At 56.2% G+C, this 172,329-nt stretch carries 174 protein-coding genes, 2 tRNA genes, 2 rRNA genes and 1 riboswitch (2 of these 179 running past the window's edge); of the genes, 80 read left to right on the top strand and 98 right to left on the bottom strand.

Translation table 11 applies throughout. From position 1 onward, the window contains the following. The 4 genes from BUA39_RS13490 to BUA39_RS13475 all read left to right on the top strand — a co-directional run. A 23S ribosomal RNA gene (locus tag BUA39_RS13490) occupies window positions 1-1,684 on the top strand (it extends 1,223 nt beyond the left edge of the window). A gap of 180 nt (window positions 1,685-1,864) precedes the next feature. Beyond that, window positions 1,865-1,979 (top strand): 5S ribosomal RNA (gene rrf / locus BUA39_RS13485). 207 nt (window positions 1,980-2,186) lie between these two features. Then, window positions 2,187-3,179, top strand: a complete 993-nt coding sequence (gene acuI / locus BUA39_RS13480; protein ID WP_072793726.1) for an acrylyl-CoA reductase (NADPH) — start codon at window positions 2,187-2,189, stop codon at window positions 3,177-3,179. Window positions 3,180-3,361: 182 nt separating this feature from the next. Then, complete coding sequence (locus tag BUA39_RS13475) at window positions 3,362-5,314, top strand: acyl CoA:acetate/3-ketoacid CoA transferase (RefSeq protein WP_072793752.1); 1,953 nt, start codon at window positions 3,362-3,364, stop codon at window positions 5,312-5,314. Here the strand turns inward: BUA39_RS13475 and cobF are convergent. The 6 genes from cobF to cbiE are packed head-to-tail and all read right to left on the bottom strand — an operon-like array spanning window position 5,311 to window position 10,447. Continuing rightward, a complete protein-coding gene (gene cobF, locus BUA39_RS13470) occupies window positions 5,311-6,072 on the bottom strand; it encodes a precorrin-6A synthase (deacetylating) (protein ID WP_072793725.1) in 762 nt (253 codons plus the stop codon). The genes BUA39_RS13475 and cobF overlap by 4 nt on opposite strands. Window positions 6,073-6,075: 3 nt before the next feature. Beyond that, on the bottom strand, window positions 6,076-6,795 hold the full coding sequence (cobA, locus tag BUA39_RS13465; protein WP_072793724.1) for a uroporphyrinogen-III C-methyltransferase: 720 nt from the start codon (window positions 6,793-6,795) through the stop codon (window positions 6,076-6,078). Further along, a complete protein-coding gene (locus tag BUA39_RS13460; RefSeq protein ID WP_072793723.1) occupies window positions 6,792-8,108 on the bottom strand; it encodes a cobyrinic acid a,c-diamide synthase CobB in 1,317 nt (438 codons plus the stop codon). The genes cobA and BUA39_RS13460 overlap by 4 nt, the downstream gene beginning before the upstream one ends. After that, window positions 8,095-8,889 carry a precorrin-4 C(11)-methyltransferase gene (cobM, locus tag BUA39_RS13455; RefSeq protein ID WP_072793722.1) on the bottom strand — a complete coding sequence of 265 codons (795 nt, stop codon included), beginning with the start codon at window positions 8,887-8,889 and terminating at the stop codon, window positions 8,095-8,097. The genes BUA39_RS13460 and cobM overlap by 14 nt, the downstream gene beginning before the upstream one ends. Beyond that, window positions 8,886-9,248, bottom strand: coding sequence for a cobalamin biosynthesis protein (locus tag BUA39_RS13450; RefSeq protein ID WP_072793721.1), 363 nt, complete (start codon window positions 9,246-9,248; stop codon window positions 8,886-8,888). Before BUA39_RS13450 ends, cobM begins: the two co-directional genes overlap by 4 nt. Then, a complete protein-coding gene (cbiE, locus tag BUA39_RS13445; protein WP_072793720.1) occupies window positions 9,245-10,447 on the bottom strand; it encodes a precorrin-6y C5,15-methyltransferase (decarboxylating) subunit CbiE in 1,203 nt (400 codons plus the stop codon). The genes BUA39_RS13450 and cbiE overlap by 4 nt, the downstream gene beginning before the upstream one ends. Between cbiE and BUA39_RS13440 the strand changes: the two genes are divergently transcribed. Further along, window positions 10,446-11,204, top strand: coding sequence for a cobalt-precorrin-6A reductase (locus tag BUA39_RS13440; RefSeq protein ID WP_072793719.1), 759 nt, complete (start codon window positions 10,446-10,448; stop codon window positions 11,202-11,204). The genes cbiE and BUA39_RS13440 overlap by 2 nt on opposite strands. On the opposite strand, the gene cobJ is transcribed toward BUA39_RS13440, so the two are convergent. The 7 genes from cobJ to BUA39_RS13405 are packed head-to-tail and all read right to left on the bottom strand — an operon-like array spanning window position 11,177 to window position 19,134. Then, on the bottom strand, window positions 11,177-11,929 hold the full coding sequence (gene cobJ, locus BUA39_RS13435) for a precorrin-3B C(17)-methyltransferase (RefSeq protein WP_072793718.1): 753 nt from the start codon (window positions 11,927-11,929) through the stop codon (window positions 11,177-11,179). The two genes, BUA39_RS13440 and cobJ, sit on opposite strands and share 28 nt — an antisense overlap. Further along, window positions 11,926-12,651, bottom strand: coding sequence for a precorrin-2 C(20)-methyltransferase (cobI, locus tag BUA39_RS13430; protein ID WP_072793717.1), 726 nt, complete (start codon window positions 12,649-12,651; stop codon window positions 11,926-11,928). Before cobI ends, cobJ begins: the two co-directional genes overlap by 4 nt. A 3-nt stretch (window positions 12,652-12,654) precedes the next feature. After that, on the bottom strand, window positions 12,655-13,284 hold the full coding sequence (locus BUA39_RS13425; RefSeq protein WP_072793716.1) for a precorrin-8X methylmutase: 630 nt from the start codon (window positions 13,282-13,284) through the stop codon (window positions 12,655-12,657). Next, window positions 13,284-14,414 (bottom strand): cobalamin biosynthesis protein CobG, encoded by a 1,131-nt coding sequence (locus BUA39_RS13420; RefSeq protein ID WP_072793715.1) that lies wholly within the window; start codon window positions 14,412-14,414, stop codon window positions 13,284-13,286. The genes BUA39_RS13425 and BUA39_RS13420 overlap by 1 nt, the downstream gene beginning before the upstream one ends. Then, on the bottom strand, window positions 14,411-17,686 hold the full coding sequence (gene cobN / locus BUA39_RS13415; RefSeq protein WP_072793714.1) for a cobaltochelatase subunit CobN: 3,276 nt from the start codon (window positions 17,684-17,686) through the stop codon (window positions 14,411-14,413). Before cobN ends, BUA39_RS13420 begins: the two co-directional genes overlap by 4 nt. Before the next feature lie 6 nt (window positions 17,687-17,692). After that, window positions 17,693-18,730 carry a cobalamin biosynthesis protein CobW gene (gene cobW, locus BUA39_RS13410; RefSeq protein WP_072793713.1) on the bottom strand — a complete coding sequence of 346 codons (1,038 nt, stop codon included), beginning with the start codon at window positions 18,728-18,730 and terminating at the stop codon, window positions 17,693-17,695. Window positions 18,731-18,738: 8 nt separating this feature from the next. Then, entirely contained in the window at window positions 18,739-19,134 is a 396-nt protein-coding gene (locus BUA39_RS13405; RefSeq protein ID WP_242648602.1) for a DUF1636 family protein, read from the bottom strand. A gap of 96 nt (window positions 19,135-19,230) precedes the next feature. After that, a riboswitch (cobalamin riboswitch) is annotated at window positions 19,231-19,444 on the bottom strand. Between the two features lie 37 nt (window positions 19,445-19,481). Between BUA39_RS13405 and cobO the strand changes: the two genes are divergently transcribed. The 7 genes from cobO to BUA39_RS13370 all read left to right on the top strand — a co-directional run bounded on the left by cobO (window position 19,482) and on the right by BUA39_RS13370 (window position 25,874). Continuing rightward, on the top strand, window positions 19,482-20,099 hold the full coding sequence (gene cobO / locus BUA39_RS13400; protein ID WP_278246319.1) for a cob(I)yrinic acid a,c-diamide adenosyltransferase: 618 nt from the start codon (window positions 19,482-19,484) through the stop codon (window positions 20,097-20,099). A 13-nt stretch (window positions 20,100-20,112) separates the two neighbouring features. Then, complete coding sequence (locus BUA39_RS13395; protein WP_131814602.1) at window positions 20,113-20,718, top strand: HAD family hydrolase; 606 nt, start codon at window positions 20,113-20,115, stop codon at window positions 20,716-20,718. A 167-nt stretch (window positions 20,719-20,885) separates the two neighbouring features. After that, complete coding sequence (locus BUA39_RS13390) at window positions 20,886-22,334, top strand: cobyric acid synthase (protein WP_072793711.1); 1,449 nt, start codon at window positions 20,886-20,888, stop codon at window positions 22,332-22,334. A gap of 62 nt (window positions 22,335-22,396) precedes the next feature. Next, window positions 22,397-23,119 (top strand): molybdate ABC transporter substrate-binding protein, encoded by a 723-nt coding sequence (gene modA / locus BUA39_RS13385; RefSeq protein WP_072793710.1) that lies wholly within the window; start codon window positions 22,397-22,399, stop codon window positions 23,117-23,119. Then, a complete protein-coding gene (gene modB / locus BUA39_RS13380) occupies window positions 23,119-23,820 on the top strand; it encodes a molybdate ABC transporter permease subunit (RefSeq protein ID WP_072793709.1) in 702 nt (233 codons plus the stop codon). Before modA ends, modB begins: the two co-directional genes overlap by 1 nt. Further along, window positions 23,817-24,911, top strand: a complete 1,095-nt coding sequence (modC, locus tag BUA39_RS13375) for a molybdenum ABC transporter ATP-binding protein (RefSeq protein WP_072793708.1) — start codon at window positions 23,817-23,819, stop codon at window positions 24,909-24,911. Before modB ends, modC begins: the two co-directional genes overlap by 4 nt. Before the next feature lie 60 nt (window positions 24,912-24,971). Beyond that, window positions 24,972-25,874: a DMT family transporter gene (locus tag BUA39_RS13370; protein WP_072793707.1), complete on the top strand. Its 903-nt coding sequence runs from the start codon at window positions 24,972-24,974 to the stop codon at window positions 25,872-25,874. A gap of 5 nt (window positions 25,875-25,879) precedes the next feature. Here the strand turns inward: BUA39_RS13370 and BUA39_RS13365 are convergent, their stop codons facing one another. After that, on the bottom strand, window positions 25,880-26,602 hold the full coding sequence (locus BUA39_RS13365; protein WP_072793706.1) for an NUDIX hydrolase: 723 nt from the start codon (window positions 26,600-26,602) through the stop codon (window positions 25,880-25,882). Window positions 26,603-26,829: 227 nt separating this feature from the next. Between BUA39_RS13365 and BUA39_RS13360 the strand changes: the two genes are divergently transcribed. From BUA39_RS13360 to BUA39_RS13345, 4 genes are all read left to right on the top strand, one after another. After that, window positions 26,830-27,306, top strand: coding sequence for an EF-hand domain-containing protein (locus tag BUA39_RS13360; protein WP_072793705.1), 477 nt, complete (start codon window positions 26,830-26,832; stop codon window positions 27,304-27,306). Between the two features lie 104 nt (window positions 27,307-27,410). Continuing rightward, entirely contained in the window at window positions 27,411-27,995 is a 585-nt protein-coding gene (locus tag BUA39_RS13355; protein ID WP_072793704.1) for an RNA polymerase sigma factor, read from the top strand. Next, window positions 27,988-28,365 carry a hypothetical protein gene (locus BUA39_RS13350; protein ID WP_072793703.1) on the top strand — a complete coding sequence of 126 codons (378 nt, stop codon included), beginning with the start codon at window positions 27,988-27,990 and terminating at the stop codon, window positions 28,363-28,365. The genes BUA39_RS13355 and BUA39_RS13350 overlap by 8 nt, the downstream gene beginning before the upstream one ends. Window positions 28,366-28,369: 4 nt before the next feature. Next, window positions 28,370-28,864, top strand: a complete 495-nt coding sequence (locus BUA39_RS13345) for a periplasmic heavy metal sensor (protein ID WP_165610526.1) — start codon at window positions 28,370-28,372, stop codon at window positions 28,862-28,864. Between the two features lie 10 nt (window positions 28,865-28,874). On the opposite strand, the gene BUA39_RS13340 is transcribed toward BUA39_RS13345, so the two are convergent. Then, entirely contained in the window at window positions 28,875-30,257 is a 1,383-nt protein-coding gene (locus tag BUA39_RS13340; protein WP_072793702.1) for a diguanylate cyclase, read from the bottom strand. Between the two features lie 76 nt (window positions 30,258-30,333). Here BUA39_RS13340 and BUA39_RS13335 point away from each other — a divergent pair, with 76 nt between their 5' ends. The 5 genes from BUA39_RS13335 (at window position 30,334) to BUA39_RS17060 (ending at window position 34,845) form a co-directional block, all read left to right on the top strand. Then, window positions 30,334-30,618: a DUF3572 domain-containing protein gene (locus BUA39_RS13335; RefSeq protein WP_072793701.1), complete on the top strand. Its 285-nt coding sequence runs from the start codon at window positions 30,334-30,336 to the stop codon at window positions 30,616-30,618. 40 nt (window positions 30,619-30,658) lie between these two features. Beyond that, the gene (locus tag BUA39_RS13330; RefSeq protein ID WP_072793700.1) at window positions 30,659-31,354 is read left to right on the top strand and encodes an HAD family hydrolase; all 696 of its coding nucleotides are present in this window, start codon (window positions 30,659-30,661) and stop codon (window positions 31,352-31,354) included. 59 nt (window positions 31,355-31,413) lie between these two features. Next, entirely contained in the window at window positions 31,414-33,159 is a 1,746-nt protein-coding gene (locus tag BUA39_RS13325) for a DUF4153 domain-containing protein (RefSeq protein WP_072793699.1), read from the top strand. Between the two features lie 64 nt (window positions 33,160-33,223). Further along, on the top strand, window positions 33,224-33,811 hold the full coding sequence (locus BUA39_RS13320; protein WP_072793698.1) for a heme NO-binding domain-containing protein: 588 nt from the start codon (window positions 33,224-33,226) through the stop codon (window positions 33,809-33,811). Beyond that, window positions 33,808-34,845, top strand: a complete 1,038-nt coding sequence (locus tag BUA39_RS17060; RefSeq protein WP_341349551.1) for a GGDEF domain-containing protein — start codon at window positions 33,808-33,810, stop codon at window positions 34,843-34,845. Before BUA39_RS13320 ends, BUA39_RS17060 begins: the two co-directional genes overlap by 4 nt. On the opposite strand, the gene BUA39_RS13310 is transcribed toward BUA39_RS17060, so the two are convergent. The 5 genes from BUA39_RS13310 to BUA39_RS13290 form a co-directional block, all read right to left on the bottom strand. Beyond that, window positions 34,805-34,879: transfer RNA gene (locus BUA39_RS13310), tRNA-Glu, on the bottom strand. The genes BUA39_RS17060 and BUA39_RS13310 overlap by 41 nt on opposite strands. Window positions 34,880-34,935: 56 nt before the next feature. Continuing rightward, window positions 34,936-35,010, bottom strand: a tRNA-Glu gene (locus BUA39_RS13305). Between the two features lie 122 nt (window positions 35,011-35,132). Further along, window positions 35,133-36,875 (bottom strand): single-stranded-DNA-specific exonuclease RecJ, encoded by a 1,743-nt coding sequence (recJ, locus tag BUA39_RS13300; protein ID WP_072793697.1) that lies wholly within the window; start codon window positions 36,873-36,875, stop codon window positions 35,133-35,135. Continuing rightward, window positions 36,872-37,855, bottom strand: a complete 984-nt coding sequence (glpX, locus tag BUA39_RS13295; protein ID WP_072793696.1) for a class II fructose-bisphosphatase — start codon at window positions 37,853-37,855, stop codon at window positions 36,872-36,874. The genes recJ and glpX overlap by 4 nt, the downstream gene beginning before the upstream one ends. A gap of 88 nt (window positions 37,856-37,943) precedes the next feature. Further along, window positions 37,944-39,230, bottom strand: coding sequence for a homoserine dehydrogenase (locus BUA39_RS13290; protein WP_072793695.1), 1,287 nt, complete (start codon window positions 39,228-39,230; stop codon window positions 37,944-37,946). Window positions 39,231-39,409: 179 nt separating this feature from the next. Between BUA39_RS13290 and BUA39_RS13285 the strand changes: the two genes are divergently transcribed. Next, the gene (locus BUA39_RS13285; RefSeq protein ID WP_072793694.1) at window positions 39,410-40,000 is read left to right on the top strand and encodes a TetR/AcrR family transcriptional regulator; all 591 of its coding nucleotides are present in this window, start codon (window positions 39,410-39,412) and stop codon (window positions 39,998-40,000) included. 8 nt (window positions 40,001-40,008) lie between these two features. Here the strand turns inward: BUA39_RS13285 and BUA39_RS13280 are convergent, their stop codons facing one another. Continuing rightward, on the bottom strand, window positions 40,009-40,920 hold the full coding sequence (locus BUA39_RS13280; RefSeq protein ID WP_072793693.1) for a pirin family protein: 912 nt from the start codon (window positions 40,918-40,920) through the stop codon (window positions 40,009-40,011). 113 nt (window positions 40,921-41,033) lie between these two features. On the opposite strand from BUA39_RS13280, the gene BUA39_RS13275 reads away from it, so the two are divergent. Then, window positions 41,034-41,462: a PaaI family thioesterase gene (locus BUA39_RS13275; RefSeq protein WP_242648601.1), complete on the top strand. Its 429-nt coding sequence runs from the start codon at window positions 41,034-41,036 to the stop codon at window positions 41,460-41,462. Window positions 41,463-41,918: 456 nt separating this feature from the next. On the opposite strand, the gene BUA39_RS13270 is transcribed toward BUA39_RS13275, so the two are convergent. Beyond that, window positions 41,919-43,313, bottom strand: a complete 1,395-nt coding sequence (locus tag BUA39_RS13270; protein ID WP_072793692.1) for an aminotransferase class V-fold PLP-dependent enzyme — start codon at window positions 43,311-43,313, stop codon at window positions 41,919-41,921. Between the two features lie 102 nt (window positions 43,314-43,415). Between BUA39_RS13270 and BUA39_RS13265 the strand changes: the two genes are divergently transcribed. From BUA39_RS13265 to arsJ, 5 genes are all read left to right on the top strand, one after another. Further along, entirely contained in the window at window positions 43,416-43,880 is a 465-nt protein-coding gene (locus tag BUA39_RS13265; RefSeq protein WP_110721858.1) for an Lrp/AsnC family transcriptional regulator, read from the top strand. Between the two features lie 92 nt (window positions 43,881-43,972). Then, the gene (locus tag BUA39_RS13260; RefSeq protein ID WP_072793691.1) at window positions 43,973-44,326 is read left to right on the top strand and encodes an ArsR/SmtB family transcription factor; all 354 of its coding nucleotides are present in this window, start codon (window positions 43,973-43,975) and stop codon (window positions 44,324-44,326) included. Further along, window positions 44,323-45,387, top strand: coding sequence for an ACR3 family arsenite efflux transporter (gene arsB / locus BUA39_RS13255; protein WP_072793690.1), 1,065 nt, complete (start codon window positions 44,323-44,325; stop codon window positions 45,385-45,387). Before BUA39_RS13260 ends, arsB begins: the two co-directional genes overlap by 4 nt. 23 nt (window positions 45,388-45,410) lie before the next feature. After that, window positions 45,411-46,409: an ArsJ-associated glyceraldehyde-3-phosphate dehydrogenase gene (locus BUA39_RS13250; RefSeq protein WP_072793689.1), complete on the top strand. Its 999-nt coding sequence runs from the start codon at window positions 45,411-45,413 to the stop codon at window positions 46,407-46,409. A gap of 48 nt (window positions 46,410-46,457) precedes the next feature. After that, the gene (gene arsJ, locus BUA39_RS13245) at window positions 46,458-47,705 is read left to right on the top strand and encodes an organoarsenical effux MFS transporter ArsJ (protein ID WP_072793688.1); all 1,248 of its coding nucleotides are present in this window, start codon (window positions 46,458-46,460) and stop codon (window positions 47,703-47,705) included. On the opposite strand, the gene BUA39_RS13240 is transcribed toward arsJ, so the two are convergent. After that, window positions 47,702-48,133, bottom strand: coding sequence for a BLUF domain-containing protein (locus tag BUA39_RS13240; RefSeq protein WP_072793687.1), 432 nt, complete (start codon window positions 48,131-48,133; stop codon window positions 47,702-47,704). The genes arsJ and BUA39_RS13240 overlap by 4 nt on opposite strands. 244 nt (window positions 48,134-48,377) lie before the next feature. Between BUA39_RS13240 and lepA the strand changes: the two genes are divergently transcribed. From lepA to BUA39_RS13225, 3 genes are all read left to right on the top strand, one after another. Continuing rightward, window positions 48,378-50,192 carry a translation elongation factor 4 gene (gene lepA / locus BUA39_RS13235; protein WP_072793745.1) on the top strand — a complete coding sequence of 605 codons (1,815 nt, stop codon included), beginning with the start codon at window positions 48,378-48,380 and terminating at the stop codon, window positions 50,190-50,192. A 46-nt stretch (window positions 50,193-50,238) separates the two neighbouring features. Further along, complete coding sequence (locus BUA39_RS13230; protein WP_072793686.1) at window positions 50,239-50,982, top strand: DUF3800 domain-containing protein; 744 nt, start codon at window positions 50,239-50,241, stop codon at window positions 50,980-50,982. Between the two features lie 542 nt (window positions 50,983-51,524). After that, on the top strand, window positions 51,525-52,376 hold the full coding sequence (locus BUA39_RS13225; RefSeq protein ID WP_072793685.1) for an ABC transporter six-transmembrane domain-containing protein: 852 nt from the start codon (window positions 51,525-51,527) through the stop codon (window positions 52,374-52,376). A 1,029-nt stretch (window positions 52,377-53,405) separates the two neighbouring features. Here the strand turns inward: BUA39_RS13225 and BUA39_RS13220 are convergent. From BUA39_RS13220 to glyA, 3 genes are all read right to left on the bottom strand, one after another. After that, window positions 53,406-54,170: an alpha/beta fold hydrolase gene (locus BUA39_RS13220; RefSeq protein WP_072793684.1), complete on the bottom strand. Its 765-nt coding sequence runs from the start codon at window positions 54,168-54,170 to the stop codon at window positions 53,406-53,408. A gap of 62 nt (window positions 54,171-54,232) precedes the next feature. Next, window positions 54,233-55,102: a DUF817 domain-containing protein gene (locus BUA39_RS13215; protein ID WP_072793683.1), complete on the bottom strand. Its 870-nt coding sequence runs from the start codon at window positions 55,100-55,102 to the stop codon at window positions 54,233-54,235. A gap of 126 nt (window positions 55,103-55,228) precedes the next feature. Beyond that, window positions 55,229-56,524: a serine hydroxymethyltransferase gene (glyA, locus tag BUA39_RS13210; RefSeq protein ID WP_072793682.1), complete on the bottom strand. Its 1,296-nt coding sequence runs from the start codon at window positions 56,522-56,524 to the stop codon at window positions 55,229-55,231. A gap of 177 nt (window positions 56,525-56,701) precedes the next feature. Here glyA and BUA39_RS13205 point away from each other — a divergent pair, with 177 nt between their 5' ends. Beyond that, entirely contained in the window at window positions 56,702-57,463 is a 762-nt protein-coding gene (locus BUA39_RS13205) for an NAD kinase (protein WP_072793681.1), read from the top strand. A gap of 59 nt (window positions 57,464-57,522) precedes the next feature. Here BUA39_RS13205 and BUA39_RS13200 read toward each other — a convergent pair whose 3' ends face one another. The 3 genes from BUA39_RS13200 to BUA39_RS13190 all read right to left on the bottom strand — a co-directional run bounded on the left by BUA39_RS13200 (window position 57,523) and on the right by BUA39_RS13190 (window position 62,290). Further along, window positions 57,523-57,729 (bottom strand): cold-shock protein, encoded by a 207-nt coding sequence (locus BUA39_RS13200; RefSeq protein ID WP_072793680.1) that lies wholly within the window; start codon window positions 57,727-57,729, stop codon window positions 57,523-57,525. A gap of 159 nt (window positions 57,730-57,888) precedes the next feature. Next, the gene (locus BUA39_RS13195; RefSeq protein WP_072793679.1) at window positions 57,889-59,781 is read right to left on the bottom strand and encodes a propionyl-CoA synthetase; all 1,893 of its coding nucleotides are present in this window, start codon (window positions 59,779-59,781) and stop codon (window positions 57,889-57,891) included. A 229-nt stretch (window positions 59,782-60,010) separates the two neighbouring features. Next, the gene (locus BUA39_RS13190) at window positions 60,011-62,290 is read right to left on the bottom strand and encodes an NADP-dependent malic enzyme (RefSeq protein WP_072793678.1); all 2,280 of its coding nucleotides are present in this window, start codon (window positions 62,288-62,290) and stop codon (window positions 60,011-60,013) included. A gap of 212 nt (window positions 62,291-62,502) precedes the next feature. Here BUA39_RS13190 and BUA39_RS13185 point away from each other — a divergent pair, with 212 nt between their 5' ends. From BUA39_RS13185 to BUA39_RS13160, 6 genes are all read left to right on the top strand, one after another. Continuing rightward, window positions 62,503-62,895 carry a cytidine deaminase gene (locus BUA39_RS13185; protein WP_072793677.1) on the top strand — a complete coding sequence of 131 codons (393 nt, stop codon included), beginning with the start codon at window positions 62,503-62,505 and terminating at the stop codon, window positions 62,893-62,895. Continuing rightward, the gene (locus BUA39_RS13180; RefSeq protein ID WP_072793676.1) at window positions 62,895-64,202 is read left to right on the top strand and encodes a thymidine phosphorylase; all 1,308 of its coding nucleotides are present in this window, start codon (window positions 62,895-62,897) and stop codon (window positions 64,200-64,202) included. Before BUA39_RS13185 ends, BUA39_RS13180 begins: the two co-directional genes overlap by 1 nt. Next, window positions 64,199-65,410 (top strand): phosphopentomutase, encoded by a 1,212-nt coding sequence (locus BUA39_RS13175; RefSeq protein ID WP_072793744.1) that lies wholly within the window; start codon window positions 64,199-64,201, stop codon window positions 65,408-65,410. Before BUA39_RS13180 ends, BUA39_RS13175 begins: the two co-directional genes overlap by 4 nt. Beyond that, window positions 65,407-66,393, top strand: coding sequence for an adenosine deaminase (locus tag BUA39_RS13170; RefSeq protein WP_072793675.1), 987 nt, complete (start codon window positions 65,407-65,409; stop codon window positions 66,391-66,393). Before BUA39_RS13175 ends, BUA39_RS13170 begins: the two co-directional genes overlap by 4 nt. Then, complete coding sequence (gene upp, locus BUA39_RS13165; protein WP_072793674.1) at window positions 66,390-67,022, top strand: uracil phosphoribosyltransferase; 633 nt, start codon at window positions 66,390-66,392, stop codon at window positions 67,020-67,022. The genes BUA39_RS13170 and upp overlap by 4 nt, the downstream gene beginning before the upstream one ends. Before the next feature lie 68 nt (window positions 67,023-67,090). Continuing rightward, window positions 67,091-67,852, top strand: a complete 762-nt coding sequence (locus BUA39_RS13160) for a hypothetical protein (RefSeq protein ID WP_072793673.1) — start codon at window positions 67,091-67,093, stop codon at window positions 67,850-67,852. Window positions 67,853-67,871: 19 nt separating this feature from the next. Here the strand turns inward: BUA39_RS13160 and BUA39_RS13155 are convergent, their stop codons facing one another. The 10 genes from BUA39_RS13155 to BUA39_RS13110 form a co-directional block, all read right to left on the bottom strand. Beyond that, window positions 67,872-68,882 carry a hypothetical protein gene (locus BUA39_RS13155; RefSeq protein ID WP_072793672.1) on the bottom strand — a complete coding sequence of 337 codons (1,011 nt, stop codon included), beginning with the start codon at window positions 68,880-68,882 and terminating at the stop codon, window positions 67,872-67,874. Window positions 68,883-68,963: 81 nt separating this feature from the next. Further along, complete coding sequence (locus BUA39_RS13150; RefSeq protein WP_072793671.1) at window positions 68,964-70,592, bottom strand: AMP-binding protein; 1,629 nt, start codon at window positions 70,590-70,592, stop codon at window positions 68,964-68,966. 166 nt (window positions 70,593-70,758) lie between these two features. Then, on the bottom strand, window positions 70,759-72,948 hold the full coding sequence (locus BUA39_RS13145) for a 3-hydroxyacyl-CoA dehydrogenase NAD-binding domain-containing protein (RefSeq protein ID WP_072793670.1): 2,190 nt from the start codon (window positions 72,946-72,948) through the stop codon (window positions 70,759-70,761). Next, entirely contained in the window at window positions 72,945-73,418 is a 474-nt protein-coding gene (locus BUA39_RS13140; protein ID WP_072793669.1) for a cupin domain-containing protein, read from the bottom strand. The genes BUA39_RS13145 and BUA39_RS13140 overlap by 4 nt, the downstream gene beginning before the upstream one ends. Continuing rightward, entirely contained in the window at window positions 73,418-74,629 is a 1,212-nt protein-coding gene (locus BUA39_RS13135) for an acetyl-CoA C-acetyltransferase (RefSeq protein ID WP_072793668.1), read from the bottom strand. The genes BUA39_RS13140 and BUA39_RS13135 overlap by 1 nt, the downstream gene beginning before the upstream one ends. A gap of 10 nt (window positions 74,630-74,639) precedes the next feature. Beyond that, complete coding sequence (locus BUA39_RS13130) at window positions 74,640-75,281, bottom strand: glutathione S-transferase family protein (RefSeq protein WP_072793667.1); 642 nt, start codon at window positions 75,279-75,281, stop codon at window positions 74,640-74,642. Between the two features lie 264 nt (window positions 75,282-75,545). Continuing rightward, on the bottom strand, window positions 75,546-75,758 hold the full coding sequence (locus BUA39_RS13125; RefSeq protein WP_072793666.1) for a hypothetical protein: 213 nt from the start codon (window positions 75,756-75,758) through the stop codon (window positions 75,546-75,548). Window positions 75,759-75,767: 9 nt separating this feature from the next. Then, complete coding sequence (locus tag BUA39_RS13120) at window positions 75,768-77,543, bottom strand: acyl-CoA dehydrogenase C-terminal domain-containing protein (protein ID WP_072793665.1); 1,776 nt, start codon at window positions 77,541-77,543, stop codon at window positions 75,768-75,770. A gap of 18 nt (window positions 77,544-77,561) precedes the next feature. Next, window positions 77,562-77,963, bottom strand: a complete 402-nt coding sequence (locus BUA39_RS13115) for a MerR family transcriptional regulator (protein WP_072793664.1) — start codon at window positions 77,961-77,963, stop codon at window positions 77,562-77,564. 283 nt (window positions 77,964-78,246) lie between these two features. Beyond that, entirely contained in the window at window positions 78,247-78,615 is a 369-nt protein-coding gene (locus BUA39_RS13110) for a MerR family transcriptional regulator (RefSeq protein ID WP_072793663.1), read from the bottom strand. Between the two features lie 119 nt (window positions 78,616-78,734). Between BUA39_RS13110 and BUA39_RS13105 the strand changes: the two genes are divergently transcribed. From BUA39_RS13105 to BUA39_RS13095, 3 genes are read left to right on the top strand one after another with little or no spacing between them, the layout of a single operon-like run. Continuing rightward, window positions 78,735-79,160 (top strand): PaaI family thioesterase, encoded by a 426-nt coding sequence (locus BUA39_RS13105; protein WP_072793662.1) that lies wholly within the window; start codon window positions 78,735-78,737, stop codon window positions 79,158-79,160. Next, entirely contained in the window at window positions 79,157-79,669 is a 513-nt protein-coding gene (locus BUA39_RS13100; RefSeq protein WP_072793661.1) for a PaaI family thioesterase, read from the top strand. The genes BUA39_RS13105 and BUA39_RS13100 overlap by 4 nt, the downstream gene beginning before the upstream one ends. 4 nt (window positions 79,670-79,673) lie before the next feature. After that, complete coding sequence (locus tag BUA39_RS13095) at window positions 79,674-80,996, top strand: MATE family efflux transporter (protein ID WP_072793660.1); 1,323 nt, start codon at window positions 79,674-79,676, stop codon at window positions 80,994-80,996. Here BUA39_RS13095 and arsC read toward each other — a convergent pair. Genes arsC through BUA39_RS13080 form a run of 3 tightly spaced genes read right to left on the bottom strand, consistent with a single transcriptional unit; the run spans window position 80,993 to window position 82,724 of the window. Further along, on the bottom strand, window positions 80,993-81,331 hold the full coding sequence (gene arsC, locus BUA39_RS13090) for an arsenate reductase (glutaredoxin) (protein WP_072793659.1): 339 nt from the start codon (window positions 81,329-81,331) through the stop codon (window positions 80,993-80,995). The genes BUA39_RS13095 and arsC overlap by 4 nt on opposite strands. Then, the gene (locus tag BUA39_RS13085) at window positions 81,328-82,386 is read right to left on the bottom strand and encodes a quinone-dependent dihydroorotate dehydrogenase (RefSeq protein ID WP_072793658.1); all 1,059 of its coding nucleotides are present in this window, start codon (window positions 82,384-82,386) and stop codon (window positions 81,328-81,330) included. The genes arsC and BUA39_RS13085 overlap by 4 nt, the downstream gene beginning before the upstream one ends. Further along, the gene (locus BUA39_RS13080) at window positions 82,383-82,724 is read right to left on the bottom strand and encodes a DUF952 domain-containing protein (protein ID WP_072793657.1); all 342 of its coding nucleotides are present in this window, start codon (window positions 82,722-82,724) and stop codon (window positions 82,383-82,385) included. Before BUA39_RS13080 ends, BUA39_RS13085 begins: the two co-directional genes overlap by 4 nt. Window positions 82,725-82,877: 153 nt before the next feature. Here BUA39_RS13080 and BUA39_RS13075 point away from each other — a divergent pair, with 153 nt between their 5' ends. Further along, complete coding sequence (locus BUA39_RS13075; protein ID WP_072793656.1) at window positions 82,878-84,455, top strand: bifunctional metallophosphatase/5'-nucleotidase; 1,578 nt, start codon at window positions 82,878-82,880, stop codon at window positions 84,453-84,455. Between the two features lie 58 nt (window positions 84,456-84,513). Here BUA39_RS13075 and BUA39_RS13070 read toward each other — a convergent pair whose 3' ends face one another. After that, window positions 84,514-85,485 carry a pirin family protein gene (locus tag BUA39_RS13070; protein WP_072793655.1) on the bottom strand — a complete coding sequence of 324 codons (972 nt, stop codon included), beginning with the start codon at window positions 85,483-85,485 and terminating at the stop codon, window positions 84,514-84,516. A gap of 9 nt (window positions 85,486-85,494) precedes the next feature. Further along, a complete protein-coding gene (locus BUA39_RS13065) occupies window positions 85,495-85,791 on the bottom strand; it encodes a GNAT family N-acetyltransferase (protein ID WP_072793654.1) in 297 nt (98 codons plus the stop codon). 170 nt (window positions 85,792-85,961) lie between these two features. Between BUA39_RS13065 and BUA39_RS13060 the strand changes: the two genes are divergently transcribed. Next, window positions 85,962-86,267 (top strand): DnaJ family domain-containing protein, encoded by a 306-nt coding sequence (locus BUA39_RS13060; RefSeq protein WP_072793653.1) that lies wholly within the window; start codon window positions 85,962-85,964, stop codon window positions 86,265-86,267. A gap of 27 nt (window positions 86,268-86,294) precedes the next feature. Here BUA39_RS13060 and BUA39_RS13055 read toward each other — a convergent pair whose 3' ends face one another. Beyond that, window positions 86,295-87,311, bottom strand: a complete 1,017-nt coding sequence (locus tag BUA39_RS13055) for a Hint domain-containing protein (RefSeq protein WP_072793652.1) — start codon at window positions 87,309-87,311, stop codon at window positions 86,295-86,297. 185 nt (window positions 87,312-87,496) lie between these two features. Between BUA39_RS13055 and BUA39_RS13050 the strand changes: the two genes are divergently transcribed. From BUA39_RS13050 to BUA39_RS13035, 4 genes are all read left to right on the top strand, one after another. Then, a complete protein-coding gene (locus BUA39_RS13050; protein WP_072793651.1) occupies window positions 87,497-88,162 on the top strand; it encodes an SOS response-associated peptidase in 666 nt (221 codons plus the stop codon). A gap of 106 nt (window positions 88,163-88,268) precedes the next feature. Beyond that, window positions 88,269-89,087, top strand: a complete 819-nt coding sequence (locus tag BUA39_RS13045) for a bifunctional allantoicase/(S)-ureidoglycine aminohydrolase (protein ID WP_072793743.1) — start codon at window positions 88,269-88,271, stop codon at window positions 89,085-89,087. 91 nt (window positions 89,088-89,178) lie between these two features. Next, window positions 89,179-90,183 (top strand): type I glyceraldehyde-3-phosphate dehydrogenase, encoded by a 1,005-nt coding sequence (locus tag BUA39_RS13040; protein WP_072793650.1) that lies wholly within the window; start codon window positions 89,179-89,181, stop codon window positions 90,181-90,183. Between the two features lie 2 nt (window positions 90,184-90,185). Beyond that, a complete protein-coding gene (locus tag BUA39_RS13035) occupies window positions 90,186-90,737 on the top strand; it encodes a cysteine hydrolase family protein (protein ID WP_072793649.1) in 552 nt (183 codons plus the stop codon). A gap of 43 nt (window positions 90,738-90,780) precedes the next feature. On the opposite strand, the gene lpdA is transcribed toward BUA39_RS13035, so the two are convergent. The 6 genes from lpdA to puuE form a co-directional block, all read right to left on the bottom strand. Further along, entirely contained in the window at window positions 90,781-92,514 is a 1,734-nt protein-coding gene (gene lpdA / locus BUA39_RS13030) for a dihydrolipoyl dehydrogenase (protein ID WP_072793648.1), read from the bottom strand. A 12-nt stretch (window positions 92,515-92,526) separates the two neighbouring features. Continuing rightward, on the bottom strand, window positions 92,527-93,789 hold the full coding sequence (gene aceF / locus BUA39_RS13025; protein ID WP_072793647.1) for a dihydrolipoyllysine-residue acetyltransferase: 1,263 nt from the start codon (window positions 93,787-93,789) through the stop codon (window positions 92,527-92,529). 22 nt (window positions 93,790-93,811) lie between these two features. Next, window positions 93,812-96,463 (bottom strand): pyruvate dehydrogenase (acetyl-transferring), homodimeric type, encoded by a 2,652-nt coding sequence (gene aceE / locus BUA39_RS13020; protein WP_072793646.1) that lies wholly within the window; start codon window positions 96,461-96,463, stop codon window positions 93,812-93,814. A gap of 304 nt (window positions 96,464-96,767) precedes the next feature. Then, on the bottom strand, window positions 96,768-98,105 hold the full coding sequence (locus BUA39_RS13015) for a uracil-xanthine permease family protein (protein ID WP_072793645.1): 1,338 nt from the start codon (window positions 98,103-98,105) through the stop codon (window positions 96,768-96,770). A 49-nt stretch (window positions 98,106-98,154) separates the two neighbouring features. After that, a complete protein-coding gene (locus BUA39_RS13010; RefSeq protein WP_072793644.1) occupies window positions 98,155-98,646 on the bottom strand; it encodes an ureidoglycolate lyase in 492 nt (163 codons plus the stop codon). Next, a complete protein-coding gene (gene puuE, locus BUA39_RS13005) occupies window positions 98,643-100,058 on the bottom strand; it encodes an allantoinase PuuE (protein ID WP_072793643.1) in 1,416 nt (471 codons plus the stop codon). The genes BUA39_RS13010 and puuE overlap by 4 nt, the downstream gene beginning before the upstream one ends. Before the next feature lie 390 nt (window positions 100,059-100,448). Between puuE and uraH the strand changes: the two genes are divergently transcribed. After that, window positions 100,449-100,802 (top strand): hydroxyisourate hydrolase, encoded by a 354-nt coding sequence (gene uraH, locus BUA39_RS12995; RefSeq protein ID WP_072793641.1) that lies wholly within the window; start codon window positions 100,449-100,451, stop codon window positions 100,800-100,802. Here the strand turns inward: uraH and BUA39_RS12990 are convergent. Then, a complete protein-coding gene (locus BUA39_RS12990; protein ID WP_072793640.1) occupies window positions 100,799-101,704 on the bottom strand; it encodes a LysR family transcriptional regulator in 906 nt (301 codons plus the stop codon). The two genes, uraH and BUA39_RS12990, sit on opposite strands and share 4 nt — an antisense overlap. 88 nt (window positions 101,705-101,792) lie before the next feature. Here BUA39_RS12990 and BUA39_RS12985 point away from each other — a divergent pair, with 88 nt between their 5' ends. Continuing rightward, on the top strand, window positions 101,793-103,016 hold the full coding sequence (locus tag BUA39_RS12985) for a urate hydroxylase PuuD (protein WP_072793742.1): 1,224 nt from the start codon (window positions 101,793-101,795) through the stop codon (window positions 103,014-103,016). A gap of 20 nt (window positions 103,017-103,036) precedes the next feature. Here BUA39_RS12985 and BUA39_RS12980 read toward each other — a convergent pair whose 3' ends face one another. From BUA39_RS12980 to parE, 3 genes are all read right to left on the bottom strand, one after another. After that, complete coding sequence (locus tag BUA39_RS12980; protein WP_072793639.1) at window positions 103,037-103,153, bottom strand: entericidin A/B family lipoprotein; 117 nt, start codon at window positions 103,151-103,153, stop codon at window positions 103,037-103,039. A gap of 285 nt (window positions 103,154-103,438) precedes the next feature. Then, entirely contained in the window at window positions 103,439-104,215 is a 777-nt protein-coding gene (locus BUA39_RS12975; RefSeq protein WP_072793638.1) for a hypothetical protein, read from the bottom strand. Further along, the gene (parE, locus tag BUA39_RS12970) at window positions 104,212-106,170 is read right to left on the bottom strand and encodes a DNA topoisomerase IV subunit B (RefSeq protein WP_072793637.1); all 1,959 of its coding nucleotides are present in this window, start codon (window positions 106,168-106,170) and stop codon (window positions 104,212-104,214) included. Before parE ends, BUA39_RS12975 begins: the two co-directional genes overlap by 4 nt. Window positions 106,171-106,418: 248 nt before the next feature. Here parE and BUA39_RS12965 point away from each other — a divergent pair, with 248 nt between their 5' ends. The 3 genes from BUA39_RS12965 (at window position 106,419) to ppk2 (ending at window position 109,703) form a co-directional block, all read left to right on the top strand. Beyond that, window positions 106,419-107,183, top strand: a complete 765-nt coding sequence (locus BUA39_RS12965; RefSeq protein ID WP_072793636.1) for a hypothetical protein — start codon at window positions 106,419-106,421, stop codon at window positions 107,181-107,183. Between the two features lie 117 nt (window positions 107,184-107,300). Further along, entirely contained in the window at window positions 107,301-108,719 is a 1,419-nt protein-coding gene (locus tag BUA39_RS12960) for a pyridoxal phosphate-dependent decarboxylase family protein (protein ID WP_072793635.1), read from the top strand. Between the two features lie 69 nt (window positions 108,720-108,788). After that, window positions 108,789-109,703 (top strand): polyphosphate kinase 2, encoded by a 915-nt coding sequence (gene ppk2 / locus BUA39_RS12955; protein WP_084604972.1) that lies wholly within the window; start codon window positions 108,789-108,791, stop codon window positions 109,701-109,703. Here ppk2 and BUA39_RS12950 read toward each other — a convergent pair. Then, on the bottom strand, window positions 109,700-110,353 hold the full coding sequence (locus tag BUA39_RS12950) for a DUF2461 domain-containing protein (protein WP_072793634.1): 654 nt from the start codon (window positions 110,351-110,353) through the stop codon (window positions 109,700-109,702). The genes ppk2 and BUA39_RS12950 overlap by 4 nt on opposite strands. Before the next feature lie 147 nt (window positions 110,354-110,500). On the opposite strand from BUA39_RS12950, the gene BUA39_RS12945 reads away from it, so the two are divergent. Then, window positions 110,501-111,874, top strand: a complete 1,374-nt coding sequence (locus BUA39_RS12945) for an MATE family efflux transporter (RefSeq protein ID WP_072793633.1) — start codon at window positions 110,501-110,503, stop codon at window positions 111,872-111,874. On the opposite strand, the gene BUA39_RS12940 is transcribed toward BUA39_RS12945, so the two are convergent. Together BUA39_RS12940 and BUA39_RS12935 are read right to left on the bottom strand one after the other, a co-directional pair. Further along, the gene (locus BUA39_RS12940) at window positions 111,875-112,264 is read right to left on the bottom strand and encodes a hypothetical protein (RefSeq protein WP_072793632.1); all 390 of its coding nucleotides are present in this window, start codon (window positions 112,262-112,264) and stop codon (window positions 111,875-111,877) included. 16 nt (window positions 112,265-112,280) lie between these two features. Beyond that, the gene (locus BUA39_RS12935) at window positions 112,281-113,483 is read right to left on the bottom strand and encodes a pyridoxal phosphate-dependent aminotransferase (RefSeq protein ID WP_072793740.1); all 1,203 of its coding nucleotides are present in this window, start codon (window positions 113,481-113,483) and stop codon (window positions 112,281-112,283) included. 135 nt (window positions 113,484-113,618) lie between these two features. Between BUA39_RS12935 and BUA39_RS12930 the strand changes: the two genes are divergently transcribed. Then, a complete protein-coding gene (locus BUA39_RS12930; protein WP_072793631.1) occupies window positions 113,619-113,879 on the top strand; it encodes a succinate dehydrogenase assembly factor 2 in 261 nt (86 codons plus the stop codon). A gap of 85 nt (window positions 113,880-113,964) precedes the next feature. Further along, the gene (locus tag BUA39_RS12925; RefSeq protein WP_072793630.1) at window positions 113,965-114,462 is read left to right on the top strand and encodes a MarR family winged helix-turn-helix transcriptional regulator; all 498 of its coding nucleotides are present in this window, start codon (window positions 113,965-113,967) and stop codon (window positions 114,460-114,462) included. 33 nt (window positions 114,463-114,495) lie between these two features. Here the strand turns inward: BUA39_RS12925 and BUA39_RS12920 are convergent, their stop codons facing one another. Next, window positions 114,496-114,924 (bottom strand): VOC family protein, encoded by a 429-nt coding sequence (locus BUA39_RS12920; protein ID WP_072793629.1) that lies wholly within the window; start codon window positions 114,922-114,924, stop codon window positions 114,496-114,498. A gap of 191 nt (window positions 114,925-115,115) precedes the next feature. Between BUA39_RS12920 and BUA39_RS12915 the strand changes: the two genes are divergently transcribed. The 3 genes from BUA39_RS12915 (at window position 115,116) to BUA39_RS12905 (ending at window position 116,931) form a co-directional block, all read left to right on the top strand. Then, the gene (locus tag BUA39_RS12915) at window positions 115,116-115,949 is read left to right on the top strand and encodes a thymidylate synthase (RefSeq protein WP_072793739.1); all 834 of its coding nucleotides are present in this window, start codon (window positions 115,116-115,118) and stop codon (window positions 115,947-115,949) included. 1 nt (window position 115,950) lies between these two features. After that, complete coding sequence (locus BUA39_RS12910) at window positions 115,951-116,430, top strand: dihydrofolate reductase (protein WP_072793628.1); 480 nt, start codon at window positions 115,951-115,953, stop codon at window positions 116,428-116,430. Window positions 116,431-116,592: 162 nt separating this feature from the next. Then, on the top strand, window positions 116,593-116,931 hold the full coding sequence (locus BUA39_RS12905) for a hypothetical protein (protein ID WP_072793627.1): 339 nt from the start codon (window positions 116,593-116,595) through the stop codon (window positions 116,929-116,931). A 74-nt stretch (window positions 116,932-117,005) separates the two neighbouring features. On the opposite strand, the gene BUA39_RS12900 is transcribed toward BUA39_RS12905, so the two are convergent. Beyond that, window positions 117,006-117,212, bottom strand: coding sequence for a cold-shock protein (locus tag BUA39_RS12900; RefSeq protein WP_072793626.1), 207 nt, complete (start codon window positions 117,210-117,212; stop codon window positions 117,006-117,008). A 207-nt stretch (window positions 117,213-117,419) separates the two neighbouring features. Between BUA39_RS12900 and BUA39_RS12895 the strand changes: the two genes are divergently transcribed. Together BUA39_RS12895 and BUA39_RS12890 are read left to right on the top strand one after the other, a co-directional pair. Then, on the top strand, window positions 117,420-117,734 hold the full coding sequence (locus BUA39_RS12895) for an ArsC/Spx/MgsR family protein (protein ID WP_072793625.1): 315 nt from the start codon (window positions 117,420-117,422) through the stop codon (window positions 117,732-117,734). A 41-nt stretch (window positions 117,735-117,775) separates the two neighbouring features. Continuing rightward, complete coding sequence (locus tag BUA39_RS12890; protein ID WP_072793624.1) at window positions 117,776-118,144, top strand: hypothetical protein; 369 nt, start codon at window positions 117,776-117,778, stop codon at window positions 118,142-118,144. Window positions 118,145-118,159: 15 nt separating this feature from the next. Here the strand turns inward: BUA39_RS12890 and BUA39_RS12885 are convergent, their stop codons facing one another. From BUA39_RS12885 to BUA39_RS12855, 7 genes are all read right to left on the bottom strand, one after another. Next, complete coding sequence (locus BUA39_RS12885) at window positions 118,160-118,720, bottom strand: DoxX family protein (protein ID WP_072793623.1); 561 nt, start codon at window positions 118,718-118,720, stop codon at window positions 118,160-118,162. Continuing rightward, entirely contained in the window at window positions 118,717-119,490 is a 774-nt protein-coding gene (locus BUA39_RS12880) for an HvfC/BufC N-terminal domain-containing protein (RefSeq protein WP_072793622.1), read from the bottom strand. Before BUA39_RS12880 ends, BUA39_RS12885 begins: the two co-directional genes overlap by 4 nt. After that, the gene (gene bufB, locus BUA39_RS12875; RefSeq protein ID WP_072793621.1) at window positions 119,487-120,350 is read right to left on the bottom strand and encodes an MNIO family bufferin maturase; all 864 of its coding nucleotides are present in this window, start codon (window positions 120,348-120,350) and stop codon (window positions 119,487-119,489) included. The genes BUA39_RS12880 and bufB overlap by 4 nt, the downstream gene beginning before the upstream one ends. Before the next feature lie 73 nt (window positions 120,351-120,423). Further along, on the bottom strand, window positions 120,424-120,729 hold the full coding sequence (locus BUA39_RS12870; protein ID WP_072793620.1) for a BufA1 family periplasmic bufferin-type metallophore: 306 nt from the start codon (window positions 120,727-120,729) through the stop codon (window positions 120,424-120,426). A gap of 219 nt (window positions 120,730-120,948) precedes the next feature. Next, on the bottom strand, window positions 120,949-122,898 hold the full coding sequence (gene thrS / locus BUA39_RS12865; protein ID WP_072793738.1) for a threonine--tRNA ligase: 1,950 nt from the start codon (window positions 122,896-122,898) through the stop codon (window positions 120,949-120,951). 133 nt (window positions 122,899-123,031) lie between these two features. Further along, window positions 123,032-123,640: a response regulator gene (locus BUA39_RS12860; RefSeq protein WP_072793619.1), complete on the bottom strand. Its 609-nt coding sequence runs from the start codon at window positions 123,638-123,640 to the stop codon at window positions 123,032-123,034. Window positions 123,641-123,643: 3 nt separating this feature from the next. Continuing rightward, complete coding sequence (locus BUA39_RS12855; protein WP_165610525.1) at window positions 123,644-125,290, bottom strand: sensor histidine kinase; 1,647 nt, start codon at window positions 125,288-125,290, stop codon at window positions 123,644-123,646. 230 nt (window positions 125,291-125,520) lie between these two features. On the opposite strand from BUA39_RS12855, the gene BUA39_RS12850 reads away from it, so the two are divergent. From BUA39_RS12850 to BUA39_RS12835, 4 genes are all read left to right on the top strand, one after another. After that, window positions 125,521-126,525, top strand: coding sequence for a DctP family TRAP transporter solute-binding subunit (locus BUA39_RS12850; protein ID WP_072793617.1), 1,005 nt, complete (start codon window positions 125,521-125,523; stop codon window positions 126,523-126,525). Between the two features lie 65 nt (window positions 126,526-126,590). Then, window positions 126,591-127,259, top strand: a complete 669-nt coding sequence (locus BUA39_RS12845; RefSeq protein ID WP_072793616.1) for a TRAP transporter small permease — start codon at window positions 126,591-126,593, stop codon at window positions 127,257-127,259. A 5-nt stretch (window positions 127,260-127,264) separates the two neighbouring features. After that, window positions 127,265-128,656 (top strand): TRAP transporter large permease, encoded by a 1,392-nt coding sequence (locus BUA39_RS12840; RefSeq protein ID WP_072793615.1) that lies wholly within the window; start codon window positions 127,265-127,267, stop codon window positions 128,654-128,656. Between the two features lie 128 nt (window positions 128,657-128,784). Continuing rightward, window positions 128,785-129,531, top strand: coding sequence for an alpha/beta hydrolase (locus BUA39_RS12835; protein ID WP_072793614.1), 747 nt, complete (start codon window positions 128,785-128,787; stop codon window positions 129,529-129,531). A gap of 39 nt (window positions 129,532-129,570) precedes the next feature. On the opposite strand, the gene phaZ is transcribed toward BUA39_RS12835, so the two are convergent. Beyond that, window positions 129,571-130,842: a polyhydroxyalkanoate depolymerase gene (phaZ, locus tag BUA39_RS12830; protein ID WP_072793613.1), complete on the bottom strand. Its 1,272-nt coding sequence runs from the start codon at window positions 130,840-130,842 to the stop codon at window positions 129,571-129,573. Window positions 130,843-130,948: 106 nt separating this feature from the next. On the opposite strand from phaZ, the gene phaC reads away from it, so the two are divergent. The 3 genes from phaC to phaR all read left to right on the top strand — a co-directional run bounded on the left by phaC (window position 130,949) and on the right by phaR (window position 133,974). After that, the gene (phaC, locus tag BUA39_RS12825) at window positions 130,949-132,742 is read left to right on the top strand and encodes a class I poly(R)-hydroxyalkanoic acid synthase (protein WP_072793612.1); all 1,794 of its coding nucleotides are present in this window, start codon (window positions 130,949-130,951) and stop codon (window positions 132,740-132,742) included. Between the two features lie 127 nt (window positions 132,743-132,869). Further along, entirely contained in the window at window positions 132,870-133,310 is a 441-nt protein-coding gene (locus BUA39_RS12820; RefSeq protein ID WP_072793611.1) for a phasin family protein, read from the top strand. 118 nt (window positions 133,311-133,428) lie between these two features. After that, a complete protein-coding gene (gene phaR, locus BUA39_RS12815; protein WP_072793610.1) occupies window positions 133,429-133,974 on the top strand; it encodes a polyhydroxyalkanoate synthesis repressor PhaR in 546 nt (181 codons plus the stop codon). A gap of 52 nt (window positions 133,975-134,026) precedes the next feature. Here the strand turns inward: phaR and BUA39_RS12810 are convergent, their stop codons facing one another. From BUA39_RS12810 to secG, 11 genes are all read right to left on the bottom strand, one after another. Next, window positions 134,027-135,232 (bottom strand): DegT/DnrJ/EryC1/StrS family aminotransferase, encoded by a 1,206-nt coding sequence (locus tag BUA39_RS12810; protein WP_072793609.1) that lies wholly within the window; start codon window positions 135,230-135,232, stop codon window positions 134,027-134,029. A 109-nt stretch (window positions 135,233-135,341) separates the two neighbouring features. Then, complete coding sequence (locus BUA39_RS12805; protein ID WP_072793608.1) at window positions 135,342-136,025, bottom strand: type 1 glutamine amidotransferase; 684 nt, start codon at window positions 136,023-136,025, stop codon at window positions 135,342-135,344. 67 nt (window positions 136,026-136,092) lie between these two features. Then, the gene (locus BUA39_RS12800; protein WP_072793607.1) at window positions 136,093-136,899 is read right to left on the bottom strand and encodes an ABC transporter permease; all 807 of its coding nucleotides are present in this window, start codon (window positions 136,897-136,899) and stop codon (window positions 136,093-136,095) included. After that, a complete protein-coding gene (locus BUA39_RS12795) occupies window positions 136,896-137,780 on the bottom strand; it encodes an ABC transporter permease (RefSeq protein ID WP_072793606.1) in 885 nt (294 codons plus the stop codon). Before BUA39_RS12795 ends, BUA39_RS12800 begins: the two co-directional genes overlap by 4 nt. 48 nt (window positions 137,781-137,828) lie before the next feature. Further along, complete coding sequence (locus tag BUA39_RS12790) at window positions 137,829-138,554, bottom strand: transporter substrate-binding domain-containing protein (RefSeq protein WP_072793605.1); 726 nt, start codon at window positions 138,552-138,554, stop codon at window positions 137,829-137,831. Window positions 138,555-138,577: 23 nt separating this feature from the next. Continuing rightward, the gene (locus tag BUA39_RS12785; protein ID WP_072793737.1) at window positions 138,578-139,354 is read right to left on the bottom strand and encodes an ABC transporter ATP-binding protein; all 777 of its coding nucleotides are present in this window, start codon (window positions 139,352-139,354) and stop codon (window positions 138,578-138,580) included. Window positions 139,355-139,519: 165 nt separating this feature from the next. Beyond that, entirely contained in the window at window positions 139,520-139,957 is a 438-nt protein-coding gene (locus BUA39_RS12780) for a tellurite resistance TerB family protein (RefSeq protein ID WP_072793604.1), read from the bottom strand. Window positions 139,958-140,002: 45 nt separating this feature from the next. Continuing rightward, entirely contained in the window at window positions 140,003-140,425 is a 423-nt protein-coding gene (locus tag BUA39_RS12775; RefSeq protein ID WP_072793603.1) for a tellurite resistance TerB family protein, read from the bottom strand. A 116-nt stretch (window positions 140,426-140,541) separates the two neighbouring features. After that, window positions 140,542-140,994, bottom strand: a complete 453-nt coding sequence (locus BUA39_RS12770) for a GNAT family N-acetyltransferase (RefSeq protein WP_072793602.1) — start codon at window positions 140,992-140,994, stop codon at window positions 140,542-140,544. Window positions 140,995-141,111: 117 nt separating this feature from the next. Then, a complete protein-coding gene (locus BUA39_RS12765) occupies window positions 141,112-142,755 on the bottom strand; it encodes a CTP synthase (RefSeq protein WP_072793736.1) in 1,644 nt (547 codons plus the stop codon). Between the two features lie 232 nt (window positions 142,756-142,987). Then, window positions 142,988-143,350: a preprotein translocase subunit SecG gene (gene secG, locus BUA39_RS12760; protein ID WP_072793601.1), complete on the bottom strand. Its 363-nt coding sequence runs from the start codon at window positions 143,348-143,350 to the stop codon at window positions 142,988-142,990. Window positions 143,351-143,500: 150 nt separating this feature from the next. Here secG and nthA point away from each other — a divergent pair, with 150 nt between their 5' ends. From nthA to BUA39_RS12745, 3 genes are read left to right on the top strand one after another with little or no spacing between them, the layout of a single operon-like run. Then, on the top strand, window positions 143,501-144,121 hold the full coding sequence (gene nthA, locus BUA39_RS12755) for a nitrile hydratase subunit alpha (RefSeq protein ID WP_072793600.1): 621 nt from the start codon (window positions 143,501-143,503) through the stop codon (window positions 144,119-144,121). Next, window positions 144,118-144,789 carry a nitrile hydratase subunit beta gene (gene nthB / locus BUA39_RS12750; protein WP_072793599.1) on the top strand — a complete coding sequence of 224 codons (672 nt, stop codon included), beginning with the start codon at window positions 144,118-144,120 and terminating at the stop codon, window positions 144,787-144,789. The genes nthA and nthB overlap by 4 nt, the downstream gene beginning before the upstream one ends. Beyond that, window positions 144,786-145,115 (top strand): nitrile hydratase accessory protein, encoded by a 330-nt coding sequence (locus tag BUA39_RS12745; protein ID WP_072793598.1) that lies wholly within the window; start codon window positions 144,786-144,788, stop codon window positions 145,113-145,115. The genes nthB and BUA39_RS12745 overlap by 4 nt, the downstream gene beginning before the upstream one ends. A gap of 5 nt (window positions 145,116-145,120) precedes the next feature. Here BUA39_RS12745 and BUA39_RS12740 read toward each other — a convergent pair whose 3' ends face one another. Together BUA39_RS12740 and BUA39_RS12735 are read right to left on the bottom strand one after the other, a co-directional pair. Then, window positions 145,121-145,516 (bottom strand): DUF6524 family protein, encoded by a 396-nt coding sequence (locus BUA39_RS12740; RefSeq protein ID WP_072793597.1) that lies wholly within the window; start codon window positions 145,514-145,516, stop codon window positions 145,121-145,123. A 92-nt stretch (window positions 145,517-145,608) separates the two neighbouring features. Further along, window positions 145,609-145,908: a YciI family protein gene (locus BUA39_RS12735; protein ID WP_072793596.1), complete on the bottom strand. Its 300-nt coding sequence runs from the start codon at window positions 145,906-145,908 to the stop codon at window positions 145,609-145,611. A 191-nt stretch (window positions 145,909-146,099) separates the two neighbouring features. Between BUA39_RS12735 and BUA39_RS12730 the strand changes: the two genes are divergently transcribed. After that, complete coding sequence (locus BUA39_RS12730; RefSeq protein ID WP_072793595.1) at window positions 146,100-147,395, top strand: adenylosuccinate synthase; 1,296 nt, start codon at window positions 146,100-146,102, stop codon at window positions 147,393-147,395. Window positions 147,396-147,399: 4 nt separating this feature from the next. After that, complete coding sequence (locus tag BUA39_RS12725) at window positions 147,400-147,639, top strand: DUF2842 domain-containing protein (protein ID WP_072793594.1); 240 nt, start codon at window positions 147,400-147,402, stop codon at window positions 147,637-147,639. 73 nt (window positions 147,640-147,712) lie between these two features. Here the strand turns inward: BUA39_RS12725 and BUA39_RS12720 are convergent, their stop codons facing one another. Next, window positions 147,713-149,725, bottom strand: coding sequence for a hypothetical protein (locus tag BUA39_RS12720; protein WP_072793593.1), 2,013 nt, complete (start codon window positions 149,723-149,725; stop codon window positions 147,713-147,715). Between the two features lie 159 nt (window positions 149,726-149,884). On the opposite strand from BUA39_RS12720, the gene BUA39_RS12715 reads away from it, so the two are divergent. Further along, a complete protein-coding gene (locus BUA39_RS12715) occupies window positions 149,885-150,559 on the top strand; it encodes a thiamine diphosphokinase (protein ID WP_072793592.1) in 675 nt (224 codons plus the stop codon). Here BUA39_RS12715 and BUA39_RS12710 read toward each other — a convergent pair. From BUA39_RS12710 to BUA39_RS12680, 7 genes are all read right to left on the bottom strand, one after another. Continuing rightward, window positions 150,492-151,424, bottom strand: coding sequence for a DMT family transporter (locus BUA39_RS12710; RefSeq protein ID WP_072793591.1), 933 nt, complete (start codon window positions 151,422-151,424; stop codon window positions 150,492-150,494). The two genes, BUA39_RS12715 and BUA39_RS12710, sit on opposite strands and share 68 nt — an antisense overlap. Before the next feature lie 121 nt (window positions 151,425-151,545). Beyond that, entirely contained in the window at window positions 151,546-153,492 is a 1,947-nt protein-coding gene (gene acs, locus BUA39_RS12705) for an acetate--CoA ligase (protein WP_072793590.1), read from the bottom strand. 67 nt (window positions 153,493-153,559) lie between these two features. Continuing rightward, window positions 153,560-154,315, bottom strand: coding sequence for an ABC transporter ATP-binding protein (locus tag BUA39_RS12700; RefSeq protein WP_072793589.1), 756 nt, complete (start codon window positions 154,313-154,315; stop codon window positions 153,560-153,562). A 14-nt stretch (window positions 154,316-154,329) separates the two neighbouring features. After that, window positions 154,330-155,085, bottom strand: coding sequence for an ABC transporter ATP-binding protein (locus tag BUA39_RS12695; protein ID WP_072793588.1), 756 nt, complete (start codon window positions 155,083-155,085; stop codon window positions 154,330-154,332). Between the two features lie 12 nt (window positions 155,086-155,097). Beyond that, on the bottom strand, window positions 155,098-156,303 hold the full coding sequence (locus BUA39_RS12690) for a branched-chain amino acid ABC transporter permease (RefSeq protein ID WP_072793587.1): 1,206 nt from the start codon (window positions 156,301-156,303) through the stop codon (window positions 155,098-155,100). A 3-nt stretch (window positions 156,304-156,306) separates the two neighbouring features. Then, the gene (locus tag BUA39_RS12685) at window positions 156,307-157,338 is read right to left on the bottom strand and encodes a branched-chain amino acid ABC transporter permease (protein ID WP_072793586.1); all 1,032 of its coding nucleotides are present in this window, start codon (window positions 157,336-157,338) and stop codon (window positions 156,307-156,309) included. A 137-nt stretch (window positions 157,339-157,475) separates the two neighbouring features. Then, window positions 157,476-158,831: a substrate-binding protein gene (locus BUA39_RS12680; RefSeq protein ID WP_072793585.1), complete on the bottom strand. Its 1,356-nt coding sequence runs from the start codon at window positions 158,829-158,831 to the stop codon at window positions 157,476-157,478. Window positions 158,832-159,047: 216 nt separating this feature from the next. Here BUA39_RS12680 and BUA39_RS12675 point away from each other — a divergent pair, with 216 nt between their 5' ends. The 4 genes from BUA39_RS12675 to BUA39_RS12660 all read left to right on the top strand — a co-directional run bounded on the left by BUA39_RS12675 (window position 159,048) and on the right by BUA39_RS12660 (window position 163,729). Then, on the top strand, window positions 159,048-160,346 hold the full coding sequence (locus BUA39_RS12675) for a helix-turn-helix domain-containing protein (protein WP_072793584.1): 1,299 nt from the start codon (window positions 159,048-159,050) through the stop codon (window positions 160,344-160,346). A 65-nt stretch (window positions 160,347-160,411) separates the two neighbouring features. Beyond that, window positions 160,412-160,777, top strand: coding sequence for a response regulator transcription factor (locus tag BUA39_RS12670; protein WP_072793583.1), 366 nt, complete (start codon window positions 160,412-160,414; stop codon window positions 160,775-160,777). Beyond that, a complete protein-coding gene (locus BUA39_RS12665; RefSeq protein ID WP_072793582.1) occupies window positions 160,777-161,064 on the top strand; it encodes a hypothetical protein in 288 nt (95 codons plus the stop codon). The genes BUA39_RS12670 and BUA39_RS12665 overlap by 1 nt, the downstream gene beginning before the upstream one ends. Next, on the top strand, window positions 161,051-163,729 hold the full coding sequence (locus BUA39_RS12660; RefSeq protein WP_072793581.1) for an ATP-binding protein: 2,679 nt from the start codon (window positions 161,051-161,053) through the stop codon (window positions 163,727-163,729). The genes BUA39_RS12665 and BUA39_RS12660 overlap by 14 nt, the downstream gene beginning before the upstream one ends. 15 nt (window positions 163,730-163,744) lie before the next feature. Here BUA39_RS12660 and BUA39_RS12655 read toward each other — a convergent pair whose 3' ends face one another. Genes BUA39_RS12655 through BUA39_RS12640 form a run of 4 tightly spaced genes read right to left on the bottom strand, consistent with a single transcriptional unit; the run spans window position 163,745 to window position 165,919 of the window. Further along, window positions 163,745-164,170 (bottom strand): protein tyrosine phosphatase family protein, encoded by a 426-nt coding sequence (locus BUA39_RS12655; RefSeq protein ID WP_072793580.1) that lies wholly within the window; start codon window positions 164,168-164,170, stop codon window positions 163,745-163,747. A gap of 9 nt (window positions 164,171-164,179) precedes the next feature. After that, window positions 164,180-164,614 carry a DUF6691 family protein gene (locus tag BUA39_RS12650; protein ID WP_072793579.1) on the bottom strand — a complete coding sequence of 145 codons (435 nt, stop codon included), beginning with the start codon at window positions 164,612-164,614 and terminating at the stop codon, window positions 164,180-164,182. A 1-nt stretch (window position 164,615) separates the two neighbouring features. Beyond that, window positions 164,616-165,041: a YeeE/YedE family protein gene (locus BUA39_RS12645; RefSeq protein WP_072793578.1), complete on the bottom strand. Its 426-nt coding sequence runs from the start codon at window positions 165,039-165,041 to the stop codon at window positions 164,616-164,618. Between the two features lie 14 nt (window positions 165,042-165,055). After that, a complete protein-coding gene (locus BUA39_RS12640) occupies window positions 165,056-165,919 on the bottom strand; it encodes an MBL fold metallo-hydrolase (protein ID WP_072793577.1) in 864 nt (287 codons plus the stop codon). A gap of 325 nt (window positions 165,920-166,244) precedes the next feature. Here BUA39_RS12640 and BUA39_RS12635 point away from each other — a divergent pair, with 325 nt between their 5' ends. Then, the gene (locus tag BUA39_RS12635; protein ID WP_072793576.1) at window positions 166,245-166,460 is read left to right on the top strand and encodes a hypothetical protein; all 216 of its coding nucleotides are present in this window, start codon (window positions 166,245-166,247) and stop codon (window positions 166,458-166,460) included. A 103-nt stretch (window positions 166,461-166,563) separates the two neighbouring features. Here the strand turns inward: BUA39_RS12635 and BUA39_RS12630 are convergent, their stop codons facing one another. Next, complete coding sequence (locus BUA39_RS12630) at window positions 166,564-166,779, bottom strand: hypothetical protein (RefSeq protein WP_072793735.1); 216 nt, start codon at window positions 166,777-166,779, stop codon at window positions 166,564-166,566. Window positions 166,780-166,913: 134 nt separating this feature from the next. Between BUA39_RS12630 and BUA39_RS12625 the strand changes: the two genes are divergently transcribed. After that, entirely contained in the window at window positions 166,914-167,174 is a 261-nt protein-coding gene (locus BUA39_RS12625) for a DUF2312 domain-containing protein (protein ID WP_207546230.1), read from the top strand. Between the two features lie 148 nt (window positions 167,175-167,322). Here BUA39_RS12625 and BUA39_RS12620 read toward each other — a convergent pair whose 3' ends face one another. The 3 genes from BUA39_RS12620 to BUA39_RS12610 all read right to left on the bottom strand — a co-directional run bounded on the left by BUA39_RS12620 (window position 167,323) and on the right by BUA39_RS12610 (window position 170,182). Next, window positions 167,323-167,664, bottom strand: a complete 342-nt coding sequence (locus BUA39_RS12620) for a VOC family protein (RefSeq protein ID WP_072793574.1) — start codon at window positions 167,662-167,664, stop codon at window positions 167,323-167,325. Between the two features lie 168 nt (window positions 167,665-167,832). Next, entirely contained in the window at window positions 167,833-169,011 is a 1,179-nt protein-coding gene (locus BUA39_RS12615; protein ID WP_072793573.1) for an HWE histidine kinase domain-containing protein, read from the bottom strand. Between the two features lie 295 nt (window positions 169,012-169,306). Continuing rightward, window positions 169,307-170,182 (bottom strand): hypothetical protein, encoded by an 876-nt coding sequence (locus tag BUA39_RS12610; RefSeq protein WP_072793572.1) that lies wholly within the window; start codon window positions 170,180-170,182, stop codon window positions 169,307-169,309. An 83-nt stretch (window positions 170,183-170,265) separates the two neighbouring features. Here BUA39_RS12610 and BUA39_RS12605 point away from each other — a divergent pair, with 83 nt between their 5' ends. Then, a complete protein-coding gene (locus BUA39_RS12605; RefSeq protein WP_423219944.1) occupies window positions 170,266-171,924 on the top strand; it encodes an ABC transporter permease in 1,659 nt (552 codons plus the stop codon). A gap of 2 nt (window positions 171,925-171,926) precedes the next feature. On the opposite strand, the gene BUA39_RS12600 is transcribed toward BUA39_RS12605, so the two are convergent. Continuing rightward, on the bottom strand, window positions 171,927-172,329 hold the 3' end of the coding sequence (locus BUA39_RS12600) for a branched-chain amino acid aminotransferase (RefSeq protein WP_072793571.1). It continues 455 nt past the right edge of the window; 403 of the gene's 858 nt are visible here — the last part of the coding sequence; its start codon lies beyond the right edge, outside the window — the gene reads right to left on this strand; it ends in the stop codon at window positions 171,927-171,929.

Below are 172,329 nucleotides of genomic sequence, written 5' to 3'. Positions count from 1 at the left end.
CAGAGCGTAGTGTGACATAGCTTCATGTCTCTTTAACTCATTGATATCGTATCAATTTGTTGCTGGAGGATTTAGTCCTCAAGTAGCGAAGCGGTAGGACATCATATAATGAGTGTCGGAGACACGAAGCTTTCGATGAAGCTGGGGCGTGAGCCATCCGGTGGAGAGATCACTAGTGAGAATGATGACATGAGTAGCGACAAAGAGTGTGAGAGACACTCTCGCCGAAAGTCCAAGGGTTCCTGCTTAAAGCTAATCTGAGCAGGGTAAGCCGACCCCTAAGGCGAGGCCGAAAGGCGTAGTCGATGGGAACCAGGTTAATATTCCTGGGCCAGATGGAAGTGACGGATTGCGACGGTTGTTCCTCCTTATTGGATTGGAGGGGCCGCTTAGCAGTTCCTGGAAATAGCTCCATCGCTAGATCGTACCCTAAACCGACACAGGTGGACTGGTAGAGAATACCAAGGCGCTTGAGAGAACGATGTTGAAGGAACTCGGCAAAATACCTCCGTAAGTTCGCGAGAAGGAGGCCCAGTTTCTACGCAAGTATTGGCTGGGGGCACAAACCAGGGGGTGGCGACTGTTTACTAAAAACACAGGGCTCTGCGAAGTCGCAAGACGACGTATAGGGTCTGACGCCTGCCCGGTGCCTGAAGGTTAAAAGGAGGGGTGAGAGCTCCGAATTGAAGCCCAGGTAAACGGCGGCCGTAACTATAACGGTCCTAAGGTAGCGAAATTCCTTGTCGGGTAAGTTCCGACCTGCACGAATGGCGTAACGACTTCCCCACTGTCTCCAACATCGACTCAGCGAAATTGAATTGCCTGTCAAGATGCAGGCTTCCCGCGGTTAGACGGAAAGACCCCGTGCACCTTTACTACAGCTTCACACTGGCATCAGGCCATGCATGTGCAGGATAGGTGGTGGGCATTGAAACCGTGACGCCAGTCGCGGTGGAGCCTCCCTTGAGATACCACCCTTGCATTGCTTGATGTCTAACCGCGGTCCGTTATCCGGATCCGGGACCCTGTGTGGCGGGTAGTTTGACTGGGGCGGTCGCCTCCTAAAGCGTAACGGAGGCGCGCGAAGGTTGGCTCAGAGCGGTCGGAAATCGCTCGTTGAGTGCAATGGCAGAAGCCAGCCTGACTGCAAGACTGACAAGTCGAGCAGAGTCGAAAGACGGCCATAGTGATCCGGTGGTCCCGAGTGGAAGGGCCATCGCTCAACGGATAAAAGGTACGCCGGGGATAACAGGCTGATACTGCCCAAGAGTCCATATCGACGGCAGTGTTTGGCACCTCGATGTCGGCTCATCTCATCCTGGGGCTGGAGCAGGTCCCAAGGGTACGGCTGTTCGCCGTTTAAAGAGGTACGTGAGCTGGGTTTAGAACGTCGTGAGACAGTTCGGTCCCTATCTGCCGTGGGTGTAGGATACTTGAGAGGAGTTGCCCCTAGTACGAGAGGACCGGGGTGAACGATCCACTGGTGGACCTGTTGTTGCGCCAGCAGCAGTGCAGGGTAGCTATGATCGGACAGGATAACCGCTGAAGGCATCTAAGCGGGAAGCCCCCCTCAAAACAAGGTATCCCTGAGGACCGTGGTAGACCACCACGTCGATAGGCCGGAGATGTAAGTGCAGCAATGCATTCAGTTGACCGGTACTAATGGTCCGATAGGCTTGATTTGATCCAGTAATAGACAGACATCTATTCTGCGATCCAGAAGCATACACAACACACAGTACAAATTGATGAAATTCCAAAGCGCTCAAGTAGCGTAAGCGGTAGCGCATCAATAAATGACTTGGACAACACCCTCGATTTTGCAAAAAATGCAAATGTCGAACCCTCTAGGCCGTTTATTCGGTTTGGTGATCATAGCACGAGTGAAACACCCGGTCCCTTTCCGAACCCGGCAGTTAAGCACCGTTGCGCCGATGGTACTGCATCTTAAGGTGTGGGAGAGTAGGGCATCGCCAAACCTAATAAACAGCCTACAGAGTGTCTCTCAAAAACGATGATCTAATTGAAGCCGCCCCACGGGGCGGTTTTTCTGTTTCTACGCCCTTCCATTTGGTCCCATTTGGCGCCCGACCTTGCGTCACGTCTTGGGTTTGCCGCCTTCGTACGCTTTTTGTGATCCAGAATTTACCTATAGTGGTGGCAGAGAGGGAAGGGGAGAAATTACCATGTTTCAAGCGATTGTTATCGACAAACAGGACGAGCAGCAGATTGCGCAGCTGACACAGTTGACCGAGGAACACCTGCCAGAGGGCGACGTGACGGTTGAAGTGGCCTATTCGACTTTGAATTACAAAGACGCCTTGGCGCTAACAGGGCGCGCGCCGATTATCCGTAAGTTTCCAATGAGTCCGGGTATTGATTTCTCAGGCGTTGTCCGAGAGAGCCAGCACCCTGACTTCGCACCGGGAGATCGCGTCGTGCTGAATGGCTGGGGGGTCGGGGAACGTCACTCGGGCGGCTTGGCAGAACTGGCGCGCGTAAAAGGCGATTGGTTGGTGCGCTTGCCAGATCACATGTCTTTGCGCCAAGCGATGGCCATCGGCACGGCGGGCTATACATCGATGCTTTGCGTGATGGCGCTTGAGGATCATGGGATCACACCGGATGCTGGAGAGATTGTGGTCACTGGGGCTGCGGGCGGCGTGGGCAGTGTGGCGGTGGCGGTCTTGTCCGCACTTGGCTACAAAGTTGCGGCGGTCACAGGGCGCACGGAAGAAAGCGAATATTTACAATCTCTTGGCGCGACAAGCATCGTAGACCGGAGCGAGCTTGAAGGGAAGCTGCGTCCGCTGGCCGGGGAACGTTGGGCCGCTGGAATCGACGTTGTCGGCAGCGCGATGTTGGCGAACTTGCTTTCTGCGATCAAATACCGCGGGATTGTGGCGGCTTGTGGATTGGCAGGAGGAATGGACCTGCCGGCATCTGTCGCCCCCTTTATTCTAAGGGGTGTCACGCTTGCCGGAATTGACAGCGTCATGTGCCCAAAACCAGAGCGACAGCGGGCTTGGGACCGGTTGGCAACGGATCTGGATATGGAAAAGCTGCGCGCGATGGAAACCGAAGTCCCATTGGAAAATGCCATTGAGACAGCGGCGAAATTGCTGGCGGGTGAGGTGCGCGGCCGGGTGGTGGTCCCGATCAATCCGTCCTTTACTTAGGAGCAATGCACACGATTGTATTCAGTTGTGTGCAAAAAATGCAATGATTTCTGTGGGTTATGTGCCGCTGATCGGCCATGGATTGGCGTAAACGGGATATAGCGTTTCAAATTTCTCGCCAAGATAAAGCATCGTCAGGCCTGTTGATGGAACCATGGCCGCGATTGCGCTTGGGGGAAGACATGCAGGACAAGACGACGACAGCCGATCAAGCCATGGCGTTGATCCGGGATGGGGACGTTGTAACGACCACCGGATTTGTCCAAAGTTGCATTCCCGAGATGCTGCATGCAGCACTCGAGAAACGGTTTTTGGACAAGGGTCACCCACGCGATCTGACATTGGTGATGTGCGCTGGGGCCGGGGACAGCAAGGGGCTTGGAACCGGTCGGTTGCATCACGAAGGGCTTCTGAAACGCGTGATTGCTGGCAACTTTGGGCGCATGCCAAAGGTGGCGCAGGCGGCGATGGATGAAAAGATCTGTGGCTATAACCTGCCGCAGGGGGTCATCTCGCAGCTTTACAGGGCTTGCGCGGCGGGGCAGCCGGGGCTCTTTTCCAAGGTGGGGCTGCACACGTTTGTGGACCCGCGCTATGGCGGCGGCAAGGTGAACAAGAAGACTCAGGAGGACATCGTCAAAAGCCATGTCATCGATGGGGAAGAGTGGCTTTTCTACAAGGCCACCAAGATCGATGTGGCCTTTATTCGTGGCACAAGTGCTGACCCTTCGGGCAATATTTCCATGGAGAAAGAAGCGCTTACCTTGGATTGTCTGGCCCAAGCGATGGCGGCGCATAACAACGGCGGGATCGTGATTGCGCAGGTCGAACGCATTGTCGAAGAGGGTTCGATCTCTCCGAAAGACGTGAAGGTGCCGGGTATCCTTGTTGACTGTGTTGTGGTTGCTGACCCGCCTGAGATGCACCGCATGAACTATGGCGTGATGTATGATCCTGGTCTTTCGGGTGAAATCCGCGTGCCGACCAAAGGCATGCTCAAGATGCCGCTGGATCAGCGCAAGATCATTGCGCGGCGCGCGGCTTTTGAGTTGCCGCCCAATGGCGCAGTCAACCTGGGCGTCGGTGCACCGGACGGCGTTGCGGCCATTGCGAATGAGGAAAAGGTTACCCCCTATATCACGCTGACAACCGAGGCTGGTGCAGTCGGCGGCGTCTTGGCGGGCGGGTCGAGCTTTGGCTCCTCCCGCAATGCCCACGCCATTATGGATCAGAACCAAATGTTTGATTTCTATGATGGCGGCGGTTTGGACCTGACCTGCCTTGGCATGGCGGAATGCGATGCTTGGGGGAATGTGAACTCTTCGCGGTTTGGCGGCAAACTCAACGGGTCGGGCGGCTTCATCAACATCTCGCAGAACTCGCGTGCCGTGGTTTTTGCGGGGACCTTCACGGCAGGCGGTTTGCAGATAGCCCTAGAAGACGGGCAATTGCGCATCGTGCAGGAGGGGCGCAATAGGAAGTTTGTGCAGGACATAGAACAGATCACGTTCTCTGGCACCTATGCCAGCAGCCGCAACCAGCCGGTGCTCTATGTGACGGAACGCTGCGTGTTCCAATTGACCGATCGCGGAATTGAACTGATCGAGGTTGCGCCGGGCATCGATATTGACCGCGATATTCTTGCGCACATGAGCTTTCGGCCGTTGATGGAAAACGTGATCGAAATGGATGCGCGGATTTTCCAAGACAAGCCCATGGGATTGCTGGATGATCTGCTGAACGCAAATCTAGCGGACCGCGTCACCTATGAGGCGGAACGGAATATGATGTTTGTGAACCTCGAAGGGTGGAGCATCAAAAAGAAACAGGATGTCGAAGACCTAACGCGCGTTTTGGAAGAGGCCTGCAAGAAAACGGGGCGCAAGGTAAAGTCGATCGTGAACCAGAACGGGTTCCGCGTGGCCGAGGACCTTTACGAAGATTATATGAAATCAGTGGTTTACCTGCTAAAGCGCTACAGTGTCACAACTGCGCATTTCTCCACCAGTGCCTTTATGCGCCTGAAAATGCGAGAGGCGCTTTCAAGCCGCAGCCTACGCCCGCACATCTTTGAAACCTCAGAAGAGGCGCGAGTGGCGTTGGAGGGATCGGGCGCATCGGGGATGCGTGGTTAGTCGGCCCGTTTGCGCATCAGGTAGATGTCCATGATCCAACCGTTTTCAGCACGCGCTTCGGCGCGTGTTTGAATGATGTCATCGGATATTTCAGCCAGCAATCCAGCGCGCAGAACCTGTTGCGGCATGCCGACATAGCCGCCCCACCAGATGTCGATCTGCTGTGCGTCCGATAGGTGTTGGAACGAACATTCCCCGTCCAGCATTACCGCGACTGTATCTGCACCCAGTGGCCAACCATGATCGCGCAATTGCCGACCCGTCGTGATAATAACGGGTGCGCCAAGGTCATTTAGGGGAATGGCGTGCGCGGCTGTCAGCATCTGCAATGAGGTGATGCCGGGAACGACCTGAACGTCGATCTGCAGCCCTTGCGCCTTTAGGCGGTCGGCTATCCGCAGCGTGCTGTCATAGAGCGACGGGTCGCCCCAAACCATCAACGCGACATGGGCGTCGGAGCCAGAATGGTCATGGATCAAACCGCTCCAGATTTTGGCCAGCGCGTCATGCCAAGTGTTTACGCCGTCTAGGTATTTCGGCGTCTTGGCGTCGCGCACCGGGTAGTCAAATTCAACAACCTTAGGGGCCGTCTGCAGCACCTCTGCGACAATGCCCCGGCGCAGGTCGGCGAGGTCGGATTTTTCATCTCCCTTGCGTGGCAATAGGATCAGGTCGGCCGCTTCAAGCGTTTTGATGGCCTGCAGCGTCAAGTGATCTGGGTTGCCTGACCCAATACCAACCAGCGAAAGCGCGATCATTGCCTAGGCCTCCGCCAGTTCGCCAAAGAGGATCAGGCCCGGGGCAGAGGTGATCTCTGTCGCCAGCTTTTGGGCAAGTGCTTCCATTGTAGTGCGCTCTAGCGTCTGATCCGGGTGGCTTACATTTTCGGCCAAAAGGGCCGGGCAGTCGCGGCGCAGTCCGGTGGCGAACAGTTTGTCTGCCAGTTCCGGGAAGGTCCTTTTCGGCATGAAAAGCACGGTGGTTGCACCGGGGTCGGCAAGAGATTGCAGATTCAGGTCGCCCGGCAAGGCCCCTGCTACGTCATGGCCCGTCACAAATTGCACACGCCGCGCCACAAGGCGACGCGTTAGGGGTATGCCCGCCGCTGCCGCCGCCGCGCAGGCAGAGGTTACGCCGGGGATTATTTCATAGGCGATGCTCGCAGCCCTAAGCGCGGTGATCTCTTCTTCCAAGCGGCCAAAGATGCCCGAGTCGCCGGATTTCAAACGCACAACGTTCGCGCCTGTTTGGGCATAGTCCACCAATAGCTGGCTGACGTGATCCTGTTTTGGCGAAGGACGCCCTGCGCGTTTTCCAACACCGACTAGGTCGGTTTCTGGGCCCGCATGTTCCAAAATCGGCCCCGCGCTGAGGTCATCAAACAGGATGGCATCCGCTTTTTGCAACCGGTTGACGGCTTTCACCGTCAAAAGCTCGGGGTCGCCGGGGCCTGAACTGACGAAACTGACAAAGCCGCTCATGTTTTGGCCTCTGCAATCAGGTGGAAAAACGTGCCGGTGACGTTGCCTTTGACGGAACCGGTCTCGGGTACTGGATTTCCGTCTGCGTCACCGACCTGCGCCAAGGGCGTGTCGGGTTCTTCCAAAATAGTTGAATAATGGAATTCATGCCCACGCAGCCGCGCGCCTGTGTCAAAGCCAAGCATGGGGGCATTCAGGGTGGCTTGGCGGTAACCAAGGTGGAACTTGCGCTTTTCATAAGAGGTCACCAGACCAAGCAGCCCCAGCATCTGGTGACGATGGCCGTCTTTGTCGATCAGCGCCTCGCCCAAAGCCATGTAGCCACCGCATTCGCCGTGCACGGGCTTCGTTTCCGCATGTCTGCGGATCGCCGCGCGGAACTGCGATGCTGCGGCCAGTTTCCCGGCATGCAATTCGGGATAGCCGCCGGGCAGCCAGACAAGGTCGGCGTCTGGGGAGGGAGACTCGTCGGCAAGCGGTGAGAACGGTGCGATTTCCGCACCCGCTGCGCGCCAGCCTTCGACAAGATGCGGGTATGTAAAACTAAAAGCCGCGTCCTGCGCCATCGCAATTTTCTGTGCGGGTGGCTTGGGCAGGTCGCCTTGGCGCAAGGCACCTGCTGCTGCGGCGCTTTTGATCGCCACTAGGTCCACATTCTCGCGCAGGAAGGCGGCGTAGCCCGCAATCGCGGCCTCAAGATCTGGGTGTTCGACCGCTTGGATCAGGCCCAAATGCCGCTCAGGCAAGGCAAGGTCGCCGCGGCGGGGCAGAACGCCAAGGACTTTGACGCCCGCCTTTTCCATGCCAAGGCGTGTCAGCCTTTCATGGCGTAGGCTGGCGCAGCGGTTCAGGATGACGCCTGCGAAAGGCAGATCGGGATTGTAAGCCTTAAATCCAAGCGCCGTCGCAGCGGCAGACTGCGCTTGGCCGCCGACATCAATTACCAATATGACCGGCCAGCCCATGGTCAGCGCTGTTTCAGCCGAGGAACCGAACCCGCACTCGCCTTTGGTCGCAACGCCGTCAAAAAGCCCCATGGAGCCTTCGGCAACAATGATATCCGCGCCTGCAGATTGTTGTGACACGCCGCCAATCAGTCCGTCATGCATGGCCCATGTGTCAATATTGAACGATGGGCGACCTGCCGCGGCGCGGTGAAATGCCGGGTCGATATAGTCCGGACCGGATTTAAAGGGCTGCACCTTCAGCCCGTCCTCGGCCAGTGCCCGCAGAAGACCCAGCATCACAGTGGTTTTTCCGGTCCCGGAAGAGGGGGCCGAAATCAATATACCAGGGGCGTTAATCATCGCCATGACTCCAGCTGGACCAAGGGCTGTCTGCCGTTTGAGGCCGGTAGCGCCGGTCGTAATCCGTTGCATAAAGGCAGCTTTCCTCGAACCCTTCGCCTGCAAGCGCAGGGCCAACAAGGATTAAGGCCGTCCGCGTGACATGTTCTGGTACATCAGCTTTCATGGCGGCCAAAGATGTGCGTATGATCTCTTGATCGGGCCAGCTTGCGCGATAGACCACCGCCACTGGGCAATCTGCGCCGTAATGCGGCGTCAGCTCGGTCACAACAGAGTCCAGATTGCCAATCGACAGGTGGATCGCCAGCGTTGCGCCGGTGGCGGCGAAATTCGTGAGCGTCTCGCCTTCGGGCATCGTCGACGCGCGGCCCGGCGTGCGGGTCAGAACCACCGATTGCGCCAAGCCGGGTAAAGTGAGTTCCGTGCCCAAAGCCGCCGCCGCCGCCGCAAAACTTGGCACGCCGGGCGTGACCGAGACAGGGATGCCCTCGGCCTTCAATCGACGCAGTTGTTCCCCCATGGCGGACCAAACCGACAGGTCGCCTGAGTGCAGCCGCGCCACGTCTTTCCCCGCGTCTGTTGCGGATTTGCAGGCGGCAACGATGGCGTCCAGATCCATGGGCGCGGTGTTGATGATCTCGGCACCTTCTGGGCAATGGGATAGGATTTCATCGGGCACCAAACTGCCCGCATAAAGGCAAACAGGGCAGCGCGCGATCAGGTCGCGGCCCCGTAGGGTGATCAGGTCAGCTGCGCCCGGTCCGGCACCGATAAAATGAACGGTCACAGGTCTTGTCCTTCTGCCAAGGCACATGTTGCCATGCGGTCTTCCGAGATATGCCGGGCTGCGATCAAACGCGGGTTTGCCCCTGCTGCCACCAAAGCGCAAGCCTCTGCCACCGACCCGGTGCCGCGTTTTTCGATGACGCGTGGTGCCTGTGTTTGCGTTTCTACGGCCTGCATGTCCGCAGCAGAAATCTTGTACACTGGCAGGTCCAAATCGGCAGCCAGTTGTTTGAAACATAACGCTCCGGCTTTGTCGTCAGGAACGGCAATGGCATCCGCTCCACCGCCAAGTTTCTCATAAGCGTTTTTCAGGCTCTTGGCACTTGCGCCCGTGCGGAAACCAAATCCGGCGACGATCATAGGGTGACACTCCATTGCACAATTGGAAAACTGGCCTTCCAGCCGCGTTTTCGGCCCAAGGGTTTGCTTTCGCTTAGTTCAAACCGCAATAAATCACCGCCTTTGCGGCTGTGCCATGCGGCCAATAGCATCTCTGCTTCCAGAGTCACCCCATTGGCCACCAGTCGTGTGCCGCTTGTGACGTTCGCGCAAATCCAGTGCAGCATCTCATCGCTGATACCGCCGCCAATAAAAATCGCATCTGGTTTCAGTTGATCCGCTAGGGCAGCAGGCGCAGCGCCGGTGACAACGGTCAGATCCAAACCAAACTCAGCGGCATTGACTTTGATCCGCTCGGCGCGCGTGGGGTCAACTTCAAAGACGGTTGCCGACAGCGAAGGCCCGCAGAGCAGCCATTCAATGCTAATCGATCCGGAACCGCCACCGATGTCCCACAGGTGCTCCCCATATTGCGGCGCAAGGGCCGAGAGGGTCAGCGCGCGGGTTGGGCGTTTGGTGATCTGGCCGTCGTTGGCAAAGAAGCTGTTGGGGCGCCCAGACGCGAGTGGCAGCACCGGTCCGTCGCCTTTGATGTCCAGACCAACAAGAACCGGATGCTGGATATCTACTGGCACTTCCGTTGCCAGTACGGCTCGCACGCGTTCACGCGGCCCACCAAGCGCCTCAAGTATGTGGACTTCGGTCGCGCCGAACCCAGCGCCATCCAACCATTGACCTAAATCACTGACCGCAGCGCCATCGCGCAAGGTGCAAAGAACCTTCTGGCCCGAAGCCAACAAGGGCCGCAGCCTTCCAAAGGGGGCAGCGTGCAGTCCAAGGCAAGGTGTTTTCTCCAAAGCCCAGCCCAGATTGGCAGCGGCAAGCGACACGCTGCTGACGGCTGGCAGGGTCCTATATTCTTCTTTGTTCAAAATACTCAAAAGACTACCGCCCGCCCCGTGCCAGAACGGATCGCCCGAGGCGAGGACAACTGTCGCCTGGCCTCGAAAAGTCTGCAGCAAGGGTAATCCATCGGAAAAAGGCACCGGCCATTCAACCAAATTTGCGGTGAGGTCTGGCAACAACCCAAGATGCCGCTTGGCCCCCATGACAATTTCCGCGGCCTGCAGCGCCTTCAGGCTTGCAGGTGGCAGCCCTTCTGCGCCATCTTCGCCCAATCCGACGATGGTCAGCCAAGGTTGAGGAGCGAGATCAGACATGACGCAAAACCTCCTTATTCTGGGCGGCACTACCGAGGCGAGTGCCTTGGCCAAACTGGTCGCGGCTACGGGTCTGAAGGCGACGTTCAGCTATGCCGGGCGTGTTGCCAACCCAAAGGTTCAGCCGCTCCCGACGCGAGAGGGGGGCTTTGGCGGCGTCGAAGGTCTGGTGCAGTACATCCGTGACCACAACATCAGCCATGTGATTGATGCCACGCACCCTTTTGCCGCGCAGATGAGTTGGAATGCTTTTGAAGCTAGCAAGCAAACCGGCGTGGCTTTGGCCGCCCTGACGCGCCCGGCTTGGCAGCCGGTGGCCGGAGACAACTGGCAGGTTGTACCCGACATGGCAGGGGCGATTGCTGCGTTGGAGGGCCCATCGCAGCGTGTGATGCTGGCGCTGGGGCGTTTGCATATGAATGACTTCGCCGCGCAACCGCAACATCACTACGTTCTGAGGCTGGTGGATGCGCCCGAGGACGCTCCGGCACTGCCCAAACACACTGTTGTGGTGGCGCGCGGGCCGTTTGATGTCGAGGGAGACATCGCGCTTTTCAAAGAGCACGACGTTGATGTCGTCGTGTGTAAAAATGCCGGCGGCACTGGAGCAGCGGCCAAAATCCACGCAGCTCGGGCGCTTGGATTGCCTGTTATTATGATTGATCGCCCCAAACTGCCTGCGCGCGTAGACTGCGCGACGCCCGAAGCGGTATTGAAGTGGGTGAACGCTCATCCTGCTACAGACCGTGGTGTATAGACCAGCGGCGCGCCATCGCGCTCGATGATCCGGGTCTGCGACGACCCAAGCAATACCACAGTGCGCATGTCTGCCATGTCCTCGGTCACCTCGGTCAGTGGCACGATTTTGATCGCTTGATCCGGGCGACTGACATTTCGCGCGAAGATCATTGGCCGATCATCTCCGCAGGCGTCGCGCAGAGTTTTCAGTGCTTTGCCAAACCCCTCGGGACGAGATTTGGAGCGCGGATTGTAAAACGCCATGGCAAAATCAGCCTCTGCCGCCAAACGCAGCCGCTTTTCGATCAAAGACCATGGTTTCATATTGTCGCTTAAGTTGATGGCGCAGAAATCATGGCCCAAAGGCGCGCCACAAGCGGCTGAGGCAGCAAGCATCGCCGTTATTCCGGGCAAGACCTGAATATCAAGATCGCGCCAATGCGCCTCGCCATGTTCAACGGCTTCGAGAACCGCGGCGGCCATCGCGAACACCCCTGGATCACCAGAAGACACCACGACAACACGTTTGCCCTCAGTGGCCATTTCCAAAGCATGACGGGAACGGTCGATTTCGACGCGATTGTCCGACGCGTGTTTGGTCAACCCATCCCGCGCGGGTATGCGCTCGACGTAAGGAATGTAGCCGACAACATCAGTCGCCTGCGCAATGGCGGTTTGCACCTCGGGTGTGATCAGGGCATCCTTGCCCGGCCCAATGCCAACGATGGTGACAGAGCCGCTCATGGACGACGTCCCTGACCGTGCACCACGATGATCGAGAAATACGGAGTCACATTTTCGGTCACCTCAGACAGCTTGCTGACGGTCTGTTTGCCCATGGTTGCGAATTGCACCAAATAGGCATCGTCATACTTGCCGCCCGCTTTTAAGGCGCGGATCACCTTTTCAAAATTGGTGCCGATTTTCATGATCACCAAAGCATCCGTATCCGCGATGTGCTGGATCAATTTGCCTTCGCCCAGCGTGCCCATCAGTACGGTCAGCACGTCATCACCCCAGGTGATCGGCGCGCCCGTTGCCGTCCATGCGCCCGACATGCCGGTGATTGCGGGGACAACTTCGGTTGGAACGTGATCTTTGACGCGTGTGTAGATGTGCATGAAGGAGCCATAAAAGAACGGATCCCCTTCACACAGCACCACCACGTCTTCGCCAGATTTCGCGAGTGCGATCAAGTGGTCTGTGATCTCCGCGTAGAAACTTGAAAGCATTTCGTTGTAGCGCGGATCGGTCAGTGGAATTTCGGTCGTCACGGGGTATTCCATCGGGAACTCAATCGCGCCCTCTGGGATCATGCCGTCGACAATCGCGCGCGCCTGACCTTTGCGACCCGCTTTGCGGAAAAATGCTACGTGTTTTGCATTGGTCAGCAAACGATGGGTTTTGACGCTCATCAAGTCCGGGTCGCCGGGGCCTAGGCCGATGCCATAGATGGTGCCGCTCATGGCTTATTCCTTTCGGCTAGCGATGGCGTTGATGGCGGCAACGGTCATGGCAGAGCCGCCAAGACGCCCTTCGACGATCATGCAAGGCACCGGCTGATCTTGCCACAGCGCGTCTTTGCTTTCCATTGCGCCGACAAAGCCAACCGGACAGCCAATAATCGCCGCTGGGCGCGGGCAATCTGGATCTTCGAGCATGTTGAGCAGGTGGAAAAGCGCAGTGGGCGCATTCCCAATCGCAACGATTGCGCCGCCAAGGCGGTCTCGCCAATGTTCCAGCGCTGCGGCGGACCGTGTATTGCCCATCTTCTTGGCTAGTTCGTAAATGCCATCTGCGTGGAGGGTGCAGATCACTTCATTGTCCGCCGGTAGGCGCGGGCGCGTGACACCTTCAGAGACCATGCGCGCATCACAAAAGATCGGTGCGCCGTTTTCCATGGCAGATCGCGCTGCGGCGACCATGCCGGGGGTAAACTTCACAAACTTCTCAAGCCCGACCATGCCCGCTGCGTGGATCATACGCACGACAACCTGCTCTTCGTCTTGGTCAAAGCCTGCCAAATCCGCCTCGCGCCGGATCGTGGCAAAGCTTTCGTCATAAATGGCTTGGCCGTTTTTTTCGTAATCGTAAGGCATCAAAACTCTCCGATGCGGTTGAGCAGGTCATTTTCGGTCAGGCCGGTTTGGGTGGGCTCATCCCATGGCAGCCCGTTTTTCACAAGGTCAAAGCGGCCTTCTCGCCCCACGAGGGTGAGGCCTGCTTTGCGCGGATGGGCGCACCCTTTGGCGCAGCCGCTGACATGCAAGGACGCATCGGTGCGGCCCGCGATTTTGCGCGCCAATGCGCGGGTTTCCACGGACGCTGCCGTACAGAGAGGCGCTCCGGGGCAGGCGCTTACCATCAGGATGGGATCATCCGCGCGGGTCACAAAGGTATCTGTGTCCACAGGCGCTGCGTCCTCGGTCAGGAACAGTCGCCAAGGGGTCACCCGCAGCGCGCGGCAGCCAGAACGCGAGACAAGATCGGCCAGTTGAGATGCCTCGATCTGTCCAAACGGCGCGCCGTAGACTGCGCCCTGCTGTCTAGGGCCGGGCACAACAGCCGACCCAATATTCAGTGGGGGCGTCGTGCGCCAGGCCTGTGGCAAAGGCGTTACGTCGGCATGCGCATGCATGCGGCGGGATTGGATGCCATCTGTTTCGATGAACCAATGAGCCATCTCAATAACGGCAGGGATCGCGGTTTCTTCGGTGACCTCGCGACCCAAAGCACAGCCATCCGCCCGCACGATAAGGCCTGCCGCACTGCGTTCTATGCGAATATCGGTGGAGTTATTCTGAAAAACGGGCGCAGGGCCGGTGTCGATGGCGAAGCCAAATTTGGCGGGCAAGTCGGGTAGATCAGAAAGCCGAGCGTAAAGGTTGCGCGCCAAGCGTTCTGTTAGATCACTCACCTGCCAGAAAGGGGCAATCAAAATATTGCGCCGCGCCTCTAGCTGCGGGTTATCCGGCAAGAGATCAAGCGCGTTCAATGCTTCCAGCAGTGCTTCGTGATCTGTTTCGGTTACGCCTCGGATTTGCAGATTGGCTCGGCTTGTCAGGTCAATCATGCCTGAACCATAGCGCTGCGACAGTTCACAAAGTCCGAGGGCCTGCTTTGCTGTCAGGCGGGCCATTACGGGGCGCACGCGGACCACAAGACCGTCACCTGACATCATCGGCTTATAGGCACCGGGGCACCAACCTTTCGCGGCGGGGCGGCTCATGGCGCGGTCTCCAGGTCGGCGAGGATTGAATTGCGGCGGGTCTGCCAAAGGCCAGCATCATAAAGCGCGGCAAAGCGGTCGCGCATTGCGGCGAGGGCTTGCGGGTTGTTTTCACTTAGGAAAGCGACAATGGCGTCATTGCCCAATGTTGCCTCGTGATAGGCGTCAAACAGCGCAGGATGTACGGCATCTGCCAGATGGGCAAAGGCCGCCATATGCTCCAACGTCGCCGCTATTTCTGCGCCGCCGCGGAACCCGTGCCGCATCATTCCAGCCAGCCAGTCCGGGTTGGTGGCGCGGGCGTGCACGACGCGCGCAACCTCTTCGTCCAAGGTGCGGGCGCGTGGCTTCGCCGGATTTGTCGCATCCAGATGGTAGAGCGCTGCATTGCCGCCGGTGACGGTTTGCGCGGCTTTGAACCCCGCTTCGTGGCTTGCATAGTCGACGGCCAAAAGGATGTCGGTTTCCGGCATGTCCTGCAGGTGCACAAAGCTGTCAGCAGCAGCAACGCGATGTCGAATGCCGGTCTGGTCTTGATGCGGCTTGTCTTGGTCGAGCGCCCAGCTGGACGCGGAAAGCCAAGCCTCGCCCGCTTTCTGTTTTGCGTCATCGCCGTAATCGGTCAAATGCCCCATCCCAAGCCCATAACAGCCCGGCGCAGGCCCATAGACGCGCGGCGCGGGCGTTTCGCCCACAAAGGGATTCCAATCGGGGCTTTCTTCACGATCTGCGAGGGCGCGAACAGCTTGGGAAAAGAGGGCTGAAAGCGTCGGGAAGACATCCCGGAATAGGCCCGAGACACGCAGGGTCACGTCCAAGCGGGGGCGTTCAAGCATAGCAATGGGAAGGATTTCGACACCCGAGACGCGTTCTGATCCTTCGTCCCACACCGGTTTTGCACCCAGCAAGTGCAGCGCCATGGCGAATTCTTCCCCCGCCGTGCGCATGGTAGCCGAGCCCCAAAGGTCCACGATCAGGTTTTTCGGATAATCGCCCTCGTCTTGCAGATGTTTGCGCACGAGTTCTTCGGCCAATTTCACACCCTGCGCATAGGCCGCGCGCGTCGGCACGCTACGGGGGTCGGTTGTGAAAAGATTGCGTCCGGTTGGCAGCACATCGGTACGCCCTCGGTAAGGCGACCCGGATGGGCCAGCCTCGATGCGCTTGCCATGAATGGCGCGGATCAGCGCTTCGCGTTCGGCTTTGGCCGACGGGGCGGCGTCGAACGCGGTTTGAGTGTCAGGGGCGCGGCCAAAGATGTGCAGCCCGTCGCCGAACTGGCTTTCCTTGATGTCACAGACAAAGGTGTCGATGCGCGTGATCGCCTCTGCAAGAGAGGTCGCGGCACCAAGACCAAGCTGGTCAGCAAGACCCAGAGCTTCGGCTTCGCTGCGGATGCTGTCCTGCAGCCGGTCGCGCCGCTTTGGGTCCAAACCGTCGGCGTTTGAGAATTCATCCAGCAGGCTTTCCAGGATGGCGAACCGTTGTGGAGTGGCGCTTTCTTTTAGCGGTGGGGGGACATGGCCGAGGGTCACAGCCCCAATGCGGCGTTTGGCCTGCGCGGCCTCGCCGGGGTCATTCACGATGAACGGGTAGATGACCGGGCGGTGACCAGTAAGGACTTCGGGCCAGCAATTGCCAGACAGGGCGACCGACTTACCTGGCAGCCATTCCAGCGTGCCATGCGCGCCAACATGCACGATGGCATGGGTATCGAATTGGTGTTGGAGCCAAAGGTAGAAGGCGACATAACTGTGGCGCGGCGTGCGGGCGAGGTCGTGATATTCATCTTCACGCACAGCGTCTGACCCGCGTTCAGGCTGTAGCGCGATCAGCAGATTGCCGCGTTGGGTGGCTGCGAATTGAAATGCGCCGCTTTCACAGGATGGGTCATTCGACGGATCGCCCCAGACTTCTGCCAAGTCATCCTGCAAAGACTGAGGGAGTTGTTTCAAAGCAGCTTGGTAGACAGCAATAGACCATTTGATCTTTTCTGAGGACAGCGCCTTTTCCAAAGGCGCTCCGGCTGAAACCTGCAGGCCCTCATTGCTGAAATCATCGGCAATTGCTTCGGCACTTGCGAAGGCGTCCAATCCTACGGCATGGGCCATGTTCCAATTCTGACCGGGGTAGGTCGAAAGCACCATAGCCACACGCTTTTCGGCCATTGGCGTCTGCTCCAAGCGCACCCAACCGCAGACCTTATCCGCGATTGCTGCGATCCGATCAGGCGCGGCGCGGTGCCCGAACCGGGAGTATTCCAGCGCAGGGTCTTTCTTGCCGGGTTCTTTGAAGCTGGCGACCCCCGCAAAAAGACGACCATCGACTTCGGGTAAAACCACATGCATGGCCAAATCCGCCGGGGCCAGACCACGTTCCGCGTCTGCCCATGCCTTTTGGCGGCTGGTCGCCAGTGCCATCTGGAAAACCGGCGCGTCTGTCGCATCAAGCGGAGAAGCTCCGTCATCGCCTTTGCCGGAAAAGGCCGTGGCGTTCACAACGGCAGCAGGCTGCAAGTTTTGCAGCGTTTCGGCGATCCACGCAGCGGCTGCCGGTTGTTTCAGGGTGGGCGCAAAGAGGCCGATTACCTCGTAACCGCGGGTTTCAAACTCTGCCGCGATGGCCTCGATTGGGTCCAGATCTGCCGCTGTCAGGTACGAACGGTAAAAGGAGAGAACAATCAGCGGCTTGTCAGTTTGGCGCGCAGCCTCGCAGACGCCTATATTAGGCCGCCAAGCGCCAAAATCCGGCACGGTTTTGCTGCCCATCACTGGCTTTGCATAAAGCCCCGCTGCCAAAGCAAGCTGAGCCAACGCCGCCTGCGCGGCCACCGCGCCGCCGGTATCGCAAAGATGCGTCAGCCGGTCCAAAGTGGACTTAGGAAGGGTCGAAACCTCATCCAATCGGGTGTCCGGGCGACCGTCGGCGGGCAGCACAGCAAGGGCCAAGCCTTTGCGGCGGGCCAAATCTTGCAGTTGCTGGATGCCGTAGGACCAATAGGGGATGCCGCCAATCAGGCGCACCAAAACGGCCTTTGCACCCTCCAAGGTCTGTTCAACATAGGTGTCGACAGACAGAGGGTGTTTTAGTGCCGCCAGATTAGCCAGCCGCAAGGACGGCAAATCGCCATTCGCACGATGCCATCCTGCCGCGAAAGCACCAAGGTCGCTGTCAGAGAACGACAAAACCACCAGATCGGCCGGGCTTTGGGCCAGGTCAATCGGGGTTTCGGTTTCCTCTAACCCATGGCTTTCGCGAAAGACGACATGCATGTCTGTTTAATCGACCAGCGCAGCGCGGATCGCTTCCTTGTTTACGTCATGATGTTCTGCAATCACGACCACTTTGCCCTGACGGCCTTCTTCGGGCTTCCAGGGACGGTCAAATTGGTGACGGACCCGAGACCCAACCGCTTGCACCAAGAGGCGCATGGGTTTGCCTTCCACAGCAGCGTAGCCTTTCACACGGAGAATGTTCTGATCCTTGACCAGCCGTTCCACGCGTTCCGCAAAGCTGACGGCATCCACCTGTTCCGGCAGATCAATCACGACGCTTTCAAAATCGTCGTGTTCATGGTCGTGGTGGCCGTCGTGATGGGAAGGACGTGCCGCCAAATCATCTTCGGCGGCGGCGTTGAGACCTAGGATAACACGCGGATCGACCGCACCTTCGGCGACTTCCACGACCGGGATCGGACGTGGGGCTTCTTTGGCGATCACTTCTTTGGCCTTCGCAACACCTTCTGGACCAGCCAGATCAGGTTTGGTCAGCAGAATAATGTCGGCGCAGGAAATCTGATCTTCAAACACTTCGGACAAAGGTGTTTCGTGATCGAGGCTGTCGTCCGCTTCGCGCTGGGCATCCACGGCAGCCACATCGGGTGCGAACCGGCCAGCAGCGACGGCTTCGGCGTCGGCCAGTGCAATCACGCCATCCACGGTGATTTTGCTGCGAATATCTGGCCAGTCAAACGCCTTGAGCAGTGGTTTCGGCAGCGCCAGACCAGAGGTTTCGATAATGATATGTTCGGGGCGTGGTTCCAACGCCATCAGGGCTTCGATGGTCGGGATAAAGTCATCGGCCACGGTGCAGCAGATGCAGCCGTTCGCCAGTTCCATGATGTTTTCAGCAGGGCAATCCGGGATCGCGCAGGATTTCAGGATTTCACCGTCTACGCCCACGTCGCCAAATTCATTGACCACAACAGCCAGACGTTTGCCCTGAGGGTTCTGCATCAGGTGACGCACAAGGGTCGTTTTGCCAGCGCCCAAAAAGCCTGTGATGACGGTGACGGGAAGTTTTTCGAGGTTGCTCATTGGGGGCCTTACTCTGGCAGGGTCAGCGGCGGGACGCGCGCGATACAGTTTTTGCGGAAATGAACGGGGCGCTCGCGCCAAGGGACAATCCCGTCGGCGGTTGCGGCGTATTTTGTGATACCTTCATGCACCAAGGCGGCGTCGTCGGCGCCGGTGAAGTTGCCATAGACATAGGTCCAGCGTTCGGACCCGCCGCGCACGGCGATCGAACAGCCGCTATCACAATTGCTGAGGCATTCGACCTCGCGGACGGTCACATGCGCTGGCCAGTCCAACTCGGCCAAGGCTGCGCCAAGCTGCGCGCCGGGGCGGGGGCCTTCGATTTCGGTCGGTTGGCCCGCCCTGCAGGTTGCGCAAACAAGCAACTCAACAGGGGCCAAGTCTGGCGCGAGATCTATGGGCAAATTGTCTCTCCTTTGATCCGGTCTTTGGTCGGAGGGACAAGGGCGAGGGGCGGGGACGGCATGCGTTTTCCCGACACCGGAACACCCCGTCCGGTTTCATGTCTTTCTTTGCTGGCAGGTCTCCCGGCTTACGGATGTCAAAGCGGGTCGCTTTGGCGGACTTTGGCCTTCCCGGCGCATGCGCCAGTGGCTTCAAAGACCTCTCCGGTCACGGTCGCGGGGGCGGCTGCGTTTCAAATTGCGTCGCAATCCTTATCGCATTCCCTTTTCACCTGCTCTAAGAACAGGAACCAACAGAACGGACATGCGCGATGGCGCAGGATGAGTCAAGCATGGAGGCCACCCCCGTGAGCGATAACACAGATCAGAACACCCGCCACGCAGAGAAGATGAAGAAAATCAAAGCCGCACGGGATCGGATGATGGCCACAAAGACCGAAGAAAAAGGTCTGATTATGGTGCATACTGGGCCCGGCAAGGGGAAGTCCTCGTCTGGATTCGGAATGATCATGCGCTGTATTTCGCACGGCATGCCCTGCGCTGTGGTTCAGTTTATCAAAGGGGCGATGGCGACCGGGGAACGGGCGTTTCTGGAAGGTCATTTCTCTGACCAGTGCAAATTCTATGTGTCTGGCGAAGGATTCACCTGGGAAACGCAGGACCGCGAACGTGATATTGCCAAGGCGGAAGCGGGCTGGGAATTGGCCAAAGAGCTTATTCGCGACGAGACGAATAGATTTGTACTGCTGGATGAGATCAATATCGCGCTGCGCAATGACTATTTGGATATCGACGAGGTAGTGGAGTTCTTGCTGACCGAAAAGCCCGACATGACGCACGTGTGTCTGACAGGGCGGAACGCGAAGCCCGAGTTGATTGAGGCAGCGGATTTGGTGACCGAGATGACTTTGGTGAAACACCCGTTCCGCGATGGGATCAAGGCGCAGAAGGGTGTGGAGTTTTAAAGAGGAGTTGATTTTGGATTTTGAACTGGTCGTCTGGGATTTTGACGGCGTTTTGAATGCAAATATTATTGGTGGGAAATTTGTTTGGGCGGACAATCTGGAGGCTGATCTGGGACTAAATCCGCAAAGCTTTTCTGATTTTGTATTTCGGTCCCACCAAATTGCGGAAGTTATTCGCGGAAAGCGTGACTTATTGGATGTAACTCAGGACTGGCTGGATGATCAGCCGACGCAATTGGGCGCTTCGGAGTTTCTTGAGTATTGGTTTGATCAAGATGCTCTGCCTGATCTTGAGGTGACAGGTTGGCTTAAAGGCTCAAATGGCCGCAAGGTCATTGGCACCAACAATGAAACACGCCGCTCGTCCTATATTGAAAACCAAATGGGCTACGGTGCCTTGGTCGATTGCTTCTTTAGCTCTGGCCGTTTGGGCGCGGCAAAGCCAAATGTGGAATTTTGGCAGGCCATTGAAGCATGGTCCAGTTTGAAAGGTCCGCAGATATTACTGATTGATGACAGCCAAAGGAACATTGAGTCAGCCGCGAAGCGGGGGTGGAGCACTTTCCACTTTGATCAGAATTCTCGTTCAGGGCTCCCAGCTATACTTGGTCTAGCCTGATTGAGGTGTTCGCCCGGCATCGCCGGGTAGCGCCCGACCCTCCCCACGGGAGGGCGCTTCGCACCCACCCGGGGTCAGGCGCTCCCCTTTGTAGAAGCATCACATTCTGATTTGCGCAAATATGCTATCCGTGCCAATCAAGGCCTCGTTGAACTGCGAGGCGCACCATGACCAAAGCCATTATGATCCAAGGCACCGGCTCTAACGTCGGGAAGTCCATGCTCGTGGCGGGTCTGTGCCGGGCGGCCGCAAGACGCGGCCTATCGGTCGCGCCATTCAAACCTCAAAACATGTCTAACAATGCCGCTGTGACCTCGGACGGCGGAGAGATTGGTCGCGCCCAAGCGCTGCAAGCCTTGGCATGCAATGTTCCGCTGACGGTGCACATGAACCCGGTGTTGTTGAAGCCAGAAACTGATGTCGGATCGCAAGTCGTGGTACAGGGCAAACGGCTGACCACCGTCAAAGCGCGGGACTATGCGAAGCTGAAGCCGCAACTGATGGAACGCGTGATGGAGAGTTTCAACCTGCTGAAATCACAACATGATCTGGTGATTGTCGAAGGCGCGGGTAGCCCGGCAGAAGTTAACCTGCGTGCAGGCGACATCGCAAACATGGGCTTTGCTCAGGCGAGTGGCACGCCGGTGATCCTCGCAGGCGACATCGACCGGGGCGGGGTGATTGCGCAGATTGTGGGCACGCAGGCGGTAATCGACGCGAAAGATGCTGCGCTGATCAAAGGCTTTTTGGTGAATAAATTCCGGGGCGATCCAAGCCTGTTTGACGATGGTTACGCGCTGATCGAACAAAAGACCGGCTGGCGTGGCTTTGGTGTACTGCCGTATTTCCAAGACGCTTGGAAACTGCCCGCCGAAGACGCGCTTGATATCCGTAGCAACGCGTCCCATGGGCAGTTCCACATCGTCTGTCTTGGTCTGTCACGGATCGCGAACTTTGACGATCTTGACCCATTGGCGCAGGAGACAAACGTGCGTCTCACCATGCTGCGCGCTGGGCAGGCCATACCGGGCGACGCGGATTTGGTGATTATCCCCGGCAGCAAATCGACCCGTGGCGATTTGGCCTTCCTCAGAGATCAAGGATGGCACATCGACCTTCAAGCCCACCTGCGACGCGGCGGCAAAGTGCTTGGTATTTGTGGTGGCTACCAAATGCTTGGGCAAATGATTGCGGACCCAGACGGCATCGAAGGCGCGGCGGGTGAAACCGCTGGGCTTGGGCTGCTGGACGTCGCCACCGTGATGACGCCAGACAAACGTCTGACTGAAACCAAAGCCGTGCATGCCGCCTCTGGGCAGGTGTTTTCAGGCTATGAAATTCACATCGGTCGCACGCAAGGCACCGACTGTGCGCGGCCTTTCGCAACCGTCGCCGGGCGCGACGAAGGGGCGGTTTCGGCGGATGGTGCCGTGATGGGCAGTTACCTGCATGGCATGTTCGCCGATGATGGGTTCCGCCGCGCCTTTCTGACCTCGCTTGGTGCCGAGGCAGGACACACAAATTATGCGCAAAGTGTCGAGGCGACCTTAGACGCCTTGGCCGACCATATCGAAGCGCATTTGGACGTTAACGGCGTCTTGTCCTGCGCGCGCTGAGCGGCAGCTTGTAATACAGCGCGCCATCGACAATAGTGCCTCAGACTTTCGGAGCCTGAGCCATGCGCGTCATCGCGTTGTTTTGCCTGATCTTTTCTGCGCTGCCGCTGCGGGCAGAGGTGACTGTATTCGCGGCGGCTAGCCTGCGTGGTGCGTTGGATGAGGTCAATGCGCGGTTTGACGGCAAGGTGATCGTCTCCTACGCCAGCAGCGCGGCCCTCGCGCGGCAGATTGCCCAAGGCGCACCGGCAGATGTGTTTCTATCGGCCAGCCCGGAATGGGTAGCGTTCCTTAAGGACGACCCATTCGTTGAGCTTATGAACGTGACTGACATTCTAAGCAATCAATTGGTTCTTATCGCCTCGGAAACGGCGCAAGCGACGAATATACAAGACCTTCCAAGCGCCTTATCTGGGCGCAACTTGGCGCTCGCGCTGACGACCGCTGTGCCCGCTGGTATTTATGCTCGCGAAGCCCTTGAAACGATGGGTCTTTGGCCGCAGATTGCCCCGCATAGCGTCGAGACTGACAATGTCCGCGCTGCGCTGGCTTTGGTGGCTTTGGGCGAGGTCGATTATGGCATTGTCTACCAGACCGACGCCCTGACGCAGAAAAACCTGCGGGTGCTTGATGTGATAGCAGCGGATACCCATCAGCCCATCCGCTATGTTGCTGCCCAGATTGGCACAGGTGCCGATGCAGCGCGGTATTTTCAGTTTCTCTCTGACCCGACGGCACAAGCGATATTTATGGCGCATGGCTTTGCGCTGCCGGAGGCAGAGTAATGGAAAGCGTATTCCTTAGCCCTGAAAGCTGGACGGCGGTCTTTCTGTCGCTGCGCGTTTCGCTGGTGGCGACGCTGCTCAGTTTGCCGCTTGCGATTTGGGTGGCGCATTTGCTGGCGCGCGGTAGGTTTCGAGGCAAACAAGTGCTGAATGCGCTTGTGCATTTGCCCTTGGTGTTGCCACCAGTGGTGACCGGATACTTGCTCTTGCTGACTTATGGCCGGCGTGCACCAATCGGGCAATTTCTGGAACACTCCTTTGGGTTTGTGCTGGCCTTCCGCTGGACCGGCGCGGCGCTGGCAGCGGCTGTCATGGCCTTTCCACTGATGGTGCGCGCTATTCGGATTGCGATTGAAACCGTCGATCCAAAACTCGAAGAAGCCGCAGCGACTTTGGGGGCCAGCCGCTGGTTCACGTTTCGGCACGTGACTTTGCCATTGATCTTTCCCGGCGTCATTGCGGGAAGCGTTCTGGGATGGGCTAAAGCGATGGGCGAATTTGGCGCAACCATCACTTTCGTGAGCAACATTCCCGGCCAAACACAGACTGTGCCGTCAGCGATCTATGCCGCGCTGCAGGTGCCGGGGCGCGAAAGTGAAGTGCTGAAACTGGTTTTGATTTCGGTCGTCTTAGCCGTCGGGGCGCTTTTGGTATCAGAATGGCTGGTCCGTCGCCGCCGCAAAAAGGTGGACGCCGCATGACGCTGAATGTTGCGATCACCACCGTCCTAAAGGGCTTTGACCTTGATGTGAATTTTGCGGCTGAGCGGGGTGTAACGGCCATTTTTGGGGCCTCTGGGGCAGGCAAAACGACGGTCATCAATGCGGTGGCCGGGTTGCATAGGCCCGACCAAGGCACGATAACCTTGGACAATGATACCTTTTTCGCTGCTGACCGGGGCATCAACGTGCCCGTCGCAGACCGGCGTCTGGGTTATGTTTTTCAGGATCACCGCCTGTTTCCAAATATGACAGTTGCGCAGAATCTGTCGTTTGCCAAAAAAGCGCGTGGACTGCGGCAAGATGGGCAACATCACAGCGCCGTTTTGGAGATACTCGGGATCGCACCGCTGTTGGGCCGCTACCCTACTGATCTAAGCGGTGGGGAAAAACAGCGCGTTGCAATCGGGCGCGCGTTGCTGTCGCAACCAAAGGTGCTTTTGCTGGACGAACCTTTGGCCTCTTTGGATCACGCGCGGCGTTTGGAAATTTTGCCTTACCTTGAACGGCTGCGGGACCATTCGGATTTGCCCATCCTTTACGTTAGCCACTCTGTCAGCGAGGTTGCGCGACTGGCCAATCAGGTTGTGCTATTGGATCGCGGTCGCCAAATCCAAGTTGGGCCGGTAACCGAGGTGTTTTCAGATTTGGACGCCGCCCAGTTTCTGGGGCGGGATGATCATGGGGCGGTGCTTTTTGCCAAGGTTGTCGCGACCCATGCGGATGGGGTGACAGAAGTGCAGTCCAGCGGCGGGCGCTTGTTTGTCAACCAAACAGTAAGCAGCGCGAACAAACGGATACGGCTGCGCATTCGGGCGCAGGACGTGATGCTGAGCCTGAGCCGCCCTGAGGGGCTATCGGCGTTGAATGTCCTTCCGTGCGTCATCGCAGATATCCGATCCGAGGCCAAAAATAGCGTTCTCGTACAATTGGCGTGTGGTCCCGACCGCCTCCTGTCCCGGATCACCGAACGGTCGCGCCAGCATCTGAATTTGCAGATCGGAATGCCTATTTTTGCGGTTTTGAAAACAGTTTCGATGGCGCAGGAAGCGATTGGGTTTCAGGCCGGTTAGCGATATGCACGGCTTTGAGGCACAGCACCTCAATCGCGGTCTGACAGAAAGGACGTCACATTGGAACTCTGGGTGATCCTTTCGATCTTAGCCGCCTTTTTCCAAGCGGTGCGGTTCATGCTGCAAAAGCACCTGAGCCAGATCAAACTGAGCGCGTCAGGCGCGACTTTCGCGCGATTTGTCTATTCTTCGCCGCTCGCCTTGTTGGCCGCCGCGCTTTATGCCGCGCCCGGTCTAGCGGCACTGCCATCGCTGGGGATCGGCTTTTGGGGATATGGGGCGCTCGGTGGATTTGCCCAGATCGCGGCGACGGTGTGTACGGTGATGCTGTTTGGGCGGCGCAATTTTGCCGTCGGGCTCACGTTCAAAAAGACCGAAGTCATGATGGCTGCAATCATCGGTATGGTGATCTTAGGGGACATCATATCGCCGCTGGGTTTCATTGCGCTTTGTGTTGGATTGGCTGGGGTGCTTGTGCTGTCAGGCCCAATCCCGGTTGAGGGACGTTGGTGGACCAAGTTGCTCTCGCCCTCAGCGCTTCTTGGATTGTCCGCAGGGGCGCTTTTTGGGGTGTCCGGTGTGTCGTATCGCGCCGCGAGCCTGATGGTGCCGGGCGCTGACCCGTTTGAACGTGCAATCCTGACGCTTGCCGCAGTCACCACGATGCAGATGGTTGGTATGGCAGCTTGGCTTTACCTGCGCGACCGCGCAGAGATCGGCCGCGTCCTTGGTACGTGGCGCACCGCTATTTTTGTCGGACTCACAAGCCTTGCTGGTTCGTTCTGCTGGTTCGCAGCCTTCACCTTGCAAAATGCAGCCTACGTGAAAGCGGTCGGCCAGATCGAATTGATCTTTGGATTCGCGGCTTCATCGTTGTTTTTCAAAGAGAAAATCACAAGACGAGAGGTCTTTGGCATTGTCTTGATTGCCACCAGCGTCTTAGTTCTTGTTGTTTATTCTTGAGGCACTTAGCCGCCAAGGTCCGCCTTGGTCGGTGGGCGACCGTAAAGCCTTGTGAATAGCCCGGCTTCGTCGGTGTTGCGAAAAAAGGGCACCGTCGCGGGGTGGCCTTTTTCATGCAGACGCCCCTCGACTTCGGCCAGAACGACCTCGGTGATGAACGGCAAATCATAGCTGCGCGCCTCTGACAGCGGTACCCATTGCAAGTGGGAAAGTTCGTCGCTGGCGCGCGAAAAATCGTCTATGTCACCTGACAGGTCCGCGGCATCCACCAAGAAAAACCGCGCGTCAAAACGCCGAGGCCGACCGGGCGGAGTGATCGCGCGAAAGACAAATTTCAACCCGCCTGCATGGGGCAAATGCCCGGTATTCGCATAAGCTTCCCAATCCGTGCCAGGTGCCTCAGGCCAAGGGGCTTTGGTGCCCAGTATAAGCCCGGTTTCTTCCCACAACTCGCGGATGGCCGCTGCAAAAAGGGCTGTGCCAATGGTCGGGCTTGTTTCTGGCCGTAGGTCCTCTGCCAAACGCAGCGCATTGATGTCACTTGGCGGCGTGGCAAGCGGGACGTGGTGGTCATCCTTGTCAACAGCCCCGCCCGGAAAGACAAACTTGTTCGGCATGAAGGCTGCTTTTGAACCGCGTTGCCCCATCAGCACCTGTGGCGTGGTTTCACGGTCTCGCAAAACAATCACGGTGGCGGCATCTCTGATTGCGGTTTTGTCGATGCTCATCGTTTTCTTTCCCCGATCGGCAATAACGCTTATTGAGACCAGCCTATGCGGCTGACTTTGGCACGCCAACCGCAAAAGCGTCAGCACGGTCCCAAAAGGCGAGGCGACCGGGCGTCACACCAAATTCTAAAAAATGCAACTTGGTGCGACGGAAATCAAAAGCAGCGCCGTATTACCCTTTGAAAGCGGACAAGAGGCTCGCTTCTCATAGGAAAAAGGAAGCTAAAATGATACGCGCAGTAATTCTTTCAGGGGCCATGGTTGCAGCGGCAGCGCTGACAGCAGGTGAGGCAGAGGCAAAAGGCGGCTTTGGTGGCAAGCATCATCGCGCTAATGTGACCTTTGAGCAACTGGACGCCAATGGCGATGGGCAGGTCACAAAAGAGGAAATGGCCGCGCATGCGACGGCGCATTTCGGTGAAGTGGATACCGATGGTGATGGCAAGCTGTCTGCCGAGGAATTGACGGCGGCGACAGAAGCGAACCGCGCAAAGCGGATCGCCAAGATGATCGAGCGGCATGACGAAAATGGCGACGGGATGCTGGATCAAGCCGAGATGATGCCGAAGGGCGACCGGGCCGAGCGCATGTTTGCACGGCTTGATGCCAACGAAGACGGTATGATCAGCGCAGAAGAATTCGCAAAGATGGAGCGACATGGCCACCGCAAAGGCATGGGCAAGGGCAAAGGCGACAACAACTAGGGTCGCCATGCAAGCTCGCTGTGTGGGTGGCGCAGGTGATGTGCCACCCGCTGATGCCGCAAACTGGATTGCGACCGACTGCATGACAGGCTACTCCGACGGAAATGAACATGCCGCGAGACAGTTTTGAGGACGTCACTGACGACGCGCTGTTGGTTGCTTATGCCAATGGCGATCCCGTGGCTGCTCAGGCGCTGACCCAGCGGTTGACACCAAAGGTCTTTGGCCATGCCTACCGGCTGCTTGGGAACCGAGCGGATGCCGAAGATATCACCCAAGAGGCGTTGATCCGGCTTTGGAAGTTTGCGCCGGAGTGGCGACAGGGCGAGGCAAAAGTATCGACCTGGCTTTATAAAGTGGTCGCGAACCTATGTACGGACCGCTTACGCAGAGGGCACTCTGTTGATTTGGATAGTGTGCCAGACCCAGAAGACACCGCACTGAGTGCCGCAGAACAGATGCAACAGCGCGCGCGGCTCGATGGGTTACAACAGGGGCTGAATGCTTTGCCAGAACGCCAGCGCCAAGCGGTTGTCTTGCGGCATATCGAAGGGTTGAGTAACCCAGAGATCGCGGAAATCATGGGGGCAGGCGTCGAGGCGATTGAAAGCCTGACGGCAAGAGGAAAACGCACATTGGCCAAGATACTGGCCGAGCGCAAAGATGAACTGGGATATACCGATGGCTGATAAGAAAGCGACACCTCCGGTCACTGACGATGCGTTGGATGCTCTTTTTGCAGAAGCAGCAGACTTTGCACCGACGCCTTCTGACGCTTTGATGGCCCGCGTTTTGGCGGATGCTGAGGCATTCCAGCCTGCCGCTGCAGAACCAATGGCGCGAAGGTCGCAGCGCTCTTGGCGGGTTTTCTTAGATGTGATTGGCGGGTGGCAGGGCGCTGGCGGTCTGGTGGCTGCGACACTGGCAGGCGTCTGGATTGGTTTTGTCGGCTCTGACAGCGTATTATTACAGGATGGGCAGATCTTGCTTGAGGGTGAGACGGATTATTACCTGTCAGACCTTGCCGGGGACTTCAGCTTTGACATCGGGGAAGGATGACACAATGAGCGCAAATTCAACACCGCCGCGTGCTCCGATGCGTCGTAGCCTTCGTATTCTTCTTTTTGTGTCGCTGGCGCTGAACCTGATCGTCGTCGGTCTTGCTGCCGGAGCGATCTTTGGCGGGTCGCATAAATCGCACCGATTGCCGCGCGAGACCGATTTCATGGGGGCCTTTACACAGGCATTGCCAGATCGGGATCGTCGTGAAATCGGACGGGATATCCGGCGGCATCATCGGCGTGAAGGCATTGACAGGGCCGCAGCGCGGGCTGAATTTGAGGCCATGTTGACGCTGATCCGGTCAACACCGTTTGAGGCGGACGATCTGCGCGCGCTTTTGACCAAACAGGCACGGCAGGAGGCTGATCGTCGGGTAGCGGCGCAGGACATCTGGCTGAGCCGTGTGGCCTCGATGACGGACGCAGAGCGTCAGGACTACGCAGATCAGATCGAAGCAGTCCTTGCCGCGATGGCGAAACGTGGGCCACGCCGTTGAGCGTTGATTTCTAGGCGGGTACTTTCGCCAAACGCACCTGATCGCGACCGCTGGATTTGGCATCATAAAGCGCGGCATCAGCCTGGCTGATCAGCGTATCAATGGGTTTTGACACATTGGGATGGCCGCAGATGGCAACCCCAAGGCTCATCGTGACGGTCAATCCGCCCTCCAATTCGGGAATACAGATCGGCGTGGCTTTGATCTTGTCACATAGGCGATCTGCTGTTTCGCGGGCATTTGTTTCGTCAGCGTCAGGCAGGACGATCAAGAACTCTTCACCGCCAATGCGCGCCACCAGATCAACGCTGCGCACGCCATCGCGCAAGCGCTGCGCCACTTCGGAAAGAACGGCATCGCCAGCCGCGTGCCCAAACCGGTCATTCACCTGTTTGAAATGATCCAAATCGGCCAAGATCACAGCAAAACTGCGTTTCTTTGCAAGGGCATGCGCCTGCATGCGTCGAAGTTGCGGCATGGCATAGCGGCGGTTGAAGAGCCCGGTCAAAGGGTCGGTGACTGCCGCTTGCAAGCTGATATTCACATTGTCGCGTTGTCGGTCCGACAGTCGTTTCTGCGACACAAGCCGCGAGACGCGTAGCGCGAGTTCGTCCGGGTCAAAGCCATTCACCATGACGTCGTGTGCGCCCAGATCAAGCGCGTCGACCAAAGTTCGTCGCCTTTCGTCGGACATGATCATCAGAATTCCTGCATGACGCGTGGTCGCGCGCGCACGGATTTCAGCGACAAGGCGCAATGCGCCTTCTGGTTTTTGGTGATCCATCGCAATGACAAAAACATCGGGCGTCTTGGCCTCTGCGATATCTTTCAAAGTTTCGGCATAGACCTTGGGTGTCAGTTCATATGGCATCATCGGCTTAAGAACGGCGGCCCACCGCACCGCCGTCGCAGCGTCTGGTGTTGCGATTTGCACGCGCGCGCGCTGCACGAAATCGGGGGCAGATTCTGCGAAACCAAGGGCATGATTGGTTTCATTGCGAATCTTGCTTTCCTCTGCGGTTTCATGGGACCTGAGAAGGCTACGGAGCCGCGCCTGCAGTACGCTATCATCCAATGGCCGCACGAGAATATCGCTGACGCCAGCCTTCAGTGCGTGAAGGCGCTGTTCGCGATCCTCAAAGTTGCAGATCATCACCATGGGGATATGTGCTGTGGCCTTGGCGTTGCGCAGCTCAGCGCAAAAGTCGGTTGCTGGGCGATCCTCAAGGTTGCTGTTTACCAAGATCAGGTCCGGTAAGTCCTGTTTGATCATCGCGCGCGCCTCTTTCGAGGAGGCCGCAAGCGCAACGTCGTAAAATGCGCTGGTCAAACGGACTTTTAGGACAATACGGTTGGTTGCAACGCTATCGATGATCAGAATTTTACCGGGCATGCGTCCTGTCCTTGCCAAGTGATAGGAGTCATTTGTAGGTAGATTGGTTAAGAAACCATTTCGAAAGTTAACTAAATTGTCCTTTTCCCCCGAAGCTGCAGAAACGCTGGCCTTGAACGCACTGTCTTGGCTGGCCGGAAATGACGAATTAATGCCGGTCTTTATGGGGTCAACGGGCGTCTCTGCCGCCGATCTACGAGAGCGAGCGGGGGACCCTGCGTTCCTTGGTTCAGTGCTGGATTTCCTGACGATGGACGACAAATGGGTGATCGCGTTTTGTGATCATTTTGGTCTGGACTACAGCGCACCTTTGCAGGCGCGGCAGGCGCTGCCGGGTGGCGGAGAGATGCATTGGACATAGGTGCCGGCAGGTTTGATTGGCAACTATGGCAGGGCAAAGAATGACCAGAATACAGGCGCTTATTTTTGACAAAGACGGCACGCTCTTTGATTTTGACGCGACGTGGAACAATTGGACCCTTGGTGTCATTCATCATTTCAGCGGAGGCGACGCCGCGCGCACGAGCCAGATCGCTGATGGAATCGGCTTTGACCTCAGCCAGCGCCGATTTCGCCCCGATAGTCCGATCATTGCCGGAACCAATCGAGAGGCCGCAGAGCTTTTGGCCGCTGCAGCAGGGCACCCGGACGCGTCCGAGGTAGAGCGTTACCTGTCTGAAAGCACGGCAAATGCACCTTTGGCCGAGGCGGTCCCATTGCGGCCCTTAATGACACGCCTGCGAAGCGCCGGTTTGAAACTCTGCGTGGCCACCAATGATTCAGAGAGCGGCGCTCGGGCACATTTGGCGGCAGCCGACTGTTTGCAGCAATTCGACTTCGTGGCGGGATATGACAGCGGGCTAGGCTGCAAACCTGCGCCTGATCCGCTGATTGCTTTGGCAGCGATGATGTCTGTGCCGATTGAAGCCTGCGCGATGATCGGGGATAGTTTGCACGATTTACAGGCCGGACAGCGTGCTGGCATGACAACCATCGGTGTTCTGACTGGGCCTGCAAGCCATGATGCCCTAAGCCCCCATACCGATCACATCCTGCCTGACATCGGGCATCTCCCGGATTGGCTTGCTTTGACCTGATGGCTTGCTCATCTGTTCAAAACTTCGCAAAATTCTAAAAACATGCCGGGGAGAGCAGGATGAGCAGCCAAGATACAGACCGCGAAGCACAACGGCATCTTGCCATGGCGCTCTTGGGGGCGGCGGCGGGGTTTGCAATGTGGGTTCTGGTCGATGTGTTGCCCGACACCCTTGATAACGCACGGCTTCTGCTATGGATTGCGAGTGCAACGATTGGCTTTTTCGTCGTGCTCTTTGCGCTTTTGGGTGGCCTACGCTGGCAACTCGCGCTTGCCGGCGCCGCTGTACTAAGCCTGACCGACGCGGCCTTGCTCTATTGGTCGAGCGGGCGCTTTGTGGAACTGGGCACCGCCCTTGAAGACAGCGCGTTGCCCTATGCCTGGGCAATGGTCCTCTTTATTGGCGCGCCTTTTGCGACGGCATTGCTGAAGGGCAGACCGACCGAATACGCGCTGCTGTTTGAGACAGCATGGACCATCGTTGTGCGTTACGTCGCTGCTTGGATATTCGTCGGAATTTTCTGGGGGCTGCTGTTCCTTTCTGACGAACTGCTTGAAATTGTTGGCCTGACGATCATCGGGGACCTGATCGACGAAGAGCCGGTGCCATACCTGCTGACCGGGACGGCATTGGGGCTGGCGCTTTCGGTGGCACAGGACCTCAAGGCCTATGTCTCTCCCTATTTGCCGCTGCGGCTCTTGCGTCTTTTGCTGCCGATGGTGCTGGTCGTTGTGAGCGTCTTTATCCTCGCTTTGCCCGCACGTGGCTTGTCGGGGCTTTTCGGTTCATTCTCGGCCGCGGCCATAATGATGAGCGTCGCAATCGCCGCCATTACCCTGATCACGTCTGCACTGGACCGCAGTGATGGCGATGGCGTGCAGTCCCGTTGGATGCACCATGCTGTTCGGCTGCTGGGGCTGCTTTTGACCATTCTGGCGGGCCTCGCCATCTGGGCCATTTCGCTGCGCGTATTGCAATATGGTTGGACACCACATCGGTGTGCCGCTGCACTGGTTGCAGGTTTGGTGCTAATTTACGCGCTGCTTTATGGGGCGGCGATCTTACGAGGGTCAGGCTGGCGGCAGTGGATCAGGCAAGCCAATGTGGGCATGGCGTTGTTGACCCTGGGGCTGGCTGCTCTCTGGATGACGCCGCTTCTAAATGTGCAAAAGCTGTCTGTTGACGACCAGATGGCGCGCTATCTGTCGGGGCAGGTGACGGCAGAGGATTTCCCGGCTTGGGAGTTCACCCACGACTATGGAATCGCGGGACATCAGGCGGTTGCCGCGTTGAAGGCGCTGGATGCCGAAGAACACGCGGTATTACACGCCAGACTGGACCGCGCGACGACAGAAAATCGTTGGGAATTTAGGCAAAATCAGCGCAATGAGTCGGTCCGAGAGATCGCCGAAGCGCTACCACCAGCGATGAAGGTCTGGCCGGAAGGTCGAGACTTGCCTGTGGACTATTTCACGAATGCAGGACGTCATTGGTTGGAGGAGTGGAGTGAAACTTGCGTCGCTGATAGTGTCCGGCCATGCGTTCTTGTCTTCGGACCTTTCGGGCGGCAAGGTGCTGAGATTGCTTATCTATTTGTGCCAGAGGCAGAAAGTGGAGCAACAACTTATCGCGCAGTTGGAGATCAGTCACCGCCGCAGTATTTCCAGAAAGAAAACCGTTTCTCACAGGATGCGCTTCTGAGCGAAGAAGCCTACGCCATGGTGGTCACAGGCGGTTATCGGATCGGTCCGGCAAGCCGAAAGTCCTTATGGCTCGGAGAGATCGAAGTAACTTCTGACAATTGAAACTATTGGATAAATCTTAAAACCCGCACGGGATACTCGCTTTGTCATAACCAAAGGGGGGTTGATGCACGGGCTGGTGAACAGGGCGATTCAATGTTTTGTACGCGACACATATAGTGACGCGTGTTGGCGGCATGTTGCGCGCAGGGCAGGGCTTGAGCAGCCAGATTTTGAGGCGATGCTTGACTATGATGATGTGGTGACGGACCGCGTCATTGCCGCAATCTCCACAGAGTTTTCGGTGCCTGTCGAAACGATCTTAGAAGACATTGGCACCTACCTCGTCAGCCACCCAAATGTTGAGGCGCTGCGGCGGCTCTTGCGGTTCACGGGCACAGATTTCAGGGAGTTCCTCTATTCCCTTGATGACCTGAAAGCGCGTGCGCGACTGGCGCTTGCTGATCTGGATATTCCCAATCTGGAACTGCGGGATTACGGGCCAAACCACTTCAATCTGATCTGCCATCATCATTTTGCCGGGATCAGCTACGTAGTTATGGGCATTCTGCGCACGATGGCGGATGACTATGGCGCGCTTGTATTGCTCGAAAATGAATCCATCAGCGCTGATCTGGGCCTGATCCGCATTCAACTGGTCGACGATGCCTTTGCCGAAGGCCGGCAGTTTCACCTTGGGGCGCACCACGGATGACAATGTTTTCGCCACATCTTGCGGTGGGGCAGGTCTTGGATGTCTTGTGTCCAATGCATGTGCAAATCGGTCCGAACGGGCGCATTTTTCACATCGGTCCCACGCTGGCAAAACTCTGTAGTGGAGACTGCATGCTAGGCGCGGACTTCCTTGATGTATTTGACTTTCAGCGCCCGCGCGACGTCACGTCAGTGGACGATCTTTTGGTGGCTGAGCCGCGCAAGCTGCAACTGGTATTGCGAACCTCGCCTCAGGTCGCTCTGCAGGCCGTAGCCGTATTCGACCCGCGCGAGGGGGGCATGGTATTGAACTTAAGTTTCGGAATTGGCGTTATCGATGCGGTTCGGGACCATGGGCTGACCAGTTCTGACTTTGCTCCCACCGATCTGACAGTTGAAATGCTTTTTCTGGTGGAGGCGAAAGCCGCTGTTTTGGATGAATCACGTAATCTGAATCAGCGCTTGCAGGTCGCGAGAAACTTAGCGGAGGAGCAGGCCTTTTCAGATCCTCTGACAGGGCTGAAAAATCGCCGCGCCCTCGCCAAAACGTTGCTGCAGCAGATCGCTGACAGATCCGCCTATGCCTATCTACAGCTTGATCTTGATCTTTTTAAAGCGGTCAATGACCAATTGGGACACGCCGCCGGGGATGAGGTGTTGCGCCGGACGGCTGAAACCCTATCCCAGCTAACCCGCAGAGATGACCTCGTGGCGCGGATTGGCGGGGATGAATTCGCGGTGATTTTTGACGGCGCGCTCCCACGAGAAAGATTGGCCTTTATCGCGGCGCAGGTGATCAAAGCGCTGGAAAAGCCTATCACGTTTGAAGGGCATACTTGCAACATCTCGGCAAGCATCGGGATCACACTGATCGCCGAGGGGCAAGAAATCACCTCTGACGAAGTGATGCGACAAGCGGACCATGCGCTCTATCATTGTAAACAAAGCGGGCGCGGGCGCTATGCGTTCTATGAAGATATTCAGCAAGAAGAAGTGGCAGCCCGTAGGGGAATCGAACCCCTCTTTCCAGGTTGAAAACCTGGCGTCCTAACCGATAGACGAACGGGCCACATCGCAAATGCGTTTTGGAATTTCCCTTTTGTATCAGGGGTTTTCCTGCTTCGGTGGCAGCCCGTAGGGGAATCGAACCCCTCTTTCCAGGTTGAAAACCTGGCGTCCTAACCGATAGACGAACGGGCCGTGCCGAAGCGTGAGGCGGTATTTATGCAAAGCGCATGGACGGCGCAAGCGGAAATTGGACGCTTTGCAGATTTTTTATAACGCGGTTTTCGGTACCTGTTTGGCAGCCCACGGGCCCTGTGTCAGGCCGGGGCAGCGTCCTCGAGCCGAAGCTGAACAGACTGGCGCCCGCCCCAAGTGTTGATGTCCAACCGTCCCGCCAGATGAAAGCGTTTCCCGCCGTGGTTTTCCAATGCCGGTCCAATGGCCGTGTCAAAGGCCCCAAAACAAATCGCCTCAAGCCGCGCTGCCAATCCATCGCCAAAGGTGACCTTCAGGTGGTTGTCCCCGATCCGCTTGGCAAATCGTATTTCGACATCCGGGAAGGCAAATCGCGGGGCTGGGGCGCCTGCGCCAAAGGGGCCTGCTGCTTCGAGTTGATTGACCAAATCCAAAGAGGCCGCGCCGGGCATAAGCATGCCATCAAGCTTCAAATCCGCAGGACCGATGTCCCCAGCGCCCTGTTTTTCAAGCAACTCCGAGAGCCGCTCCATCGCAGGTTCCAATTGATCCCGCATCACAGTCAGGCCCGCCGCCATCTTGTGGCCACCGCCTTTGACCAGCAGCCCTTCAGTGGCGAGCCGTTGGATCGCGGCACCAAGATCAATGCCCGCAACGGAGCGACCAGAGCCTTTGCCTTCATCTCCATCAAATCCAATGACAATTGCCGGTCGATTTGTTGCTTCTTTCAGGCGGCTTGCAACGATGCCAACGACACCGGGATGCCATCCGTCGGCGGCGGCCCAAACCAATGGCGCGTCCAGCCCTCGTTCTTCGGCCTGATCCATTGCGGCTGCGCGGACGGCAGATTCGATATCGCGGCGTTCCGTGTTGAGTTGGTCCAGCCGATCCGCAATCGCCTGAGCTTCTTGTGGATCCGATGTGGCGAGTAATCGGGCCCCGAGGTCGGCCTGCCCAATGCGCCCGCCAGCATTGACGCGCGGGCCGAGTAGAAAACCCAGATGGTAGCTTGATGGGGCCGTGTCCATGCGCGACACATCGGCAAGGGCGACCAAACCGGCCCGTTCACGGCGCGCCATGACCTTTAAACCTTGCCGCACCAGCGCGCGGTTGACACCGATCAGCGGCGCGACATCCGCGACAGTGGCCAGCGCCACCAGATCCAGCATCGCCATCAGGTCCGGGCCTTGCGCACCATCTGCACGCATTTGGCGATTGGCCTCGACCAACATCAGGAACACCACGGCCGCCGCACAGAGGTGCGCGAGATCGCCGTTCTCATCCTGTCGGTTCGGATTCACGACCGCGTGGCAATCGGGCAGCGTTTCACCGCCGAGGTGGTGATCCAGCACAATCACATCTGCGCCTTTTGCGGCTGCGATGGGGCCATGCGACAGCGTTCCGCAGTCCACACAAATGATCAAGTCATGCTCTGCAGCAAGCGCCGCCATCGCCTCGTCATTCGGGCCATAGCCCTCGTCAATGCGGTCCGGCACATAAAGTGTCGCTGACAGTCCCATTGCGCGCAGCCACACCAGCAGCAGCGCGGCAGAACTGCCGCCATCGACGTCATAATCCGCAAAAACCGCAATTTTCTGGCGCGCTTTGACGGCCACAAGAAAGCGCGCTGCAGCGGCTTCCATGTCTTTCAGGCTGCGCGGGTCAGGCAGCAGGTCACGTAATGCCGGTGCCAGAAAATTCTCTGCCTCATGGGCTGGAATGCCCCGCCGCGCAAGCACTTGGCAAAGCGCACGGGGTAGGGTGGTGGATTGTTCCAATGCTTCCGCAGCCCGGTCAATTTCAATTGACGGGCCAACCCATCGACGTCCTGTCAATGAGTTGGAAACATTGAGAAAATCACTCATTCTGCGGCTTTGACAGAATCCGCAGGCATGCGATAGGTCATCCGGCGCACAGAGCCAGATTTTGAGCGCATCAGAAGCGTTGTGGTTTCAAGCCAGCCGGGTTCGCGTTTGATCCGGGGCAGCAAAGAGCCACCTGTCACGCCGGTTGCGGCAAAGATCACATCTGCCGTGACCATGTCGTCACGAGTATAGACGCGGTCAAAGTCTTCGATCCCGGCCTTGCGCGCGCGCGCCTTTTCGTCGTCATTGCGGAACAAAAGGCGGCCGTGGATTTGTCCGCCCATACATTTCAACGCAGCCGCGGCCAAAACGCCCTCAGGCGCGCCGCCAGATCCCATATACATGTCGATGCCGGTTGTTGCGCTGTCAGCGCAATGCATGACCCCGGCGACATCGCCATCGGTGATCAGGCGGATCGACGCGCCAGTGCTGCGGACCTCTTCGATCATGTCCTCATGGCGTGGACGTTCTAGGATACAAACCGTGATGTCCTTGGGGAGGCAGCCCTTGGCTGTCGCCAAAGCCGAGACACGGGTGGCCGGTGGCATGTCCAATGTCACGATGCCTTCCGGAAAACCGGGGCCAATCGCGAGTTTGTCCATGTAGACGTCAGGCGCATGCAGCATGGAACCGCGCGGCCCCATTGCAATCACCGTCAGGGCGTTGGGCATGTCTTTCGCGGTCAAAGTCGTGCCTTCCAACGGGTCCAGCGCGATGTCAACGCCCGGTCCTTTACCGGTGCCGACCTCTTCGCCGATGTAAAGCATCGGAGCTTCGTCACGTTCGCCCTCGCCAATCACGACAACGCCCGCAATATCGAGCAGGTTCAACTGTTCACGCATCGCGTTTACAGCCGCTTGGTCAGCAGCCTTTTCATCGCCGCGCCCGACAAGGTTGGCAGAGGCCAGCGCCGCTTGTTCGGCGACACGGGCAAGCCCCAGTGACAAAAGTCGGTCGTGAAATTCTGGCTGGGTGCTCATCTGTCCGGTCCTATTTGTTCTTATGATCTGTGGTCACGTTAGCCGCCTGCCGTACAAGGGACAAGCGGCAGCGTGTTTCGCGGATTGGTCAGACGGACTCGATCCGCAGAACGACCGGCTCACCGGCCAACACGCCCGTTGCTTCCAGCGCAGTCAGCGCGGCATCCAAATCTCGGCGTTGTGTTTTATGCGTGACAATCAAAACAGGCGCTTCAGAGCCATCGTGATGCCCTTGCCGCATGCGGTCCACGCTGACGCCCGCATCACCCAAGGCAAGCGCAAGTTTAGCAAGCGCGCCGGGTCGGTCTAGCAGGCCAACACGCACATAATAAGGCGCGGTAGAGTTAGAAGTCGCCGCCTGCGCGGAAACAAGAACTTTAGCCGGGATGCCGAAAGTCGGCAGTCTCAGTCCACGCGCGATGTCACAGATATCGCCCATGACGGCGCTTGCAGTCGGGCCTTCTCCTGCGCCCGGACCACGCAAGACGATCTGTTCAACATCATCGCCTTCGATCACAACCATATTGGTGCCGCCCTTAAGCTGACCCAAGGGGCTATCAGCCGGGACGAGGCAAGGTGACATGCGCTGCTCAAGGCCGCGACCGGTCAGTTGGGCGACACCCAACAGTTTGATGCGAAAACCCAGATCCTCTGCCAGTTTGATATCTTCGATGGAAATGCGCTCAATGCCTTCCAATTCAACACCGTCAAAATCAACCTTGGTACCAAAGGCGATGGCTGAGAGCAACGCAAGCTTATGACCCGCATCGATCCCGCCGACGTCCAGATTTGGATCGGCCTCCAGGTAGCCAAGCGCATCTGCTTCGGCAAAGACCTTGTCATACGGCAGCCCTGCGTCCTGCATGCGGGTCAGGATGTAGTTGCAGGTGCCGTTCATCACACCCATCACGCGCTTGATCTGGTTTCCGGCCAGGCCTTCGGTCAGGGATTTGATAACGGGTATGCCGCCTGCCACAGCGGCTTCGTAGCGAATGACACAGTTGTTGGCTTCGGCCTGTTCCGCCAGCGCTTGACCGTGAATGGCAAGTAGCGCTTTGTTCGCCGTCACCACGTCTTTACCAGCCGCCAATGCGGCCTCTGTCGCGGCTTTGGCGGTGCCTTCGTGCCCACCCATCAGTTCGACAAAGACATCGACATCGTCACGGGTCGCTAAAGCGACCGGATCATTTTCCCACGCATAGTCAGATAGAGACACTCCACGGTCTTTGTCGCGAGACCGGGCAGAAACAGCGGTGATCACAACCGGACGTCCTGTGCGGGCCTGAAGAAGATCGGCTTTCTTGCGCACGATTTTGACAACGCCGATGCCAACGGTGCCAAGTCCGGCAATGCCAAGACGCAGAGGGGTCGTCATCACAATCTCCTTCGATTTCGACTGCTGGATTGCCGTGTAGCGTTTTCAACGGCGGGCTGCAATCGCGGGATTGCGCCAAAAATGCAGGTTTCTATCCCCGAAATTCAGGCTTGTGTCGAAAGAGGCAAAATGGAACAGTTGTTCAATAAATACAGGCTTTGCCGAGATTGGAATTTGTAATGGCGCGCACCTCTGGGTCGCATTCTGAAATTACGGGTCCGCGTATCCTCGATGCGGCGCTACGTCTCTTTGCGCAACAGGGCTATGCCGCTGTTTCTATGCGGAAAATCGCGTCAGAGGTCGGGCTGCAGGTGGGTGCGCTCTATAACTATACGCCTGACAAACAAAGCCTGCTCTTTGGATTGATGCGCGAGCATATGGAAAACCTCGTTGCCGCATGGCGCGAGGAGGCGCAGGGTGGCACCCCAAACGCGCGGCTAGAGAAATTCGCGCGCTTTCACATTCGCTACCATAATGTGCGTCGCGATGCGGTCTTCATCGCCTATATGGAATTGCGCAATCTGACGCCTGAAAACTTCGAGATCATCGAGGAGCTGCGCCGCCAATATGAGGGTGAACTGATAGCCATTCTTGCAGAGGGCGTGAGGCAAGGCGATTTTCAGGTTGCTGACCCAAAAATCACAGCGATGGCAATTATCGCGATGCTGACAGGGGTCAACACTTGGTTTCGCGAAACCGGCCGACTGTCGCTGAAAGACGTTGAAGACATCTATTGGGATATGACGCGCCGCGCAGCGGGCGCGTCATAGATTTAGGGTCAGTGCGCTGGGCGAATAAACGTCCCATTGCGCAGTTCCGAGAAGGCTTGTTGCAGTTCTGCCTGCGTGTTCATCACGATCGGGCCATGCCAAGCGACCGGTTCTTGGATCGGCGCGCCTGAGATCAGCAAGAAGCGTATACCTTCGGGGCCAGCCTGCACCGTGACCTCGTCACCTGTGCCAAACCGGACGAGGGTCCGGTTGCCGCTCATGTCGCGGATGTTCACCTCTTGCCCGGCCACTTCTTTTTCCAGCAGAACGCCGGTCGGCGTGCTGGCATCCGCAAAGGCACCCGCGCCATCAAAGACATAGGCAAATGCGCGGCGGTAGGTATCAACCGGGAAGGTCTTTTTGACGCCGGGCGGAACGTAGATATCAAGGTATTGCGGATCAGCGGCAATGCCGTCGACCGGGCCGGTTTTGCCCCAGAAGGTCCCGATCACAACTTTCACCCGCGTTCCATCATCATCAATGATCTCAGGGATTTCAGTGCCTTTCACGTCCTGATAGCGCGGAGCGGTCATCTTCAATGATGACGGCAGGTTTGCCCAAAGCTGGAAGCCATGCATTTGACCTTGGGTGTTCCCCTTCGGCATTTCTTGGTGCAGAATCCCAGACCCAGCCGTCATCCATTGGATATCGCCAGCCCCAAGGCTGCCACTGTTGCCAAGGCTGTCGCTGTGGTCGACAGTGCCGCTGAGCACATAGGTGATGGTTTCAATGCCGCGGTGCGGGTGCCAAGGAAAGCCTTTTGCATAATGCTCTGGCCGATCATTGCGGAAATCGTCAAAAAGCAGGAAGGGGTCCAACTCGCTTGGGTCTTGAAACCCAAAGGCGCGGTGCAGGTGAACGCCGGCCCCTTCCATTGTTGGAAGCGCGCGACGTGTTTCAAGTGTAGGTCGTAGGGACATAACTGTTTCCTTTCGATTTGAATCTAGGGCGCGGTGCGGTGCACGCCAAGTCCGATGACTGTGCAAGGGCGAACCGAGTCTGTGCGGTTTGGCAAAGTAGAAAGGGATGTCCGATGACAGAAAAGATGACACCAATCAATCCAGAGTTGATCGAAGGGCAATCTGCCTTTCAGACCCACCTTGGGTATCAATTGACCCATTGGGGAGAGGGGCACGCGCGCCTCGAACAGCCACTTTCGCCCTTCTTGATGAACCGCATCGGGATTCCGCATGGCGGCAACTACGCGACCTTGCTGGACACAGTCATGGGGTTTTCGGGCGTCTATACGGGGCAGAAAAACAGGCGGCTGTTCGCCATCACGATGTCTTTGACCGTCAATTTTGTCGCGCAACCTGATGGTGACACGCTATTTGCAGAGGGTCGTGTCGTTGGCGGCGGCAATCGTAGTTTTTTCGCCGAAGGGCGCATTTTTGATGAAAATGGCGTGGTGGTCGCCCATGGTTCTGGCGCGTTTCAGCGACGAGAGGGCGCGATGCGGTGAGAAAGCAGCCATGAAATAGTTTCACAAATAGGACTATTTTTGGGATAACTTCGCGAAAAGTTTATAGAAAATGCAATTAAATTGATATTTTAAGGTTTGCCCCAGGTCGGCTACTGAAAAAGAGTATTCGGCTCTCGTTATTCTCGAAACTACAGTCTCTGAATGCGCACCGAATTTTTCATTATTCTTATCAATATGTTCTATCGTTTAATTAATGTATTTTTGTCGGAATATTCGTTGAATGGATTGTCCGGAAGAGTGGAAATTCGTCGATTGTCGATGAATGTCGTGCTTTTCATGCGAAAGAAAATTCAACGCCGGCGTTTTCTCTATTATTCAACTTATCCACATCTCCCTGAGCGTAATAGTCGTTAAAAAATATATACATAATGGCCATACATTACATACTCGCCTGATTGTATTAGAAACTTACGCACAGGCTTATACACAGCTTTTTTACAGGTCTTTCTTCAAAAGTTCGGATATAGCCGCAAAAATCGCTGCGATTTTTGCCTCGTCCATCAAATAGCTCAGGTTAAACCGCACGAACCCCGGCTTGTTGCCTTCATTGCCATCGCGGAATTCTTGGCGCAGCAATTCAGATTGCTGATCGCTAATATCCAGAAGCCGATGCACATAAGGACCGGCACAGCTACAGCCCCCCCGAGCCTGAATGCCATACTGGGACGAGAGCGCGTAGGTGAACTTTTTGTAGTCGATCAGGCTGCGATCTGGTTTGCGCGGGGCAAAGGAAAAGATGGGCAGTCCTCGTGGTGTTTGACGCCCGAGTAGCTCGGCGCCGGGAATACGTCTGAATTCATCTAGGCCACGTTTAATCAATCTTTGGTTGATCTCACCGATGGTGTCGGTGCCAATTGTTTCCTTGGCAAGGATCGCCATCGCGGCACGGATATCCCCGATGATGTTTGGCGTGCCGCCTTCCTCGCGTTGTTCAAGGCTGGCGACATAGTCGTGCGCATTTGCATTCACAAAGCGCACAGTGCCACCGCCAGGGCGATTGGGCAGGGTGTTCCGAACAGCGTCCCGGCGCATGATCAATACGCCTGACGCGCCTGGGCCACCGATAAATTTATGCGGACTGAGAACCAGCGCGTCGATCTGCGCGCCATCCGGTGCCATCGACATCGGCAGATAGGGCGCGCCAGCGGCGTAGTCCCAAATGATGCAACCGCCAAAGGATTTGACGATCTTGGTGACAGGGGCCGGGTCGGTACAGACCCCGGTAACATTTGACGCGGCTGAGAATGCGGCGACCAGCAATCCCGTACCTGAGAGTTCTTCACACACTGTCTCAAGATGTTGCAAATCGATGCCGCCTTCGGGGCCCTCGTCAATCTCAACGATCTCTGCACCGCTTTCCCGCCATGGCAGCAGATTGGAGTGGTGTTCGTAGGGACCTACCAGCACATGAACGCATTCGCCCCGCGCCAGCGCGTCTTTGATGCCAAACAAATGCACGGCTTGGTTCAACCCGGTTGTCGCGCCCGATCCGCCAAAGATGACTGCATGCTCGGCCTTGTCGCCGTTCACATGGCGCAAAACCACAGACCGTGCGTCCTCACGCAGTCGGGTCATGCGCGCACCGCAAAGGCTCTGTTCGGTATGAGAATTGGCGTAGTAAGGCAGCACATCCTGCAGGATTGCGTCCTCGACTTGGTGCAGCGCACGGCCCGAGGCCACATAATCCGCGTAGATCATCTTTTTGGGGCCAGTTGGCGTGTCGAGAATTAGATCGTCCCCGATCAGCCCCGCACGCAGAGCGGCAATCGGGTCAGCCTCTGCTTTCAAACGTGCTTCGAAATCTAAAAGTGCGGATGATGATTGCAGCATGATGTGCCTCCTTCTTTGCCGACAGAATGACAAAAAAAGCATGTGAAGTGTTAATCATATTCTTCGTTGAACTGTTCAAGTATGGGTCATATGATCGCAAAAATGGATAGTATTGATAACATTGATCGAAGAATCCTGCATGCCCTGCAGCAGAACGCAGCGCTGTCGCAACGGGACATCGCCGATAAGGTTGGGCTGTCGCAAAACGCGCTGTGGCGGCGGCTGAAGCGCCTGGAAGAAAGCGGCATCCTGCAAGGCGCGCGCATGCGGTTGGATGCCAGCAAGCTGGGCCTCGACCTGACAGTATTCGTGATGATCCGAACGCGGAAACATTCGGTCGAATGGGCAGAGGCATTTCGCAACCACGTGGCCCGCGTCCCTGAAGTGGTAGAGATGCACCGCATCGGTGGCGAGTGGGATTATATGCTGAAGGTCGTGACCAAAGGTATGTCCGGATATGACGGCGTCTATCGCAGGCTGACCAAAGATTATGAATTGGACGTCGTGACAGGGCTGTTCAGTATGGAAACCATGTTGGACGACAGGCCGCTTGATGTCTTTGGCTAGGTCCTGTCGCAAAGCCGCTGTCATAAAAAATTCATCATTAAGCGACACAATTCGCGTTGACCTGCAGGCTTCATATCAATAATTCCAGATATATGGATAAATCAGCCGCCCTTGTCGCTTTCGCCGCCCTCAGCCAAGCCTCTCGTTTGGACGCATTCCGTCTGCTGGTGCAGGCCGGAGACAACGGGAAGCTGGCCGGAGAAATCTCAGAAGCCTTAGGTGCCCGCCAAAACACCATGTCAACGAACCTGTCGGTTCTGTTGAACGCGGGCCTCTTGCGAAATGAGCGAGAGGGGCGGGCGATCCGTTACTTCGCGAACATGGACGGCCTGCAGGGCTTGCTTGGGTATCTGCTGCAGGACTGTTGCGGTGGCCAGCCTGAGCTTTGCGCGCCTTTGATTGCTGAAATCACCTGCCAGACGAGCACTTGCGGAGAAGCAAAATGACGATGAACGCGCAGGCGGAACTGACGGCGGAGCAAAGCGGCCTTGGCACATTCGAACGGCTGTTGTCGCTTTGGGTCGCTTTGGCGATTGCCGCAGGGCTCCTGCTTGGCAGCTTGCTTCCGGCGCTCTTTAGCGGGCTGGCGGCGCTTGAGGTTGCCTCTGTCAACCTGCCCGTCGCCGTTCTGATTTGGGCGATGGTCTATCCGATGATGGTCGGTGTAGATTTTTCCGCGCTCAAGCAGATCGGCGACCGGCCTAAGGGGCTTGTCATTACACTTGTCGTCAATTGGCTGATCAAACCTTTTACCATGGCCGCGCTTGGTGTTCTGTTTTTCGAAGTGATATTTGCGGGGTTGATCCCGCCAGACGATGCGCAGGCCTATCTTGCGGGTGTCATTCTTTTGGGCGCGGCCCCTTGCACGGCGATGGTGTTTGTCTGGTCAAACCTGACGCGCGGCGACGCGACCTATACGCTGGTTCAAGTGTCGGTGAATGACGTTGTGATGGTCTTTGCCTTTGCCCCGATTGTTGCGCTGCTGTTGGGTGTCAGCGATATTGCTGTGCCTTGGGATACGCTTCTGATTTCAGTTCTGCTTTACGTGGCACTGCCGTTGCTTGCAGGGGTGGCGACACGGTCTGTTTTGATGCGACGGGGTGGCGCGGCCGCAGTTGAGCAATTCCAAAGCAAGGTCAAGCCAGCCTCAATCCTTGGCCTTCTGTTGACGGTTGTGCTGCTCTTTGGGTTTCAAGGGCAGGTGATTTTGGATCGCCCGCTAGTCATTCTGCTGATCGCCATCCCATTGCTGATCCAAAGCTATGGCATCTTCTTCCTTGCCTATGGCGCTGCGCGGCTTTGGAAAGTGCCCTTTAATGTGGCGGCACCCTGCGCGCTGATTGGCACATCGAATTTCTTTGAACTGGCGGTGGCCGTCGCAATCAGCCTCTTTGGCCTAGGCTCTGGTGCAGCGCTTGCCACTGTTGTCGGCGTCTTGGTTGAGGTGCCGGTCATGCTGTCTCTTGTTGCTTTTGCCAACCGCACGCGTGGCTGGTTTCCTTCTTGATACCTGTTCAAAGGACTGAAAAGATGACGAAAATCGCAATCAATGGTCTTGGCCGCATGGGCAAACTGGTGCTGCGCCGCCTGTTTGATTTGGGGCTTGGCGGCCAGATCGCCCTGATCAATGATCCTGTCGGTGATATCGAAACCCACGCGCTCTTGCTTGAGTTTGACACGGTGCATGGCCGCTGGAACGGCGATGTCTCCCACGACCAGAACAGCATTTCCATGAACGGTCAGGCGATCCCGTTCACGCAGGAAACAAAGCCTGCCGATCTGGCGCTCAAGGGCGTTGATCTGGTGATTGAATGCTCCGGTAAATTCAAAACGGCAGAGAGCCTGCAGCCCTATTTTGATGCGGGTGTGAAGAAGGTCGTCGTCTCGGCTCCGGTCAAGATCGAGGGCGCAGCGAATATTGTGTATGGCGTCAATCACGACACCTATGACGGCCAAGATATCGTCACTGCGGCCAGCTGCACAACAAATTGCATCGCGCCGGTCGTTAAGGTGATGCTGGAAACCTTTGGGATCGAACAAGCGTCTTTCACGACAATCCATGACGTGACCAATACGCAGACCATCGTGGACAAAGCGCACAAGGACCCTCGTCGTGCACGGTCTGCGCTAAATTCGCTGATCCCAACCACAACAGGTTCTGCCAAAGCGGTTATACAGATCTTCCCAGAACTAGAGGGCCGCATCAATGGCCACGCCGTGCGCGTGCCGCTGCTGAACGCGTCCTTGACGGACATCGTCTTTGACGTGGCCCAAGATGTTACCGCTGAAGAGGTCAATGCCGCCATGAGCGAGGCCGCCAATGGTGCGCTTGCGGGCATCCTTGGTTACGAAGAGCGCCCCTTGGTCAGTTGCGATTTCACCAACGATGACCGATCCACCATTGTAGATGCGCCTTCCACCATGGTTGTGAACAAACGGCAGGTGAAGATCTACGCTTGGTATGACAACGAATGGGGTTATTGCTGCCGTTTGGCGGATATTACCAAAATGGTGGCAGAAAGCCTGTAACTGCGCGCCCGGCTTAAAGGCCGGGTTCTTTTCAGCTGGATCGATCAGATGGCAGAGACCACTCAGGACAAACCAAATGGCCTAGCGGCCTATATCACCGTCACAGCGGCCTATTGGGCTTTTATGCTGACCGATGGGGCGCTGCGGATGCTGGTGCTGTTGCACTTTCACACGTTGGGGTTCTCTCCCGTCCAGCTTGCCTATCTGTTCCTGCTTTATGAGGTCATGGGCGTCGTCACCAACCTTTCCGCAGGCTGGATTGCCGCGCGGTTTGGCCTGACCTCGACGCTTTATGCAGGGCTTGGCCTGCAGGTTGTCGCATTGGTCGCGCTAGCGCAGCTTGACCCGGCGTGGGGCCTGACCGCGTCAGTTGTTTTCGTGATGTGCGTACAGGGGCTTTCGGGCGTGGCCAAAGACCTGTCAAAAATGTCGGCAAAATCCGCGGTGAAGCTGCTGGCGCCCAAAGGGCAGGGCGGCTTGTTCCGCTGGGTCGCCATCCTGACCGGGTCAAAGAATGCGGTCAAAGGGTTTGGTTTTCTGCTGGGTGCAGCTTTGCTGGCGGTGTTTGGTTTCCTCACCGCGATCTGGTCCATGGCGGGCGTCCTGACGATCATCCTGATTGGCACTGTGATCTTCATGCCAGCGGGGCTGCCACAGGGCAAAAAAACCGCCAAGTTCTCTCAGGTTTGGTCCAAAGACCGCAACATCAACCGCCTCAGCCTCGCCCGGATGTTCCTGTTCGGGGCACGAGACGTTTGGTTCGTCGTTGGCATCCCGATCTATTTCTATGCCGTGCTGAGCGACGGCACCGAAGCCGGAAACCGCGCGGCTTTCTTCACCATCGGTACGTTTATGGCTGTCTGGATCATCCTCTATGGCTTCGTCCAAGGCCTTGCCCCAAAGCTGCTGAAAGCCGCCGAGCGTGACACTGCGCAGATTGTCCACTCCGCCATCTTCTGGGTTGGGCTATTGACCTTGGTGCCCTCCGTGTTGGCATTGGCTGTGTATCTGGAAATACCGTTTCTAACTCCTGTGGTGGTGGTTGGGCTTTTGATCTTTGGTTTCATCTTCGCGGTGAACAGTTCGGTCCACAGCTACCTAATCCTTGCCTTTACCAGCGATGAGCGGGTGACCATGGATGTGGGGTTTTATTATATGTCCAATGCTGCAGGTCGGTTGTTAGGGACATTGCTGTCAGGTGTTAGCTACCAGGTCGGCGGCCTGCCGCTCTGTCTGTTGACTGCAGGAGTTATGGCTGCGGCATCGACGCTCGCGGCGCGTAAGCTGGGCCCCTAAAGTCCACGCATTGTATCGTAAAACGCCCGCAGGAAACCTTCCGCCGCGACATCTGTTTCAAGGCGCTTACCAATGTCGCCGTCAAACAGGTTTCGCAAATTTGTAAATGCCGTGTTCACTGGGCGGTTCCGATCGGCAGACGGCACAAAGGCCATTGCGTAGCGATCAAAGAGACGGGCGCCAGTATGGGCCTCGTACACAAGGATGATATTGCGATGCAGTTTGCTGTCGCGAATACGATCAAAGCAGGCCCGCACATTATCTTCGGGGCCCTCAAGAACTTGGATAAACGTGAAGTCATGGTAGGCCACAAGGCCCGTTATGCCATCACGCTCATTGTTTCGGCGCGCCCGCTGCATCAACGCCTCAAGCTCTGCCTGCTCGGGGTTTCCGTTTGCAGTGCTCATGTAGATGATTCTGTAGAACATGCACGAAATCCTGATACTAAGATGTGGATTTAGGTCCTTTAGCCACTTTTGTCGGAAAGCGGGTTGATTGAGATCAATTCACCTCCCTTAAGGGTTGAAATGAATTGGTAGGCAATCGAGGATGTCGCGGTCGCAAAGCGAAAACTGCGTATTCCTGATCGTACAGGTGCAGCCACGGCGAAATCGCATGACAGCCATTGCGGAACGGCTTGACCAGCAAGCATTTCCGCGACATATCCGCCTGATGACAGAGCTTTCGAAAATCCGCAATTTCTCCATCGTCGCCCACATTGACCACGGGAAATCCACCCTTGCCGACCGCCTCATTCAAGAGACGGGCACAGTGGAAGATCGTGACATGAAGGCACAATTGCTGGACAGCATGGATATCGAACGTGAACGCGGTATCACCATCAAGGCCAACACCGTGCGGATCGACTACGTCGCCAATGACGGGGAGACCTATGTGTTGAACCTGATCGACACGCCGGGCCACGTCGACTTTGCTTACGAAGTCTCGCGCTCTATGCGCGCGGTTGAAGGCTCGCTGTTGGTTGTGGACTCTACCCAAGGGGTCGAGGCGCAGACGCTTGCGAACGTCTATCATGCAATCGACGCTGACCATGAAATTGTGCCGGTTCTGAACAAAATTGACTTGCCCGCATCCGATTGTGACCGCGTGGCGGAGCAGATCGAAGACGTGATCGGCATTGACGCCACCGGCGCTCTGCGGGTTTCGGCCAAGACAGGGGAAGGCATCCGCGAGACCCTGCAGGCCATCGTCGATCACCTTCCAGCCCCGAAAGGGGAGCGTGATGCACCCCTGAAAGCGATGCTGGTAGACAGTTGGTACGATTCCTACCTGGGCGTTATCGTTCTGGTCCGGATCATGGATGGCACGCTGAAAAAGGGCATGCGCGTCAAGTTCATGTCCAACGGCACGCTGCACCATGTGGACCGGATCGGCGTTTTCCGCCCGCAGATGCAGATGATCGATGAACTTGGCCCGGGCGAGATCGGGTTCTTGACCGCGTCGATCAAACAGGTCCGCGATACCCGCGTCGGTGACACGATCACCAATGACCGGAACGGGACTGACAAAGCGCTGCCCGGCTTCAAACCCGCGCAGCCCGTTGTATTCTGTGGCCTGTTCCCGGTCGACAGTTCCGAATTCGAAGACCTACGCGATGCCATTGAAAAACTGGCGCTGAACGATGCGTCTTTCTCTTTCGAAATGGAAACCTCTGCCGCGCTGGGCTTTGGCTTCCGCTGCGGCTTTCTGGGCCTCTTGCACCTCGAAGTGATCCGCGACCGGATCGAACGCGAATACAACATCGAACTGATCACCACCGCGCCTTCGGTGATCTATCGCATCTTTATGAAGGCCAAAGAGGGCGAAGAGCCCGAGATGATCGAGCTGCACAACCCCGCTGACATGCCCGATCTGTCAAAGGTTGACCACCTCGAAGAGCCGCGCATCAAGGCGACTATTCTGGTGCCAGATGAGTATCTCGGCGATGTATTGAAACTCTGCCAAGACCGCCGCGGCATTCAAGAAAACCTGACCTACGCCGGCTCTCGCGCGATGGTGGTCTATGACCTGCCACTCAATGAGGTGGTGTTTGATTTCTATGACCGCCTGAAATCCGTGACCAAGGGCTATGCGTCTTTTGACTATCAGATGACGGGCTACCGCGAGGATAACCTCGTGAAAATGTCGATCCTTGTGAATGACGAACCGGTGGATGCGCTTTCCACGATGGTGCACCGCGACCGCGCCGAGATGCGTGGCCGGGCGATGTGTGAAAAGCTCAAGGATCTGATCCCGCGTCACATGTTCAAAATCCCGATCCAAGCGGCGATTGGCGGCAAGGTGATCGCGCGCGAGACACTGTCAGCGCTGCGCAAAGACGTGACCGCGAAATGCTACGGCGGCGACGCAACCCGGAAGAAGAAACTGCTGGAGAAGCAGAAAGCGGGTAAAAAGAAGATGCGCCAGTTTGGTAAGGTAGATATCCCGCAGGAAGCGTTTATTTCTGCGTTGAAAATGGACGACTAACAAGCAAGACTTGCTCTAAATATTTTGGAGTAAGTAATTGTATCTAATGTATGTCGATGAAAGTGGTGATCCCGGCAACAATACTGCTCAATCGGACTATTTTTGTTTGTCCGGCTTGGTGGTCCACGAAAGCGAATGGAGAGCGTTTATTGACCGGCTAGTTGCATTTCGTCAAACTATGCGTTCGGTTTATGGGCTCCCACTTCGCACAGAAATTCATGCAGTTGAGATCGTTCGAAAGAACCAATTTGACATAGCAAAACATCACCGTCTGGCTATTCTTAGAAATTACTTAGATGAGCTCTCTAAGCTCAATTCGATTTCGATTACAAATGTCGTTGTAAACAAAGCGAATAAGCCAGCTGATTTTGATATTTTCTCGGCGGCTTGGAGCACCTTATTTCAAAGGTTTGAGAATACGATCGCGCACGGAAACTTTCCGGGAGGCTATAAGCGCTCCTATGGTTTAGTGTTTACCGATGCAACATCTGGGAAAAAACTGACTTCGATCATGCGGCGAATGTCTGTTTATAATCCAATTCCAAATCGCTGGGGTGGCGGTTTCAACAATTCGCCAATTGTAAGAATTATCGAGGACCCTTCGGAGCGAAACTCCAAGGCGTCTTTGCCGATCCAAAGTTGTGACGTGGTTGCATACTTTTTACATCAAAGACTTCGACCCAATTCCTACATTAGAAAGAAAGGTGCGTCTAAGTATTTTGACAGACTCGATCCTGTGCTAAATAAACTAGCTTCCGCGAAGGATCCGCAAGGCATTGTGTTTATTTGAAAAATAAGGGCGGACAGTTTCCTGTCCGCCGGGACGATCCTACTTCTAGGTTGTGCCTAGTTTCAGATCGTACACAATATATATCCACTCGAGTGGATAAATTCCACTACTAATGCTGATTTATCCTCAGCTTATCCGCGTCATGATGTTTCAAGCTTGAAGCTTTAGCTAGGTTATCAAATGCATCGGCATGGGCAGCGCCCGAACCGCCCCCATGGGCGGGCGCTTTGCACCCACCCCGGGCCGGGCGCTGGGGTTAGTTGAGACGTTTTGATTTTGGCAAGCTGTGCTTTGCTTTCGCTCGAGATCAGACGCTGGGCCGAATGTCAGCCGTAGGGTGGGGTTTTACCCCACCGATTTTCCATGTCCAAACGTGATTATGGTGGGGTGAAACCCCACCCCACGACCAGCCACAGTGTCGGATTTGCCCGGTTTCGAAAAATTCACAACCACCCAGCGAAACCCACCTTGCCCGCGCCGAATAAACCATGTTTAGCTGCCACTGCAGCCCCTCAAAAGGCCGCGCTATAATAAGCGAGCACATGGACGATCAAGAACCATCTGGCCTCGATCACCTTCGGGCAAACCGTCTGCGGATCGGCTTTTCCTTTTTCCTGAGCTTTCTCGAAACCGGCATCAGCCTATGCTACCCATGGGCCACGGGCTATGCCGTTAACGGGTTGAAACAAGACAATTATCTGTCGCTGGGCCTGTTGATCGTCACATGGCTGGCGCATATCGCGATTTCGTCGGGTAAGCAGGCGTTTGATACGCGGATGTATTCCAAATTGAACGCCACGATTTCTTATGAGGTGGTCGATTACGAAAAGGATTCTGGCACCGGCGTCAGTATGATTTCAGCTCGGGTCGAGATGATCGAGGAACTGGTGGATTTCTTCGAACAATACTTCCCAATGCACATCGCCACTATTGTCGGTATTCTCGGCAGCCTAGTTTTTCTGTTCTTCTATGATGTCGTTTCGGGGATGCTTGTGCTGCTGCTATTGCTGCCGATCGCGGGGTGGAACGTCTATATGGGGCTTCGCGCCTTTCGCACCAACAAACGCCTGAACACCGAATGGGAGAAGCAGGTGCGCGTTGTGGCAGGGCGGCGCAAGAATAAGTGGAAGGTGCATTTTCTGCGTATGGCAAAGTGGCGCATTCGCTTGTCTGACATGAACCTTGCGGGGTGGCTGCCAGCGCAGTTTCTGTTGTTGGGGGCCGCAGTGTTTGTGCTGATCCGGTTCAGCACCAATGATGCGTTTTTGGCGGGCGATATCCTTGCGGTCGTTGCTTACATCTATGTGATCGAACGCGCGGTGGATGAATTGCCGGATATTGCACAGCAGATCGGGCGGTTAATCGACATCGCGCGGCGGTTGGGGCAGGTCTAGGCGCGACCGATTCCCCCTGAAATTCGGATGATTCTGGGCAGCACCCCAGATTTTCGGGAGCGCCGCAATGCAGCATCCTTTCAATTCTCAAACTTTCTTTTTCAACAAGCCAACCCAGCCAAAAATCGACCAAAATTCCACTTATCCACAGGAAATCCACAAGTCTTTCCAAGGGGTTGCCCTCAGAAAAGTGACATAACGAACAATATTTTTCTTGTCAGGTCGGCGGATCAAATGCCAACCTGATTTCAACGCAAGAGAGCAAACGAAGCGATCAGCAGATCACCTCAGACACTCTCAAGCGGGACGCAAAGGCCTCTTGGGGCTGGCGCGGGAACGGGGAGGCGACAATCCATTCTCGCACGGGGCGCGGCGGTGCAAATCGCGGTGGTCCATCCGAACCAGGACGCTGGCCGAAACAACGGGCCCTCTTTCAGAGATCACCCTGCGGGAAGGCAGTGTAGAAAACCTTTGTGTGGGTCGGTTCTGATGCCGGTCTCTTGGATGATGTCTTCGGACTAAACTCCAGGCGCTTGTATCAGACGGCTGTCGGCGGGTTCGCCCGTTGGTGGTTGAACGCCGGCTAGGGTGGAACGTCCCTTTGGTTTGCCCTTCGGGGTCTGCCCCATTGGAACGTATCCCGCGTGCGAAGGCTCGTCGGAGCGTTTGCATTTGAATGAAGTGGTTTGGCTGGTTGTCCCGTGTGGAATACCGCTGGCCCTACATTCTAGGAAGGCGTCAGGGATTGGGGTTTCGGCCCCGCTGCGAGGACCGCGTCTAAGCACCTGACGTCTTCTCTTATTTTGGGAATTCGGTACATGAAACATGTCGGGCATTGCTCGGTTTCTTTGTGCTGAACAAGCGTTAGAAACTGAGCCTAAAAACAGAGACGGGGCCCGTTGCAAAAGCAATGAGCCCCGTGCGTCAGTTCTGCATACCGCGTCTTATGCACCTGTAGGGCATGGATATCGGTGTCTCACGCCAAAATCAACTACATATTGCGTCTGATGGCCGATTTTGTGGCAGCTGTTACGCCCGCGCCAACCAAGCGCGGACAGTTGCGATGAATTCGGTTGACTTTTCTGCATGGAGCCAATGCCCTGCGCCCGAGATTTTCACGAATTTCGCATGCGGAAAAAAAGCGCGGATGCGCGGTCGGTGTTCCGGCAAGACATAGTCAGAATCAGCACCCGACAGGAACAATGTCGCGCCCTTGTATGTGCCGGTGACATCCTCTGGGAAGCCCATGATTTTGGACATCTCAGCCTCAAGCACATCAAGGTTCAGCCGCCATTTGCGCGCCTTCAGGTCAAGCGACTGCGTAAAGAACGACCGCAGCGTTGGGTCCTCAACACCCGCGTCCGCAAGCTGTTCCAGCGCGTCAGAGCGTTTGTCGACAATGTTCAGGTCGACCTTTTTCATTGCATGGATGAACGGTAATTGCGTGTGCCCATAGGCGACTGGTGCGATATCTGCGACGATCAAGCGGTTCACAAGCTCTGCATGGTGCAGTGCCGTCACCATCGCGGCCTTGCCCCCCATCGAGTGGCCTAGGACATCCGCCGGTCCGATCTCATGCAAAACAGTCGCCAAGTCACCTGCCAGATCAGCGTATGTGTGGCTGTCGTGCCAGTCTGACATGCCGTGGTTGCGCATGTCGACAGCGATGACCTGCCGCTCATCCGACAGCTTCTTGGACACCACACCCCAGTTCCGTGCGGAGCCATAAAGCCCATGCACGATCAATAGTGGCGGGCGGTCGGTTGGTTCACCATGTGTGATCATATTCAGCATGCGACTGATGTATCACAGCCCGCACGAGGGACAAGAGAGCAGCGACAAGCCCTGCGAAGTGGCTATGAAAGTGCGGCAGCGGTCGCGGTCGCGGACCGGGGGCGTCGTGTGTCGCTCCGTAGAGCCTCTCGCATCACTAGCGTCACAGAAACAAAGCTAACATAGAGGAGCAGATACCAGGACCCCAGTTTGGCAAAGCTGACCCACTGGTCAGGCGATTGCCCGTGGTAGAGCCATGTCGCAGACAAGGTCCCGACGTTTTCGGCAAGCCACATAAAGATGCTGGACAGAAAAGCAGCGAATGGCAGGGGGCAATAATAGCGTGTTTGGGCGATGCGAAAGGTGACGCGCGTTTTGAAGAACAACAGGATCGTCGCGGCAAAAAGCGCCCAACGGATATCGTACCAGAAATGATGCGCGAAAAAATTGATGTAGATCGCTGCCGCCAAAAGGAATGTCAGGACAAGCGGCGGGTAATTTGTGAAGCGGATGTCAAACAATCGGATCACGCGGGCCAGATAGCTTCCTACAGAGGCATACATAAACCCGGAGAACAGAGGCACATTCCAAAGTTTTAGCAGACCCTCTTCGGGATAGTGCCAGCTTCCGGCGTTGACCTTGAAAACTTCCATCACCGTGGCGATCAAGTGAAACAGCAGGATCACCTTGGCCTCTTGCAGGGTTTCCAGCCGGAAGACCAACATCACGATCTGCCAGCCAACGGCCCATAGGACCAGCGCGTCATAGCGTGCCAGCGGCCAATCCGCTTGCCAGAACAGCGAACTGAAATAGATGCCGATCAGAAGGAGAATTGCATAGATACTTGCCCAAGCTTGTTTCAGCCAGAACACGCAGAATTCCATCACGGGGCGGGGCAGATGGGCACGAAACCAATGCCCGATTTCGTTCTCTAGATCGGTGGTTGTCTTCATGGAATTACATGGACCGGAAATCGCCTCGCTGTCCAGCAGCGGCGCGGAAATGCGCAGAAATATGCCAAAATAAATGAAAACCGCGCGTCTTTAAGGGACGCGCGGCGAATTATTTTAGGGTTTGACTTAGAGGTTGTCGTACATCGGGAAACGGGCGCAAAGCTCTGCGACTTCGGCTTTCACTTTTGCTTCGACCTCGGCATTGCCTTCTTCGCCATTGGCTGCAAGGCCGTCGACCACTTCGACAATCCAATCGGCGATCTGGCGGAACTCGGCCTCGCCGAAACCGCGGGTTGTACCCGCTGGAGTGCCGAGGCGCAGACCAGATGTGACCATTGGTTTTTCTGGGTCAAACGGGATGCCGTTTTTGTTGGCCGTGATATGCGCACGTCCCAAGGCTTTCTCGGTCGCGTTGCCTTTCACGCCTTTGGGGCGCAGGTCGACCAGCATAACGTGCGTGTCGGTGCCGCCGGTGACGATGTCCAGACCGCCCTTCATCAATTGATCTGCCAGTGCAACCGCGTTTGCGCGGACTTGCTTTTGGTAGGTCTTGAATTCTGGACGCAGCGCTTCTCCAAAAGCCACGGCTTTGGCTGCAATGACGTGCATCAGCGGGCCGCCTTGGATGCCGGGGAAGATCGCAGAGTTCACTTTCTTCGCGATATCGGCGTTGTTGGTCAGGATCATGCCGCCACGAGGGCCGCGCAGGGTTTTGTGCGTGGTTGTGGTCGCCACGTCTGCATACGGGAATGGGGAAGGGTGCTCGCCCGCCGCAACCAGACCCGCGAAGTGCGCCATGTCAACCATCAGGTACGCGCCAACGGAATCAGCAATTTCGCGGAATTTCGCAAAGTCGATCTGGCGTGGGATCGCGGAACCACCTGCGATGATCAGCTTTGGCTGATGCTCGGTCGCCAGTGCTTGCACTTCGTCATAGTCAATCAACTGGTCTTGCTTACGCACACCGTATTGGACGGCGTTGAACCACTTGCCGGATTGGTTTGGTGCTGCGCCGTGGGTCAGGTGACCACCGGAGGCAAGGTTCATGCCCAGAATGGTGTCGCCCGGTTTTATCAGCGCATTAAACGCACCTTGGTTAGCCTGAGAGCCAGAGTTTGGCTGCACGTTCACGAATTCACAGCCAAACAGCTGTTTCGCGCGATCGATGGCCAGGTTTTCCGCCACATCCACATATTGGCAACCGCCATAGTAACGACGACCTGGATAGCCTTCTGCATATTTGTTGGTCAGTACAGATCCCTGTGCCTCCATCACGGCTGCAGACACAATGTTTTCCGAGGCAATCAGCTCGATCTCGTCGCGCTGGCGGCCCAGTTCATCGGTGATAGAGCCAAACAGCTCTGGATCACGGCTGGCAAGGGATTCAGTGAAAAATCCAGCGTCACGGGTGGTGGCGGTCATGTTAGGCGACTCCAATTAAGGTCAATTGCGCGATTTCCTATAGGAAACTTCATGGGTGGGGAAGGACAGAATGCGGCATGATTGCCATTCAGAGCGGCAAGACTGGCTTAATGGGTAAACTTGTGTTTCTTTCGGAACCACATGACGGTCTTTGGAAACAGGAATCGCAGCAGAACAATGGCTCAGAGAATCGCCTTTCTCGCGTCCGACGCGCCCCTCGCGCAGTCCGGTCGCGACGCCTTGATTGCCCGCTATGGCACCTGTGATCCCGAAGAGGCCGAGGTCATCGTCGCGCTTGGCGGGGATGGATTTATGCTGCAGACCCTGCACAGCACGCAGGACCTAGATGCGCCGGTCTATGGCATGAACCGCGGAACAGTTGGCTTCTTGATGAACGAATATCACGAGGACGACCTGCTGGATCGTCTGGCGCTGGCGGAAGAAGAAGAGATCAACCCGCTGTCGATGCGCGCAACAACTGCCAGCGGCGACATTCACGAGGCGCTTGCGATCAATGAAGTCTCGATGCTGCGGCAGGGGCCACAGGCTGCAAAGCTGCGCATCTGGATTGATGAGCGGTTGCGCTTGGATGAACTGGTGTGTGACGGGGCCTTGCTGTCCACACCGGCAGGATCAACGGCGTATAACTACTCTGCCCATGGGCCAATCCTGCCAATAGGCTCGGATGTGCTTGCGTTGACGGCGATTGCGCCCTTCCGGCCGCGACGTTGGCGCGGTGCCTTGGTGCGCAAAAGCTCTGTTGTGCGGTTTGAAGTGATGAATCCGCAAAAACGACCTGTGATGGCCGATGCCGATAGCCGTTCCGTGCGCGATGTTGTCTCTGTCGAGGTCCGGTCAGAACCCGCCGTCGCCCATCGTATCCTATTTGATCCGGGGCATGGGTTGGAAGAACGGCTGATCCGCGAACAATTCGTCTGAGCAAAGAAAAACGGGCGCAAAAGCGCCCGTCCTAATCAAATGTCAGATCTCAATCTGGCTTATGCCAGTTCGAGGCTGCCTGCGCTTTCGCGGCCGTCACGGCCGGATTGCAGTTCGTAGGTGACTTTTTGATTGTCAGCCAGACCTTGAAGGCCAGAGTCTTGGACCGCGCGGATGTGTACGAATACATCTTTGCCGCCATCTTCTGGTGCAATAAAGCCGTAGCCTTTGTCAGTGTTAAACCATTTCACGGTACCTGTAGGCATTACCGTTCTCCTTAAATATTGCCCGCTCGCGACGTGCGACGGGTCCTTGGCGTCTGTGCAGAAATCGAATGCGTGGGTCGCCATAGGCTAAGACAGGTAAACGATAGAAGGCACTTCGTGCGCGGCTGTGATGGCATGCTTGGGCGGCGATGTCAAAGGCTAAGCGTTGGCGTATCCAATCGTTTTAAGCGCTGTTGCAATCTCATCTAAAACCGCGGGATCGTCGATCGTGGCTGGCATTTTCCAGTTTTTCCCATCTGCAATCGACACCATGGTGCCACGCAATATCTTTCCCGACCGTGTTTTGGGTAACCGGTTGACCACCACGGCTTTCTTGAAAGCCGCGACCGGACCGATTTGGGTGCGGACCTGCGTGACCACTTCTTTCACGATGTCCTCTGCTGGGCGGTCGCAGCCTGCGTTTAGACAAAGGAAACCGACCGGTGTTTGCCCCTTCAAAGCGTCAGAGGCGCCGATGACAGCGCATTCGGCAACATCCGGGTGGCTGGCCAAGACCTCTTCCATCGCGCCCGTAGACAGGCGGTGACCGGCGACGTTTATCACGTCATCGGTGCGCGCCATGATGTAAAGGTAACCGTCTTTGTCTTTCATCCCCGCATCGCCAGTCTCGTAGTAGCCGGGAAAGGCGGTGAGATAGGCTGATTTGAACCGCTCTTCAGCGTTCCACAGCGTGGGTAACGTGCCCGGAGGCAGGGGCAGCTTTATGGCGATGGCACCGAGGTCCCCGTCTGGCACGGGATGGCCGTCTTCGCCAAGAATGACAACGTCGTAGCCGGGCATCGGTTTGGCAGGGGAGCCAAGTTTGACGGGCAATTCCTCGAGGCCCAGCGGGTTGGCCGCAATCGCCCAGCCGGTTTCGGTTTGCCACCAATGGTCAATCACGGGGACGTTCAGATGGGTTTGCGCCCAGGTGATCGTGTCAGGGTCAGCCCGTTCGCCCGCAAGGTAGATCTGTTTCAGGCTGCTGAGGTCATAATTCTTGATCAATTCCCCTGCCGGGTCTTCACGTTTGACCGCACGAAGGGCAGTAGGGGCCGTAAAGAACGACGTCACCTTGTGCTCGGAGATCACGCGCCAGAAGGTGCCTGCGTCGGGCGTGCCGACCGGCTTGCCTTCGAACACAATCGTCGTGTTGCCGTGAATCAGCGGGCCATAGCAAATGTAGGAATGCCCCACGACCCAACCCACGTCAGACGCCGCCCAGAACACATCACCCGGTTTGACGTTATAGATTGCCTCCATTGTCCAGTTCAGGGCCACAAGCTGACCTGCTGTGTGGCGGACAACACCTTTGGGCTGGCCTGTCGTGCCCGAAGTGTAGAGAATGTAGGAGGGGTGATTGCCCTCGACAGGGAGGCAGTCGGCGGGCGTCACGCCCTCCTGAAACCCGTGATAATCAAAGTCGTGTCCTTCGATCATCGGGGCTGTTTGTTGGTCGCGTTGTAGGATCACGCAGAATTCGGGGTTGTGGGTTGCGGTCTCTATCGCGGCATCCAGAAGCGGCTTGTATTCTACAATGCGCCCCGGTTCGAGGCCGCAAGAGGCTGCGATCACTGCCTTGGGGGTCGCGTCATCGATGCGCACTGCAAGTTCATTGGCGGCAAATCCACCAAAGACCACCGAATGGATCGCACCAATCCGACCGCAAGCGAGCATTGCTTCCAAAGCTTCAGGGATCATTGGCATATAAATCAGAACGCGGTCGCCTTTTTCCACGCCCTGCGCCCGCAGCGCGCCGGCAAGGTTTGCGACGCGTGTTTTAAGATCAGAGAAAGTGATCTCGCACTTTGCGCCAGAGATTGGGCTGTCATAGATGATTGCAACAGCGTCGCCGCGTCCGGCCTCAACATGTCGGTCAACCGCGTTCCAACACGTGTTGACGGTGCCGTCGGCGAACCATTCAAACAGCCCGTCGCCTTTGTCAGTCAGCGCTTTGGTCGGCGGCGTGTCCCAGTCAATGGCAGCGGCGGCCTGCATCCAAAATGCTTCTGGATCCGCTTTCCAGGCATCGTAAACGTCTTGATATGGCATGTTGTCTTCTCCCTAGCGCAAGCCTAGTGGGCACGGCTCTATGCTGTAAAGAATTTGGCATAGGAAGGGCGTCAGCTTTGTCAGGAAATTTTCTGTTAGCGCTGAAATGGATTGTAAATTTTAGAGTAATTATGTGAATATTTGGATATAGGATTATGAAATATATGGAAAAAATGTTTACACACCCCTTGAGCGGGATGTGTAAATTTACCTCGGTTTTGTCACAAAATCAGCCGTAGTGATCCACGGGTGTACCTGCGATTGCGGCCATGTTCAAAAGCCCGCGCGCGGTGATGGATGGCGTCACAATATGCGCTCGGTTGCCCATGCCCATTAGGATCGGTCCAACCGCAATGGCGCCCGCTTTTGATTTTAGGATATTGCGGGTCGCAGACGCAGCATCTGCATGACCGAAGATCAAGACATTCGCTGGCCCGCTGAGCCGGCTGTCAGGCAAAAGGCGCGCACAAATTTCTGGGTCGAGCGCTGCATCAACGTTCATCTCGCCTTCGTATTCAAAGTTCGTTTCCAGGCGATCAAGCAGTGCAATTGCCTCGCGTAGTCGTTTGCCAGACCCTTCGCGCTGGTTGCCGAACTGAGATTGCGAACAGAAAGCGATCCGAGGCTCAACGCCGAAACGGCGTGCGTGACGTGCGGCCCCCTGGGCCACCATGGCCAGATTCTCGGGCGTCGGCAGGGACCAGACGTGGGTGTCCGCGATGAACAATGGCCCGTCTTCCATGATCATCAGCGACAGAGCACCATGGGGGGAATGGGTTTCATCGCCTAGCACCTGATTGACGTAATCCAGATGCCAGCGGAATTCGCCGAACGCGCCGCAGATCAGGCTATCGGCCTCACCGCGATGCACCATGACTGCACCAATCGCCGTTGTGTTGGTGCGCATGATGGCGCGGGCAATATCCGGGGTTACCCCTTTGCGCGCTGTGATGCTGTGGTAGGTCTCCCAATAATCCCGATAACGCGGGTCGTTTTCTGGGTTCACAATGTCAAAGTCGCTGCCCGGGCGGATGGTAAGCCCCAAACGTTCACATCTGCGCTCAACCACCTCGGGACGGCCAATCAGGATGGGCTTCTCTGTCGTTTCTTCCAAAATGGCCTGCGCCGCGCGCAGGACGCGTTCATCTTCACCTTCCGAGAAGACGATTTTCCGGGAGGCCGTGCGCGCCGCTTCAAACACTGGGCGCATGAGCAGGGCGGACTTAAAGACCGACTGGTTCAGCCGTTCAACATAATCTTCAAGATCATCAATAGGCCGGGTCGCGACACCGCTTTCCATCGCGGCTTTTGCGACAGCGGCAGAAACGACACCCACAAGGCGCGGATCAAAAGGTTTCGGGATCAGGTAGTCCGCGCCAAAGGTCAGCTCTTCGCCTTGATAGGCGGCTGCAGCCTCGGCAGAGGTCGTCGCGCGCGCAAGTTCGGCAATGCCTTCAACGCAGGCGATTTTCATCGAGTCGTTGATTTCGGTCGCGCCGACATCCAATGCCCCGCGGAAAATGAAGGGGAAGCACAGTACGTTGTTGACCTGATTGGGAAAATCGCTGCGGCCCGTCGCGATGATCGCGTCAGGAGCGACCTCGCGCGCAAGGTCCGGCATGATTTCCGGTGTTGGGTTCGCAAGGGCAAAGATGATGGGGCGTGCCGCCATTTTAGCCACCATCTCTGGCTTCAGAACGCGCGGCCCGGACAGGCCAAGGAAGAGGTCCGCACCGTCGATCACGTCGTCCAAAGCGCGCAGATCGGATTTCTGCGCAAAAGCCGCCTTTTGCGGGTTCATGTCTTCGGTCCGGCCTTCGTAGACCAACCCATGAATGTCGCAAAGCCAAACGTTTTCGCGTTTCACACCCAGTTTCAGCAGCATATTCAAGCAGGCGATGCCAGCAGCGCCGCCGCCGGTTGAGACGATCTTGATATCCTCAAAAGATTTGCCCGCAACCCGCAAGGCATTGGTCGCTGCCGCGCCAACAACAATCGCGGTGCCGTGCTGGTCATCGTGGAAAACCGGGATATTCATGCGTTTGCGGCAGATGTCTTCGACAATAAAACAATCCGGCGCCTTGATGTCTTCAAGGTTGATCGCCCCAAAGGTCGGTCCTAACGCGCAGACGATATCTGCCAGTTTCTCAGGGTCGCTTTCGTCGACTTCGATGTCAAAGCAATCGATATTGGCAAAGTTCTTGAATAGAACGGCCTTGCCCTCCATCACTGGCTTGGAGGCCAGCGCGCCAATATTGCCCAGACCAAGGACGGCGCTGCCGTTAGACACAACGGCAACCAAATTTCCCCGCGCGGTATAGCGGCTGGCATTGGCTTCATCAGCTTTGATTTCTAGGCAGGCCTCAGCGACACCGGGGGAATAGGCGCGTGAAAGATCCCGCCCGTTCGCGAGGGGTTTGGTCGCGCGAATTTCCAGTTTTCCGGGCTTCGGAAACTCATGGTAGGCAAGCGCTGCCTGACGTTGCGGGTCATTTGATGTGTCGCTCACGCGGCCCTCCCTAAATTTTGTTTAGCCTTAAACTAATTTCTCAAACCTGTGAAAGCGGCGTCTTGCCTCAGGCTTTCGCTTGCATCTCGAACCGTTCGACACCAGTGTTTTGCCATATGCGACGAACTGTCAACGGTTGCTGTTTTTGACCGACAGGTTAAAGTTCTGGGTTCGCGACCAATTATAGGCAAGGCAGGAAGAGGGAAGGTGTGATGAGTTTGAAGGACAAGGCGTTTGCCGTGCGTGACAAAGCCTATGCCCCGTATTCCAACTTCAAAGTGGGGGCCGCGATCAAGTCCCAAAGCGGAGATGTCTTTGTCGGCTGTAATGTCGAAAACGTGGCCTATCCAGAAGGGACCTGCGCTGAGGCAGGTGCCATTGCAGCAATGGTCGCTGGTGGAGAGACCAAGCTGACAGAGGTCTACGTTGTCGCCGATGCGCCTTTGCCCGTGTCGCCCTGTGGCGGGTGCCGTCAAAAGCTGATCGAATTCGGCGCAGGAGATGTGGTTGTCACGATGGCGACCACGTCGGGCATCGAACAATCAATGACGCTTGCGGACCTGATGCCCGGTGCCTTTACAGAAGAGCATTTGGGGAACAGCTAATGGATGCACGCTCGGTCATTGCTGACCTCAGGGCAGGGCATTCCCCGTCTCAAGAGGCGCTGACGTGGTTCGCAAAAGGGCTGGCTGACCATTCCGTCAGTGATGCACAGGCTGGCGCTTTTGCCATGGCGATTTGTTTGAACGGTCTGAGCGAAACCGCTCGGGCTGATCTGACGCTGGCGATGCGCGACAGCGGTGATTGCCTTACATGGGAGTGTGACGGCCCGGTCGTTGACAAGCATTCGACTGGTGGTGTCGGCGATTGTGTGTCCTTGGTCTTGGCACCTGCGCTGGCGGCCTGCGGGGCCTATGTGCCCATGATTTCGGGCCGCGGTCTGGGGCATACGGGCGGGACGTTGGATAAACTGGAAAGCATCCCAGGCTTGCGTGTTGATCTGGAAGAAGCGCGGTTCCGGGCTGTGTTACACGACGCAGGCGCAGCGATTGTCAGCGCCTCGGCCAACATTGCCCCCGCAGACAAACGCCTTTACGCGATACGCGATGTGACATCGACCGTCGAAAGCCTCGACCTGATTACCGCATCGATTCTGTCCAAAAAACTGGCGGCAGGGCTGGAGCAATTGGTGTTAGACGTAAAGGTCGGCAGCGGAGCCTTTATGAAATCGCTGGATGACGCCCGCGCCTTGGCGCAATCCCTTGTGGGCACCGCCAATTTGGCCGGGTGTCCGACCTCCGCGGTGATCTCTGATATGAGCGCGCCTTTGGCCCCGGCCTTGGGAAATGCCCTGGAGATCAGTGAGGTTATGGGCGTTCTATGCGAGGGGCGCGAAGGACCCTTGCGCGACCTAACCTACGCGCTGGGTGGTGCACTGTTGGCGGACGCGCGGATTGCCAAAGACCCAGACGAAGGGTGCGCGATGATTGCTGATGCCATATCCTCTGGCCGCGCGGCAGAGGCCTTTGGCAAAATGGTTTACGCGCAGGGCGGACCAGTCGCTTTTGCTGAAAACTGGCAACGCTTCCTACCAGAGGCGCCGGTCATTCAAGAAGTCGCCGCGCCAGAAGCGGGCTATGTTGCAGAAATCGACGGTCAGGCGCTTGGTCTTGTGGTTGTCGATCTGGGCGGCGGTCGCAAAATCGAAAGTGATGTGATTGACCCCGCCGTTGGTCTGTCTGATGTCGTGACACTGGGACAATCCATCACAAAAGGGCAGCCTTTGTTGCGCATCCATGCGGCACGCGAAGATCAGGCAGAGCAAGCAAAACGCACCATTCTGAAGGCCATCAAGATTGGCAGCAAAGCGCCCAAGTCATTGCCGTTGATCCACGAATGGGTGCGCGCATGAGCCGGGCGTTTCTGGTTGTCATGGATTCCGTCGGCATCGGCGGCGCACCCGACGCGGATCAGTATTTCAATGGTGAAACACCTGACACAGGTGCCAATACGCTTGCCCATATTGCGCAGGCTTGTGCTGCGGGCAAAGCTGAAGATGGGCGCAGCGGGCCCTTGGGAGTGCCACATCTTGATGCCCTCGGCCTTGGGGCAGCGACACGATTGGCCTCCGGCGCCGACGTGCCGGGCCTTAACGCCACGCCAACGGGCTTCTGGGCAGCGGCACAAGAATCCTCTCGTGGGAAAGACACCCCCTCTGGCCATTGGGAACTGGCGGGCGTGCCTGTGCCATGGGATTGGGGCTATTTCCCAGACACGCGCCCGGCTTTCCCAGCGCATCTGACTGGAGCGATTATTGCGTCCTTTGGCGTTGACGGAATATTGGGCAACTGCCACGCATCGGGCACGCAGATCATCAATGAGTTAGGCGCGCTGCATATGCAAACCGGCTTCCCGATTTGCTACACCTCTGCCGACAGCGTGTTTCAGGTGGCGGCGCACGAACATAGCTTTGGCCTTGCGCGGTTGCTTTCATTTTGCGAGGCGATTGCGCCAATATTGCATGCTAGGAAAATTGGCCGAGTGATTGCCCGCCCATTTGTGGGCGACGAAGCCAGCGGTTTTCAAAGAACCGGCAACCGCAAAGATTTTGCGATCTCTCCGCCGGCGCAAGTGCTGACAAATTGGGTGCAGGACGCCGGACGGCGCGTCTATGCAGTTGGTAAAATTGGCGACATCTTTTCTATGCAGGGCATTGATGAGGTCCGTAAAGGGGCCGATGACGTATTGATGACCCATCTAAATGATCTCGTGGACAGCGCCGATGAGGGCAGTCTGACCTTTGCCAATTTCGTTGAGTTTGACAGCCTCTATGGCCACCGTCGCGATGTCAGCGGTTACGCGCGCGCTTTGGAGTGGTTTGATGCTGAAATCGGGACATTGATCCCGAAATTGCGCGCCGATGATCTTCTGCTGATCACCGCAGATCACGGCAATGACCCGACTTGGGTCGGTACGGACCACACACGCGAACGGGTGCCGGTGCTGTGCCATGGGCTTGGCACCGGGGAGGCAGGCCATATTGGATTTGTCGATGTGGCAGCGACCGTTGCAATGCATTTGGGCGTGGCGGCGCAGGGGCCGGGAAGGAGTTTCATATGAGTTTTGTTGACCTACCTAAAGTCGAATTGCATCTGCACCACGAAGGGGCCGCGCCGCCCGCTTTCATCCGCCAGTTGGCGTTCGAAAAGAAGGTCGATATCTCAAAGGTCTTTGACACAGACGGTGGCTATGCCTTCCGCGACTTTGCTCATTTTCTGTCAGTCTATGAGGCTGCGACCTCGGTTCTGAAGACGCCTGATGACTATGCGCGACTGACCCGCGCGGTGCTTGAGGAAAGCGCCGCAAACGGCGTGATCTATTGCGAAAGTTTTATTTCACCCGACTTTTGCGGGGGTGGGGATGTTGGCGCGTGGAAAGAATACCTGACCGCCATCCAAGAGGCGGCTGCGAAGGCAGAGAGGGATCTTGGCATCACGCTGCGGGGGATCGTCACCTGCATCCGGCATTTTGGGCCGGATTTGGCCAAACGAGCCGCGCTATGTGCGGCGGAAACGGCGGGTGATTGGATTGTCGGCTTTGGCATGGGCGGGGACGAAACGCGTGGCCATCAAGGCGATTTTGCTTATGCCTTTGACATGGCGCGCGAAGCCCGGTTGCAATTGACCACTCACGCCGGTGAGTTCGGCGGCCCGCAAAGCGTGCGTGAGGCGCTGAACGATTTGAATGTCGCTCGTATTGGGCACGGGGTGCGGGCCATCGAAGACCCGGCTTTGGTGCAGGAATTGGTCGCGCGGCAGGTCACGCTTGAGGTTTGCCCGGTGTCAAACGTGGTGCTTGGCCTTTATCGGGACGTGGCTGCGCACCCGATCAAAAAGCTGCGCGACGCTGGCGTCCGCGTGACTGTGTCCACTGACGATCCACCCTTTTTCAAAACAACCATGACCCGCGAATACGAGGCCCTGAATTGGGCTTACGGCTGGGACGAGGTTGATTTCTTGGCGCTGAATAAGACCGCTGCCGAGGCGGCGTTTTGTGATGAAGCGACCCGTGCGCGGGTCCTTAAGAAACTGGAGTCCACATGAGCGATCATCTGACAGTCGTTGACCATCCGCTTGTGCAGCACAAGCTGACAATTATGCGTAAGAAAGAAACCTCGACGTCGGAGTTTCGCCAGCTATTGCGCGAGATCAGCCAGCTGTTGGCCTATGAGGTCACGCGCGAATTGCCGATGACGACACGTTCCATTGAAACACCGATGCAAGAGATGGATGCCCCCGCATTGGCCGGTCCGAAACTTGCGCTGGTGTCGATCCTCCGGGCGGGGAACGGGTTGCTGGATGGCATGCTGGAACTTATCCCATCGGCGCGGGTTGGGTTTGTTGGGCTTTACCGGGATGAAGAAACGCTGAAACCCGTGCAGTATTACTTTAAGGTGCCAACACAAATTGACAAACGGCTGGTGATCGCAGTCGACCCCATGTTGGCGACAGGGAATTCGTCCGTTGCAGCCATAGACATGCTGAAAGAGGCCGGGGCGAAAGACATTCGCTTTCTTTGCTTGCTTGCTGCGCCCGAAGGGGTTGCGCGCATGAAAGAGGCGCACCCCGACGTGCCAATTGTCACGGCGGCCCTTGATGAGCGCCTGAACGAAAAGGGCTATATCGTACCGGGGCTGGGCGATGCCGGGGATCGCATGTTTGGGACAAAATAAATCATATGGGCGCTTTACTCATTTAGCGGAATAAGGCTAATCTGCCCCCTATATATTGTGGGGATGTTATGCGTTTGACCAAAGCCGTTGTGATCGCGATTGTCGCTTCGATTGCCAGTTACGATGTGGCAATGGCCAAGACATTGCGCAATGATGGCGCACCAGCAGAACTTCCTCCGGCCTCGTTTCAAGGCAACCAGTATGTTGACAGCCGTGGGTGCGTTTTTGTGCGCGCGGGGGTGAACGGCGGGACCAACTGGGTGCCTCGTGTGACCCGAGACCGGAAACTGGTCTGCGGTTTTCAACCCACGCTGAACGCCTCTGAACGCGCCGCAGCGGAACAACCCTATGAGGTGGTGCAGATCACGCCAGATGAGGCCCCGCTGCCAACGGCCAGCGCGCCGACACCTGCCAAGCGCGCGGTTGTTATGCCGAAGCCTGTGTCTCAGCCCAAAGCCATGGCGCAGCCTCGGACGGTCGCTGTGAAGCCCTCAGAGCCAAAGATGGACGCCGCCCCAGCTGTTGTGACAGTGGCAGAGGGCAAAGCCCTGCCGGAACGGGTTTTGAACCGGAAACCGCGCCGTGGTGATGTCGTTATTGAGGGCGAAGTTGCAGGCGACGTGCGTGTTGTGCCGCGTCACGTCTATGAGCAGCGGGCGAACGCTTTGGTCAAGCCACCCAAGGGCTACACACCGGTTTGGACAGATGATCGGCTGAACCCAAAGCGGGCAGAGCAAACCTTTGCTGGCAAAGCCAAGATGGATGCGATTTGGACACAAACCGTCCCGCGTCGGTTGATACTTGTGCCTGCGAAAGATCGCTCAAAATAAGCTGCATTTTTGCAACGGCCTAACGGTTGCAGATCTCTTGCAATGAGACCCATTCTCCATCTGACATGATCGGTTTGGATTGCGTCATCAAGGCATCGGCCTCGATCAATTCGATGGTGGTTTCGCCGGATATATCAACTGCATAGCCATATGGACTTGCTGGAATGCCATGCGATGTCAGGCGGTCTGCCAACGCGTTGTAATCAACTTCGGCCGGTGATTGTGTCACCAGATGTTCCGCGTAGGATTTCAAAGTTTCCGATTGCAGTTGTCCTGTGGTCAAAAGCCTGAAGCTTGCGGCGATCCCTCCGGTTTCCAACAGCGTTACCAGCGGATCAATGCGTTCGGCGCGTAGGATTTCAGCGGCCACATACCCTGCGGCAACGGCTGGGTCTTCGTGGTCTTCCAATACCTCGCGTGAGAGTAATACGACACCACCCGGCAGGCTGGCAGTGGTGCGTATGCCGCCGGGCACAACAACAATTTCATTGATGCCAAGCTCCAAGGCCAACTTACCCAAGGCACCATCAGCGATGTCCTCGTGACAGGCATTGCCTGTCGCCCGCGCCATGGTGCGCAACACGTCTTGGCCGATCACAACGCGGTTGATCTCTGGCATGACGTTGGCCACGTGATGGCGCAGTGCACCCGGAAGCCAGAAAAACCCGCCAAGTGCAATAACAGCGATGGTTGCGGCCACGACGGCGCCACGCAGGCGGCCGGGATGGGCCTCTTTGCGGTGGATGGCGCGCTGCAGTTTGCTGATCGCCGCGACCATCTCTGCTTCGTTTTCGGCGAGTTCCAAGGTTTCCGAAGGATCGCCCGCAGGGTGGTAGGTTGCTGGCAATTTCCCCGGATTGCTGCGCTTGATTGCGGGGATTGACCAATGGGTCAGGGGGCGGTCCTGCAAGTCAGAGATCACAAGCGTTGCATCCCCAATTGAGGCAATCACCTCTCGGCGCTGATCATCCGCGCTCGCACGCCAAAGGCCCGATGCTTCGAGCCGCTGATATTTGTTCAGCGCGGTCATTGCTTAAGACTGCCCTTGTGCCATTGTTGCCGCTTCTTTTGCGGCGCAGTCTACGCGCAATGACAGCCCGCTGCAATTGACCTAGAGGTCTGCCGCCCGCTTGCGCAGTTCAAATTTCTGCACTTTGCCGGTTGCCGTTTTGGGCAGCGTGTCAAAGACAACCTGTTTTGGCGTTTTGAAGCCAGCCAGCCGTTCGCGCGAGAAGGCGATTAGGGCGGCTACATCCTCGGTTGCGCCCTCTTTGAGTTCAACAAAGGCGCAGGGCACTTCGCCCCATTTTTCATGTGGCATCGCCACAACCGACGCCAGCAGGACATCGGGATGCGCCATCAGCGTGTTTTCAACCTCGACTGAACTGATGTTTTCGCCGCCGGAAATGATGATGTCCTTGGCCCGATCCGCGATCTGGATATAGCTGTCGGGATGCTGCACTGCGATATCGCCAGAATTGAAATACCCACCCTTGAAGGCCTCTGCAGTGGCTTCCGGGTTCTTCAGATACCCCTTCATCACCGTATTGCCGCGCAGGGCGATCTCGCCCGGTGTCGCACCGTCGTGCGGCACGGTTGACTGATCGCTTGAGCGCACGAGAACGGGTTCCACCATCGGCATTGCCACGCCCTGTCGTGCTTTCAGCCCAGCGGTTTGATCTTCGTCGACACCGTCCCATCGATCTGCCTGCCACAGGCATTCGGTAACGTGACCATAGGTCTCGGTCAGGCCATAGACATGGGTGACGTTAAAGCCCAGTTTTGCGACCTTGGAGAGGGTCGCTGGTGCCGGGGGCGCGCCTGCGGTGAATACCTGAATCTCGTGATCAAAATCGCGACGCTCTTCTGCGGGGGCGTTCACTAAAGTGTTGAGAACGATGGGTGCCCCGCCAAAATGTGTGACGCCCTCGTCGGCGATGGCATTAAAAACATTCGCTGCAGTGACTTCGCGGCAGCACACAACAGTGCCACCCACAATTGGGATCATCCAACAGTGGTTCCAGCCGTTGCAATGAAAAAGTGGCACAATCGTCAGGTAAACAGGCGTCTGGCCCATGTGCCAACTGACCAGCGTGCCCATCGTCATCAGGTAGGCCCCGCGATGGTGGTAAACCACCCCTTTGGGCCGCCCCGTGGTGCCAGATGTGTAGTTCAGCGCAAGACTTTCCCATTCGTCCTCTGGCCAAACCCAGCCAAAGTCCGGCTCGGCTGCACGAAGGACCGTTTCGTATTCTGGGTAGTTTCCGGTGGCAGCGATGCCTGCATTTGGGTCGGCGACCTCGATGATCGTGGGGGCGGGACCGTCCATGGCGGCAATGGATTGTTCAGCCAGAGGGATGAACGCGCTGTCCACCAAAAGCACCTTGGCCTCGCCGTGATCCAGAATGTAGGCGACAGTCGATACATCAAGCCGCGTGTTGATGGTGTTCAAGACTGCACCGCAAGCCGGGACGCCGAAATGCGCCTCGACCTGAGCGGGGATGTTTGGCAGCAGGGTGGCCACCACATCGCCGGGTTCAATGCCCATGCCTGCAAGCGCACTGGCAAGGCGGGTCACGTGTTGATGATACTCTTGGTAGGTGGCCCGATGCTTGCCGTAGATCACAGCAAGACGCTCGGGATAGATTTGCGCCGCCCGATGCAAGTGCGACAGCGGCGTTAGTGGCACATAATTGGCCGGGGTTTTCCCCAAACCGGTTTCGTCTTTCATCCATCCCATCGGAAAACCCTCCCCAGTCAATCCGAACTATAGAGAAAAGCCTACTGCGGAAGGTGCATTCGCGAAACCCGTATGAACACGTCCGTAGTTTTACGTGACGTTCAATGGGTTGGCTTTCCGCAGCCGGGCGAAACCAGCTGCGGAAGGTGAGGGTATCTGAAGTGCTTTATGCAGCCTGCGCGCCGTTGAAACGGCCATAGAAACTGTCGAGATTTGACGCCATGTCACGCAGAAGGGTCGGGCAAGCAAAGCGCGCCCCGTATTTTTCTTCGAGCGTGTCGCATTGTGCTGCGGCCCAGGGTGAACCGACAATATCAAGCCAAGAGAATGGTCCGCCCGACCAAGGTGCAAATCCCCAGCCGAGGATCGCGCCAACGTCACCCTCACGGATATCTTCCAAAACACCCTCTTCAAGCGCGCGCACCGCCTCAAGCACCTGTGCGAACATCAGACGGTTTTGAACTTCGGTGACATCGGGCTGTTCTTCCAACCGCGCGTATTGATCCTTTAGTCCGGTCCAATAGCCTTGGCGTTTGCCTTTGTCGTCGTAGTCATAAAAGCCCGCTTTGGCTTTGCGCCCCAGGCGACCTTGGCTTTCCATAAAGAAAATCACCTCATCCACCGCCTCATCTGGGTAGGCGTCGCCCATCGCGGCCTTGGTCGCACGGGCGATTTTTGCACCCAGATCGATTGAGGTCTCATCGACCAATTGCAGCGGCCCGACCGGGAAGCCGAGCAGCTGCGCGGCATTGTCGATGAGGGCAGGGGCCACGCCTTCGCCAACCATCCGCAGCCCTTCGTTGATGTAGGGGATGATGCAACGATTGGCATAAAAGAACCTAGCGTCGTTCACCACGATGGGGGTCTTCTTGATCTGGCGGACATAATCCAGCGCCTTGGCCACCGCGCGGTCGCCTGTCTCTTTGCCTTTGATGATCTCAACCAACAGCATCTTTTCGACCGGAGAGAAGAAATGGATACCAATAAACTGATCCGCTCGACGTGATGCCTTGGCCAGTTCGCTGATTGGCAGGGTCGAGGTGTTCGAGGCAAAGATCGCGTCTTTGGGAATGATTGCTTCGACCCTTTGGGTCATCTCCGCCTTGACCTTTGGGTCTTCGAACACGGCTTCAATGATCAGGTCGACGTCTTTCAGCGTATCCAGATCGGTGGTTGCGGTGATCCGTGAAAGCATCGCCTCTTTCTGTTCTGGCGTGGCCTTTTTACGCGCAATCCCTTTATCCGCATAGCTTTCCGTATAGGCCTTACCGCGATCCGCGGCCTCTTGGGTCTGGTCAATCAGCACAACGTCGATCCCCGCTTTGGCAGAGATCAAGGCGATACCAGCGCCCATCATACCCGCGCCAAGCACGCCAACCTTTTTGACCTTCTGATCGTCAACCGCAGGGCGGTTCGCACCCTTTTCCAGCGCCTCTTTGTTGATGAATAGACTCCGGATCATCGCCCCAGAGCTCGGGTTCATCAGCACATTTGTAAACCAGCGCGCTTCGATCTTTAGCGCCGTGTCAAAGGGCACCAATGCGCCCTCATAAACTGCGCTGAGCAGCGCCTTGGCCGCCGGGAAAGCGCCCCAAGTTTTGCCGTGCACCATGGCAGATGCACCAACGTATGTCATGAAACCTGCGGGGTGATAGGGTGCACCCCCGGGCATCTTGTAGCCTTTTTCATCCCAGGGTTTGACGATCTTAGGTTCGGACAAAATCCATGCGCGTGCTGCCGCCATGGGGTCATCGCTGACCTCATCTATCAGACCTGCTGCTTTGGCTTTTTGCGGATCGCTCAACTTGCCCTCCAACAAGAAAGGCGCTGCCGCCATGGCTCCCATCTTTCGGACAAGTCGTGTTGTTCCGCCCGCACCGGGGAAGATGCCGACCATGATTTCTGGCAGGCCGATTTTGGCCTTGGGATTGTCAGCAGCAAAAATCCGATGTGTCGCTAAGGGGATTTCTAACCCAATGCCCAGACCTGTGCCGGGCATCACGCAGGCTATCGGTTTTCCGCCCTTGTTGGTCTTCGGGTCCATTCCTGCACGTTCGATTTTGCGCAGGATGCGGTGCATATTCATAATGCCATCAAACAGACCTTTGGCGGGATTATCGCCGGCCATCTCTTTCATTTTGGCGATGATATTGAGGTCCATTCCCCCCGCAAAAGAGCCCTTCTTACCAGAGGTGATGATGATGCCTTTGACGTTGTCATCCGCCAGCGCCTCATCGGTGTATTTGTCCAGCAATTCCAGTGCCTCAAGGTTCAGCACATTCATGCTTTTGCCTTGGGTGTCCCAAACCAGAGTCGCGATGCCCTCGGCATCGATATTCATTGTAAAATCAGTCATGTATCATCTCCCGGATAGGGGCTGCCGTCTTTGCGGGTGAAGGCGTAACCACCTTCATCGATGGTCACTTTCATATCAAGGTCGCTGTACCACGCGATTTCGGTAGGGGTGCGCGCACCGACGGCCAGAAAGCGGACTTCTGCGTCCGACTTGTTCACAATTGTATGGCCGTTGGGATCACCTGCCGGAAAGGCCGCGCATTCTCCCGCAGTCAATTCAGTCTCGCCAGTGTTATCGACAAGAGTTGCCGTGCCATACATCACCATAACGAACTCGTCTTGGGTTTCATGCCAGTGCCGCAAGCTCGATTTCGCGCCCGGCTCCAATATGGTGATATTGGCCCCAAACTGGGTCAGCCCCGCTGCATCGCTGAAGCGCAAGCTTGACCGCCCCGCCATCTCTGCGTGGTGGATTTCGGGGTAGATGGTGCCCGTCCGAGGCGCGATTTTATCAAGATCAATCTTTGGCATCAGACACGCTCGATGATCGTTGCAGCACCCATGCCAGAGCCGATGCACAGTGTCGCCAGACCGGTTTCTTTGCCCGAACGCTCGAGTTCATCCAAGAGCGTACCGAGGATCATAGCCCCGGTTGCGCCCAGCGGGTGACCCATCGCGATAGAGCCGCCATTGACGTTGACCTTGGTCGGATCGGCGTCAAAAGCTTGCATGAACCTCAGAACAACCGATGCAAAGGCTTCGTTGACTTCAAATAGGTCAATGTCCCCAATCTCCATCCCGCTTTCTCGCAGGATTTTCTGAGTCACGGGGACGGGGCCAGTCAGCATGATTGTCGGATCGGTGCCGATCTTGGCCGTCGATCTGATGCGCGCGCGGGGTTTCAACCCCATGCGCTCGCCAAATTCTTTGTTGCCAATCAGAACAGCGGCAGAGCCGTCCACAATACCCGAAGAGTTCCCGGCGTGGTGGATATGCTCGATCTTCTCTAGATGCGGGTATTTCATCAGCGCGATCTTGTCGAAACCGGGCATGAATTCACCCATGTCTTTAAACGAAGGCTTCAATACGCCAAGTGACTGCATATCGGTTTCGGGGCGCATGTATTCATCGTGCGAAAGGATCGGCAGGCCATTGATGTCTTCAACCGGAATGATGGACTTTTCAAAATGACCGGCATCCCAAGCCGCTTTGGCACGACGTTGGCTTTCGACCGCAAGCGCATCCGCCTGATCGCGCGTAAACCCATATTCGGTCGCGATGATGTCTGCGGAGATACCCTGCGGCACAAAGTAGTTGTCAATTGCGATGGAGGGATCAACGGCAATAGCGCCGCCGTCCATGCCCATCGGCACGCGGCTCATACATTCGACGCCACCTGCAATGTAAGCGTCACCGCCGCCGCCGCGCACTTGGTTTGCGGCCATATTGACAGCTTCAAGACCCGAAGCACAAAAGCGGTTGATCGACACGCCGGGGATGCTCTCATCAAGGTCCGAGGCAAGAACCGCCGTGCGCGCCAAACACGCCCCTTGTTCGCCGACCTGAGTGACATTGCCCCAGATCACGTCCTCAACTGCATGGCCTTCCAGATTGTTGCGCACCTTTAGCGCATTCAAAACCGCGGCACTCAGATAGGGCGCACTCACTTCATGCAGCGCACCATCCTTGCGGCCCTTGCCGCGCACAGAGCGCACGGCGTCATAGATAAAGGCGTCAGACATGCTCTTCTCCTTACAAGCCACGATCACTTGGGTGACCGGGCATCAAATCATAGGGGTGTTTCCAACCTGGCGTGGCCTCGATATTGGCGAGCCAGCGGTCGATATTTGGCCAGGCCTTGCGGTCAAATCCGTAAGGCTCCGGGTAAAAGAGGTAGCCGCAGCAAGAAATGTCGGCATTGGTGATCGCATCGCCAACGATCCAGTCTCGCCCCTCCAAATGACCCTCTAGAACTTTGTAGGCGGCTTGCAGACGGCCTTGCAAGAAAGCGATGGCCTCGGTCGGGCGCTTGTCTTCGGGAATGAAATTCAAAAGAAATCGTGTGATCCCGTTTTGTGACGAAAGCTTGTGGTTGTCCCACAGCACCCAACGCAGAATTTCGTAACGCTCTTGGTCGTTTCGCCCTCCGAACTTACCAGATTTGTCGGCGACATATTGTTGGATCACGCCCGATTGCGTTAGCTTCAAGTCGCCGTCGACCATAACGGGCACTTCGCCCATCTCGTTCACGGTGTTGAGGTAAGCCTCGCTCCGAGCCTCCCCATTAAAGAAATCCACATAGACCGGCTCCCACGCGAGCCCCGAAAGTTCCAGCGCCAGCGCGGCCTTGTAAGCGTTTCCGCTTTCGCCAAAGCAATAAAGTTTGATGGTCATATGCGCCTCATGGGTTGACGGGTCACGCTGGGGGTTTCACACCCCCAGATCCCCGTGGAGTATTTGTAGAAAGATGAATGTCGTTCGGATTTTCTTAAACTTGCAGTGGTTCTGTCGTATCGCGGTACAGGCTGGAGAGCCGATGGCCGTGAAAGGTGAAACCCTACCCATAGGCCGCGCGCGCGATGGCCTGCGGGTAGGGTGGACCATGGTTTCATCTTTCCAAAAATACTCAATTCTCCAACCTTTACCGCGTTGCATTTCTCAGCGTTTGCGCGCATCGAGTTCCAAATTGAATTGGCGCAGGCGGTGCGCCAGATTTTCGTCATCCGTAACCGCGTCGAAGTTTTCAAACAGGAACGACAGTGCCTCACCTTCGTCCAGTCCGGCGTCCTGTGAGAACCGTTTCAGCCTCCGATACGCATCCTCGGTCACGGCAATTGGCAGGCGGCGGGTGAGGCGAAAGCGCTTGGGCATGATCTTTCCTCAGAAGGCCTCTGCTGGCAGCGCCATCACCGGATCCGCACCGCTTTCGATGCGCGCCAGATGCATGGATGTCGCCGGTAGGCGGCGGGCCATATAGTAGCGCGCAGTGGCAAGTTTGGTCTCATGGAACGCGGGATCGGTCGTGCCATTCGCACGTGCATCAAGGGACGCCCGCGCCATCCGCGCCCACATCAGGCCCAGGCAGACATGGCCGAAAAGATGCATGAAGTCATAGGACCCCGCCAGCGCATGGTTTGGGTTTTTCATGCCGTTCTGCATGAAGTACATGCCAGCGGCTTGCAGGTGTTTGCTTGCTGTTTTCAGGGGCGCGGTGAACTCTGCCATGGCGTCGTCGTCTGCGTGTTCTTTGCAGAATTCTTTGACCAGATCAAAGAAGGCCATCACGTGTTTGCCGCCATCTTGCGCCAGCTTGCGGCCCACAAGATCCAGCGCCTGCACCCCATTTGCGCCTTCGTAGATCATGGTGATCCGGGCGTCGCGGGTGAACTGGCTCATGCCGTGTTCTTCGATATAGCCGTGCCCCCCATAAACCTGCTGGGCCTGTACGGTCATGTCATAGCCCTGATCGGTCAGGAACCCCTTGATGACAGGGGTCAAGAGGGACACCAGCCCATCTGCGTCTTCGTCACCCGCCCGATGGGCCTGATCAATCAGCTGTGCGCCCCACAATAGAAAAGCGCGGCCGCCTTCGACGAAACTTTTCTGATCCATTAGCGCACGGCGAATATCAGGATGTACGATCAGCGGGTCGGCTGGCCCTTCCGGGTTTTTCACGCCGGTCACATCACGGCCCTGCAGGCGGTCTTTGGCATAGGAGACAGCGTTCTGATAGGCGGCTTCTGCCTGGGCCAGGCCTTGCATGCCCACTCCCAGCCGTGCCTCATTCATCATGGTGAACATGGCGCGCATGCCCTTGTGTTCTTCGCCTAGAAGGAAACCGGTTGCCTCGTCATAATTCATGACACAGGTCGCATTGCCGTGAATGCCCATTTTCTTTTCGATGTTGCCGACCGTCACGCCATTGCGGCTGCCAAGCGCGCTATCTTCATTGACAAGGAACTTCGGCACGATAAACAGCGAGACCCCTTTGATACCCTCTGGCCCACCCGGGATTTTTGCAAGAACAAGGTGGATTATGTTCTCGGCCATGTCATGTTCGCCGGCAGAGATGAAAATTTTCTGGCCAGTGATCTTGTAGCTGCCATCCTCTTGCGGGACGGCCTTGGTGCGCATCAACCCCAAATCGGTGCCGCAATGGGGCTCCGTCAGGTTCATTGTGCCGGTCCATTGGCAGCTGACCATATTCGGCAGGTAAGTCGATTTTTGCCCCTCTGTCCCGTGGGCCAGAATGGCCGATGCCGCGCCATGCGTCAGGCCTTGGTACATTGTGAAGGATTGGTTGGCGGCAGAGAACATCTCGCCCACTGCTGTGCCAAGCACGACAGGCATGCCCTGGCCGCTATATTCTTCGGGCATGTCCAGCCCAGTCCAGCCGCCAGCTTTGACCTGCTCGAAGGCCTGTTTGAACCCAGTCGGCGTATAGACTACACCGTTCTCAAGCCGGCAGCCTTCGGTATCGCCAACCAAATTTAGCGGTGCGACCACTTCGCTGTTAATGCGGCCTGCTTCTTCAAGGATTGCAGCGGTGAAATCGCGATCCAGATCAGAGTAGCCGGGCGTGTCGCTATCGCTGACTTTCAGCACATCGTGCAGTACGAACTGCATGTCTTTGACGGGGGCTGTGTAACTTGGCATGGCAGACCTCCTGAGAATCTATTCCGCTGCTTTTGGCGCGTGTTTGAGGGAGGAGATCATCTTTTCCCCCCATTTCATCTGCTCTTTGAGGTCTTCGATGGCTTCGTCCAACTCTTCGCGCTGGCGCTCCATATCTGCGAGGCGGTCCTGCGCGATTTCATAGGTGCGGCTGAGCTGCGTAAGCTGCTGGTCACCCATGTCATAAAGGTTCAGAAGCTGGCGAATTTCTTCGAGCGAGAAGCCAAAGCGTTTGCCGCGCAAGATCAGTTTCAACCGCGCACGGTCCCGGCGCGTGAACAAACGTTTCTGTCCGTCGCGAACTGGAAAAAGCAGTTCCTTAGCTTCGTAAAACCGCAATGTGCGTGGGGTGACGCCAAAGGCATCACACATTTCACGGATCGTCATAAAGTCGTCTGTCATCAGTCTCCCCTTACGTCGTCAATCGTATCCGGCGCGCTGCTCCTGCATGACTGGAATTTGCAAGTGCACACCGATCCTCCGCCTTTACGTTTACGTAAGTGGGGTTCAACGTCAATTCTAGGGTTACGTAACCTGACTTCACGTAAACTTAATGTGAGTGTTGGGGGAAAGGAGGCGTAGGATGCTGGTGGGGAGTTAAGTAATTGATTTTAATTATTAAATAATTTCTCGCCGAATTCGCCATGCCGATTTTGTGACGTTACGGCGTTTTCCGCTCATTGCGCTATTTCAGCGAGTTCGCAGTCTCATCCCGCAGTTCTTCAAGTTCCTGAATCGCTTCGTTTAGCTGTTCGCGCTGTTCGTACAGGTTCTTTAATTGCTCATCTGCCATCTCGACAAAGGCGGCCATTTGCACGTCGCTGCCTTCTTTTTCGTAGATCAGCAACCATTGACGCAACTGTTCCAGTTTCAGGCCAAACCGACGTCCCCGCATGATCAATGTCATGCGTGCCACTTCGCGTGGTCCATAATACCGAGAGCGCCCCTCGCGCTCGGGTGCCAGCAGTTCGATATATTCGTAGTACCGCAAAGTTCTTGGCGTTACGTCGAATTTCGCGCACATTTCCTTGAAGGTCAGACGCTGCGTAGTCATAACAAGTTCTCCCTTGAGAGAAACTTAGGCGGAGTGTTCAAAGAGAGCAACAGGGCAGGTGAGATGCGTCGCGACGTTTTCTGCGGGTCTAATGTCAGAGAGTTGAAAGAGGGATAGGCGTGAGCAAAGAGCAATTGAAACAGGCGCAGCAATTTATCGAAGCGATCCCGCATGCCAAGGCGCTGGGCATGGAAATCACCGAAATCTCAGATGGCATCGCCCAACTTGAAATGGATTATGACGCGCGGTTTGTTGGCGACTCAGAGACCGGTGTTATCTCTGGAGGAGCGGTTTCTGCCTTGATGGACACCTGCTGTGGTGCCGCAGTGATGAGCCACCCGGACGTGGCAGGTGCGACGGCGACAATTGACTTGCGGATCGACTACATGCGCGGCGCCACACCTGGAGAACGGGTGATCGCGCGGGCCGAAGTTTACCACCTGACCCGGACTGTCGCATTTGTACGTGCGAAATCCTATGACAACGACCGCGCCAATCCTGTTGCCACGGCAACCGGTGCCTTTACAGCGGAGAAAAAAGCATGAGCCGCCCTCGTCCAGAACCGGTGCAGGTCGTCAAACAACGTCGCGATGCGGCTTTGACAGCGTTGGCGCACAGCATCCCGTATTGTGAATTCCTTGGCATTCAGTTCGAACGTCGCGGCGATGAACTGACGGGGATCATGACCTTTCAAGAAAGCAATATAGGCAACCCAATGCTGCCCGCCCTGCATGGCGGGGCGACGGCTGCGTTTCTTGAAATCGCGTCATTGATCGGGCTGAGTTGGTCCACGCTTTGGGAAGATATGGAGAGCGGCGTGTTGTCTTTGGATGAACTTGAGCAAGGCCATCTGCCGCGCCTACCCAAAACCATCGATTTCACGGTCGACTATTTGCGTTCTGGTCTGCCAAGGGATGCCTATGCACGCGCGCGCGTCAACCGCTCTGGGCGGCGCTATGCATCGGTGCATGTGGAAGCCTGGCAAGATCGGCGCGACAAGCTTTTTGCACAGGCGACCGGGCATTTCCTGATGCCTGCCCCGATGGGAAGCTGAAGCCATGAGCGCGCGGGCTGCTGCGCCTGAGATCACACATCGACGAATCCTTAAGATCGCGGTCCCGGTGGTCCTTTCCAATGCCACGGTACCTATCCTTGGGGCGGTAGACGTTGGCGTCGTTGGCCAGCTTGGCGAGGCCGCGCCGATTGGGGCGGTCGCGATGGGCGCGATTATTCTATCGACCGTATACTGGATATTCGGCTTCCTGCGCATGGGCACTGCGGGGCTCGTTGGGCAGGCGGCTGGGGCGGATGATGATGCCGAAGTGTCGGCCATCCTGACCCGCGCCTTGATGATCGCCGGGGCCGGGGGGCTGCTCTTGATCTTGCTGCAACTGCCCATCTTTGCGGCGGCTTTTTGGCTGTCACCCGCGTCGGACGAGGTCGAAGGTCTGGCGCGCAGTTATCTGACCATCAGGATATGGACCGCACCGGCGGCGATTGCTGTCTATGCTGTCACCGGCTGGCTTGTGGCGATGGAACGCACCAGCGGTGTTTTTTGGGTTCAGCTTGTGATGAACGGGCTGAACATCCTGTTGGACCTTTGGTTTGTGCTTGGACTGGGTTGGGGCGTTGAAGGTGTTGCGATTGCGACGGTGCTGGCGGAACTCACAGGTGCAGGGCTAGGGCTTTGGTTCTGCCGCGATGCCTTCCAGCATGTAGAATGGCGCAATTGGGCGCGTGTGTTTGACCGCGTCAAGCTGATCCGCATGGGGCTTTTGAACGCGGATATCCTGATCCGGTCGGCGCTGCTGATGGCGATATTCTCAAGCTTTGTATTCCTTGGCGCGGGCTTTGGCGACGTGACGCTGGCGGCCAACGAAGTGTTGATCCAATTCACCTATATTGTGGCCTATGCGATGGACGGCTTTGCCTTCGCCGCCGAGGCGCTGATTGCGCGGGCAGTGGGGCAGCACAATGTGGCGCGGCTGCGCAAGGCCGCGTTGATGTGTTCCTTCTGGGGCGCGGTCACCTGTGTGAGCATGGCACTCTTCTTTGTCATCGGAGGGCCATGGTTGATTGATGTCATGGCCAAAGCGCCCGGCGTTCAGACAGAGGCGCGGGTCTATTTGCCGTGGATGATTGCCGCGCCTTTGGTCGGGTGCGCGTCATGGATGTTGGATGGCATCTTTATCGGCGCGACGCGAGGCGCCGATATGCGCAATATGATGGTGGTCAGCACGGCAATTTATGTTGTTGCGGTTTTGGCTTTGACCCCAATCTTTGCCAATCACGGACTTTGGGCTGCGCTGCTGATCTCTTTTGCTGCGCGGGGCATTACGCTTGGCCTGCGCTATCCGGCGCTTGAACGCGCTGTGGCTTAAAGGATATCCAATACGATTTCAGGTGGCCGCCCTATGCGCGCTTTGCCATTGGCGATGACCACCGGGCGTTCGATCAATTTCGGCACAGCCACCATGGCAGCGATCAATGTGTCCTCGTTGCTGTCTTTGCTCAGGCCGCGGTCTTTGAACTCGGCTTCGCTGGTGCGCATCAAGGCGATGGCGGGAATAGTCAATAGGCTCAAAACCTCGCGAATTTCAGCTTCGCTTGGCGCGTCTTCGAGGTATTTGCGGATCGTCACAGCGCCCTTGCCCTCAATCAAAGCCAACGTCTGACGCGATTTCGAACAGCGCGGGTTGTGCCAGATGGTGATCATAGCCAGTCCTCTCGTTTGCAACCGATCGCCTCATGGACGTTGGCAAAGCCATCGCGTGCCAGCAATTCGTCAAGGCCACGCACGATGTCCTTGACCAGTGACAGACCGCCGTAAACAAGCGCGGTGTAAAGCTGCACCACCGAAGCCCCGGCGCAGATTTTGGCATAGGCTTGGTCAGCGTTGCTGATGCCGCCGACACCGATCAACGGCAGTTTGCCCTCCGTCAGCTTGGAAAGCTGCGCCAGAACACGCGTCGATTTTTCAAACAGCGGCGCGCCGGATAGACCGCCTTTTTCATCACGATGTGCTGAGAGTAACCCGTCGCGGTCCAGAGTCGTGTTGGTCGCGATCACCGCATCCAACCCGCTTTCAGTGGCGACCTCGGCGATTTCGGCCAATTCTGCCTCACTTAGGTCAGGGGCAATTTTCAAAAACACTGGGATTTTGCGTTCCAACCCGGCCCGCGCCTCCATGACGCCCGCCAACAGCGCGGAGAGTGCCGCCTTGCCCTGCAGGTCGCGCAGTTTTTCGGTATTCGGGGAACTGACGTTCACGGTTGCGAAATCCAGATGTGCACCGCAATGGGCCAGCACTTTGGCGAAATCTGTGGCACGGTCCTCAGAATCCTTGTTGGCGCCAAGGTTCAGCCCGATCACCGCGTCGCGCGGACGTTGCGCCAGACGAGTGGCAATCGCTTCCATCCCGTCGTTGTTAAACCCAAAGCGATTGATGGCGGCGCGATCTTCGGTCAAACGGAAGAGACGCGGCTTGGGATTGCCGGGTTGGGGTCGCGGGGTGGCGGCGCCAACTTCAAAAAAACCAAATCCAGCGCGCGACAGGCCCAATAGAGCGGTGGCGTTTTTGTCAAAACCAGCGGCCAGACCAACCGGATTTGGCAGGTCCAACCCTGCAAAATGCGTGCGCAAACGCGACGACGTAATCAACCCCGGCGCAGCGGCCGCACCGACGCGCAGCGCTTTGATCGCCAGCCCGTGAGAGGTTTCCGGGTCAATCTTATGCAGCAACGGCATACCGATTTTTTCTAGCAAGTTCATACGACTACCTCCGGTGGGAATTGATGCATGCCATCGACGAGCGGCAGGGGCTTTGCCCAAAGCACTTCACTCAGTTGCATTTCTCGGTAGAGATGCGGGAACTTCGCGCCGCCCCGCGACACCTCCCATAGCAGTTTGTCGCCAAGTGCTTCGGCCTCTAGCGCAAGCAGCCAAAGGTCATCCAATGCTGCAAAATGCTTGGCCGCAGTCTCTGCAACCTGTTCGGCGGTAGAGAAATGCACAAAGCCATCCCGCAGATCCACAGGCGCGCCGGCGGTTTTGCCCTCGGCTTGAAATGCAGCCCATTCGTCTGCGCGAAATATCTTGAAAATCAGCATGCCGACCAAATGCCTTCCGCGTGCTCAATGGTCAAGCCATTGCACATGTCATGCCCTTGTTACCGCCTGAACCGTAGTTTCCGTAACAAGAGTTTTGACTCATGGGTCAAATCTGTGGCCAAATCTGACCTATAACAAGCGAAGGGGAGAATTATGCTTAAACGATGCCTGACAAGTGCGGCCGCACTTGCGATGACCACGGGGATGGCGGCTGCTGACTATGCGCTGACAATCCTGCACACCAACGATTTTCACGCCCGTTTTGAACCAATCAGCCGCTTTGATTCCGGCTGCTCGGAGGAAAGCAATGCCGAGGGCAAATGCTATGGCGGTTCGGCGCGCCTGAAATCCGCGGTGGACGCGGCGCGTGCGCAATATGAAAACACGATCCTTGTTGATGGTGGCGATCAATTCCAAGGCACGCTGTTTTACACTTACTACAAAGGCAAGCTTGCCGCCGAGATGATGAACACACTTGGTTATGATGGCATGACCGTTGGCAACCACGAATTCGACGACGGGCCAGAAGTTCTGCGCGGGTTCATGGACGCCGTGAGCTTCCCGGTTCTGATGTCCAACGCGGATGTATCGGCAGAGCCAGCGCTGGCGGGTGTTCTGAAAAAATCCACTGTGATTGAAAAAGGTGGCGAAAAGATCGGGATGATCGGTTTGACGCCTGAAAACACCGATGAGCTGTCCTCCCCCGGTGACAATATTACATTCACCCGCGCAGTGGATGCCGTGCAAGCCGAAGTTGATCGTCTGACCGCAGAAGGGATCAACAAGATCATCGTGCTGTCGCATTCAGGTTATGCGACGGACAAGATGGTTGCGGAAAACACAACCGGCGTTGACGTGATTGTTGGCGGGCACACCAACACCTATCTGTCCAATGTCTCTGACCGTGCAGAAGGGCCTTATCCGACTGTTGTTGGAGATACCCAGATTGTGCATGCCTATGCCTATGGCAAGTTCCTTGGCCAGTTGAACGTTGTCTTTGACGATGACGGCAAAGTGGTTTCGGCGATGGGCGAACCACTAATCATGGACCGCTTTATTGCAGAGAACGCAGGGGTGAAGGCGCGTATCGCTGAGGCTGCCGTACCGCTGGATGAAATCCGCAACAAAGTTGTCGCCAGCGCGGCAGAGATGATCGATGGTGAGCGCGCGAATTGCCGGACAAAGGAATGCGCAATGGGCAACTTGGTGGCAGATGCGATGCTGGATCGCGTCAAAGACCAGGGTATCCAGATCGCATTGGCCAATGGCGGTGGTATCCGGGCGTCTATTGATGCTGGCGATGTCACCATGGGAGAGGTCTATACCGTGCTGCCATTCCAGAACACCTTGTCGACGTTCTTCATCACCGGCGAAACCCTGAAAGCGGCCTTGGAAAACGCCGTTGCGCAGTATGACGATCCCGACAAGGATGGTCGCTTCGCGCAGGTGTCTGGGATGAAATTCACCATTGATCCTGCACAGGAATACGGTGCACGGATCGGCGACATGATGGTGATGATGGATGGCGCTTGGACCGAAATCGACATGACCAAAACTTATGGCATTGTGTCGAACAACTTTGTGCGCAATGGCGGGGACGGATATGCAATGTTCCGCGACGCCATGGATGCCTATGATTTTGGCCCTGACTTGGCAGAAGTCGCCGCCGACTACATCGCGGCCAATGCGCCGTATCAGCCTTACACGGATGGCCGTATCACCATCAAATAGGTCTTTGGCGTTGACTGAGGTAAAGAGAGAGCGCGGTTTTCTCCGCGCTCTTTTCTTTTTACCTATCCCATTTCTTAGGACGCATCCTCTCCATCTCGGGCGGGATGGGGATGAACTCTTCGCTATCTCCCGCCGGCAATGAAAACAGCCCCTGCGACCAATCCTGTGCCTTCCAGCCTTGCTTGGCGAGGTCAATTTTCTCCAACGATGAAGACACAAAGTTCCACCAAATGTATCGCGGTCCGTTTAGGGTTGCGCCGCCAAGCGCCAGCAGCCGCGCCCCGGTTGGGCCTGCTTTGACCGCCATTTTGTCGCCGGGCCGGAAAACCATCATCTGGCCTGCCTCAAATGACTGCCCCGCGACGTCGATGCTGCCGGTGGTGACATAGATACCGCGATCTTCGTGCTCGTCTGGCAATGGAAACCAAGCGCCCGGTTTTAAGACGGCATCGATATAGAAAATCTCGGATTGCATGGTGACCGGCGCAGTCGCACCATAGCCCGTGCCAAGGATCAGGCGGACAGAGGTGCCGCCGTCCTGGAAATACGGCAAGGCATCCTTTTTGTGGTGCTCAAAATCTGGCGCCATGTCTTCTTTGTCTTCGGGCAGCGCGACCCATGTCTGAATCCCAAACATATTGTGCGGCTTGCTGCGGGTCGTTTCAGAAGTGCGTTCAGAATGGGTCACGCCTTTGCCCGCAAGCATCCAGTTCACTTCGCCCGGATGGATCATTTGATGGGTGCCTAGGCTGTCGCGGTGTTCAAACTCGCCTTCGTAAAGGTATGTCACCGTCCCGAGGCCGATGTGTGGGTGCGGGCGCACGTCGATTCCGTTGTGATCTATGAACTCTGCAGGCCCCATTTGGTCAAAGAAGATAAAGGGGCCGACCATCTGTCGCTGCGGCGCGGGCAGGGCGCGTCTGACTTCAAAGCCACCGATATCGCGGGCGCGCGGGATGATCTGCGTTTCGATATCATCCATCGTCGCAGCTGTGAACAATTCGGGATGCTGATTGGGGTTCCAACTCATGGCGATCTCCTAATCAATGACGCCGACAACTTCGGCAGGGTGACGTTGGGCAAAGGATTTCACAAATGGACAGAGAGGGATGACTTTCTGATCCGCCGCGCGGGCATCTTGGACCAAGCGCCTTGCCAATGCTGTGCCCACGCCCATGCCACGCATCGCCTGCGGAGTCTCAGTGTGGTCTGCAATGATCAGGTGATCATTCGCCTTGGAGATCGTTAGTTCACCAATCCCCACGACGCCGTCGACTGTAGCAATATAGCGGGCCTTATTGCCGTCTTCCTGCCGTTCAATAGAAATGTCGGGCATAGCAGTTCCCTCCGTAGCGTACCTGGATAAGGGTAGGGTGGTTTGCTCTTCATTCCAACTTGCGCCGATGCACGATAGCTGTGCGGCCCTCGATCGAGGTGACGATATTGGCAGTCGCTGCACCGATTTTCAGCCGTGAAATCCGTTCTGACAATTGCTAAAGTCATCCCATGGACCACCCGCTGATCGACCTTATCAACCAGAGAATCGCCGAGGCAGAGGCCGACGGCGCCTTTGATAATCTTGAGGGGCAGGGGAAGCCATTGCCAAAGGTGGACGACCCGGAAAATGCGCTTTTGAACCGGCTGGTGAAAGAAAACGGCGGGGTGCCGGAGTTTGTCGCTTTGGGCAAAGAATTGCAGCGGTTGCGCGCTGAACTGCGTGAAACCGGGGATCGGACCCGCCGTCAAGATATTATGAAAGAGATGTCGATGATGGAAGCGCGGATCGATCTGGCGCGCAAAGCCTATCGTTGAACGCTTTGACGCCAGAGCAGGCACGCATCAAGCTGCGTGGAAAACGTTGTCCGGATCGAACAGGTCTCTCGTCTCTTGAACGCTCAGGACTGGCCGCGCAAATGCACCATAGTCCCGCAGGTCAAAGCAGCCGGATTTTGACAGTGCACGCAGCAGGTCAATGCGCTGGGTTTTGGTCAGTGCTTTCAACGCTTCTTCGCCGGGATAGAAGCTTTCGCAAGGCAAGCCGTTGGCAAAAACGACAGAATGTGCAGGCAACAGCAAGTGGTAGTAGGTGATCCGTTTCTTGCCCTGCATCAGCCGCACGCCAGATTTCTCTAACATGCCTTTTGCTGGCGCGAGCGCACCGTTTGGACCTGCTTTGCTATTTTGGATCAGCACACGATGCTGCGGCGAGACGACGAGGTCTTTCATCGGCAGATCGCCATCCATCGCACCAGACCGGATTTCAATCGGGAGATAACTCTCTTCGCTGCCGGGCCATTCATGGGTTGTTTGCGAAATCCAAACGATAGGCTGAAACCCCTGATCCAGCGTGCGCACCATTGCGCCCGTCGCAAGGGTTTCAATACGAACATAACCTTTGTCCGTGTCGATCAACGTACCTTCGGCAAAACATACTGCAGCGCTTTCTGTGGTGTTTGCGTTCTGCAGCTTGATCGCACCGTTTTGGAATGAATCCATATCGTCCAACGACGCTTCTTCGTCAGGCATAAAGACGAGACGCGTGGTTTCTCCGGCGCTCGGATAATCGTGAACGGTCACAACGTAGACTTCTGAATCCTCATATTCATCCGGGACCTTACCTGCGCCATCATTGGTGCTGGCTGGCAGTGTCGCGCTCATCTCATAGGTGAAATTGTAGCTTTGGCCACCAATCTCAATCAGCGTGTCCGGGTCAGCCTCTCCGCCATTGGGTTCAAGAACCACGTCGCCGCCTGAATCCGATACGAAATTGATCGTCTGAGCGGCGTCATTCGTCAGATTCAGTTTTGTATCGCCGCCTGTGTTGCTGTCAAAGCGCGCTGCGTAGGAGTTTGCCATCTGCCCAACCGTTTATGTTTTTCCAACCAATAACAGATAACGACAGCAGAATTAAGACCGCGCTAACGTCGTGCGGTTGCGCCGATTGTGTTTGTTGCAGCTATGCCATTCGCAAGCAGAGCAAAAACGTCAGCTTGGATAAATCAAGGCTGTGCGTCTGCGATTGGTGCGCTAGGGTGTTTTGCATGTGCGGCCGAATAGCAATTACCCTCCCGAATGACGCCATGGTACGGCTGTTTGCGGCCGTTCCAGCCAATGATTTGCCACCTGTGCCCAACTACAACGTCTGTCCGACAACGAGCATTCATGTAGTGATGAACGATGGCCATGATCGCCGATTGGTCAGCATGCGCTGGGGCTTTATTCCGCATTGGTACAAAGAGGCAAACGGAGGGCCGCTGCTGATGAATGCGCGCGCGGAAACCATTGCCGAGAAACCTGCCTTCCGCGCGGCCTGCCGAGAGCGTCGGTGTTTGATCCCAATCTCTGGCTTCTACGAATGGACGCGGCTTGAGGATGGCACGAAACTGCCATGGTACATTCATGCAGACGCGCCGCTTGCGTTGGCCGGCATCTGGCAGGAATGGTCCGCTAAAGATGGAGCTGAGGACGTAACGCAGCGCACCTGCGCGGTGGTCACAACTGCTGCCAACACGCCGATGGCTGAAATCCACCATCGTATGCCGGTCATCGTGCCCGAAGACAAATGGGCGCTTTGGTTGGGCGAAGAGGGGCACGGAGCCGCGCGTTTGATGCAGCCAGCGCCTGATGATTTGTTGTCATTTCACCGGGTTGATCCAAAGGTTAATTCTAACCGCGCCAGCGGGCCTGAACTGATTGAACCCATTTGATTTTCGGCTGACTTTCAGCAAATGCCAGCAAGTGCTTTCTGTCGATCTGGCACTTGGCAAGCCGACCAAAGCAGCGTTCTATAGCGGCAACAAAAAAGGCTGGTCTATGACATATTCCTATGCAAATCCCCCCGGTGGCTTGCCGCCTCAGACGCAGATCACCCGCAGCCGCGCTGTCTTTAACGAGGCTTATGTGGTGATCCCACGCGGGGTGATGACCGATATCGTTACGTCGAATCTGCCACATTGGGACAAGACCCGCGTCTGGGTACTCGCGCGTCCTCTGAGTGGCTTGGCCGAAACCTTTGCGCAATACATTGTCGAAGTCGCGCCGGGTGGCGGGAGCACGCAACCTGAACCTGATCCAGAGGGCGAGGGCGTGTTGTTCGTGACCGCTGGTCGGCTGGAAATCACTGTGGCGGGTATCGTTCACGACATGGACGAAGGTGGCTATGCCTATCTGCCGCCCTCCTGTGACTGGAGCGTCAGCAACCCCTCAGAGAGCAATGTCACCTTTCATTGGATACGCAAACGTTATGAAAGCGTGCCGGGCATCTCTGCGCCAGAGGCGTTTGTCACCAATGAAAACGAAATCGCATCAACGCCGATGCCGGATTGTGACGGGCGCTGGGCGACGAAACGCTTTGTGGACACCGCCGACATCCGCCACGACATGCACGTGAATATCGTTAGTTTTGAACCGGGTGGTGTTATTCCTTTCCCCGAAACCCACGTGATGGAACACGGTCTATATGTGTTGGAAGGCAAAGCGATCTACTTGCTCAACCAAGACTGGGTCGAAGTCGAGGCAGGCGATTTCATGTGGCTGCGTGCCTTCTGTCCGCAGGCCTGTCATGCCTCGGGGCCGGGGCGCTTTCGCTATCTGCTATACAAAGATGTCAATCGCCACCCGCGCTTGGGCTAACTGGCTTTGTAACGGGTACAATCTGGGACTGGTCATTTTGGCAGATTGCCGATGAACTGCGGATACGCATATCCAAAGCAGGGGCGATGACATGTCCGATGGTAAAATTATTCGTATATTCATCAATGGGTTCGGTCGTATTGGCCGCACTGTGTTGCGAATCTTAACACAGACTGAAACCCACCCGGGTTTTGAAATCGTCGGCATCAATGACATCGAAACGCTTGAGGCCTGCGCCTATCTTTTTGAGTATGATTCCGTGTTCGGAACCTATCGCGGCACCGTAGAAACGGACGAAAACGCACTGATTGTCGACGGGCAGCGCCTGCCATTCTACAGCGTCCAAGACATCGCGACATTGGATTTGTCAGACGTTGACATCGTGCTGGAATGCACTGGGATGACCGGCAACAGGGCAACGGTTGAGCGTGGATTAAATGCCGGCGCGTCTAAGGTGCTGATCTCTGGTCCCAGCGACGAGGCCGACCTGACAATTGTCATGGGCGCAAATGAAGGCACGCTTGGCGATCAGAGGATTGTGTCAAATGCATCCTGTACAACAAACGCTTTGGCTCCGTTGATGAAAACGCTGGACGAAGCTTATGGGTTGATCAGCGGCCATATGACAACGGTGCATTGCTACACTGGGTCCCAGCCGACCGTGGACAAACCGCGCGCAAACATGGAACGCAGCCGCGCGGCCGCGCTATCGATGGTGCCCACCACCACCAGCGCCCAAAAGATGATCGACCGCGTGCTGCCTCATCTGAAAGGCCGTGTCGAAGCACGTGCGATCCGCGTGCCAACCGCGTCAGTCAGCGCGATTGATTTGACCATTCAAACTGAAAGGCCTGTGACCAAGGACGCCGTAAACGCGCTGTTGTTCAAAGCAACGGAAGCGGGCGTTCTTGGATGGACGAAAAAGCCGCTTGTGTCCACGGACCTACGCATGCGGCCTGAATCCCTCGTGATCTGTGAGCGTGAAACTTCGGTTTCCGTCGGCGGGTTGCTGCGGGTGTTTGGCTGGTATGACAACGAATGGGGCTTTTCCTGCCGCCTGCTGGATGTCGCAAGACGAATGGCTGGAAAGGGCTAGGAATGTCAGAGCACGCGTTGATACTGATCGATATTCAGGCCGGTTTTAACGACCCAATCTGGGGAGTGCGGAACAATCCCAATGCCGAAGAACGCGCTGGCGATTTGCTGTCGCATTGGCGTGCGAAGGCGAGGCCGGTTGTTCATGTTCGGCACGTTAGCGTGGAAGCGGGGTCTCCGCTTTCAGCGGCTGGAACCGCATTCAAACCAGAAGTCATGCCGCTACCGGCAGAAGTGATTTTCGAGAAATCCGTGAACTCGGCTTTCATAGGCACAGGGTTGCAAGCACATCTGGAAAGCATCGGAGCGAGCGAACTGATAATCTGCGGACTGACCACGCCGCATTGTGTTTCGACCACCACGCGCATGGCCGCCAATCTTGGGTTCAAAGTCAACTTGGTTGAAGATGCCTGCGCAGCTTTCACATCAAATGCGGACACAAGTTTTGATAACGGTCCTGCGTTGACGGCAGAAGAAATCCATCGGACAGCATTGGCTCATCTAAACGGTGAATTCGCCCAAGTCGTGCAAAGCCAATCGCTGCTTCAAACATAAAAAGCCCCGCACTTGGCGGGGCTTTCCTGTTATTTCATACCGCTTACTTGCGTTTCTTCGGCGGCATCAGATCGGTGATTGTGCCTTCGAACATCTCTGCTGCGAAATTCACGGTTTCCGACAGGGTCGGGTGCGGGTGGATGGTGTGACCCAGATCCACGGCGTCTGCACCCATCTCAATCGCCAATGCAACTTCGGCGATCAAGTCGCCGGCGTTGGGTCCGACAATGCCCGCGCCAATGACGCGCTCATGCTCGTCGAAGATCAGTTTCGTGATGCCCTCGGAGCGGCCCAAAGACAGAGACCGACCAGAAGCGGCCCAAGGGAATACCCCTTTGCCAACTTTCATACCTTCAGCCTTGGCCTGCGTTTCGGTCATGCCAACCCAAGCCACCTCTGGATCGGTGTAGGCCACAGATGGAATCACGCGTGCATCAAAGAAACGCTTGTGACCGGCAGCCACTTCCGCTGCGACCTTGCCTTCGTGCACGGCCTTGTGCGCAAGCATGGGCTGGCCGACAACGTCGCCAATGGCAAAGATATGCGCCTGACCAGTGCGTTGCTGGTTGTCCACAGCAATAAAGCCGCGCTCATCCACCGCAACACCTGCCGCTTCGGCGTTGATCTTGGCGCCGTTTGGCCGACGACCGACGGCAACCAACACTTTGTCAAACGTGTCGACGACCTCGCCATCTGGGCCTTCCATGGTGACTTTCAAACCAGCGTCGGTCGCTTCAACAGCGGTGACTTTGGTCTTGGTCAGGATGGCCTCGTAGCGGCCTTCGATACGTTTTTGCAAAGGCTTCACGATGTCTTTGTCCGCGCCCGGAATGATCTGGTCCATGAATTCAACGACGGTCACTTTCGATCCCAACGCGTCGTAGACAGTGCCCATTTCCAAGCCGATGATACCACCGCCCAAAACCAGCAGACGCTCTGGAATGTTTTCCAGTTCCAGCGCACCGGTTGAGTCGATCACGCGTGGATCATCGTGCGGGATGAACGGTAGGGTGACAGGCTCTGACCCAGCCGCGATGATACATTGATCAAAGCTGATGGTGGACTTTGCGCCATCATTGTCGACCTCGATCATGTTCGGGCCGGTGAAAGTGCCATAGCCGTTCACAACCTGCACTTTACGTGCCTTTGCAAGGCCTTGCAGGCCGCCGGTTAACTGGTTGACCACGCTTTCTTTCCAGCCACGCAACTCGTCGATGTTGACCTCTGGCTTGGCGAATTTCACGCCGAAATGGCCCATTTCCTCGGCCTCGGTGATGACTTTCGCACCATGCAGAAGCGCCTTGGATGGGATACAACCCACGTTCAGGCAGACACCGCCAAGAGAGCTGTCTTTCTCGATCAGCACAACCTTTTTACCAAGGTCCGCCGCGCGGAAGGCTGCGGTGTAGCCGCCAGGGCCGGACCCCAGAACCACAACTTCGGCATGCACATCGCCTGCACCCGTCGCGGTGCCAGTGGCCGCAACAGATTTGGGCGCTTCGGCGGCAGCCGGGGCCTCTGGCGCTTGTTCAGCATCTGCGGCACCGTCTTCGGCTTCGAGGATCAGGATCAGAGAGCCTTCGCCAACGTTGTCACCTTCAGAGACCTTGATCTCTTTGACAACACCCGCTGCCGGAGAGGGCACTTCCATCGTGGCTTTGTCGGATTCCAGTTCGATCAGCGGGTCTTCGACAGCGACGGTATCGCCGACGGAAACCAGAACCGAAACAACGGGAACTTCGGAGAAATCACCAATATCAGGGACTTTAACTTCCATGGGTCTCTCTCCTTACCACATCAACTTGCGCATATCGCCGAGCAGGGTCTTCAGCGTCACGGTGAACCGTGCGGCCAAGGCCCCGTCGATGGCGCGGTGGTCGTAAGACAGCGACAGCGGCTGCATTAGGCGAGGCACAAACTCTTCGCCATTCCAGACAGGTGCCATTTTTGACCGTGTCAGACCAAGGATCGCAACTTCCGGTGCGTTCACGATTGGCGTGAAGGATGTGCCGCCGATGCCGCCAAGAGACGAGATGGTGAAGGTCGCACCAGACATGTCGTCGCCCTTCAACTTGCCTTCGCGTGCTTTGCCGGACAGCTCCATCAGGTCTTTGGAAATCTCAACGATGCCCTTGCGGTCTGCGTCTTTGATCACCGGCACCATCAGGCCGTTTGGCGTATCCGCCGCAAAACCGATATTGTAGTAATCTTTTTTGATCAGCTTATCACCATCCGGGTGGATGGAGCTGTTCACTTCCCAGTGCTCTTTCAGGGCAGACACAGACGCTTTGATGACAAAGCTCAGCAGGGTGACGCGGTAGCCGTTTTCCTTGGCCATCGTGTCCATTTCCTTGCGGTATTTATCAAGGTCGGTGATGTCCGCTTCGTCGTTGTGCGTCACATGCGGAATGTTCAGCCAGGAGCGGTGCAGGGCAGGACCAGAAATCTTTTTGATGCGCGGCATCTCGACATCTTCGACTTTGCCGAACTTGCTGAAATCAACGGCTGGGATCGGTGGGATACCCATGCCGCCGCTGGCCGCAGGGGCCGCTGCTGCCGGCGCAGATGTTGATTTCAGGAAGGCGGTGACGTCTTCGCGCAGGATGCGGCCTTTGCGGCCTGTACCGTTGATCTTACCGATATCGATGTCCAACTGACGGGCAAATGCACGTACCGATGGCGAAGCATGCGCTTTGCCAAATCCGCTATCAGTGACGGCTGCAGGCGCTGCCGGAGCCGGGGCTGCCGCAGCTGGGGCGGCAGGCGCCGCAGGCGCTGGGGCCTCAGCCGCAGGTGCTTCGGGTGCCGCACTTGCGCCGTCTGCTTCAAGCACAAGGATCAACGAGCCTTCGCTGACGTTGTCGCCTTCGGCCACTTTGATCTCCAGAACCTTGCCCGCTGCTGGGGAAGGGACCTCCATTGTCGCCTTGTCGGACTCCAATTCAACGATCGGGTCTTCTTCGGCAATCACATCGCCGACGGCAACCAGAACGGTCACCACAGGAACTTCAGAAAAATCCCCAATATCAGGTACTTTGACTTCAATTGTCATGATCTTGTCTCCTCTGTCCCGATCACACCAGACGGGGGTTCGGCTTTTCGCCGTCAATGTCGTATTTCTTCAATGCCTTCTCGAGCACGGCTTTGGTGATCGCCCCTTCCCGGAACAAGTCCACCATGGCCGCCGCCGCGATGTGGTTGGCATCCACTTCGAAGAACCGGCGCAGGTTCACGCGGCTGTCAGAGCGACCAAAGCCGTCTGTGCCCAGCACAGTGTAGCGACCCGGCACACAGGCGCGGATCTGTTCTGCGTAGTTTTTCATATAGTCAGTGGCCGCAATGATCGGGCCTTTGGCCTTTGCCAATTGCTCTGCCACGAACGGAACTTTCGGTTCAGCCAGTGGGTTCAGGCGGTTGTGACGTTCAGCATCCTGGCAGCCGCGCGCCAGTTCGTTGAAACTTGGCGCAGACCAGATTTCGGATGTAACGCCAAAATCTTCTTCCAGCATTTCTGCCGCTTTCATGGCCTGGATCAGGATGGTGCCAGACCCCATCAACGTCACATGCTTCTTGCCGGGCTTTTTGACCTCTTTCAGGCGATAGAGGCCCTTGATGATGTCATCTTCGACACCCATCGGCATATCAGGATGCGCGTAGTTTTCATTCATCAAGGTCAGGTAGTAGAAGACATCTTTCTGTTCTTCATACATTTCCTTCATGCCGTGCTGAATGATCACCGCCACCTCATATTGGAAGGTCGGGTCATAGCTGATGCAGTTCGGGATGGTGCTTGCAAGAATGTGGCTGTGGCCATCTTCGTGCTGCAGACCTTCGCCGTTCAACGTGGTGCGGCCTGCGGTGCCGCCCAGCATAAAGCCGCGTGCACGGCTGTCGCCAGCAGCCCAAGCCAGGTCGCCGATCCGTTGGAAGCCAAACATCGAGTAGTAGATGAAGAATGGGATCATCGGCACGCCGTGGTTCGAATAGGACGTCGCCGCCGCGATCCAATCGGCCATGGCACCCGCTTCGTTGATACCTTCCTGCAGAACCTGACCGTCTATGCTTTCTTTGTAGAACTGCATCTGGTCGGCGTCTTGCGGCGTATAGTTCTGGCCCAGCGGGTTGTAGATACCAACTGAACGGAACAGACCTTCCATCCCAAAGGTGCGGCTTTCATCCGGCACAATCGGTACGACGTTTTTGCCCATTTTCTTGTCACGCAAAAGCGTGGTCAGAATGCGTACAAAGGCCATCGTGGTTGAAATTTCTCGGTCGCCCGTGGATTTCAACTGCGCCGCAAACTTATCCAGCGCCGGAATTTCCAGTTTCGGAGAGGTGGCTTCGCGTTTGGGGAACGCGCCACCAAGTGCTTTGCGGCGATCTGCCAGATAGGCTTTCTGCGCATTGTTCAGCTTGACGAATGGTGCTTTGCCCACGTCCTCGTCGCTGACCGGAATTTCAAACCGGTCGCGGAAGGCACGCAGTTGATCTTCGGTCATTTTCTTTTGCTGGTGGGTCGTGTTCTGACCTTCACCTGCCGTGCCCATACCGTGGCCTTTGACGGTCTTTACAAGCAAACAGGTTGGCTGGCCCTTGGTGTCTGTCGCGCGTTTGAAAGCGGTATAGACTTTCTGTGGGTCGTGGCCGCCACGACGCAGGGACCAGATTTGTTCGTCGGTCCAGTCTTCGACCAGCTTTGCTGTCTCTGGATATTTGCCAAAGAAATGCTTGCGGATGTAGGCACCATCTTTGGACTTGAAGGTCTGGTAGTCGCCATCAACGGTTTCATCCATCAACTGACGCAGCTTGCCAGAGGTGTCTTTCTCGAGCAGTTCGTCCCAGCCTTTGCCCCAAAGCAACTTGATGACGTTCCAGCCGGCCCCACGGAAGTCGCCTTCGAGTTCCTGAACAATCTTATGGTTGCCGCGCACTGGGCCATCCAGACGCTGCAGGTTGCAGTTCACAACGAAGATCAGGTTGTCCAGACCCTCGCGGGCGGCAAGGTCAATCGCGCCACGCGATTCTGGTTCGTCCATCTCGCCGTCGCCGAGGAAAACCCAGACCTTACGGTCAGCCATGTCGATCAGGCCGCGGTTGTGCATGTATTTCATGAACCGCGCTTGATAGATCGCCATCAAGGGGCCAAGACCCATGGAAACGGTTGGGAACTGCCAGTAATCGGGCATCAACCATGGGTGCGGGTAGGAGGACAACCCGTTGCCATTCACCTCAGAGCGGAAGTTTTCCAGCTGTTCTTCGGTCAGGCGGCCTTCCATGAAAGAGCGTGCGTAAATGCCCGGAATGACGTGACCTTGGAAGAACACAAGATCGCCACCGTGGATCGCAGATTTGGAGCGCCAGAAGTGGTTGAGACCAATGTCATACATCACAGCGGATGAGGCGAAGGAGGCAATGTGCCCGCCATACTCGCTGGAAACCTTGTTGCGGCGCACAACGGTGGCCATCGCGTTCCAACGGTTGATGGTGCGAATGCGCCATTCCATATCCATGTCGCCGGGGAAGGGTTCCTGATCATCCGTCGGGATTGTGTTCTGATAAGGCGTTGTCGCGGAAAACGGCAGATTTGCGCCTGATGCGCGTGCCTGCTGTACGGCGCGATCCAACAGGAAATGGGCGCGGTCGGCCCCGTCCTTTGCGATCACGTCCTCAATCGCTTCCTGCCACTCGCGGGATTCAACTGGGTCGATGTCTTCGAAATTTGCCATTTAGGGCGTCCTCCTCCGAATTTGGGCTTCCCTCTTATAGTTTAATGTTAAACCATTTAGGTAGCCTCCCAGAAACATAGCAGGCATGCGCTCAGCGGGAAACTCGGGTTTCTGGGTATTTTCGTCGCATTATAAGTGAGAAGTGATGTATCTGGATGTTGTTTAGAGTTAAATTAAGCCGATGTTCCGGTGTTTCCAGCCCAAGCGACGGCGGCAGGCAGAAGCGACCCAAGAAAAAGGCCGGCCCATCGAAAAGGCCAGCCTTAAAACTTAATCGCGCCCAAAGTCGGGCGTGGTGACGATCTTAGGCTGCTTCCTCTTCCGGTAATACCAGATTGAGAACAATCGCACAAAGCGCGGTTGGGGCAACAGCAGAGGTCATCAGGGTTTTCACAACGCCGGGTAGATATTGCACGGCCGTTGGGACAAGGTTCAGACCAAGACCGACCGCCAGAGAAATGGCGATGATCACCATATTGCGCCGGTTCAGATTGACTTCGGACAAAACATTCAGGCCAGCTGCGGCGACCATGCCGAACATTACAATGACGCCACCACCCAGCACTGGCAGAGGCATGGATGCGATAACCGCCCCGATCTTGGGGACCAGTCCACAAGCAATCAGCACAAGCCCACCAATGGTGACGACATGGCGGCTCATCACACCGGTCATCCCGACAATGCCGACGTTCTGGCTGAACGATGTGTTGGGCAAGCCGCCAAAGAACGCGGCGATCGCGGTGCCAAGCCCATCAGCATAAGTCGCGCCTGCGATCTCTTCGTCGGTGGCATCGCGCCCCGCGCCTGCCTTCGCTGTCGCAGAGGCGTCGCCAACGGTTTCGATGGCTGAAACAACCGAGACCAAAGTTACCGCAATGACCGCGCCGAGGCTGAACTCAAACCCATAAGGCAGCAACTGGATGCCGGTCACCCAAGAGGCATTGCCAACCGCATTGAAGTTCACCATGCCGACAATGAAAGCCAGTAGATAGCCTGTCAGAAGCCCGATCAGGATCGCCGCATTTGACGTGATGCCTTTGGTGAAGAACTTCAAAACCAACGAAACAATGACAACCGTCAGCGCCACACTCCAATGTTTCAGAGAGCCAAAGCTTTCCGCCGCCATTTGGAAATCCGCAGCCCCACCGGCGGCGTATTTGATTGCGACCGGGATCAGGTAGAGACCAATGGCGAGGATCACAAGGCCGGTCACCAGCGGTGGAAATAGCCAGCGGATTTTGCCAATCACAGACCCGAGCGAAAAGTGGATCGCTCCGCCAATGATACAGGCCGTTAGCGCCACGCCCAGCCCTTGGGTCGCGGCCACGCCCGCCAGAACGCCGACAAAGGCAAAACTTGTGCCCTGCATGATGGGCAGGCGCGCGCCAATCGGTCCGATGCCAACCGTCTGAAACAAGGTGGCGATGCCAGCAAACAGCATCGCCATTTGAATCAAATAGACCTGCTCTGGTCCGCCAAAGGCCAGTCCGGCGGCGCCGGCGACAATAATGGATGGGGTGACATTGGAGGCAAACATCGCCAGCACATGCTGAAATCCAAGCGGTATGGCCTGGGCAAGCGGCGGCGTCACATTCGGATCGCTATAGGCGTTTGTTGGTGCTTGATAGTCTGTAGCAGTCATCTTCTGTCCCTCTTCAGTTGAAATGGTGCTCAGTGCATTGATGTTGAATTCAGTCTTGGTTTGGGTCCTCTACTGTGAATGGGGTTGTGTAGGTGTATTCTTGCAAGTTGGTTGCATCGCCGATCCGGTCGACAACGGCGAATAGGCCGGGCGCTGCAAGCGGCGTCAGGACGCCATGCCAGGTGTTTCGATGCAGATTGATGCCTTGGCCAGGGCGGGTCAGAAAGGCAAGCGGCGTGCCCGGCTTGCCGTCTTCATCGGGCGCGACAATGACAAGAAAAGAGGTCATCGACATCGGGATGAACGCTTGGCTGCCCTTGGGGTGCCGCTCTACCAGATCGAATTGATAGGGCAGGGCGCGTGGCTGCGCTTTGAAAAAGCTGATCCCTGCGCGACCGTCTAAGATGTCGATATCTGCAAGGTCATGGTGCCTGTCGCACATGCCCGCATTGATTTTCAGTGGATTGTCAGCAACCTCCAGCACATCCCCAAACGGCGCGAAAGCCTCAGCAGTGAGCGGCGCAGGACGGAGTGTATTCATGGCAAAAGCGCCTGTAGCCTGAGTTCCGCGATGCGTTCGACTTGTCGGCAGGCCTCGGTGAATTCTTTCGCTGTGTCGTTTGCAATCCGCCGCTCAAACGCGCGCAGGATGCCCGCCTTGTCGTGATCTTTGACCGCAATGATGAAGGGAAAGCCGTGTTTCGCCACATAGTCGGCATTTAGTCTTTGAAAGCTCTCTCGCTCTACGTCGGTCAGCATATCCAACCCGGCGCTGGCCTGTTCTGACGTTGAGTCAGCCGTCAGCCGACCCGCGGCTGCGAGTTTCCCAGCCAGATCAGGGTGCGCTTGCAAGACACCAAGCCGTTCCTCATGCGACGCAGACCGGAACACCCGTGCCAAAGCATTGTGCAGGCCGGAGGCTGTGTCGTGGGCAGGCCCAAGCTCCAACAGATGTGCGCGTTTCGCGACCCAGTCGGAATGCTCGAAGATGCCGCCATAGGCTGCCACAAAAGTGTCTTCGTCCATCTGGCTCGGCCGTGCTCGACGTTTGTGGGCGTGTTCCTGCTGCCAGTGTTGTGCTATCTCGATCCGCCGCGGGGTCCAAACCCCTTCGAAGCCAGCAATATAGTCTAAGAACTGCATCAGTCCTTTGATCTTGCCAGGGCGTCCGATCAGGCGGCAGTGCAAACCGATGCTCATCATCTTCGGCGCGCCGTCGCGGCCTTCTTGATAAAGCACGTCAAAGGCATCTTTAAGGTAGGTGAAAAAATCCTGCCCCGTGACCCAGCCCGGCGCGGTGGCAAACCGCATGTCATTGGCTTCAAGCGTGTAAGGGATGATCAGTTGATCCCGCTCCCCAACCTCGATCCAATGGGGCAGGTCGTCATCATAGGTGTCAGAGATATAGTCAAACCCGCCTTCTTCTGCGACAAGCCGCACGGTGTTGACCGAACAGCGCCCGGTATACCAGCCGCGCGGACGCTCCCCGACAACTTCGGTGTGCAGCCGGATCGCCTCTACGATGGCAGCGCGTTCCTCGTCCTCGGGCATATCCTTATGTTCGACCCACTTCAGGCCGTGGCTTGCGATTTCCCAGCCTGCGTCTTTCATCGCCGCAACCTGTTCAGGCGCGCGGGCAAGCGCCGTGGCGACGCCATAGATTGTCAGAGGAATACGTCGTTTTGTGAACAGCCGATGCAACCGCCAAAAGCCTGCGCGCGCGCCATAGTCATAGATCGACTCCATGTTCCAATGGCGCTGTCCGACCCAAGGCTGCGCGCCGGGGATGTCGGACAGGAATGCCTCAGACGCGGCATCGCCGTGCAACAGGCTGTTTTCACCACCTTCCTCAAAATTCAGAACGAACTGAACAGCCACGCGCGCACCGCCAGGCCAATTGGCATCTGGCGGGTTTGCCCCATATCCGCGCAGGTCCCGAGGGTATCTGTTCATTTAGCGTTCCTTTGTTGGATTTAGATTGCTGACACAATCATTTGCCGACGTTCTCTCGAAAGAACTTAGTGACCGTATATACAAGCCAAACAGGCGCCCCAACAAAAAGGACTAGAGTCAGGGTGGCTCCCCACCTTCCCCATACAGCCTCATCGTAGAATGGGTAACGCAAAAGAAACCAGAATGGGATCATTAGCACCACAAATAGCGTTTCGCGTCCCTTATGTTTCCAAAACTTTCTAAACAAACTGGGTGCGCCTCCTTTTCCGCAGCATAGAGCGGAAAACCCACCCTGACATTATCAAGTATTTTGAAAGACCTCACGGCATCTGTACAGTGGGCAGCATAATCGGAGCGGCCTATGAAGGGTGTGCCTAAAGGGAGTGCACAATGAGCGGATATTTAACCACCCACGTATTGGATACGGCGCGCGGGTGCCCGGCAGAGGGGATCGAGATTGTGCTGTTCCGGGTGTCGGGGGGTGAAAAAGAAGAAATCGCGCGGGCTGTCACCAATGATGATGGGCGCACGGACACACCTATCTTGCCCACAGGTCAATTTGAAACTGGGACATATGAACTGGTCTTTACCTGCGGCGATTACCTGCGCCAGACCGGGCAAACCACCGATGTGCCGATGTTCCTGGATGCTGTCCCAATTCGCTTTGGAATGAGCGAGGCAGCCCACTACCACGTGCCGCTTTTGCTATCCCCATACGGCTATTCAACCTATCGCGGCAGCTAGGGCGCTACGGCTTGTGCCATTGGGCGCGCCAAAAAATCAATGAACAGCCGCGTTTTCGGGTCCTGATGGCGGCGGTGGCTGTAGAGGCACCCCAGTTGCACGGAAACGGGCGGGGTGCCTTCCAAAACTGGCACAAGCGCGCCGGACTTCAGATGATCTTGCACCTCAAAAACGGGTTTCAGGATGATGCCATGGCCTTCTAAAGCCCAGCTTGTCAGAACGTCGCCATCGTCACTCTCAAAAGGGCCTGAAACGGCGAATTTCTCTGTACCGTTGGCCGTTTTGAGCGGCCATTGAAACTCTGGCGCGCCGGGGTAGCGCAGGTTTAGGCAATCATGTGTACCGGTCGTCAATTCGCTCGGCGATTTGGGCCATCCCTTGCGGGCCACATATTCTGGCGCAGCAAAAAGGACGCGCGGGCAATCCGCGATCTTGCGAATTTTAAGGGTGCTGTCCTTGGGCAGCCCCAGAAAGAATGCAATATCCAACCCTTCGCCGGCGATGTCCAAAGCGCGGTCTGACAGGCGTAGACGGATGTCGATCAACGGATAGGCGTCTTTGAACTTGGGGATCAAAGGGGCAATCAACCGCCGCCCAATCCCAAGCGGTGCCGCGACCAGCAAAGAGCCGCGTGGGGTGCGTGTAACGCTTTCCACATCTGCTTCGGCCTGTTCAACGGCATCGATGATCTTACAGGCCCCGGCATAGAAAATCTCGCCCTGTTCGGTGGCATGCAACTGGCGGGTTGTCCTCTGAAAAAGTCGGACGTTCAAATGCTCTTCTAACTGAGCGATCCGCGAACTGGCCACCGCTGCCGATATGCGCTGATCCCGTGCAGCCGCGGACATATTGCCCAATTCGTAGACACGGACAAAGGTTCGGATATTGTCGAGATAGGACATTGTCAGGATTTTCTTGAAACTGTTCGGTTTTGTTAGAGGATAGAAGAAAATCCAACGGCCCGCTAGTCAGGGCATAGGAGGGACCATGATGCACGATTGGCCAATCATTTGGGAGTGGCTGGGCTTTGCCGCCCGCTGGCTGCATGTGATCACTGCCATCGCGTGGATCGGGTCTTCGTTCTATTTCATCGCCCTGGATCTCGGCCTGCGCCGTGGCGGGGACCTTGGCGGGGCTGACGGTGAAGAATGGCAAGTGCATGGCGGTGGGTTTTATCACGTGCGCAAATACCTCGTGGCCCCGGCCGAAATGCCTGACCATTTGACGTGGTTCAAATGGGAAAGCTATTCGACGTGGCTTTCAGGCTTTGTCTTGCTGATGATTATCTATTGGACCGGAGCGGAACTGTATTTGGTCGATACCAACAAAAGCGACATGGCCATCTGGCAGGGCATCTTGCTGTCGGCTGCCACATTGGGCGTCGGCTGGGTGATCTATGACCGGCTGTGCAAATCGCCTTTGGCGGACTACCCGACCGTCCTGATGGTGCTTCTGTTCCTGTTGCTGGTTGCGATGGGCTATGGCCTCAATCAGGTCTTCACGGGCCGTGCCATGATGCTGCATCTGGGGGCTTTCACGGCCACAATTATGACGGCAAATGTATTTTTCATCATCATGCCCAATCAGCGGATTGTGGTGGCCGATTTGCAAGTGGGCCGGGTGCCTGACAGCAAGTATGGCAAAATTGCCAAGCTGCGCAGCACGCATAACAACTACCTCACGCTGCCCGTGATTTTCCTGATGTTGTCAAATCACTACCCGCTGGCCTTTGCGACGCAGTACAACTGGTTGATCGCCGCGCTTGTCTTTCTGATGGGCGTCACGATCCGGCATTTCTTCAACTCCATGCACGCCCGCAAAGGCATGCTTTGGTGGACCTGGCTGGTGACTGTGCTTTTGTTCATCGCGATCATGTGGTTGTCGCAAGCGGGGCCGGTGATGAAACCAATAGAGGAAGCCGAGGCCGAGATGCCCGCCCATGCGGTGCAATTCGCCGAAGCAGAGGGCTTTGAAGACGCCCGCGATATCGTGTTGGGCCGCTGCTCTATGTGTCACGCGCGAGAGCCGGTTTACGAAGGCATTCACCGTGCGCCCAAAGGGGTGCTTTTGGAAACCGACGGAGAAATCGCGGCTTTGGCGCAGGCGATCTATGTGCAGGCGGGCAAAAGCGATGCCATGCCGCCTGCCAATGTGTCTTGGATGGAAGACGCCGAGCGCGCCAAAATCATCGCATGGTTTGAAGGGGCATCGTAGGGTGGGGTTTACCCCACCATTTACTGCGCCGCGTTAGAAATCGCGTTGCCCGCCGCCGAAATATCACGCCCCGCACCTTCGATGGTTTCGCAAGCGGTCAGAGCAAAAAGCGCGGTGATCAGAAAAATGCGAGTCATGGTGGCTCCGTAATTTGGTTTTGGATTGAATTTAACCGTGTGGCCACGCAAGGCAAGTGTAGGGTGGGGTTCCACCCCACCATTTCAACGTTTGCACAATGGATCATCCGCAAATTGGTGGGTTAAAAACCCACCCTACATTTCGGATTTATCGAAACCGGTTCTGCCATGCCCCGCCCGTGACGCTTGCGGCACGGGCAGCGCCCGACCGCCCCCATGGGCGGGCGCTTCGCTTCCGCCCGCGGTCAAGCGATGCCTTTTGATATTTATTTTCTCGCCTAAGTGCTATTCGCCGCAAGCTTTCGTACCTGACGCACCTCGAAAATTGTTTTGAGTGCGTTTTAGCCGTGCAAGAAAATTCCAACGTATGAAGCCAATATCCTTCACGATGGGGAATTTGGTGAAGTATAAAACGGTATATGGCAATGGCACAAGCAGTAGTCCCAAAGCGGCCACTGCCAAAACTTTTGCCATAAAGACGTCACTCGGTTCGACCAATGCAGTCCAACTCTCGCTCAACAGATAAAAGTAGGCTCCTATCCCAGGCAACATCACAGCAACAAAAATCAGCAGCAGCGGAGATCCAATAATAAGCTTTGTTACAGGCGAATGTTTGACAAAATGCCCATTTCTTTGAGGACTATGAAAGTCGTCCATCGAATGTCCAAGATGTTGCAATCGCACAGATAAAAACCGCGCATCAAATATTTGTTCAGCTAGGGCAATATGTACAATCAACTGAAGAGTTGAAAACGATTTGAATAAGATGGCTGCCCAAATAGTTACGCAGGCAAAAACCGCGTAAATTTTAGGAACATTGATGTCCAGTATCGAAGTCTGAATTTCGAGCACTCCACCTTCATCGAGCGCATTGATAGCTATTGCTCCCGCTATCAACAGAGTGGAGTATTTGGACAGTGAACGAGCGTCTTTGTCTTTAAGTTCGGCAAGCTTCAGAGCGATTTCAGTCAAAGGAGTACCGCTTGCGCGTTCTTTTCTAAGAACAGCACGCGTCTCATGGACTAAAAAATCATAAACAGAGACTTTGATTTTAGAGCTCAAACATCCAACTCCTCCACAAACCGTGCGTTTTCCTGGATGTATTCAAACCGTTTCTCCGGTTTCTTACCCATCAGGCGTTCAACAAGGTCGGAGGTTTCTCCGGGTTCATCCTCGTCAATCGTGACGCGGATCAATTTCCGCGACGCGGGGTCCATGGTTGTTTCTTTCAAATCTTTGGCGTCCATCTCCCCCAGACCTTTAAAGCGGCTGACGTCGATTTTGCCTTTGCCGCCAAGGCCCTTCTCCAACCATAGGTCGCGCTCTGCCTCGTCTAGGCAATAGATGCGCTTGGCGCCTTGGGTCAGGCGGAAGAGGGGCGGGCAGGCCAGATAGAGGTGGCCCTGATCGATCATCGGGCGCATTTGGGTGAAGAAAAAGGTCATCAGCAAGCTGGCGATATGGGCGCCGTCCACATCCGCGTCGGTCATAATGATGATCTTGTCATAGCGCAGATCATCGACGTTGAATTTCGTGCCAAGCCCCACGCCAAGCGCCTGCGTCAGGTCGCTGATTTCGGCATTGGTGCCCAGTTTGGACGACGCCGCGCCCAATACGTTCAGGATTTTGCCGCGCAGGGGCAGCAATGCTTGGTTTTTACGGTTCCGCGCCATTTTGGCCGATCCACCGGCCGAGTCGCCCTCGACAATAAACAGCTCCGTGCCCTCGCGGTTGGTGGCGGAACAATCGACCAGCTTGCCGGGGAGGCGCAGCTTTTTCGTCGCCGACTTGCGCTGGGTTTCTTTTTCCTGACGGCGGCGCAGGCGTTCTTCGGCGCGCAGGACAAGAAAATCAAGGATCGCGCCTGCGGATTTGTTATTGGAGGCCAGCCAGTTGTCAAAGTGGTCGCGGACAGAGTTTTCGACCAGCCGCTGGGCGTCTACCGTGGCGAGGCGGTCCTTGGTTTGGCCGACGAATTCTGGCTCACTGATGAAACAGCTGACCAAAGCGCAGCCACCTGCCATCAGGTCATCGCGCGTGATCTGCGCGGCCTTCTTGTTGTTGACCAACTCGCCATAGGCCTTGATGCCTTTCAACACTGCGGCCCAAAAGCCGCCCACATGGGTGCCGCCTTCGGGGGTTGGGACGGTGTTACAGTAAGATTGGATGAACCCATCACGCGAGGGCGTCCAGTTGATGGCCCATTCGACCTTGCCGGGTGTGTTGAACTTTTCCTGAAAATCCACAGTGCCGGCAAAGGGCTGTTCGGAATAGGTCGTTGACCCGTTCATCGATTCTTTCAGGTAATCCGCCAGACCGCCGGGGAAGTGGAACGTTGCTTCTGTCGGGGTCTCGCCATCGTCAATCGCAGATTTCCAGCGGATTTCCACGCCAGAGAACAGATAGGCTTTGGAGCGGATCGACTTGAACAGTCGCGCCGGTTTGAAGCGATGCTTGCCGAAAATTTCCGGGTCAGCATGGAAAGTCACCTGCGTGCCGCGCCGGTTGGGTGCCGCGCCGACTTTCTCAACCGGGCCAAGCGGCGTGCCGCGTGAAAACCGCTGTTCATAAACTTCTTTGTTGCGCGCGACCTGAACGACCATGCTGTCTGACAGTGCGTTCACAACGGAGGCGCCCACCCCGTGCAGACCGCCAGAGGTCTGATAGGCCTTGCCAGAAAACTTCCCGCCCGCGTGCAGTGTGCACAGGATGACCTCAAGCGCGGACTTATCCGGAAACTTCGGATGCGGATCAATCGGAATGCCGCGCCCATTGTCACGGACGGTCAGCGCGTAGTCCTCGTGCAGTTCAACTTCGATGCGATTGGCGAACCCTGCCACGGCTTCGTCCATCGAGTTGTCCAGGATTTCCGCCACCATATGGTGCAGCGCACGTTCATCTGTGCCGCCGATGTACATACCGGGACGTTTGCGAACCGGCTCCAACCCCTCCAACACCTCAATCGAGGATGCGTCATAGCTATTGTCAGATTCCGTTGCCGCGAGAAGATCGGTCATGCGCTGCTCTTTTCATTATGGTTGCAGGCATTATTTCACCGGCTGTGCCCTTCGGCAAGAGCGCTGCGCGATTTGCAAAACTGTCACAGGGCAACAGTAAGATTGGTTACAGCAAGGTTAATAAATACCATAATTTTTCAGCAAAAATTGTAGTTCCTTGATTCCAGTGCACTTTTTTATTGCAAACTGAGACTTTTGCCCCGAGGGTTGAGTGGTGAGGCAATCAACACCCCAAAGGAGAACAAGCCATGGCATATGGTGACACAATGGGGTCCTTGGGTCGTGTCATTCGACCCGCTGTTCGGGAATACGAGCAGAAAGAAAAGGACAGGCAGAGGCGCGCAATCGAAAAGGCGAATGCGCAGGACTTGAGTGAGCTGGAGGGATATATCAACCAGATCACCGGGTTACATCATCAGACCATTGATCAAATCGACTGGAAAGCACAGACCAAGCCGGACATCGTTGAACTCTATAATCAGATGCGATCTGGCGATGACAACGCTTTGATGAAGGTGATCAAATCGCAGCACAGTCTTTCTCGCATTCACAAACTTGGACGCGGGCTTGGATTTACGGTTGAAAACGGCTTGGTTCACGCCATCCTGGCGCTGCACAATCAGTCGATCGTGCCAGACTTTCATTTCAAATACATGCCAAGCGGCAAATTGGCCGAGGTAAAGATGCCGCGTGAAAAGCGACTCAACCTCTATCGGGCCTATGCGTCGAGTGCTGTCTTGAAGGTCGCGTCAGATCTCGTGCGCCTGGTGCCCATTGGGAATGTCGTCGTGACGGCAATTGCAGCCTGTGATGTTGCCGACAGCGAATATGAAGAAGACTGGCCCGTGCTGTCGTCGAACCTCATGCGCAAAACCGTGCTACAAATGGATATGCCCAATATCGATCCCGTCGCTGCAGTTGGTGGCTTCCAGACGGCAGAGCGTTTCCACCCCATTCGCGGTCTGCGCCGGATTGTACCGTTGCTAAGCATTCCTGCACGGATGTCGATCTAGTCGCGACATTCAAACAAAGCACGTGACGTGCCTTCCGCAGAATTTCGCGGATTTGGGGTGCGCGTGCCTTGGCAGTCCTGTATGGACAGGCGAAGACATCTTTGCCGAGGGCCACTTATGTCCGATCACTCTCTGGACCCGAAGGATTGGGACCGATACCGCGCCGAGGCGCATGATCTGCTGGATCACTGCATTGATTTGATGCGCCGCGCGGATGAGCGCCCGTGGCAGCACGTGCCGGATGACATTCAAGACCGTTATGCAATTGGCCCCGATGGCAGTCGGCAGGCCGATCTGATGGCGCGCATCAAGAACGATGTGCTGCCCTATCATGCTGGGAACACACACCCGAAATATTGGGGCTGGGTGCAGGGAACAGGTCTGGCGACGGACGTCACAGCGGGCATGGTCGCGGCGGTGATGAATTCGAACTGCGGCGGCAGGAACCATGGCGCAAACTATATGGAGCGTGCGGTCATCGACTGGACGTGCCGCAAGATGGGCCTGCCAGAAACCGCCTTTGGCGTTTTTGTGACCGGCACCTCTCAGGCGACCCTACAGGCCTTTGCCGCGGCACGGGTTAAAGTGATGGGGCCGGGAGTGCGCGCCGTTGGTCAGGGCGAGGCGCGTCTGACCGCCTATGCCGCCGCCGGGGTGCACAATGCGACGAAGAAAGCGCTCGAAGTGTTGGGCGTTGGGTCGGCGAACCTGCGTTTGGTGCCGTTGATTGATGGTCAGATGGACCTTCAGAAGCTGCGAAATATGATTGAAGTTGATCGCGCGGATGGGGCAACGCCGTTTCTGATCGTCGGCACAGCAGGCTCTGTTGATCTGGGGCTATTTGACGATTTCCACGGGCTTGCGGATATCGCGAGGGAAACGGGTCTCTGGCTGCACATTGATGGTGCGTTCGGTGCGTGGACCCGGATTGCCGAAGGGGCCTATCGCGACCTAAGCGATGGGATTGAGCGTGCGGATTCAATCGCGCTGGATTTCCACAAGTGGATGTATGTCGGCTACGACTGCGGACTTTGCCTTGTCCGCGACGGGGCCGAACTGCGCGCGGCCTTCACCGCACGACCTGTCTATCTGGATGGCAAAGAACGGGGCGTCGCCAGCGGCGAGCCATGGTTCTGTGACTACGGCGTTGATCTGTCACGCGGCAACCGCGCGATCAAGGTTTGGATGGCGCTTGAAACGCTGGGGGAAGTGGCGTTTTCCAAAGCGATCACGCGGAACTGTGATCTGGCAAAAATGATGGCGGCTGAAGTCGAAGCGCGTCCAGAAATGGGTTTGGCACGGGTCCCTGTGTCCAATGTTTGTGTCTTTACCGCAAACGCGTCTTTGCCAGCCGAGGAACAATCTGCGCTGAACGTGCGTATCGCCGTAGACCTGCAAGAAAGCGGCGAGGCGGTGTTTTCGACAACCGTTGTGGATGGCACAGAGATGCTGCGCGCGGCGATTGTAAACCATCGCACGACCGAGGCCCATATTCGCGAAGCAATTGCCGCTGTGGCGCGGCTCGCCTCTGATTAGTTGACGTGTATCAAAGCGGGCGCACCGCAGATTTGCTAGCCGAAGGAGGTTCAAATCAAGGAGGTGCGCATGCCAGTTGCGGCGAAGATTGTCACGGAAACACCTGATGTGGGTGCAGCAGAACCTAAGAAGAAATCCCAACTTATAGCGTTTGAGCAGGGGGCCTATCCCTATGCCAACCGTTTGACGCGGAAGGCGTACGAAGCCAAGAAGGCGGAGCTGCAGGCAGAACTGTTGAAAGTTCAGCACTGGGCGCAGGAAACCGGGCAGAAGTTTGTGATGCTTTTTGAAGGACGTGACGCTGCGGGCAAGGGCGGCACGATCAAACGTTTTACTGAGCATTTGAACCCTCGGACCGCGCGGGTGGTTGCCTTGAACAAGCCGACGGAAACCGAGTCAGGCCAGTGGTACTTTCAGCGCTACATCGATCACCTGCCGACCTCTGGTGAAATCGTTCTGTATGACCGCAGCTGGTACAACCGCGCCGGCGTGGAACGTGTGATGGGCTTTTGCCAACCCAATGAATACCTCGAATTCATGCGCCAAACGCCAGAGTTGGAACGGATGCTGGTGCGTTCTGGTATCCAACTCTACAAATACTGGTTTTCGGTCACGCAGGATGAACAGAAGGCACGGTTTGCCAGCCGGGAAACAGACCCTTTGAAACAATGGAAGCTTAGCCCGATTGACAAGGCGAGCCTTGGGAAATGGGACGAGTACACCGAAGCCAAAGAGGCCATGTTCTTTTACACCGACACCGCGGATGCGCCTTGGACGGTGATCAAGTCAGATGACAAGAAACGCGCGCGGTTGAACTGTATGCTGCATTTCCTGAATTCCTTGGACTACCCGGGTAAGAACCACGATGTGGTTGTCGCACCAGACCCCTTGATCGTGGCGTCGGCCAGCCATGTCATCCATTCCTCGGATCATATTTTGGGGAAGGCGTTGCATCCAGACACGCGGCGTCGCGCAGAGGTTTAGCGCATCCCGGCGAGGGCCTGAACCAAAGGCGACAGATCGTCGAAAGTCTTTGTCAAAGCATTGGTGGGGGCGGTGATGTCGCCCTCATCATAGTCGCGCCAAGCTGACAGGCTTTTGCGCCGCAGCAGGTCGGCGCGCGGGTGCTCGCGGTCATAGGGCGCGGGCACGCGTTTGAGTTCAGGCTCGGCCACGCGAAAACTCTTGGTTTGCAACGCCTGGATCAAGTGAGCCAGATCCCCGCCGAGTGGACCATCCACCATTGCGCGCCAGCTGATCAATGTGTCCTTGTCAAAGGCCATCAGGCCCGCGCCGATAGAAATATAGGTTTGGCTGATCCCAAAAAAGAAACCCAAAGGTTGGACGCCGCCAAGGTCAGCAGTCCAGAGCATATGGAGATGCTCGTGATAGGGCGTTTTGTCCTTGGAAAACCGCACATCCCGGTGCGGGCGAAAGAGCTTTGATTGCACCTCGCACTCATACATCTTTGCCAAATCGGCCGAGACCTGCGTCATTAACAACTCTGCCGGACGTTTCAGCGTGCTGTCATAGCGGCCCTTATTTTCAAGAAACCACTCTCTGTTGTTGTTCACCGCGAGTTCGTTCAGAAACTGCCGCGTGTCCGGGATAAGAGATTGAAATGCGTCCGGCATGATTTTCTCCTGAAACTTCAGATAGTTTTGCCGCGCTTTGCGGTTCCGTCCAGTGTTTTCTGATTGGAAAGCAGACTTTAGATTTCCGCACCTCTGTGACGCAGGAATAGTCTTGCCTAATTATTGGGCGAGCCATATGCCGAACTCATGGGTTTAGATGACTTGACATATCGCGATCATACACGCGCACTTTTTCGGCTTGGATTGCCATTGATCGGCGGGCATGTGGCGCAGTTTTCCGTGGCTTTGACGGATACGGTCATGCTTGGGTGGTATTCGGTGGATGCATTGGCCGCCGTTGTCTTGGGCACTCAAATCTTTTTTCTGGCTTTCATCCTTGGTTCAGGATTTGCGTTTGCCGTGATGCCGATGGTGGCAGAGGCCTTTGCTCAGAACGACGAAACCTCGATCCGGCGCACAACCCGGATGGGCATGTGGTTATCCGTGATTTACGCGGTTGTGATGTTGCCTCTTTTTTGGTGGTCGCAGCCGGTTCTGGTGGCTCTGGGCCAAGACCCCGACCTAAGCGCGTCGGCCCAAGATTACCTGCGCGTGATGGGCATCGGCTTGATCCCGGCACTTTTGGTCATGGTTTTGAAAAGCTACATGGCGGCGCTGGAACATACGCGGGTGGTGTTCTGGATCACCGTGGCGGCTGCTGTGATCAATGCGTTTGTGAATTATGCGTTGATCTTTGGAAATTGGGGCGCGCCGGAATTGGGGATCATTGGGGCTGCGATTGCCTCCTTGTCAGTGCAGGGCGTGATGATCGCTGGGGCGATTGCCTATACACTGATCAAACTCCCGGAACATGACCTGTTTTCCCGCCTCTGGCGGCCTGATTTTGACGCTATGACGCGAGTGTTTCGCATTGGTGTCCCGATTGGTTTGACGACCTTGGCCGAGGTTGGTCTTTTCGCCGCTGGTGCGCTGATGATGGGCTGGCTTGGCACCATCGAACTGGCCGCACATGGCATCGCCATCAACCTTGCTGGGTTGATGTTCATGGTCCATTTGGGGCTGGGCAATGCAGCCACAGTCCGAGCAGGGAATGCGCTCGGGCGGCGTGACATTGATCAACTGGCTGCCGGGGCCAGAACCGGTATCTGGATGAGCCTCATCTTTGCGGTTTTTTCGATCATAGTTTTTGTCACGCAGAAGGAATGGCTGATCTCGCTGTTTCTCGATCCCAATGACCCGAATTTTGACGCGATTGTCACAACAGGTGCGGCTTTCCTGATTGCAGCGGCTATTTTCCAGTTCGTCGATGGTGCTCAAGCGCTGGCGTTAAGTGTGCTGCGCGGGATCATGGATACACGCGTCCCGATGATTATGGCGACCATCAGCTATTGGGTGGTCGGCGTGCCCGTCAGCTATATTGCCGGGTTCTGGCTAGGCTGGGGCGGCGTCGGCATTTGGGTCGGACTTGCGCTTGGCCTTGCGGTCGCTGCACTGCTGTTGATGTGGCGGTTCTGGAAGGTCATGGTGCCGCGGTTGCGCGACAGCGCCGTGCCGGTCTGATTACTGCGCCGTCTTCTTAGCGGCCAGCACGCGCCGTAGATCATGCATGGCCATCAAAAGCGTGTCGCTGACCATATCAATTTGGGCCTCACTCGCCTTGGTTTGTGCCCAATCAGCCGTTGCATTTAGCTGATCAACAAGGCGCAGGATGTCGTCGATTTCGCGCCAGTCGAGCGTTTCCTTCCGGTCTTTGATCCAAGCCTCAATCGCAACACTGTCAGCCTCTGACAACTCCGCCTTGGCATGGGGTTTGAAAGTGCCGGAAGGCAGTGAAACTGTCGCGATCTGGACCAAATTCAGCCGCCCATGGCGATTGTTGCCATCGACCCGAAACACCTTGGCCCCGCCTTCAAAGGTGCGAAAAAAGTATTCTGGCAAATCAAAACTCATGGCATGCCTCCCTACTTTAGCGAAGGCTCTCGCAAAATGCGGTGATCCGGGTCAGCGCAGTTTTGAGTGCCTCGTCAGAGGTCGCATAGCTGACACGGAAATTTGGAGAGAGGCCAAAGGCCGCGCCAAACACCACCGCAACGTCCTGTTCTTCCAAAAGCGCCGTTGCAAAGGCTTCATCATCAGTGATGTGCGTGCCAGCGGGCGTGGTTTTCCCAATCAAACCAGCAATCGAAGGATAGACGTAAAACGCGCCTTCGGGTTTGGGGCAGGTGATGCCGTCGATGGCGTTCAGCATCTCGACCGCCATATCGCGGCGTCGCACGAATTTTTCGTTGTTGGGCGCGATAAAGTCCTGCGTCCCATTCAGGGCCTCGACCGCGGCCCATTGGCTGACGGAACAAGGGTTAGAGGTTGACTGGCTTTGAACCTTTCGCATGGCGGCGATCAGCGGTTCTGGCCCGGCAGCGTATCCAATGCGCCAGCCGGTCATGGCATAGGCTTTGGAGACGCCGTTGCAGGTGAGCGTCCGGTCATAAAGCTGCGGCTCGACCTGTGCGGGCGTGCAAAACTTGAAATCGTCGTAAGCCAGCAGTTCATACATGTCGTCAGTCATCACCCAGACATGGGGATGACGCAGCAAGACATCTGTCAGCGCCTTCAATTCGTCCCAGCTATAACCCGCGCCGGTTGGGTTGGAGGGGCTGTTAAAGATGAACCACTTTGTGCTGGGCGTGATCGCGGCCTCTAGCTGTTCTGCGGTCAGCTTGAAATTTTTTTCCAGCGTGGTTTCAGCAACCACCGGGGTGCCGCCTGCCAACAGAACCATATCGGGGTAGGAGACCCAATAGGGCGCGGGAATGACAACTTCGTCGCCAGCATTCAGCGTCGCCATCAGGGCGTTATAAAGTGTCTGCTTGCCGCCGGTACCGACAGAAACCTGTTTGGTGGTATAGGCCAGCCCGTTGTCGCGCAGAAGCTTGTCACAGATGGCCTGCTTTAGTTCAACGATGCCATCCGGAGCCGTGTAACGCGTTTTGCCTGCGTCAATGGCCGCTTTGGCTGCGTCGCGAACGTTTTCTGGCGTGTCAAAATCCGGCTCGCCTGCGGAAAGTCCGATAATATCACGCCCCTGCGCTTTCAGTTCTGCCGCCTTCGCGGTCATCGCGATGGTCGGAGAGGGTTTGACGCGCGACAGGGTTTTGGACAGGAAAGACATGGCGACCTCGGTGGTGATGGGTTTGCCCAAGTCTTAGGCCCCGCGTTTTCAGGGTTCAAGCGCCGATTGCCTGTCGCCTGTTGCCCTTCGCATTTGGGGACGGTATTGCCATGGCACACTTTGCCGGAGGCTGACATGTCCGAAACCCGCGCCCATCGTTTGAAACGTATGAAAATGCGCTCTATGCGACGTGGCATCAAGGAAATGGATATCATTCTCAGTCACTATGCCGACACACGGCTTGACGGGATGAGTGACGCCGAACTTGACCACTATGATGCACTGCTGAATGAGGCCGATCAGGACCTCTATCAATGGGTGAGCGGGCAGGCGGCTGCACCCGCGCAGTTTCAAGATCTGATTGCGGACGTCGCAAAGGAAATGCAGCGGAAATAATTCGCTTTTTATCTATCGGCCCAGATTTAACTGATTTTTCGCGAATTTGCCTCAGTTTCTGTTCTAACTTGAAACGGAGACCGGCATGAGCATGCATTCGAGGCTGGGGGAAACCCAGGATTTTAGTTTCTTTACAGGCTATCTGGACACTTTGGCGCTGGTCGAGCGGCTGCATCGCCTACTGCTTGACGTCATCAAAGATGAGTTTGAGCGGGTGGGTGTTTTGGAAATCAACGCGGTGCAGGGGCTCTTGTTGTTTAACATCGGTGATAACGAAGTCACTGCGGGCGAACTCAAATCGAGGGGTTATTATCAGGGCAGCAACGTCAGCTACAATCTTAAAAAACTGGTGGATGCGGGGTATATGCATCATCAGAAATGTGAGATGGACCGCCGCTCAGTCCGCGTGCGATTGACGGAAAAGGGAAGGCATATCAGTGGCATCGTGGCAAAATTATTTGAGCGCCATGCCGAAGGACTCAAAGCGCGCGGCGTTCTTGAACCCGGCGGACTCGAAGAGATCACAAGTTCACTGCGCCGCATGGAGCGGTATTGGGGGGACCAGATCAGGTATATTTACTGATCCCCTGCCACTGATCCCCCAGAATAGGGTGGCTTACCAATGGCCCGTGTTTTCCATGCTGAGCCACGGTTCCGCCGGAGCAAGCGCCGCGCCCTTTTGCAGTAATTCGATCGAGATATTGTCCGGTGAACGCACGAAGGCCATGTGCCCGTCACGTGGCGGTCGATTGATCACGACGCCGTTGTCTTGCAGGTGCTGGCACATCTCATAGATATTATCGACCTCATAGGCGAGGTGCCCAAAATGGCGGCTGTCGCTTGGCAATCCATCATCGCCATCCCAATTGTAGGTCAACTCAATCGGGCATTCTTCTTGACCCTCTGGCGCTAGGAACACCAAGGAAAACCGCCCACCTTCATGGTCGGTGCGCCGCGTCTCTTTCAAACCCAGCAGCTGGTAGAATTTCATCGAAGCTTCAAGGTCTTTCACCCGGACCATTGTGTGCAGATAGCGTAGTGTCATTTCATTCCTCCATGTCTCCACTTAGTTAAGCAGGATCAGGCGTGGTGTCGAGCCGTCGGAGAGGGCGCGCTGCGAAAAGATTTACGCTCATTTGGTAGGGTGTATTTTCCTGAACACGAGATATAGCGTTCGCGCCGCAAAACGGGTATCACATGAGTCTCTGATGTGCGATGACCCCAAAGGAGGCTCGGGTGCAGCAATATCACGACGCATTGCAGACCATTCTGGACCATGGTGAGACAACAACCGACCGCACCGGCACGGGCACGACGTCCTATTTCGGAATGCAATGCCGCTATCCTTTGGCCGATGGATTTCCGCTGGTGACAACCAAGAAACTGCATCTGCGGTCGATCATCCATGAGCTCCTTTGGTTCCTTAGTGGTGATACCAACATTCGCTATCTGCAGGAAAACGGTGTCACCATCTGGGATGAATGGGCGGATGAAAACGGCGACCTTGGGCCGGTATACGGTCACCAATGGCGGCGTTTCCCGGCACTTGAGCCTGTGGATGCGAAACCGGGCGAAGAGCAGCTTTATCGCAAGCGCACCGTTGATCAGATTGCTGATCTTGTTGAGATGATCAAGACTTCGCCCAACAGTCGGCGTTTGATCGTCTCGGCATGGAACCCGGGCGATGTGCCGGATATGGCTTTGCCGCCATGCCACACGCTGTGGCAGGTCAAGATCCTTGGCGGAAAATTGCATCTGCAGCTTTATCAGCGGTCAGCAGACATGTTCCTTGGCGTGCCTTTTAATATCGCCAGCTACGCGCTGTTGCAGGTGATGCTGGCGCATGTCACCGGCTATGCGCCGGGAGATTTTGTGCACACGATTGGCGACGCGCATATCTATTCCAACCATATGGAGCAGGTGAAAACGCAACTTGCGCGCACCCCAAAAGCACTGCCGGAACTGCGGTTGAAGCGCGATGTGTCATCAATATTCGACTTCAAATACGAAGATTTTGAAATTCTGAACTACGATCCTGATCCCGCGATCAAGGCACCGGTGGCGGTTTGATATGATCACTTTGATTGTTGGGCGCGACCGAAACGGCGCCATTGGCAAAGACAACGACATCCCATGGTACGCGCCCGAAGACCTCGCGTTCTTCAAAACCGAAACCCTCGGTGGGGCGGTCGTCATGGGACGGAACACTTGGGAAAGCCTGCCGTTTAAGCCTTTGAAAAACAGGTTCAATGTTGTTGTTTCCTCCCAGGACGGCATGGGAGATGTCACTGTCCGCTCGGTCGAAGAGGCCATCGCAGCATCATATGCCGCCGGCTATCAACGGATCTACAGCATGGGCGGTGCAGGGATTTATGCGGCGATGTTGCCATTGGCGGACCGGCTGTTGATCACAGAAGTCGATCTGGAGGTTGAGGACGCAGATACCTATTTCCCAACGTTCTCTGATCAAGATTGGATCCTAACACAAGAAAGGCCTTTGCGCGCGGCTGATCCGAAATGCACTGTCACGGAATATTTCCGCAAACGCTGAGGCCTGCAAAGGGATTCAAAAATATCACGCTTTTGACAAAAGCCCGGGCCGGGCCAGCAAATGCGAATTGGAAAAATTGACTGAATCTCAAAATCTTGTAGTCTACAGCTTAGAAAACACACCTTAAAAATCAGAGCAGACCAAACAGGAATAGGTGACCCGATGTTTAAGAAATCGCTGATGCTGGCGGCGCTTGTCGCCGTGGCTTCACCCGCCCATGCGACCTGCGTGATCTTCCCCTGCAAGATCAAAGAAGACCCGATTGTGGAATTCGTCCCGAAAGTGCCACCACTGACGCCTTCTGGCTGCATTTATCGTGCGGCATCTTCCAGTGACAATGTCTGTCCGGCGGGTCTGCAGCCTGTGCAGGCAGGCGGCATGATCAGCTGTGGTGTGCCCGTGGCCGGAGAAATGTGCCACACGCCGAAAGCCGTGAAAAAGGTACAAAAATCCCGGATCGTTTGTCCAGTTGGCGAAAAGGGCTGTTATACCACCAACTAAGGCCGGTGGTTCTCGCGCAGAACAAGACGCTTATGATCGGGAAGGTGAGGGGCGTTCACACGCCCCGCGCGTTCTTATGAAACTTTTAGGTCGGTTGCCATCTGACGCCCATCGCGCCCTTCTGACAGTTCAAACTCAACTTTTTGGTTGTCGGCAAGACCAGTCAATCCAGACCGTTCCACCGCGGAAATATGAACAAAAACGTCCTTGCCGCCTTCGTCCGGTGCAATAAAGCCGTAGCCTTTGGTTGTGTTAAACCATTTTACGGTGCCACTTGGCATACCGTTCTCCTTCTTCTTCCATCAGTCGCCCCGGTAACGCCGGGGTACAGCAAGTGATCCGATGGCTCGTCGCCTGAACTCCGCCAGTATGAGCGCGCGAAACAAAATGCCACGCTGGAATGATTGCACGCGCAATGTAAAAATCAAGCAAAACCCATATGAAAATGATTGCTTTACCCTAGGTAAACCTCGCGAGGAGCAAAAAAGATGCAACTTTTTGGTCTAAGAACCTGTGATACCTGCCGCAAGGCGCTGAAATCGCTACCAGAGGCCGCATTTGTGGACGTGCGCGCGGACGGTGTGCCCGCAGAGGTTTTGGCGCAGGCCCATGCCCAATTTGGCGATGCATTGGTCAACACACGCTCCACCACATGGCGCAATCTTGGCGATGCCGAGCGCGCCAAACCGGCGCTGTCCTTGCTTGCAGAGCACCCCACTTTGATGAAACGGCCCCTGATCAACAAAGACGGTACGCTTTATCTGGGGTGGGGCAAAGATGTGCAGGTGGCCTTGGCGTCCTAGGGCGCATTGCCTATCTTAAAGCAGAGCAGCGGGAGAGATTTATGAGAAACGCAGCACTGGTTCTAGGCATCATTGCCGGTATTGTCGGCATGATCGTCGGGTTTTTTGGGTGGGGTTACACGGCTGCCATCGAGTCATGGGGCGAATTAGAGGGCGTTGCAGAGCAGGTAGAAAATATCGAACTTGTCCGCTCGACATCCCTTATGGCCCCGCTTTTGGCGATTGCCGGTGGCGCAATGGCGCGCTCTCGCGCGCTCTGGGCCGGGATCCTTTTGCTGATTTCAGCAGGGTGGATGTATGTCGGGTTCGGCTTTAACGTCTTCACGATGTTCCCAATTGCCTTTGCCGGGCTTGCAGGGATCATGGCCGTCTCAGCTGGAAAACCCGACGAAGAAAAGGCGCATTTCTAAGCGCCTTTCGATCAATTATGCGGGCACAGGGGCCGTTTGGCGGCGGGCCAGAAGGCGGTCGATGGACAGTGGCCCCGCGCCTTTGATCACCAGCACCAGCAATAAGAAGACCCAAAAGGCGCGTTGATCCATGATGTGCGCGTCAGAAACACGGTCAAACCAAGCGCCAATCGTGTCGGCATCGGCGCCATGGCCGTAAATGTCGGTCAGCGACTGCATAACGACAAAACCGATCATGCCAAGTGATGCGAGACGGGTCAGCAATCCGACGACGATCAACACTGGCAGCACAAATTCGGCGACGGTGCCAGCAAAGACCACGAGCCAGTGAAATAGGCTTAGTTCGCTGGTGTTATAGCTGACCGCTTCAAGCACACGGGGCCAGATTTGCGCATAGGCCCCGGTTGAGGGTGAGAAAATACCAAAAAGCCCGTCGCCCAGTTTTGTCAGCCCAGAGTTCCAGTAATAAACGAACAGGATCGCAGCAAAGAGCAGCCGCGCCAAAGACGTCAGAATCCAGTCTTGGCTTTGCAGGCGTGAGAACACAGTATTATGCATGTTTATCAGCGTGTTCATTGATCTTCCTCATTTTGTTCGGCGGCGGTGATATTGGTGATTGCACCCTTGCTGAGCAATAAGCCAAGCACAGCGCCAAGGTCTAAGTCCTCGGCCAAATTGGATGTGATGTCAGCGGCTTCGCCCAGCGTGCGTCCGCGATGAATCTCTTTGATGAACGACGCGCCACCGGTGGGAAGAGGATGCGGTTCCGGGTCAAACTCTGGGCGCAGAACCACGACATTCTGTGCTCGGGCTTCAGGTTTGGGGCGGCCTTGGTAGGTGTTGAAGGCCCAGATGTCATAGATCGGCCAATGGGACCGAACGACTTCTAAAGACGGTGCCAATGAAAGCCGCGCGCCAGCCAAGGCCTCTGGCGCAATTTGCGCCAAAGCGTCGCCGGGCACGCCCTGACTGTCCGCCGCGTGATAGCTGCGCCGCAGGGCAAGCTCGATTTCGGCGACATCGCCCAAATAGCCAAGGTGCTGCAACGGCTGAAATTCTCGCAGGAATTGCGGGAACGCTGCACCATAATGCATCATAACAGGGGCTTCTGGCGGGGACTGTCGCAGGAACACCCCTGCAATGGCTTTGAAATTTGCCTCACCAAGTAATTTGGCGATCACCGGAAACCCGGTTTCAAGCGCCTCGGTCAGAGAGACAGCGACATTGTTGCGATAGACATCAAAGCGACTGCCAGCTGGGCGGTCGTGCGTATCGACCAGCCCGGCGGGGACGGCAATATCCACGTTTAACATGGCTGCACGAAACTCTGTCTGGGTGACAGTCATGCGCCCACCTTTAGGTTTGCAAGCGCAGCCGCCGCGCGGTCGGCCTCGGCGGACAGCACCGGCCATTCCGGCACATCTGTATCCCATTCAATCAGGATCGGGCGCGGGCCAGATTGTTCCAAGGTATGATCCAAGAGCGCCCAGACCGGATCGACGATCTCTGCGCCGTGGCTGTCAATCAACAGAGGTTTACCGTGGTCATCTTCGTCTTCATCATGCCCGCCAAGGTGAATCTCGCCCACCTGTTCCAGCGGATAATCATCGATATAGGCGCGCGGATCGTATTCAAGGTTGGTCGCTGAAACAAAAACGTTGTTCACATCCAGCAGCAACCCGCAGCCTGTGCGCTGCGCCAGTTCACGCAGGAAATCAGGTTCGGACCATGTGCTTTCAGCGAACTTCAGGTAGCTGGACGGATTCTCCAGCAGCATCTGGCGACCGATGGTGTTTTGCAATTGATCAATATGGTTAGCGACCCGCGTCAACGTTTCGGATGTATAGGGGAGCGGCAGCAAATCGTTAAAATAGCTGCCTTCATGCGTGGACCATGCAAGATGTTCAGAGAAAACCGTGGGATTAAGCCAGTCCACAAGATGTTTCAGTCGCGCAAGGTGCTCTGGATCAAGCGGGGATTCTCCGCCAATCGACAGGCCAACGCCATGCACGGAAATCGGGAATTGTTCTGCGAGGTGACGCAATTGCGCCAGCGGGCGACCACCCATGCCCATGTAGTTCTCTGCGTGGATCTCAAGCCAGCCGACATGCCCCGGATTTTCCAGCAAGTCCGAAAAATGCTGCGGCTTGTAGCCAACCCCGGGTTTCAGGGGCAGGGCGCGGGGCTGATCATGGGTGTCAAACATCGGGCGGGCCTTGGTCTATGAACGATGAATGGCCCTGCGAGGGAAGCAGGGCCAAACAGGTGTCGCAGGTGCCTTATGCTGGCAGGTCGCGATCCAGTGCTTCCAGGGACCCCATACGCGCGGTGCCGTCTGCCATTGCAGGCAGTTCGATTTCGGCGCAGGTACCTGCGTCGACCAGAGTCCAAGCGTTGCCTTGGTAGTCAACTTTGGATGTACCGGCGCATGTGGTGCCTGGGCCAGCGGCGCAGTCGTTCTTACCTGCCAGAGAAACGCCAAAGCATTTTTCTTTGTCCATTGCGTGCGCAGTGGTGGAGGTCATTGCTGTCATTGCGGCTGCAACAGAAGCGGCGGCTGCCAGAGTTTTTACAGTTTTGGACATGTGTAAGGTTCCTAAATACGGTTACGAATTCCAGCCACGTTTCGCGGCATGAGGTCACCCTAACCGGGGTCAGCACTCATTCTCCAATAACGCATTCGTGGGTCACAGCGCTGTTATCTGGCGTGAACGGATCGCGGGCGATATGGCCCAAAATAACGGAAATGCCGGGGCGTGGGCCCCGGCATTTCAAGTTTTGGACGTGAGAATTGTTACAATGGCTCAGCGGCGATCTGGTGGTGTTGCTTCGACACCAAGGCTTGTAACAATTTCGTCGAGCGTCTGGACTTGGGTTTGCTTTTCCCCAAGGCGGCGCACGGTGACCGAACGGTCCTCGACTTCCTTCTTTCCGCAGGCGAGGATGACCGGCACCTTGCCCACAGAATGCTCGCGGACCTTGTAGTTGATCTTTTCGTTGCGCAAGTCGGCCTCGGCGCGCACGCCAGCCGCTTTCAGCGCTTGGACCACTTCAAGGCAGTAATCGTTGGCATCAGACACAATCGCCGCCACAACCACCTGACGCGGGGCGAGCCAGTAGGGCAGTTTGCCTGCGTGCTCTTCGATCAGAATGCCAATAAACCGTTCAAACGACCCCAAGGTCGCGCGATGCAGCATGACCGGACGGTGCTTTTCGCCATCGGCACCGATGTAATTGGCCTCAAGACGTTCCGGTAGGTTTGCGTCCACCTGCAGCGTGCCGCATTGCCAATTCCGGCCAATGGCGTCGGTCAGGGTGAACTCCAGCTTCGGACCATAAAACGCGCCTTCGCCTTCGAGGATTTCGAAGTCGTGCCCCGCTGCCTTACAGGCATCGCCAAGTGCCTTTTCCATTTCATCCCAAGTTTCATCGGACCCGATCCGCTGTTCCGGGCGGGTCGACAGTTTGATGGTCCAATCGTTAAAACCAAGGTCGGCATAGATTTTAGACAGGAAGTCGATGAAGACTTTGGTTTCTGACGTGATCTGGTCATCGGTACAGAAGATGTGGCCATCGTCCTGCGTAAACCCGCGCACGCGCATGATACCGTGCAGCGCGCCTGATGGTTCATAACGCGCACATGACCCGAATTCGGCCATGCGCAATGGCAGGTCGCGGTAGGATTTCAGACCTTGGTTGAAGATCTGCACGTGGCACGGGCAGTTCATCGGCTTCAGGGCATTCACGGCTTTTTCGCGCGCGTGCTCCTCGTCCACTTCAACGATGAACATGTTTTCCTGGTACTTATCCCAGTGGCCGGATTTCTCCCACAGCTTGCGATCTACCACCTGAGGTGTGTTGACCTCGACATAACCGCCGCGACGTTGCTGACGGCGCATGTAATCTTGCAATTCGGTATAAACCGTCCAGCCGTTGGGGTGCCAAAAGACCTGTCCGGGTGCCTCTTCCTGCATATGATAGAGGTCCATCTCGCGGCCCAAACGACGGTGATCGCGCTTTTCGGCTTCCTCTAGGAAGGTGAGGTGCTTTTTCAGGTCTTCTTTGTTTTTGAAGGCCACACCGTAGATACGCTGTAGCATCGCGCGGTTGCTGTCGCCGCGCCAATAGGCCCCAGCAACAGACATCAACTTGAAGGCATCTGCTGGCACTTGACCTGTGTGCTGCAAGTGCGGGCCACGGCAAAGGTCTTGCCAGTCGCCATGCCAATACATGCGCAGCGGTTCATCGCCGGGAATGCTTTCGATCAGTTCGACTTTATAGGGCTCGCCACGATCTTCGTAGTATTTGACCGCAACATCGCGCTCCCAGACCTCTGTGCGGACGGGATCGCGCTTGTTGATGATCTCTTTCATCTTCTTTTCGATGAGACCGAGATCTTCGGGCGTGAAAGGCTCTTCACGGTCGAAATCATAATACCAGCCGTGTTCGATGACGGGGCCGATAGTGACTTTGACGTCGGGCCAAATCTCTTGCACGGCGCGGGCCATGATATGGGCGCAGTCGTGGCGGATCAGTTCGAGCGCCTCGGCGTCGTTGTCTTTCAACGTGTTGATTGCAATCTGCGCGTCGGCCTCAATCGGCCATGCGAGGTCCCAATGCTGGCCATCAACCGTTGCTGAAATGGCCTTTTTTGCAAGGGAAGATGCGATGGAGGCTGCGACCTCGGCAGGGGTGACGCCTGCGTCGTAGGAACGCGCGTTGCCATCGGGGAAAGTCAGGGAAATCTGGGACATGGTGTTCATCTGGGCAAGGCCAGAAGCTCCTCGTCAGTTTGGCGCCAACAGAACGCCCGGTTGCGGGTATATGGTTCGCGGGTCTTGTCGCTTGTGACGCCAAGCAAGTCAACAACAAGTCGTGACGAAGTCGTCACATGCTGCTTTTACGGAAAGCCTTGGCGATGATCTGCAGCTTGCCCATACGGTCATAAAGCGTGTTGCGCGGGATGCCCAAAGCCTCGGCAGCCTGCGCCACCTTCCCGTCGGCCTCATACAAAGCGCTTTCGATAATGCGGCGTTCATGGGTTTCCAGTCGTTCTGACAAGGTGCCCACCGTCTGGTCCATGCTGATCTGTTCCAGCTCATCCCGTACTTCACGGTTTTCAAGGATCAAGGCACGATGTGATAGGGCACGGTGCAGCGTTTCCAGCATCGTGTCGGGCGGGCAAGGTTTTTCCAGATAATCATAGGCCCCTTCTTTCAGGGCGCGTTTTGCGGTTGGCACGTCGGAATGCCCGGTCAAAAGAATGACGGGCAGATCAGGGTCCTTGGTCTGGGCAAACCGCAGTACGTCAAACCCATCGTGATCAGGCATGCGGATGTCAGACAGGATCACCCCGCGAAAATTGGACCGGATCGATCGTCGCGCCTGTGTGAACCCATTTGTTGGTATCGGATCAAGGTCTTCCAGTTCCAACGTTTGAGCGATGGAATTGCGCAGAACGGTGTCGTCTTCGATGATCAGAACTTTGGTCAGCATGTGTCACTCCGCGATTGGCAGGCTGATGGTGAACGCAGCGCCTTTGTCGAGGTTTTTACAAGACAGCGTGCCGCCAAACCGCGTGACCAAACCGTGTGACAGGGCCAGCCCCATGCCAAGCCCTTTGGAAGAGCCGAGTTCTTTGGTGGTGTAAAACGGTTCAAACACACGGGATGGATCGGCAATGCCGCTGCCGCTGTCGGAAACCGTCAAAACGGCGTTTGCGCCTTCAGTGCGAAGGTGTACCGATAGCGTTTTGACATCACTCTGGGCCATCGCATCTGCGGCGTTGGAGATGAGGTTTAGCACCACCTGTTCAAGCCGCACGCGGCCAGCGATGACCTCTATTGGGGCGGATGGCAGCGCGACCGAAACATCAATGCCGGCTTCACGCAAACTATCGTCCATGGCGCTGAGAGAGGCGCGCACGACATCGCAAAAATCAATCCGGTCGGTCGGGGCCACCTCTTGCCGTGCAAAGGCGCGCAGGTTGCCGATGATCCGTTTGATGCGTTCAACCTGGCTGGAGATCATCGTAAGGTTTTCGCTGGCCCGGTCCGGTCTGTCGCGTTCCAGAAACTTTTTAGAGTTCTCGGCGAAATTCATTATTGCCGCGAGCGGCTGGTTGATTTCGTGGCTCACCCCGGCAGACAGCCGCCCCAGCGCCGCCAGCTTTGACGCCTCGACCAACTCATCCTGCGCATTGCGCAACTCCTCGGTGCGTTCCTCAACGCGGGCTTCCAGCGTCGCGGAATACTGTGCCTCAAGTTCTAGGCGCCGTCTTTGCTGCGCTGCCACCGCCGCGACAAGACCTATGATCAAAACCAGCGTCGCCGCCAAGAGCGCGCGAACAATGGCCGTATTCCTTGCCTGCTGCGTTTCAAGAAATATTTGCGCCGTCAGATCAAAGTGCGGCACATAGGCCGACAAGATCAGCGCTTCTTTCTCGGGTGTGCCTGGCAGCGCGTATTGATAGACCTGATCCCCCGCAGTCCGGCTGGTGGGACGCAGGTGGAAATCAAATGTGTCCGAGGAGTCCAAAAGCGGGAACAGTGCAATGCTGGCGCGGTTGGTCGAAAAGGCGGTTTGCCTGTCATCCAGAAACACAATCACTTCGGGCGTCACAGGCCATTCAAATTCCAGCGCTGCAACATCAGCCGTGACCACCAGCGCAGCGATCGGATCAGCAGCAGAAGTCGTCACGCCGCGGCTGAATTGGAAAAACCGATTTTCGCCTTCGATTGTCTGCGAATAGCCCAATCGCCCATTCAAAGCCGCTTGGATCAATTTGTCAGAGGCAGGTGCCGGCGCAAATGCAGAAGTCGCCAAGGGCGTGCCATCCGGTGCATAAAGGTCGATGCGCGTCGCGCCATAGGTCAGCGCGTAGTCGGTCAGATCATCGGATACACTTTCTAAGTCACCTTCCATAACTGTGGTGACCAAATGCGGTGCACCAGCAATGAAATTTGTCTGCGCGCGCAAGGCATCGATTTGCAGTCGCAATCGCGAAGACGCCTCATTCAAACGTGCCTCGCCACTGATCTTCAGGGCTTTGAATTCGTCGCGAAGCGTCGCATGATAAACCCAATAGGCCGCCACGAATCCGAGGGCTGCACAGATCAGGGCAGGTCGGATAAAGGTTCGAATCACGGTGGCGACTCCGGTGATGGGGCTAGGTATTGGTCGCTGATTGCTCCTTGTGGCACAAGATTTTTTGTCCGAAAATTCGGGCAAACGCGTTTCTGAAATCGAGGTGATGGCGTAAGGTTTTGAAATTGTGACTATTTTTTGGGCGTTAGGTTTCCCCCTTGTCACAAATTCTGGCGAATACGCCAATAGCACCATCAGCGCAGAGGAGCGCTTAGATTAGGGAGACCACTATGAAAACGATTTTGAAAGCGGCTTGTGTCGCCGCAGTTGCAAGTCTACCGTCCGTTGCATTCGCAGCCTGTGACGAAGGCGAGATCGTGGTGAAGTTCAGCCACGTAACCAACACAGACAAACACCCAAAGGGCATCGCTGCGGCGCTTCTAGAAAAGCGCATCAACGAAGAGATGGACGGCAAGATGTGCCTTGAGGTGTTCCCGAACTCGACACTTTACAACGACAACAAAGTGCTCGAAGCGATGCTGCAAGGCGACGTTCAACTGGCGGCCCCTTCGCTGTCAAAGTTCGAAAAATTCACCAAGCAGTTCCGCATTTTTGACCTGCCATTCATGTTCAAAAACATCGAAGCCGTCGAGGCGTTCCAAGCGTCTGACAGCGGTCAGGCGATGCTGGATAGCATGCAACGCCGCGGCCTGCAGGGGCTGGCCTATTGGCACAATGGCATGAAGCAGATGTCAGCCAACAAGCCGCTGCTTTTGCCCACCGATGCAAACGGGCTGAAATTCCGCGTGCAATCTTCTGACGTGCTGGTCGCACAGATGGAAGCCATGGGTGGTAGCCCGCAGAAAATGGCGTTCTCTGAGGTATACGGCGCATTGCAGCAAGGCGTTGTGGATGGACAGGAAAACACATGGTCCAACATCTACGGCAAGAAGTTCTTCGAGGTTCAGGACGGCATCACCGAAACAGACCACGGTATTCTGGACTACCTGCTTGTGACATCGGTGGATTGGCTTGATGGCCTGCCTGAAGATGTGCGTGAAGAATTTCTGACAATCGTGGCCGAGGTCACTGCGACCCGCAATGCTGAATCCACTTCGGTGAACCTCGCAGCGCGCCAGTCTATCATTGATGCAGGCGGCGTTGTCCGCACGCTGAGCGAGGATCAGCGCGAAGCATGGGTGACGGCGATGAAGCCAGTTTGGGCTCAATTCGCTGAGGATGTAGGCCAAGAGAACATCGACGCCGCGCAATCCATCAACGCAGCGATCAACTAATCATTCCCAACAATCCATGGCGTCGTGTCCTTCACGACGCCATTTTATCAAGGAGGAGGAGCGACATGACTGCCGCGTCCCATGCCTCGTCGCGCATGGACCGTCTGGAAGAGACGATCATCGCGATTATCCTAGGGGTCATGACATTGCTGACGTTTGCAAATGTCGTTGCCCGCTACGGTTTCAATTCCAATATCTTCTATGCGCTTGAACTGACGGTGTTTCTGTTTGCCTGGTTGGTGCTTTTGGGGGCAAGTTACGCCGTCAAGAAAACGTTGCACCTAGGTGTGGACGCATTGGTCAACACGGCCCCTGCATCCCTGCGCCGCCCTCTCGCGCTGTTTGTCGTGGCTGTTTGCCTGGCCTATGCGCTCTTGTTGCTGAAAGGCGCGTGGGACTATTGGGCTCCCTTTGCCAACTTGCCACCCACCGAGGGGCGTTGGTTCCCGACCGGGTTTGACACCGGTGTGCGCGGGCAGGGGTGGTATGAGACCCAAGACATTCCAGTCCCGTTCTTCTTGCGCTGGCTCGAGCCGGTGTTCAACGAAGGCTATGAATACGAAAAGCTTCCCAAGCTAGTGCCCTATCTGGTGATGCCATTGTCGATGGCTTTGCTTGTCCTGCGGTTTGTGCAAGCGGGTCTGAAAGTGTGGCGTGGCCAGCTTGATATGCTGATCGTGAGCCACGAAGCCGAAGACGACGTCGCCAAAGCGGCGGCCAAGCTTCAGGAGTAAATCAGATGGAAATCTTAATTCTTTTTGGTCTGATCGTAGGCCTGATGCTGATTGGCGTGCCGATTGCAGTAAGCCTTGGCTTTTCATCCATCCTGTTCCTGCTGATCTTTTCGGACAGTTCGCTGGCATCGGTGGCGCAGACTTTGTTTGAGGCATTCGAAGGTCACTCGACCCTATTGGCGATCCCATTCTTCATCTTGGCCTCCAGCTTTATGTCGACAGGTGGCGTGGCGCAGCGGATCATTCGCTTTTCCATCGCGTTGGTCGGGCATTTTCGCGGTGGGCTGGCGATTTCGGGTGTGCTTGCCTGCATGATGTTCGCCGCATTGTCGGGCAGTTCCCCGGCAACGGTTGTCGCCATTGGCTCCATTGTGATCGCCGCGATGCGGCAGGTTGGGTACACCAAGGAATTCGCAGCGGGTGTCATCGCCAACGCGGGCACTTTGGGCATTCTGATCCCGCCTTCCATCGTGATGGTTGTCTATGCGGCGGCTGTTGAGGTGTCGGTGGGCCGGATGTTCCTTGCAGGCGTCATTCCCGGCATTATGGCGGGCACCATGCTGATGATCGGCATCTATGTGATGGCGCGGATCAAAAACATGCCTGCAGGTGAGTTCGCAGGCTTTGGCGAAATCTGGGCCAGCTTGAAAGACGCGATCTGGGGTCTGTTGCTGATCGTCATCATCATGGTCGGCATCTATGGCATCCCCGGTGTGACGGGCGCGATCTTTACACCAACCGAAGCGGCGGCTGTGGCCTCTGTCTATGCTTTCTTGGTAGCAACCTACATTTACCGCGATATGGGGCCGCTTGCCGGCGAGGACGGGGATCGCACGTCGCTGCTCCGGCGCCCGCAAGCCCTTGTGACCGCCCTTTGGCACAAGGACACGGTTGCCACGCTGCGGGATGCAGGCAAGCTGATCATCACGCTGATGTTTGTCATCGCCAACGCGCTGCTGCTGAAACACGTCATCACGGATGAGCAACTGCCGCAAAAGATCACAGAATGGATGCTCGGCTACGGCTTTGGTCCGGTCATGTTCCTTGTGATCGTGAACGTAATCTTGCTGATCGGCGGCCAGTTCATGGAACCTTCGGGGCTCTTGGTCATCGTTGCACCTTTGGTGTTCCCAATTGCGATGGAACTGGGCATCGACCCCATCCATTTGGGCATCATCATGGTGGTCAATATGGAGATCGGCATGATCACACCGCCGGTTGGTCTGAACCTCTTTGTGACTGCAGGGGTGGCCAATATGTCGATGATGGGTGTGGTGCGGGCAGCGCTGCCCTTCCTGGCCATCATGTTCGTGTTCCTGATCCTTGTGACCTACGTCCCGTGGATATCGACGGTCTTGCCGAACGCGGTCATGGGACCAGAGATCATCACAAACTAGGTCGCATTATCGATCTGACGCGCAGGGCTGCCATTGGTCGCCCTGCGTTTGTGTGTCCACTTTGCAAATCGCTTTGACCGACCTTTCCAACTCAGGTTTAAGAACGGGGAGCAAAGAATGAGGTCCCCATGGTTCAGTTTCTGACAACTCCGCACGGTCGCAAGATCGCCTATCACAAAACAGAGGTGCAGGGGCCATGCGTCGTGTTCCTGGGCGGGCTAAAGTCGGACATGGAGGGCACCAAAGCCATCCATCTTGAGGCATGGTGCAAGGCGCAGGGGCGCGCGTTTTTGCGGTTTGACTATTCTGGTCACGGAGAAAGCTCTGGCCGGTTCGAAGAGGGTTGCATTGGCGATTGGCATGAGGATTCCCTTGAGGCCGTGAATACGCTGATCGACGGACCTTACGTTTTGGTTGGCTCGTCTATGGGTGGTTGGCAGGCTTTGCTGCTGGCCAAAGCACAGCCGGACCGTTTGGCGGGCTTGGTCACCATTGCCGCTGCGCCTGATTTCACTGAAGACAGCTATTGGGCCGGTTTCAGCGATGATCAAAAGGCCGCTTTGGAATCCGTGGGACATGTCGAATTGCCGAGCGACTATATGGAGCCCTACATAATCACCAAACGCATGATCGAAGACGGTCGCAAGAACCTTGTCCTGCGCAGCCCAATGACGTTTGACTGCCCGGTACGGTTTCTGCAGGGCACAGCAGACACGGCTGTTTCAACGGACACAGCAATACGGCTGCTAGAGCATGCACAGGGCGATGACATCCGATTGACGCTTGTCAAAGACGCAGATCACCGGTTCTCGGATGAGACCTGTTTAAAACTGATTGAAGAGGCTGTTCTGGATGTGATCAACCTGTCGCGCTGACGATCAATCACATCCGATACAACAGAGTTCCACGCGGCCTTACGCGGCCGCGTTTTTGTTTGCTGGTTTCTTCTGCGGCTCTGGGCTGTTGCTCTGGATGAAATCCAAAACCAGCGGGCGGATATTATTGCGCCAGCTGCGACCTGCGAAGATGCCATAGTGACCGGCTTCGGGTTCGACGTAACTTGCTTTCTTTTCGTCCGGCAGACCGGTCAGCAGATCCAGCGCGGCAACACATTGGCCGGGGGCCGATATATCATCTTTCGCGCCTTCAACGGTTTTCACCGCGACCGTGGTGATCTTGCCAATGTCGACCTTATGACCCGCAACAACGAATTCGTTGTTCGCGATTTCCCCGTTCTTAAAGATGCGTTCAACCGTCGACAGATAAAACTCTGCAGGCATATCCATGACAGCAAGGTATTCGTCATAGAAACGGTTGTGTGCGTCGTGATCAGAGGCTTCGCCCTTCATCACGCGCGTAATTTGATTCATAAAGGCCTGCGAATGGCGCTCTGCGTTCATCGACATGAAGGAACTCAGCTGCAGCAGTCCGGGATAGACCTTGCGCCCAACGCCAGCATATTTAAAGCCAACGCGTTGGATCATGGTTTCCTGCAATTGCCCCATGGACACACGGTGACCAAAGTCGGTCACGTCGGTCGCATTTGCATTCGGGTCAATCGGGCCACCAATCAACGTCAAAGTGCGCGGCTGCGCCTTTGGGTCTTGTTCTGCCAGATAAGCGGTCGCGGCCAGCGTCAGCGGTGCTGGCTGACAAATCGCAATGACATGGGTTTCGGGCCCCAACTCTCGCATGAAGTCGACAAGGTAGAGCGTGTAGTCTTCGACGTCGAACTTGCCAGCAGAGACCGGAATGTCGCGGGCGTTGTGCCAATCGGTTACGTAAACTTCACAATCCGGCAATAGGGAGATCACGGTTGAACGCAGGAGCGTCGCGTAGTGACCAGACATTGGCGCAACCAGCATCACCTGTTTGCGCTTGCGCTTGCGGCCTTGGACGGAAAAATGAATCAGATCGCCGAAATCACGTTCCACGACTGTTTCAATTTGGACCACGTGGTCTTTGCCGTCTTCGCAGGTGAAAGAATGGATGCCCCAATCAGGTTTAGTGACCATGCGCGCGTATGTACGCTCGGTCACTTCGCCCCAGGCCCCCATCCAATGCAGGGCGGGGTTCGGCACCATGGAAAACATGGGGTAGGCAGTCATGGCTTTAGCGGTCGCGCCCAGCCATTGGTTGGTGTTGCGGACAGTTTCCATCAGGTCGTAGGTGGCCATGTATCGCATTGGCGTCTCCTAAGTTTCCTCGCTATTGTACGAGGTATTAAGGCCGACTCCCCTTCGGCCGCACACAATTGCTGCGTAGCAGCGACGATAAGGTCTGGTGATTGATATGACAACTGACGACGGTGCCGCAGTCGCGAAATACGAGGAACTTAACAAGAATTTAGAGAAAGTAGAGCAACTTTCTCAACGTCTGGTTGAAATAATGGCCAAACATAGTCCGGTCCGACCAGAACTGGCCGCACCGAATCAAGATGTCTTTACCAATGCAGCGACCGCCTATTGGGCAGAGATGGTCGATAACCCATCTAAAGTGCTTGAACAGCAGATGGAGTTCTGGGGGAAGTCGGTCAAACACTTTGTCGAGGCGCAGCACATGCTGGCACAAGGCAAACTGGAAGCGCCCGAAGACCCAACCCCAACAGACCGACGTTTTGCCAACCCGCTCTGGCAAAGCAATCCCTATTTCAACTTTATCAAACAGCAATACATGCTGAACGCCGAAGCGATCCGTAACGCTGTGGATTCAATAGAAGATTTACCCTCAAAGGAACGCGCGAGACTGAAGTATTTCTCGGACCAAATCGTCGACATGATGGCGCCGACGAACTTTCTTGGCACCAATCCAGATGCGTTGGAAAAGGCAGTTGAGACCGAAGGGAAGTCCCTGATTGCAGGCTTAGAAAACCTGATCCGTGACTTAGAGGCCAACAATGGCGAGTTGATAGTAAAGCTCGCGGACGAAAATGCGTTTGAACTTGGCAAGAACGTTGCGACCACGCCAGGCAAGGTGGTTTTCCGCAATCGCATGATGGAGCTTTTGCAATATGCTCCGACCACAGATCAGGTCCATGAGATCCCGCTGGTGATTTTTCCGCCTTGGATCAACAAATATTACATTTTGGACCTCAAGGAAAAGAATAGCCTAATCAAATGGCTGGTGGATCAAGGATACACCGTATTTGTGGTCAGCTGGGTTAACCCGGATCGGTCCTTCGCAAATGTCAGCCTCGAAGACTACATCGAAGAGGGCTATCTGGTTGCGATGGATGAGGTCAAGAAATTGACCAAGCAAAAGCAACTCAATGTTGTGGGCTATTGCATCGCCGGCACCACGCTGAACCTGACTTTGTCGCTGTTGAAAAAGCGGGGCGACAAATCCATCAAATCCGCGACCTTCTTTACGACATTGACGGATTTCGCAGACCAAGGCGAATTCACGCCCTTCCTGCAGGACGATTTTGTCGATGGCATCGAGGAAGAGGCGGATGAAGAAGGCATCTTGCGCTCCTTTATTATGCAGCGCACCTTCAGCTTCCTGCGCTCCAATGACCTAATCTACGGTCCCGCCATTCGCAGTTACATGATGGGGGAAGCGCCGCCGGCCTTTGATCTGTTGTACTGGAACGGCGATGGGTCGGGCTTGCCGGGCGTTATGGTGGTGCAGTATCTGCGCAAACTTTGCCAGCAAAACCAATTTGTGGACGAGGGCATTGAGATGTTTGGCGAGAAGCTGCACATCAGCGACGTGACGTTGCCCATCTGCGCAGTCACCTGTGAGACCGACCATATTGCGCGTTGGAAAGATTGCTATCGGGGCTTCCAGCAGACCAAAAGCAAAAACCGCACCTTTATCGTTTCTGAGTCTGGCCACATCGCAGGTATCGTCAATCCACCCAGCAAGAAGAAATACGGGCACTACACCAACAAGGATCTGAATCTTTCTGCGGATGAGTGGATCGAGAAAGCAGAATACACCGAAGGGTCTTGGTGGCCGCGTTGGGACACATGGTTGTCATCTCAGTCTGGGAAGATGATCCCAGCGCGCGAACCGGGCGATTCGGATCATCCTCCGCTAGAGGATGCACCGGGGTCTTACGTAAAGATCCAAGCAACGCGTTGATCTCAAATTGAAATTAATTTTGCTGCGATGCAGAAAAAATACTTGAAATGCTGCAGTGCGGCATGTATATAGTTTGCAGATGCAGAAACTGCGGGATAGGCCCGCACATCTATGTAGGATTAAGACAATGGCAAAAACTCAAGATATGACCGCCGTTCTGAAAGACATGATGGGCGCATTTCCAGTGGACACTTCCGCTCTGGACGACGCGTTCAAAAGCACTGCAGAACTGAACGAAAAACTGGCTGGCGTTGCGCTGGAAGCTGCAGAGAAATCCTCTGAAATCTCTTCCAAGTGGACCAAAGACACTCTGACCAAACTGGCAGATATGTCCAAAGCGAAACCAGAGCCTGCAGACTACGCGAAAGCAATGACTGACTTCGCATCTGCGCAGGCTGAAGTTGCTGCGGAAAATATGGCGGCCTTCGCTGAAGTTGCGAAAAAAGTTCAATCCGAAACTGTTGAACTGATGATGTCTGCTTCCAAAGAAGCAACTGAAGGCGCAACTGCAGCTGTTAAGAAAGCAACTGCGGACGCAACTGCAGCAGCGAAAAAAGCTGCTAAGTAAGCACAGCTACTTATTGGACAATGTCCAAAAGGATCGGGCGAGCCTCAGGCTCGCCCTTTCTTTTTGTTCTGCACTCGCATAAGCTTTTCTGCAATGCTGCATAATAGGGAGGCTGCCCGTGGCTGAGACCAAATCGCCGCTGTTGATTAAGCGCTATGCGAGCCGTCGACTGTATAACACTGAAACCAGCGATTACGTGACATTGGAGGATATTGCATCTTTCATCCGCGACGGGCGCGAAGTTCAGATTGTCGACCTAAAAACCGGCGATGACCTGACACGGCAATATCTTTTGCAGATCATAGCTGAACACGAAAGCCGCGGCGAAAACATGTTGCCGATCAATGTGCTGACGGACCTCGTGCGTTCTTATACAAATCAAGCGCAAAGTGTAGTGCCGCAGTTCTTGGCGACCAGTTTTGAAATGCTGCGTGAAAGCCAATCCAAGATGGTTGAGAACATGTCGTCGATAAATCCGATGGCGGCCATGCAGGCGCAGCAAGAAGCCTTTTTGAAGGCCATGACTGGCAAAATGGGGAGCTGGCCGGGCTCGACCGTGCCTGCTGAAGAGCCAGAAGTGGCGGCCAAGGAAGATGGCGAAGCGCTTGACGATATAAAGAAACAGCTCGCCGACCTTCAAGCCAAGCTGTCAAAGCTGTCCTAAAACAAAAAAGGCCCCGTTTGGGGCCTTTGCTTTGCCAGCATCCCGTTCGGGATTATTCAGCAGGTGTCGGGGCCATCACATCGTTGATGGCCGCCAGGAGCACATTGGCAACGGCATCTAGGTCTGGCTTCTTTAAGCGCGCAGGCAGGCGCACATCGCAGGCTTTCATCAGCATCGCGCGGGTTTTCGGCAATTCAGGCAAGTCCCTGATGAACTGCCAATTCCAAAACGCACGTGCGTTGTCCTTAGAAGCCCCAAAGACTTGCACTTTCAGCCCACGCGCCTGCGCAGCGGATTGAAACGCCATGACCTGCTGGTCATCCATATCAACAAGGTTGAACTGAATGCTGTCCGGCGCGCGTTCTTCGGGCGCGAGTTTGTCGGGCACCTGCATCCAAACGCTGCTGTTTAGGCGGTCTGCAACATAGTCATGGTTGGAACGGCCATCGCGCACACGCCGTGCGAGTTCGGGTAGTTGCGGTCGAATAATCGCGGCCGATAGATTTGAAAGGCGCAGATTGTAAAGCGGCAACTGGTTCTGCCACTTCGCAAAGGCTTGGCGCAATTCATCCGTATTGTCACCCGCGCGGGATTTGTGCTTTTGCCAATTGTGTTCGTAGGCGCCGGACATAATGACCATACGCGCCACTAGGTCCGCGTCGTCAGACACTAAGATACCGCCTTCGCCCGCGTTGATCAGCTTGTAAGACTGAAACGAAAAACAGCCAATTTTGCCAATGGTGCCAATATTGCGCCCGTGCCATGTGGTGCCAAGGCTATGGGCCGCATCCTCGATCACTGGGATGCCTTTCGCGTCACACAGCGCCATGATCGCGTCCATGTCCGACGTATGCCCGCGCATGTGGCTGATGATCACTGCCTGAACATCATCAATTTTTGCCGCGAAATCTGCCATGTCGATGCGGTAGTTTTCGCCCACTTCGCAGAGGACTGGCACCAGATCGGCATGGGCAACTGACGACGGCACAGCTGCAAAAGTGAAGCCGGGGATCAATACGCGTGCATCGCGGGGTAGGCCAAGCGATTTGAGCGACAGGAACAAAGCTGCAGAGCAAGAGCTAACTGCCAGTGCGTATTTGCTGCCCAAGAGTTCCGCAAACTCCGCTTCTAGCAACGAAACCGGCGCATCTTCGGCGGCGGTGTAGCGAAACAGGTCACCCGTCTGAAGAAGGCGTTCAACCTCGGCTTGGGCGGCGGCTGGAATCGGTTCGGCGGAATAGACGTCAGGCAGGGACATATCTTTGGCTTTTCTTAATACTAACTTTCAGAATTCTAAATCCGTGCGGCGGCAAAGACGAGTCCTAACCTGACGTCGATTTGCGAAAATTCTGTAAAGTGTTGTCAGATCACGACGGGCGATTGCTGCGGAAAAAGTCAGCAATCTGATCCCCGATGATTTCATTCGCCAAGGGTTCATCCAATGCGAGCAAGGCTTCTGAGATTTGCGCCGGGTCATTGACGATTTCAGCACGTGTCAGCGCAAGCCCTTCGACCATTTCCGGGCCAAATTCGGGGTGCGCCTGGATGGTCAAAGCCCGGTTGCCATAAAGAAGTGCTGCATGTTTGCAGAAGTCATGGGATGCCAAGGTGCGCGCGCCTTCTGGCGCTTCAACCACCTGATCTTGGTGCCAAGCATTCAACGGCAGGTCGATGCCGCCAAAGTCATAGAGCTTACGGCCCACAGACCAGCCGCCTTCGAATTTCTCAACCTTTCCGCCAAGCGCCTGAGCGATCAACTGGTGACCGAAACAGATGCCAACGATTGGCCGAGCCGCTTCGATGCAGTCTCGGATGAAGTCTTCCATCACGGCGATCCACGGATGATCCTCATAGACACCAAACTTAGACCCTGTGATCAGCCAGCCTTCGCAGTCTTCGATACTGGTGGGCATTTCATCTTCAAAGACGCGCCAGACCTCGAAGGTAAAACCCTGACCCGACAGCAGAGATTTGAACATGACGTCATAGTCTCCTGTGACGGCTTGCACTTCCTCAGCGAAGGGACCGGTTTGAAGGATACCAATTTTCATCGGGGCATATCTCTTGTCTGGCAGGTTGGATCACGCCAAGCGCGGCGCATGCCAATTCAACGTTTCATCACCGGATCAGGTTCGGGCGAATGCGCAATCTCTTGCGTCGGTCCTGCGGCAAATGGCGATTGAGCCGCCGGTTTGCAAGGCCAAAAATGCCGATAATCACCAATGTCAGCAGGATGAAATAGCCTGCGAGTATGGGATAGGGGATGAAGGGGTTGAATGTTTTGTCGGCAAAGTAGTTTGCATAATAAAGCGCATCTCCCTTTTGACGAAACGCCGGAAAGCCAGAGAAGAACACCAACGTGGTGGCGTGAAATAGAAAGATCGCTTCGTTGGTGTATGAGGGCCACGCCAGCCGCATCATCGTTGGGAATGTGATCCGGCGAAACCGCGCCCAGCCGGCCATGCCATAGGCGTCGGCGGCCTCCATATCTCCCTTCGGAATGGACAAAAGCGCGCCATAAAAAATCTGCGCGGAATAGGCGGCTGTATTCAGGAACAGCACCACCAGAGCCCCGGCCCAAGCAGCGCTGAAGGCGTCAAAGATGCTCGAGACGCTTTTCAGGCTGACAAAGGCGAAATAGGCGAAAAAGATCTGGATAAACAGCGGGCTGCCGCGAAAGATAAAAATGAACCAATTGGCAGGTTTGCGCAGCCACGGATTGGCGCTGGCTTTGCCAAGTGCCAATGCGACCGCAAAGAAGAAGCCAGCGATCAGAGCAAATACACCGAAATAGATGTTCCAGATCATGCCGGAACCGATCAGGGTGAATTGTTCGCACAGCGTAAAGTCGCTGCGCGGCAAAAGGCGTTCGCCAATGCCGACCGCGCGCAACCCATAGGCTTGGATAGTGTCCCAGCAGCTCATGCGGCGGCCTTTCTTTGCGCTTCGCCGCCCATGGTGGCTTGGCCTCGGGTCAGGCGCGTCATCAGGCGATCCAGCACCACTTCAGACACTTTGGTGAAGCCAAGGTAGAAAACCAGCAGCGCAAGGAAATACCACATGCGCCAATCCGGGTGTGGGTAGTCAGAAAAGCGCGCGGTCTTGCTACCGCCGAGTTCCCGCGCCCAATACACGATGTCTTCGACGCCCAGCAAAAACAGAAGCGGCGTGGCTTTGATCAGCACCATCCAGAGGTTTGACAGGCCGGGCAGGGCGTAAACCCACATCTGCGGCACCATCACCCGCCAAAACGCTTGCTTGCGGTTCATGCCATAGGCCTCTGCGGTTTCCATCTGGGCATGGGGGACGGTGTTCATGGCACCGTAAAGAATGTTGGCGGCAAAGGCGCCGAACACGATGGCAAAGGTCAGGATGGCAAGGAAAAAACCATAGGTTTCATGCACCCATTGTGGCGCGTTCCCAAGCGGCATCTTGGCAATCTGGCAGACGACAAAATCATTGCCCTGACGGATGGGTTCATCCCAATCGGGGCATTTGACTTGATGGCGCAGCCATTCAAACGCTTGATCCAAGGCGATGACAAAAAAGAGAAAAAACGCAATGTCAGGTACACCGCGCACGATTGCGATGTAGATCTTTCCAAACCACCGCAGCGGCGCAACTTGGCTACGGGCGGCGCGGGCACCACAGAAACCAAACGCCAAGGCGGTTGGGGCCGTAATCGCCAAAAGCAGCAGAACCGTCCCAAATGCACGGTAAAATGCCATGTGCTTGCCTGTCGTCAGATAGCAGGACAGCCATGAAAATCCGCTGAGTGTGTCTGGATCAGTGCAATAAGAAAACATGAAAACTCAATGTCGAAGGGCGGCAGATGGCCTGCCGCCCCAATGGTTTTAGTAGGTCACTTGGTCTTCACCGAACCACTTGATCAGCATCTCGTTCAGCGTGCCATCCGCTTTCATCGAGTCAATGGCCGCGTCGAATTTGGCTTTCAACTCTCCATCAGATTCACGCATCCCGATGCCAACGCCGCCGCCAAGCGCAACAGGTTCGCCAACAAACATCAGGTCATCGGATTCTGCGACGATCGGCTCAAGGAACGAGCCTTGGAAAAAGGCCGCATCCGCTTCACCGCTGCGCACAGCTGCAATGATTTCGTCGCCGGTTGCGAATTCCAGCAGGGTCGCGCCGCTTTCCGCAATGTAGCCGGATTGGATGGTGCTGGTTTGCGATGCAATCACGCCCATCAGGTCCGCATCCTCAGACAGCGCCACATAGGCAGAAGCTTCTGGTGGGATGTAGTTCTGCGTAAAGTCGATCACCTCGTCCCGTTCGTCGGTGATGGACATGCCCGCGATGATAGTGTCGTAGTTGCCAGACACGAGGTTCGGGATGATGCTGTCCCATTCGTTGGTCACCCACTCACAGGTCAGTTCTGCGCGTTTGCAAAGCTCATCGCCAAGCTCACGCTCAAAGCCGTCCACTTCGCCGTCATCGTTGATGAAGTTGTAAGGAGGGTACGCACCTTCTGTACCCATACGCACAACAGAGTGGCTTCCAGCCAGCGCGACGCTTGCTGTGAGCGCCAGAATTGCGGTGCTAAGTGTCAGTTTTTTCATCTAAATAACTCCCGTTGTTATTTTCAGACGTGCACAGTCGAAGATAAGAACTGTTTCAGTCTTTCCGATTTCGGTGCGCCGAACAGCCGATCGGGCGCGCCTTCTTCCTCAATCAGCCCTTGGTGCAAGAAAACCACGTGGCTTGAGATATCTGCCGCCATTTTCATGTCGTGGGTGACAATCAACATGGTGCGGCCTTCTTCGGCGAGGGACTTGATCACTTTGATCACTTCCTGCTCAAGTTCTGGGTCCAAAGCCGACGTTGGTTCATCAAACAAAAGCGCCTGCGGTTCCATGCAAAGGCCACGGGCAATTGCGGCGCGTTGTTGCTGCCCGCCGGACAGTTGCGCAGGGTAAACATCGCATTTGTCGCCAATGCCGACCTTTTCAAGATAAAGCCGCGCCTTGGCTTCGACTTCTTCCTTGTCGCGGCCCAAAACCGTTACCGGGGCCTCCATGACATTCTGCAAGATCGTCATGTGTGCCCAAAGGTTAAACTGTTGGAATACCATCGAAAGGTTGGTTCTGATGCGCAGGACTTGCTTGGCGTCAGCAGGCACACGGGCCATGCCGTCGCCTTTCCATTTCACCGCTTCGCCCTGAAAAAGGATTTCGCCTTGCTGGCTGTCTTCCAGCAGGTTTGCACAGCGTAAAATGGTAGACTTGCCTGACCCAGAACTTCCGATCAGGCTGACGACGTCGCCTTTGTGGGCTGTGATGTCGACCCCTTTGATGACTTCGAGCTGGCCATAGGCTTTGTGAAGGTCACGGATTTCGAGAACCGGCGTTGTGTCGGTCACGTGATATTCCCCGTAGATTTTTTTATCGTTAAGTCCAATTGCAATGAAAAATTCGGCAATTGCAACTCGCAAAACGGATAAATCCGTAGATAGACGACAATTCCGCTGAGGAACTCTTATGAAATGAGCAACATACGGCCAGCGAAGTCTTGGTCCGAGACTTGGTTAGCTCGGGCTGACCCTTTGCCGCGCCAGCGCGCTATCGCGGTCGTTGATGCCCAGCAGATTGGCTGCCAGACGCAAAAGTGCGTCTTCTTCTGCGTCTCGTTCTCCGTCCGCCAAAACGACCTGCCACATGGCCTCAATGACGCCGATTCGATCTTCGTGCGAAACAGCGTCTTTGATCGCGCGGGTAAAGCGAACGGTGTCTGGGGCCTCGGACTCCAGCGTTTCGGCCTCATTGCGCAGGGCAGTTGCTTCAAATGGTGATAGGCCAAAACGCGTGCGAATGATCTGATCGATGTGTTCGATTTCAGCGGTGGCGTAATGACCATCGGCGCGGGCAATGCGCACCAGTATTGCCGTCAGGGCCAACCTTGCATCTGTGTCGGTCAGTGGGGCGGGCGAGGGCGCGGTCAGGCGCTTTAGAAGATCTGCAAACATGAGACATACATCGGGTTTGCCATCGCAAAGGTCAACGCCCAATGCTTAGGGCGCGGGACTGTCTTCCGGCAGAATACCAAGGTGCTTTTCGATTTCATGCAAGGCCGCGTCTTCTTCGGGCGTGTCCGCGCCGTCTGCCAGAATCACATCCCATAGGGCTTGAACCATCTCGAGACGGTGCTGGTAATCCACATGCTCGCGGATCAGAATGGCGAAGTCAGGCGTACCAGGCGCTTGCTTTTCCAGCTTCTCGCATGTGGCCCGCATTTTGGCGGCCTGAACGGCATTGATCTGAAACGATTTTGCGAGGATCTGATCGATCTTAGCAATTTCACTCACATGATAGTGGTGGTCGGATTTCGCGACGCGCACCAAAAGCGCCCCAAGCGCCAGGGATTCATCTGGCTCCGGTAGTGCCGGTGCCTTTTTGGACGTGCCTCTCAGGCGGGAAATCAACCCTTCCCACATCTGTCTTCTCCAACGTGGTCTTGCTTTGCTCTCCTTGCGTCAAACGCAAGCGCTGCGCAATGGGACCTGATGGGGCAGAATAGAAATGATTTTGAGGGTGACAAATCTGCTGCGGCTTAGGCGCCGATCAGAGGTTTGCGCAACTCGGTCACGTGAAAGGGGACAGCTTGTATCGTATCCATTTTCATCCCCTGTTTCATCACCTTATAGCCGCGATACTTAAACAAACCGATGGCGCGGGTGTTGGAGGTCAGAACCTCAAGATGCAAATCCGCGAAGCCGCGTGCGCGGATATCTTGCTCCATTCGGACCAAAAGCTCTCCTCCGATGCCAAGCCCCTGACGATCTGGCGCAACCCAAAGGTCGGAGATGTGATTGTCGCCCGCTTTGCTTGAGACATACCCAATGATGCGGCTACCTTCGGTCGCAACCAGCATATGCGCCGCATCGTCTAATTGCGGATCGTCTTGATCGATTGCGGAATAGGCCTGTTGCAGTGCTGCGATGCCAATGGTTGCAAGTCTTCTTGCGTCGGACACATTGGCCCGGCGATACTCGATGTCTGTCATAGATCCTCCCCTGCGGGTGTAAGCCGCAAAGGGTCTATAACATGATTTTGCGATTCAGGCGATTCCGATGTGCGCAGGTTCGCTGAGTGGCTTGGTGTGGGCTTATCAGGCCCGCACTTAGACCAAACGCGAGTTATCCTTGGCCGCGCGCACAAATTCTTTGAACAATGGATGCGGATCAAAAGGTTTGGATTTCAGTTCGGGGTGGAATTGCACCCCGATGAACCAAGGGTGATCTTTCCATTCTACGATCTCTGGCAGGCGACCATCCGGGCTCATCCCGGTGAATTTCAGCCCGGCGTCTTCAAGCTGTTCACGGTATTTGATGTCGACCTCATACCGATGGCGGTGGCGTTCGTCGATGGCGCTGGTGCCATAGACCTCTGCCACTTTGGAGCCTTCGGCCAAAGTCGCATTGTAAGCGCCCAAACGCATGGTGCCACCTTTGTCGTCATCGGCTTTGCGTTTTACTTTTGCGTTGCCCTGCACCCATTCCTTCAGATGGTAAACGACGGGTTCAAAACGTTTTTTGCCAGCTTCATGGTCAAATTCTTCTGACCCGGCGTCAGCGACACCGGCCACATTCCGCGCGGCTTCAATAACAGCCATCTGCATGCCCAAACAGATGCCCAGATAGGGCACCTTATGCTCACGCGCGAATTGCGCTGCTTTGATTTTGCCTTCGGTTCCACGTTCGCCAAACCCACCGGGAACGAGAATTGCGTCATAGCCTTCCAGATAGGGGGCCGCGTCGCCCTTGTCGAAAACCTCTGCGTCAACCCAGTTCACGTTCACCTTAACGCGGTTGTGCATGCCGCCATGGATCAGCGCTTCTTTGATGGATTTGTAGGCGTCTTCCAATTGTGTGTACTTGCCCACAATCGCGACCGAAATCTCGCCATCCGTGTTGTGGATACGATCATAGACGTCATGCCAGCGATCCAGTTTAGGTTTCGGGGCGGGGGCAATGTTGAAGGCGTCCAGAACCGCCTGATCCAGCCCTTCTTTGTGGTAGGCCAGCGGTGCCTCGTAAATAGAATTCAGATCGTAAGCGGCGACAACGGCTTCTTTGCGCACATTACAGAACAACGCGATCTTCTCGCGTTCCTTTTCAGGAATTGGCTGCTCAGAACGGCAGACAAGAATGTCAGGTGCGATCCCGATTGACTGCAGCTCTTTCACGGAGTGCTGCGTTGGTTTGGTTTTAAGTTCGCCAGAGGCGGCCAAATACGGCAGCAAGGTCAGGTGCATAAAGATGCATTCGCCACGCGGTTTGTCGTGGCTGAACTGGCGGATGGCTTCAAAGAAGGGCAGGCCTTCGATGTCACCAACGGTGCCACCGATTTCGCACAACATGAAGTCAACTTCGTCTTCGCCGATAGAAATGAAGTCTTTGATCTCATTTGTGACGTGAGGCACCACCTGAATGGTTTTACCCAGATAATCGCCGCGGCGTTCTTTTTCTAAAACGTTGGAATAGATGCGGCCCGAGGACACCGAATCCGTCATGCGCGCAGGGACGCCGGTGAAACGTTCGTAGTGGCCCAGATCAAGGTCGGTTTCGGCACCGTCATCGGTCACGAAAACCTCACCGTGTTCAAACGGGCTCATCGTGCCGGGATCAACGTTGAGGTAAGGGTCCAGTTTCCGCAGCCGCACCGAATATCCGCGTGCTTGCAGCAGTGAGCCCAAAGCCGCTGAGGCCAATCCTTTGCCCAGCGAAGAGACAACACCGCCTGTGATGAAAATGAACCGTGCCATAGGTTTGGCGACCCCCGTGATTGCCATCACACCAGCGATTAACTTGCGGCGTGAAATTTCAAAAATGCGAGCACCCACGGCACGTAAATTGCCGTAGCATCACGGGACTCAAGACATAAAGGATTCGCTCGAACTTGGCAATGGACCGCAAGATGCTGTTGCGGACCTGCCGATAAACTCAAGCTATGGTGGTAGGCCCGCAGCCAAAAACCCGGGCAACCAAATGTGCTGATCAGTTCGCTTTTGGCACCAGAGGCGCGTCGTCACCTTCCGCCGGTGGCAGCAAGCTGTCTGCTGCAGGCGCAACCGGTGTGGCTGACGCAGGAGCGGTCAGATCAGAGCCGAGGCTATCAATCACAGAGCTGTTGCCTGCGTTTTTTGCAGCAATGATGGTCAGCGTGATCGAGGTACAGATGAACGCTGCTGCCAAAAACCATGTGACCTTACCCAACGCCGTTGCCGCCGCGCGGCCCGAAACGGCACCGCCGCCGCCGCCACCCATACCAAGGCCACCGCCTTCGGAACGTTGCATCAAGACGATGCCGATCAGGGCCAGCGCCAATAGAAGGTGAATGGTAAGGACAACGTTTTCCATAAGAACCTGTCTTTGTGAGCGTTCGGATACTTCAGCGCGCTATCTATGCAGTTTTAGCTGGCAGGGCAAGGCGGTTTGTCAGATCAATTTTCATCTGCTCTATGGACATTTTTATAGACATTGCACGCCGACGGTGATGGCATATCAGACATGACTGATAGCCATACACATTCACATCCTCACTCCCATTTGCCCGATGACCCGGTGTTGCGGGTCAAGGCGTTGGAAACGCTTTTGGTGCAAAAGGGGCTTGTTGATCCCACCGCCGTGCAGGCCATCATTGACACCTACGAAAACAAGGTCGGTCCGCAAAATGGCGCGCGCGTCGTTGCCAAGATGTGGTTGGATGAGGGCTTCCAGGCAGCGATGCTGGACGATCCGATGCCAAAGCTGCAAGAGCTTGGGTATTACGGTCGCCAAGGCGAACATATGGTCTTTGTCGAGAATACGCCCGAGTTTCATAACGTTGTCGTCTGCACCTTGTGCTCTTGTTATCCATGGCCGCTTTTGGGGATTCCGCCGGGCTGGTACAAATCGGATGCCTACCGCGCGCGGGTCGTGCGTGAGCCGCGCAAGGTGCTCTCGGAATTTGGGCTGATGCTGCCTGAGGACACAAAGATCAGGGTCTGGGATTCCACCGCTGAAATTCGATATCTCGTGGTGCCCGAACGTCCTGCAGGGACCGACGGCTGGGATGAAGACGCATTGGCAGGGCTTGTCACGCGCGATGCGATGATCGGGACCGGGCTGGTGCAGAGGCCAACCACATGAGCAGGGTTCACGATATGGGCGGGCGTTTTGGCGATGGTCCGATCACGCCTGAAGATGAAGCCGTCTTTGAAAAAGACTGGCATGGGCATGCCTTGGCGCTGAACCTTGCCTCAGGTGCTTTGGGGCAATGGAATATCGATATGTCGCGCCATGCACGCGAGTGCCTTTCGCCCAAGGACTACAGCCGGTTCAGCTATTACGAAAAATGGATGGCGGGGCTCGCGGACCTTCTGGTGGAAAAAGGGCTGGTGTCTGAAGTGGAACTTGAGACAGCGACAGCCTCTGGCCCCTATGCTTTGGCAGAGCGGCAGTTGAAAGGCGAGCGCGTCGCCGCAGTGCTCAGCAGTGGTGGGCCGTCTTTACGTGAAAACACCGAACTGCCAAGATTTAACCCCGGACAAGCCGTGCAAACACGCACCTTGGCGCGCAATGAGTATGTAGAGGGCGGCCACACGCGCCTGCCTGCATATGCTGCGGGAAAGACAGGTCATGTTGTTTTGTGCCATGGCGCGCATGTCCTGCCAGACACCAATGCCCATGGTTTGGGCGAAAACCCAGAGCCGCTTTATGCCGTGGCGTTCCCAGCACAAAGCTTATGGGGCGACGCGGCCGCCGAAGGTGATGAAGTGATCCTTGATATCTGGCAATCTTATCTGAGCCCGGCATGACGCAATCAAACACCAAGCGCCCCGAACCCCGCTTTGAACAGCCTTGGCATGCGGACGTCTTTGCCTTGACGGTCCACCTGAATGAGGCCGGGCAATTCACTTGGTCTGAATGGACGGAAACTTTTGGGGCCACGCTTGCGGCACATCGGTTGGATGGTGCGTTAGACGGTGGGAATGACTATTTCTTAGCGTGGATTGACGCGCTAGAAACGCTGCTGGTGTCCAAGGGGCTTGCGACTGGGCTGGATTTACAAGCGCTCAAAGACGCATGGACGACGGCTTATCAAAATACGCCGCATGGGCAGCCGGTTAAACTCGGCACCTAAGCGCTTTATTCGTCGACATCGTCGATATCGGCCTGACCAGTGAGCTGGCGGCGCACAAGGCTCCAACTCAGGCCAATGCCCAGAACCAGTGACAACGACAACAGCCCCAGCCATGTGTTCAGCGCACGGTTTTCAAGCGTCAGGATGCCCCAGTCATAAAGCACCCAGATTAGGGCACCAAAGACCGCAAGGATCAGAAACATCCCAAAGCCGCCGATGCTGCGCAAAGTCGCGCGCAGATAGATGATGTAGCCGATGGCCAGAAGAAGACCCATTAAGACGGTGATTGGCAATTCTTCAGAATAGTTGTTGAGGCTCCAGCGAATGTAGTTGAAGTCCGTCGGGTTGAACGTAAGCGCCAGCAACAGAAAAGCAAATATCCAACGCAAGAAATAGCCCATCTGACCCTCCGAAGTAACAATCGTCCTAGGTTTAGGATGTGCTTAAAATTAGCTGCCTTGTCCAGTGGTGGAGGCATATCCGCAAGAAAACGTCACAGCGTCACAGGCTTATCAAGCGACTTGCCCCACGAGAATATTCGGAACTGCCGGATTTGGGGATCATAGTAGGGGTCCTTCTGGACGATATCGACAACGTCTTCAAAATCGCAGCCCTTTACGATCCACATGTCGCCGCAAAACGGTGCTCCGGGCATAGGCCGCATCGCGCCTGCGATTTTGATCCGGTTTTCATGGGTGCGCAGAAAGTCCATATGCGCCTCGCGGTGCTTGCGCCGGTGGTCGTTCATTTCGGGTTGGTCTTCAAATAGTACCACCCAATAGGCGTTCGGCATGAAACTCTCCTCGTTATCAGTCCAGATTAAGCGACGAGAGACCGCAGCATAGCGCCAGATCAGCGAGGCCTGTCAGCCCAGCCGACCGATAATTTATGGGGTGAGTTGCCGCAGATGCGATTTGAGGTTTCACAACGCAGGGACTGTCGTTACAAGGGCGCGGGTTTGACTCTTGAAAGCAAGGACCAGATATGGCCAACGTAGTCGTCGTCGGCGCCCAATGGGGCGATGAAGGTAAAGGCAAAATCGTAGATTGGCTCAGCGAACGTGCTGATGTCATTGCGCGATTCCAAGGCGGACATAACGCCGGCCATACCCTCGTGATTGGCGGACAGGTCTATAAACTGCATGCGCTGCCATCCGGTGTTGTGCGCGGTGGGAAGCTGTCAGTGATCGGCAATGGCGTGGTTCTTGACCCTTGGCACTTGATTAAAGAGATCGAAACGGTCACGGCGCAGGGTGTCGACATCTCTCCTGAAACGCTGATGATCGCGGAAAATACACCGCTGATCCTGCCAATCCACGGCGAATTGGACCGTGCGCGCGAAGAAGCGGCCTCCAAAGGCACCAAGATCGGCACCACCGGTCGCGGCATTGGTCCAGCTTACGAAGACAAAGTCGGACGCCGCGCCATTCGCGTTGCCGACCTTGCGGACGAAGCCACGCTTGAAGCCCGCGTCGATCGCGCGCTGCAACACCACGATCCGCTGCGCAAAGGCCTGGGCATCGAAGCGGTCGACCGCGATGCGTTGGTTAAGCAACTGAAAGAGATATCAGAGAAAATTCTGCCGTTTGCCGCGCCCGTATGGAAAGTGCTGAACGAAAAGCGCAAAGCGGGCAAGCGTATCTTGTTTGAAGGCGCGCAGGGCGCATTGCTGGACATCGATTTTGGCACCTATCCCTTTGTGACCTCGTCCAACGTCATCGCCGGTCAAGCGGCGACAGGCGTGGGAATTGGGCCGGGGTCCATCGACTACGTTTTGGGCATCGTTAAAGCCTATACCACCCGAGTGGGTGAGGGGCCTTTCCCAACTGAGCTGTTGGATGACGATGGCAACCGCCTTGGCACGCGCGGGCATGAATTTGGCACCACCACAGGCCGCAAGCGCCGGTGTGGTTGGTTTGATGCCTGCCTTGTGCGCCAGACCTGCGCAACCTCTGGCATCAACGGGATTTCTCTGACCAAACTGGATGTTCTGGACGGGTTTGAGACGCTGAAAATTTGCATCGGTTATGAGTTGGACGGCGAAAAGCTGGACTATCTTCCAACCGCTGCCGATCAACAGGCGCGTTGCACACCGATTTATGAAGAAATGCCCGGTTGGTCCGAATCCACCGAAGGCGCGCGCAGCTGGAATGATCTGCCTGCAAATGCGATCAAATATGTGAAACGCGTTGAGGAACTGATCGAATGCCCGGTCGCGTTGCTGTCGACCTCGCCAGAGCGTGACGACACGATCCTTGTGACAGACCCTTTCGCGGATTGATCCTGTGGCCCTCTCTCACAAAGCAAAACGACGTTGGGCGATCCTGATCCTTGTGATCGGATTGCCCATTTACATGATCCTTGCCTCGGTTCTGGCGACAACGGTTCTGGGCTGGCTGGGCCGCCCGTCGATCTTGCTGGAACTGGCGATCTACGTTGGTCTTGGCGTCTTGTGGGTTTTCCCGCTGAAGCGCGTGTTCATGGGGGTCGGTCAGGCCGCGCCAGATGAAGATGGCGACCGCTAAGCCAATTCAGAAATAAAAAAAGCCGCTCAATTTGAGCGGCTTTCTTTTTAGTTCAATGCGTTGGCGGCTAAAGTTAGCCCGCAGCACGGTCGTCTGGTTTAAAGTTGATCGCCTCGGACACTGTGAACCGTCCGCCTGCGATCTTCTCGATCTTTTTCTCCCGCAGAAGCTGGCCAAAGCTGCGCAGACCAGCCTCGCGTTCAAAACGATCATCGCCAACCTGATAGGCGAGACGCATCAGCATCGGACGTGAGAACTTATTGCGCCCTTCAACAAACGTCAGGTAGGATGCGGCTGCCTCCAGAACTTCTGGCAATTGTGTCGCGCCCATCTTTTCGGCGAATTCGACGAAATTGCTTGAGGATTCATTTGCCTCTGCCGCAGCGACGTCCTCAATCGATACCCGGCGTGGGCGAATGCCACCGGCACGTTCCCCAGAAGGTTCATCAATGCGCTGTTCCGCCACTAGTTTCAGCGGGGGCGCTTGACGCTCTGTCCGCTTCGGGCGCACGGCATCGGCAAGATCGTCGCGATAGGCGTCAGATTGATCGACCTTTTCAAAGGATTTGCCCGCTTCTTTTTCGGCTTTGGTGGCAGCAACAGCGGCGCGCAGATGCGCGATGGCGCTGCGGCGACGGCTGCCGTCTGGCTCATCCAGTTTGGTGTTGGCTTCTTCGATCAGTCGTTCAACCGCTTCGTCGCCCGGCTCTTGCTCTTCGAGCTTGGCGCGGCGCGCTCGGCGGCGTAGGCGACGGGCCTGACGTTCGGCTTTGGCTGCTTCTTCGTCGTCTGCCTCATCCTCCTCAAGATCATCTGCCTCAGCAGTCGCTTCAACAGCGTCGTCTTCATCCGCGTCCTCTACGTCGTCCTCGGCAGAGTCAGCCATCTCTGGCTCATCCTCGTCCACGACTTCGTCTTGATCGTCAGAAATGTCCACTTCAAGTTCCGCGTCAACTTCTGCGAGTTCCGCCATCAGATCGGCTTCGTCTTCGTCAGACAGGGCAGAGGCGGGGGCATCTTGCGCAACGTCTTCGACTGAAACCACTTCATCTGCGACTGCTTCCTGCAGATCGTCCGCTTCGTCGGCCTCACGCTCTGCACGTTTCATGCGGATCACACGAGCGCGTGGACGTGGGGTGACTTCAACACGTTTGACCTGAACCGGCGCGATATCTTCGTCCGCTTCCAGCGCGTCTTCGAGATCAGAAATGTCGTCTGCGTTCAGTTCCGCAGCGTCGTCAGCATGGCCTTCTTCGGATGTCTCCAGAGTTTCGTCTGGCAGAATATCCTCAGCCAGATCGATTGGGGCAACCTCTTCAGCGTGCTGATCTTCGATATAATCGTCGTCCTCGTCGTCAGAAACATCTGCGCGCGAAACGACGGCACGGATACGACGCAGCTTGGCAGCGATGCTGTCTTCTTCGGCAGGGGCTTCTTCGACGGGTGTCACATCCTCAGCGATTGCATCGGCTGCAACGTCATCTTCTTCGACTTCATCTTCGACATAGGTCTCATCTACCTCTGTTTCAGATGTGGCAAAGAATTCCTCTGCCGCGTCAGCGACGTCCTCGTCTTCAACGATGGGTGCCTCGTCAACCTCTGCGACCGGCTCATCTTGCACGCGTTGCATCACGTTGCGGATATCAGACATTTCGTCTTGGTCCGCATGATCGACGTCGTCAGCTTCTGCGACAGCTGCTTGCTCTTCGCCTGCTGCGTCATCTTCGATTTCGGTCGGTGCCTCTGCATCAACAGGTGCAACAACAGGGGCTTCCTGTTCCTGCGCTTCTGCTTGCTGGGGCGTTGCCTCTGCGACGTCCTCTGCAACTTTTGGGGAGGCACTTAATACGATCGCGCCAGATTCCTGGCGTGCCTGTACGCGACGCTCGATCTCGCGTTCTGCGATCCGGGTCAGCATTTCTGCATCTGGGGTGGGCGGTTCTGCACCAAAATAACGGTCGTCTGCGGCCAGGTCCCGGAAGTATTCTGCGATCGCCTTCATGGCACCAAATGAATCCTCGAACCCCTCAAGGGTGCACGAGAATGTACCATACGAGACCGTCAAAACTTTGTTATTGGTAACCATTGGATTCGGGTCCTTTGCACTACTCAAGAGCCTGTTTACCACGGTGAGGGTGACCAAACGTGACCGATTCTGTGCCCATGAGCGTATCATTTTGGGGCCAGAATGGGGCAAGCTAATCTAGACCGGCAACAGAGCCGATACAAATAGGGGGATGAACCCGTGATTGTTCAGACATCGGAAACAGTTACGCTGGTCGGGGCCGGTTTGGTGACACAAACAGAGATCGCGCGGAGTCGGGCGCTGTCGGGGTTGGTGGTGGCAGCAGATGGCGGAGCGCAGCATTGTCTGGATGCGGACATCATGCCGGATGCCGTGATCGGCGATATGGACAGTCTTGCACTTGGGCAACGCTCTGGCTTGCCTGCAGAGCGTATTCATACGATTGATGAGCAGGACACGACAGATTTTGACAAGGCCCTGCGCAATATCGCGGCACCTTTGATTGTCGGCGTTGGCTTTGCCGGAGCACGGCTTGATCACCAACTGGCGGTCTTTAACGTCTTGGTGCGCCATCCCGACAGGCGCTGCATCATATTAAGCGACACGGATATTGCCTTCCTTTGCCCGCCGGTCCTGCAGTTGTCGCTATCGGCAGGCACCCGAGTGTCACTTTTTCCGATGGGGTTGGTGGAAGGCACGTCAAGCGGTCTGAAATGGCCGATCAATGGCCTGACATTTACGCCCGACGGGCGGATTGGAACTTCGAACGAGGCGACGGGCGAGGTCGAAATCGTGATGACCGGCCCCAAAATGCTGGTCATCCTGCCTAAGGCTGAGTTGGAGAATGTGGCAGGGGCACTTTTGCAGACGCCCGCGCAGTGGCCTGCTCTCTAAAGATGATATACAGGCCGGCTGCAACAGATAGGCCAATGCCCGTCGCTGCCAAAGCATTTGGCAAATCCCCAAAAACAATGAAGCCCACCAGCGTCGTGATCGGGATTTCAACATAGGTCAGCGGGGCCAATGTGGCCGACGGTGCAAAGCGCAGGGACCATGTCATCAACAAATGTGCGACAGTGCCAATGGCGCCAGCAAGGATCAGCATCCAAAGCGTCGCCCCAGACGGGATGATAAAACCCAGTTCAGGGATGCCCAAATGGGAGCCGATCACAATCAAGGGCAACACCAAAACCGTTGCCATATAACCGCTGATCATCTGTATCGCGATGGGGTCCGCTTGCTGGGCTATCTGACGCCCAACCAACATGAAGACGGCGAATGCAACTGCCGTCAAAACAGGCCACAGGGCTGGTGCGCCGACCTCAACGAAACTGGGTTGAATGACCAAAAGTGTGCCGACAAAGCCAACGCAGCAGGCGAGGAGGCGGCGCAGGCCAACTTCTTCTCCCAGAACGTATTTTCCAAGAAGCAGCGAAAAAAAGGGCATTACAAATGCAATGGCAATCGCGTCAGCCAGCGGCAAATAGCGGAAGGCAATAAAGATCGAGCCGACGCCGACGATATGGCACAGGGTTCTCAGTAAAATCAGACCATGCTGCCGCAAAGTGATGTTCTTCGACGCTCCGGTGGCAAGGACAATCGGTGTCAGAAACAACGCCTGCAGCGCAAAGCGCCATAAAACAAAAAAGGCGACGGGCACCAAATCCCCCAACAGCTTGACCACCGCATCGCCAATGGGGGCAAGCGCGCTAAAGCCAAGCATCAAGGCGATGCCAAGAAGGGTGCGATCCTGTTGCATTGGGTGACGCTAGGCGGGCTTGCCCTGATTAGCAATCGACAAAAAAAGGGCCGGTCAATGCCGGCCCTCAGGTTGTGACACGTGCGACTGGAAACGAAACACGCGCCGGGGATAGATCGCGCTAGCGGTTCATGCGGTTTTCGATCAGGTCATCCACCACCGCAGGCTCGGCAAGCGTCGAGGTGTCGCCGAGTGATCCATAGTCATTCTCGGCAATCTTGCGCAGGATGCGGCGCATGATCTTGCCCGACCGGGTTTTTGGCAGGCCGGGGGCCCATTGGATCAGGTCAGGGGACGCAATCGGGCCGATTTCGGACCGCACCCAGGTGCGCAGCTCTTTACGGAGTTCTTCGGAAGGCGTTTCACCTGACATCAATGTAACGTAGCAATAGATGCCTTGACCTTTGATATCATGCGGGTAGCCAACCACGGCGGCTTCGGCGACCTTCGGATGGGCCACCAATGCACTTTCGACTTCGGCGGTGCCCATGCGGTGGCCTGACACGTTTATCACGTCATCAACGCGGCCTGTGATCCAGTAATCGCCATCTTCATCGCGGCGACAGCCGTCGCCGGTGAAATAGTAGCCTTTGTAGTCGGCAAAATAGGTTTGCATAAAGCGGTCATGGTCGCCCCAAACGGTGCGCATTTGTCCGGGCCAACTGTCTTTGATGCAAAGCACGCCCTCGACGCCATTACCTTTGATTTCTTCACCGGTTGTCGGTTCCAAAACCACGGGTTCGATCCCGAAAAACGGTTTCATCGCGGAACCCGGTTTGGTGGCATGTGCGCCGGGCAGGGGGGTCATTAGATGGCCGCCGGTTTCGGTCTGCCACCAAGTGTCCACGATTGGGCAACGCCCGCCACCCACGACCTCATTGTACCAATTCCACGCCTCGGGGTTGATGGGTTCACCCACGGTGCCAAGGACGCGCAGAGATGACAGATCGCATTTCTCGACAAACTCGTTGCCTTGCCCCATCAACGCACGGATGGCGGTCGGGGCTGTGTAGAACTGGTTGACCTTATGCTTCTCGCAAACCTGCCAGAACCGGGAAGCGTCGGGGTAAGTCGGCGTACCTTCAAACATCAGCGTGGTCGCGCCATTGGCTAGCGGGCCGTAAACGATATAGCTGTGGCCGGTGACCCACCCCACGTCCGCCGTACACCAATAAATGTCGCCTTCACGGTAATCAAAAGTCGTTTCGTGCGTCAGGCTGGCATAGACCAGATATCCGCCGGTGGTGTGCACAACCCCTTTGGGCATGCCGGTGGAGCCTGAGGTATAGAGAATAAACAGCGGATCTTCGGCCCCCATTTCCTCGGGCGCGCACTCTGGCGACGCCTTTGCCGCCATGGCGTTGTAGTCCACATCCCGCGCGTCGTTCCAAGCCACATCACCGCCTGTCCGGCGCACAACAAGGCATTTCACACTCGCGTCACAGCTTTGCAGCGCAATATCTGCATTGGCTTTCAGCGGCGTGTTGCGCCCACCACGCGGCGCTTCGTCTGCGGTAATAACAACCTTGGCTTCCGAGCCGTTTACCCGCGCCGAAAGCGCATCGGGTGAGAACCCAGCGAAAACAATCGAATGAATCGCCCCGATCCGGGTGCAGGCCAACATGGCATAGGCGGCTTCCGGGATCATCGGCATGTAAAGCACCACGCGGTCGCCTTTGCCGACGCCAAGGTCCTTTAGAACATTCGCCATACGGTTTGTGCGGCGGTAAAGCTCATCATAGGTGATGTGCAACGTCTCTTCGCCGGGGTTATCCGGTTCCCAGATAATGGCGGTCTGGTGGCGGCGTTTGTCGAGGTGGCGATCAATGCAGTTCGCCGACACGTTCAGCGTGCCGTCGGCATACCAATTGATATCGACCTTGCCGTAGTCGTAGCTGACATCTTTGACCTGCGTGAACGGTTTGATCCAATCGACCCGCTTGCCCTGTTCGCGCCAGAACCCTTCCGGGTCGGCAATCGAGGCGGCATACATTTCATTGTATTTTGCTTCGTTGACATGGGCTTGGGCCGCCAATTCGGCGCTTGGTGGAAATGTTTTCGGGGTCATGGTTCGTCCTAAATTCTAATCTGCTGATCCGGCAGCGCCTGATGGGCAACCGGATCGCTCCTCCGCGTCAGATGGCCAGATACTCGGCGCGCAGTGCATCGTTTTCAAGCACTTCCTGCGCCGTACCATCAAAAACGATGCCGCCGGTGTCCAAGATCACAGCGCGGTCAGCCAGTTCCAAGGCACGTACGGCGTTCTGTTCAACGATGATTGTGGTGATGCCTTGCTCTTTGATGATGCGCAAAGTTTTCTCAATTTCATCAACGATCACCGGTGCTAGACCTTCATAAGGTTCATCCAGCAGCAAGACCTTGATGTCGCGCGCCAAAGCTCGGGCAATGGCCAGCATCTGCTGCTCACCGCCCGAGAGGGTGACCCCTTCCTGTTTCCGGCGCTCCCCGAGCCGTGGGAAGAGGTCATATAGGCGTTCTATCGACCAACCAATGGGTGGTGCGATCTGGGCCAGTTGCAGGTTTTCCTCGACGGTCAATCCCGGAATGATCGAGCGATCTTCGGGTACAAGGCCGATGCCAGCCGCAGAAGCCTGATAGCTTTGCATGTCATGCAGCGGCTGGTGGTCGAGCCAGATTTCACCATGGGTGGCCTGCGGGCTGTCCATGCGTGCGATGGACCGTAGAGTCGACGTCTTGCCTGCGCCATTGCGACCGAGCAGAGCGAGGATTTCACCTTCGTGCACATTGAAGCTGATATTCTGAACGATGTAGCTTTCGCCGTAGTAGCTCTCCATATTCCAGACAGAGAGATAGGCCGGAGCAGTCTGGGCATGGCTTTTGCCTTTGGAAAAATCTGCGGGTGCATTCATTTTGATGTCCTCCCTTAAGCCGCTTCGCCCAGGTACGCTTCGCGCACTTTGGGGTGGCCTTTGATGTTATCAGGCGTGTCTTCAACAAGCGGGGTGCCCTGCGCGAGAACGGTGATGCGTTCAGCCAGTGAGAAAACCACGTGCATATCGTGTTCGATGATCGCGATGGTGATGTCGCGTTCATCTTTGATCTGTTTCAAAAGATCGATGGTGTTGTTGGTATCGGCCCGCGCCATGCCTGCCGTGGGTTCATCCAGCAGCAATAGCCGCGGTTCCTGCGCCAGACACATACCGATCTCAAGCCGGCGTTTGTCGCCGCGCGACATGGCAGCCGCGTGCATATAGCGTTTGTCGGCCATATTCATGTCGACCAACATCTTTTCGGCGGCCTCCACGATGTCCTTTTCATCCATCATATTTTCGATGGCATGCAGGCGAAACGCCCCGTCACGTTTGGCAAAGATCGGGATCATCATGTTCTCAAGCACATTCAGATCGCCGAAGATCTCTGGCGTTTGAAAGACCCGCGATATGCCCATCTGATTGATTTGATAGGGTGTTCGGCCAAGGACCGATTGCCCATCAAACATTACAGACCCTGTGTCGGGGATCAGTTTGCCGACCAGGCAGTTCAGTAGCGTCGACTTGCCTGCGCCGTTTGGGCCGATGATGGCGTGTACGGTGTTTTCGGCAACATCCAAGTTCACATTGCCCAGTGCTTGCAAACCACCAAACCGTTTCCCAACGTCTTTGACTTCTAGAATACCCATCCGTCTGTCTCCTTATTCCGCAGGGGTGGTTTTGGGGGCGCGCTCTTCGGATTTACGTCCGAACATCTTGCGCAATCGCTGACCACCTTCGACGAGCCCACCGGGCAAGAAGATCACGATGGCCATGAACATCAGACCCAGCGTCAGGTGCCAGCCTTTACCGATGAATGGGTGGATGATGGTGACCATCAGATCCTCCAGCCCATCCGGCAGGAACGCGAACCACTGGTGCAGCAGGTTGTCGTTGATCTTAGAGAATATGTTCTCGAAGTATTTGATCAGACCCGCGCCCAGAACCGGGCCGATCAATGTGCCGACACCACCAAGGATGGTCATCAAAACCACCTCGCCAGAGGCGGTCCATTGCATGCGCTCTGCACCGACCTGAGGGTCCATCGCCGCCATCAAGCCACCGGCCAGACCGGCGTACATGCCAGAGATCACAAAGCAAGCCAGCATATAGGGGCGGGTGTTCAGACCCGTGTAGTTCAGGCGCTGCTGGTTCGATTTCACCGCTTTCAGCATCAAGCCAAAGGGGCTGCGGAAGATGCGGATGGCGATGTAGAAGGCAATCAGCATAACGATGCCGCAGATGTAATAACCCCAGTTAAAGGTCCAAAGCCAACCTGCGACAGGCACCTCAAAGCTGGATGTCATTTCGATGCCAAAGAGCGATGGTTTGGGGATATTCCCATCCACCGATGACCCGCCGCCCAAGAACCCCGGCAGGATGCGTGGGTCGTTGAGGTTGGTTTGCAGACCTGTCTCACCACCTGTGATCGGTGTCAGAACAGAGGCCGCCAGCGCAAAGGCCATCTGTGCAAAGGCCAGCGTCAGGATTGAGAAGTAGATGCCGGAACGGCGTAGCGAAATCCATCCGATGGCGAGGGAAATCAGCCCCGCGATGATCACCGAAAACACAATCGCCGGGATCACATTGATCGACAGCAGCTTCATCATCCACATGCCAGCATAAGACCCAGCCCCAAGGAACGCCGCGTGTCCGAAGGACAAGTAGCCGGTGAGGCCAAACAAGATGTTAAAGCCGATGGCAAAGATGCCAAAGATCACGAAACGCTGCATCAGATCCGGGTAGCCCGCATTGAACTGCGCCATGCCAGAGCCTTCGGGGAAGGGGTTCAGGATAATCGGAGCCAGCGCCACCAGAGCCGCGACAATCAGCAGAAGGGAGGTGTCTTTTTTGTTGAGACCAAACATGGATTAATCCTCCATCACACCGCGGCGACCCAACAGGCCCCGTGGTCGCGTTAGCAGAATGACGATTGCCGCCAGATAGATAACAACCTGGTTTACACCGGGCAGCAGCTCGATGACTTGCCGCATGGAGGCAAAGCTCTCGAGCACGCCCAGAACAAAGCCCGCAAGGACAGCGCCGGGCAACGAGCCCATGCCGCCCACAACCACCACGACGAAGGAGATCACGAGGAAGTCCATGCCCATGTGGTAGTTGGGTGAGTTGATCGGCGTGTACATCACCCCTGCAAGGCCTGCGACGGCGGCAGCGATGCCAAACATGATGGTAAAACGCCGGTCGATATTGATGCCCAGCAGGCCAACGGTTTCCCGGTCCGCCATGCCTGCGCGCACGACCATGCCGAAGGTTGTGAATTGTAGAAAGGCAAAGACGGCACCGATCAGGACCATGGCAAAGCAGAAGTAAACGATCCGCCAGTAAGGGTAGATGATCGCTCCGGGTTCCATGCCGAAGATGGCACCAAAGTCCAAAGAGCCAACGAATGCCTGCGGCGCAGGGGCTGGAATTTGGTTCGCGCCGAAATAATACTTGATGATTTCCTGCAGAACGATGGCGAGGCCAAAGGTCACAAGGATCTGATCCGCGTGGGGACGTTTGTAAAAGTGTTTGATCAACCCGCGTTCCATCAGAACGCCGATGCCAATCATCACTGGGATCGCAAAGAGGATCGACAAAGGCACCGCCCAGTCAATAATTGCAGCCCCGGTTGTCTCGCCGAAGATGTCATAGATATAGGGCACATCCACCTTCAGCGGATTGCCTAGAAAATCCTTGCGCGTCGGGTCAACGACCTCGTGGCTGAGGGTTAAAATCCGGCTGAGGGTCACGGTGCAAAAGGCACCCAGCATGAACAGCGCACCATGCGCAAAGTTCACGACACCCAATGTGCCGAAGATCAAAGTGAGCCCAAGCGCGATCAGCGCATAGGCAGAGCCCTTATCAAGCCCGTTGAGAATCTGAAGAATAATTGCGTCCATGGTCCCCACCGTGGTTTGGGTTGGCGGGCATCCCCATCCCCATGAAAATCAGGGATGTAGGATGGGAATGCCCTCTCGGTCGCTTAACCGTGTGTGTGACAGCGCCGGGCTTGTCGGAGAACCGGCACCGAGGGTGGTTATGCGCCCGGGTTGCAGGACCCGAGTTCGCCGCCAAAGATCGACGCGTCATAGGTGACCTGCGCCGCTGGGGTGACGTCAACGATTTCGAGAAGGTCAAAGTCGTTGTCGGGGTTTTCTTTGCCGCGCACGACCAGAACGTCTTTGAAGCACTGGTGGTCTTCGGCACGGTAGAGGGTTGGGCCATTGCCCAGACCGTCGAACTCGAAGCCTTCGAGTGCTTCGGCAACCGCACATGGGTTGAACGATCCTGCGCGCTGCACGGCATCTGCATACAGCAGGGTCTGGCAGTAAACGGTGTGCGCAGCCTGCGATGGCGGGAAGCCGTATTTCTGACCGAAGGACTGCACGAATGCATTGGTGCCCGCGTATTTCGCGCCTGCGACGTTTTCCAGCGACCAGTGCCAGTTCGTGGAGCCAAAGATACCGGCCACGTTTTTACCTGCACCACGTGCCATCAGGCGGGAATAGAGCGGAACAACAATTTCAAAGTTTTTGCCGTTTGCCTCTGCTGCACGCAGACCGAATTGTACGGCTGACGTCAGTGAGTTCACCATATTTGCGCCGTAGTGGTTCAGGACCAGAACGTCCGCGCCGGAGTTCAGAACCGGAGCCACATAAGACGAGAAGTCAGTTTGGGCCAGCGGTGTCTTGACCGCCGCAACCGTTTCCCAACCCATAGCTTCGGTGGAGGTGCGTACCGCCTCTTCAGTGGTGTAGCCCCAGTTATAGTCAGCAGTCAGGTGATAGGCTTTGCGATCGTTGCCATAGTTCTTGGCCAAGATCGGTGCCAGCGCCGCGCCGGACATATAGGAGTTAAAGAAGTGACGGAAGCCGTTGGCCTTCTTGTCTTTACCCGTGGTGTCGTTGGAGTGGGTCAGCCCCGCCATAAAGATGATGCCCGCCTCTTGGCAAAGCGCCTGAACGGCCACTGCCACACCAGAGGATGAACCGCCGGTGATCATCACCGCGCCATCTTTTTCGATCATGGACCGAGCCGCCGCGCGTGCCGCGTCTGGCTTGGTTTGTGTATCGCCGGTTACATATTCGACTTTCTTGCCCAGAATGCCCGAGCCATTCAGCACTTTGGAGCTGAATGTATTCAGCATGCCGCCATCGCCACCACCATTGAGGTGCTCAACCGCCAATTCATAGGCGCGCAGCTCGTCAGCACCCTCATCAGCGTAGGCACCGGTTTGGGGTACGTTAAAGCCAAGCGTCACGCTGGAGCCGGTTGGCTCATTCGTGAATGCAGCAGCAGAACTGGCGGTGAAAATCGTTGGAACGGCGAGACCCGCGCCGGCGACAGCACCGGATTTTAGGACGCCGCGACGTGAAACAGTCTTGATAGACATGGTTTTCCTCCCTTTGGAATGGTGCACTGGTCTACTCCCCGTTGGACCAGTGCGTGCATTTTCATGCTGTGTTATTCTCAGGCGAAAGCAGAAAACTTATCAATAAGGCGCTGAACTAGAAAGAAAATTTTGTAAAAAATCTTTCGGATGACAGTTTTGGTTTGTAAAGTTATTATTTTGCTGTGCAGAAAGCTTTTGAAACAATAGGGAAATATCATGGCGCAGGATGGGATGGTTGGCAGCAGAATCCGAGAGCGCCGGGTTGCCGCCGGACAAAGACAGGCGCAACTGGCCAAGGCGGTCGGCATTTCGGCGAGCTACCTCAACCTGATTGAACACAATAAGCGTCGGATTGGCGGCAAATTGCTGCTCGACATCGCAACAGAATTGGGCGTGGACTATGCGCAGCTGAACGAAGGCGCAGAGGCAAATCTGGTCGCCAGCCTACGCTATGCGGCGGCAGAGTACCCAGATGTCGCAGCCGAAATGGACCGGATTGAGGAATTTGCAGGCCGCTTTCCCGGATGGGCACGTCTGATTGCCGAGGGGCAGGAAGCCGTGCAGCGTCTGCAGCGCACGGCGGAAACGCTGTCAGACCGTATGTCGCATGACCCATACCTCGCGGCATCAATGCATGAAGTCCTTTCCATGGTCACGGCCATCCATTCCACGGCGACGATTTTGCATGAGGATCAGGACATCGCACCGGATTGGCGACGCCGCTTTGTGCGCAATATCAATGAAGACAGCCAGCGCTTGTCAGACAGCGCGCAGGCGCTCGTACGGTTCCTAGATGGTGGTGCAGATGCCGCAGACCAATCTGGTTCTCCGCAACATGAGGTGGATCAGTTCCTACAGCATCACAACTACCATTTCCCACAGCTTGAGAGCCTAGAGCAAACACCAGACACGCTGGTGGCCGCAGCGCCCGAGCTGAAAAGCGCCTCGGCACGGGCACAGACGCGCGGCTTGCTGCGCCAATACGAACGCGACGCGCAGGCGCTGGACCTGAATGTGCTGCAAGACGCCTTGGGGCAGGAGGGGCTTGATCCGGCGACCATCGCGAACCGGCTGAATGTGCCCATTGGGTTGGTGCTGCGCCGCCTTGCGGTTTTGCCTGAAGACCAGCAACCAAAACCGCTTGGCTTTGTGGTCTGCGATGCCGCAGGGACGCTGCTTTTCCGACGTGAGGTCAAAGGGTTTGTTGCGCCGAAATTCAGCGCCGCCTGCGCCAAATGGCCGGTGTTTGAGGCGCTCACCCGGCCAGCACAGCCCATCCGCAGAACAATCGAGGTGCCGGGCAGGGATCAGGAGCAATTCGATTGCTTCGCAGTGTCCGAGGCGATTTCGACCCCAAGTTTTGATCAACCAACGCTTTACCACTCTTATATGCTGGTCGTACCGCGCGACGCTCGGGTGACCTCTCCGCTTCTGGTCGGGGCGTCCTGTCGCGTTTGCCCACGCCAGAAATGCGAAGGGCGGCACACGCCTTCGGTCTTGATCGAGGGGATTTAGCTTGGCATTTTCATATGCCTAGTTAAGAATATAAATGCGCGAGCTTTTGCAATGGGGAGAGAGGCATGGGCAAGCGAGTTCTTCTGATTGAAGATGAACCGAATATTATTGAGGCGATCAGTTTTATATTGTCCCGTGACGGGTGGGACGTGGCCACGCATTCCAATGGCCACGATGCGATGGAGGCTGTCCGGGTGCGCCATCCTGATGTCGTCATTTTGGATGTGATGCTTCCGGGGCGCAGTGGATACGATATCCTGAACGAAATCCGTGCTGACGCTGAAACACAAACGCTACCAGTCTTGATGCTGACGGCGCGCGGGCAAGTGAAAGACCGCGAAATGGCCGAGGAAGCCGGGGCAAGCATGTTTATGACCAAGCCCTTTTCCAACGCGGATGTGCTGAACGCGGTCAAAGAATTGGTGGCCTGATGCAGGGACCTCGGGCATCCATATTCTTGGAACGCCAGACTTACAGGCGTCGGCGACTGATCGATTGGATCAAATTTCTTCCCGTGCTCGGTTTTGTGCTTTGGATGATCCCGCTCCTTTGGGACACTGGCGGAGATGACACTGTCTCTACCGGGGCCGCGCTGATTTATATCTTTTTGATTTGGTTCCTGTTGGTCTTGGCGAGCTACGTCTCTGCGCGGTCGCTGAAGACGGCGTTAGACCGACGCGACCAAGCCATGTCTCAGGTGACAGATGAGCAGCCTTAACCTGCTGATTGCGGTCTGCCTGATTTATGTGGCGTTCCTTTTTGGAATTGCTTTCGCCGCCGAACGCGCGACGCTGCGCGGCAAGGCCACTTGGCTTAACCTGCCATTGGTCTACACGCTGTCGCTTTCGGTCTATTGCACAGCCTGGACGTTTTATGGCGCGGTCGGCTACGCGGCGCGCTCGGGCTTAGAATACTTAACGATCTATATCGGGCCATCGCTCGCGCTTTTTGGCTGGTGGTGGCTGTTGCGCAAAATGGTGCGCATCGGGCGCAGCCAAAGGATTACATCAATCGCTGACATGATTTCCTCTCGCTATGGCAAGTCAAATACGGTTGCCATTGGTGTCACCATCTTGGCCGTGATCGGGACGACGCCTTATATCGCGCTGCAACTGCAATCTGTCACCACAAGCTTCGCCGTCTTTTCCGGCGCGACCTCAGAACAAGGGCAGCTTTCGGCAACGGCACTTTGGGTCGCTGCGGGGCTTGCGTGCTTCACAATCCTGTTCGGTACCCGCAACCTTGACGCCAATGAGCGGCACTATGGTGTGGTCACCGCCATTGCAGTTGAGGCGATTGTAAAACTCTTTGCCTTGCTGGCTGTGGGTGTGTTTGTGGTTTGGGGGATCGCCGACGGCCCATCGGATATCCTTGCGCGGATTGAACAGTCAGAATTTGCCAATTGGGAAATCCAAGGCGGGCGCTGGGCAGGGCTGATCTTTCTGTCGGCGGCCGCAGTCTTGTGCCTGCCGCGCATGTTTCAAGTGATGGTGGTTGAGAACGAGAACGAAGACCATCTGCGCACCGCAAGCTGGGCCTTTCCGGCCTATCTGATGATTATGAGCCTTTTTGTCGTGCCCATTGCGGTTGTCGGGCTTGATCTCTTGCCGCAGGGGTCCAACCCTGACCTCTTCGTCCTGACCTTGCCATTGGCCACAGGCAATGAAGGCCTTGCCATGCTGAGTTTTCTGGGCGGCTTTAGTTCCGCGACGTCGATGGTGATTGTGGCGGCCATTGCGCTTTCGACCATGGTGTCAAACCACATCGTCATGCCGATCTGGCTTTCAGCGACGGGTGGTGCGCGTGCCAGCATATCGGGGGACGTGCGGGGTGTGGTTTTGCTGTCGCGGCGCGTGTCCATCGCAGTGGTATTGCTGTTGGGCTACGTCTATTACCGGCTCTCCGGCGGCGGCACGGCGCTGGCCTCGATTGGCCTGATTTCTTTCGCAGGGGTCGCGCAGTTCCTACCTGTACTTTTGGGCGGTATCTATTGGCGCGGGGCGACGCGGAATGGCGCGCTGGCGGGCCTAACTGTTGGCTTTGTGCTTTGGGCCTATTGCCTGCTGTTGCCCAGCTTTGGCGCGGATGTGCTGCTATCCAGCAACCTACTGGAAAACGGACCGTTGGGGATTGGATGGCTTAGGCCGCAATCTCTGTTTGGGATCAGTGGCATGGACCCATTAATTCATGCAATCTTTTGGTCAATTCTGCTGAACGCGCTGGCATTTTTCTTTGTGTCTCTCGTGACATTCCCGTCGCCGCTTGAGCGGCTGCAGGGTGCGCAATTTGTCAACATTTTCGAACATTCCTCACAGGCGCCAAGTTGGACAGGCGGCGTCGCCAAATCCGAAGACCTGATGATCATGGCGCAGCGCATTTTGGGCGCCCGCGAGGCGCAGGTGCTGTTTGCGGAACAGGCCAAAAAGCAGGGCGTGCAAGGCCTGCTGCCAGAACCCGATCCGGCTTTTCTGTTTGTTTTAGAGCGGGAACTCTCTGGCTCTGTTGGCGCCGCAACCGCCCATGCAATGATCGGTCAGATTGCAGGAGGCGCGTCGGTTTCGGTGCAGGACCTGATGGCGGTGGCAAACGAAACTGCGCAGATCATGGAGCATTCTAGCCAGCTTGAAGCCAAATCCGAAGAACTTGAACGCACCGCGCGCCAACTACGGCGTGCCAATGACAAGCTGCTGCGAGTCTCGGAACAGAAAGACGCCTTCCTAAGCCAAGTCAGTCACGAATTGCGCACGCCGATGACCTCGGTTCGGGCGTTCTCTGAAATCCTGCGGGACAGTGAAAAACTGACCGAAGCCGAGAAAAGCCGGTATGGCGGGATCATCCATGATGAGGCCGTGCGGCTGACGCGGCTTCTTGATGATCTGTTGGACCTTAACGTTCTGGAAAACGGGCAGGTCTCTCTAAATACGCAAACTGCCGAACTCTCGGCGGTGCTTTCATCCTCGGTCAAAACTGCGCTTAGTGGGGCGGAACAGCCGCTTGATGTCGCGTTGCCGGATACCGGACCGATCATGCTTGAAACAGATGTCGATCGGCTCAGCCAGGTGTTTATCAATGTGGTGCGCAACGCGCAGAAATACTGCGATGCCGCGGCCCCCAGCCTGGAGATTCTGGTGCACGATGATGACACGGAGCTGCTGATCGACTTCATTGATAATGGCAGCGGTATTCCCGAGGCGTCGCAAGACGTAATTTTTGACAAATTCGCGCGGGTCAATCCTCAACGCGCTGGCGGCGCGGGGCTGGGTTTGGCGATCTGTCGCGAAATCATGCACCGGCTTGGTGGCGACATATCTTATCTGCCGGGGCAGGGCGGCACGGCGTTTCGCGTCTCCGTCCCGCAACGTCGCAGGATGGCGGCTCAGTGATCTGAAAAAAACGATTTAGCGCTTTGCGAGCATTTCCAGCTGCGGGCGCAAGGCGTCGAGTTGATAGCCACCGCGCGCCGCCGCATCCAGTAGGTCATCAGCAGAGATATCCGCCGCATGGCCCAGCATCCACGCAACAGTCGACCGTGTGCCAGAGGCGCAATAGGCCAGCACCTTGCCGGCGCTGCTTTCTAGCGTTTCGCGTTGAAGCGACATGCGATCTTGCGTCATTGCATCATGGGTCAGCGGGTTGATCACGAAGTCCAGCCCTGCGTCTTTGACGGCGATGCCAATGACTTCGGCATGGTGCGACGGTGGGATTTCAACATCCGGCCGATTGCAGATCACGCAGGTGAAACCTGCTGCAACAATGGCTGGGATGTCCTCGACAGAGATCTGCGGGGACACCGAATAGCGGGGCGTGATTTCGCGAATATCCATTTGGCTTGCTTACTCTGCCGGAACCATCCTGTCTAGCGACTCTCGCACGCGCGGGGTCGCGATCATGCCGGTCAGCATGGCGGCCATAAAGATCCAAACCGGCCAGCCCCCATAGCTGAGAGAGGCAACCGCCGGTCCGGGACACAGCCCGGCCAAACCCCAGCCCATACCAAAAAGGGTCGAGCCAAGGATCAGGTTACGGCCAAGTTTCGGATCAGGCCGCGCCGGAAAGCTTCCGCCCAGCACGGGACGATGCCTTTCCGTATACCGCCATGCAAAGAACATCGGAATAATCGCGCCGCCCATTACGAAGGCCAGCGTCGGGTCCCATTGACCAAAGACGTCAAGCCAGCCTTGCACCTTGTCGGTTTCGGTCATCCCTGAAATGAACAGCCCCGCGCCGAAAAGCGCGCCCGCCAGTAGGGCAAACAGATCACGTTTCATCTTAGATCACTCCGAGAAGATGGCGGAAGAAGACAACAGTCAAACCGCCTGCAAGGATATAGAAAACTGTCGCCACAATACCGCGCAGATTAAAACGAGAAATGCCGCAGACGCCGTGACCTGACGTGCAGCCATTCGCAAGTCGCGTGCCGACTCCAACCAGCAGCCCCGCCGCGACCAAAACCAATATGTTGGTCGTTACGTGGGTGTCGATTTTTCCAGTGAAAACAGTGAGAAGTGCCGGCATCAGGAAGACGCCCGCCAAAAAGAACCCACGTTCCCGCGCGGTGCTTTTGCCAGAGCCATCCACCAGCCCGCCCAAAATGCCAGAGGCACCCATGATCCGGCCATTCACCAGCAGGTAGGTCGCAGCCGCGAGGCCGATGATACCCCCACCAATCAGCCCCATGATCCAGTCGATTTGCATGATCGTATCTTTCGTCAGAGTTTGTTGATCGGAACTTTCAAGAAGACGTCACCGTCTTTGTCTGGTTCCGGCATATTCCCAGCGCGCATATTCACCTGCAGAGAGGGGATAATCAGCTTGGGTTTGGACAGTGTCGCATCTCGGCTATCGCGCATGGCCACGAAATCTTCTTTCGACGCCCCCGCCCCGATATGCACATTGGCGGCTTTTTCTTCGGCCACGGTTGTTTCCCAAGCAAATTCGTCACGGCCCGGCGCTTTGTAGTCATGGCCGACGAAAATCCGGGTCTCATCGGGTAGGGAAAGGATCTTTTGGATGGAGCTATAAAGCATCTCCGACGAGCCACCCGGAAAATCACAGCGCGCCGTGCCAAAGTCGGGCATGAACAGCGTGTCACCGACAAATGCAGCATCGCCGATCACATAGGTCAGGCAGGCAGGCGTATGGCCCGGCGTGTGCAAAACGTCGGCGCGCATCTGCCCGATCATCAGGACATCGCCTTCGACAAACAGCTTGTCAAACTGGCTGCCGTCACGTTGAAATTCTGTGCCTTCGTTGAAAATCTTTCCAAAGGTGTCCTGAACAACCGTGATCCGGTCGCCAATCCCGATCAAGCCGCCGACCTGCTCTTGAATATAGGGTGCGGCAGAAAGGTGGTCGGCATGCACATGGGTTTCCAGAAGCCATTCAACAGTCAGACCTTTGTCTTTGACATAGGCAATGACCTCATCCGCGGATTTGGTGTCAGTGTGGCCAGAGGCGAAATCAAAGTCCAAAACGCTGTCTACGATCGCACAGGCGGACCCATTTGGGTCTTTGACAACATAGGACACGGTATTGGTTTGGTCGTCGAAAAATGCTGTGACTTCGGGTTTCATTTTGAACTCCTTCTTGAGTGACTACATATATAGATAATTGAATGTGTTCAAGGTCAGGATTTTGATTAAGGTCAAAGATTGATCATTACCTTCTCGATATTATGCAGAAAGTAAGATTCTTGCGCTTAAATTCTGCGCAAGTCTTGCGGTGAGACCAAGAATCGCGCTGTTATTCTGGGTATCAACATCAATTGAGTGAAATGCGTCGCTTGCGAAGGGCCATTCGCAAAACTGACGCAATTACAGAAGTAGACTGCGATAGGGAGGAATCGCTCTCTGGTTGAGATTGTGTTGAAAGAAGTCGAAGACACAGATGGGAGGAAACATGGACGTGAAAGAGCTGATCGAACGTGCGCAGGGTATTGCGACACATATCTCCGAAGCTTCGGGATCGGATCGCTTCCGGCTGCATGACCAATTGCACCGGACACTTGAGTTGATCAAACTCAAAGGGGGCAAAGTGCCCGGTAAGCTGCGTCGGCTTGACCTTGATTTGGTGGATGAGGCGCTGGAAGCGTCCTTTGACAACGTTCCGGTCTAACCGGACGGAACATCACTTCGAAGATTATGGTCTTCAATCGCGCGCCTTGGAAACGAGGCGCGTTTTTTAATGGCTCTATATTCTAGGTAGGGCGCAGGTCAGATCAGCTGAACGAAATGCCGACCATAACCACCATCAGCCCGATTACCGACAGAAATAGCGACCCAAGGTTCAAGGGCATCACTTTCTGAACCGCAGCCCGCAGATCATCGTCACCGAGACCCTGCTTTTTCAGCCGCGCTACCCGGATGATCGACAGGATCAACCCCGCCAGACCCACAAGCGAAATTGCGGTACCAATCCAAACCAGCCATTCCATGGTCATCATCCCTTTGCCAAATTGCCGCCTCGGGTACCGGAAACGCGCGTCAATCACAAGCCAGAATGGATTGCTGACTTGCGGCCTTTGCGGGTGCGCATTAGGGTGCGCGACTGAAGAAGACAGGAGTGAACATGTCCGATAACGTTGTTGAGGCAAGCTACCGCGTGACTGCAGATGAACTGCGCCAGTTCATCGAACGATTTGAGCGTCTGGAGCAGGAAAAGAAAGACATCATGGATCACCAGAAAGAGGTGATGGCCGAAGCCAAAGGCCGCGGCTATGACGTCAAGGTGATGCGCAAAATCATCGCATTGCGCAAACGCGACCAGAACGACATCGCCGAAGAAGAGGCGGTTCTGGAAATGTACAAAGAAGCGCTAGGCATGAGCTAAGCCCCGCAAGAACGCCCCGGCCTCGGCCGGGGTTTTTTGTTTTTGGGGGGTAAGGGGGCGCTTGCAGCGAATGACGGTATCCAGCCCAAAGTGTCGGGTGCAGCTTCGAAAACAAACGACCGCTTTCGTGGAACCAGCTTACCTGGCATCAGGTCGACTTGCGAACAAGCAAGACTGTCCCCGCCGGGTCACATGTCCAATGCGCATCAATGCCCTCCAGCGGCTCTAGACCATCCCGAATTGGGCTTCCTAAACTGGCAAGAGCGTCATCGAGATCGTCGGTGGTCAACTCGAGCCAAACATCAACCTGGCTTTGTGTCTCGACGCGATCCAATGCCAGATTGACCTCTCCAAAATCGAAAAAGATGGTCTCTCCCAGATCACGCTGAATCCTCAGGCCAACTCGGTCGCGATAGAACGCGACGGTTTCGTCCCATTTGTAGGCTGGGACCTTGATGGCAATGTTCAGGCCGGGATTGAGGACTGCCATTATATATCTCCTTCCAGTCCAAGATTCGATTGCGTCGCTCGTTGGCTTCATGCTGACTTTGTGCAAGCCCTTGCAGTAGTCGCATCCCCCCATACACGATCCAAAGCGGAAGTTGGAGGCCGCGCGTCAAACCTCCGCTCCGTCCGCATAGCGCTCAATACAACAGCATCAAGATATCCCGAAACTCGCATCTACAACCCGCGCAGCCATGTTGGCGTCGCCGGTCGAGGATTCATCAGTTTCCAAAACGCTTGCAGGGACGCGCAGGCGATAGTGCAAGCGGTTACTTTCAAGGACGCGTTCCGCGCTGCCCTGCAGCATCGTGGGAATAACTTTCGTCAGCAATGTAAAGCCGAAACTGGAGGCGGCTTGGGGGCTTTCAACGGAGCGGTTCGCAAATTCTTCCATCCACTCAATCACCAAGCTGCGCTCAGCGTCCGCTTGATCCCAGTGCCACTTAACGGCGACCTTGCCGTCGGCCCCGGACAGTGAGCCGTATTTCTGAGTATTCGTTGCCAACTCGTGGACGGCCAGACCCACTTGTTGTGCCGCTTCCGAATTTACGCGCAAGGGAGGTCCGTCGACAGTGATGCGATCTGCAAATGTCAAACGAAGTGGCTTGAGCTGGTTGTCGACGACGGTTCTAAGTTCAGCAGAGGCAGATGTTTCGCCCCCAATCACCGTTGCGGTTGCGCTGGCTAATGCGTCAATCCGCCCCAACAAGACTGATACATAATCTTGGATGTCACTTTGCCCACGGGCACTTTGTCTTGCAATGGAGCCGACCACCGCGAGAAGGTTTTTGCTGCGGTGCACGGCTTCGCGCGCCACGACAGCCATCTTGGCATGGGCTTCCTCTAGCTCTGCGGTGCGCTCTGCCACCTTGGCTTCAAGGGCATGTTTGATGTCACGGAGTTCGGCCTCGGACGCTTCATATTTCGCAATCTGGTCGCGCAGCTTTTCGTTCAGGTCCTCAAGCTCTCGATGGCTTGGGATGGCGACGAGTGTTGGAATAAGGCGAAACAAGACCAAGGCGGTCAGACCCGACACCAAACCAGTGGCGAGTTTCGTAAGTCCCACATAGGGGTAGATCGGCCACCAAAGGGTCACGATGCCTAGAAGATGGGTTAGACCGCAGAGCAGAATGAACCCTGCAAACAACAGGATAAGCTTGCGGTTCTGCAAATCTGGGCGTTGTTTGATCACGCTCAGGAGCGAAAATGGGATTGCGGTGTATGCCAAGAAAATCAGTGCATCAGAACCGGCCCAGAGAACAACGAGCCACGGCTGCCAGAGCAGGCACATTCCATGCGGCATGTACTGCCAAATATCGACGAAATTTTCCATATACCCACTTCATCAAGAGTGCTTTTCGCTCTCCACCTTAGGAGCGCGTGCACGAGTGAGCAACGATTGCGTTAGGGCAAAAAACTGAAAGTTTCGGGTTTTGACGTCTGTTTGAAGTTGGCGCGCTGCAAACAATCACCGCGCGTTCCATTTTCAGCGACTTAATGACTTTGGTAGATGGGTGAGCGTCGCTTGGACGCGTCTGATTTTGTTTGCCTTTTTTGCCGGTGCACCGGGCTGAGAGGCGCGAATGATCTTGCCAAGATCAGATTGCCAATACTGGACAGAGCTTTGTTCACGGCCCTACAAACGTCACTCCCGGAATGCGACGGATATCCTCTGCATCGTGATCGTAAAGCTCTGTCAACGCATCCACGTGCATCTCAGTCCAGCCTGGGATGTCGATGGCTTCTTCCAGCAGGTCTTCGCGGGCGAACTTTTCAAGGAAAGCGGTGACCACGCGCAGCTCTTGCTCCGGCGTGATATTGGGCCGGCCTTTCAGGTAATCGCGGAACCTTTTGTAGCCTTCAGGCATCATCAGTTCTTCGATGAGATCAAAGGCCCCATCAAAGTCAAAGCCGGCTTCAACCCCCGCCACGTCGCGCAGGATTTGGGGCCAGATCAGCGGCGTGTCCTCGTTGCACCAGACTGTTATGGGGAGGTTGGGGTAGATGTCGCGCAGGCGGGCAATGAAATCTGACCAGCGCAGCCGCATTGGGTCGCTGTGTTCAGTCAGGCTCTCCAGCGTTTCGCCCGGATGATCCTTGCAGAGGCTCTGCAGGTAGGTCGCCGGGTTGCAAATGGCGAAGTAAAGCTCCACGTCTGCCCCGTCAAAAAGCTGCAGGAAACTGTCCATCCGGTCGGGATAGCCCGGAAAGAACTGATCCTCGCGCACGCTCAGGCGCGGGACGCCAAAGAATGTATCCAGAGAAAAGACCAAGCGATCCGGCAGGGTGTCGCCTACGACGTCGGTGATGAACTCCTCGCGCAGCGCGTCATCGCCCGTGCCTTTGCGGAACTGATGCAGCACCGGGCGGAGGCTTTTGCGAAAGCTGGCCGGGCGGGGAATGCATGTGCCAACCTCTTGCAGGCGCTCGCGATTCTTGCCGAGGCACAGCTGTAGCCGGTTCTCATCCGTATAGGGGGCTCCGAAATGTAGGGCGACCTGCATATTTCTACGTTCTTTCTGCGTCTTTTGCCCACAATATAGCTTCGTTTCTGGACAGCGAAACCAGTTTCGGGCAACACGCCTTTATGGAAGAGATGACCGTCACCAGAAAACACGCTGCCAAGCGCCGGTTTGGGCTGGATCCGTGGTCCTTTGGTGCCGTGGTGATTGCGGGTGTGGTTTTGGTGCCCATCCTAGCAGTGGGTGTGCTTGCGCTGTTCCCGACGGAAAACATCTGGCCACATCTGATGGCCACCACCTTGCCGCGGTATCTGAAGACGACGCTGATCCTGATGCTCTCCGTTGGGCTATTGGCTGCAAGTGTCGGCACCGGGGCCGCGTGGCTGATTTCGCGCTATCGTTTTCCGCTCTCTCGCTGGTTGGAGTGGCTTTTGCTGCTGCCTTTGGCAATCCCCGCCTATGTCGGAGCCTATGCGCTTGTGGATTTCCTTGAATATGCAGGCCCCGTGCAAACCGGGTTGAGGTCGCTCTTTGGCTGGCAGACATCACGCGATTATTGGTTCCCGGAAATCCGATCCTTGGGCGCTGCAATCATTGTGCTGGCGGCCTCGATGTTTCCCTATGTCTACATCCTTGCGCGGGCTGCGTTCCGAGAGCAATCAGGCTCCGCCGAAGAGGTCGCGCGCTCCTTGGGGGCAGGGGCGATTGGCCGGTTCCTCCGGGTTGGTCTGCCGCTGGCGCGCCCGGCAATTGCAGCAGGCGCGGCCATTGTGATGATGGAAACGGTGAATGATTTTGGAACGGTAGACTATTTCGCGGTGCAAACGCTGACGACGGGCATCTTTAGTGTCTGGTTGGAAAGCCACAATGTTGGCGGCGCAGCGCAGATCGCATCGGTCATTTTGATCCTCGTGATCTTCCTTGTGACGCTGGAGAAGATCAGCCGCCGCAAGATCAAGTTTTTCAACCTGTCCTCGCGCCACCGCCCAGTGCAGCGCGTTCAGCTAAGAGGCACCGCAGGGGTCGCTGCCACGGTGGCCTGTTTGCTGCCCTTTGCAGTGGGGTTTGTATTGCCTGTTTCGGTGATCTTGAGCCATGCAATAGAGAACCCCGAAAGCTGGACCGACGACCGCCTGCTGCGCGCGTTGGGCAATACGGTTACGGTTGGCGGTATCGCGGCCAGCATTACGGTTTTGGCCGGGGTCTTCCTTGTCTATGGCGTACGCCTGTCTGGGCGGTCTCTGCCCAGGCTTCTCTTGCCATTGACAACCATTGGCTACGCGGCACCGGGGGCAGTTCTGGGTGTTGGCATCCTGATCCCGCTGGCGTTTTTGGATCACCGTCTGGCTGATATGATCGAGACCCTGACGGGCAACCCAACCGGCCTGCTTTTGACCGGGTCCGCCTTTGCGCTGATCTTGGCCTATTGCGTGCGCTTCTTTGCGATTGCGCAAGGGGCGGCGGACGCGGCGATGGGGCGTGTGTCGCCAAGTTTGGAAATGGCGGCTCGTTCGCTAGGGCGCACACGTGCGCAGACGCTGCGAGAGATTTACTTTCCGCTGATCCGAGGCTCCATCGGGTCCGCGCTTTTGCTGGTCTTTGTGGACTGCGTCAAAGAGCTGCCCGCCACCATGCTTCTGCGGCCCTTCAACTATGAAACCCTCGCAACACGAGTGCATGATCAGGCGAGCCTTGAAAACCTCGGCGATGCCAGCCCGGGCGCGGTGTTGATTGTGCTGGTCGGGCTGGTTGCGGTGGCGTTTTTGGCGCGGGCCAATCGGTAGCTTTAAGCGCTCAGCGCAAAATCCCAATAAAGATCACGCGCGCGCTTGGTGACAGGGCCGGTGCCCAGTTGCCGTTCTTGGAACGTTTCGACCGGCATCACTTTGGCGATATTGCCGGTGCAGAACATCTCATCCGCGGTCTCGAAATCGGCCACGGTCATCTTGACCTCCTGCACCTCAATCCCGTCTGCACGCAAAAGGCCGATCACCCGCTGACGGGTCAGACCATTCAGGAAGCAGCCGTTTGGCACCGGGGTAAACACGACGCCGTCTTTCACAGTAAAGACATTGGTCGAGGCGGTTTCGGCAACATTGCCGTCAATGTCGAGGGACAGCGCGTTGGAGAATCCACGCGCGCGCGCCCAAGCCATGATGCGGCCATTGTTAGCATAAAGCGAACCTGCC

This window comes from Cognatishimia maritima, from assembly GCF_900129685.1.
In the GTDB taxonomy this organism is placed as follows: Bacteria; Pseudomonadota; Alphaproteobacteria; order Rhodobacterales; family Rhodobacteraceae; genus Cognatishimia; species Cognatishimia maritima.
Note: the sequence above shows the minus strand (reverse complement) of the source record. Positions and strands in the feature narration are given on the sequence as shown.

What these genes read in the sequence shown, in the direction of transcription:
- BUA39_RS12710 (WP_072793591.1), bottom strand. Translation starts at nt 151,424, where the DNA reads ATGCAACAGGATCGCACCCTTCTTGGCATCGCCTTGATGCTTGGCTTT.
- BUA39_RS12770 (WP_072793602.1), bottom strand. Translation starts at nt 140,994, where the DNA reads ATGACAGACATCGAGTATCGCCGGGCCAATGTGTCCGACGCAAGAAGA.
- BUA39_RS13280 (WP_072793693.1), bottom strand. Translation starts at nt 40,920, where the DNA reads ATGTCCCTACGACCTACACTTGAAACACGTCGCGCGCTTCCAACAATG.
- bufB (WP_072793621.1), bottom strand. Translation starts at nt 120,350, where the DNA reads ATGTTTGACACCCATGATCAGCCCCGCGCCCTGCCCCTGAAACCCGGG.
- BUA39_RS13180 (WP_072793676.1), top strand. Translation starts at nt 62,895, where the DNA reads ATGGATGCACGCTCGGTCATTGCTGACCTCAGGGCAGGGCATTCCCCG.
- glpX (WP_072793696.1), bottom strand. Translation starts at nt 37,855, where the DNA reads ATGAGCACCCAGCCAGAATTTCACGACCGACTTTTGTCACTGGGGCTT.
- BUA39_RS13425 (WP_072793716.1), bottom strand. Translation starts at nt 13,284, where the DNA reads ATGCCTTACGATTACGAAAAAAACGGCCAAGCCATTTATGACGAAAGC.
- cobJ (WP_072793718.1), bottom strand. Translation starts at nt 11,929, where the DNA reads ATGAGCGGCTCTGTCACCATCGTTGGCATTGGGCCGGGCAAGGATGCC.
- BUA39_RS12895 (WP_072793625.1), top strand. Translation starts at nt 117,420, where the DNA reads ATGCAACTTTTTGGTCTAAGAACCTGTGATACCTGCCGCAAGGCGCTG.
- BUA39_RS12985 (WP_072793742.1), top strand. Translation starts at nt 101,793, where the DNA reads ATGCACGATTGGCCAATCATTTGGGAGTGGCTGGGCTTTGCCGCCCGC.
- BUA39_RS12850 (WP_072793617.1), top strand. Translation starts at nt 125,521, where the DNA reads ATGAAAACGATTTTGAAAGCGGCTTGTGTCGCCGCAGTTGCAAGTCTA.
- BUA39_RS12745 (WP_072793598.1), top strand. Translation starts at nt 144,786, where the DNA reads ATGACGCAATCAAACACCAAGCGCCCCGAACCCCGCTTTGAACAGCCT.
- BUA39_RS13140 (WP_072793669.1), bottom strand. Translation starts at nt 73,418, where the DNA reads ATGCCAAAGATTGATCTTGATAAAATCGCGCCTCGGACGGGCACCATC.
- BUA39_RS12730 (WP_072793595.1), top strand. Translation starts at nt 146,100, where the DNA reads ATGGCCAACGTAGTCGTCGTCGGCGCCCAATGGGGCGATGAAGGTAAA.
- BUA39_RS12625 (WP_207546230.1), top strand. Translation starts at nt 166,914, where the DNA reads ATGTCCGATAACGTTGTTGAGGCAAGCTACCGCGTGACTGCAGATGAA.
- BUA39_RS13265 (WP_110721858.1), top strand. Translation starts at nt 43,416, where the DNA reads ATGGATAGTATTGATAACATTGATCGAAGAATCCTGCATGCCCTGCAG.
- BUA39_RS12610 (WP_072793572.1), bottom strand. Translation starts at nt 170,182, where the DNA reads ATGCAGGTCGCCCTACATTTCGGAGCCCCCTATACGGATGAGAACCGG.
- BUA39_RS12840 (WP_072793615.1), top strand. Translation starts at nt 127,265, where the DNA reads ATGGAAATCTTAATTCTTTTTGGTCTGATCGTAGGCCTGATGCTGATT.
- BUA39_RS13015 (WP_072793645.1), bottom strand. Translation starts at nt 98,105, where the DNA reads ATGACTGCTACAGACTATCAAGCACCAACAAACGCCTATAGCGATCCG.
- BUA39_RS12795 (WP_072793606.1), bottom strand. Translation starts at nt 137,780, where the DNA reads ATGTTTTCTTATTGCACTGATCCAGACACACTCAGCGGATTTTCATGG.
- arsB (WP_072793690.1), top strand. Translation starts at nt 44,323, where the DNA reads ATGACGATGAACGCGCAGGCGGAACTGACGGCGGAGCAAAGCGGCCTT.
- BUA39_RS13390 (WP_072793711.1), top strand. Translation starts at nt 20,886, where the DNA reads ATGACCAAAGCCATTATGATCCAAGGCACCGGCTCTAACGTCGGGAAG.
- BUA39_RS12680 (WP_072793585.1), bottom strand. Translation starts at nt 158,831, where the DNA reads ATGTCTATCAAGACTGTTTCACGTCGCGGCGTCCTAAAATCCGGTGCT.
- BUA39_RS12870 (WP_072793620.1), bottom strand. Translation starts at nt 120,729, where the DNA reads ATGTCCAAAACTGTAAAAACTCTGGCAGCCGCCGCTTCTGTTGCAGCC.
- BUA39_RS12920 (WP_072793629.1), bottom strand. Translation starts at nt 114,924, where the DNA reads ATGACACTACGCTATCTGCACACAATGGTCCGGGTGAAAGACCTTGAA.
- BUA39_RS13360 (WP_072793705.1), top strand. Translation starts at nt 26,830, where the DNA reads ATGATACGCGCAGTAATTCTTTCAGGGGCCATGGTTGCAGCGGCAGCG.
- modA (WP_072793710.1), top strand. Translation starts at nt 22,397, where the DNA reads ATGCGCGTCATCGCGTTGTTTTGCCTGATCTTTTCTGCGCTGCCGCTG.
- BUA39_RS13350 (WP_072793703.1), top strand. Translation starts at nt 27,988, where the DNA reads ATGGCTGATAAGAAAGCGACACCTCCGGTCACTGACGATGCGTTGGAT.
- BUA39_RS13050 (WP_072793651.1), top strand. Translation starts at nt 87,497, where the DNA reads ATGTGCGGCCGAATAGCAATTACCCTCCCGAATGACGCCATGGTACGG.
- BUA39_RS13345 (WP_165610526.1), top strand. Translation starts at nt 28,370, where the DNA reads ATGAGCGCAAATTCAACACCGCCGCGTGCTCCGATGCGTCGTAGCCTT.
- BUA39_RS12640 (WP_072793577.1), bottom strand. Translation starts at nt 165,919, where the DNA reads ATGAAACCCGAAGTCACAGCATTTTTCGACGACCAAACCAATACCGTG.
- BUA39_RS12655 (WP_072793580.1), bottom strand. Translation starts at nt 164,170, where the DNA reads ATGGATATTCGCGAAATCACGCCCCGCTATTCGGTGTCCCCGCAGATC.
- BUA39_RS13040 (WP_072793650.1), top strand. Translation starts at nt 89,179, where the DNA reads ATGTCCGATGGTAAAATTATTCGTATATTCATCAATGGGTTCGGTCGT.
- BUA39_RS13260 (WP_072793691.1), top strand. Translation starts at nt 43,973, where the DNA reads ATGGATAAATCAGCCGCCCTTGTCGCTTTCGCCGCCCTCAGCCAAGCC.
- BUA39_RS12990 (WP_072793640.1), bottom strand. Translation starts at nt 101,704, where the DNA reads ATGTCCTATCTCGACAATATCCGAACCTTTGTCCGTGTCTACGAATTG.
- BUA39_RS12720 (WP_072793593.1), bottom strand. Translation starts at nt 149,725, where the DNA reads ATGGTTACCAATAACAAAGTTTTGACGGTCTCGTATGGTACATTCTCG.
- BUA39_RS13355 (WP_072793704.1), top strand. Translation starts at nt 27,411, where the DNA reads ATGAACATGCCGCGAGACAGTTTTGAGGACGTCACTGACGACGCGCTG.
- upp (WP_072793674.1), top strand. Translation starts at nt 66,390, where the DNA reads ATGAGCGATCATCTGACAGTCGTTGACCATCCGCTTGTGCAGCACAAG.
- BUA39_RS12905 (WP_072793627.1), top strand. Translation starts at nt 116,593, where the DNA reads ATGTTTAAGAAATCGCTGATGCTGGCGGCGCTTGTCGCCGTGGCTTCA.
- BUA39_RS13250 (WP_072793689.1), top strand. Translation starts at nt 45,411, where the DNA reads ATGACGAAAATCGCAATCAATGGTCTTGGCCGCATGGGCAAACTGGTG.
- BUA39_RS13115 (WP_072793664.1), bottom strand. Translation starts at nt 77,963, where the DNA reads ATGACAGACGACTTTATGACGATCCGTGAAATGTGTGATGCCTTTGGC.
- BUA39_RS12650 (WP_072793579.1), bottom strand. Translation starts at nt 164,614, where the DNA reads ATGAAACGTGATCTGTTTGCCCTACTGGCGGGCGCGCTTTTCGGCGCG.
- BUA39_RS12740 (WP_072793597.1), bottom strand. Translation starts at nt 145,516, where the DNA reads ATGGGCTATTTCTTGCGTTGGATATTTGCTTTTCTGTTGCTGGCGCTT.
- nthB (WP_072793599.1), top strand. Translation starts at nt 144,118, where the DNA reads ATGAGCAGGGTTCACGATATGGGCGGGCGTTTTGGCGATGGTCCGATC.
- BUA39_RS13070 (WP_072793655.1), bottom strand. Translation starts at nt 85,485, where the DNA reads ATGAGTTGGAACCCCAATCAGCATCCCGAATTGTTCACAGCTGCGACG.
- arsC (WP_072793659.1), bottom strand. Translation starts at nt 81,331, where the DNA reads ATGATCACCATCTGGCACAACCCGCGCTGTTCGAAATCGCGTCAGACG.
- BUA39_RS13270 (WP_072793692.1), bottom strand. Translation starts at nt 43,313, where the DNA reads ATGCTGCAATCATCATCCGCACTTTTAGATTTCGAAGCACGTTTGAAA.
- BUA39_RS12945 (WP_072793633.1), top strand. Translation starts at nt 110,501, where the DNA reads ATGGGTTTAGATGACTTGACATATCGCGATCATACACGCGCACTTTTT.
- secG (WP_072793601.1), bottom strand. Translation starts at nt 143,350, where the DNA reads ATGGAAAACGTTGTCCTTACCATTCACCTTCTATTGGCGCTGGCCCTG.
- BUA39_RS12925 (WP_072793630.1), top strand. Translation starts at nt 113,965, where the DNA reads ATGAGCATGCATTCGAGGCTGGGGGAAACCCAGGATTTTAGTTTCTTT.
- BUA39_RS12935 (WP_072793740.1), bottom strand. Translation starts at nt 113,483, where the DNA reads ATGTCTTTCCTGTCCAAAACCCTGTCGCGCGTCAAACCCTCTCCGACC.
- phaC (WP_072793612.1), top strand. Translation starts at nt 130,949, where the DNA reads ATGACAACTGACGACGGTGCCGCAGTCGCGAAATACGAGGAACTTAAC.
- BUA39_RS12885 (WP_072793623.1), bottom strand. Translation starts at nt 118,720, where the DNA reads ATGAACACGCTGATAAACATGCATAATACTGTGTTCTCACGCCTGCAA.
- BUA39_RS13010 (WP_072793644.1), bottom strand. Translation starts at nt 98,646, where the DNA reads ATGAATACACTCCGTCCTGCGCCGCTCACTGCTGAGGCTTTCGCGCCG.
- BUA39_RS13365 (WP_072793706.1), bottom strand. Translation starts at nt 26,602, where the DNA reads ATGAGCATCGACAAAACCGCAATCAGAGATGCCGCCACCGTGATTGTT.
- cobA (WP_072793724.1), bottom strand. Translation starts at nt 6,795, where the DNA reads ATGAGCGGCTTTGTCAGTTTCGTCAGTTCAGGCCCCGGCGACCCCGAG.
- BUA39_RS12910 (WP_072793628.1), top strand. Translation starts at nt 115,951, where the DNA reads ATGATCACTTTGATTGTTGGGCGCGACCGAAACGGCGCCATTGGCAAA.
- BUA39_RS12780 (WP_072793604.1), bottom strand. Translation starts at nt 139,957, where the DNA reads ATGTTTGCAGATCTTCTAAAGCGCCTGACCGCGCCCTCGCCCGCCCCA.
- BUA39_RS13045 (WP_072793743.1), top strand. Translation starts at nt 88,269, where the DNA reads ATGACATATTCCTATGCAAATCCCCCCGGTGGCTTGCCGCCTCAGACG.
- parE (WP_072793637.1), bottom strand. Translation starts at nt 106,170, where the DNA reads ATGACCGATCTTCTCGCGGCAACGGAATCTGACAATAGCTATGACGCA.
- BUA39_RS13330 (WP_072793700.1), top strand. Translation starts at nt 30,659, where the DNA reads ATGACCAGAATACAGGCGCTTATTTTTGACAAAGACGGCACGCTCTTT.
- BUA39_RS13080 (WP_072793657.1), bottom strand. Translation starts at nt 82,724, where the DNA reads ATGCTGATTTTCAAGATATTTCGCGCAGACGAATGGGCTGCATTTCAA.
- BUA39_RS13320 (WP_072793698.1), top strand. Translation starts at nt 33,224, where the DNA reads ATGCACGGGCTGGTGAACAGGGCGATTCAATGTTTTGTACGCGACACA.
- glyA (WP_072793682.1), bottom strand. Translation starts at nt 56,524, where the DNA reads ATGACCGCCACCACCCGTGACGCTGGATTTTTCACTGAATCCCTTGCC.
- acuI (WP_072793726.1), top strand. Translation starts at nt 2,187, where the DNA reads ATGTTTCAAGCGATTGTTATCGACAAACAGGACGAGCAGCAGATTGCG.
- BUA39_RS17060 (WP_341349551.1), top strand. Translation starts at nt 33,808, where the DNA reads ATGACAATGTTTTCGCCACATCTTGCGGTGGGGCAGGTCTTGGATGTC.
- BUA39_RS12695 (WP_072793588.1), bottom strand. Translation starts at nt 155,085, where the DNA reads ATGGGTATTCTAGAAGTCAAAGACGTTGGGAAACGGTTTGGTGGTTTG.
- BUA39_RS13220 (WP_072793684.1), bottom strand. Translation starts at nt 54,170, where the DNA reads ATGCTGAATATGATCACACATGGTGAACCAACCGACCGCCCGCCACTA.
- BUA39_RS13155 (WP_072793672.1), bottom strand. Translation starts at nt 68,882, where the DNA reads ATGACCGCGCTGAACAAATATCAGCGGCTCGAAGCATCGGGCCTTTGG.
- cobI (WP_072793717.1), bottom strand. Translation starts at nt 12,651, where the DNA reads ATGAGCGGCACCATCTATGGCATCGGCCTAGGCCCCGGCGACCCGGAC.
- BUA39_RS12735 (WP_072793596.1), bottom strand. Translation starts at nt 145,908, where the DNA reads ATGCCGAACGCCTATTGGGTGGTACTATTTGAAGACCAACCCGAAATG.
- BUA39_RS13275 (WP_242648601.1), top strand. Translation starts at nt 41,034, where the DNA reads ATGACAGAAAAGATGACACCAATCAATCCAGAGTTGATCGAAGGGCAA.
- cobW (WP_072793713.1), bottom strand. Translation starts at nt 18,730, where the DNA reads ATGAGCAACCTCGAAAAACTTCCCGTCACCGTCATCACAGGCTTTTTG.
- BUA39_RS13325 (WP_072793699.1), top strand. Translation starts at nt 31,414, where the DNA reads ATGAGCAGCCAAGATACAGACCGCGAAGCACAACGGCATCTTGCCATG.
- BUA39_RS12965 (WP_072793636.1), top strand. Translation starts at nt 106,419, where the DNA reads ATGGCATATGGTGACACAATGGGGTCCTTGGGTCGTGTCATTCGACCC.
- BUA39_RS13130 (WP_072793667.1), bottom strand. Translation starts at nt 75,281, where the DNA reads ATGACCATCAAACTTTATTGCTTTGGCGAAAGCGGAAACGCTTACAAG.
- lpdA (WP_072793648.1), bottom strand. Translation starts at nt 92,514, where the DNA reads ATGGAAGTTAAAGTCCCTGATATTGGTGATTTCTCCGAAGTTCCCGTT.
- BUA39_RS13215 (WP_072793683.1), bottom strand. Translation starts at nt 55,102, where the DNA reads ATGAAGACAACCACCGATCTAGAGAACGAAATCGGGCATTGGTTTCGT.
- thrS (WP_072793738.1), bottom strand. Translation starts at nt 122,898, where the DNA reads ATGTCCCAGATTTCCCTGACTTTCCCCGATGGCAACGCGCGTTCCTAC.
- recJ (WP_072793697.1), bottom strand. Translation starts at nt 36,875, where the DNA reads ATGAGTGATTTTCTCAATGTTTCCAACTCATTGACAGGACGTCGATGG.
- BUA39_RS12820 (WP_072793611.1), top strand. Translation starts at nt 132,870, where the DNA reads ATGGCAAAAACTCAAGATATGACCGCCGTTCTGAAAGACATGATGGGC.
- lepA (WP_072793745.1), top strand. Translation starts at nt 48,378, where the DNA reads ATGACAGAGCTTTCGAAAATCCGCAATTTCTCCATCGTCGCCCACATT.
- BUA39_RS13420 (WP_072793715.1), bottom strand. Translation starts at nt 14,414, where the DNA reads ATGAGCCGCCCCGCCGCGAAAGGTTGGTGCCCCGGTGCCTATAAGCCG.
- acs (WP_072793590.1), bottom strand. Translation starts at nt 153,492, where the DNA reads ATGACCCCGAAAACATTTCCACCAAGCGCCGAATTGGCGGCCCAAGCC.
- BUA39_RS12810 (WP_072793609.1), bottom strand. Translation starts at nt 135,232, where the DNA reads ATGTCCCTGCCTGACGTCTATTCCGCCGAACCGATTCCAGCCGCCGCC.
- BUA39_RS12800 (WP_072793607.1), bottom strand. Translation starts at nt 136,899, where the DNA reads ATGAGCTGCTGGGACACTATCCAAGCCTATGGGTTGCGCGCGGTCGGC.
- BUA39_RS13170 (WP_072793675.1), top strand. Translation starts at nt 65,407, where the DNA reads ATGAGTTTTGTTGACCTACCTAAAGTCGAATTGCATCTGCACCACGAA.
- BUA39_RS13185 (WP_072793677.1), top strand. Translation starts at nt 62,503, where the DNA reads ATGAGTTTGAAGGACAAGGCGTTTGCCGTGCGTGACAAAGCCTATGCC.
- BUA39_RS13035 (WP_072793649.1), top strand. Translation starts at nt 90,186, where the DNA reads ATGTCAGAGCACGCGTTGATACTGATCGATATTCAGGCCGGTTTTAAC.
- arsJ (WP_072793688.1), top strand. Translation starts at nt 46,458, where the DNA reads ATGGCAGAGACCACTCAGGACAAACCAAATGGCCTAGCGGCCTATATC.
- BUA39_RS12890 (WP_072793624.1), top strand. Translation starts at nt 117,776, where the DNA reads ATGAGAAACGCAGCACTGGTTCTAGGCATCATTGCCGGTATTGTCGGC.
- BUA39_RS13055 (WP_072793652.1), bottom strand. Translation starts at nt 87,311, where the DNA reads ATGGCAAACTCCTACGCAGCGCGCTTTGACAGCAACACAGGCGGCGAT.
- BUA39_RS13205 (WP_072793681.1), top strand. Translation starts at nt 56,702, where the DNA reads ATGGCTCAGAGAATCGCCTTTCTCGCGTCCGACGCGCCCCTCGCGCAG.
- BUA39_RS12960 (WP_072793635.1), top strand. Translation starts at nt 107,301, where the DNA reads ATGTCCGATCACTCTCTGGACCCGAAGGATTGGGACCGATACCGCGCC.
- BUA39_RS13125 (WP_072793666.1), bottom strand. Translation starts at nt 75,758, where the DNA reads ATGCCCAAGCGCTTTCGCCTCACCCGCCGCCTGCCAATTGCCGTGACC.
- BUA39_RS13150 (WP_072793671.1), bottom strand. Translation starts at nt 70,592, where the DNA reads ATGGGATGGATGAAAGACGAAACCGGTTTGGGGAAAACCCCGGCCAAT.
- BUA39_RS13340 (WP_072793702.1), bottom strand. Translation starts at nt 30,257, where the DNA reads ATGCCCGGTAAAATTCTGATCATCGATAGCGTTGCAACCAACCGTATT.
- BUA39_RS12805 (WP_072793608.1), bottom strand. Translation starts at nt 136,025, where the DNA reads ATGAAAATTGGTATCCTTCAAACCGGTCCCTTCGCTGAGGAAGTGCAA.
- BUA39_RS13200 (WP_072793680.1), bottom strand. Translation starts at nt 57,729, where the DNA reads ATGCCTACAGGTACCGTGAAATGGTTTAACACTGACAAAGGCTACGGC.
- BUA39_RS12670 (WP_072793583.1), top strand. Translation starts at nt 160,412, where the DNA reads ATGGGCAAGCGAGTTCTTCTGATTGAAGATGAACCGAATATTATTGAG.
- phaZ (WP_072793613.1), bottom strand. Translation starts at nt 130,842, where the DNA reads ATGCGATACATGGCCACCTACGACCTGATGGAAACTGTCCGCAACACC.
- BUA39_RS13225 (WP_072793685.1), top strand. Translation starts at nt 51,525, where the DNA reads ATGGACGATCAAGAACCATCTGGCCTCGATCACCTTCGGGCAAACCGT.
- BUA39_RS13230 (WP_072793686.1), top strand. Translation starts at nt 50,239, where the DNA reads ATGTATGTCGATGAAAGTGGTGATCCCGGCAACAATACTGCTCAATCG.
- BUA39_RS12665 (WP_072793582.1), top strand. Translation starts at nt 160,777, where the DNA reads ATGCAGGGACCTCGGGCATCCATATTCTTGGAACGCCAGACTTACAGG.
- BUA39_RS13175 (WP_072793744.1), top strand. Translation starts at nt 64,199, where the DNA reads ATGAGCCGGGCGTTTCTGGTTGTCATGGATTCCGTCGGCATCGGCGGC.
- BUA39_RS12790 (WP_072793605.1), bottom strand. Translation starts at nt 138,554, where the DNA reads ATGAAAAAACTGACACTTAGCACCGCAATTCTGGCGCTCACAGCAAGC.
- BUA39_RS13120 (WP_072793665.1), bottom strand. Translation starts at nt 77,543, where the DNA reads ATGCCAAGTTACACAGCCCCCGTCAAAGACATGCAGTTCGTACTGCAC.
- cbiE (WP_072793720.1), bottom strand. Translation starts at nt 10,447, where the DNA reads ATGTCTGATCTCGCTCCTCAACCTTGGCTGACCATCGTCGGATTGGGC.
- nthA (WP_072793600.1), top strand. Translation starts at nt 143,501, where the DNA reads ATGACTGATAGCCATACACATTCACATCCTCACTCCCATTTGCCCGAT.
- BUA39_RS13100 (WP_072793661.1), top strand. Translation starts at nt 79,157, where the DNA reads ATGAGCCGCCCTCGTCCAGAACCGGTGCAGGTCGTCAAACAACGTCGC.
- modB (WP_072793709.1), top strand. Translation starts at nt 23,119, where the DNA reads ATGGAAAGCGTATTCCTTAGCCCTGAAAGCTGGACGGCGGTCTTTCTG.
- BUA39_RS13145 (WP_072793670.1), bottom strand. Translation starts at nt 72,948, where the DNA reads ATGACTGATTTTACAATGAATATCGATGCCGAGGGCATCGCGACTCTG.
- BUA39_RS13065 (WP_072793654.1), bottom strand. Translation starts at nt 85,791, where the DNA reads ATGCCCGACATTTCTATTGAACGGCAGGAAGACGGCAATAAGGCCCGC.
- BUA39_RS12980 (WP_072793639.1), bottom strand. Translation starts at nt 103,153, where the DNA reads ATGACTCGCATTTTTCTGATCACCGCGCTTTTTGCTCTGACCGCTTGC.
- BUA39_RS13475 (WP_072793752.1), top strand. Translation starts at nt 3,362, where the DNA reads ATGCAGGACAAGACGACGACAGCCGATCAAGCCATGGCGTTGATCCGG.
- aceF (WP_072793647.1), bottom strand. Translation starts at nt 93,789, where the DNA reads ATGACAATTGAAGTCAAAGTACCTGATATTGGGGATTTTTCTGAAGTT.
- BUA39_RS13240 (WP_072793687.1), bottom strand. Translation starts at nt 48,133, where the DNA reads ATGTTCTACAGAATCATCTACATGAGCACTGCAAACGGAAACCCCGAG.
- puuE (WP_072793643.1), bottom strand. Translation starts at nt 100,058, where the DNA reads ATGAACAGATACCCTCGGGACCTGCGCGGATATGGGGCAAACCCGCCA.
- BUA39_RS13460 (WP_072793723.1), bottom strand. Translation starts at nt 8,108, where the DNA reads ATGGCGATGATTAACGCCCCTGGTATATTGATTTCGGCCCCCTCTTCC.
- BUA39_RS12660 (WP_072793581.1), top strand. Translation starts at nt 161,051, where the DNA reads ATGAGCAGCCTTAACCTGCTGATTGCGGTCTGCCTGATTTATGTGGCG.
- BUA39_RS13110 (WP_072793663.1), bottom strand. Translation starts at nt 78,615, where the DNA reads ATGACTACGCAGCGTCTGACCTTCAAGGAAATGTGCGCGAAATTCGAC.
- BUA39_RS12940 (WP_072793632.1), bottom strand. Translation starts at nt 112,264, where the DNA reads ATGAGTTTTGATTTGCCAGAATACTTTTTTCGCACCTTTGAAGGCGGG.
- cobN (WP_072793714.1), bottom strand. Translation starts at nt 17,686, where the DNA reads ATGCATGTCGTCTTTCGCGAAAGCCATGGGTTAGAGGAAACCGAAACC.
- BUA39_RS12690 (WP_072793587.1), bottom strand. Translation starts at nt 156,303, where the DNA reads ATGTTTGGTCTCAACAAAAAAGACACCTCCCTTCTGCTGATTGTCGCG.
- BUA39_RS12900 (WP_072793626.1), bottom strand. Translation starts at nt 117,212, where the DNA reads ATGCCAAGTGGCACCGTAAAATGGTTTAACACAACCAAAGGCTACGGC.
- BUA39_RS12930 (WP_072793631.1), top strand. Translation starts at nt 113,619, where the DNA reads ATGTCCGAAACCCGCGCCCATCGTTTGAAACGTATGAAAATGCGCTCT.
- BUA39_RS13440 (WP_072793719.1), top strand. Translation starts at nt 10,446, where the DNA reads ATGACGCAAAACCTCCTTATTCTGGGCGGCACTACCGAGGCGAGTGCC.
- BUA39_RS12630 (WP_072793735.1), bottom strand. Translation starts at nt 166,779, where the DNA reads ATGGAATGGCTGGTTTGGATTGGTACCGCAATTTCGCTTGTGGGTCTG.
- BUA39_RS12880 (WP_072793622.1), bottom strand. Translation starts at nt 119,490, where the DNA reads ATGACTGTCACCCAGACAGAGTTTCGTGCAGCCATGTTAAACGTGGAT.
- BUA39_RS12645 (WP_072793578.1), bottom strand. Translation starts at nt 165,041, where the DNA reads ATGCAAATCGACTGGATCATGGGGCTGATTGGTGGGGGTATCATCGGC.
- BUA39_RS12615 (WP_072793573.1), bottom strand. Translation starts at nt 169,011, where the DNA reads ATGGAAAATTTCGTCGATATTTGGCAGTACATGCCGCATGGAATGTGC.
- BUA39_RS13450 (WP_072793721.1), bottom strand. Translation starts at nt 9,248, where the DNA reads ATGATCGTCGCCGGATTTGGTTTCCGCACGGGCGCAAGTGCCAAGAGC.
- BUA39_RS13060 (WP_072793653.1), top strand. Translation starts at nt 85,962, where the DNA reads ATGGACCACCCGCTGATCGACCTTATCAACCAGAGAATCGCCGAGGCA.
- BUA39_RS13195 (WP_072793679.1), bottom strand. Translation starts at nt 59,781, where the DNA reads ATGCCATATCAAGACGTTTACGATGCCTGGAAAGCGGATCCAGAAGCA.
- BUA39_RS12860 (WP_072793619.1), bottom strand. Translation starts at nt 123,640, where the DNA reads ATGCTGACCAAAGTTCTGATCATCGAAGACGACACCGTTCTGCGCAAT.
- BUA39_RS13085 (WP_072793658.1), bottom strand. Translation starts at nt 82,386, where the DNA reads ATGAACTTGCTAGAAAAAATCGGTATGCCGTTGCTGCATAAGATTGAC.
- aceE (WP_072793646.1), bottom strand. Translation starts at nt 96,463, where the DNA reads ATGGCAAATTTCGAAGACATCGACCCAGTTGAATCCCGCGAGTGGCAG.
- BUA39_RS12700 (WP_072793589.1), bottom strand. Translation starts at nt 154,315, where the DNA reads ATGAATGCACCCGCAGATTTTTCCAAAGGCAAAAGCCATGCCCAGACT.
- cobF (WP_072793725.1), bottom strand. Translation starts at nt 6,072, where the DNA reads ATGATCGCGCTTTCGCTGGTTGGTATTGGGTCAGGCAACCCAGATCAC.
- BUA39_RS12775 (WP_072793603.1), bottom strand. Translation starts at nt 140,425, where the DNA reads ATGTGGGAAGGGTTGATTTCCCGCCTGAGAGGCACGTCCAAAAAGGCA.
- BUA39_RS12675 (WP_072793584.1), top strand. Translation starts at nt 159,048, where the DNA reads ATGGCGCAGGATGGGATGGTTGGCAGCAGAATCCGAGAGCGCCGGGTT.
- BUA39_RS12835 (WP_072793614.1), top strand. Translation starts at nt 128,785, where the DNA reads ATGGTTCAGTTTCTGACAACTCCGCACGGTCGCAAGATCGCCTATCAC.
- BUA39_RS13075 (WP_072793656.1), top strand. Translation starts at nt 82,878, where the DNA reads ATGCTTAAACGATGCCTGACAAGTGCGGCCGCACTTGCGATGACCACG.
- BUA39_RS12685 (WP_072793586.1), bottom strand. Translation starts at nt 157,338, where the DNA reads ATGGACGCAATTATTCTTCAGATTCTCAACGGGCTTGATAAGGGCTCT.
- BUA39_RS13160 (WP_072793673.1), top strand. Translation starts at nt 67,091, where the DNA reads ATGCGTTTGACCAAAGCCGTTGTGATCGCGATTGTCGCTTCGATTGCC.
- BUA39_RS13135 (WP_072793668.1), bottom strand. Translation starts at nt 74,629, where the DNA reads ATGTCTGACGCCTTTATCTATGACGCCGTGCGCTCTGTGCGCGGCAAG.
- BUA39_RS13290 (WP_072793695.1), bottom strand. Translation starts at nt 39,230, where the DNA reads ATGACGACCCCTCTGCGTCTTGGCATTGCCGGACTTGGCACCGTTGGC.
- BUA39_RS12950 (WP_072793634.1), bottom strand. Translation starts at nt 110,353, where the DNA reads ATGCCGGACGCATTTCAATCTCTTATCCCGGACACGCGGCAGTTTCTG.
- BUA39_RS13285 (WP_072793694.1), top strand. Translation starts at nt 39,410, where the DNA reads ATGGCGCGCACCTCTGGGTCGCATTCTGAAATTACGGGTCCGCGTATC.
- BUA39_RS12635 (WP_072793576.1), top strand. Translation starts at nt 166,245, where the DNA reads ATGGACGTGAAAGAGCTGATCGAACGTGCGCAGGGTATTGCGACACAT.
- modC (WP_072793708.1), top strand. Translation starts at nt 23,817, where the DNA reads ATGACGCTGAATGTTGCGATCACCACCGTCCTAAAGGGCTTTGACCTT.
- uraH (WP_072793641.1), top strand. Translation starts at nt 100,449, where the DNA reads ATGAGCGGATATTTAACCACCCACGTATTGGATACGGCGCGCGGGTGC.
- BUA39_RS12765 (WP_072793736.1), bottom strand. Translation starts at nt 142,755, where the DNA reads ATGGCACGGTTCATTTTCATCACAGGCGGTGTTGTCTCTTCGCTGGGC.
- BUA39_RS12620 (WP_072793574.1), bottom strand. Translation starts at nt 167,664, where the DNA reads ATGGCAGTCCTCAATCCCGGCCTGAACATTGCCATCAAGGTCCCAGCC.
- BUA39_RS13095 (WP_072793660.1), top strand. Translation starts at nt 79,674, where the DNA reads ATGAGCGCGCGGGCTGCTGCGCCTGAGATCACACATCGACGAATCCTT.
- BUA39_RS12845 (WP_072793616.1), top strand. Translation starts at nt 126,591, where the DNA reads ATGACTGCCGCGTCCCATGCCTCGTCGCGCATGGACCGTCTGGAAGAG.
- BUA39_RS12605 (WP_423219944.1), top strand. Translation starts at nt 170,266, where the DNA reads ATGGAAGAGATGACCGTCACCAGAAAACACGCTGCCAAGCGCCGGTTT.
- ppk2 (WP_084604972.1), top strand. Translation starts at nt 108,789, where the DNA reads ATGCCAGTTGCGGCGAAGATTGTCACGGAAACACCTGATGTGGGTGCA.